268 protein-coding genes (2 of these 268 cut by a window edge) are annotated in these 222,764 nt (G+C 48.0%); 106 read left to right on the top strand and 162 right to left on the bottom strand.

The features are described 5' to 3' along the window. Positions 1-909, top strand: partial view of a methyl-accepting chemotaxis protein gene (locus D3D03_RS04545; RefSeq protein WP_119922929.1) — the 3' portion only. The gene continues 837 nt to the left of window position 1, outside the view; 909 of the gene's 1,746 nt are visible here — the last part of the coding sequence; its start codon lies beyond the left edge, outside the window; the stop codon is at positions 907-909. A gap of 112 nt (positions 910-1,021) precedes the next feature. Then, positions 1,022-1,423, top strand: a complete 402-nt coding sequence (locus tag D3D03_RS04540) for a VOC family protein (protein ID WP_119922928.1) — start codon at positions 1,022-1,024, stop codon at positions 1,421-1,423. 13 nt (positions 1,424-1,436) lie between these two features. Here the strand turns inward: D3D03_RS04540 and D3D03_RS04535 are convergent, their stop codons facing one another. Both D3D03_RS04535 and D3D03_RS04530 read right to left on the bottom strand, forming a co-directional pair. Continuing rightward, positions 1,437-1,775: a DUF1048 domain-containing protein gene (locus D3D03_RS04535; protein ID WP_026832971.1), complete on the bottom strand. Its 339-nt coding sequence runs from the start codon at positions 1,773-1,775 to the stop codon at positions 1,437-1,439. After that, a complete protein-coding gene (locus tag D3D03_RS04530) occupies positions 1,772-2,113 on the bottom strand; it encodes a PadR family transcriptional regulator (protein WP_026832972.1) in 342 nt (113 codons plus the stop codon). Before D3D03_RS04530 ends, D3D03_RS04535 begins: the two co-directional genes overlap by 4 nt. 450 nt (positions 2,114-2,563) lie before the next feature. On the opposite strand from D3D03_RS04530, the gene D3D03_RS04525 reads away from it, so the two are divergent. Together D3D03_RS04525 and D3D03_RS04520 are read left to right on the top strand one after the other, a co-directional pair. Beyond that, entirely contained in the window at positions 2,564-3,028 is a 465-nt protein-coding gene (locus D3D03_RS04525) for a hypothetical protein (RefSeq protein ID WP_119922927.1), read from the top strand. A gap of 139 nt (positions 3,029-3,167) precedes the next feature. Beyond that, the gene (locus D3D03_RS04520; protein WP_119922926.1) at positions 3,168-3,749 is read left to right on the top strand and encodes a YcxB family protein; all 582 of its coding nucleotides are present in this window, start codon (positions 3,168-3,170) and stop codon (positions 3,747-3,749) included. 369 nt (positions 3,750-4,118) lie between these two features. On the opposite strand, the gene D3D03_RS16860 is transcribed toward D3D03_RS04520, so the two are convergent. The 4 genes from D3D03_RS16860 to D3D03_RS16780 form a co-directional block, all read right to left on the bottom strand. Continuing rightward, positions 4,119-4,331: a hypothetical protein gene (locus tag D3D03_RS16860; RefSeq protein WP_233550637.1), complete on the bottom strand. Its 213-nt coding sequence runs from the start codon at positions 4,329-4,331 to the stop codon at positions 4,119-4,121. Between the two features lie 24 nt (positions 4,332-4,355). Continuing rightward, positions 4,356-4,910: a nucleotidyltransferase family protein gene (locus D3D03_RS04510; RefSeq protein ID WP_119922925.1), complete on the bottom strand. Its 555-nt coding sequence runs from the start codon at positions 4,908-4,910 to the stop codon at positions 4,356-4,358. Positions 4,911-4,924: 14 nt separating this feature from the next. Further along, positions 4,925-5,401, bottom strand: coding sequence for a hypothetical protein (locus D3D03_RS04505; RefSeq protein WP_119922924.1), 477 nt, complete (start codon positions 5,399-5,401; stop codon positions 4,925-4,927). Positions 5,402-5,512: 111 nt separating this feature from the next. Further along, entirely contained in the window at positions 5,513-5,668 is a 156-nt protein-coding gene (locus D3D03_RS16780) for a hypothetical protein (RefSeq protein WP_199699993.1), read from the bottom strand. A 248-nt stretch (positions 5,669-5,916) separates the two neighbouring features. Here D3D03_RS16780 and D3D03_RS04500 point away from each other — a divergent pair, with 248 nt between their 5' ends. The 3 genes from D3D03_RS04500 (at position 5,917) to D3D03_RS04490 (ending at position 13,606) form a co-directional block, all read left to right on the top strand. Next, positions 5,917-6,519: a hypothetical protein gene (locus D3D03_RS04500; RefSeq protein WP_119922923.1), complete on the top strand. Its 603-nt coding sequence runs from the start codon at positions 5,917-5,919 to the stop codon at positions 6,517-6,519. A gap of 74 nt (positions 6,520-6,593) precedes the next feature. Then, the gene (locus D3D03_RS04495) at positions 6,594-10,355 is read left to right on the top strand and encodes an ABC transporter permease (RefSeq protein ID WP_119922922.1); all 3,762 of its coding nucleotides are present in this window, start codon (positions 6,594-6,596) and stop codon (positions 10,353-10,355) included. 17 nt (positions 10,356-10,372) lie between these two features. Further along, positions 10,373-13,606 (top strand): ABC transporter permease, encoded by a 3,234-nt coding sequence (locus tag D3D03_RS04490; protein ID WP_119922921.1) that lies wholly within the window; start codon positions 10,373-10,375, stop codon positions 13,604-13,606. Positions 13,607-13,646: 40 nt separating this feature from the next. Here the strand turns inward: D3D03_RS04490 and D3D03_RS04485 are convergent, their stop codons facing one another. The 5 genes from D3D03_RS04485 to D3D03_RS04470 all read right to left on the bottom strand — a co-directional run bounded on the left by D3D03_RS04485 (position 13,647) and on the right by D3D03_RS04470 (position 16,959). After that, positions 13,647-14,609 carry a DMT family transporter gene (locus tag D3D03_RS04485; protein ID WP_119922920.1) on the bottom strand — a complete coding sequence of 321 codons (963 nt, stop codon included), beginning with the start codon at positions 14,607-14,609 and terminating at the stop codon, positions 13,647-13,649. Positions 14,610-14,720: 111 nt separating this feature from the next. Then, positions 14,721-15,575 carry an IS3 family transposase gene (locus D3D03_RS17025; protein ID WP_483297334.1) on the bottom strand — a complete coding sequence of 285 codons (855 nt, stop codon included), beginning with the start codon at positions 15,573-15,575 and terminating at the stop codon, positions 14,721-14,723. Next, a complete protein-coding gene (locus D3D03_RS17020) occupies positions 15,560-16,066 on the bottom strand; it encodes a helix-turn-helix domain-containing protein (RefSeq protein WP_483297333.1) in 507 nt (168 codons plus the stop codon). The genes D3D03_RS17025 and D3D03_RS17020 overlap by 16 nt, the downstream gene beginning before the upstream one ends. A 91-nt stretch (positions 16,067-16,157) precedes the next feature. Continuing rightward, on the bottom strand, positions 16,158-16,595 hold the full coding sequence (locus tag D3D03_RS04475; RefSeq protein ID WP_119922918.1) for a hypothetical protein: 438 nt from the start codon (positions 16,593-16,595) through the stop codon (positions 16,158-16,160). 61 nt (positions 16,596-16,656) lie between these two features. Then, complete coding sequence (locus D3D03_RS04470) at positions 16,657-16,959, bottom strand: putative quinol monooxygenase (protein ID WP_119922917.1); 303 nt, start codon at positions 16,957-16,959, stop codon at positions 16,657-16,659. A gap of 116 nt (positions 16,960-17,075) precedes the next feature. Between D3D03_RS04470 and D3D03_RS04465 the strand changes: the two genes are divergently transcribed. Further along, positions 17,076-17,423, top strand: a complete 348-nt coding sequence (locus D3D03_RS04465) for a hypothetical protein (RefSeq protein ID WP_119922916.1) — start codon at positions 17,076-17,078, stop codon at positions 17,421-17,423. A 1-nt stretch (position 17,424) separates the two neighbouring features. Here D3D03_RS04465 and D3D03_RS04460 read toward each other — a convergent pair whose 3' ends face one another. The 8 genes from D3D03_RS04460 to D3D03_RS04425 form a co-directional block, all read right to left on the bottom strand. Further along, a complete protein-coding gene (locus D3D03_RS04460) occupies positions 17,425-17,745 on the bottom strand; it encodes a hypothetical protein (RefSeq protein WP_119922915.1) in 321 nt (106 codons plus the stop codon). Between the two features lie 334 nt (positions 17,746-18,079). Then, the gene (locus D3D03_RS04455; RefSeq protein WP_119922914.1) at positions 18,080-20,548 is read right to left on the bottom strand and encodes an FtsX-like permease family protein; all 2,469 of its coding nucleotides are present in this window, start codon (positions 20,546-20,548) and stop codon (positions 18,080-18,082) included. Continuing rightward, a complete protein-coding gene (locus tag D3D03_RS04450) occupies positions 20,545-21,288 on the bottom strand; it encodes an ABC transporter ATP-binding protein (RefSeq protein ID WP_119922913.1) in 744 nt (247 codons plus the stop codon). Before D3D03_RS04450 ends, D3D03_RS04455 begins: the two co-directional genes overlap by 4 nt. A 130-nt stretch (positions 21,289-21,418) precedes the next feature. Next, positions 21,419-22,192 (bottom strand): ABC transporter permease, encoded by a 774-nt coding sequence (locus tag D3D03_RS04445; protein WP_119922912.1) that lies wholly within the window; start codon positions 22,190-22,192, stop codon positions 21,419-21,421. After that, a complete protein-coding gene (locus D3D03_RS04440; RefSeq protein WP_119922911.1) occupies positions 22,189-22,893 on the bottom strand; it encodes an ABC transporter ATP-binding protein in 705 nt (234 codons plus the stop codon). The genes D3D03_RS04445 and D3D03_RS04440 overlap by 4 nt, the downstream gene beginning before the upstream one ends. Before the next feature lie 107 nt (positions 22,894-23,000). After that, positions 23,001-23,375 carry a YciI family protein gene (locus D3D03_RS04435; protein ID WP_119922910.1) on the bottom strand — a complete coding sequence of 125 codons (375 nt, stop codon included), beginning with the start codon at positions 23,373-23,375 and terminating at the stop codon, positions 23,001-23,003. A 254-nt stretch (positions 23,376-23,629) separates the two neighbouring features. Further along, complete coding sequence (locus tag D3D03_RS04430; RefSeq protein WP_119922909.1) at positions 23,630-24,094, bottom strand: GNAT family N-acetyltransferase; 465 nt, start codon at positions 24,092-24,094, stop codon at positions 23,630-23,632. A 14-nt stretch (positions 24,095-24,108) separates the two neighbouring features. Next, positions 24,109-24,546 (bottom strand): NUDIX domain-containing protein, encoded by a 438-nt coding sequence (locus tag D3D03_RS04425; RefSeq protein ID WP_119922908.1) that lies wholly within the window; start codon positions 24,544-24,546, stop codon positions 24,109-24,111. 161 nt (positions 24,547-24,707) lie between these two features. Between D3D03_RS04425 and D3D03_RS04420 the strand changes: the two genes are divergently transcribed. From D3D03_RS04420 to D3D03_RS04405, 4 genes are read left to right on the top strand one after another with little or no spacing between them, the layout of a single operon-like run. Next, positions 24,708-25,178, top strand: coding sequence for a GNAT family N-acetyltransferase (locus tag D3D03_RS04420; RefSeq protein ID WP_119922907.1), 471 nt, complete (start codon positions 24,708-24,710; stop codon positions 25,176-25,178). Positions 25,179-25,199: 21 nt separating this feature from the next. Next, entirely contained in the window at positions 25,200-25,769 is a 570-nt protein-coding gene (locus tag D3D03_RS04415; protein ID WP_147367712.1) for a hypothetical protein, read from the top strand. 42 nt (positions 25,770-25,811) lie between these two features. Further along, the gene (locus D3D03_RS04410) at positions 25,812-26,495 is read left to right on the top strand and encodes an ABC transporter permease (protein ID WP_119922905.1); all 684 of its coding nucleotides are present in this window, start codon (positions 25,812-25,814) and stop codon (positions 26,493-26,495) included. A 2-nt stretch (positions 26,496-26,497) separates the two neighbouring features. Further along, positions 26,498-27,400: an ABC transporter ATP-binding protein gene (locus D3D03_RS04405; RefSeq protein WP_119922904.1), complete on the top strand. Its 903-nt coding sequence runs from the start codon at positions 26,498-26,500 to the stop codon at positions 27,398-27,400. 120 nt (positions 27,401-27,520) lie between these two features. Here the strand turns inward: D3D03_RS04405 and D3D03_RS04400 are convergent, their stop codons facing one another. Next, entirely contained in the window at positions 27,521-29,170 is a 1,650-nt protein-coding gene (locus tag D3D03_RS04400; RefSeq protein WP_119922903.1) for a M3 family metallopeptidase, read from the bottom strand. Between the two features lie 247 nt (positions 29,171-29,417). Between D3D03_RS04400 and D3D03_RS04395 the strand changes: the two genes are divergently transcribed. From D3D03_RS04395 to D3D03_RS04380, 4 genes are read left to right on the top strand one after another with little or no spacing between them, the layout of a single operon-like run. Then, positions 29,418-29,624 carry a helix-turn-helix transcriptional regulator gene (locus D3D03_RS04395; protein WP_119922902.1) on the top strand — a complete coding sequence of 69 codons (207 nt, stop codon included), beginning with the start codon at positions 29,418-29,420 and terminating at the stop codon, positions 29,622-29,624. After that, entirely contained in the window at positions 29,621-30,316 is a 696-nt protein-coding gene (locus D3D03_RS04390; protein WP_119922901.1) for a DUF3169 family protein, read from the top strand. Before D3D03_RS04395 ends, D3D03_RS04390 begins: the two co-directional genes overlap by 4 nt. A gap of 18 nt (positions 30,317-30,334) precedes the next feature. Next, entirely contained in the window at positions 30,335-30,769 is a 435-nt protein-coding gene (locus tag D3D03_RS04385; protein ID WP_026833002.1) for a hypothetical protein, read from the top strand. Beyond that, positions 30,763-31,206, top strand: a complete 444-nt coding sequence (locus tag D3D03_RS04380) for a hypothetical protein (protein WP_233550636.1) — start codon at positions 30,763-30,765, stop codon at positions 31,204-31,206. Before D3D03_RS04385 ends, D3D03_RS04380 begins: the two co-directional genes overlap by 7 nt. A gap of 34 nt (positions 31,207-31,240) precedes the next feature. Here D3D03_RS04380 and D3D03_RS04375 read toward each other — a convergent pair whose 3' ends face one another. Next, on the bottom strand, positions 31,241-31,753 hold the full coding sequence (locus tag D3D03_RS04375; protein ID WP_026833004.1) for a GNAT family N-acetyltransferase: 513 nt from the start codon (positions 31,751-31,753) through the stop codon (positions 31,241-31,243). A 114-nt stretch (positions 31,754-31,867) separates the two neighbouring features. On the opposite strand from D3D03_RS04375, the gene D3D03_RS04370 reads away from it, so the two are divergent. Then, on the top strand, positions 31,868-33,073 hold the full coding sequence (locus D3D03_RS04370) for an MFS transporter (RefSeq protein ID WP_026833005.1): 1,206 nt from the start codon (positions 31,868-31,870) through the stop codon (positions 33,071-33,073). A gap of 299 nt (positions 33,074-33,372) precedes the next feature. Here the strand turns inward: D3D03_RS04370 and D3D03_RS04365 are convergent, their stop codons facing one another. After that, positions 33,373-34,020, bottom strand: coding sequence for a hypothetical protein (locus tag D3D03_RS04365; RefSeq protein WP_026833006.1), 648 nt, complete (start codon positions 34,018-34,020; stop codon positions 33,373-33,375). Between the two features lie 152 nt (positions 34,021-34,172). Between D3D03_RS04365 and D3D03_RS04360 the strand changes: the two genes are divergently transcribed. The 6 genes from D3D03_RS04360 to D3D03_RS04335 all read left to right on the top strand — a co-directional run bounded on the left by D3D03_RS04360 (position 34,173) and on the right by D3D03_RS04335 (position 41,526). Then, positions 34,173-34,466, top strand: coding sequence for a hypothetical protein (locus D3D03_RS04360; RefSeq protein ID WP_026833007.1), 294 nt, complete (start codon positions 34,173-34,175; stop codon positions 34,464-34,466). Between the two features lie 22 nt (positions 34,467-34,488). Further along, positions 34,489-35,367 carry an NAD-dependent epimerase/dehydratase family protein gene (locus D3D03_RS04355; RefSeq protein ID WP_026833008.1) on the top strand — a complete coding sequence of 293 codons (879 nt, stop codon included), beginning with the start codon at positions 34,489-34,491 and terminating at the stop codon, positions 35,365-35,367. A 231-nt stretch (positions 35,368-35,598) separates the two neighbouring features. Then, the gene (locus D3D03_RS04350) at positions 35,599-37,869 is read left to right on the top strand and encodes a putative bifunctional diguanylate cyclase/phosphodiesterase (protein WP_158583683.1); all 2,271 of its coding nucleotides are present in this window, start codon (positions 35,599-35,601) and stop codon (positions 37,867-37,869) included. A 185-nt stretch (positions 37,870-38,054) separates the two neighbouring features. Further along, on the top strand, positions 38,055-39,947 hold the full coding sequence (locus D3D03_RS04345) for a DUF4084 domain-containing protein (RefSeq protein ID WP_119922899.1): 1,893 nt from the start codon (positions 38,055-38,057) through the stop codon (positions 39,945-39,947). A gap of 454 nt (positions 39,948-40,401) precedes the next feature. Continuing rightward, on the top strand, positions 40,402-40,770 hold the full coding sequence (locus tag D3D03_RS04340) for a hypothetical protein (protein WP_119922898.1): 369 nt from the start codon (positions 40,402-40,404) through the stop codon (positions 40,768-40,770). 114 nt (positions 40,771-40,884) lie between these two features. Further along, positions 40,885-41,526 carry a hypothetical protein gene (locus D3D03_RS04335; protein ID WP_026833010.1) on the top strand — a complete coding sequence of 214 codons (642 nt, stop codon included), beginning with the start codon at positions 40,885-40,887 and terminating at the stop codon, positions 41,524-41,526. Between the two features lie 45 nt (positions 41,527-41,571). Here D3D03_RS04335 and D3D03_RS04330 read toward each other — a convergent pair whose 3' ends face one another. From D3D03_RS04330 to D3D03_RS04315, 4 genes are all read right to left on the bottom strand, one after another. Next, positions 41,572-42,006, bottom strand: coding sequence for a DUF4362 domain-containing protein (locus D3D03_RS04330; protein WP_026833011.1), 435 nt, complete (start codon positions 42,004-42,006; stop codon positions 41,572-41,574). Positions 42,007-42,019: 13 nt separating this feature from the next. Continuing rightward, a complete protein-coding gene (locus D3D03_RS04325) occupies positions 42,020-43,312 on the bottom strand; it encodes a globin-coupled sensor protein (protein WP_119922897.1) in 1,293 nt (430 codons plus the stop codon). Positions 43,313-43,484: 172 nt separating this feature from the next. Beyond that, positions 43,485-43,997, bottom strand: coding sequence for an SRPBCC family protein (locus D3D03_RS04320; RefSeq protein ID WP_119922896.1), 513 nt, complete (start codon positions 43,995-43,997; stop codon positions 43,485-43,487). Beyond that, positions 43,987-44,343 carry an ArsR/SmtB family transcription factor gene (locus D3D03_RS04315; RefSeq protein ID WP_119922895.1) on the bottom strand — a complete coding sequence of 119 codons (357 nt, stop codon included), beginning with the start codon at positions 44,341-44,343 and terminating at the stop codon, positions 43,987-43,989. Before D3D03_RS04315 ends, D3D03_RS04320 begins: the two co-directional genes overlap by 11 nt. A gap of 142 nt (positions 44,344-44,485) precedes the next feature. Here D3D03_RS04315 and D3D03_RS04310 point away from each other — a divergent pair, with 142 nt between their 5' ends. After that, positions 44,486-45,352 (top strand): LysR family transcriptional regulator, encoded by an 867-nt coding sequence (locus tag D3D03_RS04310; RefSeq protein ID WP_119922894.1) that lies wholly within the window; start codon positions 44,486-44,488, stop codon positions 45,350-45,352. Here D3D03_RS04310 and D3D03_RS04305 read toward each other — a convergent pair. Then, positions 45,334-45,960 (bottom strand): hypothetical protein, encoded by a 627-nt coding sequence (locus D3D03_RS04305; RefSeq protein ID WP_119922893.1) that lies wholly within the window; start codon positions 45,958-45,960, stop codon positions 45,334-45,336. The two genes, D3D03_RS04310 and D3D03_RS04305, sit on opposite strands and share 19 nt — an antisense overlap. A gap of 120 nt (positions 45,961-46,080) precedes the next feature. On the opposite strand from D3D03_RS04305, the gene D3D03_RS04300 reads away from it, so the two are divergent. Both D3D03_RS04300 and D3D03_RS04295 read left to right on the top strand, forming a co-directional pair. After that, complete coding sequence (locus D3D03_RS04300) at positions 46,081-46,848, top strand: SDR family NAD(P)-dependent oxidoreductase (RefSeq protein ID WP_119922892.1); 768 nt, start codon at positions 46,081-46,083, stop codon at positions 46,846-46,848. Between the two features lie 84 nt (positions 46,849-46,932). Then, a complete protein-coding gene (locus D3D03_RS04295; protein ID WP_119922891.1) occupies positions 46,933-47,745 on the top strand; it encodes an SDR family NAD(P)-dependent oxidoreductase in 813 nt (270 codons plus the stop codon). A 71-nt stretch (positions 47,746-47,816) separates the two neighbouring features. On the opposite strand, the gene D3D03_RS04290 is transcribed toward D3D03_RS04295, so the two are convergent. Genes D3D03_RS04290 through D3D03_RS04280 form a run of 3 tightly spaced genes read right to left on the bottom strand, consistent with a single transcriptional unit; the run spans position 47,817 to position 50,931 of the window. Beyond that, positions 47,817-48,935: an ABC transporter permease subunit gene (locus D3D03_RS04290; protein ID WP_119922890.1), complete on the bottom strand. Its 1,119-nt coding sequence runs from the start codon at positions 48,933-48,935 to the stop codon at positions 47,817-47,819. Then, positions 48,932-50,053 carry a hypothetical protein gene (locus tag D3D03_RS04285; protein ID WP_119922889.1) on the bottom strand — a complete coding sequence of 374 codons (1,122 nt, stop codon included), beginning with the start codon at positions 50,051-50,053 and terminating at the stop codon, positions 48,932-48,934. Before D3D03_RS04285 ends, D3D03_RS04290 begins: the two co-directional genes overlap by 4 nt. Further along, positions 50,050-50,931 carry an ABC transporter ATP-binding protein gene (locus D3D03_RS04280; protein ID WP_026833021.1) on the bottom strand — a complete coding sequence of 294 codons (882 nt, stop codon included), beginning with the start codon at positions 50,929-50,931 and terminating at the stop codon, positions 50,050-50,052. The genes D3D03_RS04285 and D3D03_RS04280 overlap by 4 nt, the downstream gene beginning before the upstream one ends. A 103-nt stretch (positions 50,932-51,034) precedes the next feature. Here D3D03_RS04280 and D3D03_RS04275 point away from each other — a divergent pair, with 103 nt between their 5' ends. Continuing rightward, positions 51,035-51,322, top strand: coding sequence for a hypothetical protein (locus tag D3D03_RS04275; RefSeq protein WP_119922888.1), 288 nt, complete (start codon positions 51,035-51,037; stop codon positions 51,320-51,322). Positions 51,323-51,352: 30 nt separating this feature from the next. On the opposite strand, the gene D3D03_RS04270 is transcribed toward D3D03_RS04275, so the two are convergent. Both D3D03_RS04270 and D3D03_RS04265 read right to left on the bottom strand, forming a co-directional pair. Beyond that, positions 51,353-52,342, bottom strand: coding sequence for a hypothetical protein (locus D3D03_RS04270; protein ID WP_119922887.1), 990 nt, complete (start codon positions 52,340-52,342; stop codon positions 51,353-51,355). Positions 52,343-52,366: 24 nt separating this feature from the next. After that, positions 52,367-53,353, bottom strand: coding sequence for a hypothetical protein (locus D3D03_RS04265; protein WP_119922886.1), 987 nt, complete (start codon positions 53,351-53,353; stop codon positions 52,367-52,369). Between the two features lie 274 nt (positions 53,354-53,627). On the opposite strand from D3D03_RS04265, the gene D3D03_RS04260 reads away from it, so the two are divergent. Both D3D03_RS04260 and D3D03_RS04255 read left to right on the top strand, forming a co-directional pair. Then, the gene (locus D3D03_RS04260; protein WP_119922885.1) at positions 53,628-53,975 is read left to right on the top strand and encodes a membrane lipoprotein lipid attachment site-containing protein; all 348 of its coding nucleotides are present in this window, start codon (positions 53,628-53,630) and stop codon (positions 53,973-53,975) included. A gap of 121 nt (positions 53,976-54,096) precedes the next feature. After that, complete coding sequence (locus D3D03_RS04255; protein WP_119922884.1) at positions 54,097-54,609, top strand: GNAT family N-acetyltransferase; 513 nt, start codon at positions 54,097-54,099, stop codon at positions 54,607-54,609. Positions 54,610-54,728: 119 nt separating this feature from the next. Here D3D03_RS04255 and D3D03_RS04250 read toward each other — a convergent pair whose 3' ends face one another. Then, the gene (locus tag D3D03_RS04250; RefSeq protein ID WP_233550635.1) at positions 54,729-55,991 is read right to left on the bottom strand and encodes a polysaccharide deacetylase family protein; all 1,263 of its coding nucleotides are present in this window, start codon (positions 55,989-55,991) and stop codon (positions 54,729-54,731) included. A gap of 189 nt (positions 55,992-56,180) precedes the next feature. Here D3D03_RS04250 and D3D03_RS04245 point away from each other — a divergent pair, with 189 nt between their 5' ends. Beyond that, positions 56,181-57,596 carry an NAD-dependent succinate-semialdehyde dehydrogenase gene (locus D3D03_RS04245; RefSeq protein ID WP_028106327.1) on the top strand — a complete coding sequence of 472 codons (1,416 nt, stop codon included), beginning with the start codon at positions 56,181-56,183 and terminating at the stop codon, positions 57,594-57,596. A gap of 242 nt (positions 57,597-57,838) precedes the next feature. On the opposite strand, the gene D3D03_RS04240 is transcribed toward D3D03_RS04245, so the two are convergent. Continuing rightward, on the bottom strand, positions 57,839-58,441 hold the full coding sequence (locus tag D3D03_RS04240; protein ID WP_119922882.1) for a TetR/AcrR family transcriptional regulator: 603 nt from the start codon (positions 58,439-58,441) through the stop codon (positions 57,839-57,841). A 238-nt stretch (positions 58,442-58,679) separates the two neighbouring features. On the opposite strand from D3D03_RS04240, the gene D3D03_RS04235 reads away from it, so the two are divergent. Next, entirely contained in the window at positions 58,680-61,076 is a 2,397-nt protein-coding gene (locus D3D03_RS04235; protein ID WP_158583682.1) for an efflux RND transporter permease subunit, read from the top strand. A gap of 293 nt (positions 61,077-61,369) precedes the next feature. On the opposite strand, the gene D3D03_RS04230 is transcribed toward D3D03_RS04235, so the two are convergent. Together D3D03_RS04230 and D3D03_RS04225 are read right to left on the bottom strand one after the other, a co-directional pair. Next, a complete protein-coding gene (locus tag D3D03_RS04230) occupies positions 61,370-63,382 on the bottom strand; it encodes a Na+/H+ antiporter (RefSeq protein ID WP_119922880.1) in 2,013 nt (670 codons plus the stop codon). Positions 63,383-63,464: 82 nt separating this feature from the next. Next, positions 63,465-64,352: a helix-turn-helix transcriptional regulator gene (locus D3D03_RS04225; RefSeq protein WP_119922879.1), complete on the bottom strand. Its 888-nt coding sequence runs from the start codon at positions 64,350-64,352 to the stop codon at positions 63,465-63,467. An 83-nt stretch (positions 64,353-64,435) separates the two neighbouring features. On the opposite strand from D3D03_RS04225, the gene D3D03_RS04220 reads away from it, so the two are divergent. Then, positions 64,436-64,957, top strand: a complete 522-nt coding sequence (locus D3D03_RS04220) for a dihydrofolate reductase family protein (RefSeq protein ID WP_119922878.1) — start codon at positions 64,436-64,438, stop codon at positions 64,955-64,957. A 94-nt stretch (positions 64,958-65,051) separates the two neighbouring features. Here D3D03_RS04220 and D3D03_RS04215 read toward each other — a convergent pair whose 3' ends face one another. The 4 genes from D3D03_RS04215 to D3D03_RS04200 form a co-directional block, all read right to left on the bottom strand. After that, a complete protein-coding gene (locus D3D03_RS04215) occupies positions 65,052-65,975 on the bottom strand; it encodes an NAD(P)-dependent alcohol dehydrogenase (protein WP_119922877.1) in 924 nt (307 codons plus the stop codon). Positions 65,976-66,076: 101 nt separating this feature from the next. After that, positions 66,077-67,297, bottom strand: a complete 1,221-nt coding sequence (locus D3D03_RS04210; RefSeq protein WP_026833033.1) for a cation:proton antiporter — start codon at positions 67,295-67,297, stop codon at positions 66,077-66,079. Positions 67,298-67,300: 3 nt separating this feature from the next. Beyond that, a complete protein-coding gene (locus D3D03_RS04205) occupies positions 67,301-67,801 on the bottom strand; it encodes a cation:proton antiporter regulatory subunit (RefSeq protein ID WP_026833034.1) in 501 nt (166 codons plus the stop codon). A 36-nt stretch (positions 67,802-67,837) separates the two neighbouring features. Beyond that, positions 67,838-68,056, bottom strand: a complete 219-nt coding sequence (locus D3D03_RS04200; RefSeq protein ID WP_026833035.1) for an AbrB/MazE/SpoVT family DNA-binding domain-containing protein — start codon at positions 68,054-68,056, stop codon at positions 67,838-67,840. Between the two features lie 202 nt (positions 68,057-68,258). Between D3D03_RS04200 and D3D03_RS04195 the strand changes: the two genes are divergently transcribed. The 3 genes from D3D03_RS04195 to D3D03_RS04185 all read left to right on the top strand — a co-directional run bounded on the left by D3D03_RS04195 (position 68,259) and on the right by D3D03_RS04185 (position 70,724). Further along, entirely contained in the window at positions 68,259-68,717 is a 459-nt protein-coding gene (locus D3D03_RS04195; protein ID WP_119922876.1) for a DUF2975 domain-containing protein, read from the top strand. A gap of 96 nt (positions 68,718-68,813) precedes the next feature. Continuing rightward, entirely contained in the window at positions 68,814-70,025 is a 1,212-nt protein-coding gene (locus tag D3D03_RS04190; protein ID WP_233550634.1) for an MFS transporter, read from the top strand. 36 nt (positions 70,026-70,061) lie between these two features. Then, entirely contained in the window at positions 70,062-70,724 is a 663-nt protein-coding gene (locus tag D3D03_RS04185) for a carbon-nitrogen hydrolase family protein (RefSeq protein ID WP_119922874.1), read from the top strand. Between the two features lie 44 nt (positions 70,725-70,768). Here the strand turns inward: D3D03_RS04185 and D3D03_RS04180 are convergent, their stop codons facing one another. After that, positions 70,769-71,374, bottom strand: a complete 606-nt coding sequence (locus D3D03_RS04180) for a GNAT family N-acetyltransferase (protein WP_119922873.1) — start codon at positions 71,372-71,374, stop codon at positions 70,769-70,771. Positions 71,375-71,465: 91 nt separating this feature from the next. Here D3D03_RS04180 and D3D03_RS04175 point away from each other — a divergent pair, with 91 nt between their 5' ends. The 3 genes from D3D03_RS04175 to D3D03_RS04165 all read left to right on the top strand — a co-directional run bounded on the left by D3D03_RS04175 (position 71,466) and on the right by D3D03_RS04165 (position 72,550). Continuing rightward, the gene (locus D3D03_RS04175; RefSeq protein WP_119922872.1) at positions 71,466-71,669 is read left to right on the top strand and encodes a nucleic acid-binding protein; all 204 of its coding nucleotides are present in this window, start codon (positions 71,466-71,468) and stop codon (positions 71,667-71,669) included. A gap of 200 nt (positions 71,670-71,869) precedes the next feature. After that, complete coding sequence (locus D3D03_RS04170; protein WP_028106337.1) at positions 71,870-72,058, top strand: hypothetical protein; 189 nt, start codon at positions 71,870-71,872, stop codon at positions 72,056-72,058. 12 nt (positions 72,059-72,070) lie between these two features. Next, positions 72,071-72,550 (top strand): GNAT family N-acetyltransferase, encoded by a 480-nt coding sequence (locus D3D03_RS04165; protein ID WP_119922871.1) that lies wholly within the window; start codon positions 72,071-72,073, stop codon positions 72,548-72,550. A 91-nt stretch (positions 72,551-72,641) separates the two neighbouring features. Here D3D03_RS04165 and D3D03_RS04160 read toward each other — a convergent pair whose 3' ends face one another. The 5 genes from D3D03_RS04160 to D3D03_RS04140 form a co-directional block, all read right to left on the bottom strand. Next, a complete protein-coding gene (locus D3D03_RS04160) occupies positions 72,642-73,649 on the bottom strand; it encodes an SMI1/KNR4 family protein (RefSeq protein ID WP_119922870.1) in 1,008 nt (335 codons plus the stop codon). 113 nt (positions 73,650-73,762) lie between these two features. Then, positions 73,763-74,473, bottom strand: coding sequence for a 5'-methylthioadenosine/S-adenosylhomocysteine nucleosidase family protein (locus tag D3D03_RS04155; protein ID WP_233550633.1), 711 nt, complete (start codon positions 74,471-74,473; stop codon positions 73,763-73,765). Continuing rightward, positions 74,464-74,961: a hypothetical protein gene (locus D3D03_RS04150; RefSeq protein WP_119922869.1), complete on the bottom strand. Its 498-nt coding sequence runs from the start codon at positions 74,959-74,961 to the stop codon at positions 74,464-74,466. Before D3D03_RS04150 ends, D3D03_RS04155 begins: the two co-directional genes overlap by 10 nt. 166 nt (positions 74,962-75,127) lie before the next feature. Beyond that, complete coding sequence (gene bglA / locus D3D03_RS04145; RefSeq protein WP_026833046.1) at positions 75,128-76,588, bottom strand: 6-phospho-beta-glucosidase BglA; 1,461 nt, start codon at positions 76,586-76,588, stop codon at positions 75,128-75,130. Between the two features lie 26 nt (positions 76,589-76,614). Continuing rightward, a complete protein-coding gene (locus D3D03_RS04140) occupies positions 76,615-78,513 on the bottom strand; it encodes a beta-glucoside-specific PTS transporter subunit IIABC (protein WP_119922868.1) in 1,899 nt (632 codons plus the stop codon). 168 nt (positions 78,514-78,681) lie between these two features. Here D3D03_RS04140 and D3D03_RS04135 point away from each other — a divergent pair, with 168 nt between their 5' ends. The 4 genes from D3D03_RS04135 to D3D03_RS04120 are packed head-to-tail and all read left to right on the top strand — an operon-like array spanning position 78,682 to position 80,785. Beyond that, positions 78,682-79,392, top strand: a complete 711-nt coding sequence (locus D3D03_RS04135; RefSeq protein ID WP_119922867.1) for a GntR family transcriptional regulator — start codon at positions 78,682-78,684, stop codon at positions 79,390-79,392. Between the two features lie 13 nt (positions 79,393-79,405). Beyond that, positions 79,406-79,852 (top strand): hypothetical protein, encoded by a 447-nt coding sequence (locus tag D3D03_RS04130; protein ID WP_119922866.1) that lies wholly within the window; start codon positions 79,406-79,408, stop codon positions 79,850-79,852. A 31-nt stretch (positions 79,853-79,883) separates the two neighbouring features. Then, entirely contained in the window at positions 79,884-80,348 is a 465-nt protein-coding gene (locus D3D03_RS04125) for a GNAT family N-acetyltransferase (protein ID WP_119922865.1), read from the top strand. Further along, positions 80,345-80,785 carry a hypothetical protein gene (locus D3D03_RS04120; RefSeq protein WP_119922864.1) on the top strand — a complete coding sequence of 147 codons (441 nt, stop codon included), beginning with the start codon at positions 80,345-80,347 and terminating at the stop codon, positions 80,783-80,785. Before D3D03_RS04125 ends, D3D03_RS04120 begins: the two co-directional genes overlap by 4 nt. 45 nt (positions 80,786-80,830) lie before the next feature. Here D3D03_RS04120 and D3D03_RS04115 read toward each other — a convergent pair whose 3' ends face one another. Continuing rightward, positions 80,831-81,184: a hypothetical protein gene (locus D3D03_RS04115; RefSeq protein ID WP_119922863.1), complete on the bottom strand. Its 354-nt coding sequence runs from the start codon at positions 81,182-81,184 to the stop codon at positions 80,831-80,833. Positions 81,185-81,514: 330 nt separating this feature from the next. Between D3D03_RS04115 and D3D03_RS04110 the strand changes: the two genes are divergently transcribed. Beyond that, positions 81,515-82,900: an MFS transporter gene (locus D3D03_RS04110; protein ID WP_026833053.1), complete on the top strand. Its 1,386-nt coding sequence runs from the start codon at positions 81,515-81,517 to the stop codon at positions 82,898-82,900. A gap of 47 nt (positions 82,901-82,947) precedes the next feature. Here D3D03_RS04110 and D3D03_RS04105 read toward each other — a convergent pair whose 3' ends face one another. The 4 genes from D3D03_RS04105 to D3D03_RS04090 form a co-directional block, all read right to left on the bottom strand. After that, entirely contained in the window at positions 82,948-84,393 is a 1,446-nt protein-coding gene (locus D3D03_RS04105; protein ID WP_119922862.1) for a glycoside hydrolase family 1 protein, read from the bottom strand. A gap of 24 nt (positions 84,394-84,417) precedes the next feature. Then, the gene (locus D3D03_RS04100; RefSeq protein ID WP_119922861.1) at positions 84,418-86,247 is read right to left on the bottom strand and encodes a beta-glucoside-specific PTS transporter subunit IIABC; all 1,830 of its coding nucleotides are present in this window, start codon (positions 86,245-86,247) and stop codon (positions 84,418-84,420) included. A gap of 105 nt (positions 86,248-86,352) precedes the next feature. Next, positions 86,353-87,204 (bottom strand): BglG family transcription antiterminator LicT, encoded by an 852-nt coding sequence (licT, locus tag D3D03_RS04095; protein WP_119922860.1) that lies wholly within the window; start codon positions 87,202-87,204, stop codon positions 86,353-86,355. A gap of 257 nt (positions 87,205-87,461) precedes the next feature. Continuing rightward, the gene (locus D3D03_RS04090; protein WP_119922859.1) at positions 87,462-88,766 is read right to left on the bottom strand and encodes a hemolysin family protein; all 1,305 of its coding nucleotides are present in this window, start codon (positions 88,764-88,766) and stop codon (positions 87,462-87,464) included. Positions 88,767-89,105: 339 nt separating this feature from the next. Between D3D03_RS04090 and D3D03_RS04085 the strand changes: the two genes are divergently transcribed. The 3 genes from D3D03_RS04085 (at position 89,106) to D3D03_RS04075 (ending at position 92,055) form a co-directional block, all read left to right on the top strand. Further along, on the top strand, positions 89,106-90,158 hold the full coding sequence (locus D3D03_RS04085; RefSeq protein WP_119922858.1) for a TIGR04086 family membrane protein: 1,053 nt from the start codon (positions 89,106-89,108) through the stop codon (positions 90,156-90,158). Positions 90,159-90,261: 103 nt separating this feature from the next. Beyond that, a complete protein-coding gene (locus D3D03_RS04080) occupies positions 90,262-90,840 on the top strand; it encodes a TetR/AcrR family transcriptional regulator (RefSeq protein ID WP_119922857.1) in 579 nt (192 codons plus the stop codon). 30 nt (positions 90,841-90,870) lie between these two features. After that, positions 90,871-92,055: an MFS transporter gene (locus D3D03_RS04075; RefSeq protein WP_119922856.1), complete on the top strand. Its 1,185-nt coding sequence runs from the start codon at positions 90,871-90,873 to the stop codon at positions 92,053-92,055. Between the two features lie 65 nt (positions 92,056-92,120). On the opposite strand, the gene D3D03_RS04070 is transcribed toward D3D03_RS04075, so the two are convergent. From D3D03_RS04070 to D3D03_RS16775, 4 genes are all read right to left on the bottom strand, one after another. Further along, positions 92,121-92,735, bottom strand: a complete 615-nt coding sequence (locus D3D03_RS04070; RefSeq protein WP_119922855.1) for an HAD-IA family hydrolase — start codon at positions 92,733-92,735, stop codon at positions 92,121-92,123. After that, complete coding sequence (locus tag D3D03_RS04065; RefSeq protein ID WP_026833059.1) at positions 92,720-93,229, bottom strand: NUDIX hydrolase; 510 nt, start codon at positions 93,227-93,229, stop codon at positions 92,720-92,722. The genes D3D03_RS04070 and D3D03_RS04065 overlap by 16 nt, the downstream gene beginning before the upstream one ends. 23 nt (positions 93,230-93,252) lie before the next feature. Then, a complete protein-coding gene (locus D3D03_RS04060) occupies positions 93,253-94,326 on the bottom strand; it encodes a flavin monoamine oxidase family protein (RefSeq protein WP_119922854.1) in 1,074 nt (357 codons plus the stop codon). Between the two features lie 123 nt (positions 94,327-94,449). Further along, positions 94,450-94,626: a hypothetical protein gene (locus tag D3D03_RS16775; protein WP_199699992.1), complete on the bottom strand. Its 177-nt coding sequence runs from the start codon at positions 94,624-94,626 to the stop codon at positions 94,450-94,452. Between the two features lie 203 nt (positions 94,627-94,829). On the opposite strand from D3D03_RS16775, the gene D3D03_RS04055 reads away from it, so the two are divergent. The 3 genes from D3D03_RS04055 to D3D03_RS04045 all read left to right on the top strand — a co-directional run bounded on the left by D3D03_RS04055 (position 94,830) and on the right by D3D03_RS04045 (position 96,254). Continuing rightward, entirely contained in the window at positions 94,830-95,438 is a 609-nt protein-coding gene (locus tag D3D03_RS04055; protein ID WP_119922853.1) for a Pr6Pr family membrane protein, read from the top strand. A gap of 133 nt (positions 95,439-95,571) precedes the next feature. After that, positions 95,572-95,781, top strand: a complete 210-nt coding sequence (locus D3D03_RS04050; protein WP_026833061.1) for a helix-turn-helix transcriptional regulator — start codon at positions 95,572-95,574, stop codon at positions 95,779-95,781. Then, positions 95,778-96,254 (top strand): DUF2178 domain-containing protein, encoded by a 477-nt coding sequence (locus D3D03_RS04045; RefSeq protein WP_119922852.1) that lies wholly within the window; start codon positions 95,778-95,780, stop codon positions 96,252-96,254. The genes D3D03_RS04050 and D3D03_RS04045 overlap by 4 nt, the downstream gene beginning before the upstream one ends. Positions 96,255-96,260: 6 nt before the next feature. Here the strand turns inward: D3D03_RS04045 and D3D03_RS04040 are convergent, their stop codons facing one another. Then, on the bottom strand, positions 96,261-96,677 hold the full coding sequence (locus D3D03_RS04040) for a GNAT family N-acetyltransferase (RefSeq protein WP_119922851.1): 417 nt from the start codon (positions 96,675-96,677) through the stop codon (positions 96,261-96,263). Between the two features lie 83 nt (positions 96,678-96,760). On the opposite strand from D3D03_RS04040, the gene D3D03_RS04035 reads away from it, so the two are divergent. Continuing rightward, complete coding sequence (locus D3D03_RS04035; RefSeq protein WP_119922850.1) at positions 96,761-97,297, top strand: GNAT family N-acetyltransferase; 537 nt, start codon at positions 96,761-96,763, stop codon at positions 97,295-97,297. A 26-nt stretch (positions 97,298-97,323) separates the two neighbouring features. On the opposite strand, the gene D3D03_RS04030 is transcribed toward D3D03_RS04035, so the two are convergent. The 11 genes from D3D03_RS04030 to D3D03_RS03980 form a co-directional block, all read right to left on the bottom strand. Continuing rightward, positions 97,324-97,845, bottom strand: coding sequence for a YusW family protein (locus D3D03_RS04030; RefSeq protein WP_051524841.1), 522 nt, complete (start codon positions 97,843-97,845; stop codon positions 97,324-97,326). Positions 97,846-97,917: 72 nt separating this feature from the next. After that, the gene (locus D3D03_RS04025) at positions 97,918-98,337 is read right to left on the bottom strand and encodes a universal stress protein (RefSeq protein ID WP_119922849.1); all 420 of its coding nucleotides are present in this window, start codon (positions 98,335-98,337) and stop codon (positions 97,918-97,920) included. A gap of 17 nt (positions 98,338-98,354) precedes the next feature. Then, complete coding sequence (locus D3D03_RS04020) at positions 98,355-99,818, bottom strand: SulP family inorganic anion transporter (RefSeq protein ID WP_119922848.1); 1,464 nt, start codon at positions 99,816-99,818, stop codon at positions 98,355-98,357. A gap of 195 nt (positions 99,819-100,013) precedes the next feature. Continuing rightward, on the bottom strand, positions 100,014-101,675 hold the full coding sequence (locus D3D03_RS04015; protein ID WP_119922847.1) for an FAD-dependent oxidoreductase: 1,662 nt from the start codon (positions 101,673-101,675) through the stop codon (positions 100,014-100,016). Positions 101,676-101,694: 19 nt separating this feature from the next. After that, positions 101,695-102,999: an arsenic transporter gene (locus tag D3D03_RS04010; protein WP_026833069.1), complete on the bottom strand. Its 1,305-nt coding sequence runs from the start codon at positions 102,997-102,999 to the stop codon at positions 101,695-101,697. A 31-nt stretch (positions 103,000-103,030) separates the two neighbouring features. Then, a complete protein-coding gene (locus D3D03_RS04005; RefSeq protein WP_026833070.1) occupies positions 103,031-103,309 on the bottom strand; it encodes a hypothetical protein in 279 nt (92 codons plus the stop codon). A 5-nt stretch (positions 103,310-103,314) separates the two neighbouring features. After that, on the bottom strand, positions 103,315-105,072 hold the full coding sequence (gene arsA, locus D3D03_RS04000; protein WP_119922846.1) for an arsenical pump-driving ATPase: 1,758 nt from the start codon (positions 105,070-105,072) through the stop codon (positions 103,315-103,317). Between the two features lie 13 nt (positions 105,073-105,085). After that, the gene (gene arsD, locus D3D03_RS03995; protein ID WP_026833072.1) at positions 105,086-105,445 is read right to left on the bottom strand and encodes an arsenite efflux transporter metallochaperone ArsD; all 360 of its coding nucleotides are present in this window, start codon (positions 105,443-105,445) and stop codon (positions 105,086-105,088) included. 106 nt (positions 105,446-105,551) lie between these two features. Further along, on the bottom strand, positions 105,552-105,866 hold the full coding sequence (locus tag D3D03_RS03990) for an ArsR/SmtB family transcription factor (protein ID WP_026833073.1): 315 nt from the start codon (positions 105,864-105,866) through the stop codon (positions 105,552-105,554). Positions 105,867-105,886: 20 nt separating this feature from the next. Further along, entirely contained in the window at positions 105,887-106,309 is a 423-nt protein-coding gene (arsC, locus tag D3D03_RS03985; protein ID WP_119922845.1) for an arsenate reductase (thioredoxin), read from the bottom strand. A 63-nt stretch (positions 106,310-106,372) separates the two neighbouring features. Then, on the bottom strand, positions 106,373-106,855 hold the full coding sequence (locus D3D03_RS03980) for a GNAT family N-acetyltransferase (protein WP_119922844.1): 483 nt from the start codon (positions 106,853-106,855) through the stop codon (positions 106,373-106,375). A 111-nt stretch (positions 106,856-106,966) separates the two neighbouring features. Here D3D03_RS03980 and D3D03_RS03975 point away from each other — a divergent pair, with 111 nt between their 5' ends. Both D3D03_RS03975 and D3D03_RS03970 read left to right on the top strand, forming a co-directional pair. Continuing rightward, positions 106,967-107,413, top strand: a complete 447-nt coding sequence (locus D3D03_RS03975; protein ID WP_026833076.1) for a MarR family winged helix-turn-helix transcriptional regulator — start codon at positions 106,967-106,969, stop codon at positions 107,411-107,413. A gap of 33 nt (positions 107,414-107,446) precedes the next feature. Beyond that, the gene (locus tag D3D03_RS03970; RefSeq protein ID WP_119922843.1) at positions 107,447-108,709 is read left to right on the top strand and encodes an NAD(P)-binding domain-containing protein; all 1,263 of its coding nucleotides are present in this window, start codon (positions 107,447-107,449) and stop codon (positions 108,707-108,709) included. A 113-nt stretch (positions 108,710-108,822) separates the two neighbouring features. Here D3D03_RS03970 and D3D03_RS03965 read toward each other — a convergent pair whose 3' ends face one another. Continuing rightward, a complete protein-coding gene (locus D3D03_RS03965; RefSeq protein ID WP_119922842.1) occupies positions 108,823-109,080 on the bottom strand; it encodes a hypothetical protein in 258 nt (85 codons plus the stop codon). Continuing rightward, entirely contained in the window at positions 109,070-109,645 is a 576-nt protein-coding gene (locus D3D03_RS03960) for a GNAT family N-acetyltransferase (protein WP_119922841.1), read from the bottom strand. The genes D3D03_RS03965 and D3D03_RS03960 overlap by 11 nt, the downstream gene beginning before the upstream one ends. Positions 109,646-109,820: 175 nt before the next feature. Between D3D03_RS03960 and D3D03_RS03955 the strand changes: the two genes are divergently transcribed. Beyond that, positions 109,821-110,579 carry a bacteriorhodopsin-like gene (locus tag D3D03_RS03955; RefSeq protein WP_026833079.1) on the top strand — a complete coding sequence of 253 codons (759 nt, stop codon included), beginning with the start codon at positions 109,821-109,823 and terminating at the stop codon, positions 110,577-110,579. A gap of 54 nt (positions 110,580-110,633) precedes the next feature. On the opposite strand, the gene D3D03_RS03950 is transcribed toward D3D03_RS03955, so the two are convergent. Both D3D03_RS03950 and D3D03_RS03945 read right to left on the bottom strand, forming a co-directional pair. Next, the gene (locus tag D3D03_RS03950; protein WP_119922840.1) at positions 110,634-111,071 is read right to left on the bottom strand and encodes a hypothetical protein; all 438 of its coding nucleotides are present in this window, start codon (positions 111,069-111,071) and stop codon (positions 110,634-110,636) included. A gap of 108 nt (positions 111,072-111,179) precedes the next feature. Then, entirely contained in the window at positions 111,180-112,886 is a 1,707-nt protein-coding gene (locus D3D03_RS03945; RefSeq protein WP_119922839.1) for a methyl-accepting chemotaxis protein, read from the bottom strand. A gap of 171 nt (positions 112,887-113,057) precedes the next feature. Here D3D03_RS03945 and D3D03_RS03940 point away from each other — a divergent pair, with 171 nt between their 5' ends. Continuing rightward, positions 113,058-114,110 carry a C45 family autoproteolytic acyltransferase/hydrolase gene (locus D3D03_RS03940; RefSeq protein ID WP_119922838.1) on the top strand — a complete coding sequence of 351 codons (1,053 nt, stop codon included), beginning with the start codon at positions 113,058-113,060 and terminating at the stop codon, positions 114,108-114,110. A 52-nt stretch (positions 114,111-114,162) separates the two neighbouring features. Here D3D03_RS03940 and D3D03_RS03935 read toward each other — a convergent pair whose 3' ends face one another. Genes D3D03_RS03935 through D3D03_RS03905 form a run of 7 tightly spaced genes read right to left on the bottom strand, consistent with a single transcriptional unit; the run spans position 114,163 to position 120,161 of the window. Next, complete coding sequence (locus D3D03_RS03935; RefSeq protein ID WP_119922837.1) at positions 114,163-114,636, bottom strand: GNAT family N-acetyltransferase; 474 nt, start codon at positions 114,634-114,636, stop codon at positions 114,163-114,165. Between the two features lie 18 nt (positions 114,637-114,654). Continuing rightward, positions 114,655-115,242, bottom strand: coding sequence for a GNAT family N-acetyltransferase (locus tag D3D03_RS03930; protein ID WP_119922836.1), 588 nt, complete (start codon positions 115,240-115,242; stop codon positions 114,655-114,657). Positions 115,243-115,293: 51 nt separating this feature from the next. Beyond that, positions 115,294-116,046: a VLRF1 family aeRF1-type release factor gene (locus tag D3D03_RS03925; protein WP_026833087.1), complete on the bottom strand. Its 753-nt coding sequence runs from the start codon at positions 116,044-116,046 to the stop codon at positions 115,294-115,296. Positions 116,047-116,060: 14 nt separating this feature from the next. Then, positions 116,061-117,230: a hypothetical protein gene (locus tag D3D03_RS03920; protein WP_119922835.1), complete on the bottom strand. Its 1,170-nt coding sequence runs from the start codon at positions 117,228-117,230 to the stop codon at positions 116,061-116,063. Positions 117,231-117,245: 15 nt separating this feature from the next. Next, the gene (locus D3D03_RS03915; protein ID WP_119922834.1) at positions 117,246-118,082 is read right to left on the bottom strand and encodes a YitT family protein; all 837 of its coding nucleotides are present in this window, start codon (positions 118,080-118,082) and stop codon (positions 117,246-117,248) included. Between the two features lie 12 nt (positions 118,083-118,094). After that, entirely contained in the window at positions 118,095-119,225 is a 1,131-nt protein-coding gene (locus D3D03_RS03910) for a M20/M25/M40 family metallo-hydrolase (protein WP_119922833.1), read from the bottom strand. A gap of 15 nt (positions 119,226-119,240) precedes the next feature. Continuing rightward, positions 119,241-120,161, bottom strand: a complete 921-nt coding sequence (locus tag D3D03_RS03905) for a cation efflux transmembrane domain-containing protein (RefSeq protein WP_158583681.1) — start codon at positions 120,159-120,161, stop codon at positions 119,241-119,243. Positions 120,162-120,385: 224 nt separating this feature from the next. Here D3D03_RS03905 and D3D03_RS03900 point away from each other — a divergent pair, with 224 nt between their 5' ends. Further along, complete coding sequence (locus D3D03_RS03900) at positions 120,386-121,528, top strand: AI-2E family transporter (RefSeq protein WP_119922831.1); 1,143 nt, start codon at positions 120,386-120,388, stop codon at positions 121,526-121,528. Here the strand turns inward: D3D03_RS03900 and D3D03_RS03895 are convergent. Further along, complete coding sequence (locus D3D03_RS03895) at positions 121,478-122,044, bottom strand: DedA family protein (RefSeq protein WP_119922830.1); 567 nt, start codon at positions 122,042-122,044, stop codon at positions 121,478-121,480. The genes D3D03_RS03900 and D3D03_RS03895 overlap by 51 nt on opposite strands. A gap of 54 nt (positions 122,045-122,098) precedes the next feature. On the opposite strand from D3D03_RS03895, the gene cls reads away from it, so the two are divergent. Together cls and D3D03_RS16960 are read left to right on the top strand one after the other, a co-directional pair. After that, positions 122,099-123,538, top strand: coding sequence for a cardiolipin synthase (gene cls / locus D3D03_RS03890; RefSeq protein ID WP_119922829.1), 1,440 nt, complete (start codon positions 122,099-122,101; stop codon positions 123,536-123,538). A 130-nt stretch (positions 123,539-123,668) separates the two neighbouring features. After that, positions 123,669-123,794, top strand: coding sequence for a hypothetical protein (locus tag D3D03_RS16960; protein WP_255415505.1), 126 nt, complete (start codon positions 123,669-123,671; stop codon positions 123,792-123,794). Positions 123,795-123,822: 28 nt separating this feature from the next. On the opposite strand, the gene tnpB is transcribed toward D3D03_RS16960, so the two are convergent. Further along, entirely contained in the window at positions 123,823-124,995 is a 1,173-nt protein-coding gene (gene tnpB, locus D3D03_RS03885) for an IS200/IS605 family element RNA-guided endonuclease TnpB (protein WP_119923097.1), read from the bottom strand. A 393-nt stretch (positions 124,996-125,388) separates the two neighbouring features. On the opposite strand from tnpB, the gene D3D03_RS03880 reads away from it, so the two are divergent. Next, on the top strand, positions 125,389-126,432 hold the full coding sequence (locus D3D03_RS03880) for a Fic family protein (RefSeq protein WP_233550632.1): 1,044 nt from the start codon (positions 125,389-125,391) through the stop codon (positions 126,430-126,432). A gap of 91 nt (positions 126,433-126,523) precedes the next feature. On the opposite strand, the gene D3D03_RS03875 is transcribed toward D3D03_RS03880, so the two are convergent. From D3D03_RS03875 to D3D03_RS03845, 7 genes are all read right to left on the bottom strand, one after another. Further along, a complete protein-coding gene (locus tag D3D03_RS03875) occupies positions 126,524-126,994 on the bottom strand; it encodes an NUDIX hydrolase (protein ID WP_119922827.1) in 471 nt (156 codons plus the stop codon). Further along, entirely contained in the window at positions 126,991-127,578 is a 588-nt protein-coding gene (locus tag D3D03_RS03870) for a YdeI/OmpD-associated family protein (RefSeq protein WP_119923096.1), read from the bottom strand. Before D3D03_RS03870 ends, D3D03_RS03875 begins: the two co-directional genes overlap by 4 nt. Before the next feature lie 13 nt (positions 127,579-127,591). Further along, entirely contained in the window at positions 127,592-128,254 is a 663-nt protein-coding gene (locus tag D3D03_RS03865; RefSeq protein ID WP_119922826.1) for a Type 1 glutamine amidotransferase-like domain-containing protein, read from the bottom strand. Positions 128,255-128,424: 170 nt separating this feature from the next. Next, positions 128,425-128,733: a PTS sugar transporter subunit IIB gene (locus D3D03_RS03860; RefSeq protein WP_119922825.1), complete on the bottom strand. Its 309-nt coding sequence runs from the start codon at positions 128,731-128,733 to the stop codon at positions 128,425-128,427. Next, positions 128,730-129,059: a PTS sugar transporter subunit IIA gene (locus D3D03_RS03855; RefSeq protein ID WP_071500674.1), complete on the bottom strand. Its 330-nt coding sequence runs from the start codon at positions 129,057-129,059 to the stop codon at positions 128,730-128,732. Before D3D03_RS03855 ends, D3D03_RS03860 begins: the two co-directional genes overlap by 4 nt. Continuing rightward, the gene (locus D3D03_RS03850; RefSeq protein ID WP_119922824.1) at positions 129,059-130,342 is read right to left on the bottom strand and encodes a PTS sugar transporter subunit IIC; all 1,284 of its coding nucleotides are present in this window, start codon (positions 130,340-130,342) and stop codon (positions 129,059-129,061) included. Before D3D03_RS03850 ends, D3D03_RS03855 begins: the two co-directional genes overlap by 1 nt. Next, positions 130,339-131,667 (bottom strand): 6-phospho-beta-glucosidase, encoded by a 1,329-nt coding sequence (locus D3D03_RS03845; protein ID WP_119922823.1) that lies wholly within the window; start codon positions 131,665-131,667, stop codon positions 130,339-130,341. The genes D3D03_RS03850 and D3D03_RS03845 overlap by 4 nt, the downstream gene beginning before the upstream one ends. A 188-nt stretch (positions 131,668-131,855) precedes the next feature. Between D3D03_RS03845 and D3D03_RS03840 the strand changes: the two genes are divergently transcribed. The 5 genes from D3D03_RS03840 to D3D03_RS03820 all read left to right on the top strand — a co-directional run bounded on the left by D3D03_RS03840 (position 131,856) and on the right by D3D03_RS03820 (position 136,085). Then, entirely contained in the window at positions 131,856-132,590 is a 735-nt protein-coding gene (locus tag D3D03_RS03840; protein WP_026833099.1) for a GntR family transcriptional regulator, read from the top strand. Continuing rightward, complete coding sequence (gene chbG, locus D3D03_RS03835; RefSeq protein WP_119922822.1) at positions 132,587-133,291, top strand: chitin disaccharide deacetylase; 705 nt, start codon at positions 132,587-132,589, stop codon at positions 133,289-133,291. Before D3D03_RS03840 ends, chbG begins: the two co-directional genes overlap by 4 nt. Before the next feature lie 196 nt (positions 133,292-133,487). After that, positions 133,488-134,504 carry an ROK family transcriptional regulator gene (locus D3D03_RS03830; RefSeq protein ID WP_119922821.1) on the top strand — a complete coding sequence of 339 codons (1,017 nt, stop codon included), beginning with the start codon at positions 133,488-133,490 and terminating at the stop codon, positions 134,502-134,504. Beyond that, on the top strand, positions 134,501-135,679 hold the full coding sequence (locus D3D03_RS03825; RefSeq protein ID WP_119922820.1) for an MFS transporter: 1,179 nt from the start codon (positions 134,501-134,503) through the stop codon (positions 135,677-135,679). The genes D3D03_RS03830 and D3D03_RS03825 overlap by 4 nt, the downstream gene beginning before the upstream one ends. Positions 135,680-135,704: 25 nt before the next feature. After that, positions 135,705-136,085 (top strand): VOC family protein, encoded by a 381-nt coding sequence (locus D3D03_RS03820; protein WP_119922819.1) that lies wholly within the window; start codon positions 135,705-135,707, stop codon positions 136,083-136,085. Between the two features lie 92 nt (positions 136,086-136,177). Here D3D03_RS03820 and D3D03_RS03815 read toward each other — a convergent pair whose 3' ends face one another. The 4 genes from D3D03_RS03815 to D3D03_RS03800 form a co-directional block, all read right to left on the bottom strand. After that, a complete protein-coding gene (locus tag D3D03_RS03815) occupies positions 136,178-137,131 on the bottom strand; it encodes a sensor domain-containing diguanylate cyclase (protein ID WP_119922818.1) in 954 nt (317 codons plus the stop codon). 180 nt (positions 137,132-137,311) lie between these two features. After that, on the bottom strand, positions 137,312-138,295 hold the full coding sequence (locus D3D03_RS03810) for a FecCD family ABC transporter permease (protein ID WP_119922817.1): 984 nt from the start codon (positions 138,293-138,295) through the stop codon (positions 137,312-137,314). Next, complete coding sequence (locus D3D03_RS03805; RefSeq protein ID WP_119922816.1) at positions 138,296-139,288, bottom strand: FecCD family ABC transporter permease; 993 nt, start codon at positions 139,286-139,288, stop codon at positions 138,296-138,298. It abuts the gene before it with no gap. A gap of 55 nt (positions 139,289-139,343) precedes the next feature. Further along, complete coding sequence (locus D3D03_RS03800) at positions 139,344-140,270, bottom strand: ABC transporter substrate-binding protein (protein ID WP_119922815.1); 927 nt, start codon at positions 140,268-140,270, stop codon at positions 139,344-139,346. A 170-nt stretch (positions 140,271-140,440) separates the two neighbouring features. Between D3D03_RS03800 and D3D03_RS03795 the strand changes: the two genes are divergently transcribed. Together D3D03_RS03795 and D3D03_RS03790 are read left to right on the top strand one after the other, a co-directional pair. Next, positions 140,441-141,211 (top strand): arylamine N-acetyltransferase family protein, encoded by a 771-nt coding sequence (locus tag D3D03_RS03795; RefSeq protein WP_119922814.1) that lies wholly within the window; start codon positions 140,441-140,443, stop codon positions 141,209-141,211. 5 nt (positions 141,212-141,216) lie between these two features. Further along, on the top strand, positions 141,217-141,696 hold the full coding sequence (locus D3D03_RS03790) for an NUDIX hydrolase (RefSeq protein ID WP_119923095.1): 480 nt from the start codon (positions 141,217-141,219) through the stop codon (positions 141,694-141,696). A gap of 60 nt (positions 141,697-141,756) precedes the next feature. Here D3D03_RS03790 and D3D03_RS03785 read toward each other — a convergent pair whose 3' ends face one another. From D3D03_RS03785 to D3D03_RS03770, 4 genes are all read right to left on the bottom strand, one after another. Next, positions 141,757-142,467 (bottom strand): DUF554 domain-containing protein, encoded by a 711-nt coding sequence (locus D3D03_RS03785; RefSeq protein WP_119922813.1) that lies wholly within the window; start codon positions 142,465-142,467, stop codon positions 141,757-141,759. Between the two features lie 54 nt (positions 142,468-142,521). Then, complete coding sequence (locus D3D03_RS03780; RefSeq protein ID WP_119922812.1) at positions 142,522-143,439, bottom strand: DMT family transporter; 918 nt, start codon at positions 143,437-143,439, stop codon at positions 142,522-142,524. Beyond that, entirely contained in the window at positions 143,424-144,095 is a 672-nt protein-coding gene (locus D3D03_RS03775; RefSeq protein WP_119922811.1) for a GntR family transcriptional regulator, read from the bottom strand. Before D3D03_RS03775 ends, D3D03_RS03780 begins: the two co-directional genes overlap by 16 nt. A 99-nt stretch (positions 144,096-144,194) precedes the next feature. Next, positions 144,195-144,962: a CPBP family intramembrane glutamic endopeptidase gene (locus tag D3D03_RS03770; RefSeq protein ID WP_119922810.1), complete on the bottom strand. Its 768-nt coding sequence runs from the start codon at positions 144,960-144,962 to the stop codon at positions 144,195-144,197. 163 nt (positions 144,963-145,125) lie between these two features. Here D3D03_RS03770 and D3D03_RS03765 point away from each other — a divergent pair, with 163 nt between their 5' ends. From D3D03_RS03765 to D3D03_RS03750, 5 genes are read left to right on the top strand one after another with little or no spacing between them, the layout of a single operon-like run. Then, entirely contained in the window at positions 145,126-145,449 is a 324-nt protein-coding gene (locus tag D3D03_RS03765; protein WP_119922809.1) for a PadR family transcriptional regulator, read from the top strand. Beyond that, positions 145,450-146,205, top strand: coding sequence for an HAAS domain-containing protein (locus D3D03_RS03760; RefSeq protein WP_119922808.1), 756 nt, complete (start codon positions 145,450-145,452; stop codon positions 146,203-146,205). It abuts the gene before it with no gap. 31 nt (positions 146,206-146,236) lie between these two features. Next, positions 146,237-147,046, top strand: coding sequence for an SMI1/KNR4 family protein (locus D3D03_RS03755; RefSeq protein ID WP_158583680.1), 810 nt, complete (start codon positions 146,237-146,239; stop codon positions 147,044-147,046). Between the two features lie 24 nt (positions 147,047-147,070). Further along, positions 147,071-147,244 carry a hypothetical protein gene (locus D3D03_RS16770; protein WP_199699991.1) on the top strand — a complete coding sequence of 58 codons (174 nt, stop codon included), beginning with the start codon at positions 147,071-147,073 and terminating at the stop codon, positions 147,242-147,244. Between the two features lie 58 nt (positions 147,245-147,302). Then, positions 147,303-147,545 (top strand): hypothetical protein, encoded by a 243-nt coding sequence (locus D3D03_RS03750; protein ID WP_119922806.1) that lies wholly within the window; start codon positions 147,303-147,305, stop codon positions 147,543-147,545. A gap of 81 nt (positions 147,546-147,626) precedes the next feature. Here the strand turns inward: D3D03_RS03750 and D3D03_RS03745 are convergent, their stop codons facing one another. Beyond that, positions 147,627-148,184 carry a GNAT family N-acetyltransferase gene (locus D3D03_RS03745; RefSeq protein ID WP_119922805.1) on the bottom strand — a complete coding sequence of 186 codons (558 nt, stop codon included), beginning with the start codon at positions 148,182-148,184 and terminating at the stop codon, positions 147,627-147,629. Positions 148,185-148,203: 19 nt separating this feature from the next. Beyond that, positions 148,204-149,439, bottom strand: a complete 1,236-nt coding sequence (locus D3D03_RS03740) for an MDR family MFS transporter (RefSeq protein ID WP_119922804.1) — start codon at positions 149,437-149,439, stop codon at positions 148,204-148,206. A gap of 102 nt (positions 149,440-149,541) precedes the next feature. On the opposite strand from D3D03_RS03740, the gene D3D03_RS03735 reads away from it, so the two are divergent. Both D3D03_RS03735 and D3D03_RS03730 read left to right on the top strand, forming a co-directional pair. Continuing rightward, entirely contained in the window at positions 149,542-151,167 is a 1,626-nt protein-coding gene (locus D3D03_RS03735; protein ID WP_119922803.1) for an ABC transporter substrate-binding protein, read from the top strand. A gap of 176 nt (positions 151,168-151,343) precedes the next feature. Continuing rightward, positions 151,344-152,486 carry a globin domain-containing protein gene (locus D3D03_RS03730; protein WP_119922802.1) on the top strand — a complete coding sequence of 381 codons (1,143 nt, stop codon included), beginning with the start codon at positions 151,344-151,346 and terminating at the stop codon, positions 152,484-152,486. A 310-nt stretch (positions 152,487-152,796) separates the two neighbouring features. On the opposite strand, the gene D3D03_RS03725 is transcribed toward D3D03_RS03730, so the two are convergent. After that, entirely contained in the window at positions 152,797-154,005 is a 1,209-nt protein-coding gene (locus tag D3D03_RS03725; RefSeq protein WP_119922801.1) for an MFS transporter, read from the bottom strand. Between the two features lie 234 nt (positions 154,006-154,239). Between D3D03_RS03725 and D3D03_RS03720 the strand changes: the two genes are divergently transcribed. Continuing rightward, positions 154,240-154,536 (top strand): hypothetical protein, encoded by a 297-nt coding sequence (locus D3D03_RS03720; protein ID WP_233550631.1) that lies wholly within the window; start codon positions 154,240-154,242, stop codon positions 154,534-154,536. Positions 154,537-154,621: 85 nt separating this feature from the next. Here the strand turns inward: D3D03_RS03720 and D3D03_RS03715 are convergent, their stop codons facing one another. After that, a complete protein-coding gene (locus D3D03_RS03715) occupies positions 154,622-155,377 on the bottom strand; it encodes an SDR family NAD(P)-dependent oxidoreductase (RefSeq protein WP_028106406.1) in 756 nt (251 codons plus the stop codon). Between the two features lie 83 nt (positions 155,378-155,460). On the opposite strand from D3D03_RS03715, the gene D3D03_RS03710 reads away from it, so the two are divergent. After that, the gene (locus D3D03_RS03710; protein ID WP_119922799.1) at positions 155,461-155,853 is read left to right on the top strand and encodes a MerR family transcriptional regulator; all 393 of its coding nucleotides are present in this window, start codon (positions 155,461-155,463) and stop codon (positions 155,851-155,853) included. On the opposite strand, the gene D3D03_RS03705 is transcribed toward D3D03_RS03710, so the two are convergent. Next, on the bottom strand, positions 155,850-156,920 hold the full coding sequence (locus D3D03_RS03705; RefSeq protein ID WP_119922798.1) for a threonine aldolase family protein: 1,071 nt from the start codon (positions 156,918-156,920) through the stop codon (positions 155,850-155,852). The genes D3D03_RS03710 and D3D03_RS03705 overlap by 4 nt on opposite strands. Before the next feature lie 133 nt (positions 156,921-157,053). Between D3D03_RS03705 and D3D03_RS03700 the strand changes: the two genes are divergently transcribed. From D3D03_RS03700 to D3D03_RS03690, 3 genes are all read left to right on the top strand, one after another. Continuing rightward, positions 157,054-157,737 (top strand): hypothetical protein, encoded by a 684-nt coding sequence (locus tag D3D03_RS03700; protein ID WP_119922797.1) that lies wholly within the window; start codon positions 157,054-157,056, stop codon positions 157,735-157,737. 198 nt (positions 157,738-157,935) lie between these two features. Next, on the top strand, positions 157,936-158,232 hold the full coding sequence (locus D3D03_RS03695; RefSeq protein WP_119922796.1) for a hypothetical protein: 297 nt from the start codon (positions 157,936-157,938) through the stop codon (positions 158,230-158,232). Between the two features lie 137 nt (positions 158,233-158,369). Beyond that, positions 158,370-158,567 (top strand): hypothetical protein, encoded by a 198-nt coding sequence (locus D3D03_RS03690; protein ID WP_119922795.1) that lies wholly within the window; start codon positions 158,370-158,372, stop codon positions 158,565-158,567. Between the two features lie 74 nt (positions 158,568-158,641). Here the strand turns inward: D3D03_RS03690 and D3D03_RS03685 are convergent, their stop codons facing one another. From D3D03_RS03685 to D3D03_RS03665, 5 genes are all read right to left on the bottom strand, one after another. Continuing rightward, on the bottom strand, positions 158,642-159,784 hold the full coding sequence (locus D3D03_RS03685; protein WP_119922794.1) for a GGDEF domain-containing protein: 1,143 nt from the start codon (positions 159,782-159,784) through the stop codon (positions 158,642-158,644). Between the two features lie 164 nt (positions 159,785-159,948). Next, entirely contained in the window at positions 159,949-160,215 is a 267-nt protein-coding gene (locus D3D03_RS03680; protein ID WP_119922793.1) for a phage holin, read from the bottom strand. Beyond that, entirely contained in the window at positions 160,212-160,874 is a 663-nt protein-coding gene (locus tag D3D03_RS03675; protein WP_119922792.1) for a M15 family metallopeptidase, read from the bottom strand. Before D3D03_RS03675 ends, D3D03_RS03680 begins: the two co-directional genes overlap by 4 nt. A gap of 13 nt (positions 160,875-160,887) precedes the next feature. Further along, on the bottom strand, positions 160,888-161,703 hold the full coding sequence (locus D3D03_RS03670) for a DnaD domain protein (protein ID WP_158583679.1): 816 nt from the start codon (positions 161,701-161,703) through the stop codon (positions 160,888-160,890). Positions 161,704-161,839: 136 nt separating this feature from the next. Then, complete coding sequence (locus tag D3D03_RS03665) at positions 161,840-162,040, bottom strand: hypothetical protein (RefSeq protein WP_028106416.1); 201 nt, start codon at positions 162,038-162,040, stop codon at positions 161,840-161,842. A 136-nt stretch (positions 162,041-162,176) separates the two neighbouring features. On the opposite strand from D3D03_RS03665, the gene D3D03_RS03660 reads away from it, so the two are divergent. Further along, positions 162,177-162,956 (top strand): hypothetical protein, encoded by a 780-nt coding sequence (locus tag D3D03_RS03660; protein WP_119922790.1) that lies wholly within the window; start codon positions 162,177-162,179, stop codon positions 162,954-162,956. A 9-nt stretch (positions 162,957-162,965) separates the two neighbouring features. Here D3D03_RS03660 and D3D03_RS03655 read toward each other — a convergent pair whose 3' ends face one another. The 6 genes from D3D03_RS03655 to arr form a co-directional block, all read right to left on the bottom strand. Next, a complete protein-coding gene (locus tag D3D03_RS03655) occupies positions 162,966-163,595 on the bottom strand; it encodes a stage II sporulation protein M (RefSeq protein WP_119922789.1) in 630 nt (209 codons plus the stop codon). Positions 163,596-163,671: 76 nt separating this feature from the next. Further along, positions 163,672-164,205, bottom strand: a complete 534-nt coding sequence (locus tag D3D03_RS03650; protein ID WP_119922788.1) for a DUF402 domain-containing protein — start codon at positions 164,203-164,205, stop codon at positions 163,672-163,674. Positions 164,206-164,223: 18 nt separating this feature from the next. Further along, complete coding sequence (locus tag D3D03_RS03645; RefSeq protein ID WP_119922787.1) at positions 164,224-165,006, bottom strand: M15 family metallopeptidase; 783 nt, start codon at positions 165,004-165,006, stop codon at positions 164,224-164,226. Between the two features lie 71 nt (positions 165,007-165,077). Next, complete coding sequence (locus D3D03_RS03640) at positions 165,078-166,178, bottom strand: sensor histidine kinase (protein ID WP_119922786.1); 1,101 nt, start codon at positions 166,176-166,178, stop codon at positions 165,078-165,080. After that, positions 166,171-166,869 (bottom strand): response regulator transcription factor, encoded by a 699-nt coding sequence (locus D3D03_RS03635; protein WP_119922785.1) that lies wholly within the window; start codon positions 166,867-166,869, stop codon positions 166,171-166,173. Before D3D03_RS03635 ends, D3D03_RS03640 begins: the two co-directional genes overlap by 8 nt. Before the next feature lie 129 nt (positions 166,870-166,998). After that, on the bottom strand, positions 166,999-167,415 hold the full coding sequence (gene arr / locus D3D03_RS03630) for an NAD(+)--rifampin ADP-ribosyltransferase (RefSeq protein ID WP_119922784.1): 417 nt from the start codon (positions 167,413-167,415) through the stop codon (positions 166,999-167,001). Between the two features lie 324 nt (positions 167,416-167,739). On the opposite strand from arr, the gene D3D03_RS03625 reads away from it, so the two are divergent. Then, positions 167,740-168,855 (top strand): GGDEF domain-containing protein, encoded by a 1,116-nt coding sequence (locus tag D3D03_RS03625; protein ID WP_233550630.1) that lies wholly within the window; start codon positions 167,740-167,742, stop codon positions 168,853-168,855. A 24-nt stretch (positions 168,856-168,879) separates the two neighbouring features. After that, positions 168,880-169,116: a hypothetical protein gene (locus D3D03_RS03620; protein WP_119922782.1), complete on the top strand. Its 237-nt coding sequence runs from the start codon at positions 168,880-168,882 to the stop codon at positions 169,114-169,116. Positions 169,117-169,205: 89 nt separating this feature from the next. Here D3D03_RS03620 and D3D03_RS03615 read toward each other — a convergent pair whose 3' ends face one another. After that, positions 169,206-169,754, bottom strand: a complete 549-nt coding sequence (locus tag D3D03_RS03615; protein WP_233550629.1) for a GNAT family N-acetyltransferase — start codon at positions 169,752-169,754, stop codon at positions 169,206-169,208. A 109-nt stretch (positions 169,755-169,863) separates the two neighbouring features. Between D3D03_RS03615 and D3D03_RS03610 the strand changes: the two genes are divergently transcribed. From D3D03_RS03610 to D3D03_RS03595, 4 genes are all read left to right on the top strand, one after another. Continuing rightward, positions 169,864-170,058 carry a DUF4177 domain-containing protein gene (locus D3D03_RS03610; protein WP_119922781.1) on the top strand — a complete coding sequence of 65 codons (195 nt, stop codon included), beginning with the start codon at positions 169,864-169,866 and terminating at the stop codon, positions 170,056-170,058. Positions 170,059-170,207: 149 nt separating this feature from the next. Next, positions 170,208-170,495 carry a hypothetical protein gene (locus D3D03_RS03605; protein ID WP_026833145.1) on the top strand — a complete coding sequence of 96 codons (288 nt, stop codon included), beginning with the start codon at positions 170,208-170,210 and terminating at the stop codon, positions 170,493-170,495. A gap of 146 nt (positions 170,496-170,641) precedes the next feature. Next, the gene (locus D3D03_RS03600; RefSeq protein ID WP_119922780.1) at positions 170,642-171,880 is read left to right on the top strand and encodes an MFS transporter; all 1,239 of its coding nucleotides are present in this window, start codon (positions 170,642-170,644) and stop codon (positions 171,878-171,880) included. A 124-nt stretch (positions 171,881-172,004) separates the two neighbouring features. After that, complete coding sequence (locus D3D03_RS03595) at positions 172,005-172,502, top strand: DinB family protein (protein WP_119922779.1); 498 nt, start codon at positions 172,005-172,007, stop codon at positions 172,500-172,502. A 15-nt stretch (positions 172,503-172,517) separates the two neighbouring features. Here the strand turns inward: D3D03_RS03595 and D3D03_RS03590 are convergent, their stop codons facing one another. Beyond that, complete coding sequence (locus D3D03_RS03590) at positions 172,518-173,612, bottom strand: peptidyl-alpha-hydroxyglycine alpha-amidating lyase family protein (protein ID WP_119922778.1); 1,095 nt, start codon at positions 173,610-173,612, stop codon at positions 172,518-172,520. 219 nt (positions 173,613-173,831) lie between these two features. Between D3D03_RS03590 and D3D03_RS03585 the strand changes: the two genes are divergently transcribed. The 3 genes from D3D03_RS03585 (at position 173,832) to D3D03_RS03575 (ending at position 175,223) form a co-directional block, all read left to right on the top strand. After that, positions 173,832-174,374 carry a hypothetical protein gene (locus tag D3D03_RS03585; RefSeq protein ID WP_028106427.1) on the top strand — a complete coding sequence of 181 codons (543 nt, stop codon included), beginning with the start codon at positions 173,832-173,834 and terminating at the stop codon, positions 174,372-174,374. A gap of 23 nt (positions 174,375-174,397) precedes the next feature. Then, positions 174,398-174,619 carry a PLD nuclease N-terminal domain-containing protein gene (locus tag D3D03_RS03580; protein ID WP_119922777.1) on the top strand — a complete coding sequence of 74 codons (222 nt, stop codon included), beginning with the start codon at positions 174,398-174,400 and terminating at the stop codon, positions 174,617-174,619. Between the two features lie 178 nt (positions 174,620-174,797). Next, the gene (locus D3D03_RS03575; RefSeq protein ID WP_119922776.1) at positions 174,798-175,223 is read left to right on the top strand and encodes a MarR family winged helix-turn-helix transcriptional regulator; all 426 of its coding nucleotides are present in this window, start codon (positions 174,798-174,800) and stop codon (positions 175,221-175,223) included. Between the two features lie 19 nt (positions 175,224-175,242). Here the strand turns inward: D3D03_RS03575 and D3D03_RS03570 are convergent, their stop codons facing one another. After that, positions 175,243-175,572 (bottom strand): hypothetical protein, encoded by a 330-nt coding sequence (locus D3D03_RS03570; protein ID WP_119922775.1) that lies wholly within the window; start codon positions 175,570-175,572, stop codon positions 175,243-175,245. A gap of 52 nt (positions 175,573-175,624) precedes the next feature. Between D3D03_RS03570 and D3D03_RS03565 the strand changes: the two genes are divergently transcribed. Then, positions 175,625-175,996 (top strand): hypothetical protein, encoded by a 372-nt coding sequence (locus D3D03_RS03565; protein WP_119922774.1) that lies wholly within the window; start codon positions 175,625-175,627, stop codon positions 175,994-175,996. Between the two features lie 42 nt (positions 175,997-176,038). Here the strand turns inward: D3D03_RS03565 and D3D03_RS03560 are convergent, their stop codons facing one another. From D3D03_RS03560 to D3D03_RS03520, 9 genes are all read right to left on the bottom strand, one after another. Next, positions 176,039-176,398 (bottom strand): hypothetical protein, encoded by a 360-nt coding sequence (locus D3D03_RS03560; protein WP_119922773.1) that lies wholly within the window; start codon positions 176,396-176,398, stop codon positions 176,039-176,041. Further along, positions 176,395-176,613, bottom strand: coding sequence for a helix-turn-helix transcriptional regulator (locus D3D03_RS03555; RefSeq protein ID WP_119922772.1), 219 nt, complete (start codon positions 176,611-176,613; stop codon positions 176,395-176,397). Before D3D03_RS03555 ends, D3D03_RS03560 begins: the two co-directional genes overlap by 4 nt. A 129-nt stretch (positions 176,614-176,742) precedes the next feature. Further along, on the bottom strand, positions 176,743-177,537 hold the full coding sequence (locus D3D03_RS03550; RefSeq protein ID WP_119922771.1) for an ATP-binding cassette domain-containing protein: 795 nt from the start codon (positions 177,535-177,537) through the stop codon (positions 176,743-176,745). Beyond that, on the bottom strand, positions 177,534-178,331 hold the full coding sequence (locus D3D03_RS03545) for an ABC transporter ATP-binding protein (protein ID WP_233550628.1): 798 nt from the start codon (positions 178,329-178,331) through the stop codon (positions 177,534-177,536). Before D3D03_RS03545 ends, D3D03_RS03550 begins: the two co-directional genes overlap by 4 nt. A gap of 14 nt (positions 178,332-178,345) precedes the next feature. After that, entirely contained in the window at positions 178,346-179,200 is an 855-nt protein-coding gene (gene nikC / locus D3D03_RS03540; protein WP_119922769.1) for a nickel ABC transporter permease subunit NikC, read from the bottom strand. Further along, positions 179,197-180,141 (bottom strand): ABC transporter permease, encoded by a 945-nt coding sequence (locus D3D03_RS03535; RefSeq protein ID WP_119922768.1) that lies wholly within the window; start codon positions 180,139-180,141, stop codon positions 179,197-179,199. The genes nikC and D3D03_RS03535 overlap by 4 nt, the downstream gene beginning before the upstream one ends. Positions 180,142-180,155: 14 nt before the next feature. After that, the gene (gene nikA / locus D3D03_RS03530; protein WP_119922767.1) at positions 180,156-181,769 is read right to left on the bottom strand and encodes a nickel ABC transporter substrate-binding protein; all 1,614 of its coding nucleotides are present in this window, start codon (positions 181,767-181,769) and stop codon (positions 180,156-180,158) included. 178 nt (positions 181,770-181,947) lie between these two features. Next, positions 181,948-182,511 carry a DUF1349 domain-containing protein gene (locus tag D3D03_RS03525; RefSeq protein WP_119922766.1) on the bottom strand — a complete coding sequence of 188 codons (564 nt, stop codon included), beginning with the start codon at positions 182,509-182,511 and terminating at the stop codon, positions 181,948-181,950. Between the two features lie 32 nt (positions 182,512-182,543). Next, on the bottom strand, positions 182,544-182,915 hold the full coding sequence (locus D3D03_RS03520; protein WP_119922765.1) for a hypothetical protein: 372 nt from the start codon (positions 182,913-182,915) through the stop codon (positions 182,544-182,546). 87 nt (positions 182,916-183,002) lie between these two features. On the opposite strand from D3D03_RS03520, the gene D3D03_RS03515 reads away from it, so the two are divergent. Next, positions 183,003-183,485, top strand: a complete 483-nt coding sequence (locus tag D3D03_RS03515) for a hypothetical protein (protein ID WP_119922764.1) — start codon at positions 183,003-183,005, stop codon at positions 183,483-183,485. Between the two features lie 25 nt (positions 183,486-183,510). Here D3D03_RS03515 and D3D03_RS03510 read toward each other — a convergent pair whose 3' ends face one another. After that, positions 183,511-184,191: a glyoxalase gene (locus tag D3D03_RS03510; RefSeq protein ID WP_119922763.1), complete on the bottom strand. Its 681-nt coding sequence runs from the start codon at positions 184,189-184,191 to the stop codon at positions 183,511-183,513. Positions 184,192-184,303: 112 nt separating this feature from the next. On the opposite strand from D3D03_RS03510, the gene D3D03_RS03505 reads away from it, so the two are divergent. Together D3D03_RS03505 and D3D03_RS03500 are read left to right on the top strand one after the other, a co-directional pair. Further along, positions 184,304-185,161 carry an alpha/beta fold hydrolase gene (locus D3D03_RS03505; RefSeq protein ID WP_119922762.1) on the top strand — a complete coding sequence of 286 codons (858 nt, stop codon included), beginning with the start codon at positions 184,304-184,306 and terminating at the stop codon, positions 185,159-185,161. Positions 185,162-185,244: 83 nt separating this feature from the next. After that, a complete protein-coding gene (locus D3D03_RS03500; RefSeq protein WP_119922761.1) occupies positions 185,245-185,517 on the top strand; it encodes a hypothetical protein in 273 nt (90 codons plus the stop codon). 150 nt (positions 185,518-185,667) lie between these two features. On the opposite strand, the gene D3D03_RS03495 is transcribed toward D3D03_RS03500, so the two are convergent. From D3D03_RS03495 to D3D03_RS03485, 3 genes are read right to left on the bottom strand one after another with little or no spacing between them, the layout of a single operon-like run. Next, complete coding sequence (locus tag D3D03_RS03495; RefSeq protein ID WP_026833164.1) at positions 185,668-186,174, bottom strand: DNA topology modulation protein; 507 nt, start codon at positions 186,172-186,174, stop codon at positions 185,668-185,670. Next, a complete protein-coding gene (locus D3D03_RS03490) occupies positions 186,171-186,728 on the bottom strand; it encodes a general stress protein (protein WP_119922760.1) in 558 nt (185 codons plus the stop codon). The genes D3D03_RS03495 and D3D03_RS03490 overlap by 4 nt, the downstream gene beginning before the upstream one ends. Continuing rightward, positions 186,725-187,798, bottom strand: a complete 1,074-nt coding sequence (locus D3D03_RS03485; RefSeq protein ID WP_119922759.1) for a DUF871 domain-containing protein — start codon at positions 187,796-187,798, stop codon at positions 186,725-186,727. The genes D3D03_RS03490 and D3D03_RS03485 overlap by 4 nt, the downstream gene beginning before the upstream one ends. Before the next feature lie 134 nt (positions 187,799-187,932). Here D3D03_RS03485 and D3D03_RS03480 point away from each other — a divergent pair, with 134 nt between their 5' ends. Further along, a complete protein-coding gene (locus D3D03_RS03480; protein WP_026833166.1) occupies positions 187,933-188,421 on the top strand; it encodes a DUF4825 domain-containing protein in 489 nt (162 codons plus the stop codon). 36 nt (positions 188,422-188,457) lie between these two features. After that, complete coding sequence (locus D3D03_RS03475) at positions 188,458-188,733, top strand: hypothetical protein (RefSeq protein WP_119922758.1); 276 nt, start codon at positions 188,458-188,460, stop codon at positions 188,731-188,733. Positions 188,734-188,817: 84 nt separating this feature from the next. Here the strand turns inward: D3D03_RS03475 and D3D03_RS03470 are convergent, their stop codons facing one another. From D3D03_RS03470 to D3D03_RS03460, 3 genes are all read right to left on the bottom strand, one after another. Next, complete coding sequence (locus D3D03_RS03470) at positions 188,818-190,191, bottom strand: PTS transporter subunit EIIC (RefSeq protein WP_119922757.1); 1,374 nt, start codon at positions 190,189-190,191, stop codon at positions 188,818-188,820. A gap of 12 nt (positions 190,192-190,203) precedes the next feature. Beyond that, positions 190,204-191,088, bottom strand: coding sequence for an N-acetylmuramic acid 6-phosphate etherase (murQ, locus tag D3D03_RS03465; protein WP_119923093.1), 885 nt, complete (start codon positions 191,086-191,088; stop codon positions 190,204-190,206). Between the two features lie 148 nt (positions 191,089-191,236). After that, a complete protein-coding gene (locus D3D03_RS03460; RefSeq protein ID WP_119922756.1) occupies positions 191,237-193,177 on the bottom strand; it encodes a glycoside hydrolase family 3 protein in 1,941 nt (646 codons plus the stop codon). A gap of 314 nt (positions 193,178-193,491) precedes the next feature. On the opposite strand from D3D03_RS03460, the gene D3D03_RS03455 reads away from it, so the two are divergent. Beyond that, positions 193,492-194,154: a type 1 glutamine amidotransferase domain-containing protein gene (locus tag D3D03_RS03455; protein WP_028106448.1), complete on the top strand. Its 663-nt coding sequence runs from the start codon at positions 193,492-193,494 to the stop codon at positions 194,152-194,154. Positions 194,155-194,212: 58 nt separating this feature from the next. Continuing rightward, entirely contained in the window at positions 194,213-194,497 is a 285-nt protein-coding gene (locus D3D03_RS03450; protein WP_119922755.1) for a putative quinol monooxygenase, read from the top strand. Between the two features lie 54 nt (positions 194,498-194,551). Here the strand turns inward: D3D03_RS03450 and D3D03_RS03445 are convergent, their stop codons facing one another. Beyond that, a complete protein-coding gene (locus D3D03_RS03445; protein ID WP_012370220.1) occupies positions 194,552-195,415 on the bottom strand; it encodes a LysR family transcriptional regulator in 864 nt (287 codons plus the stop codon). Positions 195,416-195,531: 116 nt separating this feature from the next. On the opposite strand from D3D03_RS03445, the gene D3D03_RS03440 reads away from it, so the two are divergent. Next, on the top strand, positions 195,532-196,041 hold the full coding sequence (locus tag D3D03_RS03440; RefSeq protein ID WP_119922754.1) for a hypothetical protein: 510 nt from the start codon (positions 195,532-195,534) through the stop codon (positions 196,039-196,041). 56 nt (positions 196,042-196,097) lie between these two features. On the opposite strand, the gene D3D03_RS03435 is transcribed toward D3D03_RS03440, so the two are convergent. Together D3D03_RS03435 and D3D03_RS03430 are read right to left on the bottom strand one after the other, a co-directional pair. Then, complete coding sequence (locus D3D03_RS03435; protein ID WP_026833175.1) at positions 196,098-196,382, bottom strand: hypothetical protein; 285 nt, start codon at positions 196,380-196,382, stop codon at positions 196,098-196,100. Between the two features lie 55 nt (positions 196,383-196,437). Beyond that, positions 196,438-197,004: a TetR/AcrR family transcriptional regulator gene (locus D3D03_RS03430; protein ID WP_119922753.1), complete on the bottom strand. Its 567-nt coding sequence runs from the start codon at positions 197,002-197,004 to the stop codon at positions 196,438-196,440. 113 nt (positions 197,005-197,117) lie between these two features. On the opposite strand from D3D03_RS03430, the gene D3D03_RS03425 reads away from it, so the two are divergent. Together D3D03_RS03425 and D3D03_RS03420 are read left to right on the top strand one after the other, a co-directional pair. After that, on the top strand, positions 197,118-197,447 hold the full coding sequence (locus D3D03_RS03425) for a DUF2834 domain-containing protein (protein ID WP_119922752.1): 330 nt from the start codon (positions 197,118-197,120) through the stop codon (positions 197,445-197,447). A 171-nt stretch (positions 197,448-197,618) separates the two neighbouring features. Further along, on the top strand, positions 197,619-198,401 hold the full coding sequence (locus tag D3D03_RS03420; RefSeq protein WP_233550627.1) for a phosphatidylserine decarboxylase: 783 nt from the start codon (positions 197,619-197,621) through the stop codon (positions 198,399-198,401). Here the strand turns inward: D3D03_RS03420 and D3D03_RS03415 are convergent. Next, the gene (locus D3D03_RS03415; RefSeq protein WP_119922750.1) at positions 198,372-199,280 is read right to left on the bottom strand and encodes a LysR family transcriptional regulator; all 909 of its coding nucleotides are present in this window, start codon (positions 199,278-199,280) and stop codon (positions 198,372-198,374) included. The two genes, D3D03_RS03420 and D3D03_RS03415, sit on opposite strands and share 30 nt — an antisense overlap. Positions 199,281-199,411: 131 nt before the next feature. On the opposite strand from D3D03_RS03415, the gene D3D03_RS03410 reads away from it, so the two are divergent. The 3 genes from D3D03_RS03410 to D3D03_RS03400 all read left to right on the top strand — a co-directional run bounded on the left by D3D03_RS03410 (position 199,412) and on the right by D3D03_RS03400 (position 200,643). Beyond that, positions 199,412-199,987 carry a LysE family transporter gene (locus D3D03_RS03410; protein WP_119922749.1) on the top strand — a complete coding sequence of 192 codons (576 nt, stop codon included), beginning with the start codon at positions 199,412-199,414 and terminating at the stop codon, positions 199,985-199,987. Positions 199,988-200,079: 92 nt separating this feature from the next. Further along, positions 200,080-200,334: a hypothetical protein gene (locus D3D03_RS03405; protein WP_119922748.1), complete on the top strand. Its 255-nt coding sequence runs from the start codon at positions 200,080-200,082 to the stop codon at positions 200,332-200,334. A 15-nt stretch (positions 200,335-200,349) separates the two neighbouring features. After that, positions 200,350-200,643 (top strand): hypothetical protein, encoded by a 294-nt coding sequence (locus D3D03_RS03400; RefSeq protein ID WP_119922747.1) that lies wholly within the window; start codon positions 200,350-200,352, stop codon positions 200,641-200,643. A gap of 81 nt (positions 200,644-200,724) precedes the next feature. On the opposite strand, the gene D3D03_RS03395 is transcribed toward D3D03_RS03400, so the two are convergent. Further along, positions 200,725-201,054 carry a winged helix-turn-helix transcriptional regulator gene (locus D3D03_RS03395; protein WP_012370213.1) on the bottom strand — a complete coding sequence of 110 codons (330 nt, stop codon included), beginning with the start codon at positions 201,052-201,054 and terminating at the stop codon, positions 200,725-200,727. A gap of 343 nt (positions 201,055-201,397) precedes the next feature. On the opposite strand from D3D03_RS03395, the gene D3D03_RS03390 reads away from it, so the two are divergent. Then, positions 201,398-202,600, top strand: a complete 1,203-nt coding sequence (locus tag D3D03_RS03390; RefSeq protein ID WP_119922746.1) for an MFS transporter — start codon at positions 201,398-201,400, stop codon at positions 202,598-202,600. 1 nt (position 202,601) lies between these two features. Beyond that, positions 202,602-202,880 carry a winged helix-turn-helix transcriptional regulator gene (locus D3D03_RS03385; RefSeq protein ID WP_199699990.1) on the top strand — a complete coding sequence of 93 codons (279 nt, stop codon included), beginning with the start codon at positions 202,602-202,604 and terminating at the stop codon, positions 202,878-202,880. Positions 202,881-202,894: 14 nt separating this feature from the next. Here the strand turns inward: D3D03_RS03385 and D3D03_RS03380 are convergent, their stop codons facing one another. After that, positions 202,895-203,641 (bottom strand): class I SAM-dependent methyltransferase, encoded by a 747-nt coding sequence (locus D3D03_RS03380; protein WP_119922745.1) that lies wholly within the window; start codon positions 203,639-203,641, stop codon positions 202,895-202,897. A gap of 157 nt (positions 203,642-203,798) precedes the next feature. Here D3D03_RS03380 and D3D03_RS03375 point away from each other — a divergent pair, with 157 nt between their 5' ends. Beyond that, positions 203,799-204,704, top strand: coding sequence for a TerC family protein (locus D3D03_RS03375; protein ID WP_026829666.1), 906 nt, complete (start codon positions 203,799-203,801; stop codon positions 204,702-204,704). A 149-nt stretch (positions 204,705-204,853) separates the two neighbouring features. Here the strand turns inward: D3D03_RS03375 and sstT are convergent, their stop codons facing one another. The 17 genes from sstT to D3D03_RS03300 form a co-directional block, all read right to left on the bottom strand. Continuing rightward, entirely contained in the window at positions 204,854-206,125 is a 1,272-nt protein-coding gene (gene sstT / locus D3D03_RS03370) for a serine/threonine transporter SstT (protein ID WP_119922744.1), read from the bottom strand. A gap of 497 nt (positions 206,126-206,622) precedes the next feature. Then, positions 206,623-206,799, bottom strand: coding sequence for a DUF6440 family protein (locus D3D03_RS16765; protein ID WP_167331060.1), 177 nt, complete (start codon positions 206,797-206,799; stop codon positions 206,623-206,625). Between the two features lie 16 nt (positions 206,800-206,815). Continuing rightward, positions 206,816-207,235, bottom strand: coding sequence for a hypothetical protein (locus D3D03_RS03365; RefSeq protein WP_119922743.1), 420 nt, complete (start codon positions 207,233-207,235; stop codon positions 206,816-206,818). A 53-nt stretch (positions 207,236-207,288) separates the two neighbouring features. Then, positions 207,289-207,864: a hypothetical protein gene (locus D3D03_RS03360; RefSeq protein WP_119922742.1), complete on the bottom strand. Its 576-nt coding sequence runs from the start codon at positions 207,862-207,864 to the stop codon at positions 207,289-207,291. Between the two features lie 87 nt (positions 207,865-207,951). Then, positions 207,952-208,803, bottom strand: coding sequence for a hypothetical protein (locus D3D03_RS03355; RefSeq protein WP_119922741.1), 852 nt, complete (start codon positions 208,801-208,803; stop codon positions 207,952-207,954). Positions 208,804-208,927: 124 nt separating this feature from the next. After that, the gene (locus D3D03_RS03350; RefSeq protein WP_233550626.1) at positions 208,928-209,161 is read right to left on the bottom strand and encodes a hypothetical protein; all 234 of its coding nucleotides are present in this window, start codon (positions 209,159-209,161) and stop codon (positions 208,928-208,930) included. Between the two features lie 16 nt (positions 209,162-209,177). Next, positions 209,178-209,954: an ankyrin repeat domain-containing protein gene (locus D3D03_RS03345; protein WP_158583678.1), complete on the bottom strand. Its 777-nt coding sequence runs from the start codon at positions 209,952-209,954 to the stop codon at positions 209,178-209,180. A 573-nt stretch (positions 209,955-210,527) separates the two neighbouring features. After that, positions 210,528-210,668 (bottom strand): hypothetical protein, encoded by a 141-nt coding sequence (locus D3D03_RS16715; protein WP_158583677.1) that lies wholly within the window; start codon positions 210,666-210,668, stop codon positions 210,528-210,530. Between the two features lie 93 nt (positions 210,669-210,761). Continuing rightward, complete coding sequence (locus D3D03_RS03340) at positions 210,762-211,070, bottom strand: hypothetical protein (protein ID WP_119922739.1); 309 nt, start codon at positions 211,068-211,070, stop codon at positions 210,762-210,764. A gap of 127 nt (positions 211,071-211,197) precedes the next feature. Then, the gene (locus D3D03_RS03335) at positions 211,198-211,881 is read right to left on the bottom strand and encodes a hypothetical protein (protein ID WP_119922738.1); all 684 of its coding nucleotides are present in this window, start codon (positions 211,879-211,881) and stop codon (positions 211,198-211,200) included. Beyond that, on the bottom strand, positions 211,871-212,497 hold the full coding sequence (locus tag D3D03_RS03330) for a hypothetical protein (RefSeq protein WP_119922737.1): 627 nt from the start codon (positions 212,495-212,497) through the stop codon (positions 211,871-211,873). Before D3D03_RS03330 ends, D3D03_RS03335 begins: the two co-directional genes overlap by 11 nt. Positions 212,498-212,604: 107 nt before the next feature. Next, the gene (locus D3D03_RS03325; RefSeq protein ID WP_026833196.1) at positions 212,605-212,862 is read right to left on the bottom strand and encodes a hypothetical protein; all 258 of its coding nucleotides are present in this window, start codon (positions 212,860-212,862) and stop codon (positions 212,605-212,607) included. Positions 212,863-213,181: 319 nt separating this feature from the next. Continuing rightward, complete coding sequence (locus D3D03_RS03320) at positions 213,182-213,751, bottom strand: suppressor of fused domain protein (protein ID WP_119922736.1); 570 nt, start codon at positions 213,749-213,751, stop codon at positions 213,182-213,184. A gap of 66 nt (positions 213,752-213,817) precedes the next feature. Continuing rightward, the gene (locus D3D03_RS03315; RefSeq protein WP_158583676.1) at positions 213,818-214,303 is read right to left on the bottom strand and encodes a DUF2691 family protein; all 486 of its coding nucleotides are present in this window, start codon (positions 214,301-214,303) and stop codon (positions 213,818-213,820) included. 57 nt (positions 214,304-214,360) lie between these two features. Beyond that, entirely contained in the window at positions 214,361-215,053 is a 693-nt protein-coding gene (locus D3D03_RS03310; RefSeq protein WP_119922734.1) for a hypothetical protein, read from the bottom strand. A 32-nt stretch (positions 215,054-215,085) separates the two neighbouring features. Next, positions 215,086-215,787: a hypothetical protein gene (locus tag D3D03_RS03305; RefSeq protein WP_119922733.1), complete on the bottom strand. Its 702-nt coding sequence runs from the start codon at positions 215,785-215,787 to the stop codon at positions 215,086-215,088. Positions 215,788-215,857: 70 nt separating this feature from the next. Continuing rightward, positions 215,858-216,565: a hypothetical protein gene (locus tag D3D03_RS03300; RefSeq protein WP_233550625.1), complete on the bottom strand. Its 708-nt coding sequence runs from the start codon at positions 216,563-216,565 to the stop codon at positions 215,858-215,860. A gap of 103 nt (positions 216,566-216,668) precedes the next feature. Here D3D03_RS03300 and D3D03_RS03295 point away from each other — a divergent pair, with 103 nt between their 5' ends. After that, positions 216,669-217,091 carry a hypothetical protein gene (locus D3D03_RS03295; RefSeq protein ID WP_119922732.1) on the top strand — a complete coding sequence of 141 codons (423 nt, stop codon included), beginning with the start codon at positions 216,669-216,671 and terminating at the stop codon, positions 217,089-217,091. Between the two features lie 21 nt (positions 217,092-217,112). Continuing rightward, positions 217,113-217,469, top strand: a complete 357-nt coding sequence (locus tag D3D03_RS03290) for a hypothetical protein (protein WP_119922731.1) — start codon at positions 217,113-217,115, stop codon at positions 217,467-217,469. 44 nt (positions 217,470-217,513) lie between these two features. Here D3D03_RS03290 and D3D03_RS03285 read toward each other — a convergent pair whose 3' ends face one another. From D3D03_RS03285 to D3D03_RS16760, 9 genes are all read right to left on the bottom strand, one after another. Then, the gene (locus tag D3D03_RS03285; RefSeq protein ID WP_119922730.1) at positions 217,514-217,909 is read right to left on the bottom strand and encodes a hypothetical protein; all 396 of its coding nucleotides are present in this window, start codon (positions 217,907-217,909) and stop codon (positions 217,514-217,516) included. Positions 217,910-217,955: 46 nt separating this feature from the next. Beyond that, positions 217,956-218,573, bottom strand: coding sequence for a hypothetical protein (locus D3D03_RS03280; RefSeq protein ID WP_119922729.1), 618 nt, complete (start codon positions 218,571-218,573; stop codon positions 217,956-217,958). A gap of 74 nt (positions 218,574-218,647) precedes the next feature. Further along, positions 218,648-219,853, bottom strand: coding sequence for a DUF2716 domain-containing protein (locus D3D03_RS03275; RefSeq protein WP_158583675.1), 1,206 nt, complete (start codon positions 219,851-219,853; stop codon positions 218,648-218,650). Between the two features lie 16 nt (positions 219,854-219,869). Further along, positions 219,870-220,307 carry a hypothetical protein gene (locus D3D03_RS03270; protein WP_147367708.1) on the bottom strand — a complete coding sequence of 146 codons (438 nt, stop codon included), beginning with the start codon at positions 220,305-220,307 and terminating at the stop codon, positions 219,870-219,872. A 151-nt stretch (positions 220,308-220,458) separates the two neighbouring features. Further along, on the bottom strand, positions 220,459-220,845 hold the full coding sequence (locus tag D3D03_RS03265) for a hypothetical protein (RefSeq protein WP_119922726.1): 387 nt from the start codon (positions 220,843-220,845) through the stop codon (positions 220,459-220,461). 100 nt (positions 220,846-220,945) lie between these two features. Beyond that, on the bottom strand, positions 220,946-221,428 hold the full coding sequence (locus D3D03_RS03260) for a hypothetical protein (protein ID WP_119922725.1): 483 nt from the start codon (positions 221,426-221,428) through the stop codon (positions 220,946-220,948). 152 nt (positions 221,429-221,580) lie between these two features. After that, entirely contained in the window at positions 221,581-222,105 is a 525-nt protein-coding gene (locus tag D3D03_RS03255) for a hypothetical protein (protein ID WP_119922724.1), read from the bottom strand. A gap of 68 nt (positions 222,106-222,173) precedes the next feature. Further along, a complete protein-coding gene (locus D3D03_RS03250) occupies positions 222,174-222,620 on the bottom strand; it encodes a DUF4304 domain-containing protein (protein ID WP_158583674.1) in 447 nt (148 codons plus the stop codon). A gap of 34 nt (positions 222,621-222,654) precedes the next feature. Next, positions 222,655-222,764 carry the 3' portion of a hypothetical protein gene (locus tag D3D03_RS16760; RefSeq protein WP_199699989.1) on the bottom strand. The gene runs 61 nt beyond the window's last position, so 110 of the gene's 171 nt are visible here — the last part of the coding sequence; the start codon falls outside the window, past its right edge; the stop codon is at positions 222,655-222,657.

Genomic DNA, 222,764 nt, shown 5'->3' with positions numbered 1-222,764 from the left:
ACGACGGCTCTCGTCACGGACACGAGTCAGGCGATTGATGCCGGGACGACGGAAGTCCTCGACGGTTCAACGCAGATTGCCGAGACGATGTCGGAAATCGCGACCGGTACGGAAAGTCAGACGCACACGACACTCGCCTTGACCGATGAGATGACCGGCTTCTCTTCGCTCGTTCAAAAAACGACCGATGACAGTCAGCAAATCGAACAGACTGTTGAGACGATGCGTGTGGCGACGCGCGACGGACAAACGCAGATGAAACAGTCCGTCATCCGGATGAACACGATTCATACGCACGTCGTCGAAGCGACGGAGCAGGTCCGCCAGCTGAAACAACAATCCACCGACATCCAAGGACTGGTCACGATCATCCGTGATATCGCGGCACAGACGAACTTACTCGCACTCAATGCGGCCATCGAAGCGGCGCGTGCCGGCGAACAAGGCAAAGGATTTGCTGTCGTCGCAACCGAGGTCAAACAGTTATCGACCCATGTCGCGAGCAGTGTCAATCAGATTGCTGCAATCGTCCAGAATATCACCGGGAATTCGACGCAAATGGAAGTCCGGTTCGCCGAGACGTTACAGGAGACCGTCTCCGGTCAACAAGAAATACAAGCGACGGACGGCTCGTTCACTCAAATCGCGGAACAAGTCGGAACAGTCGCGGCGTCCGCTGCCGGAATGCGTCAACAAATGCTTGACGTCGCCAGAACGGAAGCCCGGATTCGCAATGCCCTGACGGAAATTGCCGCTGTCGCCGAAGAACACACAGCCGGCAACGAAGAAGTGGCGGCGGCGTCCGAGCAGATGATTGCGACAATCACAGGACTCCATGTCCTCGTCGAAACGTTAAATGAAACATCAACCTACTTAACGAATCAGACGGAGAAATTCGATCTGACGTAATCAACAAGCGTCCGTTTCCTCGACAGGAAACGGACGCTTGTTTACACTAAAAATTGATTTGATATTGCTAGCGGCTACATACGAACTTTATCACCTGAAAGGATGATTGACGATGAAACAAATCCATCACCTCTGTATCCAGACGACCGACTACACCGCGTCAAAAACGTTTTATGAGCAACTGGGATTCGAACTGGTCCAGGAATCCCCGGATTTCCACACCCGTGCTTTTAACAGTTGGCTGAAGCTCGGTGACTTCTACATCGAACTTCAGACGAACAAAGTCGACGAGACCTTGACGCCTTATACGAAACATACGGCAGGTCCCGTCCATTTTGCACTATACGTCGACGATCTGCAGACAGAAGTCGCCCGGCTCGAACAACTCGACATGCCGTTTTTGCCGAAGCACGGCGGTAACATCTACTTCGTCGTCGACGGTCACCTCAGTAAGTTAAAAGCGCCGGAAGGAACGATCATCGAGTTGCGGGATACATGGACGATCAACGGCTGAAGTATTTTCCCTGTTACTTCCGGTTAATCGATTCATTTAATTTGATGCGATATTGATCATTCCAAGAGGGCTCATCCTTGATGAGATCGTCACAGAACGCCGCGACATCCGGTCCCGTGATGTCTGTGACGGTTTTCCCTTCTGCTGCCCCCATCTCAAACAAATCGAGTAATCCCTCGAAAATCCGACGGGTCGACGGCCAATCCACCGGTCCTCCAGCGATTGCCAAATATTTTTGAATCGCACGATAGGCATGGAAATAGTCAGCAGGTAAATGTTTCGCGCGACGCTCCATTTCTCGGTAGTGCCTTTTGTCCTCTAAGTTACCCATGATCTTTTCAACGATACTCATACGGGTTCTCCTTTCGGTTGACTCATTTTCAGTTCTGTCAGCTTGCTGGAAACGAAGCTCCAACGCTCCCAAAATGAAGCAAGCCGCGCTTGACCGGCAGCATTCAAAGTATAAAACTTCCGTGGTGGTCCTTGTGTCGATGGTTTTTTGACGGTATCGACGAGTTGATTTTTTTCAAGCCGCATCGTGATCGTGTAGACCGTCCCTTCCACCACATCCGTAAAGCCCAACTCACGTAACTGCCTTGTGATTTCATACCCGTACGTCTCTTCCCGGCTGATGATTTCGAGCACACATCCTTCGAGCACACCTTTTAACATTTCTGTGATGTCTTCCACGGCATTCCCTCCACTCAAGTACTCTGTATTACTATCTACAAGTATATAGTATAACTAACTAGTGAACATGTCAATGAGGGGTTGAATGTTTTGACTGCAAACGATCATGGTGATGGATGTATTCGCAAGTAGTTAATAACAAGAAAAAAACAACGCATGCTCGTAGTCGACATGCGTTGTTTTATGTATAACCATCGAAGGTTTTTGTAAGATTCAAGGTTTTGTGCGGGAAATGTTCGAACCCAGTTATTGCATTTTTCCCAGGCTTATTCATGTAAAGTCATCTTAAATACTGTTAACCTAAGACCAATAGGGAAAATATGGTTCGTTTGATTTTCAAAATTAACAATAGGGAACATTTATTACGTCCATTCTCTATTTCTGATATAGATGGTCTCTCATTTTTAAACACTTTAAAATACAACAACATTATTGAAAGGAGGAGTGGTTTTGAAGAAGTTACTCTTGTTCGTTTTACTCTTCACGGGAACAATCGTTTTAAACGGGTGCACGACCATGACTTCAACCAAAATAAGTGACGATAGATCGGTGATTCATTTTGATGCAACTTCAATCCTTTCGCTTGGCCGTGCTCATCAAATAAAGATGCTTATGCTGTCTAGTGTCCCTTCAGATTCAGTCGCTGTGTCAGATGCGAATGAAGAGTTACACGTGATGAAAGCAGATAATACTAAGCACTTAGAAGAGATGACCATTCTACAGCACGATGAACCCGCTGCGGAAGAATTTAAAACCCTTGTCATCGACTATCTTGAAGTAGAAAACGCATATATAGACAAGAAGATTGAGAGCCTTTATTCAGACAACGTACGTCACCCGAGTCGATTTTCGATGGAGACACTGTATTCAAGAGCCGATGCTGAACTCCCTAACTTCCGATATGAGCCGAATTAACAATCAAAACTCTTTCTGAGCGAACAGTTGAATTCCATCAATTTACAAGATCTCAATAGTATAAAAAGACTCGAATTGATACGATGAAGGGATTTTCCAATCAAAAAAAGTAATCTATTCTGAAAAGAGGAATCATGCAATGAATTTAAACTATCAAATGACTTTTGAAGACTTTATGGCATTACAAAAGGACGCTTTAAACAGGGCACGCCATCATCAAGCAAGATCTAATGTTGCTTTCATAACGTTGGCTCTGATGGTGTTGCTACTCGGCCTTATGCTTTTCACAATACTCGAACCGCTTTTTCTTGGTTTTTTCTCGGAAAATGTAAGCCAACTCATCATCGTCTGTTTGTCTTTTGTTCCAGTTCTCTTATTGAAATCGACTTTAGTAAAGTATTATGAATTCGTTACACTCCGGCAAGTGAGATCTTCACTTAAAAACGATAAGCGATGGCCGCGAAATGTAACGTTACACCTTCATGAAACGGGCATTCAATCAAATTCCACGTATAACGGTATCGTTAAAAACACGGACATCGCATGGGAAGAGTTTAAAGCGGTCAGTGAAGATGATGATCGCCTCTTCCTATACTTTGAAAATAACGAAGCACTTATTTTACCGAAAACTTACTCTTCATGGACTGAAACAGAACACATGCTGCTTCATGATTTGATAAAACAACACTTGAGCCATGACTTTGGACAAGAAAAAAAATAACCGTCTGTTTATAGTTCAATTCTTAATCTAAACGACCCCTACCTTTGCTGTACTTAAAGGTGGGGGTCGTTTAGATTCATGAGGTTTGATCACTTTTTCCCGCTGTCTCAAACGTATACCTGTTAAAGAATGGCGCCTGTATGCCTCTTGTGGAGGTGAGATGCTACATTGGTACCGAACGGTTAATAGACGTTTTTTTCACTTGATTCCTAAATTCTCGAGATAGGTCGTTTTTGTCTTGTCGAGTTTCCGGTACACGGTCTTCGGGTTTTCAATCCGGACGTACTGGTCCCCCTGCTGTTGATAGATACTATGCTGCGGCGGTTTCTGGTCCGTCGCTGTGCCCGGCACATCATAATATAATTCAATCTAGTCCCCGTCGTCACCCACCTTGATACCGGTCTCTTTCCGCTCGATGGGTGCCTCGTTCTGACGAATAAGTTCTTCGTTCTCAAGTTTCAGCACGGTCTCGATCGATTCGTTGAATTTCTTTTGGTAGTCTGGCGGTGGATCAGGTTCTCTGAATATGTAAAATACGATCAGCGCGGCCAGACTGACAAGCAGCATCTTTCGAAAATTCATCTTCCCCCTCCTGTTCGATAGGTCTCAGCTGTTCGTTTCAAACTGACAGGCAATCCGTAAATCAGACCGTTTGTCCCAGCCTTTATCGGTCACCCGTTGTTGAAAGATGGCGTGGAGCGGTAATCCTTTTGAAAACAGCGGGGTTGGACGAATCGTCCGGGTATGTAAATCTTCTGCGCCATATGCCAGATACAACTGAAATTGTCCGTCTGTTAACTTCGCCGCAATCGCCGTCACCGTCTCCGGAAAATGCGCGATTGCGTCGCATGTTGACGCATACGGCGGCAACTCGTTTTTCAGATGCATCCGGGCCTGATTTTTGACCGACCACGGCAACGGCTTCCACGACTTCAATTGTTCTTCATACTGTTTTTCCGTTTCTTCCGATCTATCTGCCGTGTCGTAATATACGACATCGATGTCCTGTTTCTCCGTCAAAGTCAGTCCCCAGATCAAGGACCGGATATAGCCGGCGCAAATCCAGGCGTCCGGCAGTCCGAGCCGGTCGACGAGCATTAACTGTTCACGCAGTGTTTCATTTTCGGATAATGCATTGTAAATTTCGTTTGTTCCTTGCATTGATATGCCCCCATTTAGGTCTTCAGCTTTTTCCACGTCTTCGGATACGTCCGCAACTCTTTTTTCGTCGGATGCTCGGGGTCCAGTTTCTTTCCGCGACGTTCAAGGATCGAATCGGTCATCAAGAGTGCAACGGCGAGTACAAGATAAATGCCGATGCTTGTGAAAAACGGCAGCGCCAGATTCAAGACGACCGGCAGGAACAGACCGACCAATACGATGAAACAATAATCAATCACGTACTGGACTTGAATAATCCGCTTCATGTTCCGATTTTCCGTCAGTGCCATATCCCGGTTCACTTCTTGTGAGTGGAGCCGGGCAATCAGTACCAAGGCAACGACGAGCACGGCAAACGGCCAGTAGGCACCTCGGTTGGCGACGACCAATACGATGCTTGTCCCGTACAATAAGGCACTTAGCAACCGTTGTTTCATCAGTCGGCGTTTTGCTTCCTGAATAAAGCGGGTGCGTTCTTGTTTCGTTTTCATGAATCTTCCCCCCCTCATAATTTACTATACATTTTTTAGGAGGAACTGATCTCTTTTATGAAAAAGGGAATCGACGATCACAGACCATCCTCCCCCTTGCAAAGCTTCGATTCACCAAGAAGGTGGGTCGTTCCGATGATGGATGTCCATTTCATGATCGTTTGAATTATACGCCCGATCGTCATGTGTGCGGTCACGGTATCCTAAACGCGCAGACGCAATCCAAACCCCTAATCCAACCATTGCAAAAATTCCGATAAAAATCATGATTTCTCCTCCTTTGACAGTCATTGCTTATTTGTTTTCTCACAGTTATTCATTTTTCCTTTTCACAGGTTAAAATCTTACAATTTAACATACGTTGATTCGATGCAATAGTTCCAGAAAAAAGGGAAATAAGTTCTTCGTATTCTGAATAATTATTACGAAATCATTGCATTTGGGAACAATTAACAGTATATTTTGTTTAACTATTCTGATAATTATTACCAAACTTTTTTAAAGGAGCGTGTCACATGAAATGGTCTGCCAAGAAAAAGCTTTCATTGATCACTGCATCATGTCTCGTCGTCGGTACTTTCGGATTGGTTGCTTCAACGACAGATGTCTTTAAAGATAACATTCCCTCGGTTGCAAGCGAAAAGAAACAAGCGGGCGTCAGTCAAACGATCACACCGAAAACACTCTCGATTGCCAAACTGATGAAACAAGGTCTTGTTCAAACCTACCCAGGAGATCCTAATCTCGCGAAATCGACGTTCCGTGTCGACCGCTTGTTAAGCGCTCCACCCAAGTCATTGAATTTAGTGGCAAAGGACGGACATCGGTTTATCACGGTTCCTTTTATCATGGAAGATACTTCTCATCACGATGGTGGGTACAGCGTGTATAAACCCAACCGCTTTACACTGCAAGACGAAACCGGAAAAGAATACGAATCCGTCGATTACGTCAACCGGAACGAAAAAGCATGGAAAAATACCCATCAGTATTTTGCCCCGTACCGTTCACAAGTGGATGTCGTCTATCAAGTACCGATTAACAAAAAAACCTTTGTTCTGTTTGCCTCAAGTGATGCATTCGCTAAAACACATACCGTTAAAATCGAAGTCGATTAACTTCAACACGCTTGATGCTTCCATGGCGTCAGGTGTGTTTTTACTTACATGCATGCCAAAGGAGTGTGATTGAAATGATCTCTTTTATCTGGAATTCCTGGTGGCGCAACAAGGAGCGGTTCATCCTACTCCTCGTCGGCGTCCTGATCGTCAGTACGGGACTCAGTTACCTGATCGGGACGACGCAAGCGAGCAACGGCACCGTCGTTGATGAACTGCAGAAACGCTGGGGTTCCTCCTATGATATCGTCGTTCGTCCGCCGGACAGCCGCAGTGTGACGGAAGACTTAAAGTTGCTCGAGCCGAACTATATGAGCGGTCTCGATGGCGGCATCACGATGCAACAGTACAAAACGATTCAAAAAATTTCCGACGTTGAAGTCGCCGCGCCGATTGCGATGATCGGGAATTATTATGCGGATGCCCAGATTGGGACATTCGATTTCAAAGAACAAGGCTTCTATAAAATCACCATTCAAGACGTTCAGGATACCGGTTTACAGAAAGAACAACAATCCAGTTCATCCTTCTTAGGTGCCGGATGGTCTCCTTCCGAGGGGGATGGCTTGAACCGGGATATTTCACCGCAAGCCTTAGGAAAACAACCGCTGATGGAGTTCGGCAGTGCCACCATGCTTGCCGGAATTGATCCGGAAGCAGAAGCAAAACTCGTCGGTCTTGACCAAGCAACAAAAAAAGCGACACACAGCCGTTATTTCACAAAAGACGACATCGCGACAGATAACGGAGACGATGTATGGAATATCCCGTTGATTTTAAATAGTCACGAATACGTCGATGCCTACCGTAAATATCGTTACGAAAAAGTAGACATTCCTTTGGTTAATGATTCGATGACCGAGACAGTTAATGCCATCATGAAAAAAGGCGGCGCATCGTATCTGAAGACACTTCCGGTACAACCCGCTAAGGTGTACAAGATCACGACGAGCGAAACCTCGAAAGAGCTCGTCAACGATATTTTAAAAGGAACGGTCCCGACTAAACCAACCGGAAGCTTCGATTGGATGTATTTAAAACCGTCTGCCGTTGAATACCAGACACTGACCAGTCCCTATGCTACCCGTTGGCCGTTTGCGTATCAGGTTACACCACAGGAAGTGCCGAAAGATGTCCTGTTGGCAAAACGGACGATGTATCGAAAAGCTCGGTCGTTTGGAGATACATCGATTAATTTAAAGTCTGTACCTAAAATGAAGTTGAATTTCATCGGTGTCTTTGATCCACAAAAGCTGAACATTTCAAAGGATCCGTTAACCGAGCTTCCGATGGAAACGTACTTCCCGGCGAAAGCCCAATGGGTCATGGACAAAAACGAACGTCCCGTTAATCCGGTCCGCGACGTTAAGCCGACGAATGATCCGTATGACTTCCTGACAAAACCGCCGTCGATGCTGACGACACTGGATGCGGCGTTCAAGCTCCGTGGTGATAAAGCCATTTCGGCCATCCGGGTCAACGTCAAAGGGGTCGAAGCCATGAATGAAACAAGCGAAAAAAAATTGCAGGCTGTCGCGCAAGAGATTGAAGACAAGACGGGACTGATTACCGATGTGACACTCGGATCCTCCCCGCAACTCGCCCTGACTTACCTGCCCGGTTTAAAAAATGAATCCGCTTTAGGTTGGATTCAGCAGCCGTGGATCAAGCTCGGTTCCTCGATGGCGATTTTCCAAGAGGCGAAAGTCGGCATGAGCGGCGTCATTGCGAGTGTGATTGCGGTTGCCCTCGTTTATGTTTTCAGCTCGAACATCATTTTGCTGTATGCCCGCAAAAAAGAGTTTGCGATTTTACTGTCGCTCGGCTGGCGTCCGCGTCAGTTGTCAAAGCTGCTGTTTTTTGAAGCGACGCTACTCGGTACCTTCGTCGCCCTGATTTCCTGGACGATTCTCGGGTCATTCTGGCTGACGACGGATCATCCGATTGCGCTTGGTCGGATTTTGCTGATTGGTCTCGCCGGTCTGTTGATTTACTGGGGCGGAACGCTTGTCCCGATGACCTTGATTCGTCGTATCCAGCCGTTTGAAAGTATGCGCTCCGGCGAAGTCTCCAAAGGCCGTCGGCTCGTTCGCTCGCAATCGATTTTCGGGATGAGTCTCAATCAGCTGTTCACGTACTGGCAGCGGACTTTGCTGTCGATTGTTGCGATCGCCCTGCCGACCAGTCTGTTCATCTTCTTCCTCTTCGTGACGTTCCGACTGAAAGGCGTCTTGTATGCGACGTGGCTCGGTGAATACGTCGCGCTTGAAGTCGGGACGATGCACTACGTCGCGATGGCGGTCGCCCTCTTGATTGCCATCCTGACGACGACGGAAATCATGTGGCAAAACGTCAATGAGCGGAAACCGCAACTCGCCGTCCTAAAAGCAACCGGTTGGCGCGACGGTTGGATCCGGCTCCTTGTCTTGACGGAAGGCATGTTAACCGGTTTGTTCGCCGGTCTGATTGGTCTCCTGATTGCGCTCACGATGATCGGATATGTCTACAATCAGTTCCCGGTCAATGAGCTCTTGTTCCTCAGCGTGATGCTGTTCATCCCGGTCGTGACCGGCGTCCTCGGTGCCCTGTTACCAGCACAACGGGCCGTCCGGATTACGCCGAATGCGGCGATCGGCAGTGTCGCCGTCAATACCCAGGCGACGGAACGCCGCTTTAAACTGGCACTCGGTTCGATCGGCGTCGCCTTGGTCGCCGGTGTTACGAGCCTGTTCTTGTTTGCTGCAAACGAAGATATCACGCAAACACCAAAACAGACGCAGGCGAAGCCGTCTACCGTTCAAACGACAGGTGCGAAAATCGCTGATTTAAAACAAAATGAGTCGAAGAAAACAGCGGCTGTTTCGCAGTCAGAAACTGACAAAAAAATCAAGAAACTGATGAAAAAAGGCATGGTGCAGACGACTCCGGGCGGAGAACAGATCAGCAATCAGTTCTTTTATGTCGCTCCGCTCATCGAGACACCAAAAGAATTGGATTTAAAAGAAAAACCCGGCTACCGTTTTGTGACGGTTCCAGCGATCATGCAGGATAATCAGGATTCCCCATTAAAAGGTGCCATGTCCATTTATCGGCCAAGCACCTATGCGATGACCGCTCCTGACGGGAAAGAGTACTTGCCGGTTGATTATGTCAATCGTAATGAGAAAGCCTGGAAGTTCAGTTATCAGTATTTTGCGCCCGAAAAATCACGTGTTGATCTCGTCTATCAAGTACCGGAAGACGAAAAAGTATTGGTCCTGTATGCATCGGATGATGCATTCCCGAGAACGGTCACCGTCAAAATCGATTTGGATGCCGCTCCCGGTGCTGATTCCAAACCGAAGCAAACACTAAAAACCGCCAAACAGGATTCCGGTGCCATTCAAGAAATCATGAATCAGGCGATGGTCCGTACGTTCCCAGGCGATCCGGAGCTGAAGAAAGCGATTTTCCGGGCCGGTGCTTTGTTGCCTGAACCGCCGAAAGAGTTGAAACTGCCGGCGTTGCAGGATGAACAGTATGTCACCGTACCGGTTATCTTACGCAACTATACAGCACCTGAAGGCGAAGGATACGGCACTTACCGCCCGAACCGCTATACGCTGACCGACGCTGACGGCACCGTCTATGAGTCCGTCGATTATGTTAATCACAATCCGGACGTCTGGAAATCCGGTTACCAGTACTTCTCTCCCCGTGCGTCCCGCGTTGACCTCGTCTTCCAAGTGCCGAAGCAGGACAACACGTATGTCCTGTTCGCCAAGGACGAAGCGTTCGCGAAGTCCGTCGCTATCAAGATTGAGGTGAAAGCAAGCAAGGATAAAACATCAAATTGATCTGAAGGAGGCTTTTGATGCTGAAATTCATCTGGAATTCCTGGTGGCGCAACAAGGAGCGGTTCATCCTGCTCCTTGTCGGCGTCTTGATCGTCAGTACCGGACTCAGTTATCTGATCGGGACGACGCAAGCGAGCAACGGCACCGTCGTCGACGAACTGCAAAAGCGTTGGAAGTCATCGTATGACATTGTCGTCCGTCCTCCCGGCAGCCGCAGTGTCACGGAAGATTTAAAGTTGCTCGAGCCGAACTATATGAGCGGGCTCGACGGCGGCATCACGATGCAACAATATCAAACGATTCAAGAGATGGCCGATATCGAAGTCGCGGCACCGATCGCGATGATTGGCAACAGTTCGACCGGCTCAAATATCGGCACGCATACGTTTGAAGAGGAAGGAATCTACAAACTGACCATCACCGACCAGCAAGATACGGGCTTGAAGGTCGAGAAATACTCTTCTGCCACGTACCTTGCAGCCGGCTGGGAACCATCCGGTGACGCGACAAATGCCGGTGTCTCCCCGATGCCGCTCGGCAAACAACCGCTCTATGAATTCGGCAGCAGTACGATGCTTGCCGGAATTGATCCGGAAGCGGAAGCCAAGCTGATCGGTCTTGATGAGGCGACGTTTGCCGACACGTACAGCCGCTATTTCACAAAAGACGACCGTCCGAGTGTCGTCGATGAAGTCGGAACCGTCGCCATTCCGGTGCTGTTGAACGAACGCGAGTATGTTGATGCGTCCCGGATTTATACGTATGAAAAACTCGATCTGCCGCTGATTAACGATTCGTTGAACGAGACGATTATGGATGTCTCAGAACGCGGCGGCAAAAAGTATCTGGAGACGCTCCCGGTGACGTCCGACAAAGCAAAAAAGTATACCATCACGACGCAGCAAATCCAAAAACAGTTAGTGCAGGATATTCTCAGCCATGCGCCGGTCGTGACGGACGTCACCCGGTCCGACTGGATGGCGTTGAAACCGTCGCCGATTACCTATCAGCCGATCAAAAGTCCGTATGCCTCCCGTTGGCCGTTTACGTATCAGGTGGAACCGAAGAAGGTCAATCCGGATTCGTTACTCTTCAAACGGACGATGTATCGGGAAGCGCGGGAATTCGGAACATCCAGTGATGACTGGCCACGACTACGGCTCGATTACATCGGCGTCTTCAACCCGAAAAAATTGAATGTCTCAAAAGATCCGTTAACGGAATTGCCGATGGAGACCTATTTCCCGGCGAAAGCCCAGTGGGTCATGAACGCCAAGGAACAACCGGTCAATCCGGTCCGTGACGTCAAACCGTCCAATGATTCCTATGACTTTTTGACGAAACCGCCGTCGATGCTGACGACGCTTGAGGCAGCGTTTCAAATTCGCGGTAAAAAAGCGATTTCCGTCATCCGTGTCAACGTTAAAGGTGTCGATGCGATGAATGAACAGAGCGAGGCGAAATTGCAGGCGGTCGCTCAAGAAATCGAGGACAAGACCGGTCTGATCACGGACGTCACGCTCGGTTCATCCCCGCAACCGGCCTTGACCTATCTGCCGGGACTTGAGAAACAGGCGGCACTCGGTTGGGTGCAGCAACCGTGGATCAAACTCGGCTCATCGATCAGCATCTTCCAGGAAGCGAAGGTCGGGATGAGCGGCGTCATCGCCAGTGTCATCGCGGTCGCCCTCGTTTACGTCTTCAGTTCGAACATCATTTTGCTCTACGCCCGCAAAAAAGAGTTTGCGATTTTACTGTCGCTTGGCTGGCGTCCCCGTCAGTTGTCGAAAATGTGGTTCCTCGAGGCCACGCTTCTCGGGACCCTCGTCGCCCTGATTGCCTGGTCGATTCTCGGGACGTTTTGGCTGACGACGGATCACCCGATTGCCCTCGGTCGAATTTTATTGATCGGTCTTGCCGGTTTGTTCATCTACTGGGGCGGCACGCTCGTTCCGATGGCTCTGATCCGCCGGATTCAGCCGTATGACAGCATGCGGTCCGGAGAAATCTCAAAAGGACGCCGGTTCGTCCGTTCGCAATCGATTTTCGGGATGAGTCTCAATCAGTTGTTCACGTACTGGCAACGGACGTTGCTGTCAGTCGTCGCGATTGCCCTGCCGACCAGTCTGTTCATCTTTTTCCTGTTCGTGACGTTCCGCTTAAAAGGGGTGCTGTACGCCTCCTGGCTCGGCGAGTTCGTGGCGCTTGAAGTCGGCACGATGCATTATGTCGCGATGGCCGTCGCCTTATTGATCGCTATCCTGACGACAACGGAAATCATGTGGCAAAACGTCAATGAACGGAAATCCCAGTTGGCCGTTCTGAAAGCGACCGGTTGGCAGGACCGGATGATCCGTCAACTTGTGTTAATGGAAGGTCTGTTGACCGGTTTGATTGCCGGGATTGCAGGACTCCTGATGGCCGTGTTCCTGATTTTAAAAATGTACCATCAATTCCCGACGGCTGAACTCGGATTCCTGAGTCTGACGTTACTGATTCCGGTTGCGACCGGTGTCATCGGGGCTTTGTTACCGGCCCAGCGTGCCGTCCGGATCACACCGAATGCCGCCATCGGCAGTGTCGCCGTTAATTCCAAGACGACGGAGCGTCGCTTCCGGCTTGCACTTGGAACGATTGGCGGAGCGCTTGTCGCCGGCGTCGCTTCCTTGTTCCTGTTTGCGACAAATGAAACCGAGCCACAACCGGTTGCGACCAAAACGGCTGAAACACCAGTCATTACGACAACCGGCAGTAAAATTAAGGACGGTTTGACGGGAGTCAAGCGTGATGAGCCGAAAGCTTCAAAAGCTTCCGATTCCGCCGCCATCAAAAAACTGATGGCGAAAGGAAGTGTCCCGACGTTCCCGGGCGATCCGGCCTTAAAAGACTCATATTTCTGGGTCGGTCCCCTGTTGAAGGAACCGCCGTCCTCGTTGAAGCTTGAGGAAAAAGTAGGTTTCCGGTATATTACCGTTCCTGTTTATCTTGAAGATGAGAGTGGTGCGGAGGGCGAATCAGCCTATTATTATCCGAACCGTTTCCCGATGTATGATGGAAACACGAAATACGAGCCGATCGATTACGTCAATCGGAATAAAAAGGCATGGAAAAACGGGACGGACTTTGCGCTGGATCAACGGTCTCATGTTGATCTCGTGTATCAGGTACCGGAAGATCAGACTCGGTTTGTCCTGATTGCTGCTGGTGACGTCATCCCGAGATCACGGGCTGTCAAAATTGAACTGAACTAAAAAAATGCTCCCTTCCGTCAGTGGAAGGGAGCATGTTTGATTAGAGCCGGATCAGTACGATGCCGACAATCATCAGACCAAGACTGAACAGTTGAACACCCGTGACCGGCGTTTTCGCTGCGCCAAACCATCCGAAACGGTCAATTAAAAGGCTGCCGGTCAGAAGGCCGATTGTCACGATGACGACAGCAACGCCTGTTCCGACGAGCGGGACAATCACAGCATTCCCGGCGATGAACAAGGCCCCGATCAACCCGCCAATCCAAATCCACCACGGAGTCGGAAGTGAACGGTTGAACTGCCACTTCGTCCGGACGATCACGTTCACAAGTAATAATGTCAACGTGCCGACGATAAAGGAAATCAACGCTGCTTTAATGGCGGAATCGAGCACCACACCAAGATGTCCGTTAATCGCGGCTTGGGCGGCACTCATCATTCCCATGACGACACCGAGAACGCGCCAACCGTAAATGGTCGAATCGACCGGCTTTACCTGTTCCGGATGCCGGCGTTTCGCGAGCCAATCGCCGAGCGCAACCGTTCCGACGACACCAAGTAAAACAAATCCCGCACCAATTAGTCTTGTGGACGAAAGCGGTGTGGAATTTGTAGAAAACCAACCGAAGTTGTCAATCAGAAGCCCCATCAGCACCTGTCCAAAAATCGGCATGATCACCGTCTGGACACCGCCGATTCGAGGGAAGAGCAGAATGTTTCCGGTTAAAAAGATGACACCAAGCACGCCGCCGATCCAAATCCAGCCAGGTTCCGACCAAACGCCCGGATTCAGACTGAAATTGCGTTCGACGAACATTGTCAGCACGATCAAAAAAACCGTCCCGATGCTGAAGGACAGCAAGGACGCGAGGAATGGTGAGCCGACGATTCCACGCAACCGTGTGTTAACACTCGTTTGAACGGGAACGAGGATCCCGATGATTAATCCAATGATAATGGCCAGAATAAGAAGCCCTCCTTTTGTACGAGTCGTTCTTATCATATGTCAGAGACGGACGGGAAAGCGATTTGCCTGCTTATGTCGTCAGTTGAACACAAGAAAAAGCATCCGGATTTTGAACTGAACCAAAAAAGTTAGACAATAAATAATTCGTCAGGCGACCTTGAGGACCTGAGTCCGGTATTCCACCGGGCTCAGGTTTTTTAGTCGTCTCTTAATACGACGATGGTTATAGTACTCGATATAACGCTTGAGCTCACATTTGAAGTGGTCCATGTCATCGAACTCCTTGAGATATAGGAGCTCTGACTTGAGCACGGCGAAGAAGCTTTCGATGGCTGCGTTGTCGAGACAGTTTCCCTTACGGGACATACTTTGCGTGATGCCGTGCTCGTGGAGCGTATCGATGAACGCTCGGTATTGATAATGCCAACCTTGGTCGGAATGGAGGATTGGTTGGGCTTCTCCATCGAGCCTTCTGATTGCCTGGTCCAACATTTCGCCGACGAATTGGTATGTGGGACGGCCCGACATGGTATAGGCAATGATCTCACGGTTTCCCAAGTCCATCATCGGCGAGAGGTAGAGCTTCTCCCCGAAGAGGTGAAACTCAGTGACGTCGGTCACCCATTTCTGCTTCAGGCCGGAGGCCTTGAAGTCCCGTTGGAGAAGGTTAGGCGCGACCTTCCCGACTCGCCCTTTATAGGAGCGGTATCGCTTCATGCGGACGAGGCACTTAAGCCCGAGCTCGTTCATGAGACGGCGTATGGTCTTCGGATCGTGCCGGAAGCCCTGGCGTTCGAGGAGTGCGTGGATGCGACGATAGCCACATCGCCCCTCGTGTTCGTGGAAGAGGGTATGGATGGCTGCCTTCACCTCCGCATACTTGTCTTCGCCCGTCAGGCGCGTCCGCCAGTAGTAGTAGACGCTTCGCGCCATACCGAGCACGCGGAGGAGTCCCGGGACGGGATAGATCGCCCGCAACTCGTCGATCACTTGCGCCTTGATCCGGTTCGTCGCGCGTTCTCTTCTTGAACCAAGGCTCTCAATTTTTTTAACGCAGCGTTCTCCATCTCGAGGTACTCGATTCGCTCTTTGAGCTTCTCAACCTCTGTCATCTCTTCAGGATTCTTTTTGCGTCTCGCCATCGGGGCACGTCCTTTCGGTCTGGCGACCAGACCCTCGACCCCTTCCCGTTCATACGTTGATTGCCAGTTCGAGATCATCCCTGGGGAGGAGATTCGGTATTTTATAGCCGCCTCTATGCGGGACAGCCCGTTGGTCGCCATGTCATTTAATACCTCCAGTTTAAATGTCGGCGAGTGGGTTGTATAGGAAGGATCGAAGATCGTCTCCCCCCAACTTTCATAGAGACGCGACCAGTCACGGATCAGTTGACGCGCTATCCCGAATTCTTTCGCCACACCTTGGTATCCGTCTCGTCCCGTCAGATAACGTTCAGCGACCTGGATTTTAAACGCCTTCGTATATTTGACCATAAAAAACACCCCATAAAAGTTGGATTTTCATGTCCAACTTTTATGGGGCAGTTCACTATCGCGGATACTTTTTTGCAACATAGGAATTTCATTACCGGTATTCGTTGCTTAACGGCTGTTCCGGATCGGCTCGACGGATCCAGCGCTCCAGGACGGTTTCAATGACAATCCCCAGCAGCATGAACCCTGCCACATAAAGCAGTGACAAGTCAGTTTTCCCCAGCAGTTCAGAAATAACAATCAGAATCAGTAGAAGGGCGATGATACCAAAACTCATGGTAGATCGGAGTCGAATCAACCGTTTGGCACGTATCGAGTCCGACAGCCGGCTCATCCTGTGACTTTCACGCCTTAAAATCCCACCGGAAATTATTAATGCGCAGAGAAGCATAAGGATCGACCAAATGGATTGGTCAAAAAAGTGAACCGCCATAAAGGCGCCTCCGGTAAAAACAGCCGATAAAATCCGGAGCGGTCTCGTTTGCTTGCGAATGGTCTGAATGATTTGGATCCGTTCTTGTTTGTTCATCTTCTCACCCCATGACGATAATATGTGTTCTGACCATAGAGGTTCCTTCTTTTTGGAAAGGTTATTTTAGTCCTTTTCCCCCGTGCGGCTGATCTTCAAGCACCCGTTCGACATGTAACAGAATCGGTCGCGCCTGTTCAATCAACTGTCGTGTCGCCGGCAGTTGCAATGACGCCGCATGCGCCGCTTGGTCCGTCCAAATTTCCCGAACCATCACGGTATCCGATTCACCTGTCGTACTAACAGTATACTGCAGACAATCCGTCACGTACTCAAGAGACGCCGCTGCTTCTAACAGTAGTTCAATCAATCGTTTTTCCTCACCAACTTGCGTCGTGAACCTCGTCCATAATCCATAATACATCTTCTTTTCCCCTCCATGACGTTATGACTGATTATTCAAATCAAGATTTCTGGGAACATTTAGGTGGAATGTACGTATACTAAGAATAACTTACATAATCAAAAGGAGAATATGTTTTGAAGAAACGTCTGTTTTTAGCGACCGGTTTGTATCTGCTCGTCATGATGATGACGATTTACGCCATTTTTTTTGAACAATCCGATTCTACTTTCTTACTAATCATCCAACTCGGATTGTTGATCCACTTCTACTTCCAGTACCGGATGTCATTCCTAGTACCTGATCAGGATGTTCCTACTGCACCGTTTCGATTGAATGTCCTTCGAACCGGACTGATTGTTGCAGCCGTCATCACATACGTTACGCTCGATACCGTACCCCTCCTGCTCGCTACGGCTGTCGCTTTGGCGCTGGCTCTCCCGACGCTTGTCTCCTACATCAGGTTACGAACACAGGAAAACTGATTCATTCCCGTTCCGGCAACGAGCGGGTGCGTCCAATGAAGACGACCTGCTGCTTCGCCAGTCGAAAGACCTGATACTCACCGCGAGGGTCCGTGTTCAATTGTACGGCGACTTGATGTCTCGCTTCTTTTGAAGAAGCCGTCTTGTCATAGGCAGACCGGACCGCAACGATCGTCTCTTTGCCATATTGCTCGGCGACATGTTTCGTCACCCGGGCACGCACGATTTGTTCAAACGTCTCATCCTGTTCCTGCTCAAGAAAAAACCAACCGATGCCGCCGATCATTCCTAATAAGAGTAGTGCCAGTACCGTCTTTCGCATTTCGAACGCCCCGTTTCCGTTTTGTTCTCTTTAGACAGAATTCGCTGTTCATTCCACACCTCCTGCTTATTGAAGAAAAGCAGGAGGAGAAAGGAGGTCTTCATTTGTCTTCTCGCACTTTTCCTTTAATGTTTCGCTTGTTATTGGCGGGATTGATTCTCGTCAATCTCCTGAACACCACCGTCCTTGATCTGCCGCGATTGACGCTCGTAACAAATATTCTACTTGTGCTGGTTGCATTCTTCTTTTTCGTCCGCTTGCTGAAAAATTCGCAGAATAAAAAAAAGCCGTGAATCCATTCCTCTTTCAGGAATCGGGTTCACGGTTTTTGTCGTCACTGATTCAATTCTTCGACTAGATTCTCCTGGTTCCATCTTGTCGTGAACCAGATCAGTCCAAACACCAACACGACAAGTCCGGTAACCGTCATGTTGATACTCGTTAAGTCCAGTGCGATGTTTCCGCCATCGACGCGTGAGATCAAGAAGGTGGTGCCAATCCCGGTGACGAGTCCGAATCCGATGCCGCTACCGATGAAAATCAGCATTTGAATCAAAATCAAACGTCGGAGCGATGACCGGGTCAAGACCAACGTCCGGAGTAACGCATACTCGCGTCGTTTCGTCGCCAAATAATTTAATAACGAATTGGCGAGACCAAACCAGACGGATACACTCATGACAGCCAGCGCGACGATGAAGACGATCCATCGTTCTTGCAGTTGCTGATTCGCCAGGTTGACGGACGTCTCATACCGGTTCAACTGGAGCGTCGGATAACGTGTCGTCAGTTCCTGCAACACGGTCTGTGTCTGCTTCGTGTCGGCCGCATCGATATACAGTGCACCAAGCCGGTCTTCAGAAGTCCGGATTGACGACCGCCAGTCGAACCAGGCGTCCGTTGGTAAGTCCGGGTCAATCTGTCCGACTTCAAATTGACCAATCGAGACGGTGCCCGTTTCTCCGTCGATAAAACGCCCCACCTCAAGACGGTCACCAACTTCCAATTCATTCGCTTGCGCAAATGCTTTAGAGACGATGAATTGATCGTTTTCCAAAGAGCGAACGGATTTCCCGATTACGTCAAGTTTTTCAAGGTCTGTCAATGCGTAATTTAAAGTAATGGTGTGATCTGATTTTATGATTTCAAGTCCACTTACCGGAGAAACGAACGTACTTTTTGCTTCCGGCAGCTCCTCTTCAATCGTCTGTGTCAGTTCAAGTGGATCAGCTTTTGTCCCTTCAATCAAGCGGCTTTTCAGGACCAGTTCCGTCGGATATTGCGTCTTCAGATAGGTCAGCTCATTTTGTTTAATTGTTTCAAGGAAGGTCGAACCGAGGACAACAACAACCAGCAGGATTTGGACGATCAACATCAGCAACGCGTTTTTCCGTATTTGCGGCAAGACACTCCGAACAGCCACAAACGTCGTCGGTCCAGCCACTTTTTGAAGCAACGGTTCAATTCGGACCAACAGCCGTTGCAGCAACAAGGGCGTTGCGCTGTACATCATCAGAAGAAAACTGATGGTCGATACGAGATACCCACCGGCTCGGTGATTGTCTGTTTGCGCGAGAATCGTCGCATATAACAGCGCCCCTGCTGTGAGTGCGACGAAAAATTTAACGAAACGTTCCCGGAGCTGCGACGCTTTAGGTCCATCATGATTTTGGCGCATGACATGGAGCGGCAGAATTCGCCGGTTGCGGTAAGCAGCAGCACTCAGCAATAAGAGAATCAACAGGCTGCTACCGATTGTAACGAAAAAGGCCAGTTGCCCATCAAACGGAATGACCGCTCCCTTCAATGCAAACAGTTCCCGCCACTGCTCCTGCAGGATGCTGTAAAACAATCCGCTTAATAAGAAAGCCATCAGAGCTCCGGCGCAGACAATCAGACTCGACTGGATCATGAAGATTTGGAACAATTGCCGCGTCGTCGCCCCAAGCGTCCGCATGATGGCGAACTGATACCGGTGTTTGCGGAGAAAGACATCAAAATTCGTCATCAGGATAAACGCGGAGACGATTAAAATCAGTCCGGCAATGATGCCGACATAGACCTGCATGGCCGAGACACCGTTGACGTTTGAAGTTTCGGTTTCGGCAAGTTCGACGCGTAGTCCAGATGTGGCTTGTGTCAGTCGATCCGCATAGGCAACGACATCCGCGTCCTTTTTCAACTGAATCAATACATATGTTGCAAGACCTTCTTGCCCGACGGTTGCATTCAATTCTTTGACATCCGCATACGACATCACTAGCGTATCCGGTGCTGCTCCGCTCGCTGATGCGTCCGGCAGGATTTCAATCACATTGTACTTGTTACCTGCAATCGTGAGTGTCTGTCCTACTTTGACATCATAGGCTTTGGCCAACCCCGCATTCGGAATGACCTCGCCCCGCCCCACTGATTGCTTAAAACGATAGCGGCTTTTGGCGAGCGTATCATTTTTTGTCCCGATCGTATAAACATCCGCCGTCGTTTGTCCGGTGACCGTCAAATTCGTAATCAAAATCGGTGAAATCTGCCGGGTCTGTTGATCTCCTGTCAACCGGTCCAAAAAGGATTGATCGATGACATTCGTCTGTCCACTTTGATAGCCGACCGACAAGTCCATCTTGCCGTAGAGCCGCTCGATATCGGCTTGAACCGAAGCCTGGCTTTGCGAAACGAACAAGACCATCGACAGGACAAGTAAAATCGAAATCAATACGCTGCCGATTGAGGTCAGAAGAATCATCGGACTTTTCCGGTATAATTTCAGTGCCAACCGGAACAAATGCTGTTTCTCCTGCTTCATACCGACCTCACGTAGCGCTCGAACGTCTCCATGATGGGTCCAAGTTCTCCGGTCGACGGCTGATCGGCCACGATACGTCCGTCGTGGAAGTACAATACCCGGTCGGCGTAAGACGCGACCTGCGCATCATGCGTGACGAGCAGGATGCTTGTCTGTTGTTCCTTGTTCAGCGCCTTCAGCAGCGTCATGATTTCCGTCGACGTCCTGAAATCAAGATTCCCGGTCGGTTCGTCCGCCAAAATGATTGGCGGCTCTGTAATCAATGCCCTGGCAATTGCCACCCGTTGTTGTTGACCGCCCGACAGTTCGGTCGGCCGATGTTTCGCCCATCGTGAAAGTCCAACAGGTTCGAGAAGATGGTCTACCCGTTGCCGGATTGTCTTCGCATCAGTACCGGCAAGCATCAACGGCAGTGCCACATTTTCTGAAACCGTCAAATCGTCGAGCAAATGGAACGATTGAAAAATAAAGCCGATATTTTGTTGCCGGTACAAGGTTGCCGCCGGTTCCGTGAAGATTTCTCGTTGCGCTTCATCCCGCAACCGCAACGTACCGCTTGTCGGCTGATCAAGTGCTCCGAGAATGTTCAACAAGGTGCTTTTACCGGAACCGCTTGTGCCCATGATGGCAATGAATTCCCCTTCTTGCATCGAAAACGAGACATCGTCGAGTGCATGGACCGTCTCCGTTCCCCGTTGATATGTTTTCGTCAACCGTTCAATTTGTAGTAAGCTGGTCATTCCAACACCTCTGATTTTACAATTTAATTCCATTTTTCATTATACACAAAACACCAGCTGTAAAAAGGAATATTTTTCAAAAACAAAAACAGCCCACTGAGTGTTTCAGAGGGCTGTTTCAGAGTTTCGATCAGTTATGTTTGTCTTTCCGGTACGTCAAACCGATGAACTGTGACTTTTGATTAAACAGTTTCCGGTAAGACATGTAACCGACAAGTACGGCGGACGTTGCTGCCGTCGTCAGTAACAGGAATAAGATCAGTAACTGATAGAGGACCGCTTCCATCGGATTGGCTCCGCCGATGATCAGTCCGCTCATCATGCCGGGCAGTTGAACCAAGCCCATTGTCTTCTGCGCTTCAATCGTCGGAATCATGCTCGTCCGGATGGCACTCTTGAGACTTGTATCGATGGCTGTTTTCGTATCACCGCCGAGCGACAAGATGAGTTCGATGACTTCATCACCCCGTTCGACCTCGTCCTTGAACTTATTAAGAAATAACAGCGACAAAATCATACAGTTTCCGATTACCATCCCACTGATTGGGATGACTTGCTGGGCTTCAAACGGAATGATGTTCAATCCAAGCATCAGTCCCATTGTCAACACTTCGACCGAGACCAAGGTCGCAAGGACAATCCACTGGATACCGGGAATCCCGTCGCCTTTACGGATGACGTTCAGTGTCGCCGCACCGATCATTAACAGAATCATCAGCAGGATATAAATCGGACTTTCACTCTCAAAAACGAATGTCAGGATATAGCCGATGATCAGCAACTGAATGATCGAGCGGACGGTCGCGATCAGGATGTCTTTTTCGAGACCGAGTTTCAGTGTAAAGGCGAGAATCAGCGGAATTGCGATAAAGATTAAAGAGGTTGCCAACTGAACGTAACTCATGACAATTCCCCCTTTAGGAACGCCTGAATGTCCGAACGTGCTTCGTCTGGTTCAAGCAGCGAGACGTTGCCCTGCTCCAGTAGTTGTCCGTCTTTTAGGAACCAGACGTCTTCACTGACACGCCGTGCCTGATCCAGATCATGCGTGATCCAGATGACGGTCACTTCGAGTTCCCGTTGCAACCGTTGAATCAGCTGCTCGATTTCCTTGACCATCCGAAAGTCGAGACTGGACGTGATTTCGTCGAGCAACAACACATCCGGTCGATTAACGAGCGTCCTAGCAATCGCGAGCCGGCTTCGTTCACCGCCCGACAGTTCTTTGACCGGTTGGTTCAGGTCAACATGCAAATCGACCAATCCCAGTAAGCGATTGGCTTCGTCCGTCGCCAGCGTCTCGTGAAAAATTGTTTTCGGTAAGCTGAGGTTATCGCCGACCGTTCCCGGTAACATCGGAGCGCTTTGAAACGCCATCCCGATTTTTTTCCGGAGTTCAACGAGGTCCAGTTGTTCTAAATCTTCACCACGGTAACAAACCCGTCCCCCGTCCGGTGAGATCAGCCCGTTCATCTGCTTTAAGCAGGTGGATTTTCCCGCACCACTTGGTCCGACGAGCGTCGTGATTTTCCCTTCCGTGAATCCTCCCGTGATGCCACGGAGTATGTGTTTGTACTGGACGTCATCAAATGTAATGATCGACACGTCTGCTTCACCTGACTTTCTGATTTCTAGTAATCGATTATGAAACTGCTTTACCCAACATGACAAAACCATACAACGCATCAATGCGTTGTATGGTGATGGACGTCTTATTCTGCTTCTTTTGGATCAATCAACGGCCGTACTTCCATCCGCCAGCCGTACTGCTCCGCTTCCTCAATCTGAGTCGTCGGATGGAGCAAGGCCAAATCGACGGCCTGCTCCAAATCAACCGCTTCAAAGACGACCAAACTGCCGATCTGCTCCGTTTTATCCGGGTCCAGTCCGTCCTGACGTTCAATCTGTCCGCCGAGGAGCCGGACCCGTTTCGTCTCCGCTCCCGGATGCCACTCATACAAGACGTTCGTTTTTGTAAAAAAATCTTCCAACGGTACATTACAGCGTTCCATGACGGCATCGAGCTCTTGCTGCGAGGACTGATTCATCTTTTCTGCATCGTAGTAGCCGATGAATAAAAATAACATCCAATCCCTCCTAGTTTCAAGGCTTTCGTGACTCGTCGCTCCTACTTGAAATACCCTGTTTTCAATGGAAATAATCACGCTCAACACAAAACACCTTGTCTCCAATGGAAACAAGGTGCCGCTTATTTATTGGCAATTTTGCGTAATAAATACAGTGCGTAGATGGCTGCCGGGACGGCCATGAACTGAACAAATAAATGTAACAGTCCGAAGATAAAATTCAAATCCGTGTAATCCATTCTTGATTCCTTCTTTCAACGTAATGATTTCGCGACGACTTGCCGCATTTTTTCAAAACCGAGCCGTTCGTAAAAGACATCGACTCCGTCGTTGCTCATCCAGTAATCGAGATCAATCTTATGTATACCTTGTGCGAGTGCCCGTCGCTCGACTTCAAGCAATAACTGACGACCAAATCCCTGCTGCTGTTTGTCATCGACAATACAAAGATGATGGACACGGACTTTGGTATTGGCAAAGTTGAAGGCACTTTCCGGACGCCGGAGGTATTCGATCCAGACGTATCCGATGGCTTCTCCGTCCAGTTCCGCGACTAAAAACTGGTGATTGCCGGTTCCGATGATTTGTGCAAAAAACGCTCGGACCGTCGCAAAGTCGTACGGTTTAAAAAAGTCCGGCTGTTGCGCGACATGCGGTTCATGGACGTAGCGGTTCAGCCGGGCCAGTGTATCCAGATCCGTTGTTTCGATAATCTGCATGCGTGTCCCTCCACTCAATGGGTGATTTGTCCGTTGAAGACGTACGGTACCGTCTGTTGCGTCGTCAAAATCTGTTCATATTCTTTCGACAGGTTCATGAACTGGACGGCGTCCGCAATCGTCACCCACGAAATTTCCTCAATCTCATCCGGGAAAATCGTGCCGAGTTCGCCCCCGCGAATCTCCGACTGGAAAAAGAAGAACAGACAGTGTTCATCGACTTGTGGGAAAAAGGCTTCGCTGACGTGTAACAGTTCCCCGACCGTAACGTCATAACCGGTCTCTTCCTTCGCCTCCCGGATTGCTGCTTCCGGTAACGTCTCCCCCGCTTCGACCGTTCCCCCGGGCAACGTGTAATACGAATACGATGGTCCGATGTTTTTGACCATCAGGACCTGATCCCGTGTCTCGTTTAATAAGACGTTATAGACGATATTTTTTTGGCGTGTCATGTTCCTTCCCCCTTAGATCAATAGATGGTATTTTTTAACTTATCTACTATACCATAGTCTTTTTCAGTCAGGGATAGTCCTCCATAAAAAAGGAAAAATAATTCCATGCGAATGACCTTATGGTAAAATAATTCCATTACGTTAAAAAAAGGAGGATTAGGATGATTCATTTGGAACCGGCAATCGGCAGCGATGCTCTTGCTTTATTTGAACTGCAAGTCGCAGCGTTCAGTCCGTTGCTTAAGAAATATCAAGATTACGACACGAACCCTGCCAATGAAACGATTGACCGGGTCTACGCGCGGATTCATCATCCGACAAGCACGTTCCTAAAAATCATCGCGGACGGACAGCTCGTCGGCGCGATCTGTATTCGCTGGAAAGAAGACGTTCATTTCCGGATCAGTCCGCTGTTTCTAGCACCGGATGCACAAGGTAAAGGATTTGCCAAACAAGCTATGCTGCTCGCGGAAGCCCGTTATCCGCAGGCCGTGACATGGGAACTGTCCAGTCTGCTTGAAGAGGCAAAAACGTGTTTATTGTACGAAAAGATAGGCTACGTTGAAATCGGTGTCCGGAAACCGCTGACTGCCAACGCGACGCTGATCCAGTATCAAAAAATCATGGCCTGAAAAAGGAGTACACGAATGTCGATGAAAAAAACAATATCTGCTGCTTTATTGTCCCTTGCGCTGCTCGTTCCGTTGTCACCGGACGCGATTGCTGAGACAAAGGGACCTTCGACGCAGCAAAAAAATGAGTTGTATCAACAATACGAAATCGTGATTGAATCCGTGAATCAACGTCATCCGGACGGTGAGCTAGAGTTAGCCCCAATCTATGCCTTTCGGGACGAAGACTGGCGTCCGGTCGAGGAGTTCAGAAAAATCGCCAAAAAGCGGAGTACGTTCAAGATCGCTTTGACATCGGACGAGAAACAGGCGGTCAAACCGGAACAGTCAATTGAAATCAACGTCATAGCGGATATTACGACCGATTACAGTCAAAGTGCCGAACGTCAACTCTGTTCGGATACGGTCTCCGTTACGTCCGAATCCCGCACCAAAGGGACCTGGGTTCAAAAAGGTTATACAGCGACGCGAATCGATGCCAATCAAACCTACGAAATCAGTCTCGGCGGTTACTATACGATGGACGGAATCGTGACGGGACATATACCAACGATTGAATTCCATTGCGGACGGACCGGTGAAATCAGCTGATTCGTTTGATTCCACCCCAATACATATCCATAGGAGCTTAATATGATCCCCATATTGAAAAATGAGTTTTTTCATACGTTTAAAAGCTTTAAGTCTGTCGCGATTGTCCTGTTCTTTACCTTGACGTCGGTCGTGACCGCCTCTTATTTGACCAACCATCCGGAATTACTGGGCAATCTCGACAGTCAAGCTGCCTATACCTCGAGCATCAAGTTCTTGATTTTCTTTTTCGGTTTCTTGTTTGTCTTTGCGGTTTCGCACGACATCATCAACCGTGAGATTGACTATCAAACCATTCGACTGCTCGTCAGTAAAACATCACGTTTTAATATCATCCTCGGTAAGTTTTTAGGATCATTTTTATTTTGGATCGGTGCCATTTCGATCAGTTTTTTGATTGTTTCCCTCTATGCCCGGTCATGGTTTTTACTCGATTATCTGACGGTCTGCACCGTCCTGTTTTTCATCACGTGTTTAAACATCTTTTTATCGACATGGATTTCACGTCCCAGCATGACGATGTTCGTCGGAATCTTACTCGGGATTCTCTGTCCGATTCTCGGATTTTGGGCTGCCTTTTCGAGCAACTGGTACTTGCTGCCCTTTAAGTATCTGTTGCCGTACTACTATGTCGTGGAATCAAACGGATATCTCGTCATGCCGTTCGTGATCGGCATCCTGTTTCTCGCAGCATCTTATTTTATGTTCAACAGAAGGGATTTGTAATCATGCTCGCAATTGAAGTGAACGATCTACATAAACGTTATGCCGGCAACGACGTGTTGAAAGGGATTCAACTTCACGTCACACAAGGGGAAATCTTTGGTTTTCTGGGGCGTAACGGTGCCGGCAAGTCAACGTTCATTCATATCTTGACCGGCATCACTCAACCGACGAGCGGCTACTTCTCAATTTTAGGGGAAACTCATCACCAGATGGAGAGGATCAAACAGAAGATCGGCGTCATGCCGGATACGTCAAACCTTTACCAACATATGAAAGCACTCGACTTTTTAAAGTACATGGCCGCCTTAAAAGGAGATACCAGAAGCACAGCCGAGTTAAGTCAATTGCTGGAACAAGTTGGCTTACCTTACGTCGAAAAACAAAAAATCAAGTCGTTTTCCTTCGGGATGAAAAAGAAAATCAGTATTGCACAAGCTTTGCTCGGCAATCCGGAACTCATTTTTCTCGACGAACCAACATCCGGTCTTGATCCGGAGTCCGCCATCCTGATTCAACAGTTGATCCTCACTTTAAAAGAGCAGGGCAAGACCATTTTCCTGACGTCACATAATCTGACGGAGATCGAAAAAATTTGTGATACCGTCGCCATCATGACGGACGGGATGATTGCCAAAGTCGGTACGGTGGCACAATTAAAACATGCAGCGAAAGAGACGATCCACGTTCATCTCCGCACGAATCCCTCACTGGACGCGATGAGATTACAGGAATGCGGAATCAATGACGTCCAGTTCATTAAACACGATCAAGCAGTCAGCGTCATCGAAGTGAACGAGGAGGAAGTCATTCCACTCTTGATCGAACGATTGACCGCCCAGCGCGTTAAGATTTACGAAGTGAAAATCGAGGTCACCTCGTTAGAAGATGTCTTCATGGCAGTTTAAGCAGACAACCCCCACTTCCTGATACGGAAGTGGGGGTGTTTTTGAACACACATGAGTCAGACAACTGCTTACTAGTACTCAGGAAATTAAATATTTCATGGTACCCACATTTAAAAATAGTTAATGGTTTTTAAGATGTTGCAGCTTGTCGATTTCTTCTTGAACAAAACAAATGAGTGCTTGCATCTCGTGTTCAGAGACATCAAATGACACGCCCGCCAACGCGTAGACTTCTTTGACTGAATGTGTGCGGGTCGCGCGGAGCGCTGTTTTAAAAGCTTCGATGGTTTGTTGCGGTTGCGCTTTGTATTTCCGGTACATCTGTAAGGCCGCAATTTGCGCCATCGCGTACTCAATATAATAAAAGGGTGTCTCAAACAAATGAATGATGCTCAGCCACTCCTCCCCTTTCCACCTCGAGAGTGTACTCCAGTCGATGGCGTTGGAGTCAAACCGGTCGCGCAAGGAGGCAAACTGTTCATTTCGTTCTTCAACGGTATGTGATGGATTTCGATACAACCATTCCTGAAACTGATCGACGATGATGGTTTGAGGTAAAAACTCGATGACCAGCCTGAATTGCTCGAGTTTTGCCTTCCGGACATGTGCTGCATCTTCAATCGCCAGATGCCAAAACTCCATGGAAAGAAGTTCGAATGTCATCGATGCGAACTCCGCTACTTCCATCGGGATCTGCTGAAAGTTGTCCGGCGCGTCTTTCATTAAATCATGATGGACCGCATGTCCCAGTTCATGAATGAGAATGACCACATCATCAAATGTTTGTGTTCGATTCATGAAAAGAAACGACGTTTCAGACTCCGGAAGGAATTCACAAAAACCGCCAGCCGCTTTATGGGCTCTTCCTTCAAGATCTAGATGCTTTTGAGATTTAAGTTCTTCCAACACTTTATGAAAAGATGGATCCAGATTACTTAAAATTGTTCCGATCGTCTCCAACAGACTTTCAACAGATGTACTTGCCGTCTCTTGGACGTCCGAATACGGAGAGATCCGTACATCCCACGGGCGAAGTTGTTGTTTCCCCAAAAATCTGGTTTGTTCCTCTTGAAATACTTCTTTCAGCGGCACGATATGCTTTTGGACAGCCAATGCCAATTGCAGACATTCTTTCGAGGTATAATCAATCCGCCCCAATTCCATGAAGGCATATGCCACATAGTGCTCAAGTTCCAGATTTTTGGCTTTCTCGTGGCGTAATCGAATCAGCTCTGAAAAAATACTCTGAAGTGATTCGGCGTGATGTTGATAGGAAAGATGAATCGCCCGGTAGGCAGTCTCGCGTACGTCTTCATCGGATTCAAAAAGTAACGCCGTTAAATCATGGATCAAGACAGCTTCTTCATCCATGGATTGCAGACTCCCGATTAATTGGATGTATCGGTTGATTTGTTCATCCTCTTGCTGACGGATCAAGATGTTTTTGTCTGAAAACGATGTTTGTTGGTGCATTAAAATGGTTTGCATTCGTGTATTTTCAATTGCTTCGCCGTGCTTCTCGAGACAGATGTCGTATAGTCTTTTTTTACAAACTGCCAAGAGCGGTTTGATGTCACGCTGCACTTCTTTCAGCCGGTCTTCGTATTGTTGATTTGATGTATCCCTTTGAAAATCAATCGATGCCCAAATGACCATTTCATCATACTTATGAATAAACGCTCGACTCTGTTCAATGAATCGAGGAAATGTGTCCGCACTCTTCATTAACTCATTAAAATCATTTTCTAGTTTGCGCTTTACGGTCTTCATCTGTTTCCCCCTTCATCGTATATACTCTCTACTGAAAAATCCAAGTGTATAAACCAAATTTTGTTAAAATCATCATTATTCTATATATGACTATACGATTATTTGACGCCGTTTTCTAGTTCGTGAAAATCTGTCTCTGTCTTTTCCTGACAAGTTTTTTTCTGGAATGACTAGTTTCATTATCTTTTTGACTATTATCGTTGTCATAAAGACAAGTATCGTTTACAATTCAAGTGAGGTGAAGGAAATGAAATCAAAAGTGAAGGAACTACGGGCACGCCATGGATGGAATCAGACAGAACTGGCAAAACGCGCCAATATTTCACGCCAGACAGTCAGTTTGATTGAGCGGGAGGAGTTCATGCCGTCGCTTCTGATTGCCACTAAAATTGCCCGGGTCTTCGAAACGACAATCGAGGATATCTTTCAATTCGACGAGGAGGAGTTACTGTGAACAAAAATCTACAGTTGATATTACGGATGCTTGTTGGCGGCGCTATTGGATTTTTCTTGATGTACTGGATGTTGAGCAGTCCGCTCGAGGGAATCGCCTTTTCAGAGTACAGCGTGTGGGTCAATGGCTTTTTGCTTGTTGTCCTGATCGGCTTACTTCTGTTTCCACTGATTCGTTATCGGCAAATTCAACGCCTTCTCCACCAACCGTTGACGGGAGACGCGGAAGACTCGGCTGATCAACAGATGTATCGCTGGTTCAGTGATGGCACACTGAGTTTAAACCTAGTGCTTCCGCTTAGTCTTGTATTGGTCAGTGTGAATTTAGTGCTCGATCAACAGCTTTCCTTAGTCGTGACTGGCTTCGTCGCAATGGGTGTCGGACTGATTGGTTCGATCCGGTTTCAGGCGCTGGTTCAGCACATGTATCCGGAACGGAAGCTTCCGGACATCAGTGAAACGGATTATGCCATGAAACTCCTCGCGGCATCGGATGACGGGGAAAAACACGTCATGCTCGAAGGACTGTACAAAACACATTCTCTTGTTAATATGATGCTGATCGTTGGAATCATCTTGCTGCTCTTCTACTCGCTGTCGACGTCGAGCTCTCAGCTATTCAGCATTTTCGTCATTACCTCCATCTTGATGGTCAGTAACGCAAAATATTATCTGACGATTCGTAATCGTTAAAAGGAAAGGAAAAACATCATGCTAAAAAAAATGGCTACTGTCGTTCTGACATCCGTTTTGATTTCCGGTGTTTTAACCTGCTGGTCTTATACACCAATGTCGGAACGGGCAAGCGATACGATGTATTCATCAGCGAGCGGCATCTTTGTTCTTCATTTGATGTATACCCTGCCCATTCTACTGGTTTCCGGGGTCTTGACGGATGTGCTAATCGGGAACAGATCAAAACATCTTTTTTCGACCCGGCTTCGGTTTGTCATACAGGCCGTTTTGTATGTCCTGTCGGGCGTCTTGATTGGAACGATTTTAATCCTGACATTTACGAAAGAGGCTTTTGAAGTCCCGGTTTCCCTAACGATTGCCGGAGGTTCCGCCCTGCTCTACTATCTCGTAAACCAGCTGATTGAACGAGCCTTCCGGCGTGTTCATAAAAAGGAGACTCCTGTATGTTGAACAAAATGTTGAACAAATTATTCGCGGCCGCTCTGACCGCAATCGCCACTTCCGGTATATTGACGTTGGTTTTATCCGTTTATGCATTTTTCGAAGAATCAGATGAAGATGTCTTTTCCGTGGCTTTTGATTATTTTCTCATTTACACGTTCTATTCGTTTCCCGTCATCTTCATTTCAGGAATCCTCGTCGATTGGCTGAAGAAACGATTTGTTACATTCTTCCCTAAGCACCGGAAGACAGTCCCTTTGTTGTATGGTGCATCAGGCAGTACAATCGCCCTGGTTATTGTTTTACTAAATCATAACGGAGCCGTTCGGTTCAGTGAACTGTTGTTCTTGCTGCCTTTCCTGATGCTTTGCGGCGCATCAGCGATTCTGTATTTTTGGATTTCGCATAGGATTCTCAAAAAATCGTATAATAATCCTAAAAAATGACTCGCGGTTAAAACTACCGGAGTCATTTTTGACGTCAGTCGAGCATCGTCCGTTTGAACTGAATAAGCATCATCCGTTGACCGTTCAGTTCGACTTCTACTGCTTTGCTTTCTTGTTGGAATCCGTTACCTGTCAGGATTTTTTGCGAAGCGATGTTTCCATCCGTCGTTTTTGCTTGAATTTCCTTGATATCAAGTTTCCGACATTGTCCAATCAACAGCCGGACGGCCTCTTTGGCAATCCCCTTACCCGTATGATTTTGTCCGATCCGGTACCCAAGTTCTGCCCGTTTCGTAGTTACATCCCAATCGACGAGATTGATACGACCGATAATTTCTCCGCCTTCATCTTTGATCAGGTAAAAGAACGAAGTGCCATCTCGCTGTTCCTGCAAAAGCGACGCATGGCGTTGCTTAAACATCTCAGGCATGTAATAGTCATCTCCGCGTGACGGAATCGATTGTTCAAAATATGTGCGGTTCTTGAGTTCAAATGTATATAACTCTTCTGCGTCCAGTGCCGTACAGGTCTTCAACTGAATTTTCATATCACTCCTCCTAACTCCCTAATTATTCCTTTGTAATTCCATATATTATCATTATAATCATATAAGATACAGTTTATCACCGATTCATCACTACAGGTCAAGTTAGGAAACAGCATGTTCATCAAACGAAATCATCATAATTTAGCTACTCATAACGTCCGTGTCTTTTATTTCATCACCTTGTTCGGTACGATCAATCTCCTCGATCCGGTCATCACCTTGTTTTATTTTCATCGTGGCTTGTCGGCATCTGACATTCTGATCATCCTCTTCATGTATTGTGCCGCGACGTTAGTATCGGAAATCCCGACCGGTGCCTTTGCCGATCGCTTTGGACCAAAAGCATCGTTTTTAACCGGCAGCCTGATCAGTATTTTCTCAACCAGTCTGTTGCTGGTCGCAGACAATCTCTGGTGGTTTTCGATTCAGGGACTGCTGTGGGGATTATCCACGTCCTTCTTTTCCGGTTCAGACGATGCCTTGATTTACGAATCATTAAAGGAAAGCGGTCAGGAAAAGACGATGAGTCAGGTCATGGCGAAGATCTCGTCCGTCATGTTCTCCGTCACGATTTTTACCAGCCTGATCGGCGCCTATCTCGTCCGCGATTTAGCGGAAAGTCAGTTCCAATTTCTGATCCTCATCGGAATTCTCTTCAAAATCATCGAATTCTTCTTGATTTTCAGTCTGATCAATCCTAAATCGTTTGATCAGTTCCGGGACAACCCGTATACCCATGTCAAAAACGGTTGGCAGATCATCCGCCGATCACCGGATCTGATTAAAGTTTTTCTCAACTTCACGATAGTATTGATTCCATCTGTCGTCATTTTCGGAAAGTTTGAGCAACCGTATGTGACGGGAGCCGGACTTCCCGTTGCATGGCTCGGTGTTTTGTACGCAAGCGCCGCTCTACTCAGCATGCTGATCACCCGACATCTCGCGTGGCTGTTGCTCCGGTTTAAACGGACGACATTGATGCAACTGTCCGGCGTCGTCACACTGCTTGCCGTTACGTTGGCCAGTTTCCTGTTTGACAGCTTATGGATCGCCTTAGTGCTCTTTTTTGTCCTCCGGATGCTCCGGTCAATCCGCCAACCGCTTTATTCCGGCATCATCAACGAACATATCCCGTCCGGCAGCCGGGCGACGACGCTCTCCCTGCTCAATCTCGTCGATTCCGCGTTCGACTTAATCATTCTCGGAACGATGTCATTCGTCGCGACTCTTGGATTACCGGCCATCTTTATCGGGTGTGCTCTGATTATTGGAGTGGGTCTGTTGTTTCCGGTGCGGGAGGCGAAACAGCCGGTACAGTAATATTCCTATACTATATAAAAGAAGTCATAAGACACAGTGAGTTAGATTACTGTGTCTTATGACTTCTGCCCGCAAAACAGACGGCACAAAAAAGACAGACGGTTCCCAGGCTGACACCGATAATCATGGCGGAGTCAAAGAAATTTTGAAGTCCGAGTCCGCCTGCAATGAATGCGGAAAACAGCATCAAAAACATGACAGTATAATTTTTTCGCACGTTACGTTCACCTCCGTGTCCAGTAGTATACGATTGAAGTTGCTTCCTTTCCCTTACTTACTTCATTATGTCTTTGTTTGATTCAAAAACTTTTGTTGAGATCGACTTCCCCTTCCCTCACAACACCTTGGTCATCTACATATTCCGTTTTCAGATTCCCGTGTTGGAGAATTTTCTTTGTCTGTAAAACAGTTGCTAATCGTGCCAGATTCTCTTCTTCATTCGGGACACGATTCCGGTTTAGAGTAAAAGTAATGAACGGCAATACTTGAGCGTCCCGGTAAGCCATTGGATTCGACGGTTGGATTTTCAGCTTCCGTACATCCTCTTCCTCATAGATCACCCTATACTCCGTTCCTTTGCCAAAAACTTTTTCCACAAGTGGACGCATATCATCCATCAATTCCTTCGACCACTTTTCTGTCAAAAAGGTATCGGCGACTTCATTCGTCGTTTGATCGACATAGACCAGAAATTCTGTGTCCGTCTTCGCATCATATAGTTGAACCGCATAATCAAACGTAAAATAGTTGCTCATATTGTCATATAGGACACCAAGTACTTTCGCGTCTTTGAAGTGTTCCGCAATATACGGTGTTGTTTCACGTAACACGCGGTCTTCTCCCTCTTCTTCCGGCTCCATCGATTGAACGAACAAAAAGATGACCAATCCCGTCATCACCACCATCACACCACTGACGATCAACAGCTTCTTAACGAATCCACTCATCTTATTCTCCCTTCTACCTTTCCCTAATACTACCACTTTTATCGTTAAATTGACTAAAATCATCCATTTTACCTTTCTAATCGTTCTTGACATCTCTACAATAAGAGTAGTCCGGTTCGAATGATCAAACTTGGCGAAAGTGTGGTGAAGACATGCGACGAAAAATCGGCATCATTCTGATTAGTCTGCTGACCTTATTGGTATTAAGTGGTTGCTCAAATGAACACTATGTCGTTGTCGACGTCACAGGTAATCAATTGTCCTTGGCTCCTGACAAACAGAAACCTGAGGAGCAGTACGCCTTGACCGAAGTCACGATTGACGATCAGACGAAGATTGACGGTCAGACCAACCCATTATCCGCCTTAAAACCGGGGGACATCATCCGGTTCGAATACCGGAAGGACAAAAAACCGCTCGTCGCAACGATCGAACGGGTCAACTGATAGAGGAAAGAAGGTCGATGATTTGAAACTGACAGGAACACGCATTTTGGTGACCGGCGTCACCGGGACGCTCGGCGCACGTGTCGCAAGACGACTGGTGCCGGAAGCACTTGAAGTCCGCGGCTTGATCCGGAATCCCGATCAATTTGCTGCTATGAAGCAACTGGATTTCACACCGGTCCTCGGTGACCTTACCAATCGAGCGTCGCTTCGACAAGCGATGGAGAAGATTGACTGGGTGATCCATTGTGCCGCCTATCTTGGAGAGGACCCGGTCCTCGCGCATCAAGCCAACGTGGTTGGCGTCGAGCACTTGGCCGCTGTGGCACATGAAACGGGGGCACGCATCGTCCATATCTCGACGACATCCGTCTACGGAGAACCGGCGGACGGTCAGTTGACCGAGTCGTCGCCGCTCGCCGTTGACCATCCGGCACCGTACATCGAGACGAAAATCCGCTCGGAACGCATTTTGAACGAGTATGCCGCGCACGGACTCGACGTCCGCATTTTACGGTCCGGTGCCATCTGTGCCGAGCACGATTCCTACTGGGGCGACCGCCAAGTCAAACGGATGCAGGAGGCGGAGATCGTGACTTGGGTCCATCCGGACGATGTCGTGAACTGGATTCATGCCGATAATCTGGCCGAAATGGTGTACCTCGTCCTCACACGCGGGCAAGCCGGTGACGTCTTCCATGCGGTCGACGCCAACATTCCGGAAACCGACTTTCGCATGCGTCTGATTGCAGCGTCGGGCAAGCCGTACCGCATCCCGAACCGGATCGCGGAGCATCCGACCTATTCGAACGATAACATCGTTGCCCTCGGTTACCTGCCGGTTCGTTCGTTTGAAGAAACGATGGCCAGGTTGGTCTATATGTTTCAATCTCCTGTATGAAACAAGCTCACGTCTGCTTCATTTAAATGGTTCCTTTCATTCCTGCAGTACCTATTAAAAAGACATGATCTTTGTGATCAGTGTCTTTTTTTGTTTTTGATGCCCCACTTTTATATCTCTAAAAATGATTCTTCAGATTTATTTGAATTACAATATCGAAATAATCCCTCAAAAAGCCGATATACTATTGAACTGCAGGTGTCTTATCAACAGCTTAAAGGAGGTTTTAATTTGAGAAACTTGAAATTCATATCTTTTTTAAGTCTTATTTTTATTTTTTTATCATTCGGATTTCACTTATTGATATTTGAAGGACCGTCCTGGAAGCGCGTGTTAAATTTAAATAGTATTCAATTAACGGTTGGATTGTTAAGTACTTATTGGCTGTTTAAGACATTCCGACGTGCAGCAAAGAAGGACCAACCCTTTTGGCTATTTCTCTCCGGAGGAACATTTTTTTCAGCGTTCGGGACATTCATTTGGATAGTGATTATGTTACGTTCTCACACCGTTCAAACGCCCGTTTTTTCGTCAGTACTTTGGATTTGTGCTTACTTTCTTTATTTCAGTGCTTTGATCTTTAAATTACGTAAGGATAGTACCATTTTAGCAAATACGACGTATTTCTTTAACATGGCCATCTACATGGTGGCGGCGAGTTCAATTAGTTATTTTTACTTACTTCATCCGCTTTACCATCTGCAAAAAGAGTCTTTTTGGTTAAATACCATCACTATATTGTTTCAATTTGCTGATTTAGGCATTTTATTTTTCATTGTGACTGTCGGTTATCTAATACCATTTGATCGCAAAAACCATACCTTGATTTTTCTCGTTATTGGATTATTTCTACAGGTAGCGGGAGATGTGATTTTTGCCCAACTCACCATCGAGAATACCTATGAAGCCGGTAAACTGGTGGATTTTATGTGGACACTTGCTTTATTGTTCATCGGATTTACAGGCCTTCACTATGCACCCACCCAATCACAGCATACTTTAAAAGTTAAAAGACCTTTTTTCAAACGAGAATTTTTACTTCCTTATACAATTATTCTTCTTTTATCTTTTTTAATGATTAAATCGTATGAATGGCATCTAAATGCTTTGAGTATCGGATGGTTTACCATTTTTACACTCATCTTGATTCGACAAACCCTCGTTTTAATAAAAAATAAGCGCCTGTTGACGGAACTTGAGGATGTCGCATATCGGGATCGTTTAACTGGTATTGGTAACCAGGCGGATTTTATCCGGTCGACCCCTGAACTTAAGCAATATCCCGACGCATCGATTGCAGTTGTAGTGGTTCATTTGGATCGATTTAAACAATTCATGGATGCCTTTGGTTATCATGTGGGAAATCAAATCATCCAAGTCATGAATAGTAGATTATCCGTCATCCTTCCGAAAGGGGTCCGTGTATTTCGGACGAGCGAAAATGAATTCACCGTACTACTTCCTTACGAAAAAGTAGAAACGCTTCATGAACGATGTAACGAGATGATTGCTTTTTTACGGACCACTATGAAAATTGAATACCATGAGATTAGCTTGGTCCCCCGAATTGGAATCAGTTTATTTCCTGTTCACAGTGACGATTTAGAAGAGCTTCAAAGATTAGCAAGCGAAGCCTTGTATCATTCACAAAATAGAACGCATCATCTGTATACTTTTTATGATGCTTCGTTCACTTCACGGCTGGCACAGCATTTAGAAATGGAGACCCATTTGCGAAATGCACTACAATCAAATCAATTTGAAGTGTATTACCAACCGAAAGTTCATTTGTCGACCGAAAACATTGTGGGTATGGAAGCATTGATACGATGGAAACATCCGGATTTCGGATTCATCTCACCCGCTGAATTCATCCCAATCGCAGAAGAGTCCGGATTGATCAATGAAATCGGTGAATGGGTGTTGCGTACGGCTTGTATGTATAATAAAAAACTCCAAACGTCAGGCTTCACGCCACTTCTGCTATCAGTAAATGTTTCATCACTTCAATTTCAGAATCCTCTTTTCAGTGAGAAAGTGGAAACGATTTTAAAGGAAACAGGTCTGGATGCTCAATGGTTGGAATTAGAAATCACCGAAAGTATTGTTCAGGATATCGAGGAAAGTATTTCCATCCTCCAAGACCTTGCTCGATTGGGTGTCGAAACGTCGATTGATGACTTCGGTACAGGATATTCTTCACTCAACGTATTGGAGCAGTTGCCAATCGATACGCTGAAAATTGATAAATCTTTTGTCGATCGACTAGAGGGGGATTCCTCTTCTCCAATCGTCAAAACCATTATTGAGCTAGGTATGAATTTAAAATTATCGATTGTCGCGGAAGGGATTGAAACCTTGCAACAGAAAAAAATCTTGGAACAATACGGCTGTCCGATCGGACAAGGGTACTTCTTCTCACCGCCCGTAGAAGCAAAAGCATTCATGGCTTTGCTTCCCGTTCAAGAAACAATGGTTTTAACGGAAATCAGTCATCACTGAGGGCACCAAAAACAGACGATCACAATGATTCGTCTGTTTCTTGTTTATAAGACGCAGAAAGCGAGATAGTTAAAAGTTTTCTTATGTAAACGAATTTTCATTCCCCTAAATCGCAATTACCTGCTAGAACCATGAGGTAAGAATGTATAATGAATAAATCACAAAAAAAGGAGTATAGATGATATATGCTTAAATCATTACGATGGCCTTTATCCATTACGTTTTTTTATCTCTTTCTCTATTATATATGGATTTTAGCTTGGAATGATGACTCCTATATTCAAGCATTCGGTGGAAATCTATTTTCTATTTTCGGAATTTTCATCGCCTTCGTTTGGCTTGCGTCCACGGTCAAAAAATCGAAAGGTACAGATAAAACATTTTGGATGCTCCTCGCAATTGCAACATGCTGTTACCTGATTGCAGAGATTATCTGGTTCATTACCGAGAGCATCTTTTCAAAGGCAATACCTTCTCCCGGTCTGACGGATGTTTTTTATCTGTTACAGGTTGTTTTTATTTTAAGTGCCCTGCTGTACAAAGTCTTTCATCAAACAAAAAAACAAGAGCGCGTTCCATTCCTATTTGATGTTTTAATTGTTTTAGTAGTCTCCTCGACGTTTTCTTGGCACTTTTTAATTGCGCCCATTTTGGATTCACAAGATATCACCATGAATGAGCTGATCGTTTCGTTGGCGTATCCAGTTGGTGATTTAGGAATGCTTTTGGCAACCGCGTTTCTTTTTTTTAGTGCGACTAAACAAAACCAAAACACTTCTACACTACTTGTATTTACAGCTTTATTTATACAAGCTGTCGCTGATTCTGTTTATCTCTATCTAGTATCGATTGGTGCCTATTTTTCAGGTAGCTTCATTGACCCCTTATTTATTGTCGTCATGATGTTACTCGGTTTGTCAGGATTACTACATTCTTCTTCGAAAACTCCGGTAGAGTCTGAACTACTGATCTCCCGAATGAATATTTTTCAACTGTTGACTCCATATGGTGGTGTCTTGGTTCTATTTCTTTTCATGGGCTTACACTCGAATGGAATGGATTCCGTCACCATCGGATCAGGTCTATCTATTGTATTGGTCATTGTTAGACAAGTACTCATGATTTTAGAAAATCAGCGTCTGGTCAAACAGTATTACCGTAAAACGAAAGAGTTGGAAATAAGTGAAGAACGCTATAAATCGTTATTTGAATATCATCCAGATCCTGTCTATTCCACTGATCTTATGGGTCGGTTCGAAAGTGCCAATAAAGCTTGTAGTGCATTACTTGGTGTAACCAATGAAAAACTAATCGGTAAAAACAGTTTGTCATACGTCGATCCTCTTGATCGCGATCGTGTCACTTCTGAACTTAAACAAGTGTTTGTAGGCCATCCAAGGAGTTATGAAACAATCGTTAACAGTCATCATGAAAGTAAAGTCTATATGCATATCACAAACATTCCGATTATTGTTCGCAATAAGTTAGTCGGCATCTTTGGAATTGGCAAAGACATTACTATTAATAAACTTAATGAACAAAAAGTTAATTACTTAGCTTACCATGATGCCTTGACAGGACTTAACAACAGGATAGCTTTTGAGGAAAAAATCCATGAATTGATTAATACTCAAACAAATATCAATGCGAATCAAAACATTTCATTATTTTTCATGGATTTAAATCAATTTAAACATGTGAACGATTCTTTAGGACATGACGTAGGTGATCAACTTCTTACAGCTGTTGCTCAGCGTTTGTTTACTATTTCTGAAGCTTTTACGATGATCGCAAGACAAGGTGGAGATGAATTTACTTTAATTGCGGAAAATATCGAATCGGATTCAAAATTGCAGGAGTTAGCACGAATGCTAGTAACTCGTCTTCAAGATCCTTACAACATTCAAGGGCATACCATTCATTGTCCTCCAAGTCTTGGCGTATCATCCTTTCCAATGGACTCAAAATCATTTCGAGAATTGATGAAACATGCAGATATTGCGATGTATGCTTCTAAGAAAAAAAGTTTAAAAGGAGCTTATACTTTGTATTCCTCACTCCATGAGTTAGAAAAATAAGTGATCCACTTGAACTACCTCCACCTACGCTTCGCTAAGAGGTGGAGGATTCCTGAGTTATTCAACCTAGCGGTCAAAAATTTATCAGGCTAACCCCGTCGTCCCGACGGTTGAACGTTGATCTTGTCCGTTTCTTTTATATGGATGCCTACTCTGCTTGGTTTTCGCTACTTCGGTCATCCTCAAAGTGAACGTTGAAGATTTTACGTGACAGACGAACTTCCTGTCACAACCCTATATCTTCAGTTTTCAAAGAACATGACTCTTTTTTTATTCCTGATTTTAATTGTTTCAAAGCAAGAGTGTCGGACAATTGACATGTAGCAAGACACGCCTTCCCCGAAGACGATTCATCTCCTACTTGTACTAGGTCTTCGCCCTGAACGTTCAGAAGTGGGAGTACTCTCTTCTAATTTTGATAAAAACAAATCAGATTTGAAAGCGAGGTTTTGGTATGAAGAAACGTGCCACGTTATTACTCTTAAGCAGTTTATGTTTGAGCGCAGGTTGTGCTACTGAAACCACGACGTCTACAACGGACTCGATTGCAGCCGAAGCCCGTCAAGATACAACAGCCGACTTGATTCGGGCAGACGACCGGGTGTATCAGCTCGACGGAACGGACGCGACCATCAAAAAAGAGAACGTGACCTCCTTTTCGACGGTCAAAAAACAGGTGACTGCCAAACAACCGTTGACGGACCTAGCAGCCACGGACTGGGAAGCTGGCACGACGTTATATCGGGACGAAGAAGCGACGGGCGTTGTCTATGTTTTTAAGGAAACGACCGCTTATCGCTATACGGCGATTCCGGAAGGTTGACCTATTTTCAAAAAGACGTGTCCGAACCTTACGATTTTGTTAGTTCACTCCGTTACGTCGAGATGGTACACTAGCGACATTATGTTCCAACCATCCACTAAGGGAGACTTCTTGATGAGACAGACCACGCATACATCCACTTCCACCTCGACAACGAATCAAAAGATCATTCAATTGATCCAAGGCCTTCATCAGTTACATACGACACCCATGAAAGCGGCCCATTATCAAAAGCTGGCAACCTATTTACCCTATCCTTCTTTAGAGGAAATTGAACAACGGTTTGGATCCTGGACGAAACTACTGGAACAAGCCGGTATCGTTAAACCGATTGATTTATCAAACCGCGATCGTTTGACGCTGAACCGCTCCAAATCATCTCCGTCCCGAAAACGTTGGACAGTCGAAGAAAGCATCGCTTTTTACGTCGAGACGTGTGGCTCCCGTGTGACCATCCGGTCCTATTCCGAACTGCGGACCGCCCATCCACAGATGATGAGTGCGAACACGATCATCCGCCACTACGGCACCTGGAAACAGGCATTGGCGCACTTTCAATTGTCCTCAAACGGCTTTTACTCGGACGAGGACTGTTTAAATGCCTTGCGCCAAGCATATGAGAAAATCGGACCGGCGATAACGAGTCAGGATTATGTCCGCTTCGCCCGTAAGCAGCAACTGCCCTCGTTGACGTTGCTGATTGAACGATTCACGAGCTGGCGCGAAGCATTACGGATCCTGGAAGAATCGCGTTAAAAAAAACGGTTGATCCTCAAGCAAATGGAGGATCAACCGTTTTTTTCATTGTTCTGATTCTGCAACATCTGATACGAGGATTTCATGGTCCTCCCCTTCTTCGCAGTCGGTCAAGAAGAAGACGGACCGTTCATTTTCCGTCCGCTTCTCGAGATTTTGACAGATTTCCTTGTTCCGGTCGTCCGTTTGCGAACCGTATGCGTCGCGTGACGAATCGAGCGAGTACGTGAATCGTTTGCCGTCATAGCTGACGTCCTCGAGGATTGCATCCCCTTCCGTCGTATAATTCGTAATCCGGATCGTGTCCTTCTCTTTTTCGTCGACGTGCTTCAGGAACGTCGCAAATCGATCCATGTGGTGTTGCTCCGGTGTCGTGACGATGTCTCCGTTTTTGACAGCTTCCTCCATGGAATAACTTTTTCCGCATCCGCCTAACGTCAACAAACAAAAACCAATTACGGCAAGCCCACGCCTATTCATTCCTTTTCCTCCTTTAGAGTGTCGTCGCAACGGTTTGTAAATCATCTGCCGTTTCGGCAATCGACTGGGCAATCCGTCGCATCCCTTCAATCGTTCCCGCGACTTGGTCCGTGTCTTGCGATAAGCTGACGATTTGTTTTGAAACATCAACAGTTTGACGGGAGATTGTCGTAAAGGCATGGACAACACGTGTCAGTTCCTCCGTCGTTTGCACGACCGATTGTTCTGTTCCGTTCATCCGCTGTGAGACTTGCCCCATTTTGGACGTGATTTCCTGCGCGATGCTGGATGCCTCGGAGGCGGAACGTTTACTCTCTTCGGCAAGCTTGCGGATTTCCTGTGCAACGACAGTAAAACCACGCCCCATCTCTCCCGCCCGGGCTGCCTCAATCGAAGCATTCAGACTCAGTAAATTCGTCTGATCGGAAATGGCCGTGACCATTCCGGCAATTCGTTCGATTTCTTGCGATAAAAAAGCAAGTTGCGTCATCTGTTCCGTCGTCTGTGTCATCTCAGCGACGACGTGCTCAAACCGTTTTGTTTCCGATTCGACCAAATCGACGCCATCCTCTGCTTCTTTTGCGGCTTGGCTTAATTGCGTCGCAATCGTTCCCGTTGTCAGCGAAACCTGTTGGGCATGCCGTTCCATCTCCTGAAAACTCGCCGACGACTGTTCACTCATCGCCGCCAATTCTTCCGTCGATTTTTGGACGGCTTGACCGATCCGGACTTTTGCATCCGTAACCATCTGCCGCTCGTCCTCGATCGTATCTTCATACATCGCCAGGACGATTTGTTGTTCGAGATTAAACAGCTTTCCGACCGACCGGACAATCCGGACTTGTTCCGACTGGGGCAACGTGCTTGCCTCAACTTGTTGACTGAAGACGTTCAACACCTTTTGAAACGAAGCAATGTACCATTTATTATGTAAGCCGATCCGGACATGACGATCGGCGATCCGTTTTCGGACCGCTACATATTCCGGCGTCACTTGTCCGTCAAACATCTGCAAGATGTGCTTGGCAAGTGTTCCTTTTAAACGCTCCAGTGTCGAGTGACGTTCGATCAGCTGTTTCAGTTCCGGCACCCGGACCAGTTCTGCATAAAAGGCGTCGACCATTTGTGGCATCCAGTCGGCGACATCGTGACGAATCAAACGGACAATTTGTAAATCTTCGACCGTCAGATCAATCAATTGAAGTTGTTCGGTCAATCCAGTCCCAGCTTCTAATCGGACGAAATCACGTTCTTGAACGATCCGTTCTGAGAACGTCATCTCCTGTTGCTTTGACCACCATTTCATCTCGTTGCACTCCTTTTCAGTCATCTCTTGTTGTATAACGGTTTCTTCGAACGAAAAATAAAGCGTTTTCACTCTAAAAAACCCATAATTATGATAACTTGTCAGAAAATACATTTCCCGTATCCTTGATAGCAAAAAACGATCCGTTGTCGACGGATCGTTTAATAATGCCTCACATGGTTCGTTGTACCAGCCAGTCGTCGAGGCGGTGGAGTTGTGACGTAAATCCTTCTTTCATCCCCATCTCAAGGACTTGTTTGACCGCTTCCTCCGTCTTAAAGTCAGACCGGAACACCACCCGGGTCCGATTGCCGACGGTTTCGAACGTCGTTTCGTTTTCACTGCCCGGTAGTTCCTCCGAAATCATCCCTGACGCGTCCGAGAAATAGTCGGCGTGGGCGTAACGATGCGGCGCGTCGATCTGCCGGAAAATCGCTTTGCCCCACGACTCCATTCCATAAAAATCGCCTTGTGCGGGATCCTTGCAACGCATGCAGTAATGCCAGATACCGCCTTCAACAAAGTCGAATGTCGTAATTTCCGTCTCCCAACCCTCGGGTCCCCACCAGGCTTCGAGTTGTTCTTTTTGCGTAAACGCGGCGAACACCATCTCGCGCGGTGCGGCAAATGTCCATTCCATCTGTAAGACGGAACCATTTACCGTCGTTTTTAATTTATCCTCCATTTTTATTCACTCCTTCTGAATCGACTGATTTCTGCTGCTGTTCCAAGTACGCTTCAAGCCGGACCATCCGACTGACCATCTGCTGTTCAAACGATTGACTCCACGCAGTGATGCCTTGAAATACTTCCGTCCGTAAATGATAGATTCGGCGGTTCGCGACCGGCTCCATCCGGACAATGTCCGCTTCGAGCAAAACCTTTAAGTGTTTCGAAGTCTGCGGTTGATTCAACTGCAGTTGCACCGCAATCTCACCGACCGGTAACGGACCCGTCTTCAACAGTTCAACGATCTTCAATCGATTGGCATCGGATAAAGCAAATAACGTTCGTGCAAGCCCATCTGACATGATTTCCACCTCTTCTGTATCTATATACCCTTTAAGGAATATTCCAAACAAGGAATATATAAAATTGAGCGGAAAAGTTGTCTTTTCGAGCTGACGTACAGTATCGTCAAGGCAGAACAACATGTAGAGAGAGTGAAGTCTGATGAAAACCGAATGGCTTGAAGCCTTTCATGTCACGGCGGAAACATCCAGTCTGACGAAAGCGAGCGAGTTGCTGCACATGACGCAACCTGCGCTCAGTAAACAAATCAAAAATCTTGAACAAGCCGTCGGAACTGCCCTGTTCAACCGGACGACGAGTGGCGTCTCCCTGACCCCGGCAGGAGACATCGTGTTTAAAGAAGGACAGCGGATCATCGAACAGCTCGACGATATGCAACGGCAAATTGATCAATTGCAGGGTCAGACGTCGTTTACCCTCGGTTCCTGGCCGAGTGTCGCCATGTCTTACCTGCCGCAACACTTTGCCAACCATCCATCGGTGGACGGTCCGGAACTCAAGATCAAGACGGCCCATACGTACATCGAGCTGATGGCCGGGCTGGAGCAGCATCAGTACGATGCCGTGTTGCTCGACGACCGGCAGATTGACCATCCGTATCCGTCGACGCACCTGTATACGGAACCGTTTTTACTGTACTTCCACGAAGCCGACGAGCGGTTTGAAGGCTGTGTCGACGTCCGCTTTGATCAGATTGAAGCTTCATCGTTTCTGTCGTTGCCGATCGACTGTGACTCGACGAACATCTTAAAGGCGGCTTTCGCTGTGCGCAACGCGACCTATACCATCGCGTCAGAAATGGAATTTGGCTCGAGCGTCCTCGGCTTCATCCGGGCGAAACTCGGGATTGCGATTTTACCGGCCATCTTCCAGGATGGTCTTCCTCCGGAAATCCGGACCCTGCCGATCACCGGCTTCGACGTGACACGCGAATTGTCGCTCGTGACGCGGGATGCGGAACACCATCAGACGTTACTCCGCCTGATTGGTCATCCCCGTAACCGTTGATCCAGTTGGATCCGAAGTATGTCGATATCGGCACGGTCGAGTACCTCCTCGTTGATTTCACCGTATCGGACAACATGATACAGCATCGGATCAATCGTCAACTCAATCCGGACATGCCAATCCTTGAGGGTTTCTTCCGGGCGGCGCTTTAAGACGTCAGGCAATTGCCGGTCAAACGACAACATCAAGTGACGGACTTCGGATACGGAGTCCGTTTGTTTTGCTTGCGGACGCCAGATAGATGGAACCGGGACCGTTCGCAAAACCTGCGAATCCCCTTCCTCCGTTGAATCAAGCGTCTGTTTACGCCGGCGGTATCTGGATAACCGGCGAAAAACAAAAACGGATAATCCGGCTGCGACCAGTGCTCCGACCGGTACCAGTATATCGGGCAAGAACAAGGAGGTCCCTTTGATCATCGGACCGCTCGGAAAATATTTAACTTTAATCGTCTGCGCCTTCAGTCCTTTACGCGGTTCGATCTGATAGTTGAATTCATAATCCGCCGGTTTATAAATGTACGTCGTGTAGACATAACGTTCAAAAGCGACCAGCGATGCGGCCAGTACCAAAACAGAAAAAAGCATGAGTCCGAGCTTCCGTTTCATATCACCCCTCCTTTTTTACCAAATAATAACATAATATATCTTCGTTCATCAGCATTTTTCTTTCTTTTCAGTCAATTTCAGCGTACAGTGAAACTACACTGTCAGATGGGATGTGATCGTATGTATTTACCTTCTTTTCGACTGGATCAAAAAACCGTTCTCGTAACCGGTGCCGGACGCGGAATCGGTCGTGCTCTCGCCATCGGGATGGCGGAAGCCGGAGCGGATGTCCTGCTTGTTGCCCGGACTGAATCCGACCTGCAAGAAACAGCGAAACAAATCGAACAGCTCGGACAACGCGCCTTTGTTTTGACGTGTGACGTGACGGACCGGACGCAGGTCCAAGCGACGGTCGACCGTGCCTATACATATGTCGACCGGATCGATGTGCTCGTCAACAACGCCGGGATGAATATCCGCTCGAAGGCACTGGATGTCACGGAAGATGAGTGGGAAACGATTCAACAAACGAACTTAAAATCGGCCTTCCTGTTTTCGCAGGAAATCGGCCGTCGGATGCAGGACACAGGTGGCAGTATCCTCAACATCGCTTCGGTCGCAGGGCATGTCGCGCTGCGGACCGGTGTTGTCTACGCGACGACAAAAGCAGCTTTGATTCAGATGACAAAAGTCCTCGCGCTTGAATGGGGTCCGAAAAACATCCGTGTCAATGCGATTGGTCCGTGGTATTTCAAAACGCCGCTGACGGAACCGTTACTCGCTGATCCCTCTTATTTGCAGGACATCGTTGACGTGACACCGCTCGGACGGGTCGGTGAATTGACGGAACTCGTCGGACCGGCTGTCTTTCTCGCGTCGGATGCCGGAACATACGTCACCGGACAAACGTTATTCGTGGACGGTGGGATGACGATTAAAGGCTTTTAAGGCGAGACGAAAAGGACTTCCGATCTTGATCGAAAGTCCCTTTTTCTGTCGTTCCCTATTTTTAAAGTGAGGTGGGAAATGTGTATGTCTTCATTGAAAAGTAAAATTGCTGTTGTCACAGGTGCTTCACGGGGTGCCGGTCGCGGCATTGCTTATGAACTCGGACGAGCCGGAGCAACCGTCTACGTCACCGGACGCAGTACACAGGAAAGCTCCACCGACGATCGTCCGGAAACAATTGAACAGACGGCCGCCGGTGTCACGGCTCGCGGTGGTCACGGAATTGCGGTCCGCTGTGACCATACGGATCCGGATGATGTTGCCCGATTGTTTCAACAGATTCACGATCAGCACGGTCGGATTGATTTGCTCGTCAACAGTGTGTTCGGTGGTTCGGAAGCTTCGCTTCCTCCCGGACAGGGCAAACGGTTTTGGGAACGTCCGCCGGAACACTGGGACGCGATGATGGTCGCCGGACCAAAAGCCTATTTGCTGACGACACGGGCGGCTGTTCCGTTGCTTGAACAAAGTCCGGCTGCATTGATCGTTAATTTGACGTCGTTCAGTCCGAATCAACCTGCCGGCAACTTGTATTACGATTTGGCGATGCAGTCGATCAACCGGATGACGTGTGTCATGGGACAGGAACTTCGAACGGCACGAATCGCAGCCGTCGCCCTTTGCCCCGGTTTCATGCGGACGGAACGAGTCGTGGACGCAGGATTCGGCAACCAGGCAACCGAGACCACCGCTTACGTCGGACGAGCTGTCGTCGCTCTGGCACAGGATCCGGATATCCTGCAACGGACCGGTCAAGCCTTATTCGTCTCGGAACTCGCCCGTGACTACGGCTTCTCGGATCAAGACGGTTCGCAGCCGGCTTCATTTGGATTATAAGTAAACTTTTTATCGATTTACACAAGAAGGTTCGGCTTGGTCTCGCGACAGCCGAACCTTCTTGTATTTCATTATGCCATTCTCCGGCCAATTACCCGGTACATCAGTTTGATTAGAATGAGTGTCGTGATAAGTGTGACAACGAGGACGGCAATCGGCAACAAGACCGGATAACCGAAGACATTGACTGTCACATACTCCCGGAACAAAACATAAACACTTAGTGCCTGTCCCTGTGTGAACTTCACCAAAGTCCACATGAACGCCGGTGTGTTTGTATTAAACAGAATCGTTTCAATCAGGAAAGGTCCACCGACAATGAGTCCACCGAGGAATACAGCAACCACCGTCTGTTTAATCAACATCGACAGGAACAACAGGACGATGACAAGCGAAACGGCAATCACCCACTGATACAAGATGGAAATCCCGTACAGTTCAGCGAACGTCAACGGGTACGGTGACTGGCCGTAAGCCGCTTGGATCGGAATATTCCAACCGGAATGCCCGCGGAAGAAACACAGCAGTTGAACCAGATTGTAGATTAGAATCGTCCCCGTTACCAGTGCGACGGATACCATCAGCTTGGCTGTCAACAATTGTTTTCTCCCATGCCGTGAGGAATAAAGATACGCCGCAACACCGGTCTGATATTCACTGGAAAAACTGACTGCTGTTCCGAGAATCAAGACCACTGCCAACAACGCATATCCACCGGTTCCTGAAAACGTCAGCAATTGATCAAACGTTTGATAGTTTCCGACCGGACGATAATCAATCGCTTCGGTCAAATCAGCTTGTAATGAGAGTTGCCGTTTTTCATATACAGTTGATGCCTCCTCTCCTTCCTGACGGAGCAAAGAGACATCTTTAGATTGCTTGTCATAAGCCGATGCAGCCTCGAGCACGTTATGATAGGAAGCATTTTGTTTCTTTTCCACTATCGTCGGATTACTTTTTTTGAAATAGGCTTCACTCCCGGCTTCCGCACGCGCAATCATTTCTGAAGTCAGTTCTCCTTCAAAACCTGTATTGACGCGATCCGCCCACGGCCATCCCATGCGTTGAACGGAAAAATACAATCCGGCAATCAGGATGACAAGTAACAATAACCATAAAAAACGTTGCTGCAACAACTTGTAAAACTCAAAGCGGACAAGTTCCCGCAACGTACTGTCTGATTTTTTCATACGACTTGCCTCTTTCGACTAGTTTGATAAAGAACCTTCAATACAATCAGGGTCACGATCACCTGTACAAGCAGAATGGCTGCCGGCAGTAACAGCGGAATTCCGAGATTGATGGTCTGATACGTCTTAAACACTTCTCCGGTCAACAAGGCCCGGCTCGGGAAAAATAAAATCCCTTGCTCAAAAACTTTTGTTTCCGGAAAAAAGATGCCCGAAATCACAAATTGGTAAAGAAGCGGGACACCCATTAAAATGCTCGACCAGAGAATCGCATGAATCGCCGTTTTGACGAAAAATGAGATTGCGAGCACCCAAATGCCAAGCACGATTAATACAAATGTCTGATAACCAAACGATACCAACCAGTATTGTCCGATGGAGAACGGATACGGTGAATTAGTCAAACCATCCATCACTTGCATCGGAGCGGACCAATCAATCGTTCCAAAACGATACCAGGCAAGACACAAAATCCCGAGATGTACTACTAGACTGATGCCCGTCAGGAATATCGATCCGGCAAGCAGTTTTGCCGTCAGTAACTTCGTTCGACCGTTCACAGCGGGCAGTTGATATTGATCGACGCCCGAAACCCGTTCTTTGGAATAGATGAAAGCAATCAGCAACAGCAAAGGGAACAGCAGGATAGCAACGCCGGCTTGAGTCGTGAACGTTACTGCTTTTTCTGCCGGGATGTGGTACTGGATCGTGTCCAGATTGATTTGTTCCAACAGACTGGTATGTAAGCCACGATCCCGTTCGTCAAAGCCCGATTTGGCCAATCCGTTCGTTAAAGTTTCCAGCCCCTGTGCTTTAAAAGTTTGGGCTTCTTCAATGTTAAACAAGTGGGCGAATGCTTTATTTTCGAATGAAACAACGGAATCAGGTTGTCCACTTAAATCATAGTTTTCATCATTGATTTTATTTGCGCGGTCATGTATTTTCTTAAATGTTTCTGCCGTCGCCGGACCTTCCCAGACCGCATATTTTGCGCGGACATTTGCTTCCTCTTCCGAAAAGACCGAAGACATCAAGTACAGCAATAAGGCGGCGATGAACAGCATGGCAGGAATCGATGTGCAAAGTTTATACAATTCAAAGCGAATCAATCGGCTCATGCACTTTTACTCCGTTCGTCCAAGTGATACAAGTATAAATCTTCCAGTTGCGGCTCATCTTGGACCGCCTTCGGATGCGGCATTTGGCTTGAAATGATTCGGACCCGGTTTTTACCTTGTCGCGTTTGTTGGATTGATCCGATTTGATACGTGTCTTGTAACTCGAGCAATTCCTGATCCGTCACATCAACGGTCCAGATTTCAGTCGCAATTTCATCCAACAGCTCATACGGATTAGCTTGTTTGATGATGCGTCCCTGCTTCATTAAAATGATTTCACGCGCTATCGATCCGACATCAGAGACGATATGGGTCGACAGCAAAACAATCCGCTTCCGGGCAATCGACGCAATCAGATTCCGGAAATGAATCCGTTCCTTTGGATCAAGGCCAGCTGTCGGCTCATCAATGATCAAGAGTTCCGGATCATTCAGCAACAATTGGGCAATCCCGATTCTCCGCTTCATACCACCGGAAAAGCTTTTCAACTTCTTATTGGCGTGTTCTGTCATGTTGACCGCTTCGAGGGCGGACATGACGCTTGTTTGGACATCTTGTTTTGGCACCCCTTTGACGGTCGCGAGATAACTTAAAAATTTAGCGGCGGTAAAGTTGCTGTAGATTGGCGTGTCTTGCGGAAGATAGCCGATTTTTTCGCGGTACGCGTCAGCAAGTGGCGACATTTCTTGTCCGTCAACAAGAATTTTACCCGTTGATGGTTTAAGCAATCCTGCTAAAATCTTCATCAACGTTGACTTACCAGCCCCGTTCTCTCCGAACAACGCATAGACGCCTGGTTCTAACGTGATATTGGCATCCATCAATGCCTTTTTCCCATTCAGATATGTTTTTGAGGTGTTCTGAATCTCAATCTTCATCCCATTTGACTCCTTACGTTCATGATTTAATCTAGCATCTTACACATTATACAAAATTTGTATCTTTCAGTGTAATGAATTTCAAATAAATGTTTTTGCTATAATGGGTATTCTTTGGATTCAAGAAAGTATCGAATCGCATAATGTGTCCGGTCGTTTAGCGAAAATCTTACTGGGCCACTATAATTCGCCGACCATCCTCGTGCCGAAAGAGGATCCGCGGCTGGCTGCCTTGCTTTGGCTCTCGGGCTACATGAATCTGCATTTCGTTGAACGGACGAAACATTTGTTGAAGGAAGCCGGGCAACATCCGGAACAGTATAATCCGCTGCAGCTTCATTTGCATACATACCGTCTTCGGGGCGAGCGACTGTCTGGTCTGCTAATCTAAAAAAAGAAACAAGTCGCAGGACTTGTTTCTTCACAACACACGAAACGGACTGACACTATCGGATTTTTTCAGGCGGTATTCCGCAATCGGCTTAAAGTGACTGTTCAGCGTCTTAACCCGGAATTCAGCTGTTTTGGTGATTTCTTCGAGGACATGATACGTTTTCGTTTTAGCATCATATGCATAGTCGACTAAATCATCTTTACTGTCATATAAGACACGGACTTGTTTCGTCTTATGGTTGATTTCATACATCCGGTCCTGATTGAATATCAGTTCGGTTTCTTTTGTAAGGGTTTGTGTTTTCTCGACTCCGCCCTTTACGTACTGGTTCGTCGTCATTGTTTTTACGTTGCGCTGTTTTTTGACGTCATACGACAAGACTGTCAACTTTTCCTCATGTTCCGGACGGATGCCGTAAATCTTGAGTTGAGAACCCACCTGGCGCATGTGATAGGCGAAAAGCATCGATGTGATGGTCTCATGGTGCAACGTTGCAAATGATTTGGTATCAAAGGTATGCAGTTTGATTGAATAGTTGTATCCTTTCATATGATCGGCCAACACGTACGCTTTATTATCGATAAGAATCAGATGCCGTCCATATCCGGTGAATTTTTTTGTCTTCCCCACTTTCTTAAAATCAAGAGTATATTTCGTCAGCGAGGAATGATCCATATCTTCCAGGCTCATGACATAATAGGCGTCTTTGTACTTCCTGATTTGACCCGGTGCAGGCGCGAGCCGTTTGACCGTCTGTTTACTGTTCTTCAAATCAACGACACGATCCGTCTCCGAACCATACATCACTCCGTCGTTTATGTATTGAGCGTTGCCAAACGCATAGCGCACTGTTTCAATCTTTTTGTTGCCGATATAGGTCTCAAAAGTAGTGATCGGTTTCTGATAGCTTGTTGAAACGACTTGATAGGTATCGCTTTGTGCTGATACCTGATGATTTAATCCAAATGAAAAACTGACAATCGTTGCTGCCATCAGCCGCTTATAAGCTTTTTGCATAAGTTACACCCCTTCTTGAATTTTTCATAATACCTGAAACGGCATCATACGGGCAGTTGATTGAAACTTATAATCGGCAACCGGTTTGAAGTTGCTGTTCAGCGTCTTGACACGGAAATTACTTGTTTCGAAATTCCCTTCGAGGACGTGATAGGTTTTTGTTTTGCTGTCGTACGCATAGTCAATCAGTGCCTGTTTACTGCTGTACAGAACCCGGATCTGTTTCGTCTTTTGATCGACTTCGAGCATTGAATACATATTGAACACCAAATCCTTTGTCGACGATAACGCTTTTGTCTCGTTGACCCACATGACGGGTTGCTTGGATGACAAAACGATTCTCCCTTGTTGTTTTTTCAAGTCATAAGACGCAATCGACAACTCTTCTCCTGATTCTGTTTTATTGCCATAAATTTTCAACTCATTACCAGCATGGCGGAAATGAAACGCAAAAACCATCGGCTTGATTTTCTCAAGATGGAGAGACGTAAAATGTTCAGTATCAAACGTATGTACTTCAACCGAATTCGTTTCCGTTTTCATGTTATTCGCCAGAACATACAATTTATCTCCGGTTACGATCATGTCCCGCCCGTGACCGACAAATCTTTTCGTCTGGCCGATTTTTTTAAAATCAGACGTATATTTTGTGAGCGAAAATTCATTGATCTTCGACATGGACAATGCGTAATAGACATTTTTATACTTCGTGATCCGCAGTGGCGAGTCGGCAACTTTTTGGAGTGTCGTCTTGCTGTTTTTCAGGTTAATGACACGGTCACCGTAGGAGCTGTACATTAATCCGTCATGCAGACGGTCGACACTGCCTAATGTATAACGTACCGTCTCGATTCGTTTGCTGCCGATGAACGTCTCAATTTGAGTCAACGGTTGACTGTAACTTGTCGACGCGATCTGGTAGCTGTCTTGTTGTGCCGAGACATCTTGACTAAAACCGATTGAAGAACTGACAATCGTTGCTGCCATCAGCAGCTTGTAGCCTGTGTGCATGTTTTCCATTCCTCTCCACACGAACCGTATTAAGGTTCCATCAACAGTCCCGTATTTCAGACTTGCTATGTTCCCTTCATACAAATAATACCCATTTAATGGCACACGGTGAGCTGTGAATCATCAAATGGGTCAATCTGTTTTTTGAAATTCATTTCGGTGGGATAGCCCCAAGTTACGATGAGGCGTTTACTCCTTACATTATTTCCATATTAAAGGGTGATTTATTTATCGTATGTTATAATTATACAAATAATGATTTTGGGGAGTTCATATGAAAAGAATACTCGTCATTTTATTCAGTGGAATTTTATTTGTCTTGGCTGGGTGTAGTCAATCTGATACAGAGAGCACTGGTAGTTATGCGATGATTGTAGTGGTGAATAACAAAGAATATAACGGAACAGAAGCTCAATTGGATACATCCAAGCAACTTGGAGAAGAAATCAACAAAATAATCAAGAAAACTAAAGCCAATGAGATGCCTCAAGGGAATAATCAATCGAATTACTTTCCGGTCGGATCGAAAATCTATTCCGTTAAGGGAACGGAAGATTATATCATCGTAAAAGACAAAGAAAATAAAAAGTGGCTTTTAGAAAAAGTGATGAATAGAGAATAGAAAATTTCTCTTTCATTACTTTTTTCAGTTGTAGTAATTATGGCTCCGCACTATCAGAATGTTCGCTACTTTAACGACTAAGTTCGATGAGCAATCTAAAAAACCGATTGGGGAAATCCGTATGATATTAAATGTTGATGTACATATTCGAGCGATGACCTCTCATGATTTTTATTTAATGGTGAAGTGGTTAAATAATCAGAAGGTACTAGAATTCTATGAAGAACCACCTTCCAAATTAGATGAAGTAATAAATAAATATGTTCCTAGAATTAAAGGTGAGCATTATGTTACACCTTGTATTGTAGAGTACAAAAGCGAACCCATAGGTTATATGCAGTACTATAAAATTCAAGAAATTGATTTGGAAAAATATGATCTTCCAAAAAATCAAAATATTTATGGTATAGATCAATTTATTGGAGAACCCCAATTATGGGGCAAAGGTATAGGCTCCATGATGATTCAAATGATGCTGGAGTATCTTTGGAATGACAAAGATGCTTTAAAGGTCGTATTAGACGTTAAGAAAAATAATAAAAGAGCAATTTCAAGTTATAAGAAATGCGGTTTTACGCAAAATAAAGAGTTAAATCATGACTCACTTTTAATGGAATGGACAAAAGAAACATGAATATACTTAATAACCTTCTTCAATGAATATTTGGAAACAATTTAAAAAGGCACGAACGCTTATCTAACAGCGTTTCGTGCCTTTTCCTGTGAACCTATTGCAATCAAATGCAACAGAGCCTATTTTTTAAGAACCGGCCGCATCGGATCAAAAACGGTTTTCGCATCAAAGAACGGATCCAAAACGTTGGTCTTCCCGGCAATCGCTTGGCGGAGACGGATCCCGTCGACATTGATCCGCGCCTGTCGGTAATAGTCTTTCCCCGCCTGCTTCCAGGCATGCTGCGAGGCGTCGACGTTATAAAAATAGCGGAATCCTTTTTGCGTCAAATACCGGTACTTGTCGCCGCTGTACCCATGCCAGTCCTGAATATCACTGCCGTACGGATATATCAACTGACGGGTCGACCCGATCAGTGGCATGACGTCGCGGTTGTAACGGTCCGTATCCGCTTGAATGGTCGCCAGACTGACTTTCCCGACTGAGATATGACCGTATGTGTGACTCGCAAACTGCCAACCGTCTTTTTTGAGCGCGGTTGCCGTTGCTTTCGCATCAAGCCGTGCCCGTTCGACTTTGGCTGACTTGCCGTACTGGGCATACGATGACCGGTAACCGAGGACACCGTTGTATCCGGTGATGCCGAGCACTCCTTTGGCGCCGCGATATGAAAAATCGGGATGTTGCGCAACAAACTGATCGACGACCGGAACGAGATCGTAGGCCCCATCTGCTTTACCGGCCATCGTGTTTGTGATCTGTCCGTTGTGTTCTCGTAACGTCGTCGCAAATCCGTCCCCGGTCATGTATTCATAGTAATTGACGTCATCCTGCGACAGGACGAGCGGATGCTTGCCCTTCGGAAACGCGAGTGCCGTCTCTGTCATCCGTCCGTCTTTCCACATTGCAAGATCCGTCGGTCGGACAAGGACGTAGTTCCGCTTATACAGTCCACTCAGAATCCGTTTAAATTCGCCGAGCGTCACCATGTAATCGTCATAGCCCTGCTCTTTCCGGTCTCCGTCAAAGGCATGCTTCGGCTCTGCAATCAACGAATGGAAAAACAGATGCGGCACGGCAGTTCCGGCTTTGATCGGAACGAGCTTTGCTTGTTTCGTCACGTATTCTGCCCGCTTTTGTTTCGCTTCCGCCGTCTTCAGCCGGTCAACAATCCGGATTGCCCGCCCGTAATCATACTGCGCGGCCATGTCGTCCGCCCGTTTCAGTTCCTGCTCTATGTAGGCCTCATCCGTCGCTTGCCGCTTTTTGGTCTGTTCCGTTCCCGTCTGCTTCGGTTTCACTATCGGTTTGACTGCCGGTTGACCACAACCGCTGACAAGAAAGATTCCGGTAAGACCAAGTCCGATCCATTTGCTGTTCATCGCTATCGCTCTCCTTTTTAGAAATCTGATTTCCCTGCTTAATTATATCCCTACCCGATTATTCAGTCGATTAACTATTTTGTTGGGGCATTCCAGTTCGTTATGTCCCCCATCCAAAGCGGAAGTACACAAACCGGTCCGATGGGTGTTTAATTAGGGACGTAATGAAAACACACGGAGGTGCAACACATGATTGAACAAAACGTAATCAATGGAGTTTGGTATAACACAGAAGAAACGATTCCGGTCTTTAACCCGGCAACAAAAGAATTGCTCGGACACGTCCCGAGCAGCACAGCAGACGATGCAGCGCGCGCCGTCGATGCGGCAAGTACGGCTTTCGTTGACTGGTCACAGCGGACAGCCGATGACCGCGCTGATAAAATCGATGCCTGGTACCGGTTGATTCAAGAACACCGCGATGAACTGGCGGATATCATGACACGCGAACAAGGAAAACCGTTCGTCGAAGCACGCGGCGAAATCGACTACGGTAATCAGTATGTCCGGTGGTATGCAGAAGAAGCACGCCGGATTTACGGGGAAACGATCCCGGCATCTGTTCCCGGAAAACGGCTCTTCGTCGAAAAAGAACCGGTTGGTGTCGTCGCTGCGATCACACCGTGGAATTTCCCGGCAGCGATGATCACACGGAAACTTGCTCCGGCCCTCGCTGCCGGCTGTACCGTCGTGCTGAAACCATCGGAAGAAACACCCTATACGGCACTTCGCCTCGTCGAACTGGCGATCGAAGCGGGTATTCCGGCTGGTGCCATCAACGTCTTGACGGGTGACGCGGCAACGATCAGCGGTGTCTGGCAAGCCGATTCGCGTGTTCGTAAAATCACCTTTACCGGCTCAACAGCGGTCGGTAAATTGATCATGCGTCAAGCAGCGGATACGATGAAAAAACTGTCACTTGAACTCGGTGGACACGCCCCGTTCATCGTCACGGAAAATGCGGATCTCGATAAAGCCGTTCAAGGCGCCATCCGCTCGAAATTCCGAAACGGCGGACAAGCGTGTGTCGCAACGAACCGCTTTTATGTTCAGGCATCAGTTCTTGATGCCTTCACTGAAAAATTCGTCGCCGAAGTCAACCGTTTGAAAGTCGGCAACGGACTCGACGCGGATTCGACGATTGGACCATTGATCAATGCGAAAGCCGTCGCCAAAGTTAAAGCACACATTGACGACGCCGTCGCAAAAGGCGCAACGATTTTAACGGGCGGAACGATTGATGACTCTGTCGGTTACTTCGTAACACCAACCGTGCTCGGTAATGTCACGGAAGATATGATCTGCATGCAGGAAGAAACGTTTGGTCCACTCGCTCCGATCTCCGTCTTCGAAACGCTCGACGAGGTCATCGAACGCGCGAACAACACACCATATGGTCTTGCGGCATATGCGTTCTCGGAAAAAATCGACGAAGCGCTTCAACTCGGTAAAAAACTCGAGTACGGCATCGTCGGCTTGAACGACGGTGCACCATCGGCTGCCCAAGCACCATTCGGCGGTTATAAAGAAAGTGGACTCGGTCGTGAAGGCGGCGTCTACGGTATCGAGGATTACCTCGAAGTCAAATACTTGTCACTCGGTTAATCGCAAGATGGGGCTGACTCATAAGTCGCTCCAAAACTAATAAAATGGCCGATGGTTCCTTCTTTCCACGGAATCATCGGCCATTTCTATTCAAATTTTTCTTATTCGTAATAGTTTAGTACGTAAATAAGGTACGCATGAAAAATTCTCGTTCTTTGTACAATGTGTATTTTGCAATAGATTTGTTGTTTTTAAGCAATGTTAACGAAGAAATATTTTCAATACTATTAGTGACTTCATCCTTATTCATAATCGATTTCAAGCATTGATTTCGGACCTTCAATCAACAAATCAATGATGCATTCGGCCATGTAACTTGGCGTATAGATCATATCGCTTTGAAGCCACCAAACAATGACTCCAAGAATGGAAGAAGATAAATAGCTAATCAAAATCCCTTTCGGAGTTTCTTTTTTCTGAACTACATTCAATTTGTCATATTCAATCATAAATTTTTCAAAAAAGAAACTCGTTAATTCTTTATTAAAATTAGGCGTATCTCGGTTAGATAACATAATTTTAAAAAAGAAATGTTCTTCTTGAATATACTCAAATACCCAAATCAACATTTTACGAAGTTCACCCACATTTAATTTATTTTCACTAAAGTGAAAAGAAGGTTGTATGATCTCCGAGAGTTTATTCAAATTGAACTCGATCAATTGATCCATCAAATCATATTTATCTTTGTAGTGTAAATAGAACGTTCCTCTTCCAATCATCGCCTTGTCTGCAATGTTTTGGACTGTCATCGATGTAAATCCTTTTTCATCGATCAACTCTAAAAAAGCATTACGAATGAGTAACTGTGTTTTTTGAACGCGAAGGTCTGTCTTTTTAACCACTTAAATCCCCTCTTTCATATCAACATTGAAAACAATTCACCTTACTTAGAATTGAACAGTTTCGTTATTTTTGTATTATAAGTTTGCTTTCTGATACATATCTTTTTAGTCTGTCAAATAAAGAACGAACCGAATGCTTTTGAATATTGAGAACCCTAATCGATATCCCTATCATTTAATTAAACAAGCTGTATTTAATTGTACACTATGTTCATTTAAAAGAAATGAGGAATTCATTATGAAAAAACTATTAGCACTTATCGGTCATCTCGTTCAAGGTCATCCGAAGAAGATCATCGTATCAATACTTGTCGTGACACTTCTACTAGGATTCGGCTTGACCAAAATCCAAGTAGATCTTGGTCAAGGAACATTGATTTCTAAGAACGATCCTCTTTACAAGGCAACGGAACAATACAATGATAATTTTGGTGGTGATACGCTCTTTATCCTGTTGTCAGGTACTCAAGATGATCTGCTATCTCCTAATAACCTCTCCGCGATCAATAAACTACAAGAAAAGCTGGTCCAAAAAGATGAGATTCAATCATCCTTTAGCTATTACAACCTTATTGAAAGTGGTGTAGAACAGTCGAACACCAGCATGAAAAATCTTGAAATTCAGCTCAAAAACGCACGTGAAGCTGCGGTCAAAGAGGCAATCGCAACAGGAGCAACAAGTGAACAGCAAGATGCGGTCGCTCGGAATACGACAGAAGAGTTTTTAAAGCGGGCACAGGAGCAATCAGGCATTGATTTGACTGCATTATCCAACATCGGAAAACCTTCTATCGATAATTCACGATTTGTAAAAGAACTCGTTGTTGATGAACAAGGAAATGTAAATCCAATGTTTAATAAACTAATGCCCCAAAATGGAAAGCACGCTCTTATCATCATGAAAGTAAAAGGTGGTATTCCATACGATGAACTGTCTGGTTTAACAAAACAAGTATCTGCCGAGACTGCTAAAGTTGGATTAAAAAACCTCGATACTACAATCTCCGGGACACCCAAAATTTATGGAGCGATTTATAACAGCATGGTAAAGGACATGTCTATTATGCTCAGCTTGTCTCTCGTCTTAATGTTAGTCATCTTGTTCGTCGTCTTCCCCGTCAGATGGCGATTGTTGTCCATACCAGTTGTTTTCTTATCTTTAATCTGGACTCTAGGCATCATGGGCTATATCGGAGTTCCGATGAGCATGGTGACCATGGCGATCCTACCGATTTTAATCGGTCTCGGTACAGATTTCGCAATTCAGTTTCACAATCGGTATGACGAGGAGTTACGTACAGGAGCATCACCAAAAGAAGCAGTCGTTTTATCGATTAAAAAGATGGGAATCGCGGTTGGTATCGCGGTCTTTTCGATGACATTGGGATTCATCACCTTGTTGATTTCTAAAGTTCCTATGATTCAACATTTCGGCATCATGCTATCTGTAGGAGTCATCGTATCTTATACGGTTAGTCTCCTGTTGATGTACTCGATTTTTATTCTAAGAGACCGTAACTTTACGCCTCAAGAAAAGCTAACTCCAAGTAAGATGGAAGGCTTCATGAAAAAACTTGCCTTAATCGCCGTCAAAAAACCACTCCTTCTACTGACAATTGGCATTTCCTTGGCAGCAGGCGGCTTCTACGTGGATAGTTCGTTAAAAATCGAGACGAATATCGAAAAACTAATGCCCCAAGACGCACCCGAACTTAAAGAATTAAATGATATACGTCAAATCATTGGCTCTACAAACGAAATCTCTTTTATCTTAAAAGCAGATAATGTGACTGATCCTCAAGTGATCCAAGCACTTAGTGAGTACGAAGAACAGCAATTAAAAAAACACTCCCAAATTGAGAGTGTCACGAGTATCGCTACTCTCATTAAACAGGCGAATCAAGGAAAGATTCCTGAGAGTAAATCAAAAATCAATACAATCCTTTCTCAAATCCCGACTGAATTAAAAGGTAACTTACTATCTACAGACAATACGTTGTCATCTGTCTCGTTTACGATCAAAGAGACAGGTATGAAAGAGCAGGCTTCGTTGTTAAATCAACTAGAAAAACAAATTAGTTTGCCTAAGGGAGTCAGTTTGGAGCCCGCAGGTAGTAATGTAATCAATATCAAATCAGTTGGTACAATGACAGAAAACCGCCATTTGTCAGTCGGCATCGGAGTCTTAGCAATCGTAATCGGATTGCTCCTCGTTTATCGAAGATGGAAGCTGACCATGTACTCCATCTTACCCATCATACTCGTCGTGGGATGGTCTTCATTAATGATGTTCACGTTAGATATTGAGATCAATCCATTAACGGCTGTACTTGGTTCCTTGGTTCTAGGAATCGGTAGTGAGTTTACTATCCTTATCATAGAACGTTATCAGGAAGAACGAGAAAATGGACGGTCTTACGAATCAGCGATTGTCCATGCAATTTCCATGATAGGACGTGCGATTACAGCTTCTGGTTTAACGGTAATGGCAGGTTTTAGCACCTTAATTTTCTCACAGTTTGTCATGCTGAGATCCTTTGGTATTACAACTGTACTCGATACGTTTCTTTGCTTAATCAGTGCCTTGTTTATCCTGCCATCCCTTGTTGTATTAATCGAAAAAAAGAAAAAATAAGCTAAATTTTTCATATTAAACTGACCTAGTTATATAAGATACAAATAAAGCACTTTGATTAGGCTGCCATTGTACCGTACTGAACGGTATCAGGCAGTCTAATTTTCTTAGTGAATTGTCTAATTTAGTGTTGACAATCCACCTTTTCAATAGCGAAACCCGTCGTCTGTACGTCACACAGTGTCCCATAAGGAAAAGGAGGAAAATTCCCCGATTCACTCCGGAAATTTCCCTCCTTTTGTTCATTTTAATCAAGAGACATCCTCACTTTTAAGACAATCCTATTTTTCCGTTCATTCTACATATTCGTAAAGAACGACACTTTCGATATAGTGAATGAACCGGCGTAACTCTTTTTCTTCTTCGCCGGACAAATCGCCTTCCTTCGACATCGAAGCGATTTCTTGACGCTGGACTTCGATTGCCCGCAAACAGAGTTCTTCTTTTTGTTGATCGACGTCGGCTTTCCCGCCGACCGGTGACGACCAGCGGGTATGCTTGAAGCGTAACCGTTTGTAGAATTCGAGCACGCTTTGCACGACATCGACCGGATAATCGCCGCGGCATCCTTCGAGCCGGGCGATGACTTCACCCATGACCTGTTCGTACAGTTCATGCTCGACTTGCGTCAGCCGGATCAACTGGTCGGACGACATATTCGACCGTCTCCGTTTCCAAAGGATCTTCCGGATCGGTTGTGTCAGCCGGAAACGCGCCTCTTTGTCAATCGCTTCGCGTCGGTTGTCGATTGACCGGAAAACTTCTTTCTTCAATTGGTCCGGTGTCTCATGATCGGCAAGGAACTGTTTCGTGAAGTCACGTTCCCACTGGACTGCTTCGAGACGCAGTTTTTTCAGTTGTTCATTGAAGTGAGTCAATTCTTCTTCACTTTTCTCCTGTGCCCGTAACAGACGTAGCATGACATGATATTCGTTTAACAAGTCAAAGGCGACGGTCGAGTTTTCTTCGTTGACGACCTGCTTGATTTCCGTGATGGCGCGTGTCACCATCCGTTGTTTAAACGAATTTAGATCCAGTTCCGGTTGGGCATCTGCCTCTCCGCGGTTGAGCAGCGGCAAGAGGACTGTCGCCAGAACGAGTGTGAAGATGATGACGCCGGCCGCAAGGAAAATGATCAGTGACCGTTCCGGGAACGCTTGTCCCGAGTTGGTTAAGAACGGTAACGACAAGACCCCGACCATCGTGATCGTTCCGCGGACGCCGACGAGTGTCGTGATGACATCCTGTTTAAAGGACGGTTTTTGATGATCCGCCTTTTTCAGGAAACGGTGGTCGAACCAATTGAAGAACATCGTCCAAACCAGACGAATCAAGAGGATGACCCCACCGATTTCAATCACGAACAACATCAAGCGCCAGTTGTTGATCGCGTCATCGGCAAAGATTTCCCGTGTCGCTTCCGGCAACGTCAAACCGAGCAACAAGAAGATGATCCCGTTTAAGATGTAGGCGATCATCGTCCAGATGTTGTCGGTCAACGTCTGTTCCTGGGCAAAAAACGTTTCCGTCCGTTCCTTGATCAAGGCGTGGAGAATCCCGCCCGTAACGACGGCAATGACACCGGAGGCATGTAAGACTTCTTCGGCGACGAAGAAGATGATGAACGGCGTCAAAATTTGCAGCAAGGCATAAAAGACGACATCTTCAATTCCTGTTCGGCGTAATTTCATCTTCAACCAGTTCATCGCGATACTGATCGCCAGACCCACGACGGCTCCGACGGCGAACATGTAGATGAATTCCGTCGTCGCTTGTTGAACCGAAAAGTAACCGGTGACGACCGCTGCGACCGCGTAGCTGAAGGCGACCAGTCCCGACGCGTCATTGATCAATGACTCTCCGCGGACTAAGTTGAGAATCTGTTCCGGTATCTGGACCCGTTTCGCAATCCCGTTGACGGCAATCGGATCGGTCGGCGAAAGAATCGCTGCAAGCGCAAAGGCTGCCGCGAGTGGAATCACCGGCACCAGCCAGTTGATGAAGTAACCGCCGATGATCGTCGTCAGCAACACGAGGACAATTGCATTTCCGAAAATCGCAGCCCGCATCTTCCAGAGTTCTTCGCGCGGAAAATGTGAACTGTCGTTATAAAGGAGCGGTGCAATGAATAACAGCAGGAACCATTCCGATTCGACTTCAATCTTCAGACCGCTGATTAACAACGCGGCAATCGTTCCGACGAGAATTTGAATCAAGGCGGTCGGGATGAAGCGAATGTAATGCCCGAGTACTTGCGTCAAGATGATCAAGGCAAGCATTAATAAAATCAGTGATAACGTTTCCATAGAAAACCCCTTCCATTCTTTCACTGTTTCTCTGATTATATCGTAACATAATTTCTCACTGACTTAGGGGATTCTCCCCTTTTCAATCGTCATATGCCGCAAGCAACGCGCGCGCTTGGTTTTGAAGATCGTCGATCAGTGACGCTGGTTCCAACACTTTGACTTCCCGACCGAGCCCAAACAATTGCCGGCCGAGAAACGGTAATTCAGCAACAGGGACCGACCATGTGCGTTGTTCATTCAGCGGCAGGATTCCTTCAAGCAACCGTTCTCCGAGCGTTGTCAATTCCAAGCGGACCGTCACCTGTTCCCCCGCCTGTCCGTGTTGGTCGGCCTCTTCGAATGTCATCCGGTCTGACGGGAGGGTCGTCTGTTGCACGTGTTCCACCCGGTCGACCCGGTACTGGCGCAGCCCCCGGTCCGTCCGGGCAAGCAGGTACCAGCGGTTGCGATCAAACATCAGACCGATCGGATCGATTAGGATTGTCCGCCGACCGCTTGTCGTCTCGTACGTGATTTCGCCTTTGACTTCCGCCTCCATCAAACGCAGCAAGTCACGCGTCAAAGGAGACGGTGGTGTATCCGGTCGCGCAAAGCGGACCCGTCCTTTTAAGCGGTCCATTTTGGCTTCGAGATCAGACGGCAGTTCGTGCAGATACCACTCGGCAAGATTGCCCCGCAACGCACCAAACGGCAGGTCGGGAATCTGTCCGACCCAGTCGAGCATCAAAAACAGCGTGATGGCTTCCTGTTCCCGTAAGGCCAGCGGCGGCAACAACCGGTTCGGCAGGACACGGTACCCGCCGGCGGCTCCCCGTTCACTGTAAATCGGGTACCCGTTCGCTTCGAGTTCGAGCAAATCACGCTGGATTGTCCGCAAGGAAACTCCGCAGGCGTCCGCCAATTCCCGTGCCGTCAGCAGTTGTTGCCGGTTCAGCAGACGCATGACTTTTAAATGACGACTTTTCATAAAAATCCCCTCTTTAATTACGACATCTTTTGTCATGATTATACCGTAGACTAAGTGTAGAACAAACAACAGGAGGAGTTACGATGACAAAAACCGTTTTATATATCGCCTGCAGTTTAGATGGAAAAATCGCCCGTTCAAACGATTCGCTCGATTGGCTGTTTGCCGTCGAAGGTGACGGTGACAATGGGTACGCGACGTTCATGGAAGACGTCGGTGCCGTCATCATGGGCCGAAAGACGTTTGACGAAGTCTTGGTATTGAGCGAAGAGTATCCGTATCCAAGCATCGACAACTATGTCATGACCCGGCAACCGGACAAACAGTCGGAACACGCAATCTACACGAATGAACCGCTCGATGCCCTAATCAACCGGATTGGTCCGACGATTGACGGTAAGATTTGGCTCGTCGGCGGCGGTGAATTGATTCAAGAAGCGTTACGGTTACAACTGATTGATCAGCTCGAACTGGCAATCGCCCCGGTCGTCCTCGGCAGTGGAATCCCGCTGTTTCCGGAAGGGACGCTCGAGACCCGATTCCGGCTGACCGGTTGCCGTCCGTCCGGACAATTCATCATGGCAACGTATGACGTCTTGAAATGACCTGCCAGACAGAAAAAAACCTTTGAAACAATGCAGTTGATTCATGCATGTGTTCAAAGGTTTTTTCTTGAAAACGGTATTTCATTTTATCCGTTCAGCCATGATCGTCGGCAACCGACACAATGACATTGCCGTGCTTCTGTCCGGAATCGACGTAACAGTGAGCGGCGACGATGTCCTCAAGCGGATACACCGTATCGATGACCGCTTGGATCTTTCCCGCTTCAAACCACTCATTCAGCCGGGTTAAATCGTCCTTCAGCGCCCGGGCGACACCTTGTCCGGCGACTGAACGAAACGCTCCGTCCGACTTGACATGCTGCCGGGCTGTCCGTTTGTCCACCTTCCCGGACGCATCAAACACCGCGTCATACGTTGTCAGCTCAGTGTCGTAACCATCTGTCGTATAGTCGACGACGACATCCGCGCCAAGCCGTTTGACCAATTGCGCATTCCGCCCGCTGCAGACGGCCGTCACATGAAGACCATATTGTTTCGCAATCTGGACGGCAATTGAACCGACGGCTCCGGACGCCCCGTAGATCAAGATCGACTTCGCCTGCTCGAGGTTCAGTTTCCGGAAAAAATGCAGGACGGTCGTTCCGCCAAACGGAAGGCTGGCTGCTTCTGCAAAGCTTGCGTTGCGCGGCATCTGCTGGACACACTTGTTTTCCTTGATACAGGCATATTCGGCATACCCGCCAAAACGCATTCCGGTCAGGGCGTAGACACGATCGCCGACCTTGAAGTTTTTTACCCGGTAACCCGTCGCGACGACTTCACCCGCCAAGACGACTCCTAAAATCGGTTGCCGCGGTGCTTTCCATCCGACGACGAGACGCATCGGGAGCTTTCCGGCTGCCGGGACGTCGAGCGCCCGCAGACGTCGATCCCCGGAGTGCACGGCGGAAGCATATACCTGAATCAGCAGATCAGATGCTTTCGGGACAGGCTGTTCGACTTCTTCTAACTTCAACACATCCGGCGGACCATAGGCAGTACAAATGACGGCTTTCATTGTATCCCTCCTCGTACAGATTGGTTACTTTAAGGAATACGACAGTGGAGCCTCGAAAGCCTGCTTGATGCGGGTCTGTTTTACCTGACACCTGCCAGCCATCATGCTTTTGGTTTTGTCTTTTTCGGTTTCGGTTCGGTCCATTTAAAGATGCCGTTCATGAAGTTGTAAATCCGTTTGGATTCTTTCGTCATCAGTGGTCCGAGGATTGCCAAAATCAAGACGTACAAGGCGGAGAACGGCGACAGGATGTCCATCAGTCCGCCGGCGATCCCAAGATTCGCGACGATGATTGAAAACTCACCACGGGAGACGATTGTCAGACCGATATTCGATGACGCTTTGTGTGACAGTCCGGCTCTGCGTCCGGCAATCATTCCGGCGACATAGTTCCCGACGATCGTGATGACGACGGCACCAAGTGCGAGCCACACGGCATCGAGCAGCATCGTCGGATCAATGCTCAGTCCGAAGCTGAAGAAGAAGATCGCACCAAAGAAATCGCGGAACGGGACGACGAGATGTTCAATCCGTTCGCCTTGATCCGTTTCTGAAAAGACGAGTCCGAGCAGTAAGGCACCAATCGCTTCCGCAACGTGAATTGTTTCCGAGAAACCGGCAACGAAGAACAGTGACGCAAAGACGACGATGATAAAGACTTCGTCCGAGGCGATCTTCAACATCCGATTCAGAAGTGGTGTCGCTTTGCGGGCGATGATGAAGAACAACAGCATATATCCGAGGGCAATCAGAATCGAGGTCAGAGATGACAGTAACGTCGTCCCGTCTCCAAGCAGGAGTCCTGATAAGACGGACAGGTAGACGGCGAGGAAGATGTCCTCGAACATGATGATGCCGAGAATCAATTCCGTTTCCGTGTTCCCGGTCCGGCGCAAATCGACCAGGACTTTCGCCACGATGGCACTGGATGAGATCGTGATGATTCCGGCAATGATCAACACTTCATAGAGTGGGAATCCGGCGATGAAGCCGTACAGTAGACCACCGGTAAAGTTGATCGAGAGATAAATCGTTCCGCTCGTGACGATCGATTTACCCGACCGGATCAACTTGCCGATCGAAAATTCCAATCCGAGATAAAACAAGAGGAACAGGACGCCGATTCGTCCGAGAAAACTGATGAACTCTGCACTTTCAATGAACTTGAAGTCTAGTATCCCGATTGTCGGAGCGTGCGGCCCTACGATCATTCCTAAAATGATTAAAAACGGAATGATCGAAAAATTCAATTTATTCGCAAGCAATGCTGCGATCGCCACTAAGATAAGCGCGGTACCAACTTCAAATATTAAATGATCCATCTATTATCCGCCTCCTTCGATAGAGAATAGGGCTTTCGTGATATGGCGGATATGTTGACGTTCACCGGACAAGACGATCGTATCGCCTGCTTCAAGACGTGTATCCGGTCCCGGATTCAACGATTTTGATTTATCGTGTTTCAGAACAGCGATGATCGAGATGTCATACTGATTGCGAACATCAAGTTCACCAATCGTCCGGTTGTTGACGGCGGAATCTTGCCCGATCTTGAACCATTCGATGACAAGATCGTCAAACGCCAGTTCAATTTTTTCGAGATCTTTCGGTTTGTACGCAAGGCCCCCTAAAATACCGGCCATCTGACGGGCTTCGGCGTCATTAAACGTCACGCTCGAGATGCTCTCATCAAAATCGTCGTCGTCATAATGGTGCATTTCCCGGCGACCGTCGTCATGGACGATGACGACCACCTTGTCTCCTCGAGTTGTGATGCCTTCGAACTTCCGTCCGATTCCTGGTAAATCCACTTCACGCATATCCATCTGTAGTTCCTCCTTTAAATTGGTCAATCGATTGGTTTATAGATGATGATTGGCTTTTTGGATGAGCGACTTGAATTTTTCATCACTCAATATATCTTGAAGGTCATGCAGCTGTTTTAAATCCGCTTTCGCCATGATGACAAACCCGTCTTCCTCGATGAATGCAACGCGATCTCCTTCCTCCACCTGTAACGCTTGTCTGATTTTTTTCGGGATCGTAATCTGTCCCTTGGACGTCAACTTGGATAGCTCCATTCCGAACTTCCTTCTTTCTTTTTCTGATTTTCCTTACTTCCTTACTTTTCTTATTTATAGCATAACATACTTCCAGTTTAATTCCGAGTACTTTGCTGTGAATTACTAAAAAAAGAATCAATCCCCGTCGAAACCCTCCTTCGGACGGACAATCCTTCATCTGTATTGGTCTATACTGAAAGGAAGAAAGGAGGGATGGATCATGAAAAAATGGCGTTTCGTTTATTTGCAATTTGTTTTCGCCGGAATTCTGATTAGTCTGTTCGGATTAGCGGGTGTCGCGATTTCGGTACTCATCAAAGGGGCACAAAAAGGATTTTCGATTCCTTTTTTATTTGATAAGCCGGGCTATTTTATTTTGATGGCGGGTCTGCTAGCGTTTATCCCTTGTCTGATTGCCTTGATCCACATCTTGAAAATTCTTCGTTCCCTTAAATTGAACGAAACAGTTACTCCAATTGCCAATTCATTTGGGATCATCACATTATGTTGTTACATCATCAGCGCCGTCGCACTCGGTTTGTTTCCTGTCATGTTCATCGTCGCCGATCGTGATGATGCGCCCGGTCTCATTCTTTTTGCTTTCCTACTGATTTTGGTTCCGTTTACGTTCAGCGTGATCAGTTCACTTCTGCAGTCACTACTTCAGAAACCGGATTGACGTTCAGAACCAGTATTCGATTTTTGGTATAGCACATCATTCTTACTTCCTGTATACTTTTGGTAAAATATGTATGGTTAAAGTGGGTGAACCATTGTGACTCGTGCTTCAATTCTTCTTGCTTCATTCGGGGTTTCACAGTTTGGTGATTTCATCTATCTGGTCGCGATTAACGTCTACCTTTATCAATTGACCGGTTCCGCCGCTGCGGTCGCCGGTCTTTGGATCATCGGTCCAATTGCTGCTCTGTTCATGAAATTTTGGGCCGGCAGTGTGATTGACCGGGTCGATGTCCGCCGGTGGTTAATCGGGACGGATATTGTTCGGGCGGTACTCGTCGCCCTGCTTCCTCTGCTGTCGACCTTACCGCTGATTTACCTGACTCTGTTTGCCCTTGCGCTCGTCAAAGCATTTTTTGAGCCGTCAGCGACGACTTACCTGACACAAGTCGTTCCGGAAACCGGGCGCAAGTCGTTTAATGCATACCGGAGTCTGATTACGTCGAGCGCCTTTTTGATTGGTCCGGCACTCGCCGGATTGTTATTGCTCGTCGCGACACCCGGCGTGGCCATTTGGATCAACGCCATGTCGTTCCTCGTATCCGGTCTGTTGCTCCTTACTTTGCCGTCTGTCCCGCGTGCGTCAGCTGTCCCAAGACTACAGCTCGCGGATCTGGCAACGGATTGGCGGACCGTGAGCCGCTTCAGCCGCACCGAGCGTTTCGTCAGCTTGATCTACATACTCGGTCTGTTGACGATGAGTCTTGCTCTCGCGCTGGATGCCCAGGAAGTCGTCTTTTTACAGACAGCCGTCGGTCTGACCACCACCGATTACGGATTATTAATCAGTATCACGGGAATCGGTTCTGTCCTCGGTGGCCTGACCGTCGCCCGTTTCGCGAACCGTCTTTCCTTAAAGACGTTACTCGTCAGCGGTTATCTGTTTGTTGCGCTCGGCTACTTGATTTACGCGACTGCCGACTCCTTTCTCATCGTGACGATTGGTTTTCTGTTACTCGGGTTTTTTAATGCATTTGCCGGAACCGGTTTCCTGACGTTTTATCAAAACAATGTCCCGGGTGAGCTGATCGGCCGCTTCACGAGCCTGTATGGTCTTGGTCAAAGTGTGGTACAAATCGTGTTCATTTTAGCAATTGGTTTTACGGGCGACTTGTTCCCGCTTCGATTCAGTATTGTCTCTGCCGCCGTTTTGCTTGCGGTACTGAGTCTCGTGCTGATGGTTAGCGTCCTGCGACCAAACAAGAGAGCGTTTTTTCGCGAAGATCAGACAACAAAACAAATTTCTTAACTCATCGAATACATAACATAAAAGGACGTGCTTTTAATGAAAATTTTAATTGGACAACCGAAACAAGAAACACAACTCGAACAATTGCGACGTGAAATTGCTGCTCATGCTGACATCGATCTGCTGTTGTATCCGGAAGGCTATTGCCGCCACACGGATCTTGAGACGCTTTGTCAACTCGCCAAGCAGTATGCGACCATCATCGTCACCGGTTACCGTAACGCGGATCGTTTGGATCAGGCATTGATCATCGATGCAGCCGGCGACATCGTCCTCGACCGTGCGAAAACGCCGGAAGCCGGTCCGCTTTATACACCGTCGACTGCCGTCATTGACGGGCAATCAACCGGTTATCTGCTCTGCCGCGAGATTTTTCTTGGACTCGATGGTCTGAAGAACGACAACGTTGATCTCATCTTTAATCCGATTGGGGTCGGGATGTTCAGCGAGGAACAATATGCCGACTGGTCGGGGGAAGCCCAGAAAATCAGCCACCAGCAATCAGCACTGTTCCTCGGAACGAGTCACGCCGACGGCTCTTACCGCAATTGCGGCTTCTCGATTCCGACGGCATTTGCGTTTGACGCGACCGGTGAAGCTATCTTCCTTTCAAAAGATGATCCGCGGACACGAATTCTTGATACCGTGACGAAAACGGTTGAAATCGTAGATGTTTCTACCGTCGAGCAGACACTTTGATCAGAAAAACCCCCAATCCGGTTCGCCGGATTGGGGGTTTCGTCTCATTGATGCTGTTTCGTATTGTACTCCGAACCTTGACGCATCGTGACGTACTCGTCACGTAACAGCGAATACATCTTAACGTCATGGAATGCTTCTTTGATAAAGATCAACCGGCGCAACGTTCCCTCGTACGTCATGCCGACTTTTTCCATCACCCGTGCGGAACCGATGTTGCCTTCCATGCACCGGGCCTGGATCCGTTCGAGTTTGAGTTCTTCAAAACCGTACGCCATGACGCATTCGACCGCTTCCGTGACGATGCCTTTGCCCCAGAATTGTCGCGATAACGCATAACCGAGTTCCGCTTGTTTATTCTCATCCAGCAACAGATGAATGAAATCGATTGTCCCGATCATCTTGCCGGTTTCTTTCCATTCAATGGCCCACGGTGCTTCTTTCCCTTGCGTGTAGTTCGACAGGACGTAGTTCAAAAACTGCTCGGCCTGTTCGATCGTCTGATTGGCATTCCAGGTCACATAACGGGCAGTTTCCTCGTCTTGTGTATATTCGAATAAGTCATCGCGATCGCTTTCTTGAAGCGGCCGCAGGATCAATCGTTTGGTCTCAAGGACCGGTAAGTGCTGGTAAAATTCCGTTGTCGTCATGTCAGTTCCCCCGTTTCTTTTTACCATTATATAGAAAAAGTATCAGGAATGCGATACAGTGAAGACAGAATCTTTTAGGGGGTGTTTTGAAATGATCCGAAAATGCACAGCCTGTCAATCGGATATGGTTGAAGATTGTGAAGTCCATGTCAAAGGAGCCATGTACGGCTTAAAAATTAAAATACCTGGATGGCTGTTCAGCAAAGTATCAGCTGAAGCAAAAGCTGCTGTCTGCCCCCGTTGCGGTCATGTCGAGCTGTATGTCGAAAATCCAGGTGACTTCCTCACATCGTAAAAGGAGATGAACGATGCCAACTACAACCCGCATCGTCAGTCTCATTACGCTGATTTCAATTTTACTGCTTCTTTTATGGACCACGGAGATCATTTCTCCGACACTATTCGTATTGGGATTTATTCCTCTTTCCCTTGCCATGTTAGTTACCGGTATCTTCGAATTGAGACAAGTACTTACGTCATAACGAGGTGAAAAAAATGAGCAAACACCACCTATCAAGCATCCGCTTGCTGGTTATTATCACGATTACTACTCTTGTCTGTGTCTATGGATTTGGTATGGAGCTCGGATACGGCATCGTCATCATTCCGGTCACGGTCGGCTACACGATTTACTTGAACTTCAAAGCGGCTCAAGCCGAAAAAGTCGAGTCCGAACAGAACTAGGAGGAGGTACATATGCATCTGCAAGTCACATCCCTGACATTCGATCAGGCAACAGCAATCCTGCACTGGACCTATCCACCCCCCTATGACTTTTACAATATGGAAGTGTCGGACGAAGCGTATGCTGAGTTACTCGACGGTTCCTATCAGGCATTGGTCGATCAAGAGCAACTGGTCGGCTTCTTCTGTACCGGCCAATCCGCACAAGTACCGCCCGGTCGTCCGCTCGGACTGTATGCTGATGATTATTTGGATATCGGACTCGGCCGCCATCCAGAACTAACCGGGCAAGGAACTGGTTTTACCTTTTGTTCGTTTGTCCTCGATACTGCCAAATCCCAGACTTCCTTACCCCTTCGTTTGACCGTCGCGACATTTAACGAACGGGCGATTCACCTCTATGAACAGCTCGGGTTTCGGCGCCAATCGACTTTTTCAACAGCTCACGCCACGTTCCTCGTGATGATTCAATCAGCAGCTGAACAGACTTAAAACGCCGTCCGGATCAACTCCCGGAGCGGCGTTTTTGAGTGCTTTCATTTCGCAATATTTAAATAAGACATTTAATGGACAAGAAATGCTATTAGCTATTGACGTCTATCGTGTCTTGAATAATGTAATAGAGAAAATCTGAGAAAGATTTAAACGCGTCACGATCATCATAATCTTCTTCAGGCACGTTCTCTTCTCTATACACGATTTTAGGCTCACCGTTCATGACATTTTTGAAATCGAGACAAGCATAAAATTCTTCAAGATCATCAAAATAGACAGCTACTAGATGTTTTGAAAGAGCATGCTCATGATCTTTTGGATGATACAATTCAAGATTAGTTTTTACTAATTCATTATTGAACATCGTAAAGAAGATGTTGTCCCCAAATTTACCTCCTCCAAATTCCTTCATGAAAGTAACGTAACTTTTAGGTAATGTTATCTTTAACTCTTTTTCAATTAACTCAAGTTCAGCATCAGATAAGGCTTCTCCAAACTCAGACAACTCTGGATGTTCATAAATCAGTGCTTTTGCTTCGGAATAAACATCCTTTCGCTCCGTTTTAATTTCACTCACTTTTTCAATAGTAGAGGATGGAATGTTTGCAGCATCATCTAAATAAGATGACACGGCACTGTCACACACTTCAAATAATACTTGTGTGAAGGAATCCGCATAATAAGGTTGAGCATCAATAGGATAAAAACACACTTTTGCCTCTTGATCATTGTAGGTCATGGCATTTAAGTCTAGACAAGTGAGCGACGAATTAAAGTCCTCCATCTGTATTGCTAATAAATGTGAAGGAACTTCACTTTGAGATGAGCTTCGTAGTTCCTCGTTATACTTTTGATGTCTAAATACAATATCCAACTGGTTATTGGATGGACTGATTCCCCAGATTTCCTCATCATGCGTAGCCAGATAACTGAATTTTCTTAGAAACTCTCTGTACATTGGTGGAAGTGTCACCTGAAGACGATTTTCGACTTCAAGAATCTCATTTTCAGTTGACCCTTTTCCAACTACGAAAGCTTGAGGATATTTTTCTATCATTTTTAAGCATCTATTAAATTTGGCGTTAATATTCACCATATTTTATCTCCTCTTGCTTAAACTGTTATATCGATAATTGACAACCGATAGCATCGACACAAGCGTTATCCACCAAAGAAATCACTTTTTCATCAAGGCTCCCTGCAAGAGTTTCAAATGAATCGTTCCAGATACTCGTCAAAAATCCGTGTCATGACTTTTGGTGTGTTTTCGATGTAGACGTTGATCTGTTCCTGGTTCGACTGAAGCGGATCAAGATCCGTTTCATCCGTCGGAACGTCCGAAATCCCCTTGATGATGATGCATTCGACTTCATTTTTCCGACAGATGTAGGCGATTGCCCCGGCTTCCGTATCAGCAACCGTGATGCCGTTTTCCTGCAGTTCCAGATAATCGCGCCACATGACGACGGCGCGGTCCGCCGTTCCAATCGTCCCGGTCCGACAATCAATGCCGTATTTCGCGACATCGATTTCAACGATGAACGACGGTTTCAGCAACGGTTCGACTTCCTTCACCGTACAGTCATATTGAACGGCACGATCCGGAATAATGATGTCGAGTACGTCAAACCGTTCATCAATGCCGGCGCACGTTCCGACGACGAGCACTTTTGTGATTGGAAAATGCGACAGCATGTACTGATTACCACCGACACCATTCACTTTCCGGACACCGGTGCTGTAAAAAACGACAGGTTTCCCGTCGATTGTCCGGCAAAAGTATTCACCGTACGGGTACGTGATCCGTTCCGTCTCTTGTACATGAAAGTAATCCAGCGTCGCCTCAAATTCCCAAACCGTCGCGATGCTGACACCCACCATGAAACGATTCTTGCCAACCGTCTCCGAACTCAATCCCATTTTTCCTCTTCATCCATCCAAATCTGCCGCTTCAAATCAAACGTTTCTCCTTCGTCGTGGACATTAAAATAAGCTGGCAATTGAACCCGCTCTCCACCGGCTTGTTGCCAACACGTGCTGAACCACTCCGTAAAGAGTTGTCGTTCCTGCTCAATCAAGATTTCTTCATGTTCCTCGTGGAATACATCAAAGTCATCCGATGACTTTGATGTAACGTGATAATACACCGCCTCATCGAGCATCGATTCACTGCCGGCAAACCCCGGTGTCCCGGCTTCTTCAAACACTTCATTGGCTTCCCGGTCCATCGAAAAGAACATGATGGATAGATCATGCCGCGACGGCTCGATAAACGCAGAAAAATCCAGTAGTTCGACATCCGGTGCAAAGGTTGCCTCTGCGACTGTCTTCAAATTGTTGACCAGCACGTCTGTGTGTTGCGCAAGATTCGTTTTGATTGAAGCTAAATACTCATCCACTGTAAACATAGTTATAACCTCCATTACTGTTCTGAACATCCTGTATTTAGGATGATATCTGGTTATCCATACAAATACTGGATAACGTCTTCTATATCATACGTCTTTTCGTTGTTCAGGCAAACTTTTTTAGACACAAACAACCTCCACCCGCTTCGGATGGAGGTCTGTTTGATTAACGTTGTGCTGCTTTGTCATACGCCAAGTCTTGTCCGTTTGTCGCAATGACCTGTTTGTACCAGTCGAACGAATCCTTTTTCATCCGCTCCATTGAACCGTTGCCTTCATTGTCCCGGTCGACGTAAATCATGCCGTAGCGTTTTTTCATCTCACCTGTCGTAAACGACACGATGTCGATGATGCCCCATGGTGTGTAGCCCATCAATTCGACGCCGTCTTCCGTGACCGCTTCCGTCAACGCCTCGATATGCGTCTTCAGATAGTCAATCCGCGCTGCGTCATGAATCTTACCGTCTTCAATCGTATCGACGGCCCCAAAGCCGTTTTCGACGATGAAGAGCGGGAGTTGGTACCGGTCATACAGACGGTTCAGGACGTAGCGGAGTCCAACCGGATCAATCGCCCAGCCCCAGTCGCTCGACTGGATGTACGGATTCTCGACACCGTTCGCCAGTCCGCCGTTGACGATGTTGCCTGTATTGTTGACCGTCGCGTCGTGCTTGACGGTCGTCGACATGTAGTAACTGAAGCCGATGTAGTCGACCGTTCCGTTTTTCAGGATCTCGTCGTCGCCGGCGAGAATTGGAATCTGATACCCTTCACGTTCGAACTCTTTTAAGGCATAGTTCGGATAATAACCACGCGCCTGAACATCCGGGAAGAAATAGCGCTGACGCATCGATTTTTCCGCCAACATGACGTCTTCCGGATGCGACGAGTACGGATAGATTGGGACGTGTGAAATCATCGCCCCAATTTGGAAATCGGGATTGATTGCTTTTCCTTTTGCGACGGCAAGGGCACTGGCAATCAACTCGTGGTGACCGGTCTGATACATGACTTCCATCGCGTTTTCACCCGGCTCGACTTTGACACCGGAGTTCGTCCAGAGGAACAATGGGTTTTCCACATCCATCTTGTTGTTGATTTCGTTGAACGTCATCCAGTACGTCACTTTGTCTTTGTAACGCGTGAAGCAGACTTCAGCGAACCGCTCGAAGAACTCGGCGACTTTCCGGTTGCGGAACCCGCCGTATTCGCGGGCCAGATGCAACGGCATCTCGAAGTGCGACAACGTGATGATCGGTTCGATGCCGTGTTTCAACAATTCGTCAAACACATCATCATAAAACTGCAGTCCTGCTTCGTTCGGTTCCGTTTCGTCGCCGTTCGGGAAAATCCGGCTCCAGCCGATTGACGTCCGGAGACATTTCAGACCCATCTCGGCAAACAAGGCGATGTCTTCTTTATAACGGTGATAAAAATCGATCGCTTCATGGTTCGGGTAAAACGTCCCGTCTTCGATCGTATCGGTGATCCGGCGGGCCACCCCGTGTTCACCTGCCGTCATGACGTCGACGACGCTTGGTCCTTTGCCGCCGGCGTTCCAGCCACCTTCAAATTGATGGGCAGCGAGTGCCCCGCCCCATAAAAAATCGTTTGGTAATGTCTTCATCTTCGTTTCCTCCTTGTATCTCTCTGTTATTTAACGATCGTTAAAATCGCTGTATTGGTTTCGACCGTTTCCTGTTTCCCGACAATCACTTCCGCATAACTCGACGCGTTCGTGACGATGACCGGTGTGATGGTCTGTAAGCCGTGCTGTTCGATGGCAGATGCGTCAAACGTCAATAACGTTTGTCCGGCATCGACACTCGCCCCGTCCTCGACATGTAACGTAAACGGAGTCCCGTCTAGTCTAACTGTCTCCAAACCGACGTGAATCAAAACTTCGACACCGCTCGTCGAACGCAGACCAATCGCGTGTTTCGTCGGTGCAATCATGACGACTGTACCGCTGAACGGTGCAACGACCGTGTTTCCGGTTGGACGAATCGCGACACCTTGCCCCATCGCTCCCGATGCAAAAACTTCATCCGGTACGTCCGACAGTGGCACGACTTGTCCGGCAAGTGGTGCTTGAATCGTTTCTTCATTCGTCAACGTTGCACTGACTTCTTGTGCCGGAACCGGTGTTGCCGGCGTCGTCGTCACCGGGACGACTTTCTCTTCGCCAAAACCGAGAATTTGAATCAAGACGATCGGTAAAATCAAGGCAATCGCCGTTCCGATCAATAATCCGACGATCGAAGACGGATAGTCGGAACTGATGCCGTTGACGAGCGTCAATGGTCCCGGCAAACCGGCGTAGGCGAAGTAATACGGTTTGAAGAAACTCGCGACGACGGCTCCAACCGCGCCCGAGATACAGCCGTAGATGAACGGTTTCTTAAAGCGTAACGTCACGCCGTAGATCGCCGGTTCGGTAATCCCAAAAATCCCGGTCAGACCGGCTGAGACACCAACCTTTTTCGTTTCCTTGTTGCGCGTTTTTAAAATGACACCGATGACGGCACCGACTTGAGCGATGACGGCAATCGTCTGATAGGCTTGGAACGAATCCCGCCCGTACTGTTCGAAGTTTGCCAGTACCATCGGCGTCACGCCCCAGTGAACGCCGAAGATGACGATGATTTGCCAAAAGCCGCCGATGATCAGTCCGGCGAGTGCCGGTGCATTTTCGGCTAAATAATTGTATCCGTTTGCAATTCCTTCCGCTCCGAGTGTCGTGATCGGACCGATGACGAGAATCGTCAGCGGCACCATGATGACCATACAGAAGAACGGAACGAACAATGGTTTGATGACGTCATTGATTGTCCGGTTCAGGAATTTTTCAAGATAAGACAGCAACCAGACAAGAAACAACGGTGGTAAGACCGAAGACGTGTAAGTTGTTCCCGATAAGGCGATGCCGATGAATGAAATTGATTCACCGGACGTGATCCGTCCCGCCATCTCGGCCCACGTCGGACTGACGAGTGCCGCACTACAGGCGACTGCAATGAACTGATTAACTTTAAAGTGATTCGCTGCCGTGATCGCAATGAAAATCGGCAGAAACGTAAACGGTGCCCAAGAGATAAAGCTGAACACTTCATATGTTCCCGTCGCGGCAAAGTCTTTAAACACAAGTGAAATTAAGATGAGTGCCCCTTGCAGGATACCGGCTGCCGCCAAAATATAGACGAACGGTGCAAAGACGGCTGACATCGTTGCGATGATCCGGTTCAAGATGGTTCCTTTTGGTGTTTCGGTTCCCTGATCCGAATTCCCGTCCTCTAATGAAACAAGTGGTCGAAACGCTTCATAAACTTCCCCGACATGTTGCCCGATGACGACCTGAAACTGACCGCCTGATTCGACGACTGTGATGACACCCGGTAAAGCAGCGACCTGGTCTTTCGCTTTTGCATCCGATCGTTTCAACACCAACCGTAGCCGAGTCGCACACCGTGCGACGCTGATGATATTGTCCTCGCCACCGACCGCTTCCAAAATCGAATGCGCCAGTTGCTGATAATCCCGCACTTTACTCATCCCTGAACCTCCTTTATTCTGTTGACCCCAAATCGTACATCTTCATTATAATTGTACATGTACAATTTATCAATCCATATTTAATTTAATTATTCGTATGATTTAGTTCAAATCAGTCGTATGCTATAGTAAAAAAGTAGAACAATTACTGGAAAATGAGGGTGAACCATGCTGAAATACCAACAGACGGCGACGGAAATCGAAGCCTATATCGAACAACACGCGTTACAGCAAGGCGATAAACTACCGGTCCTCGATCAACTGATCCGTCAATTTGCAGTCAGTAAAACGACGATGACGAAAGCGCTGGAACTATTGGAGCGAAAAGGTACCATCTTTCAAGTCCGCGGCAGCGGGATTTTTGTCCGGAAGACGAATCGGAAAGGCTATATCGAGCTGTTTTCGACGCAAGGGTTTAAACAGAATCTCGTCGAGCACGACATCCAGTCCAAAGTCCTGTCGTTCGAGCTGATCCCCTGCCCGGAAGAAATCATCAAAAACCTTGGTAGCGCTCCCGGGGAAATGGTCTATGCCATCAAACGGATCCGCTACATCGACGGCAACATCATGTGCCTTGAAGAATCGTATTACCGTCAAGCAATCGTGCCCTATCTGAACCGGGAAATCGTCGAACAGTCGATTTTCGAGTACCTCGAGACGGCGCTCGGACTGAACATCGGGTTTTCGGACATGTACATGCATGTCGGTAAGTTACCTGATTCGATTGCAAAACACTTGGAGCTAAAAGCCGGTGATCCGGCATTGACGGTCGAAACGATCTTCCACTTGACGAACGGCCGGCCGTTCGACTATTCCGTCATCACCTATCATTACGAGCACTCGCAATTCGTCGTTCAGGCGAACGGCTTGTATTTATGAGGGGAATTCGCACATGAATGAAGAAGTGCTTTTTTATTACGCGATTCTCGCTGGCGGTATCATCTGTATGGTGCTGAGTGTATTGTTATATTTCTGGCTCCGTGAAGATAACGGAATCGAATTTTCCTTGTTTTTCCGACTCGTTTTACTGTGTTTATTCGGGGTGGGACTGGTCTGGTATTCGGCGCCGAGCCTGAAGTACGTCGTCTACCATGACTATGCGACGATTAAAGGAGTCTGTACGGTAGAGTACAATGATGAATCCAAACCGCGGACGATTGATCTTTATTACGATGAAACAGGCGACTATTTCAGTTTCTTGGATCGGGCAGACCTCGGCGCTTACGGACCGGACGTCCCATACACTTGTCACGTGACGACGACAAAAGATCATGAATTTGAGATCTCTTACCGGATTTACGATTTCAAGACGGATAAGTTATTGTATTCATCTGAATGACCGAAACTACTTCGAGGGTAGGAATGTGACCATGACCATCCAAACTAACCGATTGACGATTGTACCGTATACGACTGAATGGACACCGCTCGTTTTGGAACAATATTACGAGAACGGTCCTGAACTTGAGAACCACTTAATTGAACTGGCAGAAACACCTGCCCTGCTCCTCTGGGGCAGCTGGCTCGTCATCTCCCAAGCTGACGGCAACATCATCGGGGACATCGGCTTTAAAGGAAGACCATCCGCCAAAAAGGACGTTGAAATCGGCTACGGCTTATTGGACCGTTATCAGAACAATGGTTATGCGACAGAAGCCGTCGGTGCTCTTGTCGATTGGGCGTTGTCCCGCCCGGACGTTGCCACTGTCTCTGCTGAAACAACAGCGACGAATCGTGCTTCGATCCGGGTCTTGGAGAAAATCGGATTCCAAAAAACTCGTGCATCCGATACCACCTTTCATTGGTCCCGCCATCAGACGGACGTATCCAGATGAATGCTGAAATCATCACTTACTTTTTTATTTTCTTGTTAGGTGTTTCATTTGTCTTACCGGCCTGCTATTTTCTTGTCCTTCATTTTGACAACAAACAGTATTCCTTTTTCAAAAAACTCAAATGGACAGGGATCCTATTACTCGGATTGTTATGTCTCTGGGTAACGGTACCGAGCTTTACCGAGATGGTGTTTCGTGATTATCATGTAATGGAAGGTTCATGCTTTCTAGAACCGTCTGAATCAAAAGGAACATCCGTCGAAATCACGTTAACGGAAACCAACAACACGTTTTCCTTCCGTGACGCACCTGATCTTGATGCTTATGGTAAAAAGATTCCGTACTATTGTCAGGTAACGACGACACGAAACGAAGACTTCGAAATCGATTATCGTGTCTATGATCAAGACACGAAAAAGCTGCTCTATGCGAATTGAGGACACAAATAAGCGGAGTTCCTGTGAATAGGAACTCCGCTTATTTTACTGTTCGATACCCGCTCGCACAGCCGGTTCAAGAAACAGTTCATCATCAAATGTCGTCAGTTCAATCATCCGGCCGTCTTTTTCATACCAGGCGGCCAGACCTTCCCGGTCGACCACTTTCCAGCCGGCTTGTCGAATCCGCATCGCGTACAATACGCCGGGACCTTCGACTTCTGAAACGAGGTGCGTCTTGATGAACAAACCGTCCGGCTTTTCCTGAACGGTCCCTGTCCGTGGAACCGGAAAACCATTCACTTCCGACGTCTCAAACAGATAATACCAACCCGTTCCACTGATAATCACCACACCCAATAAAACAGCCATCCACTTTCCCATGCGTCGTGTGTTCATGTCATATTGCCCTCCATAAATCATCTATGTATCGATTTAACTTTACCAATCATTTCCTTACCTTAACCTCCTGCTTAAGGCGGATTCTTGGCAAACAGAGGGAATGAAAACGAATGAAAAACTTCATATTTTTGTGAAAAGAACTGAAAAAAATTATTATTTTTTCATAAATCTTCATGACAAGACGTCCTGCTTAGAGCATCAACGGTTTGACAACTCCCGGCACAGAGCCGTTTTCACCTGTTCTCAAGTCATTAAGTCGCTTAACGACTTGACTTCATTTCCTGCTATGTTACGATACGAACTTATTAAAGGGAGTGAATAGAACTTATGAAATTCAGAAAAGAAAAAGTCAATGTCGTCGACATGAAGCAAACCAAAAAAAGTGTCTACGCGACCGGAATTGGGAATGCGATGGAATGGTTCGATTTTGGTCTTTATTCGTATCTCGCAATCATCATCAGTCAAAACTTCTTTAGTGCCGTCGAGAACGATGAACTGAAGCTCGTCTTTACCTTTGCGACGTTTGCGATCGCTTTTTTAATGCGACCAATCGGCGGAATCGTCTTTGGACGCATCGGGGATCGGCTCGGACGAAAGGTTGTCTTGACGACGACCATTGTCATGATGGCCGGTTCGACCCTCATCATCGGATTATTACCAACGTATGATCAAATCGGGATTTGGGCACCGATTTTACTGTTACTGGCCCGGATTTTACAAGGTTTTTCAACCGGCGGTGAGTATGCCGGTGCAATGGTCTACATCGCTGAATCGTCACCTGATAACAAACGGAGCGCCCTCGGAAGTGGTCTTGAAATCGGGACACTCGCTGGTTATATTCTGGCGTCAATTCTGGCAACCGTCTTGTTCGTGACGTTATCCGATGATCAAATGGCATCATGGGGCTGGCGGATTCCGTTCATTTTAGGGGCACCGCTCGGACTGTTTGGTCTGTACTTGCGCCGCCATCTCGATGAGTCACCGATCTTCGAAAACGAAATCAACGAAAATACGGAAGAACCAGCGTCGTTCCGGGAAATCATCCGGGACCATAAACGCGATATCATCGTTTGTTTCATCGCCGTCGCGTTCTTCAACATTACGAACTACATGTTACTGTCGTATATGCCGTCTTACCTGAATGAAGTCATGGGCATCTCCAGTTCAACGAGTACGATCTTGATTACCGGTGTCATGGTCATCATGATTCCACTCGCTTACTTCTTCGGTAAACTCAGCGACAAAAAAGGTAACCGTAACATCGTCTTGTTTGCCTTGGCAGGTCTCTCGATTCTGTCGATTCTCTCGTTCTACCTGATTGGTCTGAAACCACTCTTGTTCGTCGGAATCGGAATCTTCATTCTTGGCTTCTTCCTCGCAATCTTTGAAGGCACGATGCCAAGTCTGTTGCCAAGTATCTTTTATACGGATGTCCGCTACCGGACACTGTCTGTCACGTTTAATGTCTCCGTCTCGATTTTCGGCGGAACGACGCCGCTTGTCTCGACCTGGCTCGTCCATGCGACACAAAACCCGCTCGCACCGGCTTATTATTTGACGGCGGTCAGCGTCATTGGCTTCATCACGTTCTTCTTTTTCTTCAAGAGTACGTCAGGCAAGGCCTTAAAAGGTTCGCACCCGACCGTCTCGACAGAAAAAGAATTACACGCTGTCGCGAAAAAACCGGAAGATGCCTTATGGTGGGCAGAATAATTCCATTCCAAAAGACCGGCGTCGCTTTTGCGATGCCGGTCTTTTGCTTACTTAGCGATCGAGGTGTTGGTCAGTGCTGCACCATTTGTCGCAATGACCTCTTTGTACCAGTAGAATGATTCTTTCCGCGACCGGTCAAGTGTCCCCGAGCCGTCATCCTGCTTGTCGACATAGATGAAACCATACCGTTTGCTGTATTCACCGGTTGACGCACTGACGAGATCGATACAACCCCAACTCGTGTAGCCCATCATGTCAACGCCGTCCTGAATCGCTTCCATCATCGCTTTCAAGTGGCTTTCGAGATAGGCGATCCGGTACGAATCATGAATCGATCCGTCTGCTTCCACCTCGTCATAAGCACCAAGACCGTTTTCGACGATAAACAACGGAATCTGATACCGGTCGTACAGTTTATTTAAGATGATCCGCAATCCGTCCGGATCGATTTCCCAGCCCCAGTCGCTCGCTTTCAAGTACGGATTCTTGACACCGCTCATGATATTGCCACCGGCATCGTCGCCGTCTTTTTCCGCCTTCTCGGTCCGAGACATATAATAACTGAGTGAGAAGAAATCAACGGTGTAGTCTCGTAACAGATCAAGATCGCCGTCTTCCAAGACAAGCTGAATGCCGTTTTCAGCGAAGAAACGATCGGCAAATGCCGGATAGACTCCACGGACATGAACATCCCCGCAGAAATAGTTCATCATCCGTTCTTCTTCTAGCGCATACTGAACATCCATCGGATTTGAACTGTAAGCATAGACCGGCGCAGCAATCAACATGCAACCGATCTGCATCGTTGGATCGATTTCACGTGCCGCTTTCGTCGCCAGACTGCTCGCAACGAACTGATGATGCAAGCCCTGATAAGTCGATTGCAACATGTTTTCCCCGTCCCGAATCGCCATGCCGAGACTGAGCATCGGCATGAACTGTGCCCCGTTGATTTCGTTGAATGTCAGCCAGTACTTGACCTTTCCTTTATATCGCTTGAACAGGACACGACTGTATTGTTCGAAAAATGTTACGAGCCGACGGTCGCGCCAGCCGCCGTATTCTTTCGCAAGATGGAGCGGCAGTTCGTAATGGGAAATCGTCACGAGCGGTTCGATATCGTGTTTTAACAGTTCATCGATGACGCGGTCATAAAAGCGGAGACCTTCTTCATTTGGTTCCAACTCGTCCCCGTTCGGGAAAATACGGCTCCAGGCAATCGACATCCGGTACGTCTTGAAGCCCATTTCGGCAAATAGGGCAATGTCTTCTTTATAGTGGCTGTAAAAATCAATGCCGTCATGATTCGGATACGTAAACTCTTCTTTTAGCTCAAAATCAAACTGTGGATCGTGGATGACCTGCATCCGGTGTTTTCCGCCCGGCATGACATCGGCAATCGACAATCCTTTCCCGCCCGTCGCGTAGGCCCCTTCGAGTTGATTCGCAGCCGTTGCGCCGCCCCATAGAAAATCGAATTTGATCTGTTTCATGAATAACTCCTCCTCTGATTGGTTTTAGACTAAAATGCGTAAGACGTCACGTGACGGTTCGACCGTTCCTTGATACGTCGGCAAGACATCGAGATAACTTGCTGTATTCGTCACGATGATCGGTGTGACGACATCATAACCAGCCTGCTTGATCTGCTCGATGTCGAAGCGGATCAACGGATCACCGACCCGGATCGCCTGGCCGCTCTCGACGAACGACTCAAAGTGTTGTCCGTTCAACTGGACGGTGTCGAGACCGATGTGGACCAAAATCTCGACGCCGGTGTCCGACCGTAAACCGATGGCGTGTTTCGACGGATAAACCGTCACGACTTCCCCGTCAAACGGGGCATAAACGATACCTTCATCCGGAATGATGGCCAACCCTTTCCCCATTGCACCGCTTGAGAAGACGGCATCATCGACTTGTTCCAGCGAAATGATTTCGCCTTTGACCGGTGCGAGGACCGGTAAGCCGACTTGTTCACTGATGACCGGCATATCTTGTGTCACCGGCTGTTTTTCATTGGCGAAGAAATACGTCAGTGTGAAGGCGACGGCCGCTGCGACAGCTAGTCCGATGAAAGCCCCCCAAAACGTCAGGCTGATGCCATCCTGCGGAATCATGACCGGAATACTGAAGACACCGAGTCCGCCCATCGCATAGGAAGCAGTACCGAGCCCACCACCGACGAGTCCGCCAGCTGCTCCACCGACGACACCAAAAATAAATGGTTTTTTACGCGGCAACGTCAAACCGTACATCGCCGGTTCCGTGATCCCGAAGATCCCGGCAATCGTCGAAGACGTTCCGAGTCCTTTGATTTTTGGATCCTTCGCCCGTAACGTGATGGCGAAGACGGCACCGACTTGGCCGAACGTTGCCATCAGGACACCGACCGTGATTGTGTCGAATCCATTGACGGACAGGTTGTTGATGATAATCGGGACCAGTCCCCAGTGGAGACCGAACATGACGAAAATTTGCCAAAAGGCACCGATGAAGGCAATCGCGATGACCGGGCTCAAGTTATAGAGGAACGAGTAACCGGCTGCAAGTCCCTGACTCGCATATGTCGCAAGCGGTCCGATGGCAAGGAACGTTACCGGAACGACGAGCATCAGAACGAGCATCGGTGTCGTGAAGTTCTTGACCGCTTCATGGGAGTGACGATTGAAGAATCTTTCAAGTTTCGAAGAGACATACGTCGCCAGAATAATCGGGATGACGGATGAGGCATAACTCATCAGAACGACCGGGATCGTCAGGAATGTCAGACTTTCACCGGAAGCTTGCAGGGCGACGATCGACGGATAGACGAGCGCCCCACCGATAATCATCCCGATATACGGATTGCCGCCGAATTTTTTCGCTGCCGAGTGACCGAGGACGACCGGCAGGAAGTAAAACAGGGCATCGGCTGTCGCGTTCAAGACGATATATGTGCCCATCGTCGGTGTCAACAAACCGGTCGCGACCAGTATCGCAAGTAATCCTTTTAATAGTCCGCTCCCTGCCATCGGTCCAAGAATCGGTGTGAAAATACCGGCAATCGTGTCGATAAAGCGGTTGAATAGACTGGTCTTTTCCGTTTCTTCTGCGACGTCCTGACCGATTCCGTTCAGTTCGTTATAGACCTCTCCAACATGATTTCCGATGACGACCTGAAATTGTCCGCCACTTTTAACGACGGTGATGACTCCGTCCGTCTGTTTCAGCGTCTCCGCATCGGCTTGTTGTTCATCTTTTAATTTAAATCGCAGGCGTGTCGCACAATGAAACACCGTTTTCACGTTCTCTTCTCCTCCGACCAGCCGGACGATGTCTTGCGCGAGTGTTTGATACTTGCCCATCTGTCTCACTCCATTCTGATTTTTGGAATAAAAAAACCTAAACGACGCCAAGTGAAAAACACCTGTAATCATTTAGGTTTGGCCCGTCGATGCGGTAACCATCCTTTAGGATTGATTCTGTTTCATCAAGTTCTCGATATGAATCATCAAGTAAAGCCGTTCATCTTTCGAAACCATGTAGTCATACTTCCCGGTAATCAGATTGGCGATCTTTTCGACACATTCAAAAGCTTTCGGATAGCGGGATTTCACCATTTCATACAGTTCTTCATCTCCGCCGGAGTTCAGCTTTGTCTTTGAGACAATCCGTTGTACAAAAAACTTAAGATGGGTTAAAAACCGGGCGTACGCGTGTGACTCTTCATCCAATTCCACTTGGAAGTGGTAGGTGATGATTGTCAAGATGGCTTGCGTTGCCTTTGTCATCTCGGTGACGATGTGCAGGCTTTCACCTTTAACTCCTGACATGGAGGCGTTCACAAGATGTAAGGCAATCGATACCGCTTCTTCTTCCTCAAGTCGGACAGCGTGACGTTCATTGATCAGACGAACGGCTTCTTTCCCGATTGCGAACTCTGGTGCATAAAATCGTTTAACTTCCCAGACCAGCGGATTTCGAATGAGGACACCTTCCGCATAACGTGATAATGCATAGTGAATGTGATCAGCGAGTGTCACATAAATCGTGTCGTGCAAGGACTTGTTCAGTCTGTGTTCTGCCACCTTGACGATTTCCTTGACCGTTTCGATTTCAGCTGGCGGCATTTCGTTTAAAAAATCGATGAACCGTTCCCGGCTTTCTTTACTCTCGAGCGTAAAGACTTTTTCGATTCTTGATTCATCGATTCGATCCCCCATCCGCTTCTGAAACGCGATTCCTCGCCCCATGACGACATGTTCTTGACCGTTCGATTCAATCGCCACGACATTGTTGTTGAATACCTTCACGATCTGCACGGAATCCTACACCTCCATCCCTGAGAATTCATGAAAAGAAAAAACCTAAATTCATATCCATCGCCGCAACACGCAACAGATATCAATTTAGGTTTTGCCTGCTTTCGCAGTAACAATCCTGAATGGTTTATTCTTTTCATTATTAGAATACGATGTAAAACGATAGCCGTCAATCTTTTTATGAAGCGCTTTCAAAAAAATCTGATTATTCTGGAGCATAAGAAAACGCTCCTCCCGAAGGAAAAGCGTTTGTTGCATTAAGACGTTTGTTTCAACACAAGTTTGACTTGCTGGATTTGGTAATTCTCGACGTGCAACAGTTCAAGATCATACGTCTCCGTCTCAAGTGTTTCACCGACCTGATAGTCCGTTCCTTGTGCTTGGATGAAACCGGCAATCGTATCGATTTCCTCGGCGTCAGCAAACGTCAGGTTAAACCGTTCTTTTAAATCTGCCAGCAATACGGTCCCCGACAGATGATATTCTGTCTTCGAAACCGTCTCGATGTCCGCTTGTTCATCTTCGTCGAATTCATCACGGATTTCACCGACGATTTCTTCCAGCAAATCTTCCATCGCGATCATGCCGGCAGTTCCACCGTACTCGTCGATGACGAGCGCGATGTGGGAACGCGTCACCTTCATCTTCAGCAACGTTTCCTGAAGTGGTGTCATCTCGGACACAGCTGGTATCTCTTTCATATACTTCTGTAAGTCCCGTTGTTGATCGTTTGCTTGATCCGTCAAGACTTCCTTGACGTTGACATACCCGATGATCTTGTCTTTATCAAAATCCTCGATGACCGGGTAACGCGTGTATTGATTGTCCGTCATGATCTGTAAGACTTCGGCCCATGTCATGCTGAGCGACAGCGTCGTTACATTCATCCGGGGCACCATGATATCCTTCGTCACCCGCTCGTCGAACGCAAAGACGTTTTGCATCAACGCGAGTTCCGTCTGATTGATTTCACCACTCTTGAAGCTTTGCGACATGATGATTTTCAACTCTTCTTCCGAGTGGGCTTGTTCGTGCCCTGCCGGCTGAACGCCGAACAGACGTAAGAAGATCCGGGCCGAACCGTTCATCACCCAGATGAAGGGATACATGATTTTACCGAACACATACAACGCTGGTGCAAGAAGTAATGTCATCCGTTCTGCATACTGGATCGCCAGTGTCTTTGGTGCGAGCTCTCCGATGACAACGTGTAGGAATGTGACCGAAACGAAAGCAATCGTGTACGACAGGATCGTCGACAGTGCCGCTGCGACACCAAATTCATCAAAGACCGGTCCGAGCAACTTTTCGACGGTCGGTTTCCCGAGCGCCCCAAGTCCAAGTGCCGTGATCGTGATTCCGAGCTGACAGGCTGACAAGTAATAGTCAAGGTCACTGGCAACTTTCTTTGCCAGGACCGCGCCCTTGTTTCCTTCCTGAATCATCTGATCAAGCCGTGACATCCGAACCTTTACGACGGCAAACTCTGATCCGACGAAAAACGCCGTCAACACGATCAACAATACAAGCAACGCCAAATTCAATACCAACAATATGTCCAATTCTTTCCCCTGAAACAGGGGGTCACCTCCAATAAAATAGTTTGAATCGCTAAAATGATTCCATAATCTAAAACCGTACAGTAAGACGTTATAGTTCATATCATAGCGGACAGGTTTCTGAATATCAACTGTTTTACCTGTGGTAATGATGCGATTATTCTGAATAATCCGATTACAGTTTCTAAAAGGAGTACTTTTGATACTAGGTTTGTTTGACCAGTTTAGCGGCTATATAAGAGCTATGCACATCAACATCTCAAGTTAAAGTAGTTCAACACAAAGCTTCTTGAAGTCGAATGATGTTCGTAAAATCGTAAGTGGAGAGGTAGTGGATTTTTTATGGAAAAAACAAGAAAAGGTTTCTCGTCGTATTTACGACCGGAAACAGATGGTGCAGGTCGAAACATTTCCTGGAGTTCGATCATCGCCGGAGTCGTATCATTTTTCGCACTCTTAATTACATTCAGTTTAATTGGTTCGGCAATCGGTCTCGGCGTCACCGACGTCACATCCAACAACCCGTTTGAGGGTGTCGGAATCGGTCTCGCCATCTGGGCAATTCTTTCATTACTCATTTCACTGTTTGTCGCTGGATTCGTTTCAGGTGTCACATCATCACGCGCCGGACTCGTTCATGGTTTTCTCACATGGTCAACAAGTGTCATCCTCTTGTTCGCCCTGCTGACATTCACGACAATCAACACGTTCCAAACAGTTGGTTCAGTGCTCGGAACAGTCGGTGGCGCAGCCGGCCAAGGGGTCGGTGCCATTGCCAGCACGACACAAGATGCCGTTTCTAAAGGATTCGGTTCAATCACAGATAACGTTTCAGAAGTTGATACAAAAGAACTCGAAGGCAATGTCGATGAGATCCTTAAAGATACGGACATTCCTGAATTGCAACCAAACTACTTGCAAGGTCAGCTCGACGCCGTTCAAGATGACGCTACGCAAGCCGGGAAAGACGCGTTAACAAAACCTGAAGACTTCGACAAAATCGTCAGCGACCTTGGCGATTCGTTAACAGCTCGTGCAGAAAAAATCGAGAAATCCGTAGATGAAGATAAAATTGCAGAAGCGGTTGCTCAAAATACCGACCTCTCACAAGCTGAGGCAGATGAAGCAACAAAAAACATCGTCGACGGTCTGAATCAGGCGACAAGCGAAACAAGCAAACAAATCGAAAATGCCAAAACAACGCTTGACGAAACATCAGCTGACCTGAAGAAAACAGTTGAAGATGTTCGTCAACAAACAGAACAAGCCACACAAACAGCATCAAAAGTTTCAATCTGGGGCTTCGTCGCTCTGATTTTAACAATGATCGTCACATCAATTGCTGGTATCACTGGTTCACGTGTCGCGACACGCGGTCGGATTGCCAACAAATAATGAATCATCTCGCCGAGGGTCCACGTGACCTTCGGCTTTTTTGTTTGACAATCGTTTTAAATCTGTTAGGCTGTTAACTAACGACCGTTAGGAAGGTGAATCAATGAAAGCGACTTTATTACTCCAGACCGCGTTGCGCCATTTTGCCCAACATGGTTACGAAGGGGCATCCTTACAGGAGATTGCGCAAGACGTCGGGATTAAGAAACCTTCGATTTATGCCCACTACCGCGGGAAAGACGAATTGTTTTTAACTGCGATGACGTATGCGCTTGAAACCCAAAAAACACATCTCGCCACGTATTTCATCTCGACCCGCCATCTTTCACTCGAACAGAGTCTGAAAGGTTTTTTTGATTGGTTTCTTGAAGAAAGCACCGAAAACGATCAACTGAAGTTCATTTTACGCATCGCTTATTTCCCGCCGGTCAAACTCGAACGGGAAGTCACGGATTTAATCAATCCTTTTTTCGATACAATGCAACGTCACTTAACACGTCTCTTGCGGGAGCGCGACCGAACGGAACAAATTCTTTACTCCGACGACTACCAAAGTGCCGCCCTCGCCTACTTGACGGTGACGGAAGGAACGATGACCGAGTTCGTCTACAACGGGGTCGCCGCATATGAACGGCGTTTCACCGCCATATGGCCGATTTTTTGGCGGGGACTCGTCCGGTAACAAGTCAAAACAGAAACAGAGGATCCTATCATGCAAAACAATAAACTCATCTTAAGTACACTTTTACTCAATCTTTTCATCGCTTTTTTAGGGATTGGTCTTGTCATCCCTGTCACACCGACGATCATGAACGAACTGAATATTTCCGGTTCGACCGTCGGATACATGGTATCGGCATTCGCCTTTGCCCAGCTCATTTTGTCGCCGCTCGCCGGGCGGGCGGTCGATAAATACGGCCGGAAACCGATGATCATCATCGGTCTGTTCATCTTCAGCATGTCGGAATTGCTGTTTGGACTCGGGCAGTCCGTTGAAGTGTTGTTTGCGTCGCGGATTCTGGGAGGCGTCAGCGCGGCCTTCATTATGCCGGCCGTCACCGCCTTCATTGCCGACATCACAACAAATGAAACCCGACCAAAGGCACTCGGCTACATGTCGGCTGCAATTTCGACCGGTTTCATCATCGGACCCGGCATCGGTGGTTTTTTGGCGGATATCGGCACCCGTGTCCCGTTTTTCTTTGCCGCTGCATTCGGTCTCTTCGCGATGATCTTGTCCGTGTTTACGTTACGTGAACCGAAACGGCATTACGAAAACTCGACTATCCCGAAACAGAAAACCGGTTTCCGGAAAGTCTTTTCTCCGCTTTACTTCATCGCCTTTATGGTGTTGTTGATTTCTTCGTTCGGACTCGCTTCGTTTGAGTCGCTGTTTGCCCTGTTCGTCGACCGGAAATTCGGCTTTACGGCAAAAGACATTGCTCTCGCGATTTCGCTTGGGGCAATCGTCGGTGTCATCGTCCAGGTCGGACTATTCGAACGTCTGACACGGTGGTTCGGCGAGATCCGTCTCATCCGTTACAGTTTGATTGGTTCAACCTTGCTGGTCCTCGTCATGACCTATGTGACCAGTTACTTGGCCATCATCCTCGTCACGATGGTCGTCTTCGTCGGCTTTGACTTGATGCGCCCTGCCGTCACGACCTATTTGTCGAAGATCGCCGGAAACGAGCAAGGTTTCGTCGGCGGGATGAATTCGATGTTTACGAGCATCGGGAATATCCTCGGACCCATCATCGGCGGGATTCTGTTTGATGTCGATCTCAACTATCCGTTCTATTTTGCGACGGTCATGCTTGCAATCGGGATCGCCTTGACGTTTGTCTGGCGGGAACAGCAACCGACTGAACAAACGTTTGAACAAAAATCATCATAATGAAATAAGCCCGAACCGCTTGTGTATCCGAGTAGGCATACGCAAGTCGTTCGGGCTTTTTTGGGTTAAGTCTTAGCACACAACAGCTCTAACAACTGATTGAACGTCTGGATGGTATAGGTCGCAACGGTCTCGTCCGGAAGTCTCTCCGTAATGAGACACGAGTCGATTCCCGCACGATGTCCCGCTAAGACATCCAGTTCGCGGTCCCCGATCATGATCGTTTCTGCAGGAGACAGATCGTATTTTTCCATCAAATAACGAATCGCCGATGGATCCGGTTTCCGGGCAAAGGATTGCTCCGCCGTCACGACTTCCCGGAAGACGTCCGTTAATTCTTGAGCCTGTAACAAGGCAAACGTTGATGATCCTCTGTGCGTCAGGATGTAGTTGGATCCATCGTGCTTTTGAATGAAGCGGCAGATTTTCGGAATGTCCGGAAACGGACGGACTGTTTGCAGTTCATCCTGTGCTTTCCGTGTTTTGTATTCTGAAATCGAATCGGGATCAAACCCATACTTTACATACGTCGTATTCGCAGAGATTTTCATCGTTTCGAGAATCGTTTCCAACGGTTCCTCCCGTCCCTGTTCCCGCAACATCTGTTGAAACACGGATGCCATGACGGGATACGTATCAAACAACGTCCCGTCAAAATCCCAAATCACATGCCGGTACATGACGCTACCTCCTGCTTTACGATCCAGTCCTCGACGTGCATGACAGGTGCGGTTTCAGGATTCGTCAAATACTCAAAGGCTTTTAAGACGAGCGGTGAGGCGTTATCCGGATTGACCTGTTCTTGACTGACCCAGGACGAGCCGGTGGAATCCTGTCCGTCAAATTTGTCAGGTACCGTGCGTTCACCGGAAGTTTGGATGATTTTATAAAAGACACCAATGTGATGGAGGTGCGACGCATGGTGCCAATCGGAATGAACGACGAACTCGAATGTCCCGAGTGCACGTTTCTGAAGAACCGTCAGACCGGTCTCTTCCTGAAACTCACGGTCCAGCGCTTCCGGTACGGTCTCAAAGTCTTCCAAGCTGCCGCCCGGAAGATCAAACCGATTCGTGTATGGTCCCCCTTTTTTATGAATGACGAGTAGTTTTCCTTCATTGAAATATAATCCGTATGTACCGAATGCGCGGTGAAAGGTTTTTGCTTCAATCATGAAAGTGTATACCCCCTTTTGAATTATGTCGTTTGTTCTCCTAACCAGCGTTCCACCGATTGTAACGCCCCTTCTAAATGCCCGCCGAACGCCGGATCACTCTCCGTTCCGAGCAGCGTCACCCCGTCGCGCCATGGTTCTTCCAACTGGATCGGACGATACGCCGGAAAATCTGTCAATGGTGCCGCGTCCGCAACGGTTGCTGTCTCCGGTTCAGCGGCCCAGTCCTGATACAACACAGCAGTCGGATGCCTGGCGGCTTCTCCGAACAACACCGCCAACTGCTCGATGACCCGTTGTTTGATTTCCGGCTCTCCTAATGCTGCGCGCTCCATTGCCGTCAGACGGAAAAAACCAAATAATGCGCCGGGTCCCGTTTGCGGGGAAGCATCGTGTATTTCCTGCAAAATCCCTGACCAGCTGATCGCAAATCCGGACCGGTTCATCTGTTTCCAAAATGGTGTTTTGTATACGACGACGATTTTAGCCTGTCCGGCCATCCAGGTCGGTGTCCCCTCAAACTGACGATGCACCTGTTCTGACAGTTCCGGACGCCATGATACCTGTGCTGCAAGTCGTGGCGGAATTGTCACCAGAACATGATCAACTAGTTGGCGTACACTTGTCCCATCCTGCTCGATCGTCAGTTCGACCAGATCGTTTTTGGTCAGAGTGGTGACACGACTCAACAGTTGAACCGTTCCCGGTGCAAGTCGGCTTGCAATCGCATCTGTCAGACCTTGCATCCCCGTCACGAGACGATGGGAACGCACCGTTTGGTCCTCCGGCAACCGGTGTTCCTCGATTTGACCCGGTGTCCGCTCAAGCACCATCTTCCCGTCCGTTGACTGAACAAGCGTTGGGAGGCGCAGTTCGTCCACCAACTGCGTCATCAGCCGTTCGGAGTCCGGCCAATACCAGGTCGGACCAACGTCAAAAGCATATTCTCTTCCTGCCTCGGTCAAGGTTTTGGTCAGTACCCGTCCACCAATCCGGTCCCGTGCCTCGAAGACCGAAACGTTGTATCCCGCTTCTTGCAGGCGCCAAGCGGCGTAAAGTCCGGTGATACCGGCACCAATAATGGCGATTCGTTGCATGGATCATCCCTTCTTTCCAGTGTTTTCCTCCTTCAGTGTACCGAAAATCCTTCCGACCGCCTATTCCTGGATACCGACGGACAAAAAAACAGAGCGTCGCCTGGACGCTCTGCCTCCTGCTTCTTAAGATGATTGCGCATGCTGCCAGTCGTCTTCATCGAAGACCGACTGGACCCATTCGATGGACACAAATAATGATCGGGCGATGGCAACGTCGGATTTCCCGAGTTTACGCAGCGTATGGACGATTCGAATCCTTCGCTCTAATTCACGCTCGTCAGGCAACAATTCCGGCATCATGTCGGCGCCTCCTTTCTCTCTTTAAGCCAACCATCATCGTTTTGTCTAGATTACCCGTTTATCGACTGAATATTCCGATAATTGAATAGTTCCGATGATTTTTGATAAATTGTCTAAAAAAAGTAACAGCATCTTCTCGACAAGGAACTCTGTCTCAGCTGTCGAACACCATAATTATCCGGTCAAAAAAGGAGTGTTCCGACATGTCTGCCTCTTCTCTGCGCATCGTCCGATTAGGTTTTGGTCTGCTTGGTCTTTTGGCCGTCAGCTATCAGTTTTATGCCAGCACGGGTCGGCCCGGTTTCGATCCGGTCAACTACTTCAGCTATTTTACGATTTTAAGTAACTTGTTTCTCGCACTGGTCTTACTGATCACCGCCAGTTCCAACAAGATGTTTCAACGCGCAACCAGTGTCCGTGGAGCTGCGGCTTTATACATGACCATTACCGGCATCGTTTACTTCGTATTGCTGCGGGGTCTCGAAGAAAGTTTACAAACACCGATCCCCTGGGTGAACACGGTCCTTCATTACGTCATGCCGCTTGTTGGATTACTTGACTGGCTGCTGGTTCGATCGACGGTTCGTCTTTCGCGAAACCAACTGGTCAGCTGGCTTCTCTTTCCGCTCCTGTATCTGGTCTACAGCTTGGTTCGAGGGAACTTGACCGGTTTCTATCCGTATCCCTTCCTCAATGTCTCAAAACAAGGACCGCTCATTGTGACTGTCATCTGTCTCATAATCATGTTCACTTTCATCACAATTGGGAGCTTGTTACGCTGGTTGAACAATCGTCGTCATCACGAAATATGATTCATATTTGATAAAAGGGATGATCCGTTCTTCAGATTATCCCTTTTTTTGATCAAGCCAAATGTAAAATCAACTTTACAAATTGTAAAGCAGACTATACAATTTACCTTATAATGGATGAAGGAGGTCCGAAATGAAACTGATCAACCGGGTCAAATCATTGCGCAGCAGCAACGGATGGACACAGGAGCAGTTTGCTCAAATGATCGGAGTCACGCGCCAAACGATCATTTCACTGGAGAAAGGGAGTTACACGCCTTCGTTACTACTCGCCATGCAAATTGCCCGTGTCTTCGAACGTCCCGTCGAATCGATTTTTTACTTAGAGGAGGAATCGGAATGAAACGTGTCATCATTCAATCGTGTTTAAATATTTGTATGTACTTTTTAAGTGCCGCATTGATCAGCTCCATCAATGAACAGATTCGATTTTTTGATAACGATCCGGTTCAAGGAACTGGATTTAATCTCACACTTGAGCTTCCGTTGGTTCTGCCTTTGATTTTCATTATCGTCATCTTAACCGTCATGGGCTACTTGAATCGGACCAATAAAGAAAGCACTTTTTCGGAATGGTCCGTCGGCATGACGGAATTCTCCGATCAAGACGAACGGGAGGAAGTCATTACCGGTAAAGCGACACGCGTCGCTTATACCACACTGTTAACCTCCTTAACCGTATCCATGATTCCATTCTCGATGTACACGCGTTTTCCTGAGTGGTTACCGAATTTCCCGTTCTATGCAATTGCCACTGTCCTCTCACTTGGAACGTTTTCCTATATGGCTGCTTGGATCTATCATTACAAACAGTGACTGCATTTATAACTGCTTCACAAAAAAGTATTGTGTTTGCCCTGCAGTCGGATGATCAGCCAGACGACCATATTCCTCAAACCCAAGCTTTTCATAAAAGCCGGGTGCCTGAAAACTAAACGTATCGAGCAAAATCTTACTGCATGATTTTTCTTCCGCAAGCGATTCGATCTGTTCCATCAGCTGCTTTCCGACACCCTCCGCCCGTTGTTCCGGGTCGACCCATAGGAATTGAACCTGCAGATGGTTCCAGACATAGCTTGCGGTCACACCACCAAGGAGTTCCTCGTCTTCGTCCCATGCCAAAAAGCAATATTGTTCCGATTCCGTATAGAGTGCTGCCGGGACGTGCTGGCGGTTATATGTAATCAATTGTTCCCGGATCCATTGTCCGTCTTCCGTTGTGCCGATCGTGATTTCCATCCATCAAAACCCCTTTTGAAATAATTTACAAATGTGTATCATCCTGTCATAATGATACCATTAATATTAAAGGAGCGAAAATCATGCAGACGACCCACCGACCGTTTGATGCCGACACCTATCACGTACGCTGTGCCACCGTATCCGATGCAGCCGAACTGGCACGGTTACGTGTACAGCTCGATGCCGAGACCGAGCACTTTGATCGTTTTCCCGGCGAAGCAGTCCTCGATGAAGAAGCGTTTCGTACGATACTCACCGGTTCATCCACTGTCCCCGATCGGATTCTCGTCGTCGAACGCTCTTGTCAACTCGTGGCCTACAGCCGGTGCACAGGTTTTTCGTTACGTCGTTTTGCCCATAAAGCGGAATTCGGGATTGGTGTTCAAAAAGATCACTGGGGGCAAGGCATCGGCAATCAGCTGCTGACGCAGACAATCGATTGGGTCAAGACTTCAGAGCTCAAGAAAATCCAACTGTCCGTCATCGAGACGAATCACGGGGCGATTCGGTTGTATCAACGGCACGGCTTTCAAGAAGAAGGTCGATTGCGGCATGACCGGTTGCTTCAAGACGGCTGCTACTATGATACCGTCTTGATGGGCTTACAATTGATATGAAAAAAGAGGTGCCGCGGCACCTCTTTTTACTTCATGAATTCTTTTTCCGTTCCATCAGCGAACTCGATCTCGACTTCGAGTCGGGTCGCATCCTGAATATCAAACACCTTCTCGATTTCAGCAATCGCATCATCGTTTGACGTGTTGGCATCGATGTTGAGTTCATCCAGTTTCGGATCAAGGATCTTCATCGCATCATTCCCTTGTGCACGTTCACCGTCCATTTGATAATCGGCTTCCGTTCCATCATTGTCCCGGTCATAGCTGATGTCGACAAGATCCATCGTATCCGCATCATCTGCCTCAATCGACAAACTGACGAATCCGTAGTCTTTATCTGCATTATCCGTTACCGTATCTTGATCTTGTGTATTTGACGAATCATCATTCATCGTACTGTCATCATTCGTGGAGTTATCATCACTCATCGTGTTGTCATCCGTTGTTGTCGTTTCCTCGACCTTTTCCGTTTCTTGGTTGTCTGAATTGCCGCATCCTGCCGCAAACAAGGCAAGACCAAGAACCGGTACTAAATATGTTTTCTTCATTTAATGACCCCCTTCTTTTTTTAATATCCCCACTTCAGGACTCGATGAATCAGACCAATGTGTTCTCATGCATTACTTGACGATCAAAACCGGACTTTTGACCCGTTTGGCAATCTTATGACTGACACTGCCAAGCACCATTTCTTGCAACCCGTTTAGTCCCCGGCTGCCGATGATCGTTAAATCGACCTGTTTTGTATTCGCATGGTCAACAATCGTCGGACCCGGTTCACCGCGTAAGATCGTCACGTAATAGGAGATATCGGCTGCTTCGAGCCTTTCCTCGACCGGGGCGAGTTTTTTCCGCCGGGTGACTTCAATTCCCTCCGCCCCCTCCGCATGTAAGACATCCTCTTTGGCTTTCGAAAAATCGACGACGAAAACCACTTCAATTTTACTGTGCGCACTGAGGCGGGCAATCTTGATGGCTTCTTCTGCCGCACGGACCGAGTGTTTTGAACCGTCGACGGCTAATAAGATGTGTGGATACATATCAATCACTCCTGACCTTAATGGGTAGAAATCTTCGGCGTGGGATCGTTGTGAATCGCCAGACGATCGATTAACTTCTTACTCTCTGGATTTAAACCAATCATCTCGACGTGGTTCTGATTCGCCAGCAAACGGATCATCACCTTATCAATGGCACCGACAGCGGAATCATCCCAGATTTGGGTCGATCCAAAATCAATCAGAATATCTTGTCCGTTCCGTTCATAGTCAAACGAGGCGATGAAATGATCGACGGATGCAAAGAACAATGGTCCTTTCACCGTATAGACGGTTTTCCCCGACTCGAGACGTTGTTTGACGTTAATCTTCGAGACTTTCGCGACAAAGAACAAGGCGCTTAAGATGACACCGGCGATGACACCAATCGAGAGATCGTGTGTCGCGACGACGATGCTGACCGTTGCGAGCATGACAAATGCATCGGCTTTCGGGGCTTTTCGGATATACGTAAACGACGACCAGTCAAACGTTCCAATCGAGACCATGATCATGATTCCGACGAGAACCGGCATCGGAATTTGAACGACCCAGTTGCCGAGGACGATGATCAGAAACATCAGGAACAATCCGGCAACGAGGGTTGATAGTCGTCCACGACCACCTGACTTGACATTGATGACCGATTGACCGATCATGGCGCAGCCTGCCATCCCCCCGAAGAATCCGGTGATGAAGTTCGCAATCCCCTGTCCCCGGGCTTCCCTGTTTTTTTCGCTTTCCGTGCCGGTCATATCGTCAACGATCGTTGCCGTCAACAAAGACTCAAGCAAGCCGACGATGGCAAGCGCCAATGAATAGGGAAAGATGATTTGAAGCGTCTCGAAGTTGAGCGGGACGTTCGGTAAGAAAAATGACGGTAATGTACGTTGAATCGCACCCAGATCGCCGACCGTCCGTAAATCAAAGTTCAGGTAAATCGCCGCAATCGTCAGGACGACAATCGCAATGAGTGGCGCGGGAATCGTCTTAAAAAGACGGGGCAACAGATAGACGATGGCAAGCGTAATCGCGACGAACACATAGGTCATCGTTGAAATCCCGATAAAATGCGGGACTTGAGCCATGAAAATCAGAATGGCCAGTGCATTGACGAAACCAATCATCACGGCACGCGGAATGAATTTCATGATTTTTGCGACTTTCAAGACCCCGAATACAATTTGAATGATTCCGGTTAAAATCGTTGCGGCAAGCAGATAATCAAGGCCGTGCTCTTTGACGAGCGGAACCATTAAGAGTGCCATCGCTCCGGTCGCTGCTGATATCATCCCCGGTCGTCCGCCGACGAAGGCAATGATGACGGCGATACAGAACGAGGCGTACAATCCGACCATTGGATCGACACCGGCGATGATCGAGAACGCAATCGCTTCCGGAATCAATGCAAGCGCAACGACAATCCCGGCTAAGATATCTCCTCTGACATTTGAGAACCATTGTTCTCGTAAACTCATTTTCATTTGTTTCTTCCACCTTTCTGTTGAGAATTATTCTTTTCTCAACATCCTGTCCTGTTTTGAATATCCACAGTCTAGCACCATTAGTTTCAAAAAGGAACAATTTTGGTCTTTTTATTTTAAAAAATGTTTTGGCTCATACGCAAAAGGAGTTCATCCGAATCGATGAACTCCTTTTGCGTACCTTATTGATTTACGTCAGTCCGCCAAACATTTCTTGCAGTGTTGATAGTTTTTATTACCGCCGGATAAGTTACAGACATCCGTAAAACCCAGGTTTTTGAGCACGTTTTGGGCGGCGTTCCCGGTTACCCCTTTGTTGCAATAGACGATTGTCGGCAACGTCGGATCAAGCTCTTTCGCCCGTGTCCGCAGTTCACCGAGCGGGATATGAATCGCCCCGTCGACGTGATTTTTTTCGAACTGGGCTTTCGAACGGGTGTCGATGATTTGGAACGACTTGCCGTTTGCAACTTGTTCGATTAACTCATTTGGTGTCATCAAACGGGCTGTTTTTTTAATCGCATTGTCGAGTGCCATTCCGGTATAGAGCACCGGATCCTTTGTCGTCGCAAACGGCGGCGCATAGGCAAGATCGAGGTGGAACAAATCTTCCGCTTTCGCCTTAAACGTAATCGCTGTCGCCAGGACATCAATCCGTTTGTCGACCCCTTGCGGACCAACGATTTGTGCGCCAAGGACCCGTCCTGTCGCCCGGTCGGCAATCGCCTTGATGACCATTTCTTTTCCACCCATGTATTCCGGGCGATCCGGTTTAATATTGTGAAGAACTTCGATGTCGTATCCGGCTTCCCGCGCTTCTTTTTCCGTCAAACCGGTCTGTGCGACCGTCAGATCAAAAGCTTTGAAGATCCCGGTTCCAAGAATACCGCGATGCTCCGCTTCTTCCCCGGTAATGACCATCCCGGCAATCCGTCCCATCTTGTTGGCGGTTGAGCCGAGCGGACGATAAATGGCTTCTCCGGTAATGACGGAGAAACTTTCCGCGACGTCACCGACGGCATAAACATCAGTCAGATTCGTCTGCATCTTCCGGTTGACGGCGATTGCGCCCGTCTGACCAAGCTCAACACCGATCTGCTTGGCGAGTTCCGTATTCGGTTTAACCCCGACTGACAGAATGACGAGGTCCGTCTCAATCGACTTGCCGCTCTCGAGGGCAACCTCTGTCACACGTTCCGTCCCGTTGAATGCCGTCACCGATTCACCGAGCAACAGTGAAACGCCTTTATCTCTTAAATGATCAGCAACCCGTTCCGCCATATCACGGTCAAGCGGCGGCATGACTTGCGGCAGGCGTTCGACGAGCGTCACCTGAATTCCGCGGTACGTCAACTGCTCGGCCATCTCAAGACCGATAAAGCCGCCGCCGACAATCGTTGCCGTTTTTGGCTCATGGGCGTCGATGTACGAACGGATCGCATCGGCATTCCGGACATTCCGCACCGTAAAGACGTTGTCGTGATCAACACCCGGTAAGGGCGGAACGATGCTTGACGCACCGGTCGCAAGCACCAGCGTATCGTACGTATCCGTCAACCGCTCACCGGTCGCCAGATTAACGATCGTCGCCGTTTTTGTTGCGTGATCAATCGATTCGACTTCGTGTCTTGTGTGGATGTCGATGTTATACCGTTTTTTGAAGAATGCGGCATCGCGCGGTGTCAACTCATCGATGTCGGCAATCTCACCGCCGACGAAGTACGGAATCCCGCAACCGGAATAGGAGATGTCCTGATCGCGGTCATAAATCGTAATCTGTAAATCTTCACTGTTCCGACGTGCTTTTGCACCGACCGATGTTCCGGCGGCGACTGATCCGATGATCAATAATTTCATGTGCATTTCCTCCTAAAAATCAATAAAGTAACAAGCTGATGTATAACCCGAGTAACGTAATGGTCAGCGTCGGAATCGTTAAAATCGTTCCAATCTTAAAGTATTGTCCCCAGCCGATTTTGACACCTTTTGTCCGGAGAACGTGTAACCAGAGCAAGGTCGCCAAACTGCCGATTGGTGTAATCTTTGGTCCAAGATCGGACCCGATGACGTTGGCATAAATCAAGGCTTCCCGGATCGTTCCGGTCGCTTGGCTGAGATCAATCGCCAGCGCATCAATCATCACGGTCGGCATATTATTCATGACCGATGACAGAATGGCGGCGAGGAAGCCCATGCCGAACGTCGCCGCGGCCAAATTCGTTGCAAAACCGTCAATGACATCCGCGAGAACTTGCGTCAATCCGGCATTTTGCAGACCATAAACGACGATGTACATTCCGAGCGAGAAGAAGACGATTGCCCATGGTGCGCCGGCGATGACTTTTTTCGTCGGTACGCTTGGTGAACGACGTGCCATCAACAGGAAGAACAAGGCGATGACACCGGCAACCAAACTGACCGGAATCCCGATGAGGTCACTCGTGAAGTAACCGACGACAAGCAACACAAGCACGAACCACGATAACTTGAACATCCGCTGATCCTTGATTGCTGTATGTGGCGCGACGAGTTGCGTCACATCATACGTCTTCGGAATACTTTTCCGGAAGTACAGATACAACACAAGCAGACTGCCGATAACGGAAAAGACGTTGACGAACACCATCCGCGAGGCATATTCCGTAAACCCGATGTCAAAGAAGTCGGCCGAGACGATATTGACGAGGTTCGAGACGACGAACGGCAGACTCGCCGTATCGGCAATGAAGCCGGAAGCAAAGACGTACGCCAAGACGACATAGTCCGGTAGTTTTAAGTAGCGGACGATTGCGAGAACGATTGGCGTCAAAATCAACGCTGCGCCGTCATTCGCAAACAAGGCTGCGACGATGGCACCAAGCAGTGTCAGATACACAAACAGTTTGACACCGCCGCCTTTTGCGATGCGAGCCATGTGAAGCGCCGCCCATTCGAAGAAGCCGATTTCATCTAAAATCAATGAGATGATGATCAGGGCGATGAAGGTAAACGTCGCGTTCCAGATGATGCCCCAGACAGTCGAGACATCATCGAGATTCACAACGCCGGTCAGTAAGGCAATCAATGCCATCCCCATGGCGGAGTAGCCGATGCCGAGACCTTTTGGTTGTTTAATGATTAAAAATAACGTGATCAGGAAAATCCCGATCGCAAGTAGATGTGTGCCGGTCAATGCGTTCACTTCATTTCTGTATTAAATTTCGATTTACTGTTTAACAGTTGGATGCACCGAGGAGGACGATTTGCGGACCTTGATCCGTCTCTTCCAGTGCGAGCGTGATGTCATGACTGACATCCGCTAAATTTCCGTCGATCGCCAGCGCCAATCCATCAAAGTCTTTGACTTGATCACCGGTTTCGCCGGCCCCGAATCCGAGTCCGAAACTCGGTCCGCAACAGCCTTGTCCGGCTTGATAGAGGCGGATGCCGGGTGCTTGTTCGTGTTCCACTTGTTCTTTCAGGTACGTGACTGCTTCAGGTGTGATTTGCATAAAATTCATCCTTTCGAAAGTGCGAGTAGGTGATGATATCCGGAAACCGGTTCGGTCTGCCAGGCGACGACGGCCATCTGCCGGCTCAACCGGTCGACCTCTTCCAACCAGATGCGTTCCACTTCTGCTTTGTGACCAAGAATCGGATCACGTGTCGCTGTCGCGGCAAACGATTGATTGACAATCCAAGCCATTGGTTCAATCCCGGCACGACGCAAATCTTCATGCAGGCGTCCGGCTTCAAAGACCGGTGTTGCTTCCGCGAGTGTCGTGATGATGACATGCGTCCGGCTGGCGTCACGCAGTTGTGGTAATAACGTCTTGACTGCCTCCGGTACATCTCCGGTCGCTCGCTCCATTTCCTGATGATAACTTTCCGTCGCGTCAAGTAACAGTAACGTATGTCCCGTCGGTGCCGTATCGATGACGACGTATCGGTCGTTTGCCCGGGCGACGGTATCGGCAAAGGCGCGGAAGACGGCGATTTCTTCGGTACACGGCGATTTTAAATCCTCTGCGAGCAAGGCATGGGCTTCATCCGTCAATTCACCCGCTGCTGCATAAACCTGCGCCGTATAACGGTCAATTTCAATCTTCGGATCAATCCGGCTGATTTCAAGATGAGGATTTTCGTTCGTCTCAATCGTCAGTTCGAGGTGCGCTGCCGGGTCCGTCGTCGTCAAAACGACATCGTGTCCACGTTCTGTCAAAGCAATCGCAATCATCGACGCCATCGTCGTTTTCCCGACCCCGCCTTTCCCCATCGTCATGACGACACCCGGTCCTGCTGCATCCAATTGATCAACCAGACGTGACAACGGCGGAACGTTTTGTTGCTCGCGTTCCATCAACATTTCCGGGTGTTCCGTTTCTGTCAACCAATCGCGGAGTTGCGCGACGCCGATTAAACTCGTTGGGGCGTAAGGCAAACTGAACAACGGGACTTCTCGTAAAAAAACATCCGGTAACGTCGAAAGCGCAGCCTGCTGACGATGCAGGAAAGCTTGATAATACGTATCCTGACTCGCTGTCACCGGCAGCATGCCGTTGATGACCAAACGGGCATTTCGAATCCCGAGTGCGTGCAGTTCCTGATAGGCGTGGGCTGCTTCCGTCAATGTCGAGGATTCCGCCCGGGCGACCAAGATTAAGGTCGTCTCCGCTGGATTCGCCAACAGCTCCGTCGCTTGTTCGTACTGTGACTTTTTCTCCGTCAATCCTGCTAACGGACCAAGGCAGGACGTGCCGGTCGTGTTCTCATCGAGATAGACGTTCCAGGCATTCGGCAGACTGAGCAACCGTAACGTGTGCCCTGTCGGTGCCGTATCAAAAATGATGTGATCGTACGTCTGTTTGGCGTCCGGTGCTGCCAATAATCCGGTAAATTGATCAAAGGCGGCAATTTCGACGGTACAAGCTCCGGACAATTGTTCTTCCATCGATCGGACGGCCGCATCCGGCAATATGCCCCGGTACGGTCCGACGACTGCTTCCATATAATCCGCCGCTGCTTGTTCCGGATCAAAGTTTGCGACGAACAGGCGCTCGACACCGGGAACGGCAGTCGGTTCTTCCGTCAGGTCCATCTTAAAGACATCTTGCAGATTACTGGCCGGATCCGTCGAGACAAGCAAAACACGTTTTCCGCTGTCTGCCAGTTCAATCGCGAGGAGTGATGCCGTCGACGTCTTACCGACACCGCCTTTTCCGGTCAAAAATAAGTAACGGGTCAATTTTAGTCCATTCAAGGTTAACGGTTCCATCTTCGTCACGTCCTTACTTTAGCGTTAGGCGAATTTTCGGTTTTTGACCATTAACGACTGCGAAACTTTTTTCTTCTACACCTGTCAGCTCCGCAAGTTCCGCATTTGACAAGTAACCGTTACGACGGACAATCGCCCCATCGACGAGAGTGATCGGCAGAGTGTCGACACTGTCCGTGATCGCTTGCTTAATCAATTGATTTTCGACGAATGCAGCCGGCTCGTTCGCCAAATTAAAGCGCTCGATCGGATAACCCTGCTGTTTCAAAGCATGGACGACCGTCGCCATCCGGGTCAGTTCCGGATCAATCGACGGTCCACATAAACCGGTCGGACAACACATCGCGGGATCGTAAATCTCAATTTTCTTCATCTTTCGTCAACTCCTTATCTTTATATAACCAATTCGTTATATATAACATAACCTTATTGTTATATGGAATGCAAGGGAAACCGTCCCTTCTTGCCAACAGATCCACTCAGCAACTTTTTTCCGGAATCGCCGGTAATTCCATCGCGTTCAAAATCGTTAACAGCAATTCATGCTGCGGATGGTCCGGATTGATCCGGAAATGAATCCACTGCCGTTCACGCCGCTCCAGGATGATTTGTGACTGGCGTAATAATTTTAGGTGACGGCTGACGGCGGGCTGTGAGATATCAAACATCTCGACAAAATCACAGACACAATGTTCCCGAACGTGTAATCGCCGTAAAATTTCAAGACGTGTCCCATCGCTGAGCAGTTTTAAGAACTGACTCATCTCGTCAACACGGTTCGTTGTCTCGATCATAGCTATTCCTCCTTTCAAGTTCAGTTACTTGCCTCTTCATTAGCGAATCGCTGGATCCGTTCTCCGATTTGATCGCGGACCCGTTGAAAAACAACCCATTGTTCCGTTTCCGTTCCGGTTGCGCGTGCCGGATCATCAAATCCCCAATGTTCTCGCCGGACGTGTGAAGGAATAACAGGACAATTGTCACGTGCATCACCACACAAAGTGACAACGATCGTCGCCCGTTTCAAGAGATCCGAATCAATCAAATCGGACGTCTGCCCGGAAATGTCAATGTTTTGTTCCTGCATCGCCCGGACAGCTTTTGGATTTAAGCCGTGTTGTTCGATCCCGGCTGAATGGACGTCCCAGTCCGGCAAATACTGTTTCGCGAAGCCTTCTGCGATTTGGCTCCGGCACGAGTTTCCCGTACAAAGAAAATAAATCACTGGTCGTGTCATGATTAGTCCCTCCGCTCTTTATATAACGATTGTATTATATAACGTGTGGGTTATTCAATAGGTTTAATCCATCTTTCGACTTCTTCGCTCCAACAACAACGTATCCCGCCATTGACCAGCATGTTGCGCAATTTTTTCATGTCTGCCGACAATCCTGAATCCTGCCTGCTGTTGGATGGTCAGACTGGCTTTGTTTTCCGGGAAGATGTGTGACTGTAGTGTCCAAATCCCATGCTCCTCAGCAAAATGAATCATGTACTGTAATAACAGCCTGCCGTATCCTTTTCCCCGTTCCGCCCGGTCGACATAAAGGCTCAGCTCTCTTACTCCCTGGTAAACGGGTCTTGCTGAAACGAGCATCATCTTGACCCAACCCACGACGACCGTATGTTCCTCAATCACGAACACATCTGCTTCTTTCATCTGCCGCCACCACTTCCCTTCATCAACATCCGTTTCAAAAGTGGCATTCCCTTCTTCGACTCCTTGCAGATAAATGTTGAACAGTTGTCGTCGATCATCTGCATTCATTTTCCGAATGATCATGATAAGACCTCCTTCGTCTATTACTAATTAGTTAAAAACAATTACTTGCAAATTGCAAGTTAATCCATTATAACTAAGATAATCAATCACAAGACAAAGGAGAAGTTGCCCATGCAAGAACCCCGTGAAATTTTTCAGACGTTCACGCGTCGTTTTGGACTGTTGAATAAAAACTGTTGTTCCGTTCTGGATCAAGAGGTTTCGCTCGTCCAGAGCCATATCTTGTTTGAAGTCTCGAAACACCCCGGGTCAGCGATGCAGGAAATTGCAGACTCATTAGGCATGGATATTACAACCTTTAGCCGGCAAATCCAGACGTTGATCAAACGGGAGCTTGTTTTAAAGTCCCCTTCTTCCGAGGACCGCAGGATTCAACTACTTTTTTTAACTCCACTCGGTCAACAGGTGGCAGACGGAATTGATACTGAAATGAACGCTTACCTTGAAGAAATCTTTCAAAAGATGACTTCGTTTGAGAAAGCAACCGTTCTTCAATCCATCGAACTGTTAAACGATGCGATGCTCAACAGTGATTCCTGCTGTAAAACGTTATCTTAAAGTTTGTAAACTACAAATAAAAGGAGTGATTTTATGCTCGCTCGATCGTTTTCTCATCCAATTTTCATCATCGGTGCCGGTCCGATCGGACTCGCTGCCGCCGCACACCTGTCTCAGCAAGCTCTTCCTTTTTCTATTCTCGAAGCCGGTCCCGATATCGGAACGCATATCCAGACATGGTCACATGTCAAAATGTTTTCAAATTGGGAATACAACATCGATCCTGTCGCCGCTGCCCAATTACGTCAGAGCGGGTGGGAGCATCCGGAAGCAGAGGCTTTTCCGACCGGTCATGATTTATTGGAGTACTATTTACGCCCGCTCGCCGCCTTGCCGACCATTTCAGAAAATTTGTATCTAGAGCATCAAGTCATCTCGATTTCGCGTCAAGGCATCGATAAAATGACGACAACGGATCGTCAACTGTCCCCCTTCGAAGTCATCGTCCAAACACCAACGGGGCGACGCCGTTTCTTAGCCGCTGCTGTTTTAGACGCGACAGGTGTATGGGGGCAACCCAATTCCATGTATAGCGCGGGACATCCGCACGATTCGCTCATCGAACGCGTCACGCATACGATTCCGAATTTCCGACAAGAAACCAATCGATACGCCAATCAACGTCTTGCGATTATCGGGAGCGGACATTCCGCTCTGACGGCATTAATGGGTGCGGTGGCATTAAAAAAAGACTATCCTGAGACGGACATCCACTGGATTATCCGTAAAACAGACGTAGTCGAAGCGTTTGGAGGAGAAGAGAATGATCAGTTGGCCGAACGTGGTCAACTCGGATCAACGGCACGTACTCTTGTCGGGTCTGGTCTCGTCACTGTTCATTCCGGATTTAAAGTCGCGGAAACCGTATCGACAAACGAGGGCATTTCACTGATTAGTGCCGATCATCGACAGGTCGCTGTACAGGAAATCATCGTTTTGACCGGAAGCCGACCCGACTTTACATTCCTGCGTGAAATTCGGTTGGATGTAGACTTCATTACCGAAAGCACCCGTCAGCTTGCTCCGTTAATTGATCCCAACCTGCACAGTTGTGGAACGGTACGGCCGCACGGCGAAGCTGAATTGAGACAACCGGAGAAAAACTTCTATATCATCGGTTCCAAAAGTTATGGACGCGCGCCTACCTTTCTTTTAACGACCGGTTATGAACAAATCCGGTCAATCGTCGCACATTTAACAGGAGATACGATAAGCGCAAAACAGATCCGGTTGAAATTACCGGAAACAGGTGTTTGTCGGATTTCTACAACCGAAGCATCATCCAGTTGTTGTTAGGATCCGTCTTACATTCTCAATTGGATACAGCAGATGATTTCGGTACATCGAAGGGAGGTGGATTTTGTCCACCTCCCTTTTTAAATTTTAAAAATTACCGTATGTACAAGACGTTAACGGTTCTTTTCATTCGATTTTCTGGCATGAACAAGGTAAACGATTAAAAAATAGGCAAAAAACGCGGAAAAATAAAAAGTGATGAATTTGTTCATTTCCGTTGTACTCAGCCAGATTGATTCATCGTACATCAAATGTCCAGATGCCGTGATGACAACAGGATGCGTCGCAAGCGTCAGACCGATCAGGACGAATAAACAAACACCAAGATCATTGAGCCAGACTTGGGTGCTGCCTTTTGAATTACGAAACATGTCCTTTTTCTCCTTTTGAAGTCAACATCGTCCAGTCTGGTCGCAGCAACGAAAAAATCCGTCCGTCGTGCGACGAGCCGTCTTGGTAAAGATAACCGCGCAAAATCCCTTCCTTCTCGAACCCGAGTCGTGTCAGCAGTTGAATGGATGCCTCGTTTTCTAAAAACGTCACGGCGCCCATCCGGTGTAATGCCAGTGTCTCAAACGCATATTCCAACACAGCTTGAATCGCTTCTGCTGCATAACCACGCCGCCAGTGCGCAGGATCCAGTTCAAAACCGATCTCCGCCTTTTTGCTGTACAGGCTCAAATGATTCAGACCAAGCGTTCCGATGAACGTCCCGCTGTCACGGATTATAATTCCCCAACGAATGCCTTGTTGCGTGTCATATGTCTGTTTGAAAGACGCGATGATGTTCAAGGCGTCGTGTTGCGCACGCAACGGATTCATTCCGTAAAAGCGGGTCACTTCTTCGTTTGCGAGAATATGAAACAGAGCCGGTGCATGTTCAGGTGTCACTTCCACCAGTGCGAGACGGGATGTTTCTAAAGCGGGAAAAGGCATATTGATTCCTCCAGTTTGGATGTTTTGATTTCGGTTTGAATCTTTCGTCTAACTTGTGTCTTTTCAACACGTCACCGCACATCACACAACGGTTGAAGCACTCCATTGTTGCCGGTGTCGTCCTATACTAAATGTATAGAAGCGCGTGTTTTGTGTAATGAAGGAGTGACTGATCATGGAAGAAGTCAATTTACTCGTTCTTGCCACGCAGTATATGTTTTGGGTCGGATTCGTCGGAATGGCTGCCGGGACACTTTATTTCTTGGTCGAGCGAAACTCGCTTGCACCGGAATACCGCTCCACCGCAACTGTCGCTGCACTCGTCACCTTTGTCGCTGCCATTCATTATTACTTCATGAAGGATGCGGTCGGAACGTCCGGTCTGTTATCAGAAATCGATGGTTTCCCAACGGAAATCCGCTATATCGATTGGCTCGTCACGACGCCGCTGTTACTCGTCAAGTTTCCGTTGTTGCTCGGTCTGAAAGGTCGGCTTGGCCGGTCCTTGTTAACGAAACTGGTCATCGCCGATATCATCATGATTGTCGGAGGCTACATCGGTGAATCCTCAATCAACATCGCCGGTGGGTTCACGCAACTCGGACTGTGGTCGTATCTGATTGGTTGTCTCGCCTGGATTTATATCATCTATCTGCTGTTTACGAACGTCACGAAAGCCGCTGAAAACAAGCCGGCTCCGATTCGCGATGCCCTGTTGAAAATGCGGTTGTTCATCTTGATTGGTTGGGCCATCTATCCGATCGGCTACGCCGTCACGCTGTTTGCGCCGGGCGTTGAAATCCAGCTCGTCCGCGAATTGATTTACAACTTTGCCGATTTGACGAACAAGGTCGGGTTCGGTTTGATTGCCTTCTTCGCCGTCAAAACGATGTCGTCCTTATCGTCGCAAAAAGACAACACGTTAACCTCTTGACGAAAGGTTTGAACCAGTTTCGCCGTCAGGCGGAGCTGGTTTTTTTTGATTTGATTACTTGTGTTCTTCCAAGTGCTTAAACCCATCCAACCGATCATCTGGCGTGCTCGGAAATCCGCTCAATTCGACTGTTCCGTTATCCTCAACCGAATAGGTGTAGGTGGCGTCGGCTTCGTTGGTAAACACGACGTCAATGGTATACGGATTCAGGTGTTTGTATCCTTCTTTCCAGTACGGGACCGTCGTTAACGTAAAGCGTTCAGCCGGATAGGTTTTCTCGAGATGTAACTCGACTTGTTTCGCATTATAGGCAACTTTCTGATCGACGAAATAAGGATGGACGATCAAGTAGACACCGTATGCGACACAGATGAGACCCGCGAGAGTGAACATCATTGCGCGTCCACGTGACTTCAACTTTATTCCGAGCAGAACGATTGGCAACACGATTACAGACAGCATTATCCATTCAATGAGTTCATGTGGTCCCATATCCGTACCCTCCTTTTCATTCTTTCTACACTATTACGGTTCCGCCTTCGAAATACCTGCTTTTTCCAATAAAAAAACAGGCATCCGTTTGGATACCTGTCTCACTCTTTATACTTGAAAACGACTTGATAATCGTTTCAAATCTTCCGCCATCGTCGCCAGTGATTGCGACGCCGATGAGATTTCCTGCATCGAGGCCATCTGTTCTTCCGTCGAAGCCGAGATGTTTTCCGTTCCGGCAGCCGTACTTTCCGTCACCGATTGAATCTCCCGCATGACGGCAGCAATCTGTTCACTGCCGGCAGCCATCTCTTGGACGGCACCGGATACTTCTTCGACTTGATCCGTCACATCCCCAATCGATCGTTCGATTGCTTGGAACGAAGCACTTGCTTCTCCGGCCACTTGAATCCCGTTCGTCATCTGTGCCGTCACTTTCTCCATCGACGTAACGGATTGCTCCGTTTCGCGCTGGATGACTTGAATCAAGCTTTCGATTTGTTTCGCAGCAAGCGCCGATTGCTCAGCGAGCGTCTTGACTTCCGCTGCGACGACTGCAAATCCACGTCCTTGTTCGCCGGCCCGGGCCGCTTCGATGGCAGCGTTAAGCGCCAACAGGTTCGTCTGCGCTGCAATCCCGGTAATTGAATCGGTAATCTGTCCGATTTCCTGCGACCGGTTGCCGAGTCCGACGATGACTTGCCCCAGCTCCGTGAAATCGGTATTGATCCGTTCCATCTGCTGACCGAGTTGGCTGACGACTTGTCCGCCGTGCATGACTTTCCCCATCGCGTCACTCGTCACATCCGTCATTTGTTGTGCGTTGCCGGCGACTTGATTCACACCGGACGTTAAGTCTTGCACCGTCCGTGATGCACCGGAGACTTGGTTCAACTGTTGACCGGCGCCACCGGCGATTTCCTCCATCGTCACGGCGACCATTTCCGTCGCTTTCGTCGTCGCTTCCGCATTGGTACTTAATTCGTCCGACGCCGTCGCTACATGTTTTGACGTGTCCGTCATTTCAATGATGACGTGGTGCAACTGTTCCGTCATCGTGTTGAATGACGTCGTCAATTGACCGAGTTCGTCTTTTGAAACGTAATCACCGCGGACCGTCAAATCACCGTCACCGGACTGTTTCATCCAACCTTGCAGTGAACGGATTGGTTGTGTGATCAGACGCGTGATATAGATGGCGAGACCGGCAAACAACAGCAGGGCAATGATGAAAATCCCAAGCATGATGTAAAGTGCGGTTTGTTTTTCGTGTTGGTTCGACGCATTCAGGTCTTTTGCCTGCTTCGTCATCGACATCATCAGACTTTTCGCGGAGTCCGCGACGTTGTCCCGCGTTTTTTCCAAGCTTTCCGTATAGACGCGGTACGCTTCGTCTTTGTTGTCTTGGACGGCTAAGTCTTGAATCGTGCTCAGACCATTGTCGTACGCGAGAACATTATCTTTTAACGCTTCCACTTGTTCTTCCGATTGTTTTGTCGGTACCGCCGTCCGCTCGAACTTATTGAGTGACGAACGGATTTGTGCTTGCCGCTGATCGATCTGGGCTTGCAGATCTTCGACACGTGCCGGATCTTTCGTCAACATCATCTCGACCAGAAACGAGTCGAGCGCCCGAGTGTCAATCCGGATTTGTGCTACCTCTTGGACTGGTATCAGGTTTTCCTGATACATCGTTTGTGACGCATTCGCCATCTGATTCAGGAAATAAAGTCCGGCACTGGCCAGCAGAATCATCGCAATGATGGCTGTCGCAATCAACAGTTGAATCTTTTTTCGTACACTTACGTTTTTCATCTATGTATCCCTCCCCCTCCTTTATCGGTAATTCGGCTGAACATTTCAGTGTTTTTTGATTTTTTGACACCTCCCCCTTCCGTTAATGTGTTCGGTCGAGGTCTCGCTTACGACAAAAAATGCCGGATTCGATATAATCAGAATCATACAGAAACCAAAGGAGTGAACGCTGTGCAGTCTGTCTCAAACGAAATCACGCAGTTCCGCGGAACGCATTATGAGTTTGGTCGCGAACAGGGACGCTACGTGAAACGAAATGAACTGCTTCATAACCGCGAAGACAACTGGAAGATCCGTGTTCCGCGTTTTCAAGTCGATCCGGCAGAAACAAAAGAGATGTTTCTGCGATACGCCCCGCATATTTGGGACGAGTTACTCGGCTTGCAGGATGAACTGGACTTATCACTCGCCGATACATTGCTCCACTTTGGTCATTACCGGGTCGAAGGACCAAAAAGTGGCTGTTCGATCATGACCGGTGATAATTTCCTCGTCCGCAACTACGATTATCATCCGATGACATACGATGGACGCTTTTCCGTCTTCCAACCGACCGACGGCGGTTCTGCCATCATCGGTCCAGCTTCCCGCGTCACGGGACGAATGGACGGGATGAACGAACATGGTCTTGCGATGGGCTATAATTTCATCAACCGCCGCCGCCCGGGCGATGGTTTCGTCAGCTTCATGATCGGCCGGATCATCCTCGAGATGTGTACGTCCGTCGATGATGCCATCTCGCTCGTCAAGGAGATGCCGCACCGGGGATCGTTCAGTTACGTCGTCCATGACCGGTCGAACCGGTCGTTCGTCATCGAGGCGACGGCACGGGACATCGAAGTCCGGGAGACGAATCTCTGTACGAATCACTTTGATTTGTTGCAACACGAAAACCGGTTCCACCTCGACGACTCGAAACGGCGGATGATGGAGCTGAAGACGCACCAACACATGATTCAAGATGCCGAATCAGCGTTCCGTCTGCTGAACGATTCCGATAAAGGTGTCTTTTCCGATCTTTACAGCCACTGGGCGGGGACGATTCATACGTCAGCCTATTTCCCGTCGGACATGAAAGTCTGGTTTGCTCTAGGTGGCGACCAGCAACCGGTCGAGTTTGACTTTAAGGACTGGCTGGCTGGAAATGACTTTACGCTCTCGCACATCAACGGTGAAATCGAAACGGATATCCAGTTCGCGAATACTCTTCAGACTTGGCGCTGAAGATGCTAAAACCCCTCTGTTGTCCAATTGGAACAGCAGAGGGGTTTGTTTGTCAGTTGACCGTCTTCTCCATATGTAAATCCGTCGTGACGAATCCCGTTGTTTCATAGAGATGAATCGCCCGGGTGTTATGGGCAAAGACATGCAATTTGATTTTTTTGATGTTCATCCGTCGTGCGACCTGCTCGAGCATCTGAATCGCTTGCCGCCCGTACCCTTTACCTTGATGAGCGTCTTCGATTTTAAAATCAAAGATGAATGCCGTCCGCCCCTGTATTTCCTCACTGGCTTGAAACCAGATCATCCCGACCGGTGTCTGTTCCGTCTCCTCGATGATCGAAAACAGATAATGCTGTTTCGTTTGAATCCCGTCCGGCAACAACTCGGCATAGTCTGCCGTCGACCGTTCAACGGCCTCGACCTCCGCCCAGGTTCCTGCCTTGACCTTCTCTGCTGCGTATTCGTCGATTGCTTCCGGTAAATACGCGTCATAGGCTGCTTCCGACATTTTTTCAAATTTGATCATCATTCATCCTCCTTTGTTTCAGTTCGAACGGGTGTCTGTCTGCAGATCGTTCCCGATGAATGCGCTTGACCAATGCCGTGCGAGCATCGCATAGACAGCCAAGTCATGATAGGTACCGTACAGCTGTTCCGCATCGCGTAAGATGCCTTCTTGCTGATAGCCGAGTCGTTCGGGAATCTTTCGGCTCCGCGAGTTGCCGACCGCACATTCGATGACAACACGATTCAGCTGCAACGCCGTGAAGCAATAGTCCGTCAAAAAGGCAATCACCTTCGTCATCAATCCTTTGCCGCGCCCGTTGCCGGTCAGGTAATACCCAATGGAGGTTTGGCGTAACGTCTGATTGATTTCGTGTAAGGCGACGGTCCCGACGAGTTCGCCTTCAAAATAAATCCCGCAGGTCAATCCGTTGCCCTTCGCATAAGCCGTCAACCAGGCTGGAATGATCTCGTCCCGATATCCATCCGGTCCGGTCGTCCCGTCGACCCAGCCGAGCCACTCCCGCAGATGTTCCCGATTGGCGTCGACCAGCGCATAAAGTGCCTCTGCATCTTGACGCTCAATCAACTTCAAACTCAGTTGATCCGTGATGTGGTGCATGAACATTTGTCTTCACTCCTTATGTAACGTCTAAAGCTATACTTTAGACGTTGACCGTTAAAACACCTGCTTGAGAATCTGTTGTTGGCTGGATTGGGACAAATTTTTATGAATGACTTCTTTTGGTTTCGTCGTTAACGCCTGTTCAAGGAAGTTCGCTTGCGACCGTTCCCCGATGACGACAATCTGTTCCCAACCGAGGGAACGATTCAATTTTTCAACCTCTCCCGACAGTTCCCGGTAAAATCGTTCCGCCTGCTTTTCGACCCGATCCCGGAAATCATCCGTCTGACTGCTGCTGGAGGCCCCACTGCGGCTGCTCCGTCCCTGATAACGCCGCCACTGTCCTGTATCAAGATCCAGTTCATAATCGTGTGTCGCGTCGACTTCGCCGAGCCGAACGTCGAGCACAGTCGCGGAATCCAGATTCGTCAGCACAATGCCGGTCCGCGGGAATTGTTGATCGAGCACTTCAAGTTGATTAAGATTCGGTTTTGCGTGATAACTGATTTCATCCGTCACATCGAGTTGCAAAAAATACACTTCATGAAGCGAGTCGTCGCTTGAGACAAAGGCGACGATGCTGCGGAGTAAACTCGTCCGCTCGTTATTGATCGCTTGTTCGAGTTTCGTAAAAGCCGATTCGACATCTTTTTTATTCTCCTGCTCCGTCAAGAGGCGTTTTTTCTCATTCCGTAAAATCGTTTCCCATTGATTCCGCTTATCCGGTGCCGTACTGAGATACACCGACAAGACGTGCGTCGAACCGTCAAAATCCTTTAGCCGTTTGATATCTTCTCCAAGTCCCATGATAATGCCTCCCTTTAGTAAATGAATGACGCTAATATACCGGTGATGAAAACGGATGTAATCGTGACCGTCGAGAAGCCGGCAACGACCATCTTTGGTAAAATTTCATCTTCGATGATCTGGACCTCGTCTTCCGTCTCCCCGATATTTTTAGCCGCTTCTTGACTGAGAATCAATGTACCTGGAAAACCATATAGTGACGTCAAACCGATTGCGATCGCCATCGGGTACGAATAACCGAGGAATTTCCCGGCAAGCATCGCGAACAACACGATCCCGAGTACACCCAAGATGAAGGCGATCAACAGTGGCACAAACAGTTCGACGAGATCCGCAAATGATGTGGTTGCGAGTGGTCCGAAGATGATCAATAGAATCGCGAGCATCATCAAACCGTACGCATCAATTCCGTTCAAGACATTCGGTTTCAAGACACCGGTCGCCCGTAAGGCAATCCCGAGTAATAAGGCGATGACAAACGTATTGAGCCAACCGTTCGTCAAGCCGCTCAGGAACGACGAGACGATGACGACGACACCGACGACAAACAACGTTCCGGCCGTCGTTTGGAACGGCTCCGGCAAAATCGTTTGTTTTTCCGCTGATTCCGCCGGATCAAGGACGGCTTTTTTCGTGATGCTGCCATCCCGGACGCCATCCCGGATCCGTAACGCTTCCTTGCGCAGGATGACCGATGTCAGCGGAAAACCAATCAAGCCTTGCAACGCCGCAATCAAGACCGGAAAGACGGCGACCGAGATCAATCCGGCATTCAACGCTTGTTCCTGAACGATGATGACGGAAATCGTTCCGCCGCTGACCGCGGCAATCGCGCTGAGGACATAGTTCGTATCGAGGAACAGCCGACCGATCGTAAAGAGCAACACACTGATCCCGATCACCGCTGATACCCCGATCAGAAACGTTTTCCACTGCCGTTTAAATTCATCGAGACTGATGAGCGTTCCGAGATGGACGATAATCATCCCGACGACGGTTTGTCCGAGTGGCAGCAAAGAGGACGTCGGTAAGAGATCTTCCGGGAACAGGTTGGTCTTGAATCCGATCAAGAAGATGATGGAGGCAACAAATAAGGAAGATAATAAGGCCTTTGTTTTTTTCGAGATATAATCGCTGACCGTCCAGATGAGCATGATGATCGCAAAGGCAATAATCGGTTGCATACGTATTCCTCCCTTTTAAACGACCGGTTGGTAGTTAAACCCGAGACCATGAACGTCGGCGACATTGTAAACGATGATGAAGGAACCGCGATCAATTTGATGAATCGCCCGGATGACAGTGGCATATTCGGAACGTTTCATGACGACCATCAGCATTTTTTTCTGTTCTCCCGAGTAGCCGCCTTCAACGGTAAAAACGGTCATCCCTCGGTCAAGCGACGTCAGCAGGTAATTGCGGATCTCGTCCGCATGCAACTCACTCGTGACGAAGATCGCTTTTTTCCGTTCAAGCCCGATTTCGATATAGCCCATCACAAACGTCGTGATGACGATCGAGGCGACCGCAAACAAAAATTCTTCCAAACCAAAGACGAAAATGTTAAAGACGACAATCGTCGCATCGGTCAAAAAATAGCCGACGGACGTATTTAACTTAAAGTATTTGTGAAAAATCAACGGTGGAATCGTCGTCCCGCCGCTTGACGCTCCGAACCAATACAGCGTAGCGACACCGATCGCAAACAGCACACTGCCAAAGGCGACCGAGAAGAAGCGGTCGGAGACAATCATCGTTTCCGGAATGATTCCTAGTGCAAGAGGCAACATCAGACTGCCGAGAACGGACTTTAAGAAGACTTCTTTGCCTAAAAACACGAAGGCAAACAATAACATCAACAGATTGAGAACCAAGACGACAATCGAACGGTCAATGCCCAACACTTCCTCCAGCAGAATCCCGATCCCGGTGACTCCACCCGCTGCGACATGATGTGGTCCTAAAAAGAGATTGATGCCGGCAGCGAGGACAAAAATGGCCAGGATAATAAAAACGGTTTCACGAAACAGTTTCATCACCCGGCCCCCTTACGCTGAAGGATCTGGGAAGGACGGCATCTGCCGGACCAGTTCCAAGGCAAAAACGACGGCTTGTTCGAACTCGGTGATTGGAATATATTCTTCGACCGTATGAATCTCTTCATAACCGATCGACACATTGACGACGACTTTGCCTTGTTCATTAAAAACGTTGGCATCCGTGCCACCACCACTCCGTTCAAAGCGGGCAGGACGACCGATGGTTTCCAGACAGTGTTTCGCATGTGCGAGCAACGGATGGTCGTCTTCGAAATGATAACCGGTGATAAGTGGTGTCGCCTTGAAGTCGAGTTTAGCGCCGAATCGTGTCACCTCCTCGTTTAAAATCGTTTCGATTGCTTCGACCTGATCGAGACACTTTTGATGATCAAACGAGCGGACTTCCGCGACGAGCTCGAGGTGTTCCATGACGACATTCATCGCCGTCCCCCCCTTCACCTGACCGATGTTCGCCGTCGTTTCGTGATCGATGCGCCCCAGTCTCATCCGGCTGATTGCTTGGGCCGCGACTTCAATCGCCGAAATCCCTTTTTCCGGCTCAAGTCCGGCATGGGCAGCGCGACCGGTCAAACGGATATCCAAGCGATACATCGACGGGCTCGTCGTGATGATGCCGCCGACCGGTCCGCCGTTATCGAGGACGTAACCAAATTTCGACTGCAGCAACGACATATCGACCGCCTTTGCACCGAGTAACCCGACTTCTTCTCCGGCTGTCAGGATGAATTCAATCGGACCGTGCCGGATCTGCTGTTCCTTTAAACGTTTGACCAACTCCAGCATGATAGCGATTCCAGCCTTATCGTCCGCACCAAGGATCGTCGTCCGGTCGGACTCAATCCGCCCGTCCCGTTCAAGCGGATGAATGCCTTGACCGGGAGACACCGTATCCATATGTGACGAGAAAAAGACCGGTTCGATCGACGTATCTCCGTCAAGCCGGGCAACGAAGTTATTGGCGCCAAGTCCCGTCATTTCTTTCGTCGCATCTTCGTCGATGGTCAGACCAAGCGCCTGAAAACGCCCGATCAAGTCCTGTTGAAACGGACCTTCCGCATAAGATACAGAGTCGATTTGAACCAGTTCCATGAATTCTTGGATCAGTCGTGTCGTTGACATCGGAGTCCCTCCTATTCATTCCGCCCATTTACGATTAGCCGTAAACGCGACGGTGAGCCACTTGGTTTGCGGCAACCACTCAAGTGCCGCGTCGATTTGTTCACGTATCAAATCTTGTTCCAGAATCGAATCGTAGCGGTAGTTTTTGGCCACAATCAGATCAATTTCGATGAAAATCAGACTGCCTGTTTTGGAAATCCGGAGGTACATATCGTCAACTTCGTATTCATCGACGATTTTAGCGACACTCTGTTTGATGTCGATCATCAACCGTTCACTCGTCGACATCCCCAGCATTTCCCGCATCGCTTGAACCATCTCCTTGACCGGATAACGAATCAGAAACAAGACGATCAGCATCAGCATGACCGGATCGACGTACCGAGCGACGTTTTCAAAAGATAACCAAATCGCCATTCCGGCGATTCCGTAACCGGCGACTGCACCGATTCCCATGATGACGGTCAGACGCCACTGTTCGACTTCCGCTGTCGCTAAAATCGAGCGTGCGGACCGATTAAGTTGCTTCAGATGGCGGTATACGATAAGCGCAATCAAGGCACTGATTGTCAGATAGCCGATGACAAATCCCAGTTCGACCGGATCACCACCCGACCGAATCGTGTCGATGGCAGCGACAAATGCGTAAATAAGTAGGAGAAAGACGATGAGATATTGAAAGAAAACAAGAATGGGTTCCAATGATTCTTTGCCAAACGGGAAGTGGACATCATCCTTGACGGTGATGAACCGACCACCTCGAAGCGAAAAAACACTTAAGACGACACTCAGTAAAGCATAAAGTCCGTCAAACAGAACAAAGGAGGAAGAAAGAAGGAATCCGGCAGCAATGCCAAACACTGATAAGAAAAGAGAACTAAAGATGGAATGTTGCAACAAACGGTCTTCGATGACCGGATCTTTTACTTGCGCCAACCGCTTCACCTCCCATGACGGAAGTGGCTTTCAGGTCTGCTGAACGATGACGGCATGACACGTGTCTAAACAACAAATTCAAGTTAGTTTATGATTACCCCATTTTTGAAGCAAATAACAATTAAATGTGAAAAAGCACATATCTTTCAGAATTTTCACGCTATTTCCAGCAGTTTCGGGGAAAGGATACAACATGCCACTTATTTTCGAGGGAGGAGATTGCCTTGTCCGGATTGATTTCCAATCGTTCCTTTCGTATCGGTCTGTTCATCTTGCTTGTACTTGGCATCATCTATATGGCACGACAGGTCGACTTTCTCTTTTATCCGTTACTCGTCCTGTTCACGACGATCTTCACCCCGTTCATCATCGCCGGGATTTTATTTTACCTCTCCGTCGGTTTCGTCGATTCACTCGAACGTCGTCTCCGGTCGCGAAAACTGGCGATTTTTATCGTCTTGCTTTTATTGCTTGTACTCGTCATCGTATTCCTTTTGACGTTATTTCCGCTGATCACGAAACAGCTGTTTGCATTCATCAGTGCCGTACCCGGTTTTGCTGAACGTCTGTACACACAATCCCTGTCGCTTTACGCCAAATACGGGACGTCGATTCCGTCACTCGAGAGCCAGTTTTCATCGGTCGAAAGTTCGATGAAAAGCGCGACCGCACTCCTCGGAAACGTCTTTTCCTCGATTGCCGGTTCCGTGCTTTGGCTGATTCAGTTGATTGCCTCGACCGTTTTCACGTTATTCATCGCACTTTTTTTATACGTCTTCATGTTGGTCGACGGAAAAAAATTACCGAATGCGCTGGTCCAGTTCATCCCGATCAGTTACCGCAAGGAAGCCCTGCTGATTTTAAAAGACATGAACGGGACGATCCGCTCTTACGTCCGGGCGCAACTGATCGTCTGTACATTTGTCGGGAGTCTCGCGACACTCGTCTTGTGGTGGCTCGATGTCCCGTACTTCTTACCGCTTGGTCTGTTCATCTTCGCGACGAATATCATCCCGTACCTCGGACCGTTCCTCGGTGCAGCGCCGGCTGTCCTGATCGGCTTCTTGGATGAACCGATCAAAGGCTTATATGTCATCATCGGCATCACGATCGTTCAGCAACTTGATGCCAATGTCATCTCCCCGCTCGTTCAGGGAAAATCCTTGAAAGTACATCCGATTACGATTACGGTCGTCCTGCTCGTCGCCGGTCAACTGGCGGGAATTCTCGGTATGTTGCTGGCCGTCCCGTTTTACGCTGTCGCGAAGGTCACGGTGCTCAACATCATTAAACTCGCACAACTCCGGAAAATGGCGTTACGGACGGACAAACCAGTTCCGGATCGTGTCCCGGAAGATCCAACCTAACAAGCAAGACAGGATCAGTAATCCGGGCAACAAGATGACACCGCTATGGGTCGCCCACCATGTCGAAAAGCGGTTTAACAGACCATAAGCGCCGAGACGGTTGACGAGAATCGTCCACAGCAACGCATAGATGCCGGTTCCGGCTAACGTCACGAGCACGTAGGGGCGAAACGGATAGGCGAGCAGTCCTGCCATATAATGAATCGGACGACGGACACCCGGTAGGAAAAACGACACGGCAATGGCGACCGTTCCTTTCTCCTGGAGAATCACTTCGGCTTTCGCAAGATGTTTATTGGTCAATAACTTTTGAAAGAAGGGAAGTTCGCGAAAAATACGGGGAATGCCGTAAAACAGATTAAAACACACGAAACAGGCGGACCAGACGGATAAAAAAATCAGGATGAGTGCTTGATCCTGGCGTAACCAGCTGCTGATTTGGCGGATGACCAACAAATCATCCGAAATCGGGATGAACAAGATACTCGAGATGAACCGGATCCATTCCGAAAACATGCTGTCTTCCCTCCCATCGAAATCATTCTTTCTGAAAACGAGGTGTTCGTATTGATGGACTATACCCTAATCTTGCCGGTTTTGCTCTATGTTGTCCTGTTTGCCAACGTCGCTGCGGCAATCGCCATCCTGTTTTTCGAACGGCGTGACGTCAGTGCCACCTGGGCCTGGCTGATGATTCTCTTTTTCTTACCTGTCATCGGCTTTTTGCTTTACTTATTGTTTGGCCGGTCGTTGAAACAGGAGACGTTTTATCACGTACCGGAAGCACGCCGGTTGGCGCGCGAAGAAGAGCTTTCGGTGCAAGCGAACGACGAAGTCCCCCGTGAAGCACCGCTCTACCCGTACCGGAAGTTGATTCAAGCGAACCGCTCGTCAGGAGCCCTGTTGACGGAAGCGACCGATGTCCGGACGCTGTTCGACGGTCATCAAAAATTTGATACGTTGCTCGCTGACATACAGAGCGCCCAAGTCGAAATCAACATTCAATACTTCATTTTAAAGCGCGATCCGCTCGGCGACCGTCTACTGAACGCTTTGTTTGAACAGGCAAAACGCGGCGTCAAAGTCCGGATTCTGTATGACGCCGTCGGCTCGTGGAAACTAAAAGCGAAGGACTTCGCGGCGTTCAAACAAGACGGCGGTGAAGTCCGCTCCTTCTTCTCTTCGCCGCTCGGTATCTTAAACCTGCGGATCAACAACCGAAATCACCGGAAACTCTGTACGATCGACCGGCAAATCGGGTATATCGGCGGCTTTAACGTCGGATCGGAATACCTCGGAGAAGACGAACACTTCGGCTACTGGCGGGATACACACCTCCGTGTCCTCGGTCCCGTCGTCGAAGAACTCGAGTTCCATTTCGAACAGGACTGGGATGCTGCAAGCAACGAGCGGACGGACTGGTCGACCGCCCCGATTCCACCGCTTGAAGTCGCGACGGATCGGATACCGGTTCAGATCGTGACGTCCGGTCCAACGTCGGAAACGGAATATTTGAAAAACATGCTGATTCAGATGATTCATACGGCGGAAAAATCAATCTACATCCAGTCGCCCTACTTTATTCCGGATGCCAGCTTCATGGATGCCTGCCGGATTGCCTTGGCTTCCGGTGTCTCCCTCAAAATCATGATTCCGAACCAGCCGGATCATCCCTTTGTCTACTGGGCGACATATGCGGCAGTCGGCGAATTGATTCAACACGGAGCCGAAGTTTACACGTATGAGATCGGCTTCATGCATGCGAAGACGATTGTCGTCGACGGGAAAATCGCCTCGGTCGGGACGACGAACATCGACGCCCGGAGTTTCCGGTTGAACTTCGAGATGAATGCGATTTTGTACGATGCGACGATTGCGGAAGAACTGGAGCTGCTCTTTTTGTCCGATGTTGCCGACAGTGCCTTGTTGACCCGGGAAAAATATGCTGCCCGTCCGCGGATGATCCGCTTTAAGGAAAGTATCTCGCGGCTGTTGTCGCCGATTTTATAAAACTTGCTCGGTTATGAATTGAAGAACTTCACTTAAAAAGAGACCTTGTGAAAATGGTAAAAATTATGAAATAATACTTTTTGAAATCATTTTAATTCTTGACTATTTAGCAATGAAAAGGAGGATGGATATGGGGATTTTGCTGATTGTGACAGTAGCGTTTTTGCCGATTTTCTATAATATGCATAAACGGTTGCGGATTTTAGAGGTTGAACTACCTCCACCTACGCTTCACTTAGAGGTGAAGGATTCCTGAGTGATCCGACCTAACGGTCGAAACCTGATCAGGCTAACCCCGTCGTCCCGACGGTTGAAGAAGCTAAGATACGTTCGGCTTCTTGTTTGAGATTCAGTCCTGCATTCACATCTCGATCGTGATGGATGCCGCAACTCGGGCATGTCCATTCACGCAAGCTGAGATGTTTCACGTCTTTGTGTTGATGGCCGCAACTGGAGCACAGTTGACTGGAAGCAAAGGTCTTCCCGACCTTCACGACAATCTTCCCGTACCATCCTGCCTTGTACTCCAGCATGCGGAAGAACGCCGACCAACTGACGTCCGAAATGGCCTTGCTTAACTTGCGATTCTTCTGCATGTTCTTCACTTGCAAGGTCTCGATCCCGATGACGTCGTGGTTTTTGACGATCTCGGTCGATACCTTATGCAGGAAGTCGGTGCGCTTGTTGGCGATCTTCTCGTGGATGCGGGCGACCTTCCGCTTCTGCTTCTGATAGTTCCTCGCCTCGGACAGCGTGACTTTCTTGTTCAAGGCGATGCGTTGACGGCGGGAGAGCTTACGCTGTTCGCGCGCCAGTTTCTTCTCGAGCGTACGGAAGTAACGGTCGTTCTTGTACACCGTGCCGTCCGACAGGATGGCGAAGTTCTTGAGTCCGACGTCGACGCCGACGGATGAACCGGTCTTCGGCAGTTCGTGGATCTCCTGCTCGACGAGCAGGGAGACGAAGTATTTGCCTGAAAATGTGCGTCGGATCGTGGCGTTCAAGATACGGCCTGTGAATTGTTTCGAATGGGCGAAACGCACCCATTTCAGCTTCGGAAGTTTGAGCTTTTTTCCGACAATCGAGACTTCAGGAAGCTGGTTTCTGCCTTGGATGTTGGTCTTGTACGACTGAACGGGATGGCGCTTCGACTTGAATCGAGGGCGTTCGTTCTGTTTCTTGAAGAAGCGATCAAATGCATCGGCAAGGTGTTTGACGCTGATTTGAACAGATGTACTATCCACTTCCTTCAACCAGTCGAACTCCTGCTTCAACACAGGAAGTTCTTTGGAACAAGAACCATAGGACAGTCCTTTTCCAGTGGTCTTGTACGTTTCATCCCACTTCGCCAAGAAGTGATTGAAGACGAAACGCGAACACCCAATCGTCTTCGCAATCAGAATTTCCTGCTCTTTTGTCGGATAGATTCTGAATTTGTAGGCCTTGTGTTTCAACACCATTTTTCACCTCCTTCAAAGGGAATATACCCGCAAAGCAGGTTGGCGATTCATCTCCCACTTTCACTTCGTTTAGAAGTGGGCGTATTCTCGCCTAATTTTGATAAACTTCGTGAATATGAGCGGTAACGGACAAACCGAATTTCACTCATTAATTGACTCATTGATAGATAAACATATTCATTTTGCATGATTTTGAGTATGTTTAACCGTTTTAAATCCATATTAATTAGTTCATTTTTTAATAAACATACTCATTTCACCATAAAATGAGTATGTTTATTCTTTTTGAACACGTTTAGATACGTTATAATTTAATTAAACATACTCATTTCTCTAATAAATGAACATGTTTATCTATCAATGAGTCTATTAATGAAAGAGGCGCTATCTGTGAGAAACTATACGTACAGTTATTTAAATACCATTGCACTACCGATGGAAACAGTCCGTTTGATCAGCCGGATCAATGAATATAAAGGAAAGCAAGATTTATATAAACAACAAGCTCCTCAAATTCTAGATACGTTACGAGACGTCGCTGTCATTCAGTCGACAAAAGCATCGAACGCAATTGAAGGAATTGTCGTTACAGAAAGCCGCCTCCATACCATCATGTCGAAATCAGCCGATCCTGCCGACCGTTCCGAGGCAGAGATTGCCGGTTATCGCGATGTCTTGAATTTGATACATGCTTCGGCACAAGATATTCCAATCAATGCAAACGTATTGTTACAACTTCATAAGGAACTTTATAAATTCGTTCCCATCGAAGGTGGTCGTTGGAAAAATGTCGATAACGAAATCAGCGAGACGTTTCCTGACGGGACACGACGGACACGCTTCATTCCGGTGCCGGCATTCGAGACACCTGCCTCAGTTCAAGCATTATGCGATGGTCTGCGTGACAGGCGGCAACAAGAAGACGTCGATCCACTTATCTTGACGAGCCTCTTCGTACTAGATTTCTTGTCGATTCATCCATTCAATGATGGAAATGGTCGGATGTCACGCTTATTAACGCTATTAATGCTTTACCAGGAAGGTTTCGAGGTTGGACGGTACATCAGTCTGGAAAAGATTGTCGAATCGCGTAAGGAAGACTACTATGAATCGCTTCGACTGTCTTCTATCCACTGGCATCAGAATCAGCAGGATCCTTTCCCATGGATCAACTACCTGTTGAGTACAATCCTTGCCGCGTATAAAGAACTGGAGGAGCGCGTCGGACTGATTACGACCGGCAATCAAAACAAGTCGGGACGAATTCGTCAATATGTCGAAAGCCGCATTACACCGTTCAATAAAGCAGATGTCCGAAACGCCTGTCCTGATGTCAGCGAGGCAACGATTAATCGAATTTTGCGTGAACTTCGGGATGAAGGACTCATTAAACCATCAGGACGTGGACGTGGAGCAAAATGGAGCAAAAGATAACCTTGTTCTTCCAACTCGTCATAGGATTCCAAAAACGAAAAAGCATCGAGTATACGTGACAATCCCGAATACCTGATGCTTTTTATAGATATTAGAATAAGAGGTGTTCTCCCTTACACTGTAACCCTTCCCTGACCGCCCAGGACTGATGGTCATGAAACAGATCATCGATTTTATAAAAACTACACCAGACCAAACGGTGGTCCCCTTCGACTGCTGTTTGTATCCGTTCATGTAACGTCATTTTAAAAAAGAACGCGTCGTTGAGAATCGCTTTCCCGTCCGGTATCACCACGTACTGCTCGGAACGGCCGATTGGCGCATCGATTTGAATCGAAAATCCGGTCTCTTCAAGCAGCTCCCTGTGAAGTGCTTGCTCCGGTGTTTCTCCCCGCTCGATTCCCCCACCCGGCAACAAAAGATTGTTCCATTTGGTCTCGACAGTTAAAAATGTCTGCTGTCGTTGATCGTATGCCACACCATAGACACTCTGTTTGTACTGGTAGTGCCGCCCTTTCAATTTCACACCAAAAGTCGGTCTCTTCTTTTCATCAGATATCATCGGTCGTCTCTCCTATAGTTTCCCGTTAATTTCCCGCCGTCGTCCCATCGTCCGAGCATTTTTCCTTGTGCCGTGTATTTCAAAAAGTTGGCCAAGCGTTTTTCATATTCCGGACTACCGGGTTTGTATTCCTGAATGTAACTGATCCGGACCCGGATATACAAATCGGGCAACGTCTTAAAAAACTGATAGGTTGCTGCGTCTTTTTTTAGTTCCTCGAGAATCGCTTCATCGATTTCGAACGGTGTCTCTAAATTCGGCAATACCTTTATTCCCTGTTCGTGCATCTTTCCGAGTGCCGTCAAACGACGGACCCGTTCCTTGTTCAGTTCCGTCCAGTGACTGTTTTTACGGCGCGGCGTAAAGCGTTGGGCTTTTGTTGAGTCATCCATCTTTTTGCTGATTCCGTCAATCCAGCCAAAACAAAGCGCTTCCTCAACCGTCTCGATATAATCCAGCTGGTAGTCACCCGCATCCCTTTTATAGAAGACGAGCCAAATCTCGTTCTCTGTTAAATGGTTACTTTCCAACCAATTGCGCCACTCTTCGATTCGTTCGACATGTAATTGTGTTGTGATGTCCATGAATTCCTCCGTTTCAATCAAATCGTTTCCAGTGACCTTCTGAAATCACTTCCACTACACCATCAACAACCTGAATCGCCGTTTGATCATCAATCGCATAGGATGGTCCCTTGAGATCAGCCGCCCATTTGACGGCTTCGTCCAATGTATTTTCCGGTAACAGTTCGTGATCAAGGTGCGGAAAAATCGAAAAATCAACCAATCCCAGGGTTTCATCCGACGTTGTATCAGGCGGTGTCCACTCCACGAACGCCTGACCAATCCGCGGCGTAAGCACCATACTACCGGCACTTAACCCGACGTAAACCGCTTTTAACGTTGGTAAACGTGTGGCCAGTCCAGACTTTTTCATCCAGTAGTTTAAAAATAGGGGATCTCCGCCATTCACCAACAGCACATCGGCCTGTTCGACAAGCGGTACCCAGAGTGATTCATCCAGACTCGGTAGTGCCGTCAATTCGAGAACTCCCATCGACTGAAATCCTAATTCACACATCGGTGTTGAACCGGTTCCTGTGATGAATGAATAAGCATGGTACGGCCCTTCCTTCATTCCGTAAACGGCCGTCGGAATACAGAGTGCATGTGCTTCCGCAATCGGTTTTCCGAGTAGATCGACGAGTGCACGACGTTGACTGTCATTTTGAATGCCGCCTGAAGTCAGCAATACTTTCATAAGAACCCTTCTTTCCGGATTGAATGGTGAAGCGATTTACGATTCTATTTACTTCTTCACATTTCATGTTTATCCTGTTCCTGTTGCTCAAACGATTCATGTTCAGACAAAAAACGTCAGCAAGTAAAATCGGCAGAATAGACCGGCTTTACTTACTGACGTGGAGATAATCATGCTTCTGTTAATAAGGATTGAGCCTGTTCGAGGACCAAGTCCCCTTTCATCAGACCATACGCCATCTGATTGATGATCGCGACGCGAACCCCTTTTGGTTCTGCTACTTGGCGAATCTTTGTTTCTAAATACCGGACTTGTGGTCCGATTAAAATCACATCCGTCTGATCCAGATGATGCGATAATTCACTTTCGGGAATGGCTTCGATCGTCACATCAAGAGCTTTTGCCACAGCTTGTTCACGCATTTTCCGAACTAAGATGGATGTCGACATACCGGCCGAGCAAACGAGTAAAATGTTCATGATTTTTCCTCCAATCGTGTGAGTCGCGTATACAGTTCGACCATCTCGACAGCTAAATCTCTGACCGTCATCGCTGTCATCAAATGGTCTTGGGCATGAATCAATAGAATCGATAACGGCGTTTCAAGCCCTTTTGCTTCGTCCTGCAGTAAGGTCGTTTGGGCACGATGCGCCTGTAGACTTTCTTGATTGGCTTCTTCCAGTTTGGTTTGTGCCAACGAGAGGTCTCCTTTTTTAGCAGCCTGAATGGATTCCATTGCTGCCGAACGGGCATTACCTGCATGAAGAATCATCGTAAACGATAGGATCTGCAGTTCTTCTGTCATCAGCTTGCCATCTTCCCTTCTGTTTGTTTTTTCATCGCCCGGACACCTGCTGCGACGAACGGGACATAAATCGCTGTCGCGAGCGTCAAGTTGACGACTTGTAGTGCGATTCCGCGCCAACTCCCGCCTGTCACGAGATAGCCACTGATTAAAGGCGGTGTCGTCCACGGTAAAATCGCGACGGTTTTTGGAACCAGTCCAGTCGACAACGCGACATAGGACACGATCGTCAATGTGACCGGCACCAAGATGAATGGAATCAACATGATCGGGTTCAAGACGATCGGTAAGCCGAAAATTACCGGTTCGTTGATGTTGAATAATCCAGCGGGTGTCGATAACTTGGCGACTTCGCGGTAGGGATGATTTTTCTGTTCACGGATGACAAAGAAAATGGCAAAGAGAAGAGCAAGTGTCGTACCGGAACCCCCTATGAATACGAAGGAGTCGAGGAAAGGTTTCGTTACCGTATTCGGGACGTCGTAAGCAGAAGCCCCCGCTTGGAATGCTTCCAAGTTCTGCTGAATCAACGGCAGATAAATCGGTTCGATGACGGCTCCGATGATGTTTGTCCCATGTAAGCCGAAGAACCAGAGAATATGATTTAAAAAGGCAATTGCAATCGCAGCCGGAAGTGTGTCTCCAAACCCTTGTAACGGTTTTTGGATACTGTTGAAGATGACTTCAAACAGGCTTGATTCAATGGCGAGTGTCATAAATAATTGGAATCCGCCGACGAGGATCAAAATCAACGTTGCCGGAATCAATGCTTGGAACGAGCGGACGACACCATCCGGAACCCCATCCGGCATCGAGATCGTCAACCGTGTTTTCAGTAAGATGCGAAACAGCTCGGTCGTTAAAAGAGAAAGAATGATGGCGACGAATAGTCCTTGCGCGCCGAGCCAGGCAAAACTGAGTCCCCAGTCTTTCGTGACCGGAACAAGAATGATATAGGAGGCGACGGAAATCAACCCTGCCGACAACGGATCGACATCGTAACTTTTAGCCAGGCTGTAGGCGATCGAAAAAGCCACCAGCAATCCTAAAATCGCAAACGATCCGTTCCAGATGTTCCCCCCTAACCCTTGCCAGTTTCCTTCTCCAAACAGCCCGTTCATCCAACCGACGAAATCAAGACTGCCGATGGCGGGGAAGTTATTGATCAGTATCGCGAGAGACCCGACGATGATCAGGGGCATAATGGCGACGAATCCATCCCGTATCGCGACGAGATGGCGTTGGGCCCCGATTCTTCCTGCGATTTCAATGAATTTATTCATGTCCGTTGCGCCTCCTTGGATTGAAATTGTGGTAACCATGCTGCATGCGCAAGCAACATCTCCTCGAGTAGCGGTTGCGCCCGCTTTTCATCTTGAATCAATGGATTCATCAAAAAGGCTAAGTAAGCGTCTTTGGTTGATCCGCTTAATGCGGCTTGAATCGTCAGTTCTTCCATCTGCTTCATCTGCAAAATCAATCCTTTGACGGATAATGGTAATGGTCCCACCGCAATCGGGAGCGGACCGTCTTTCGTAATGACGGCGTTGACTTCGATGACGGCATCGACCGGTAAGTCGGAAATCGCCCCGCGGTTTAATGTATTGACGGTCTGGATGTCTCCGCGGTTGTTGTAAATCGAATCCATCAGGGAACAGGCAGCATCACTGTAATACGCGCCACCGCGTAATTCGAGTTCAGCCGGTTTTTCGTCCAACTGTTCATCCTGATAGGCTTCGAACAATGTCCGTTCGACTTCCTGGACAATCTCGGCCCGGGTGCCGTTCGTGTTGTAGGCGGCGAGGTCCTTCTCGAGCGTCTCGGCGGTTTGGAAATAGTACTGGTGGTAAGGATTCGGCAACATGTTGACGGCTTGCAAGAAGGCATCGGACCAACCAAGACTGACGATATTCGCCGGTGAAAAATCAAGCTGTTTCGACATCAGTCGCTGCATCACCTCTTCTGTTCGGTCGCTTCCGTCGACAAAGACCCGGCGTCCAAAGACGAAATGGTTTAAACCGATAAACTCGATCGAGACGCGCTTGACATCGACGTGTAAGACTTCGGCAGTCGAGTTCCGCATGTTAAACGGAATGTTGCAGACGCCGATGACTTTTTGATGCGGACCGTGCTTCAATAACGCTTCCGTCACGATGCCGGCCGGATTCGTAAAGTTAATCAGCCAGGCATTGGGACAGATTTCGTGCATCTCTTTCGACAGCTCGAGCAGGACGGGAATCGTCCGGAATGCTTTGAAAATCCCGCCCGCGCCATTCGTTTCCTGACCGATAAAACCGTGTTTCAAAGGAATCCGTTCATCGAGTGCCCGTGCTTCCAACCCTCCGACGCGGATTTGTGTGGATACGAAGTCTGCTCCTTCCAGTGCGTGGCGCCGATTCAAGGTGGCGCTTAAACGAATTGGTAAGCCGGACCGGCGCAGCATCCGCTCCGCAAGCCGGGTAATGATGTCCAACTTGTCCGTTCCGGATTCAATGTCACATAAGACGATTTCAGAAACCGGAAAGGATTCATACCGTTTGATGAACCCTTCGATTAATTCAGGTGTATAACTTGATCCACCTCCGATGATGACGACTTTGATCCCCATGATAACAACCTCCCGTTTTTTTGTAACCGCTTCCTCTTTTTCTTGTTTGTAATGTATCATACAAAAAGAACAAATGTAAATACAAATTTAAAATGTATCAATACAAATACATTCAACTTGTTATAACATTTGCATTCAGTTGTTTGTTATCGGTACAATAAAAGAAAACTCGTGAAGGAAGGTCCGTCATGGAAACCAACCAATCGCTACATTCTTATATCAAAGAAGAATTGTTAGATCGCATCAAATCGGGACTCTATCAAGCCGGTCAACAATTACCGACCGAATATGAGCTTTGTGAAGACTTTGATGTCAGCCGGACGACGGTTCGTGCTGCCTTGAATCAGCTCACCCTCGAAGGGTATTTGATTCGTCAGCAAGGGAAAGGGACGTTCGTCGCCGATCAAAAAGTACGCCAAACCTTATCCGATACACCGGACACCTATACCGAACAACTTGCCGTGCAAGGAAAACGGGGGCATGTTGCGGCCGTCGATTTAACAGTCGTTCCGGCAAATGCGGCAATCGTCGCAAAATTGCATGTCACGCTCAATGATCCGATTCAACGAATCGAGCGGATTCGCCGGGCCAATGACGAACCGACACAATATGAAATTTCCTATATCCCCTGGCACATTGCGCCAGGCATCACAAAAAAACAAGCGGAACACTCTCTCTACACGACACTCCGCGAAACGTTTTCGATTTCCGTCGCCAAAACAACCGAATCCCTTGAAATCACGTTGGCAGATGAACGCATCAGTGCCCATTTAGATTGTGAGCTCGGCATGCCGTGTTTCTATATTGAAACCGTTGCGGAGAACAAGGACGGTGAGCCAATTGAGTATTCCCGCTCTTATTTCAGAGGCGACAAGACGAACTTCGTCATCGAACGGCATTATGCTGCGGGTGACGCCTTATGAACATTCTCATCAATGCCGATGATTTCGGATTAACACAGGGCATAACAGACGGCATCATTCAAGCACATCAAAGCGGAATCGTGCATGCAACGACGATGATGATGAATGGACGGTCCGTCCCCTATGCCGTGCAACAAGCGAAACGATTCCCGGAACTGAAAGTCGGGATTCACCTTGTGCTGTCTTACGGACGACCATTGACGACGACCACCACGACATTAACAGATGCGTCCGGTCAGTTCCGCTTTACAAACCAGTACACGGAACAGACCCCACCGGCTACAGAGGATGTCTTGACGGAATGGTCTGCCCAAATCGATGCTTTTTTGGCAACCGGTCTGCCGCTGCATCATATCGACAGCCACCACCACATCCACGGCTGGGAACCGTTGCAGGAGGTCGTGTTAGAATTGGCGCGTCGTTACGATGTCCCGGTCCGATTTGTTTCAACACTTGAAGACCATCCCGAACATGCGCTGACCAAAACGTTGTATACCGGTTTTTATGGCGCAGGGATTTATCTGGATTTATGGGAGGAACTGCGTTCACTTGATGCCGAATCGGTCGAAATCATGGTTCACCCAGCTTATGTCGATGCCGATCTTCAAGACGTCAGTTCTTATACGGATTACCGCGAAAAGGAGCTTGCCCTATTGACTGCCCTCACGTTACCGAACGATATGACGCCGCTTACGCGATGATAGATGGTAAGGCGAAGCAAAAATCATTTTCTACACACGAGGGTGGCAGATCACAAGTCTGCCACCCTCATTGTGTTCAAAAAGAATCAGTTGGTTGTCCAATCGTTTCAAAACCATTTGCCATTTGCGTCTTTGCTTGCTACACTCAATTCGACTACTTATTAAAATATTTTAAAAAGTGCAAAGGAGACTACCTATGGCTGGAACCAATACCGATTTAGTAAGACAACTCCGGCAAGCGATCCTGTTTCAAAGGATCCGGACGATTCCTGAACTGAGTCGTGTGTTGTCGGCCAGTTTTCCGACGGTCAAAAAGCATTTAGATCTACTGATCGCACACGGTGAAATCGATGAACAGGTATCGGAGCTCTCGAATGGCGGACGTCCGGCGAAACAATACCAGTACCGGGCGGAATACGCCGAGGGACTTGCCCTCTACCTTGAACTCGATGCAATCGGTTTTCAGATCTTCGATGCCGTCGGCACAAACCTATCGATTGGCACGGAACCGGTCGAAAAAAATCAACCGCACGTTCCGGCTTTAATCCGCTTGATTCACCGATTGCTTGAACAGAATCCACACATCAACTTTTTGAGTGTCGGCGTCGCGGCATCCGTCGAAAACGGACAGGTCTTTTTTGCACCGGATTATCCGTCCCTGCAACAGGTCGATTTGAAAGGTGTGCTCGCATCACAGTTTGATGTACCGGTCGTCGTCGAAAATGACATGAATGCGGCTGTGATTGGATTTCACGAAGGACATCAGCGCAGTCAACAGTCGTTGATTTATTTGTACTTAGGGAAAAACGGTCCCGGTTCCGGGATTTTGATCAACGGACAGCTCGTCCGCGGCAGCAGTCACTTTGCCGGTGAAATTTCCGTTGTTCCGCAATACGACAAGAAAACATTCGGACAGGCGATCGCCAGGCGGCAAACCGCTCTAGACGCCCAGACGATTGATGCCATCAGCCGCTTGACGACGACGTTCGCCGCGACGCTGAATCCGCATCTGTTGATCTTTAACGGGTCGGAAGTGACGGAACACGATCTGGAACAGATCCGAATCAAAACAGCCGAATATATCCCGGAAGCGCATATCCCGCTTTTGATCCGGAGTCACTGGGAAAGCGATTATCTGAACGGCTTGACCCGACTTGGCTTGCAGCTTCTGACCGAACAACCTTTATCAGCGAACAGGAGGACATCTTCATGAGTGGTATCTTGTTACTCAGCATCATCTATCTTGCCTTCATCAGTTTAGGGTTACCGGACTCTTTGCTCGGTGTCGCCTGGCCCGTCATGCGGACGGAATTCGGTGCCGATCTCGAAGTCGCCGGTTGGTTGTTCATGACGATTGCCGGCGGAACGATCATCTCGAGCCTGTTCAGCGGCAAGATTCTCAACCGGTTCGAGACGAGTCATGTCACAGCGTTTTGTGCCGCGATCACGGCGAGTAGCTTACTCGGTTTTTATTTCGCTCCGTCGTTGATCTGGCTGTTCCTGCTCTCGATTCCGCTTGGACTTGGAGCCGGCGTCGTCGATGCTGCCCTCAATCATTTTGTCGCGACCCGCTACAAAGCCCATCATATGAACTGGTTGCATTGTTTTTGGGGCGTCGGCGCAACGACCGGGCCGTTGATCATGGCGGCGATGATGAGCGAATCCGGCGAATGGCGCAGCGGATATTTGACCGTCGCTCTGACCCAGTTCGGACTTGCCCTCGTGCTCCTTCTCAGTCTACCGCTCTGGAAACAGGCACCGGTCGCTGTCTCGGACGTACCGGACGATTTGTCATTAACTGACACTGCGTCCAAACGATTGGTTGGTCTGCCGTTCGCACTCGCTTCATTTGTCCTCTATTGCGGCGCGGAAGCCTTGATCGGTTTATGGGGCAGCAGTTATCTCGTCCAAGTGAAGTCGTTTTCGGTTCAGACAGCCGCGACCTGGATTTCCGTCTATTATGGCAGCATCACGGTCGGCCGGTTTTTGAGTGGTTTCTTGTCGCTCCGTTTGACGAACCGTCAATTGATCCGGGCAGGACAAGGAACCGCCTTAGTCGGCAGTCTGTTGTTTTTCCTGCCGCTGGATGGTTTGATGTTGACCGGTTTCATTTTGATTGGACTTGGACTAGCTCCGATTTATCCGGCGATGTTACATGAGACACCGGTCCGGTTCGGACGGGATGCGGCAAAACGCTTGATGGGGATTCAGATGGCGTTCGCTTACAGCGGCAGTACGTTTTTACCGCCCTTGTTCGGTGTCCTTGCCTCGCTCTTGACGTTGCAGCTGTTCCCGGTCACAGGATTCCTGATGATTTTGTTCCTGTTGCTCTGTTCCGAACGTCTCAATCGTGTTCTTGCCAAACGGGCGTTGTCCCGCGCTTCCTAATTCTTCAGAGAAGGAGTTTACTCTCATGAAAATTGAACATATTGCCCTCTGGGTCAAGGATCTCGAACGAATGAGAACCTTTTATGAAACGTATTTTGAGGCTCAAGCCAATGACTTGTACCATAATCCGACAAAAGGGTTTTCGTCTTATTTCCTACACTTTAAATCAGGAGCCCGGCTTGAGTTGATGCACCGGACGGATATCGACCACGAGGCGCCGCGCGACCGATTTGGTTATGCGCATATTGCCTTTTCACTCGGCAGCCGGTTCGCCGTCGATCAGTTGACGAACCGACTCGAACAAGACGGCTACACCCGCCTCGACGGTCCCCGTATGACGGGAGACGGGTATTATGAAAGTGTCTTCCTCGATCCGGAAGGGCTGACGATTGAACTGACCGTCTGACGCCACACAAAAACACCACCTGTCTGACGCCCTTCTCGCGAAGCGGGCGTGCAGACGGATGGTGTTTTTGATCTGTCCTGAAGGTCAATCGGTTATTTTTCTTGTTGTACCTCAAACACCTTGTACCTGTTCTTGCCGGACGACTTGGCCTCGTATAACGCGATATCGGCCTGCCGCAGGAGATTTTTCAAACTGGTTTCCTGTGCCGTATACGAAACGATCCCGATACTCGTCGACAATTCATATTCGTCCCACTGGCTCAGACAGGCAAGGACTTCGTCTGCTTGACGAAGCACTGCTTCCTGACTGATGCCGTAAGAAAAGTGGAGCACGAACTCATCTCCCCCCAACCGGACGGCGCACGCTGCTTTTTGTCCTGCAATCAGTCTTTGCAGACGTCTTGCCACTTCAAGTAACACCACATCACCCGCGTCATGCCCATGCACATCGTTCACTTGCTTGAAACCGTCCAAATCAAGGAAAAAGAGCGCTCCCGCCTCCCGAGGTTGCGTATCGAAGCGATTCATTAAATACCGTCTGTTGTAGAGATCGGTCAATGGATCACGCCAGACGAACCGTTCCAGTTCTAAATAATATGAGAACAGACGAACGATCCGTTGTAACAATTTGATGCTTTTGCCTTCAAACAGACTGGCTTCATCATTGATGGCACATAACGTTCCGAATTTTTCACCGTTCGTCAGCGAAATCGGAATCCCTAAATAAGACTGGACGTTTGCCTCTTTCAAGACTCCCCTCATATCAGCGAGAATCGGCTCTTTTGTTACATCTTCATACACAAGCGGTTGATTGGTTGTAAAATCGATTCGGTTGCATAGGGAATGGTTCAAATCGATGACCATGCCTTCTGCAACTCGCATACTGGTCTGCTCATCCGAGAGTTTCAAAATCAATTGCTCGGCATCATCGATGGCGGATAAATAAAACAGCTGTTCCGGCAGAATTTCTTTAGCCAAATCCGGTAAATCATCCGCTAAATCGTCAAATTTTGTATACATCTTCAATTCTTCAAATTGTATGGTCATTCGGCACCTCGACATGTCATAGTTTTCAAATACTCCATTTGCGTCGTAAAATGCAAGTTATAAAGTCATTTTACCATAAAAAGGATGACGAGACAGAATAGGCGTGAAAATCGGATTGCAACAAAGAACCCCCTAACGGATCACATATGACCGTTTTGGGGGTTCTTACATTGGATAGCGTCACGCTCGCTCTTTTCGCAACAGATACAGGAAGTACGGCACACCGATGATTGCCGTAATTAATCCGGCCGGAATCTCAAGCGGTGGATGGATACCGCGTCCGAGCGCATCCGCGACGACAAGCAGTCCACCACCAACGAGCACAGCCATCGGAATCAACAGGTGATGCCGGTGTCCAATCAAGCGTCGTGCCATATGCGGGGCGACTAGACCAAGAAAGCCGATTGATCCGACCATCGCGACCGCGACACCCGCCAAGGCGACGGCAAGGGCGAGGAACACATACCGTGTTCCCTTCATCCGTAACCCGAGACCAATCGCCGCGTCTTCACTGAGCGATAAGATGTCGAGTTGCCGGTGACCGGACCAGATGACGAGTCCAAGCAACAGGAAGACCGGTGCCAGGACGTACACTTCCGTCCACCCTTTGCCGAACAAGCTGCCGGCGAGCCAAACCAGCGAATCATTGGTCTGGAGCGGAAATTTAATCAACAGATATTCCGTTCCCGATGCACAGATCGCACTGACGGCGATGCCGAGCAAGGCAAAGGAACTGTTTTGCAGTTTCCCGTGATCCGCCAGCAGCATCAACGCGACCATCACAAGCGTTGCTCCTATTAAGGCGGCAAGCGGTGTCAAGACAAGCGGACCGTCGGGAATCAAGGCAATCGTCAAGACGGCAAACAAGGCGGCCCCGTTTGTCACCCCGATGACATCGGGCGAGACAAGCGGATTGCGGATGATCGCCTGTAACAAGACACCGGACAAGGCGAAACAACCGCCGGCGAGAAACGCGAGGAGCGTCCGTGGCAAACGGTAGTTCCAGACGATGAAGGAACCGGCGCCGTCTCCTTGAAGAGCCGCAACGATTTCACCCGGCTTCAGAAACACGGAACCGATACCAAGCAACAGGAAACTGAGCACGGTGACAAGGAGTGACATGAGGGCTAGACCGAGCCATGGTTTTTGACGGAGTCTGTTCATTTAGGCAATCCCCCTTGTCTGCCGTTTCGCTAGATATAAAAAGAACGGCGCTCCGAGTAATGCGGTCACGATTCCGACCGGTGATTCATACGGATAGGCGATGAACCGGGCGAGGACATCAGCGTATGTCAGCAACAGACCGCCGCACAATGCCGAAATCGTTAAGACATAGCGGTAATCCTCACCGACCAACCGCCGGACGATATGCGGGACCATCAGACCGATGAAGCCGATGGCTCCGGCGACCGCGACCGTCACCCCGGCCAGCAGCACAACAGCGACGGCTGCCAGCATCCGGATCCGGGTGATGTTCTGCCCCAGTCCGACGGCGACATCTTGACCGAGTTGGAAAATCGCCAGCGACTTGGCCAAGCTGAAGGCTAAGATCAAGCCGATGATTGACCAGGGTAAAATCAACCGTACTTCGATCCATCCACTGTCACTGATCGAACCGGATAACCAGTACAGAACATTAGTGATGCGGTCGTTGAACAAAATCAACCCTTTCGTCAAGGACGTCAGCAACAAGTGGATCGCCATCCCGACGAGGGCCAGTTTCAGACTCGTCATGCCGCGGACAGAGGCGAACGAAAAGACCAGTAATCCGCCAATCATTGCACCAAAAAAGGCGAAATAGACCAGATTCGCTGTTCCGAGTGCCGGGAACAGCAACAAAGCGAGGACGACAAACAGCGACGCCCCGGCGTTGACGCCGAACACTTGCGGTGAAGCCAGCGGATTACGTGTGACCGCCTGCATCAAGGCACCGGCGACGGCTAAGTTTGCCCCGAGTAATAAACCGAGTAACAACCGCGGCAAGCGGATTGTCGTCAAGACCAGTGTCTCTTTCGACAAGTTGCCGGATGACCATTCCCGAATGGCTTCGAGCGGTTGAATCGTCGTGACACCGAGAAACAGACTGAGGTAGGACCCGAGTCCGATCAAGACAAGGAGTACGACGAGCAAGCGGATCAATCGTGTGTGTCGGATCATCCACTGATCCTCCTTTCATCAACAAAAGCCAGATTGCTCTGGCTTTGGCTGTCGTTTACTTGTTTTTTTGATTCAGCAGTTGAATCGCTTCATCGACGATTTGTTCCGCGGCGTCGAGTCCACGGTAACGGGTCCATAGGTCCCGATTGACTTCGTAGACTTCCCCTTTTTTGACGGCTGTGATCTGATTCCACAGCGGATTCTTTTTCCATTCGTCGAGCAGCTTCGGATCGGCTTCTGCCATGAAGATGACATCCGGATCCCATTTGACGATCTGTTCCAGTGTGATCGTCACGGTTGGTTCAGCTGTTTTCGTGATGGCATTATCGATCCCCATTTTTTCGAGCAATTCGCCGTCAAACGATGTTTCACCGTGTGCCGTCAACGAATCCGATCGGAAGACACCGACCATGATCTGGCGTTGATCGTTCGGATCGACTTTTTGTTTGGCTGCTGCGAGACGCTCCTCGTGTAACTGGAGACGTTGATCCATCTTGTCAGTCTGACCGACCGCTTCCGCGATGCTCTTAAACGACGCGATGTTTTCCTGATAGGTCGCGTTCCGGCTCTTTAAAATGATTGTCGGTGCGATTTGCTGCAACTGTTTGTAGATTCCTTTATGCCGGTTGAAATCACCGATGATCAAGTCCGGTTTCAGAGAACTGATGACTTCGAGATTCGGTTGCTGGCGTGTTCCGACTTCCGTAAAGGAAATCTTCTTGCCGAGCAGCCCCGACACATCGTCTTTGTTTTCTTGCGCGATGCCGACCGGTTCGATCCCCAGTTCGTCAAGTGCGTCGACGAATGAGAATTCCAGGGCGACGACGCGTTTCGGATTGTCCGGAACGTTTGTTGTCCCCGCTTCGTGCGTGACTTTATGCGTCTGTTTCGTCTCTTCTTTTGCTTGTCCGGCGCATGCCGCAAGCATCAGACAACTGATCATCAAGACGGCTAATGCCCATGATGTGCGTGTACGTGACATGGTAATGCCTCCCTTTAAGTTCGGAATGAGAATCATTCTTAATTAATCCTGTTTCAGCATAACAAAGATTTATTCGAAACAAAAGACCAATTCTTATTTCCAGATAACATATGTCATTTTTTGGACGGATTGTGCGATAATGAAAAGACGAAACAAAGGAGGAGTTTCCGTTGTCATCACTCATAAAAGAGATTGCCGCCCGGATCAAGTATCCGCTTGGACATATCATCTCGTTTGACGATTTACCCGCGTTACTTGAAGCATTTGCTTACCATCTTCCGTTTGATAACCAAGCGGTGTTGACGAAACGGACTACTCCGTTTAATCCGGATCGTCTCGTGCAGACATTCGTGACGGATCGGACTGGAGGCGTCTGTTACGACTTAAATCATCTGCTCTATGAAATCTTACGGATCAAAGGATTTGATGTCGCGCTCGTCAAAGCGACCGTCTTCGATCAGGAAAATGACAGCTGGTCCGCGACCGGTCCGACACACGTCGCTGTCCTGCTTCGACATCAAGGGGACACGTATGTTGTCGACACCGGCTTTGGCGTTAATCTCGCATTACGTCCGATTCCGTTAAGCGGTGAAACGGTCACTTCACCAAGCGGTAGTTTCCGGATTGCGCCGAATGGTGCCGGCTATCAACTCGAGATGTTGCGGACCGGTCAGGACGACGAATTTGTCATCGGTTACCACTTCTACACGCAACAGACGATGTTACCGGAACAACTGTCGTCTATTGAACAAGTCATTCAAGACCACCCGGCGTCCCCGTTCAACAAACGTAGTCTGCTTGCGATCCGGACATCCTCCGGTCACCGCATCCTGACGCAACAAGCGTTGACGATTTGGACCGATGGCCAAAAGACCATCCAACCGGTCACCTCGGACGACCAGTACGTTACCTGGAAACACGAATTTTTTTTGAAGGAGTGATGACCTTGTACCGATACACGCTTTGTTTGATTCGCAAGGCTGATCACGTCTTGTTGCTGAACCGTCAAAAACAGCCGGCGATGGGCATGTGGAACGGGGTCGGCGGAAAAATCGAATCCGGTGAATCGCCGGCGGAGTCGGTCATCCGGGAAACTTATGAAGAGACCGGTATCCGTTTGACCGATATCCGGTTCGCCGGGACGATCCTCTTACAGGCGGATGAGACGGTCGGAATCTACCTGTTCCTCGCCGACATGCCGGATGAACAGATGCTCACGACGCCGCTCGCGACCCGTGAAGGCATTCTCGACTGGAAACAGCTCGACTGGATTCTTGATCCGGAAAATACCGGCGTCATCAGCAATCTCAAAGCGTATTTGCCGCACGTTTTGACAGAACCGTCACCGATGCTGCATACGCTTGATTACGCCGGTCATCAGCTGCTGGATCATCAGATTTCGCCGCTCGAACAGGTTATCAATTAAAAAAAGACGTCCAACCGCTTCCTGACAACACATGTCAACAAAGCGATTGGACGTCTTTTTTTAGTTCAAACCAAACGATTCCAAGCCGGTCACGATCAAAGCGACCATCACGATACCAGGCAGGAGATTTGCGACCCGGATTTTCGTGATGCCGGCGAGATTTAAGCCGATTGCTAAAATCATCACCCCACCAGTCGCTGTCATCTCGACGATGAACTGTTGCAGGATGGCATCCGGAACGAATTGGGTGATGGCGACGGCACCGAGGGCAATCGCCCCTTGATACACAAGTACCGGAATGGCGGAGAATATGACGCCAATTCCGAGCGTCGAACTGAGGACCAGTGCCGTGAAGCCGTCAATCAGTCCTTTGGTATAGAGAACATCATGATCTTGGCGCAAGCCGCCGTCCAGTGCTCCGAGCACGCCCATCGCTCCGATGACGAAAATCAATGTCGCCGTGACAAATCCTTCGGCGATGTTCGACGGTCGCCCCCGTCCGATTTTAAGTTCAAGCCATTCACCGACTCGATTGAGTTTTTCGTCAATCCGTAACCATTCACCGATTGCTCCGCCTAAGACGAGACTGCCGATGACGATTAAAAAGTTTTCGCTTTTCAGCCCCATCTGGACACCCAGTACGACGACGGCGAGACCAATCGCTTGAACGACGGTTTCTTTCATCCGTTCGGGAATTTTATGGAACAACAAGCCAAGTAATGTTCCGACAATGATTAATCCTGTATTGACGAGTGTTCCGGTTAAGACCATACTGCTCCTTCTCTCCTTGTTAAAAATTTTAAAATAATATGGTAATTGAAATAATTAATGTTCTGGAACTGGCTTTTGCTCTGCCTGCTTCAGACTATGGATGGTCATCCCGAGCATGACGAGGAGCATCCCGACCAATGCCAGTCCGGTCGGAAAGACGGCATGTAAAAAGACCATCTCACCGAGAATCGTGAATAAGATCTCAAACGATTGTGTCGCTTCGACTGCCGCCAACCGGATCGGTTCGGTCCGGACAAGTGTCGTCGCATAAAAAAACAGCGATGTCGCAATCACGCCGGAGAACAGCGCGACCAGTCCCGACTGTCCGACTTGTGACGCCGATGGCAGACCCACCTGCAGGTAAGCCAAACCCGACAAGACAAACCAGAACGGCAGACTGGCAAGTGTCATCCCGAGAATCCGGTCAAATACACCAAGTTCATCGCCGTACCGCTCCATCATCTTCCGGTTGCCGAGCGGATAGGCAACCGCAGCCAGAATCACCGGCACGATCCCAAGAACCAGCGTCGTCACCGACACCTCACCCGCAACCGACAGTTGCATCAGCAGGACACCGGCAACAATCAACAGCGAATAGCGGAGCGACGCCCAGGGAATCGTTTGCTTGAACAGTGGTGCAAGCAACGGTCCGGCCAGAATCGTCACTTGCCAGGTGCCGGCAATCAACCAGCCCGGTGCGTAGTCCGCGGCGAAACAAATCCCGCTGTAAAAAATACCGAAGCCGATCGTGCCGTACGTCAGCCAAAACCGGGGTGCTGCCCGGAGCGCCGACCAGACACGACCAAGGCGGCGCCGGTAGCCGACAATCACAATCAAAAATGGCACCATCAAGTAAAACCGTAAGGCGGCGCTGTAGATCCAATGCCCCCCGCTCCCTTGCATCGATTGATTCAAGATGAAGGTGACAGCGAAAAACAGGGCTGACAGGATGCCAATCACGATTGGTCGCATGACGTCTCCTCCTCTAAGGCCGCGACCAGATGTCGTCCGAGACCGTTCCAATTTTGTTCCGTCGTCCGGACGAGTGCTTCCGCGTCCCGCTTCTCACAAGCCGCCAAAATCGCTTCGTGATCAGCCATCGAGTCGTGCCCGTGCCTAGAAAACTGGGCATACTCCAACCGGCGGATCAGCGGTGTCAGCCGGTTCAACGTCTCGATCAGTTGACCGTTTTCGCTCCGGGCAAGGAACAGCCCATGAAAGGCATCGTCCAGCCGCAGTGCAGCTTCGGCATCGTCTTGCATGATCGCTTCCTGAAACGCCTGATGGATGTCTCTTAACTGTTCGATATCTGCTGCTTTGAGCAACGGCAATGCAAGACGTGCCGCTAATGCATGCAGTGTCGCGACGATCGGAAACGTCTGCCGGGCTTGCGTTGCGTCCAACCGGGTGACGTTTGTCCGTGACCCGCGTTTCGCGACGACGAGTCCCTCCTCTTCTAATTTCTTTAACGCTTCGCGGACGGGTGTCCGACTGACCCCAAATGCTTCGGCCAGCTCCTGATCGTTCAGCTTTTGCCCCGGTGCGAGTGTTAAGGTGATGATTTGCTGTTGCAGTCGTTGGTACACTTCTTCACTTAACGAGAGTCGTGGAATCGGTTGATTTTTCATATAACTAATATATTACATATCAATTCTAACTGTACAGTCTTTTTTCCAAAAAAATGAAGCAACCAAAATCGGTTGCTTTCTAAAGGCGTGCTCTGTTTCTTATGTCGCAAGCGGTCGTTTCAAATGACTGAGATCATGTCGCTTGAGCAGCAACAGCTGAATCAGAATCGCCAAGGCAACAAACACTTGCGTCACGAGATTCGGGATTGCGAGATTCACGTTCAGAACATCCGCGGCGATACTTGAAAAATCCCATAAGGCGTGGAAAAAGATCAACGGCCACAGATTGTTGAGTTTCAGTGCAATCAAGGCAAAAAATAATCCGAACAAAAACGTATTGCCGAGTTGAAAAATCATCGCGCTTATCGGTATGAAGGCAATCAAATTCAAGAGATGAAACGACGAGAACAAGGCGGCACTGATGACAATCGCCCGGTACGGGTGTTGCTCCGGATGGAGATGGCGTAAGATGATGCCGCGGAATAACACTTCTTCGTTAAAGCCGACGAACAAGGTCGTCACGAAGATGATGGCGACGAGCTGAATCGTTGCTGCGGACAGGTCATCATAGGAAGCAACCAACGCATTGACGACAAGCACGACTTGATACAGCACGATTAACAAAATCGGAATGTACCAGACGAGTCCCCGGATTTTTAACGGGGAGAAACCGACGGCTGCAAACGAACTGTTGCGACGGATGAACCAGACTAAAAAGACGGCGGTCAAGATTTCACCAAAAATCGCAATCCGCAACAATTCCGGATCCCCGTAGTAGATGCCGAACCCAAATGCCGAGACGGCCATGACAAGCGCCATGATCAAAAAGACGACGGCTGCCGAGATGATGATCGTCCGTTTTTCCACCTTTGTCTCCTCCTTACATGAGTGACTGGTTTTCCGCTCCTTTTACCTTTTATTTACCTCGTTCCCGTCAAACATAATCCTGACTTCCCCCATTACCTTGCAATGCATGATAGTATGAGATACAATTACCTTGTATTACATGATAGTGAAACGGGGAATCGCGATGTCATCCACCCAAATGTTAAAAGGCATTCTTGACGGTTGTCTCCTCGCCTTGATTGCCGAAGAGGAAGTATACGGTTATGAACTGGCAACGAAACTCGCCGCCCATGGTTTTGCCGACGTCAGTGAAGGGACGATCTATCCGTTGTTGATGCGGATGCAAAAACTGGATTGGATTGAAGCGACGCAACGGGTCTCACCGAGCGGACCAAAACGAAAGTATTATGCCATCACCCGCACCGGACATGAGGAACTGGCGGCGTTCACGACGCGCTGGCAACAACTGGCGGCGAGCGTCCAGCATATTTTAAAGGAGGACTCCTGAATGCAGACGTTATCCGACGAATCAAGACGGTTTCTAGAAGATTTAACACTCTACTTGCTCGCCTCCGGAAAAAACGAACAGGCGACGCAAGACATCGTCACCGAACTCGAGGATCATTTACAGGAAGCCGAGGTGGACGGTAAGTCGGTCGCGGCCATCACCGGTGACAGTCCGGCCGCCTATATTCAATCGATTGCCTCAGAGATGACGACCGATTACCGCGAATCGGTTTGGCTGCTGCTTCAAATTCTCGCAGGCGTCTTCAGTTTTCTGTTGTTTCAAGACTTGCTCGACGGACCGCTGTCCTACAGTCTGTACTTTTTAGTCGGCTTCACCGTCTTGATCAGTTCTTTGCTGATTGTTTTGAGTCGATGTTTGCGTTACAACGCGACGCACAACTCTTCGAAACGCCCAATCCTGTTGTTTGGTCTGTCCACGGGCGTGATTTTCTTGTTGCTGATGGGACTGTTTTTAACTGATCCGCAGATCACGTCACCGACGATTCACTTTTCCTGGTTGACCAGTTCGATCGTTGGTCTCAGCGCCTTCCTCCTCATCGGATACAGTGCATACCGGGCGAAGACCTGGGTCTTGCCGCTTGGGCTGCTGGCTTATCTGTTGCCGCAATTTTTCCTGCGTTATCAGCTCGATTGGTCCGCTTTATCCGCTGTCGGTGTCGGCTATGTTTGTGCTACTGTTTTGATGACCGGACTGTTTTTTTACGAAACAACATCCAAAAAAACGAATCAGACTTGAATCGTTTACTACACAGATCGGAGATGGCACATTGAATATTTGGGATCAAGAAGACGATTATGGCATTCTCGCGCCTTTGTCAGAACGGGACATCCAACAAATCGAACACGAACTGCAGATCACATTTCCTGAAAGTTTTCTCAGCGTATTAAGAAAGCAAAACGGGGGTTGTCTCTTGTATAACGCTGTTTCGGTAGATTTTGAAAATACATGGTCGGAACCTGGAGAAGCCAGTTACTTACCCATTCGTTACCTCGAAGGTCTCAGCTACGACTCGTTCGTCGAGTCGACTAAACTTGTTTTGCCGGAATGGGGCATCACAGGTAAACATGTCACGATCGGCGATGGTGAAGGAACCTATATTTACTACTTAAACTTTGATCAACAGGATAACAATCCGTCCGTGTGGTACCTTGACACTTCCGATGAATCCACCCGCGAAGTGGCTCCAACCTTTCCAGATTTTCTGTCCCGGTGGATGATCCAAGAACCAGACTTAGAACCAATTGATTTAGAGGCGTTTTATGCTAGTTATCCGTCGATGGAAGAAATTGATCTTTCTATTCAAAGTGAGAATATCGATACCGTCTTATATGCATTCGGTAGTTGGATGACGATTGGTTTGGAACAAGAACGGTTAGTCCACGAAATGATGAAACGGATTAATACGACGACGGATCCGGACCTCCTTGACTTCTTCGCCCAAAGTTTGACGAATTTGGTGTTGAATACAGGGGCGGACGTTTACATTTCCAATGAACAGTTGGCAAGACTCCTGGAATCAAAAGGAGTTGATTCCGATTTAAATGTTTACATCAACTGGTTACGCGCTGAAGATTAATATTCATTCCGGGAGGTCTACATCATGTCTGAAACCTTTTTGTTTTTGATCATTATCGCTTCTCTGACCATTTGGATCAGCCTGTCAAAAGAAGTATCTAAATCATCTCAAGATTTTAACCGTCCCAAAATGCTGACCTTATTGACCGCCGGATCAATCTCTACGATTATTTTAATCATTGCGCTTGTCCAGTCATGACAGCCGCCTGATGTGAAGAATTGTCTTCACAACACGACAGAAATTGAGGTACTTCAGTATGAAGATTAAAACGTTTCTCCTCGGCTTCATCAGCGTCTATCTTTTGCTGAGCGTTCCTGCATTCTTAGGCATCGGGTCTGTCATCGACTGGGTCCCCGAGGCAACTTTTACTCAAAAATTCACCGGAATCGTGATCGACGGTCTGACGCGTCACGCTCTGATCAAAAGTGTCCTTGCTACAATCATCAGTCTGTCCGTAAGCCTGTTGTTCTTTAGAGACAGAGTCCGTAAAAGACGGTGACGGGACGCCTGCTTCCTTTCAAACAATTTTCCAAAAAAAAAACAAGACGTCCCTCTTTCGAGAAGGACGTCTTGTACTGTTTTACCGGATGTCGTTCGACTGTGCTTCATACCGTTCCCGTGTCCAGCGGTACAGCCGGCTCGTCACGGTCCGCCCGTCAATCCGTTCCATGACGAACGGTCGGTCCAACACATGTTCAAATCCCAGTTTTTCGATGACCCGGCGTGACGGGGCATTAAAGTCAAAATGCGCACACCAGACAAGATCGACTTTCATCGTCTCAAATGCCACTGCGAGGGCGGTCCGGACGATTTCCGGCATCCGTCCCTGCCCCCAGTAGTCCGGGTGAAGAACAAATCCGAACTCGACCTGCTTCAAGTCGGCCAGTGCCTCGACCGGACGACGGTCATGAAAACCGAAACTGCCGATGATTTGTCCCGTCGCCTTGTCGACGATCGCATAGCCGTCGTTCGCCTCTTGAAAAATCGTAATGACGTCCTGACTTTCAGTGAGCGACGCATGCGGTGCCCAGCCGGCGTTTGGTCCGACACGCGGATCTTTCGCATAAGCATACAGACTGGCAGCGTCACTTTCCTGCCAGCGCCGTAACCGGTGCCGCTCCGTTTCAATGATGTCCATGTTTTTATCCCCTTCCCTTTTATGAAGCCTGCTGTTTTTCAGCGATTTTTTCGTTCCGGAACAAGCCGAGGTAGACCAGACCGAGTCCGAGACACACGATCAGTCCGATGTAGACACTCATCATGAACGGAGCGAGCACCGCTCCGAGGATGAGCGTTGACCGGGACAATAAATCGGCACCGGCGTGTGACGTGCCGGCAAAGGCCGAATAGGCGCCGCGTTGATCGGCCGGCATCATGTTGGCTTTTTCCGCGTTCAGTGTCGGTGAATAAAGCAACTCCCCGATCGTCGCAATGAAGATGAATGTCAAGAGCAGCGTCAGGGAATTGGCACTCGTCACCGTGGCGTAACCGATGATGTACAAAACAAGTCCGCCGATAAGCGCTTGTTTGTTCGAGAAACGGTTCGAAAAACGCTGGATGAAAAACGTCAGACAGACGACGAGAATCGTATTTTCGATATTGATCAAACTGAGCATCCGGACACCATTGACGGTCAGATCGCCAATCGTGACCGTATCAAATTCGTCCGCTAAACGGACGGCAACGTAACTGCCCATCGAAAACTCAGCGGCGAGAATACACATCGAACCAAAGACGACTTTAACGAACGGCCGGTCACGCCAGGCAATCTGATAACTTTTCCCGAGATCGCGGAACACGTGTCGAAGCGGTTGTTTCTGCCAGACGTGTTTCGATTCGTCGAGCAAAAAATGATAGGCAATCGGTAACAGCAGGGAGGTACACGTCAACAGGCTGAACAAAAACAGCCGGTTGCTGACGTAGAGCCAACCGCCTAGCGCCGTCCCGAGGGCAATCGACAGATTGATCAACCAGTAATCGATCGCATAGACGGCCCGCCGGTTTTCCGGTGTCGTCGCGTCAATGATAATCGCACTCATCGCCGGTCGACCGATGTTGCTCGTCACGGTGAAAATGGCGTAGGCGATCGTAAAGAGCAGCATCTGATCACTGGCGAGAATGATCGTCATCACCAAAAACATCAATCCGGTCGCCGTCGTCGACAAGACGAGCAGGCGTTTCCGGGGAAACCGATCGGCGAGGTAGCCGCCAATCAAACCGATCAGGAAGCTGATAATCACTGTCCCGATCAAAAAGACGCCGGCAAATACTTTGTTGTACGCCTGAACAAATAACAGGGCCATGAACGGCATGATGGCGAACGAAATCGTCCGGTTAAAAAACGACGTTACAAGTCTTACTTTAATTGGTTGAGTCATTTCTTTCCATTTCATATTGTCACCTTCCATTCTCTACCTGTATGATAAACAAGACACAGCGACTAAAAAATGGACATCGTCAAGAAAAGATGTCCCCTTTTAGAATGGAGGAATGAGATGGACGCTTATCTGTTCACCTTATGGAAATCCTGCCGGGAAGGATCGTACTCGATTGCCGAATTGGCCGACACGATCCATTTAAGTCCCAAACAAACAAAACGGTATTTGAACCGTTGGCAGGAAGAAGGATGGTTGCACTATACGAGCGGTCGGGGCCGCGGACATCTGACGGCACTCGTCTGGTTGCGTCACGTCGAACGGGAATACGCGAAACAGATGCTCGAGCGGATCGAACGGGAGTCGGTCGACGCCGTGACGGAAGAACTCAGCTGGGACTGGTCCCCCGCTCAAACCGGTCGATTCATGCGGCAGCTCGAGCGCAAGTTCGGCTATACGCAGGAATCGTCGGATGCCCTGCTGATTCCGCGGAATCGACCCTTTTTGACGACGGATCCGCTCGAAGCCGCCGACATTCACAGTGCCCACCTCGTCCAAAATGTCTTCAGCCGGTTGTTTGCCATCGACGCGGACGGTAAACTCCAGGGCGAACTGGCACATCATTATGCCTGGAACGGGTCCACGTTATCGCTCTATTTACGCAAAGACGTCCGGTTTCACGACGGTTCGCTGTTGACGAGCAAAGACGTCACGAAAAGCCTGCGCAAACTTATCGCCTATCCGGCGTACGCCCGGTCGTACCGGCATGTGTTACGGATTCAATCGAACGGACCGTATCAAGTCGATGTGACGCTCGATCAGCGCCGGCATTCCCTGTTACCGAAACTGGCGACGATTCATACGAGCATCAGCAAGGACAACATCGGGACGGGTGCCTTCCAATTGACGCAAAATAACAATAAAAAAACGATTTTGTCGGCGTTCCCGAACTATTTCGGCATCCGGGCCCTGCTCGACCGGATCGAGTTCGTTCAGATGCCGGACGCCTACGATCCGGTTTACCGGACATCGCGGTCGGACTCCGGTGAAACGGATACGATTGCAACCCAGTCCGGCTTCGGTCTCGTTTTTTTGAACCCGCGTCCCGGCGGACCGTTCGAACAACCGGAAGCCCGTCACTACATACACCGCTTGATCGCCTCGATCCGACCGGGAATTCAGTCTGTCAGCGAGCGGGGTTTTCCGAACGACCGGGGATTTCTTGAACAGTACAGTTCCGTTTATCCGCCACCGACCGGTCCGCCCGTCTCGTTTGACCAACCGCTCCGGATCAAACTGACCGACTTCACGGACAAAGTAACCCGTTGGTTATGCGAAACACTCGAAGTTCACGGCATACCGTATGAGCTGGTCCCGGTCGGTTTTAAGGAGAGCATTACCGACTTTCACGCTTTTGACACGATCGATCTCGCGATCCACGCCGAGGTGTTCGAACGGAACTTGCCGGTTGCTTTCCATCAATTCCTGACGAATGATTTTTCACCGCCCATGAAGATGTTTGGCCGGATGCCGGAACTCGAGGCATGGATAACGCAATACGACGAAACGCCGTTTGAGGACTGGCTGACGCTCCATCAGACGGTGGAACGATACTTGATCGACTCGTCTTATTTCATTCCGCTCTACGATGATACACGGATCATCCCGTTCCCGATCGAATTGCAAAATATCACGATCGACTCGTTTGGCTACTTTGACTTTTCCAAACTGTGGATCTCATCTTGACCTTCGACTGCCGTCGGAGGTTTTTTGTCGGCTTTTTGACGAATTGATGGCGCGTTTGTGACAATCGTCACGAACACTTTTAATCTAGTATTTTATTTATTGCATTTAAAGCATGTCAGGATGATACTGAACACGAACCGTTTGAACTTACACCCTACTGAAAAGGAAGTGTCGATATGTTAACGTCATCCACGATCACGATCATCAAATCCACCGTCCCTGTTCTTGCTGAACACGGCCAGACAATCACCCGTGTCTTCTACCAACGATTGTTTGAAAATCACCCAGAAATGAAACAAATCTTCAATCAGTCCAATCAAAAAAATGACCGGCAGTCACAAGCTTTGGCGACGGCCGTCTATGCAGCCGCCGCACACATCGATCGGCTCGACGAATTGAAACCGGTCTTATTACCGGTCCTGCATAAACACCGCAGCCTGCAGATCAAGCCGTTTATGTATGACATCGTCGGTACGGAATTGATCGGGGCGATTCAAGACGTCCTCGGTGACGCCGCAACGCCCGATATCATCGAGGCCTGGACAATTGGATACGGTGAAATCGCCAATCTGTTCATTTCACTCGAAGTCGAATTGTACGCGCAGGATGAACAGGCAATTGCCTTTGAAGGCTATCAACCGTTTGTCCTGGAAACGGTCACGACCGAGTCCAGCGACATCAAGTCGTTTACGTTACGACCGGCAGATGGACGGACTTTACCTCCCTACCGTGCCGGTCAATACGTCACGCTCCGTCTCCAAGCACCGGACGGTCTCTGGCAAAACCGTCAGTACAGCCTGACTAAACGTGCTGACGAAAAATCGTATGCGATTGCCGTCAAACAGGACGGATCGGTCTCGAAGCAACTACATGAACTGTCCGTCGGCGACCGTGTTTTGCTCAGTGCCCCGGCCGGTTCATTCACCTTACCGGACGACACAACGCCGTTCGTCGGACTTGCCGGCGGAATTGGTGTAACGCCACTGCTGGCGATGGCAGAAGCTGCTCTCGTGACAGGACGTCAAACGACTCTCTACGTCGCGGTCCAAGATGATCGTGACCGACCGTTTGCGGAACGGTTGGCACGGCTCGAAGAACAAGGGGCGACGATCGTCCGTTACGCCGAACACAACGCTCTCCCCGGGACCCGGACCGGACGGTTAACCCGCGACGATCTGACAGCGATTGACCACACGGCCGAAACGTTTGTCTGCGGTCCGGAAGCGATGATCCAGTTCGTCCGTCAACACTTTAGCGGTCATCCGGATAACCTGCACTTCGAAGTATTTGGACCAAGCCTTTCGACCGTTGTTTCTTGACGGACACGTTTCCATCTCCATAAAAAAAGCGACCGAGCCTGCACGTTTCTTGAGTGCAGGCTCGGTCACTTTTTGTTTTTAATCATAGATTGCTCCTCTTCGAAGCCGTCCTATGTAAATGATTACTTTTCTAGTTCCGGCGAAATCCGTCTCCATAACACGTTTAACATGATTGTCATTCCACCAATCGGAATTAAAAACATCAAAGCAAGCATCGTCAATCCGTCCATCTCACACCGTCTCCTCTGTAAGCGTTTTTATTAGTATAGCCCTCCTGTTCCAACCTGCCCTCCGCCTGAAGGCGGATTTCTCATCCAACTTCGTCCCGTCGCGCCTCCACGGCTGGTGCGGTACGCTGTAAACGAATCAACCAGAACGCAACCAGTAAGCCGGTCCCGGAAAATAACACGAAGACCGTATCGATTGCAAACAACGTCGTCAAGTACGCGGATAATCCGAAGCAGATCGCCGAGCAAAGCGTCGACGCGGCGACCATCGCCGAACGGATCCGTCCGAGCAAGCCGTCCGGTGTCGTCTGTTGTAATAACGTCGAGAACGGAATCCCGAACAGACTCAGAGCCATGCCGAGTAACAGCATCCCGCTGAAGGCCAGCGGTAACGTCGTCGTCAGTCCGATTGCCAACATAAAAACACCTTGCAGGACGGTCGACAGCTGGAACATCTGTGTCAAGTCGAGCCGGTCCGCGAAGCGGGCGTACAGCAGTGACATGACGATGCCGCCGATGACGAGGGCCAGTTCGAGCAGCGAAAACGTATTCGCTCCCCCCTTTAAAATGTCTTTCGCAAAAGGAGCGAGCAAGGCATTCAACGGCGTGATCATCCAGTTGGCGACGAAGCCGAACAGAAGTAACCGCATCAACCGGGCATCTTGGCGTAAATAAGAAAATCCTTGTTGCAAGTCGCTCCAATACGTCGTCTTCGCTGTGGTCTTGTTTTCATCCGCCGCTGTTGACGGTAACGGAAATAACAGCAACCAGGCAACGACATGCAGGATCGCTTCCATTCCTAATATCATCTCAATGGAAAACTCGGCAATCAACAGACCACCCGCGAGCAATCCGGCGAGCGTTCCCATCCGGTCCAGTGTACTTAAGTACGCGTTGGCGACCGGTAACTGTTCCGCCTCGACAATCCGTGTCACGACCTTAAATGCCGTATTGCCGCCGATGACTTGTAAAAACGTCTGAACGGCAAGTAATCCGAGCAATGGCAAGAGCGTCGCCTCGGTTTGCGTCAAGATGAACCAGACGGCTCCGAGCAATAAAAAGCGAACCAGGACGGTTCCTTTCAGCAAGCGGACCGGCTCTACCCGGTCAATCCACGGTCCGACCAAACTGGAACTGACGAACCGAATCAAAAAGACCGCACCGATCAACAAGGACAAGGCGGAAGGCGATAACAACTGGGCACAAGTCCAGTAAATCGCAATATACGAAATGCTCGCGCCGACGACGGCAATCAAATCGGATCCATAAAAATAACGAAACAGGCGTGGCATCCAGTCCCCTCCTCTACATCCATCAGCTGTTCAGTCATTTTTTACCTGCTCCCATTTTACACTTTTTTACATAACACAACCAGATGGATTTCCGTTCTTTACAAAATTGGATTTCAACGACATCTCTTCGTCATATTCCAGACGCAACTGTTATCGACTTCTCATCGGACTGTAACGAAGAAGGACACCGAACTCCTCTATACTGAAAACAGAAGGAAGTGAAGAGCCATGAGAATGCATACACGAACAGTTTCCCATCACGAGTCGACGGACCATCCATCGGAAGCCCGGCTCGGCTATTACTTTTTATTGATCGTCTTGCCGCTTGGACTCGCCCATTTGGCACAGTCGTTGGTGCCGGCTACTGATTCCCATCAATCGCTATTATTATCCGTCCTTACGGTCGGCGCGATCAGTCTTTTTTCCATTCTTGGAAACCGGACCGATGGTAGCGCCAAAACTACATTTTTCAGCTACGCGCTGTTTTTAGTCGTCAGTCTGCTGTCGACGTTTGCTCTGCCGCTGATCTGACAAACCCTCCACCCATCGGATTGAATCGGACAGACGACAAAACCCCAGCCCCACATCATGTGGAGGCTGGGGTTTTTTGGTTGGATCAGTTCGCACCCACATAGGTAAAGAGTGGTCCGCGCAATTCAAACGAATAATCTTCCGCGTTGACGATGCCGACAATCGCGTCACTGTCGAGCAACTGGTCAAGGAATCCGGCCATCTCCGCCGCTGTATGATACTTCGCGACATGTTTGCTGTAATCGAATCCGGCTTCGCCCCGCGACCGGTCGGCGAATTCGGTTTCCGTTGCGGCAGGTGCCAACACTTTTGCCCGCAATTTTGCCCCGGAATTTTTCAGTTCCTGCGCCAGTCCTTCCGTGTAGGCACTGACATAAAATTTCGTCGCGCAATACGTAACGGCGTTCGGGACGATCCGGTAGCCGCCGCCGGACGATACGTTTAAAACGGTCGTTCCGTCGACATTGTGGTAATCATGCACGTACCGGCTCGTCAAGACCGTCAACGCTTCGATGTTCAGGCGGAGCATCTTCTCGATTTTTGAGACCGACACGTCCTTGACGTTGTCAAAATCACCGAATCCGGCATTGTTGATCCATGTCTCGATGTCGAGGTCTTTTAAAGACTCATACAAGTCATGGACATTGGCTGATTCCGTTAAATCGACGGACCGCAAGATGACATCACTGTCCGGTGCGAGTGCTTTGACTTCATCGCGTAATTTTTCGAGTTCATCCGTCCGGCGGGCGACGAGCACAAGTGATTTTCCTTTTTGCGCGAGCACTTTCGCTGTTTCATATCCGATTCCTGAGCTGGCACCTGTAATGACTGTGTATTTCATCTGTAATTCCCCATTTCTGTTTGGTATAGTGAAACCTTACACGTTAAAGTGAACTCTAAGTCAAGCAAGAAAGGTGATACGACATGTATACGATTTCTGAAATCAGCCGGTTGACACAGACGACGGCCCATACGATCCGCTATTACGAAAAAGAAGGGTTGCTGTTCCCAAGCCGGACGGCAAACGGTGTCCGGCGCTATGACGAGACTCAACTTACTTGGCTCCGGTTTGTCTTACGCCTGCGGGCGACCCATATGCCGATCGAGCAGATCCGTCAGTATGTCGACTTGTTTCTGAGCTCGTCCGATGAACACGATACGACCAACGACCGGCTTCGGCTTCTCGAAGCCCATCAACAGACCGTCCGGGCGCAACTCCAAGAACTGCAGCAGACAGAGCAGATGATCACCGACAAAATCGCCGCCTATCGACGACTCCATCCATCCGTCTCGACGGACCCGGTCCGGTTTCCTTAAGCAAACGCGTGCTCCAATTGCTGAAATACCGCATTGAGTCTGTCAGGATCCAGTTCGCGGTAAGCGTCGCCCAGACTGATTTCTGTTGAACAATACCCGTCTTTTGCGACGACGTAACCGCTCAGACCGATTCCGGTCGTCTCCTGAATCTTCGTCAGCTTTTCCGTCACCTCATCCACCTCTCCCGCAAAATGAAGATGGAACATGTTCGAGACGGGTACTTCCGGCGTCGTATGAATGCCGGACACGGCATTCAATCGTTCCGCCAGTTGTGTCGCATCGGCATAATAATCCGCCATCCGGTCTTTACGTAATTCATAATAGTAATCGGCGGAGACGATATACGGATACAGACTGATCAAGTCGCCGCCGTAGCGCCGCTTCCAAATCCGTGCCGTCTGACAAAAGGCTGCCGGTCCCGCGAGAATTGCTCCGGCGATTCCCCCGATCCCCTTATAAAACGAGATATAGACGCTGTCGAATAAGGCAGCGATTTCGGCTGCCGTCTTTTCATAATACGGTAACATCTCGAACAACCGTGCTCCGTCGAGATGCAACCGGATGTTCTGTTCCCGGCAGTGCCGGCTGATCGCTTCGAGCTCGGCAAATGACGGCGCGACGCCGCCGATTTCCCGTTGCGGCAGTTCGAGCAACAGACAGGCGATTTCCGGCAAAGCTTTGATCTCATCCAGTGTCATTAAACGATCGGCCGCTCCGACAAGAAGCGTATCAATCGGATGGAGTTCCTTTAATCCATTTTGTTCATGAATCTCAAGATGACAGAGCGGATGATAGGCGACGGTCCGGTTGCTCGTCTCGTCCGACCAGATCCGTAAGGCGATTTGTTGCGCCATCGTCCCGCTCGGGAAAAAGACCGCGTCTTCCTTACCGAGGGTTGCCGCCAATTTTTGCTCAAACGGCTGAATGACCGATCCTGTTCCATATTGATCACTCGGTAATTCGTCCGAGACGTCTGAAAATGCCGTTTTTAAGACGCCGGCATTCCGTTTACCGTGTCCGCTGATTTGTCCGGTTGTCTGTTGAAACGTTTCACGTAGTTTATTCATCTCACACCCTCCATTTTTTTAGGAAATAATGACTAATTTTTGAAAAAACAAGAACGATGACGTGCGGGATTTGCTATACTCAGGGCAGACTTGATTTACGGCTTGCATTTCATGTTATTAAAGAGGTGACACCATGCTGACTTCCGTCCGACTGAAACTCGGATTATTCCTTTCCTTGACGCTACTCGTCCTGTTAGTGATCAAATCGTTTGTCCCACGATTGATGAACACCTTTATCTCCCTGTTCGACAGTAAGACCGACAGTTCCTGTACGACACGGTGCGGTGATGCGATGTCCGATATCCCGCTCCCGTCTGATCCGCTCACCATCCGTCTCGATCCGATTGTCGACGTCGTCTCAACTGAGCCTGACCCCGCCCTTCTCCGGACCGGGTTTGACTCGTTGATCGTTGCACCGCCGTACCCGTTCATCTTTATTCTGCTGGCGCTTTCGTCCTGTGTCCTTCTTGTCTATTACATAAAAGTTGTTCGCCCAAGCCATTTTGCGTCGCTTGCTTTTTCCACCAGCCGGGTTCAGGTCATTCATTATCCGGATCATGATTTACCGGCGGAAGACATCCGGCAACACGTGTTGTTATTTAACCGCCGCCTGCCTGTCGCGTTGCAACGACGGGAACAGGAGACCATAACAGAATGGTTCGCCCGGATTGAATTTCCGTCTCCCGTCAGCCCGCATTACCTCGAAGTCCGCTACAGTGAACGGGGATCAATCCCGCTCCATCAACTGACGTTTTTTAAACAAACGACCGAAGATTTTTTACGTCGTTTCCCTTCTCAGACCGCCTGTTCGAAATAAGCTTGTGGGATTAAGCTTTTTTTGGAACAAGGCGGTTTTGTGTCGTTTCAGATAAGGATTTCCTAAAAATCCAGAATTCGGACTGTTTTTCAGAAACGACTGATATTTTTCAAAAAAACTGGGTAATATAGACTATATGGTTAAGTAACATCTTATAATTTTTTGAAGTGTTTTTGTGAGAAAGCGAGGCGAAACGAGATGATTACAGCGCAAGAAGCGTACTTCATCAAGAATGGTTTGAACGAAAAATTCCAAGACCCTCGAATCGACTGTGACTTTTCTATTTTCTCACTCGAACCGTTTCAGCTCCTGTTACATGTACATGATGAAGAAATGGATGAACTGAGCACGGAAACCCGTTATGTCCTAAGTCGAAAGATTCGTTCCCAATTGAATCAACTGGATGCCAAAGTCGGCGGTACACCTGTCAAGACTGTATTCGTCATATCTGCTCCGTTGATTTCCGACCATTCGTACTGTGTGATTTTGCAATGATTCCTTAAAAAAGCGCTTGTCCCTTCAACACATGAGCTTCTCCCTTCAAAAGCAGAGATGCTGAAAAACACGACGATTTGCTTTTAAAGGGAGTTTTTTTTTAGTATTTGAAATGACTACATAAATGAGGTGACTCAATGAATAAACTGATTTCATTTTTGATCCTTGGGATGGGGATAACAGGCGCCGTCATGATTGTTTCCGTCGCGTTTTTATTTGACCCCCCAATCTCCACCACACTGAAGCTGATCATTCTTGGTTCACTTCTAACTTTTATCTGCTTCGCTGTTTCCGTCACCATCCTCCGCCGGCGAATGGAACAGCAAGAACGTTGATTCTGTCTTGTCCACTCGACAAAAGGCCGTCCCTTATTCAGGAACGGCCTTTTCGAATGTTTATTTGGGGTATTTCAACTGGCTTCGTGACTCGAAATTTGATTCCGCCCGCTTGACTTCGCCCGGTATAACGCTTGATCGGCGAGGACAATCAAATCCCCTTCCTGCATCCGCTCGGTCGGCTGGACAACTGCGAGACCAATGCTGACACTGACACGGCACAACGGCTGATAGGTGGCGTGCTCAATGTTCAATTGGAGGATTTCACTGCGGATTCGTTCCGCGACATGTGACGCTTGGTCGGCTTGTTCCGTTAGGATGACGGCAAATTCTTCACCACCGTAACGTGAGACTAATCCAAAATCGCCGGCATGTTTTTTTAACGTCCCGGCCACTTTTTGCAGACACCAGTCTCCTTTTAAGTGACCGTACGTATCGTTATACCGTTTGAATTCGTCGACATCAATCAAGATCAATGCGACATCCGTCTGCGCCTCTTTCGCGGAAGTAAACGATGTTTCGAGATGTTCGTCAAACGCCCGGCGATTTGGAATGCCGGTCAGCGCATCATGCAACGAACGATGAATCAACGCCTGTTTGCTCCGTTCCAATCGGAAGGTCTGCAGGAAGGCAAATAACAGTAAGACGGCGACACTGACGACGATCACAATGACCCATTTTGCCGATGCGGACGCCGCTTTCGAACGATCCGTCGCCTCTTTGATGATGTTGTCGATGTCCTGGCGGATTTTTGTATTAATCGGACGAAATTGATTGACATAATCCATACCGCTGTACCGTTTTAATGTCGCCCGTTCCACCTGATTATCGCGAATCCAACGAATTTGTTGTTCGTAAAAACCGTCCGTCCGTTGAATCAACGGGATGGCTTCTTCTGCTAAAAGCTGTTTCATGATCGGATGGCGTTGATCGAGCATCTTTAACGTGGCAATCGTTTCTTTGAGTTCCGCATTCGTATCTTTAAATTGTTTGAAGGTTTGGTCATTTTGATCGAGCAGGTAGCTCCGGACCGTCAGTTCCTGATCCAACAGCAGTGGAAACAGACGTGCTGCCGCGTTTGAGATCGGGATCGCTTCCGTCAGGATACGTTCATTTTCTTGTTCGATTTTCAGGAAGGAATTGTAACTCCAGACACTCGTAAACATTAAGGAAAACAGTGCCAGAAGCAGGTATAGTTGCAACGTCGATAATTTCAAGTTCAGTCTGACCTCTTTCTTTTCCGTCGCCTCGTTTTTTTCTGATGGACGATACGGGACGCTACCTTATTATCGGTATCTTGGGATCAAACCATTAGCGCTCTACTCGAAATATTGCCCGTTGTCTGCACATTTGAAACAATTTTCCAGTTGACGTTGCACATTCAATTTGTTCTCGTCTGATTTTCCACGTTCTTTTGATCTTTTAATTGAACTAAATAGTGCTGCGCCCGTGCCGCCGCCTGAGTCAGATTATTGTTTTTCCACCAGGCATAGACAAGTGTCATTGCTCCGACCAAAGCCGTCAGTGCCGTCTCGATTTCCGTCGTTTCGAACGGTAACGGATCGTAACCAAACGCAAGCAGCGTCAAATTGAGGAGACTGTAGAGCGGAACGACCAGACGAAGCAGAGCGGTGCGGCGGCTCTTCATCGTTGTCCTCCAAACAGTTGCCGCCAGGTCACCGGACCGATGACACCGTCGACCTGCAACTGGTGTCGGCGTTGAAATTGTTTGACGATCCGGGTCAACGTCGCGTCAAACAGACCGGTCAAAGGAAGCGACAGTCGCTTCTGAATCAACCGGACGATCGTCCGGTCCATTCCTGTCGCCCCCGCGTGGACAGGCCGTCCGGGATAACGAGGGCCAAGGATCGGCTTTGCCTGCCCATTGACGGCGTCATACAGTTGAAAGTGCGGATAGTCCGGAAAATTGCCCCAGTCGCCGCCCCACTGCATCTTATGTCGCTTCATCGCCCGCACGAGACGGTTCAACCGCGGATCAGGCGGCGCGAGAAAGTCCGCCCGTTTTCCGCCCGCTGCATAGAAAAATAGATCCACCGCGACGCCAAAATTGTGGTTTGATGCACCGCCCCGGGCATAGGTGACGATCTTGCCGGGTCGCGTCCGGCCGATCGCAAATAAAGCATCTTGTTCCTGCTTCGTCCGAAAGGCATGCGCGACACCAATCGGCAATCCCTCTGCCGCAAGTTCCGTGATGACGGACCGGGTGATGGCGCTGACGTCCGGATCCATCTCTTTCGTCAATTTCCGGTCAGCCCGTTCGAGTAACCAGTTCAGTGATGGGTTCATAGGTTCCTCCTCGTTAAATGAGTGCTGCCAACAGTTGATTGAGTTCTGTCTGATCGGGAACGGCTTGCTCGAATCGGCGTTTTTGTTCCCGTTCCGCTTGCTGTTGTTGCCACCGCTCCCGCTCGACCCAGTCGGGTAATTTTCCTGGAGCCGAACGGTGCGTTTGACGCCGAACAGGTTTGTTGCGGCGCTCTGCTTCATGTCTGTTGATTTTCTCCAGCGTCAACAGATTCTGTTGCTTCAGTTTGGTGATGATTGCTTTGACATAGTTCCAATTTCGGACGTTTGCCGCTGCCGCCTGTTCAATCGCATGCTGAATAACGGCAGGACTTGTCTCGTCGAACAGCTGTCCGAGCTGATTCCGAATGGACGGGGTGATCCGTCCGATTTCCGTTTTGAAGGAACGGATAATGCCGTCGATTCCTTGATCCGTTGGTGAAGGTGATTCTTTTTTTAAGATCTGTTTCTTCACCCCTTTTTCTTCGGGGGCACGATCCGCCACCCCGGCAGGCGTCGTTTGACCGGTCTCTTGCCGGGAGCCGACCGGGTTGTCCGCGCAGATGCGGTACCCGTTTGATGTCTGCCCTCCATGCCGGTCAAATCGTTCGGCTTTCTCGATCCAGCCTTTTTCGACAAGCGTCTGGAGACAAGTCTTAACGGTTGTCTTGCCGCACGAAACAGCGTCCGCAAGCGTTTGATGCGACGGAAACGCCAGTCCATCCTGTCCGGCATAACTGCACAGAATCAGGTAAATCATTTTTTCGTGGACGGATGAAAAATCTGTTCCGTCGCGTAACAGGTGGTGCTCGACACGTAAGTAAGGTTGCATGAACGGGTCCTCCTTTTGATTCAGGAGGAAATTCCTCCTTTCTATCAAGCAATTACAGGACGCTCCGCCCATTTGTTCGAAAAAAAAACAGGCATGGTCTTCGGAATCAACTGTTCCGAAAAGCCGTACCTGTTTTTCACATGAATTGGAGATACACATAAGGGAGAACACCTGCGAGAACAATGCTGAACGCCGCCATGCCAAGCGTGAGGGTGATGGCTTTTGACATCGAAATCGTTTGTTTTTGATAGGCCGAAAAAACGGCCTTGATGATCGTCAAGAGCATCAGACCACTCAAGACAAAAGAACCGATCACGAGGACAATCAGTAGATCCATGACATATCCCCTTCCATCATTTAGGATATCGCACGTATGACTTGATGATAACTTTCCTTGACGGAAATCTCAAGCTGGTTAGACTAGAAAGGAGAACGCTTTCACACTCATCATTCATTTAAAAAGGAGCTTTTCGATGCCACAACGACAACATACTCTACTCGCACGTCTCGACCAAATCGGTCACCAGCTCGCACACACACAGGAGGCCTGGTTATTGCTTGGACTCGGCTCGGTCGGTCAAGAATTGGAACGGCTTGATGATTATTCCGATCTTGATTTTTTCGTCATCACGAAACCGGGACGGAAACAACGGTTCCTTGACCAACTGGATTGGCTCGAATCCGTCCATCCGCTCAGTTTCATTTTCCAAAACACGGTCGACGGCTTCAAGCTGTTATTTGCCGATGGGATTTACGGCGAGTGTGCGATTTTTGAACTCGATGAGATGCCGGAGATTGCCTTTTCTCCCGGTCGGATCATTTGGCAAGACCCGACGTTTCCCGGGGCAGATGTAACTGTCTCAAAACAAACACCACCCTCGATTCGACGGGACACCCTTGATTTTGCGCTGAACGAGGCCTTGACGAATCTCTACGTCGGACTATGCCGCTACGCCCGCGGGGAACGGCTGTCTGGTCTGCAACTCGTCGAACAGCATGCCTTTTCCCAACTCCTGTCCGTCCTTCATCTGCTCGAGCCGGAAGTCTTCTATTATCCGGATCAGTACGGCAATGAACGCCGGGCCGAGCAACGATTCCCGCAAGCGCAGGAACGGTTTGCTGACGTGCTGCAAGGATACGACCGGGTACCGCAATCCGCGCTCGCGCTACTCGAGTGGCTCGAGCAACTGCATCCTGTCAATCAAGCGATGGCCGGTGAAATCCGCCGGTTGGCTGTAATTTGTTGTAAATAGAAGGTCATATCATAAAAATACATCAATCAAGCGTGTCGTCACAAAACTTTCGATGAGTGCTGCGACAAAGAATACAGGGATGACCACAATTAGATAACCTACGAGACTCTGAACCACCATTTTTCTTAGTGGTTCAGAGGTTCGGCGCTTAAAGAATAGTTTACTCATAATGTTTCGATTCACATACATTCCAATCGCGACCGAATATAGAATAGGAATGATCTCAAATATTGCATGAGGGACAAAAGAAACCAGTATCGTCTTAAGTACGTCATACTCCATGATCATGCCATAGCCCGCAATGATTCCGACAGCAGCAAAAGAGAGGAGCGCGTAAAGGACCGGTATTCCAAAGATCGGTATCAAGCCACAGATGATGATGACGGCACCAATCCAAATATTATTGGAAAAAGTAGACATAAATTGACTCTCGTGATTCTGTTCACTTGAATCACTTTGTATTTGCTCAGCGATTGTAGTTGCTTGTTCGATGATAAACTCTTCAAAATAAAAGGCGACTCCAAAAGCCAACAGCGCTGTGAGGAGACCCACTACCAAAATGAGTTGCATCGTTTTTTGGTAGTATTTTTGATACGTATCGTATTCTTTACCGTATGTATTTTTTATGTTGCTTAGCATGCTTGTGACGCACCTCTCTAGAATCGAATTCGAAATCGACGTTACCGAATACACGTACCGGAAACAAAAAATATTCCTATGAATCAATCTTCTTGTTCACTCGTTGCATCCACTTTTCCAAGAATCCATCAAACGGAAAATCCTGTTGTTCCATTTTGTTCTGCAGACGGCGCAGCATTTGCTTTGCCCCTTCGATGACCTCATCCGGATAATGATACGTCCGCTGATTTTCCAAAAATTCATCCTCGTCGACAACCGTCCATTGACCTGCCGTGTTCCGTACGAGATCCAGATCCAGATCGACGAACCGGAGACCGGAAGCCGTCCGCTCTGTTGGCAGACAAATGTTGCAGTAGTAGCGGACTTGTCCTTCCTGCTCAAGATCAAGATTGACGGTATAGCCGTCCTGCAAATCATAGTATTCGAGTGACGGCGTGTCGCAGATGAAGGTCTGGTTCCGTGTATGATGGTGCAAAACACGGCCCGGTCGTCCGTAGACGACCAGATACCGCTCGGTTTCGGTCAACAAAGTCGTTTCCCACTCACAATGCAGAGACCCGTCATATTTGACGGCTTGAATCTGAATGTCTGGTTCGTTCGACGAATTCATGCGACGATTCCCCCTCACTCATTTTTGTAACCGTGACGTGACGATAAAACCTTTTGTATTGGTCCCGGACACGTAAAAGACGGGCGTATCAGGAATTTTGAGTGCACGGTGTTTGGAGTATTGCACAAAATAGGTATGACCGGCAGTTTGAATCTGATAGGTATGTTCTTGTTTAAGGTAATTCAAATATTCTTCGAGCACCCAGTTCTCCTCATACATTTTCACGCTGTGCGGCAGACCGACATAGCGGATGTGCCACGGTTCAAACGAGATCCCCGTCACGCTCTCTTTTCCCTTTGGATAACGGATGATAAATCCAAACTGATGCGCATGTTTGGCAAGCCATCTGCCCTCTTTCGATTGTTTCATTTTCCCGCGTGTCGAGCCGATGTCTACCGACAGACCCGTCTGGTGTTCGCTGTGTCCAGCAGGCAACGCAAAGTCCGCACCGTATTCTTCATACAATGCCTGTTGCAGCTTCCCACTTCGGTAGGCACTATTGATTCGAAAGTGATCGATGCCGACCTTTTTCGCCCGTTGCATCATCCGGTGTAAGGCGGTTGCGACATGATCCTCAAGCAGTACATCAGGCTCAACGCTTGTTTCCGAGACCTGTTTGGCAACAGCAGATAAATTACGGGGATCTTGTTGAATCTTCGTCTGCTTATTGATTAACACCAAATCTCCCTGATGCACGGAAACCTCTTTTAAGGAGATCGATTGTGTCAAAGCCGGTGTCCGGCTTACATACAATTGATAGACGATGAGACACGTTAAAAGGACGGCGATTGTTTTCTTCATGTTAGACCCTCTCCTTTACTTCCTTACACTCAGCGTAAAGAAAAGGGTTTAAAGGAAAGTCGGGAAAAACCTTAAAGATTTCTTAAATCGGACGGCAACGTGACTTCGAACCGAATCTGTCCATCCGGTTGTTTGACTTCAATCGTCCCTGCGTGTTTCTCGACGATTGTCTTCGCAATGAACAATCCGAGACCGGTCTGTTTCGTGGGCATGTTCCGGACTTGATCCACCGTGTAAAACATATCAAACAGATGCGGGACGTCCTCTTTGCGAATCGGCGGACCGTAGTTGGCAATCTGAATCGTGATGACCTCACCTTGTCGGGTTGCTTCAACCTCGATCGGTCGGCTCACATCCCCGTACCGCAGGGCATTACTGAGTAGATTCTCGAAGACCCGCGCCAGTTCTTTTCCGTTTCCGTAAACGGTGAGATTCGGAGCGATTTGTTGGTCAATCCGACCGTCGACTCGGCTGATCATCGGATACATCTCGTCCAGGAGTTGCAGCAACAACTCATGCAGATCAACCATTGACTGTTCAGTCGCCTTGAGCGACAGGTCCAGTTTCGAGATATCGAACAGGGTTTCCATCAACTCCTCGAGATCCCGGGATTTTTTATAGGCAATCTTTGTATAAGCGATGCGTTGCTCGGCAGTAATGGACGGCTGGTTCAATAAGTCCAAGTAGCCGGTCACCGATGTCAGGGGTGTCCGTAGATCGTGGGCTAAATTGGCAATCAGTGTTTCTTTACTGCGCTGCGCTAACGTCTCGGCTTGAATCGCGGTCCGCAATCCACTGCTCGCCTCGTTGAGATCGTTTGCGATCTGACGAAATTCATCTTTTGAGGAAATCTCGATCTGGTGCGAAAAATCACCGGCTGCCAATTGGCGGATCCCGGTCGAGATTTCATTGAAGTATTTCGTATAAGTCCGCGTCAATAAGTAGAAAACGAGGATGGCGAAGGGAATATATAGCGCTAAAAACACATAAATATCGCCGACTTCGCGCATCCAAAATCGGTACTTCATGTAGGTATCGCCGTAAAAGACGTGGTGATGGTAATAATATTGCAGGGATTTATAGATCGCGAACGTGACGACTGCTGCAATCAGCAGACTTTGGATGAACAGATAGATGATCCGGGTCCGGAAACTGTTGATGAATTTACGCATTCACCTTGTACCCGACTCCCCAGACCGTTTCGATCAACCTGTTCGCTTTGTTCGTGTCCTCAATCTTTTTCCGTAAGGTCCGGATGTGAACCATGACAGTGTTGGCCCCTTCAAAATAATCCTCCTTCCACACACGCTGGAAGATTTTTTCTGAACTGAACACTTGATTGGGTGAGCTGGCGAGTAACCAGAAGATCTCAAACTCTTTTGGTGTCAGATTAACCTTTTGTTCATTGACCAGCACCGTCCGTTGATCCGCATCCAGACATACGTTTTGAATGTTGATTACGTCTGCCTTGGATGAAGCTGTCTGTCCTGTCCATTGAAAGGCGCGCCGTAACTGGGCATTGACCCGGGCGACCAACTCCAACGGGTTAAACGGTTTCGTCATATAGTCATCCGCTCCGATCACCAGGCCGCTGATTTTATCAAAATCGGACTGTTTGGCGCTCAGAAAGATGACCGGTGTCTGATTGATCTGCCGGATTTGCGTCAACACTTCATGACCGTTCATTTCCGGCATCATGATGTCTAGAATCACAAGATCGATCGACCGCTGTTGAAACAACGTCAGACCCGATTTTCCGTCATGAGCAAGTAGCGTAGCGAATCCTTCGTTGCGTAAATGGATCGAGACGAGTTCGGCGATTTCGACTTCGTCTTCGATGATGAGAATCGTTCGTTTCTGCATAAGCTGTCTCCTTTTCTACGTCTGAACAGCTTATATGATGGCATAACGAATCCTTCATTCCCCTTTTTTCAAAACAGATTCCGCCGGCTTTTTACAATCGTTTCCAGACGTGATCCGACTTCTGTTTGGTCAGTCTAAAATCACATTTTTCCCTTCCGTACGTAACTTGGCGAGGGACGTTTTCATCTGTTGGATCACTTCTTCCGTGTGCCGTTCCCATGTCGCCAGTTCCGCGACAATCACAAGCGGTTGCTGCGACCGGTATGACCGCGTCGGATTTCCCGGAAAACGTTTATCGGTCAAATTCGGATCATCTTCGAACGTCCCGAGCGGCTCGACAAGATAGATGTGTTCAGCACCGTCCCCTTTGGCAAGTTCGGCGCCCCACTTGGCGGCTTCAAGCGTTGCCGTAAAATAGATGAAATTGGCGTGTTTGTCCTGATAATTGGACGGAAAATGCGCCTCCAACTGATCGCCGACGTTTAATGCTGCTTTTGTCCCGTGAAAAAACGGTCCCCGGTCCAGCACTTCGGTTTGGTCTGTCATCAAAATCCCCTTCCTCTCTCCAGTGTTCTTGCTTGTAGTATAAGGTGCGATTTGACAGAAAAGTAGTCTGTTTCCTTTAGGGCAATCGCGGTATACTTCTAGTAGAGGGATTCATCAGACGTTACCCGGCAGACGAATGTTCCAGCAGGAGTTATTCAGTCAGTCGGGTTCTTTCCATGCATTTTTTTTCGCAGCATGCTTAAATCGGTAACTGCGATCCATCTCGATTTCCCGTCCCAAAACTGTTCCTATTCGTTCTTCTCGTTTGACAACTTTTGTCAGCATGGTATCGTGAAAGTATCAAGGTCAAGGATGTGGAAAATCATGTTCATCGTCGAGTTACTGATCAACGCTTGTATCGCGTTCACCGGATTTTATATCATCTCGAAAATCATCCATTCCACCCAGTTTTCATCCTATACGATGAAGTCGATCATCATCGGACTGGCGACCGGATTACTTGGTGTCTTGTTAATGTTCAAAGGCATTCAAGTCAACGACTCCCTCCGGATGGATCTACGGCATTTACCACTTGTCTTATTGGCATTTTACGGCATTCGTTTTCCGCTCGTCATTGCGACAGCCATCATCGCCAGTTCCCGGTTTTTATTTGGAGTCACACCACAAGCCTTTGTTGCTTTTATCGCGATTCTCGGTATCAGTAGCGGCATGCTTTACATCCACCGGAAGTTGTTGAACCGCCCGTTCCTGCAAAACGTTTCGTTGAACGTCTGGGCCCTGTTGATGATTACATGCGCCGTTCTGATCAACTTAGGATTCAGTGACATGGCACTCCGGCTGTTACTGTCGACCTGGACAATCGGTCTTGCGGTCGGTGTCCTCTCCAGCATGTTGACGCTTGATTTCCAGACTTTGAATCAGCAGGTCCAACTGTACAAAAAATCAGCCGAACTCGATCACCTGACCGGTCTTTACAATCGGCGGGTCTGGGATGCCCGGACGGCAGGACTCGAACAAGAAGGACGGATCTACAATGTCCTTGCGCTCGACATCGATCACTTTAAGCATGTCAACGATACGTACGGGCACGGTAACGGTGATCTCGTCTTGCAACAGTTTGCCAACATCCTGAAGGAAGAAACCCGCCCGCACGATATCACGGCCCGAATCGGCGGTGAGGAATTCATGATTCTCGTCTATGACCTGTCCCCGCAAAAAGTCGTCAAGGTCGCCAATCGGATTCGCGAACGGATTGCGACGGAACGGTTTCAACTCGACGGGTTCCCGGCGATTGAAGTCACGACTTCGATCGGCATCGCCCACGGGAAACATGTGCACATACAGCGGATGAGCACGCTCGCCGATGATGCCTTGTATACGGCGAAACAACAAGGACGGAACCGGACGATTCTGTTTGATCAACTCGACCAGCAAGACGTCGCCGTTACTCAGTCATCGACCGAAACGATTCATTCTTAATCACATATGTTGGGGGGTTAGTTAATGTTTGAAGCAAAAAGAGAATTCATCACGACAGCAGAAACGATTTTATTTGTCAGCACGCTGTTTATCTGGTTATACATCGAACAATACTTTGATATCGCGGACACCTGGTGGTGGATGTTACCCGTCATGACGTTCGTCCTATTCTTGCGATCTTTCATCGGTCGCCGCGTCGACCTGAGCTTTGGTTGGAATGATGACGAAGAAGAACGAGAGTTGGATCAAAAACAACGTTAAACAGAAACAGCCCGGTCCTATCCGCTTTTTTCGGATAACGACCGGGTTGTTTTTTGGAAAATGCATCTAGTTTCAATGATTGAACCTCGTTATAATTTGAGCGCCTTTTTGCGTGTCAGGACCATCTGGATCGAGTCGATCCATTTCCCCTCGACTTCTACATCACGGGCATCCACACCGGTCACTTCAAAACCGATTTTTTCATAGACGTGCCTCGCTCTTGGATTGATGGCCAACACACTTAAGGTCAGTTGGTGTAAAGCCGTGTGCCGAAACAGATAATCCATCAACAACTGTGTCGCTTCTGTTCCGAGACCTCGATTTCTGCCGTCCGGTCCGATCAGAATCCGGAAATTCATGCTTTGCTGTTGTTGCTCATAGTCGTTGACGACAACTTCCCCTACCAGTACGCCCGACTCCTGATCGATGACGGCCAAATCCAACCGATCCGGTTGGACGTTTCTTGTGGCATACCACGTTTGCAGGGTCTTTCGGTCGATACCGGAGGAACTTCCGGTTAATGTCAGGACTTCGGGATCGAGCAAACATCGTTCAATCCATGGAATGTCCTCCGTTGCAAAGGGACGGAGGGTGACCTTTTCTCCGATTAAGGTGGGTTTAGCCGTTAAATTCATCATTTAATTGGTTCGCTCCTTCATTTAGAATTCATACTTTCAGGTCTTCTTTCTGGGAACCATTTCTTATTTGCGTTCGTACGATACAAGACGATTATAAGGAGGGGCTGTTATGTTCGAATACCAATTCATCCGGATTGATTTTAAGCGGTTATCCGGCAACCCGAAAGAAGATTACCGGGACGTCATCACCCAACAAGCGGAAGACGGCTGGCGGTTCATCCAACTCGTTGCACCTGATTTCGTGACGTCCGGCGTAGGGGTCGGATCTTATTATAAGCTGATTTTTGAACGTCCACGATCGTAAGACTGAGCATCCTGAAACGTTTTCGTTCTGTTAGTATACCGAATCGTTATCCTCAAATGACATTTCCTTACATTTTTGTTCGTTTTCTGTTTCCTTTTTATCCTATACAATCAAGGAAGTTTGATCATCTAAAAAGGAGGCGTCGCTTCATGAAGTTTCCAAAATGGCTGCTGTACCTCGGTGCGCTTCCGACGTTCGGATTTGCTTTTTACGCCATCACGAGTCCGGATTTCCGAACGGAATTCACGGCACTGTCGTCACTCAACGCGCCTGTCACATCCGTTGTGCTGACCGTGTTCGTCGCTTATTGGACGTTGTTCTTTATCTTGACGAACGGACTTCGTCGACACCTCGACTTGATCGTGTTGTCCGCTTTGTTGCTGATCTGTTTTATCTTGACGAGCCTGTTTGCTACGCTCGATTACTTTCTCCCTTGAACGCTTCCCACAAGCCATCTTTTTGATGGCTTTTTCCATTTTCTTCTTGCAATGCCGCCCTCCGTCCCGTAATATCAATTGTAATAAATTTCTATATATTTAAAAAACAATTGTCGAAAACAGATTGACTTTGGGGGCGATGCTGGATGGATTTCAAAACATGGAAACACCCTGCTTTATTATTGACGAGTGTCGGGATTTCGAATCTTGGCGCCTGGGTCTACTTCATCGCACTGAACTTGATTGTGCTCGACCGGACGAATTCGGCATTTGCCGTCTCCGTCCTCTACATGCTTGTCCCGATTGCTGCCCTGTTGACGAGCTTTTGGTCGGGAAGCCTGATTGACCGGGTCGACAAACGGAACATGATGGTGCTTCTTGACGTGTCTCGAGCTGTCCTGATTGCGATTCTTCCGTTTATCGATTCGTTGCTTGTCCTCTATGCCCTCGTCTTTTTGATCAATATGGGCAGTTCCTTGTTCGAATCCGCTTCCTTGATCTACATGACGAAACTCGTCTCGCACAACAACCGGCAACGGTTTAACGCCTTAAAAAACTTTATTCAATCCTGCGGCTTCATTCTCGGACCGACGATTGCCGGTCTCCTGTTCCTTATCGGCTCACCGGCATTTGCGATTTATATGAATGCCGGTGCGCTGGCCATGTCCGCCTTGATCCTGTTTTTCCTGCCGGATTTGGAGAAACGAACGACGTTTGCCGAGGCCGAACGCCTCAGCTTGCGGATGATTGCCGACGACTGGAAAGAGACGTTGCGGTTTACGCACAAGCACCGGTACATCACACTCGTCTACGGTCTGTTTTGTGTGATGACGATTTTTATGTCCGGTCTCGATTCTCTCGAAGCCTCATTCGCGACACGGGTGCTGGCGTTTTCTGAGAGCACATACGGCTTCCTCGTCAGTATCGCCGGCGTCGGGATCATCGCCGGCTCCGTCATCAACGCGACGTGTACGAAGTGGCTCAGCCTGCGTTTCTTGATCGGCTTCGGTGCTGTCACGACACCAATCGGTTACCTGCTGTTTGCGACGGCGGACAGTTTCTTCGTGGCAGCGGTCGGCTTTTTCCTGCTGACGTTCGCTTTATCGTTTGCCAACACCGGTTTCTTGTCGTTTTATCAAAACAATGTCCCGGTTTCAATCATGGGTCGCTTCTCCGGCGTCCTTAACGTCGCCGAGTCGGTCTTTGTCATCGGACTGACGTTATCGATCGGGATGCTCGCCGAAGTCTTCTCGATCCGTTCGACCTACATCGTCTTTTCGCTTGGCTTTCTGTTGATCGGACTGATCACGTTACCCATCGTCTTGAATCGCACGAAACGGTCGTTGTATACGCTGACGGTCGAAGAAGAACCAAAAGTCTCTTAACCGTATAACAACAGGAGCCACGAGGACTTCTCCTCGTGGCTCCTGTTGTTTGGTTTGTTTAGACGGTTGCCGGTCAGGATAAAGTCAAGAAACCTGCTGATGTTCAGCCGAAGGAGGACTTCACATGACAGGAATCGACTGTCTGCTTCACCTGCACCAAGAACTTGATCGGTATTCGGAAGACGAATTGCACTACATTTCACGTCCGAGTGTCTGGTCGCTTGGTCAAATGTATGACCACATCTTGCTGGTCGCTCACGAATATCTGGACGAAGTCGAAGCCTGTGCTTCACGCACCACTCGCTCAACTGCCGGAAAAACGCCGTATGGCGAAGAGTTGTTTCGACAAGCTGCCTTTCCGCCCGTCAAAATCAGGCTTCCGGACGAGATGAATGCTCCACCGAACAATACCGACAGTGCCGATCAGTTAAGACACCGTCTTGTTCAACTGGTCGAACGAATGGAAGACTGGTCGGCACGACTTGATCAGATTGATCCAACCTCGAAAACGAAACACGGTGGGTTCGGTTGGCTGAACGCCCGTGAATGGTATCAGTTGATCGAAATGCATACCCGGCATCACTTCCGTCAGAAACAGGAACTGGAACACCAGTTACCTTGAGGTATACCATTTGATTCAGTTGCTTTGGCTTAATTCGGATGAGGGAGTAAACTGTTGCAGCCGCTTATTCATTAATTCCACGACAAAAATCGTTCCGTCGTCCGCGACAGCCAGATCGTGGGCAATCCGCAGCTGACCAGGCTCTGTGCCAAAGCTGCCGAATCGCTCCAGAATCGTACCTTGTTGATCGAGCACTACAATTTGACTGCGGGCGTCCGTTGTCCGTTTATTCAAATAGTCACCGCCGTCAGCGACATACACCTTTCCGTCCGGTCCGACCTCGACCCCATACGGTCGACCGAGTTCCGGTTGATCCCATGTCTGCTGATGACGACCGAATCGGTCAAATACTTGAATCCGGGCGTTGTTGCGGTCGGCAACATACAAATTCGACGCGTCGTCACTACTGATGCCATGCGGCAAATTGAGTTGACCGTCTGCCGAACCCAATTGATTGACTTCCCACTCGAACTTGCCGGTCCGGTCGAATTTCGCAATCCGGTGATTGCGGTACCCGTCCGCGACTGCAAACGAACCGTCCGGCAACACTGTCACATCGGTCGGACGGGCAAACAGGTACTCGTTCAACCGGACCTGGAAGTTCGGCAACTTGTTGCGAATCCGAAGACCCGCTTCCGTTCCGAACGGATACGATTGTCCATAAACCGCTTGAACGTCGCCTTCCGGATTCAGCTTAAACACTTGGTTCAAGCTGATGTCCGTCACCCAGATGTTGTTGGCGTCATCGACTTCCAACCCGTGTGGAGACTGAAACAAATTCTGACCGATCGTCCGCTTGACGGTCCGCGTTTCGCCGTCAAGGACGACGATCGTTGCCTCTTTGATCATCGCCTTACTGCCGTACGTCCCGTTTGCCCGGTGCAGGTAGTAGATGTCTCCGTTTGGTCCAACGGCGACACCGCTCGCTTCACCTGCCTGTTGTTGTTGATTGTTTGTTTTCGGCCAGACTACTGTTCCTTCATAGTGTTCACTGGTCGCTTGGACCGGATACGATTTCTTAAAGACCGGTTCTGCTCCTCCGCGTGACCACCACGCCACTGTCAGTCCGAGTACCAACACACTCCCGAAGAAGATGGTTTTCTTTTTCATTATGTACGACTCCTTTTGTTTACTCCTTTCACTATACGTCTTTTGTTTCGTTTGCCTCCTCCGCCTCGCGATGTAATTTTCCTCCGGCTTCCGTCTCTTCCCTTATTCGTCCCCTTTTTGCACGATTGTCACAAAACGGTAACGTTTCTGACCTTCCCTCCAATTACCAAAAAGTGTATATTTAAAGCATCGATTACGTCAAAGGAGGTTTTTCCCCACGTGAAATTCTTCAAATCCCCTCGGGTGCTTGAATTGGAATGGATTCCGAAACAGGACTGGCAGACGGTCTGTACCAAGCGCATGATTGACATACCGCATCATCCAAACGAACAAATCGTCGGACTTGCCTACAACAATCAACAGCAAGTCGTTCAAGTGACACGAAATATTCAGGCACCGCTGTTCGGCTATTACGTCACCTTACTCGAAAACCGTCAGGCGACAAAAACCGTCTTGTCGAAACGTTCGCACATGACGATTCAACACCTGTCGACACGCCTGTTTGGATCCGTCGAGCTGGCCGAGTTTTCTCTGCTTGACATCCATGTCCGGGAAGAAGGACTCGGTGAGCGGGGTCTGTTGCTGGAAGCGTTGATTTATGACATCGAGCAGAAGTACACCCATTACCGGGTCAGCGGTGATTTCACCGCCATCTCCTACGGCGGACGCGTTGCGGCTGAGTGTTTTACACGGTACGGGTTTACGATTGACCAAAATCAATTGATTTTAAAAAACTATCAAGATCGTTCGTTCGTCAGTTAACCCGCTACTAGGAGGTATATGCATTGCGTCTGAAAGAGAAGCCATACGTCAAAGCCGTCGTCTACACACTCGAATTCCTGTTACTCGTCGTATCCTATATCGACTTATGGAAACGCCCGCGCACCCGCGGACCCAAATGGTTATGGGGCATCCTGATTTTTCTCGTCAACTACCTTGGACCGGTCGTTTATCTCGTCTGGGGACGTCATCCTGCGGCACCATCCGAGCCGTCGATTCAAGACTAAAAAAGCTTCACTCCGTTGCCTGAACATCCGGGCAAACGAGTGAAGCTTTTTTGTTCGTATCAAGTGGTAGGAGAACGCGTGATTATGTGGTAATTTGATTATTATAGATTACTTTATTTTCGAAAAGCTTCACCTATCATCGTGCCGTTCACGAACGGTGACAGAAAAGAGGGATTTGATGACGTCACACTTGTCCACTCCATCCTACCGTCATTGGCAGGGGATTCAAAAACTCCATCACCGCTACATGAAAGAAGTCAACGCCGTCTTAAAGGACTGGGGCTTGTCAAAATCACAGTTCGACATGCTGGATACGCTCTACCGCGAACAGAGTGCCACTCAAAAATCACTGGAGACGACGCTCGAACTGTCAAGCGGTGCCATCTCGCAAACCTTAAAAAAATTGTTTGAGCAACACCTCATCACCCGGAAACGGATTGACCGGGAAAAACGACTTGTCTTGACACCGTCTGGGGAGACGATCGTTCAAGAGTCGGCCCCCGTCGTCGAAGTCATCCACGAGCAGTACTTCAAAGCCTTTACGATGGACGACCATGAGTCGTTTGACCGTCTGCTTCATAAGATGCAAAGCAGTCACTTTTGATGCCTGGACGCAATCGTCGTTACCGTTCCGTCTTCAGCAGACTCTCTTCGTCGATTATACCCCTCTCGATAACTTGCCCGTCTTGTAAACGATACGTCATGTATTCGTTTGGTTTCAGCGGCAAGACATCCGCGCGGACCGCCACGGCATACCGTTTATCCTTGGCCCGATGCTTGTCGTTATAATAGGATTTGACGACGACCGGTTCACTTGTTCCATAGGTATGTTCGACATGCTCTACGACCTGACGCATGACGTCCTGTTCATACGCACGGTCGTATCGCGTGATGTACACGTACGATGCAGCTGCGACCAGGACCAGACAGACGATCCACATCAGTTTTTTCATGCTACAATCTCACCTTTCTCATACTCTACTTTTTCATAAAGGAGCGCTGCCGATGATTTTGCGTCACTTCACCCACCGCCGGCATCTAAAAGCCATCGTCGCCCGCGGCGGACTATCCGTAAAGGATACAGCCGAACCTTACTTACAGTTCGAATTTAATCCACCAAGCGACCGCTTGAAAGAGACGTTCCATTCGCTTCATCAATCCACCAGTGAGCCATGGGACGAGACGGATACGGTCACCCTCGACTTTGATTTTGTCAAGATCCAGGCCGGGGACATTGATGTTCTGGAACAGGTTGAACCATTTCCAGGAAAAATTGACTCTGATTCTGCCAATGGTCCAATCCGCTTCGTCAAAAACTTTTTGTCGCTTGGCTATTTAACGGAAGAATCACGGGAACAGCTGTCTGAATACTACTGATCACACGTCAAGAACAGGCCAATCGTGCCTGTTTTTTTGTCGTCAGCTGCGTCGATTGTAGATAAACATCATGACCGGGAACGTCATGACCTGAATGAACAGTAAATACATAAAAGCTTTCATGATGTCTTCGATGACGTTCCACTGGAAGAGCATCAGCATCACAAAAACATAGACAATACTCAAAGCGTATGACATGTGACCACTTTTCCGCTTGATCTCTTCTTGCCGTTCGTCATATGTTTCAGCAGCCGGGAAAATCAGGTCGGTCGCCAATTGACTGATTCCGACCAGCATAAATACGATACTATGTGGACTCGCTCCATCGAACAACGTTAGATAACCGCCGTACCCTAACAAAACTGCAGCGAGTAACCGATTGATCATCGGCATATGTTTCATCCTACATCGTCTCCTTTTTTCTTCGATTCGGGAATAAAAATCGCTTCAATCGGACAATCAAACAAAGCCGCAATCGAAAATGCGAGTTCGAGCGACGGATTGTACCGCTCCTTTTCAATCGAAATGATGGTCTGTCTCGAGACGCCTAACGTCTTCGCCAAGTCCCCCTGCGACCAGTGTCGCGCCTCTCGTAACACCTTTACCTTATTTTTCATTGCAGTCACCTCTTGCTTCCAATAATATGTAAAAACGTTTCGTTGTGTCAAGTTTCCTTTACACATCAACCTAAAAAAAACCACTCAATCCGTTTTGATTGAATGGTTAACGATCAAACATACGCGATCTTATTTTCGAATCGTCCGATACCTTGGATGGATCGCAAGCATGGCGTTTTTGATCGCCAGGACATGCGGATCCGTCGCGTCGGCAAAAGCCTTGCGGGTCGGGTACTCTCCGACGATGTGCCCTTGATCTAAAATCACGAATCGGTCGCTGAGTGCCTGAGCCGCTTGCAGGTCATGGGTAATGAACAGATAGGACAGGTCATACTTATCCTTTAATTCCCCTAACAGCGCGAGGATCAGTGCTTTATTGACCATATCAAGACTGCTGACGGCCTCATCGAGGATGATCAGTTTCGGATTTGTCGCAATCGCCCGGGCGATACAGATCCGTTGCAACTGCCCGCCGCTGAACTGATTCGGATATTTCGCCAAATCCGCGCGGGTCAATCCGACCTGTTCGATCAAGGTGACCAACCGGTGCTGCAGGGCATCCGGTGCAAGACGCGTGAAATTCGTCAACGGTTCGGCAATGATTTGTCCCGCCGTCATCTTCGGATTGACTGCAGCAAACGAATCCTGAAAGACGACTTGGATGTCTTGCCGGTAATCGCTTGCCGCCGTCCGGTAAATGTCCTGTCCTTCGAACAGGACACGCCCTGCTGTTGGTCGTTCGAGACCAAGCAAAATCCGTCCAAGCGTACTTTTTCCGGCACCACTTTGACCGAGCAATCCAAGACACGTCCCGGCTTCAAGCGTCAACGTGACGTCCTGTAAGACGGTCCGTTCCGTCTGCCGCGACAGAAACCGTTGGCTGCCATACCGGTGTGACACCTGTTCCATTTGCAGAAGGCTCATGCGTTCATCCCTCCTGCCTGAATCCCGTGTTGGGCCAGCAATCGTTGTGTGTACGGATGTTGCGGACGGTCAAATAGATCAAATACATCCGCCCGTTCGACGATTTCCCCGTGCCGCATGACGAGAACCTGATCCGCCATCTCGGCGATGACACTGAAGTCGTGGGAAATCAACAGGATTGCCGTGCCATAGCTCGCCCGGACCTTTTCGAGATAATACAACACGAGCTTTTGATTGTAGACGTCAAGCGCCGTCGTCGGTTCATCGGCAATCAGGACATCCGGTCGCAGGCAGACGGCAAGGGCAATCATGACCCGTTGCAGCATTCCGCCGCTCAGTTCAAACGGATAGGCTTTCAAAATCCGGTCCGGCTCCTCGAGATTCACTTCCCGTAACGCTTCGAACGCCCGGTCCTTCGCTTCGCGTTTGTTGCACCGGTCATGGGTCCGGATCGTCTCGATCAATTGATGACCAATCGTGTAGACCGGTGTGAAAGCACTCATCGGATTTTGCATGATGAAGGCTATTTGTCCGCCGCGGACACGTCGAAGCGTTCGGTCGGACAGCGTCATCAAATCCGTCTCGTCAAGCTGAATCCGACCCGACTGACGGATCACTTTTTCGTCCAGCAGACGTAAAAGGGCCAGACTCGTCACCGTCTTGCCGCAACCACTTTCGCCGACGAGTCCGACGATCTGACCAGCAAAAAGTGTAAACGAGACATCCCGGACGAGCGGGGTGTCGTCAACGATCGTTTCGACGGTCAATCGTTCGACGGATAACACAGGTTTCATCATGGTGCCTCCTTTCATTTAGGTGGTTTCGTCAAGCCGAATCGTTCCGATAACGATTCACCGAGTAAGTTAAAGCTCGCAATGACGAGCATGATCATCACGCCGGGATAAATCATCAGTCCCGGATTCGTCCGGATGTACGATTTGCCTTCATGAATCATGGCGCCCCATTCCGCTGCCGGAGACTGCACGCCAAGACCAAGGAACGACATCGCGGAAATATCCATGATCGCCCAGCCCATCTCGAGTGTCCCGATGACAAGCAACGGCGGCAGGATGTTCGGCAACAGATGGGTCCGAAAGATTTTCCAGTGTGACGAGCCATTGACGCGCGCCGCTGCAATAAAATTCTTTTCCTTCAGTGTCATGACGAGTCCGCGGAACATCCGGGCATAGTAAACCCACTGCACAAGCATCAAGGCGATGATGACCTGTTTGAGTCCCGGTCCGAAAATACCGACAAGACCGAGCACAAGAATCAGACTCGGAAATGCCATTACCCCGTCACAAAACCGCATCAACAGTTGATCGACCCAGCCGCCGATGTAGCCGGCGAGCGTGCCGATCAATAAGCCGATCAGCAGCGACGACGCAAAAATCAGGACGGCGAAGCCGAGTGACACCCGGGCGCCGTATAACAGACGCGATAATGTACAGCGGCCGAGATGATCGGTCCCGAGCGGATACGTCCAGGACGGTTCCTGCAGTTTCACCGCCAAATTGACGAGAAACGGATCATGCGGCGCAAGCCACGGTGCGGCCAATGCTGCGAGAAATAACAGCCCTAAAAATGCGGAACAGCCGATCAAAATCAGCCGTTGGTTTGACAAGCGGTGCAACAGGCTTGGTCGTCGAAGCGGAATATTCATCGTCTGTCCCCTCCTTTCCGGGCAATCCGGGGATCAATCGCCAGTTGCAATAGATCGACGAGCAGACTGCTGCCGATGAATAATAGTGCCGCCAAAAACACATATCCTTGAATGATCGGCATATCGCGGTCAAAAATCGCTTCGATGAAGTAGCGGCCAAAGCCCGGCCACGAGAAAACCGTTTCGACGATGATCGTCCCCGTCAACAGTTTTCCGAGATTCATGCCGAGCCCGGTGATCATCGGTGGAATGGCGACTCGGAGAACATGTTTTCCTAAAATAACCGTTTCGCGGATGCCGCGTGTCCGGGCAAACAAGACGTATGGTTCGCGCATCGTCTCGATGACACTCGTCCGCAGCAGCCGGGTATAAAGCGCGATTAAAGGTAACGCAAGCGTAATCGCCGGCAAAATGACGTGACTCGGACTGCCGATACCGCCGACCGGTAACAAATCCAACTGGACGGCAAAAAAGAAAATCAACAGATAGCCGAGCCAAAACGACGGAATCGATGCGCCGATGAAGGCAATCACCCGACTCAACTGGTCAAAAAATCCGTTTTTCCGAATCCCCGCGAGAAAGCCGAGCGGGATGCTGACGATCACGGCCAGCAACAGACTCGACAGTGCCAGTTGTAACGTAGCCGGCAGACGAAGCAATACTTCATCGAGAACCGGTTTGCCGGAGACAAAGGACGTCCCGAAGTCCAACTGGGCCAACCGGACGACGGTCGTCGCGTATTGTGTCATGAACGATTGATCGAGACCAAACTCGGCTCGTTTTTGCGTCAGCACTTCTTCCGTCGGTTGGATGTGAGCGGCAGCGAGATACGCTTCCGCCGGATCGACCGGTGACAGGTGAATCATCGCTGTCAGCAATAAAATCGCCAGGAGCAGGATCGGAATGACCGACCCGACCCGTTTGAGAATATAGACGCCCATTCCGCACACCTCCCTTATTTAATGCCGATTTGTGCGAACGGACTTTCATCCCGATTCGCCGCAAATTTAAAGTTCGTCACATCCGACTGGTAAATCGCCATCTTCTTCAAATACGAGATCGGTACGAGCGCACCTTGATCTTGGAGCGACGGTAAAATCTCGGCATACATCGCTTGACGTTTTGTCTCGTCGGTCGTCTTCAAGACATCCTTCATGTCCTGCAACAATTCCGTCTTGTTCGGATAAGCGGAAATCGCTTCTTTGAAGCCGAACCCGTCCGTACCAATGATGTTGACGAACGTGTGTGGATCATACGGTGCACCGAAGTTACTGTACATGTTGATATCGAACTTGTTGTCTTTGAAGCGCTGGACTTGATCCGGCAACTCGACACCGACGATCTTCAAATCGACCCCGATGTTGGCCCACTCCGACTGTAAGGTCTCGGCCATCGCCTTTTGGACAAGTTCCGCCGCATCATACATCATCTCGACCTGTAACGGTTGACCGTCTTTTTCACGGATCGTTTTCCCGTTCGGCAGTTTCCATCCGGCTTCGTCGAGCAACGTCTTCGCTTTTTCAACATCAAAGTCCCGTTTCTCGACCTTCAGTTTCGACGTGTACGGCAAGTTCGGCGGCAGGATGAAGTCCGCCGGTGCTTCCAGACCGGACGTGATGCCTTCGACTAACGTTTTTTTGTCAAAACCGTATTGCAACGCCTGACGGACCCGTTCGTCCGCCAGCTGTTTTTTCTTGGTGTTCATGATCAACAGACGGGTCGCAACCGGCTCGGACATCGTCGTCTTATAAGACTTCGTTTCTTTCAGCTGATTAAACGCATCAACACTGATGGCGCCTTCCCCGTAAATCAAGTCGATGTCCCCTTTTTCAAAGGCGAGCACGCGGGTCTCGGCATCGGGAATGATGTCGACCTTGATTTTTTTAACTTTTGGCATCGGACCCCAGTAGTTTTTATTGACCTTAAACGTCGCGTATTGATCCGCTTTGTACTCGTCAAGCACCCATGGACCGGTCCCGACTTCTTCTTCGACACCTTTTGACGTGTCGCCGTTTTTCGGGAAACCGGCTTCACCGAGGAAACGGACCGGACGGACGACCGCCAGTTCCTGAATCGTCGGGTAGTAGGCTTCCGATAATGTCATCCGGAATGTCTGCTTGTCGACGGCTTCCGTCTTGTCGATTTTGGAGATAAAGCCGAGCCAGCTATGTAAGGCTTTATTTTTGAGGACGGCATCAAAGTTCTTTTTGACGATCGTTGCGTCAAACGCCGAACCGTCGGAGAACTTGACATCGTCACGCAAAGTGAACGTGTAGGTCTTTCCGTCTTTTGAGATGTCCCACGACTTGGCGAGGAACGGCTCAAGCTTTCCGCCTTCTGCGTAATGGACGAGCGGTTCGTAGACCATCGACTGGGCGAACAGTTGCGACGGGTTATAGACATGCGGATTCATCTCGCCGATATCGCGCGGCCAGGCGAGCGTCAACGTATCTTTATCTGTTGTATTGTCAGCACCTTCGTTCGGATTCGAACAGCCGAACAGCAGTGTCGTGATTGAGAGGATGGAGACAGCTTGGATGATGGATTTCTTACGGCGTGAAACGTTCATAGTGGACAGGACTCCCATTCTTATTGATAATCATTTTCAATTGTAAGAGTGGGTGTTAAGAATTGTCAATGGATAATCCGTCCAACGGTTGATTTTCCTGTGTTTGAAGTCATTTGTTATTGTTGATCCACAAAATAAAGCACTCCCCCAAATAGCAGGAGTGCTTTTGTGATATTTTTTATACTTCGTGACAATCAAACGTCACCACTTCGACGTCACATCCTTGTCCCTCCAGATTCGGGCTACACGCGTACGGACCGACTTTCCAGTCCCCTTCCCCGTGCAAATGCGCAATCCGTAGCTGTTCCTTCGTTTCACCGTCGACAAAATACAGTTCCACGTCCTGGTTTTTGAAGACAAGCTCAAACGTCAATGCATGATCAAAAACAGTATTTTCAATGTCACGCGACGACCAGTCGGAATAGCCGAAGGACGTGACGACAGCACCGAGATGCGATTTCCCGTCCGGAATAAATTCCGCTGAAACTTTTAGCCAGTGATCTTCGTTTAGATAAAGAAGGATCCCTGCCTGATCGTATGTCTGACGTGGATTCAATTTCACTTCAATCCGGCATGAGAACGATGCTGATGGAATCGGTTTTAGTAAGGCGTGACCGGTCATCCGATTAAACTGATAGTACGTATTGCGCCAAAAGTCGGTATCGCCTTCTGTCGTAAATTTTAATTGCTCGTGCATGTCGACTTTATTCGGCTGGTTGAGCCATTCGTAATCTTGCCACATGTTGCTACCTCCTGTTTTTATAGAATAATGCGTTAGTCATATCTCATTCGTTCGAACTCTAGATGCTTAGGCGATCCATCATTGGATGAATCCAAAAATCCGTGCCCCCAATATGCTGCTGTGTATTTCCCGTCTTTTTTCTTTACATTAAACAAATAAGACGTTTTTGGTTCATCTTCTAAAATTATGTCATATGCGTAACCAAATTTCCAAAACTGACCTTTTATTTGATAATCTTCTTTTTCCAACTTAAATTCTTGTTTTAGCTGATCTTCTAAATACAGTTGGTGTAATACCGTTTGATGATAGATGTACAAAAAGCAAGATAGAAAAACAAGAAAAATGCTGAGTAAGATGAACCGCCCAATCCGCCACTTGCCGTTTGCTTTCCAAAAGTTCGTCATCGGCTCTCCTTTCCTGCTGTCCCAACGTATGATACGGTACGGACAAGGAAGATCTAGTTAACAAACTAACCTATCATGTAGAAAGAAGTGATCAACTTGAAAAAACACCTCTTGATGCTCTGCTTCCCGTCCCTCTTCTTAATTGTTCCGTTATGGGCGGATCAGTTATCGCCACTCTTACAGGCTATCTTTTTTCTGATGCTGTTCATCTCCGTCTGTTTATCGCTACATACCGCGTGGTCTCTGTTTAACCGACGTTTTCCGAAGTGGACGGCGCGCGTTAACAGCCTTCATCCGGCTCTCGGCATCCTGCTTGGTCTCAGTCTTTTGGCGGCGTTCGGTTATCTGTTCTTCAGTGTTTTTTCAATCGTATCGTTTGGTCTGCTCCAAGGCGTCTCGACGCTTGTCTTGATGTATATCGGATTGGCGATTTTTGTCTTCCTCCTCAGCTGTTTCGTCGAAGGGATTACACGCCAATCAAAAGACACGTTGTTTCAACCCGTCTTAATCTTTGTCTCCGTCTCTTATGTCGTCTTGACGACATTCGGGATTTTACAACTCATGTCGTAATCTCCAAACCCGTCTGCGCACGGGTTTATTTTTCGTGATGCAACGTACCGTCGGCATCGATCCGAACATGCAGCTTGCCGTCGAGTTCGAGAACAAGCGGACTCGTGACCGCCGGTTTTGGTGAGAATAACCACGTCCGTCCCGCTCGCCCGAGCAACAGATGGGTCCCGTCTTCCGGCGCCCCGAGGAAGTTTAAGAAGTCGACGTTAATCGGCTGATGGTAGCGGTGAAAGACACCGAGTTCAGCAAATCTGGCCCCGACACCGGCGACGTCCGGCGTCGTGACGTTCATTTCGCCGATATCCAGAATGTCACTCACCGCAAAACGCTCAAGCGACTTATTCGGATTGACGTCATGCCGGGCAATCAATTCGACGACGTTCTCGTCCGGATCGTAAAAATAGACGGAATGGGCATTGATGTTTTCAAAAAAGATTTCGTCTGCTCCGTCCTCGATCAGTAACGGCACCTGCTGTTGCAACCAGTCCTTGGCCAGCTGAAACGCATTCCCCGGAACGTTGAACGCAAAGTGGTATTGTTTCGGCTGCTGTGTCGTATCCTGTTCAAACCGAAGCTGACTTGTCCCGATTTGTACCGTAAAGGATGTTATCGTTTCTTCGACGAGTCTGAAGCCAAGCGTCGCCGTATAAAAGTGTTGCATCGGTTTTACGTGATTCGTCCAAAGTGTCGCTGCCGTAATTTTCATTCCACATTCCCTCCGTCTGTCTTTTAAATTCACTCGCTTCATTATACAACAATTGATGTATAATACTGGTTAAAAAGTAAGTACATACCTATTCAGAAACGGAGGAAAACAGATGAAACGTTACAGTATCGCATGCGTCGGAATTTCAACACAAGTCACAGAATGGGGCAACCCGAATCACCCGGTGATTTTTTGTCTGCACGGTCTCGGTGGAACGAGTCTCAGCTTCATTGAACTGGCCGATGCGCTGAAAGACGACTACCGCATTGTCTCGATCGATGCACCGGGTCATGGGAAGACCGAACCGTTTCCGGATGAACGGGATTATCAGTTTGCCCGATTTTCCAATTGGCTGAATCAGCTGTTCGAACAGTTGCACATCGAAGACTTTTATTTCCTCTCGCACTCCTGGGGCAGTTTCATCGCGCTTTTCTATCAGAAGGAACAGCCGGAGCGCGTCCGCGGATCGATTTTAATTGACGGCGGTTATCAGAGTAAACGGTTGCGGGGCACACCACTCGAAGAGGAATCTGCATTTTACGATACGGATTTTGAGGAGTCCGTCGCGACGTGGCAGGAGTTTCGGGATGTGGCCGTGTACGGACCAAAGATGCGCCGGTCACCGTTGCTTGATCTGGCCGGAAAAGATTTTGTCCGGATGCAGGACGGGCGTTACTACTGGCATGCCCGGGCGAAGACGGCACGCGCCATCTTAACGGCAATGTATCAAGACGAAATTCTCGACTTCCTCGACGATGTCTCCGGTGACAACCTTGTGTTGCTCCGTGCGACGTTACCCGTTTCAGAAGAACCGTTCCGCCAACAAGCAATTGCCCTGTGGCAGGAAAAAACGGGTGGGACTGTGATCTCCGTTCCGTCGACTTCCCACATCGTACACTGGGATAATCCACAGTTTGTTCTGCAGGTGATTCAGGAAAACTGGTCGATTTCAAAATCGCTTCGTTCATAACATATGAAAGAAAATCATCATGGATTTGGTATTTGATTTGATGCAGTTTCGCTATCATTCCATTCAGAAAGGAGGAAGACAACATGCCTGGCATTGATCCGTTTTTGATGCAGTTGTTCATTGTTCCGGCGGTCGTCATCGGAGTTGGCGTATTTGTGGCGTCGCTTACTAAAAAAGTAGTGTTGGCCCCGGTCGTCACTTTACTGCTTAATTTGTTGTATGAGATCTGGTACGCAAAGTTTTATTACCAGTATGATGCGATCCATTTCAGTTCTTGGAATATCATCTTGCCTGTCCTCTCACTCGGAATCGCTTGGATCGTCGTCACTGTAATTAAGCAAAAAAGAACGATCTAAAAAATGCGTTTCATTTCATCCTGACCTTGATGGCTTACTTTTCACCTGAGTGTCAGGTTCAATGTACAAAAAATTTCAGCCAGACAAAATGGACATCAACTCTCTGAGCGATTCTTCAGAGGATGGATGTCCATTTTTTAATGATTTCGATTAAGTAGCTGTCTCCAAAAACTGCCGAACGTCGTTCCGGGACTTCAATACGATGATGGTTTTGGTCGATGCCACTTGGTTGAGTTTCGATTGGATGTCCGGTCGTTGTACGTTCGGATAATTCCAGATCCATTTTAAAAAAGCAAAATCGATTTTTTCCGGACACCCTGCTGCCATATCTGTTCTTGGTTGATGGCGATGGCGGACTGTCCGTTTCAAGACGCGGTACACACATGTCGTTCGCGGCAAATCGAGAAAGATGATTGTATCCGCCGCTTGCAGCCGGATGTCCATCGTTCCGCCGTAATTCCCGTCGATGATCCAGTCGTCCTGTGCAATCAACTCCGTCTGAATGCGGGTTTGTTCTTCCCGTGGAACACCTTGCCAGTTCGGCTTCCAAAACAATGTATCCAGATGATAGACCGGAATGCCCAAGGTATGGCTGAGCTGTTTGGCTAACGTCGATTTACCGGAGCCCCCGGAACCGATCAGGACGATTTTTTTCATTCCGTTTCCCCCTTTTCTTTCGAATATAGATTGATTTTTTTAATCCGCTGAAAATCCTTCCACATCGAAGAACGCTTCAACTTCTTGTTTCGGACTAAGTACTGGACGTCCGACCGGTTATCATACGACAACTGAAGATAAAAGTAATTGATGTACTCAAGCACGGCGAACACAAACAGAAATCCGGACACTTTTAGTCCGTTCACGGGATAGTCCGGATGCCAGCGCCATACGTCAACAGCAAACACCATGACAGCCAGTACGATGATCCCGCCGTTGATCTTTTGAAACCTGTGCAACCGGCGGACGACGTGTACCGGAGTGATTGAAGAATTCTCCCGTTTGAGCCGCTCCCGTTTGCTGTACCAATAATACGAACCTTGCAGCAGTAACAGTTCGAGCAGGATCAGCGACACCCAAAATGAACTGAGCGCAAACAGGTGCAGCTCCGGAAACGTATACTGGATCAACCCGCTGATCGGGATGAAACCGATGATGGAAAACAGTTCGCCTTTGTACAGATACGTTAACCGGTCTTCGATCGTCTTCTTCACGAAAGGATCGCCCCCTCCCTTGAAACCCATTCCAGCCGAAAACGTCCGCCCGGTCCGATCTGGTGCAGCAACGCCCGGTCCGCCTCGATGATACGACCGATGACATTGACGCGCTCGTCGGGCGCAAGATCCCGTTTCGTCAGCTGCAACTCGCCGGCATACCGACCGTAACGCAAATTATCAATCGTGACCGATCCGACAGGCCGGTCTGATAAAATCGAGGGTTCAAGCCATCCATTGCCCGGTCGACCGTAAGCCCTTGACTCGACCGATCGGATGACATCCCGCGCCGGATCCATCCGGTTCGTCTGAATACTGGTCAACAGCGGATCATCACCTTGACCCGTTGCCCGGAGGACAATGATCCCCTCCTGATACGCAGCAAATTGCCGCATCGCGCTTTCCGACAAGCCCGGGTCCCCGATCAGAATCCGGTCAACGGACGTTTCCAGCTCGAGATAACAGGCAAACGGTGATTGTCCGCGGTGGTCTTCGAGCGTCGGTAACGTTTCGTAAAGCGGACCACGCAGTTGTCCGTCTCCCGGAATGAAGGCTTGGACACGGATTCCCTGTTCACGGAGCCACCGGTTTTTATCATTAAACCAGTCACGATCCAGTCCCGTTTCCGGTCGCGGATAAAAGTTGTGCCACGCCTCGACCTGTTCAAGCACGAGCCCCTCCGCTTTCATCGCATCGAGTTCTTCCGCCGTCAGCGTACTGGCGTTTAAGGCGACCATCATCTGTTTCGATAAGTCCGCGACCTGTTTTGGTGTCACGCCGTAGTCGACCCGCAGTCCGGTCACGCCCCATTCGGTTAAGGTATCGGCATCCTCCCACGTCTTTCCGAGCGCGGCAAGGGAAGTCGGGGCGATATCCGCGACGAGTTCCATCTCGAGCTGTTGCGCCAGTTGCCCAAGCGTCCGTAAGCGTTCCGTGTACAACGAAGGATCGTCTTCCGGAATATGTAACGAGGTAAAGATTGAGGTAAAACCGATCGTCCGCATCTGTCGGATGCTGTCTTTCGCCTTATCTGTCAGTGGTTCACTCAAATAAACGGCAAGTCCTTTCATCTGTTTCACTCCTTCTTGTCAGCGTAGTGTTCAACGACCGTCAATTGTTACTAAAGTTCCAATATAAGAATTTTTTAGGAGATACTTCATGAATTATGATACCATTAGTACGAGATCCATAAAGGAGAGATTGTATGAAACGAATTTTGATTCCGTTCCTGTCGATTGCCTGTCTGGTATTGATCTGGAACGGCTACAGTCAACATGCCGACTCAAAGACGGACCTGTTCCACTATAAACATTCCTATGTCGGTGACAACAGCGCCGTCGCGAATATCGTCAAAGAATTGGCACACCATCAAGAGTTGCATCAGATTGCCCTCGAAACGAAACAAACACCGTATGGCATCCATTTGACTTACAAGGACATCGAGACGGAACAAGTCGAACAGGAGATCAAAGAAACGGTCCTGTTCAACGCGACCTATCTGTTTGTCCTCGTCGATAACGTCGACCGGATTACGTTTACCTTCCCGGATTATACCTTCACCGTGACCCGCGATAAACTGGACGGCTGGTACAACACGCAACTCAGCACAATCGAACAGGAACAAGCAGTCACAAAATTGATTCAGCGTCATTTGAAGTCTGAAACCAAGATCAACCAGTTTTTCGCTGACTGAACTTCACCTATTTAGAAACCAATGGAGGTCATCTGCATGTTCGCTTGGTTCGGCATGACACAGGTTAAAAAAACTGATCGTCAATTCTTTGGGAATCTGCAAAAACGGACTGTGACTTTGATCCTGCTGACAGCCCTTCTCGTGTTGAATGGTGTGAAGTCTCTGTTGACTTATCTGATTCCTGCAGCATACCTGACTGACTCAATCATTGCCGTTCTGCCAGGGACAGCGGGCGTTCTTGTGGCCTTGGTCTATGTCTTGGTCCTTGAACGTATGCTACAGGACAAGACCGTCGACACGAAGATTCAGTAAGCAAGGTCACGTGTAAAAAAAGATGGAACATCACCTCAACGTGATCTTCCATCTTTTCATTTCCCCTGATATCCTCACATCCAGTTAAATCCCATCTGCCATTTCTTCTTTGAAACCAAACCAGAATGTAAACAAGAAGCCAAAAACGTACGAGATGACGAGACCGCCGATATACGTCAGGTACATCCCGTTATCGATCAACGGTGTCAATGAAAGACCGGATACACCGACCCCAAGCGCCGCCGTTTTCATCGTCGCTTGGAAGGCACCGCCGACTGCGGCTCCCATACAAGCCGTCAAGAACGGACGACCGAGTGGTAACGTGACCCCGTACAACAACGGTTCACCGATACCGAGGAACCCGACCGGAATCGCTCCCTTGATGATGTTGCGCAACCGTTGATTCCGTGTCTTGACGAAAATCGCCATCGCTGCTCCGACTTGCCCGGCTCCTGCCATCGCAAGAATCGGTAATAACGGTGTATTGTTCATCGTATTCAGGAATTCCAAATGGATCGGTGTCAATCCGTGATGGAGACCGACCATGACAAGTGGTAGGAAGAATCCAGCCAATAACGCTCCAGCGAATGGTCCGCCCACTTCGAGAATTACGTTGATGCCTTGCATGATACCGTCAGACAAGACCCCGGCGACCGGCATAATCGCATAAAGTGCCGTAAAGCCGACAATCAAAACGGTGAAGAGTGGTGTAAAGATGATATCAATCGAAACCGGCATAAATCTCCGGATATGTTTTTCAAGATACGTCATCAACCAGGCGGCAAAGATGACCCCAAACAAGCCACCCCGACCGGCAACAAGCGGTTCGCCGTAAATGACGATATCCGCCAGTAGCGGGTTAAATAAGATACCGCCGGCAATCGCTCCAAGAACCGGTGTGCCGCCAAATTCCTTCGCCGTATTCCAACCGACGAGAATCGCTAAGTAAGCAAAAACCGTACTGCCGATCAATAAGAGAATTTTCATCCATGTGGCATCCTTATCGGCATCGGCATTGATCGCAAAGTTCGCCGCTCCGTTGATGATTCCCGATGCGACGAGTCCCGGAATGAGCGGGATGAAGATGTTTCCCAAACGGCGTAAAAAGCGTTTGAACGGTGACTTTTGTTTGTCCTTCACTTTTTGCCGTTCGATGGCAGCCCGCTCTTCAAACGTCAGATTCTCATCGACCGACTCCTCACCGATCGCCAGCCCCGTCTCACGACTTAAATGATCAGCCACCCGGTTGACCGTTCCCGGTCCGACGACGATTTGCAGGGTCTCGTCATCGATGACCCCCATGACACCGTCAATTTGTTTGAGGGCCTGGATGTCTGCTTTCGTCGGATCTTTCAGCGACAACCGGACACGTGTCATACAGTGTGCCAGTTGCCGGAGATTGTCTTTTCCCCCGACATGTTCAAGGATGGCGGATGCCAACACTTCTTCCTTCTTCATGTTCGTCCCCCCTTAAAGCGCGTCGCGGACGAATCCGTGCGCACGTTGTAATCGTTCGACCGCCTCAGTATACGAAACGTCCGCTAAAATCATGACGATCGCCGTCTTGACGTGACCATTCGCCGATGTGAAATAACGCGCGGCTGTCTCAAGCTCAACCCCTGTCGCTTCCACGATCATCCGTTTGGCCCGAATTTCGAGTTTTTCATTCGTCGATTGGACATCGACCATCAAGTTTTGGTAGACCTTCCCGACACCAATCATCGCCGCCGTCGAAATCATGTTCAACACGAGCTTTTGTGCCGTCCCGGCCTTCAGGCGTGTCGAGCCGGTCAAGACTTCCGGTCCGGTTTCGACTTCGATCCGAAAGTCCGCGTGTTCACTGATTGCCGCCTGTTTGTTGCAGGACAATGCAGCAGTCGTCGCACCGACTTCACGTGCATAGTCCAGACCGCCGATCACGTAAGGGGTCCGGCCGCTCGCAGCGATGCCGATGACGGTATCGTTTGCGTTTACTTTGAGTGTCTGTAAATCTTCGACAGCAAGCGTTTTGCTGTCTTCCGCCCCTTCGACGGCTTTGATGAGTGCCCGCTCGCCCCCGGCAATCAGTCCGACGACCATGTCCGGTGAGACCCCGAACGTCGGCACACATTCGGCCGCATCGAGTACACCCAGTCGGCCGCTCGTTCCGGCTCCGATATAAATCAATCGGCCGCCCGCTTGAAACGATTGAATGACCTGATCGACGACTTGTTTGATGACCGGTATTTCCTGTTGAATGACAGCGGCGACCGTTTGATCCTCCGCATTCATGACCGTCAACATGTCTTCGACCGACATGTCGTCGAGACGCATCGTCTTCTCATTCCGGCGTTCTGTCGCTAATTTTTCTAACATGACCTTCATCCTCTCTGACAACTCCTTCTACTTCCCCTATTCAAAATATAATAACAATTAAAATGAATAATTAATGAAATTTAATTGCAAAAAGAGTCAATAGGGAAAGCCCAATCGGAAAGATTGAGCTTACCTATTTTCATCTTCCTTACCGGTTCCAGTTCTTGAACCCGTCCCCAAATTCGAGATGAAGCGTGTTCCGGAACGTACCGTCTTTGAACTTTGGAACATCAACCGGCAATTTTCCTTGTGGTTTCACTTCACCAAAGATGGCACGGATTCCTGCCGGTAAATTTGGTCCGGCTGATTTCGTGTTCCCGGCTTCCGAGTCCGGACCGTTCGGATCTCCCTTGAAGCCGTAGACAAGCAGTTGCGCTTTTGCGTCCGGTTGTACGGCGACATCATACGGATTCCGAAGACTGAGCAGGACGGACGGTGTTTTGGTCCGTTTCGCCTGACGGAACACTTCCGCTGGTACATAGTGATCCGCTGACGTCGCTTTCAGCTTGTCACTGTTGTTGACGTTTGAGCCGACGATGATGTAGTCCGCAGCTGCGACCTTTTCTTGCAGATTCGGATTTTGCTCCAGGTGCGGCGTCGATGCCGTATAATTTTCCGTCAATATGTTCACGTGTTTCAAGTTGCCGGCGTTTTTCTCAAGCGACCGGATTGTCTTGACCATACTGTCCGTCTGATCTTTTGCCGGTGACAAGACAAGGATCGTCTCCCCTTTTTTCGGTTTGAACGGCAATGTTTTCTTGTCATTTTTAACGAGCGTGACCGCCGCTTCCGTCATTTTCCGCTCAAGTGCCTTATGTTCCGGACTGCCGACGACTGTTTTCGCTTGTGCCAGTTTTTCATCGAGCGTGACCGGTGTGTCCGTTTCATTCCAAATGCCGCGTGTTGCTTTTAACGTCAAAATCCGCGAGACAGACTGATCGATATCCGCTTCCGACAGTTCACCGCTTTCGACCGCTTCCATCACGTCGTCAAAAATCGTCTCGAGTTTTGTCACGTCTTGTGTCGATCGGAGAATCGTCGGCATCAAGGCGATATCGACGCCGGCTTTAAATGTCTTGATGACGGCTTCCGACTCCGTGAAGTTGTCGGCAATCGCCTGCATGTTCAAGGCATCGGTGATGACAAGTCCCTGATACCCGAGCTCTTCCCGCAAGACGCCGGTGATGACGTCATCCGATAACGTCGCCGGTAACGGGAACGTGCCTTGTGTCGATTCGACGACCTCATCCTCGATTTGCGGCATCCCGATATGTCCCGTCATGACCATATCGATTCCTTCGGCAATTGCCCGTTTAAAGGGAACGAGTTCCAGCTTTTTTAACTCTTGTAATGATTTATCGACGACCGGCAAGCCGTAATGCGAATCCACTGCCGTATCCCCGTGTCCCGGGAAGTGTTTTGCCGTCGCAGCGACACCCTGCTCCTGAATGCCTTGTGTCATCGCCGAACCGAGTTTCCCGACCAGCTGCGGATCACTTGAAAATGACCGGACGCCGATGACCGGATTCCCGGGATTGTTGTTAACGTCTAGGACCGGACCAAAGTTGACGTTGATTCCAAGTGCCTTCAACTCGGACCCGATGATGCCGCCTGCCGCTTCCGCGTAGGGTGCACTCCGGGTCGCCCCAAGTGCCATGTTGCCCGGTAAATTCGTTCCCGTTCCAAGTCGTGTCACGATGCCGCCTTCCTGGTCAATCGTCACGAACAACGGGATATCATTGCTTGTATCCTGCTTGACGACCTCCTGCAAGTCATGGACCAATTTCGTCGTCTGCTCCGTCTCACTGACGTTTTCCGCAAATAAGATGACGCCCCCTAAGTCAAACCGGTCGATGACCCGTCCGACTTCCGGTGCCAGCTTCGTATGATTGGCCCCGTCCCATAACCGGAAATCCGGCATGATCATTTGTCCGATCTTCTGCTCAAGTGTCATCTGATCCAGTTGTGTGTCGACCCGTTCCGTAACGGATGGTGTCGTTTCAGCAGCGACCGGTTGCATTGGCAGCGACGCGGCGAGTAGCGCCGTCGTCAATCCGAGTGTTGCTGTCCAGTTGAGTTTCTGTCCCATATGCTCAGCTCCCCTTTTGTTTTGACCCCTGCTTGAACTGCTTCTACATCCACTGTTTGGCGTTTTTCCAACCATTGTTGATACTTTCCCCTGCGTTCACCGTTAGTATAACAATCACCCCAAATAGAAACAATGTTTTATTTGAAAGCGTAATCAAATTAAAATATTGTTTCTAAAAACGTTTTAATTTCCTACAAATTTATCTATAAATTTATTTATAGATAGACCTATTTTTATTAATTTGTTTTTATATCAACTACGCGCTATTCTAATCACGTAGCGAATCACTGAACACATCCAAGGAGGAAATAAACATGAGTAAACACGTATTAATGGTCGTCACAAACGCCAGCGAAATGAAAGAAGGACATGCAACAGGCATTTGGTTATCCGAGTTCGGCGAAGCCTATGTCGCGTTCCAAAAAGAAGGCTATACGATTACAGTCGCCAGTCCAAACGGTGGACTTTCGCCAATCGACGCCCGCAGCCTCGAAGACGAAGTACCGGCAGACATTCAAGCCACGGCGCCGCTGCTTGAAAACACAATCGATCTGAAATCGATCAGCGACTTCAGCGCGTTTGATGCCATCTTCATGCCGGGTGGTCACGGTACGATGTTCGACCTGCCACACAGCGACGCCTTGAACCATGCACTGCGGACATTGTTTGAAGCGGGTAAAACCGTTGCTGCCGTCTGCCACGGACCAGCTGGACTCGTCAGTGCGACACTGACAGACGGAACACCACTCGTCGCCGGTAAAACGATCGCAACGTTCACGGATGAAGAGGAACGCGCGACAGGACTCGACATCTACATGCCGTTCCTGCTTGAGACACGTCTCCGTGAACTTGGTGCGAACATCATCGTCGCTGATAACTTCACAGAAAATGTCCAAGTCGACGGAAATCTTGTAACAGGTCAAAACCCACAATCTACGGTTGCCGTCGCAAATGCCGTCATCAAAACGCTTAACTAATCTACAAGAGACCCGTCTATATTTAGGCGGGTCTCGCTTATGAAAGGAGATAAAATCGATGATCATTCTCATCGCTCAGATTCAGATCAAGCCGGGTCAAAGTGACGCTTTTCTTAATGCCGTTAAAGCAGCTATCACTCCGTCCCGCGCAGAAGCCGGTTGTCTGCAGTATACCTTCCACCGCGAAGTCGATGCATCAGACCACTTCGTCTTTTACGAACAGTGGCAGGATCAGACCGCCTTTGATGCGCATATCGCCTCTGATCATTATCAAACGTACCGGACACAGACCGCAGAGTTGGTTCTTGACCGGAAACTGACTTTCTTGGACGAAATCCTCTAATTTAGATAAGAACTTAATACCTTTTCTAAAAAAAGTAGGATCCGCAATTAGATCCTACTTTTTGTGTTGCAGAGCGGCTAAAATATCAAGCATCAACGGATCATGCCGCGACTCCGTCCGGTACGCCATGTAGATATGGTTCGTCGCAAAACGCTCCGGTGCGATGACTTGAATCGTTTCGTCTTTGAGCGCTTGACGAATCAAATAATCCGGCAACACACTGACACCATGCGATGAAGCGACGGCTTTTAATATGGCATCGACGTTCGGCAACACCATCTCCGGTCGAATGTCCGGCCGTTCCCCAAACTGTGTCTGGTAATACCGGCGGATGATCGGCAGTTCGAGTCCGTAACTGATCCACGGCTGACGATCCATCCAGCCCTTCAAATCATCGTCCGGTTGCTCCCAGGCGTAAGGGGCGACAAGGAAAAAGGTTTCGTCGGCAATCGGAACATACTGAATACCTGGTTCCTCGATCCGTTTCGTCGAGATGACAAAGTCGAGTTCACCTATTGCGAGCCGCTTCAGCAATTGGTCGGTCAAGCCGAAATCGCCGATGTACTGGGCGAGATCAAGCGGCAGGACCGGAATCACTTCGTGGGTGATGAATTCGGTCGGCCCACCGAACTTCAACAGCGGACGCACCTGTTCACCTGCGACATATTTCATTTCGAGTGACAGTTCTTCCAAGCGGTCAATCAAACCGACGACTTGCGTATACAGCTCCTTGCCGGCATCCGTCGGAACCATCTGCCGCGGAGCGCGAATGAACAGCGAACTCTGCAACTCGGCTTCAAGTGCTGCAATATGTTGGCTGACGGCGGGTTGCGTCAAAAACCGGATCCGTGCGGCCGCTGAGACCGAACGTTGTTGGTACACATGGATGAAGCTCCGGTACCATTCAAAATCTATCATTGTATTCGCTCCTTTTCCTGCGATACTTTAAGTATAAGGAGCCGTCAGGCATTAGACAAATAACATTTCAAGCAGACATCCATAAGAATATTTATAGTCGGAAAGGATTGACCCATATGAAAAAATTTAGAGGCAAACGCCGTTACTTCCGAAATCTGCAAAAAGAACAACAACTCAGCGCCCATCCGCTCGATTTCAGTCCCGACAGTTGGTTCGATTTTTGGCACGTCCATCTTGATTTTGACGGAAACGGAAACGGTCACCTTAAAATGCGGAAAGCACATGTCCAGGCACTGTTTCATCTGATGGATGAGTTAAACACCGCCCTTCAAACGTGGGGTCAACCGTACCAGCTCTGGATCGAACTGTCCCAGCTCGATGCAGGATCGGACGCCGTTTTTATCCATACACGGAATCCGAACGACGATAATTTTCCGTTTACCGATTCAACTTTAACGGAACCGACCGAAAGATTACCGGACTATTTGCAAACCATCGAGGGTTTGGAGCAATACCAAATCCGGTTGTCCGAACGAATCACATATGATGCGTTCGACGACGAACCGGAAGAAATCACGGATCACATTCTCGTCATCGAACGACGAGGGAGTCGTTATCCTCTTTAACCACGTACATACGGACGGTCTCTTGAAGGGAACCGTCCGTCGACAGCGACTGACCTTTAGATTCTTTTGAAAATCATTTTGGAACCGGCAAGGAACACGATCAGAAGTACGCCACCGAATATTAGATTGATCAGCCAAGGTAACGTTCCCATCAAGACTTCTCTTGCCGCACCATTAAACCAGTAAGCTAGAGCCGCGAACAACACCACGCTCATCAGCAGGATAAACGAAAAGCCGCTGTCCTGCTTCTGCGTTTTCTTGGCAATCCCGTAACCGATGAGAAAAACAACCACTGCCCCAATTGCAAAATAAATGTAAAACCATGCATCGACCGACAGCATAACCCGACTACCTCCCTCTTAAGAAATGAATTTCCTTAATAAGGAATACACCATTTTACCCCCTAATTCCTTTCGCCTGATCATATAAACCGATCATCCCGTCAATCGCCCGCACCATCCGGTCCTGCATCTCGATTCGATCCAAGACGACGAGTCCTTCCGTGATGACAAACAACAATGCAGCAAGTTGCGGACCATTCTCGTCCGGCGTCGGAGCATAGACGCGATCAATCCATTGTTCAAACGATTTTCCGATTTCCTGCATCACAGTGACGTACGGCTCTTTGTTGCCCGTTGCCAGATGCGTGACTTCAAACCAAAGATTCAAATACGGTTTGATGCGCTGGTCTTTGATCGCTTCACGGATGAACAGTAAAAAATCCCGGAAACCTAAACGTAAGGTCAGGTTTTCGTTTAATAGATCCATCAATTCTTCACTGATTGCTGTCAGTACCCGTGTCTCGATGTCACTTTTATCTTTAAAATAATGCATCAGCATACGGTCACTCGTCGCTGCGGCGTCCGCCATTTTTCTCAGGCTCGCTCCGCTGATTCCGTGATGCAAGACATATTCAGCGATTTTTGCTGTATACGCTTGCCGCTTCAATTCAAATTTGTCCATGTTCTTCCCCCACCTTCCCTTTTATGATACAACATCTTTCACTATTGACGCTTTATGTAGCAGATGCTACATTTTAATTGTAGTAGTCACTACATTTTAAAGGAGGATTATTCATGAACAACCATGTGACGCCATCTTTTGTTGATACCATCCCGAAGCCGGTTCTGTTGATCATCACCATCGCGTTTGGTATTCTCACCGCTTATTCGGTCAGTCAGTTTGGTTTAATCGGTATTTTTTCAGAAGGCCTACAAAACGCCGCGACATTACAGATTTTCGTCGATTTGATTCTCTGCGCGCTCTTTATCATCGTTTGGCTCCGACATGATACGAAACAAACAGGACGCAGTTTCATTTTCTGGACGGTGGTGACACTCGCGATCGGCGCCTTTGGTCCATTGCTCTATCTCCTGACACGGAAATCACCGATGACAGTCCGTTAATCGGGTTAACACCCTTTTGAAAAAGCTTGGTCAGCCAGACTTTTTTTAGTGCCTTCATTAATTTAACGGATCGATTAAGAATTCGTTAAGAAACAGCGGCGTCGGTTGGAAAGAACTCCTCGGTAGAGTAAAGGACAGAGCCAGATACATCTATTTAAAGGAGTTTTTATCATGAAAAAAGCAGTCTTCAACACAATCGTTCAATTAAACGCACGACCCGTCGTCGCCCGGTCGCTAAAGAAGTTCGCCATGAGCCGCTGGAGCCGCCCGTTGATCAAACCGTTCATCCGTACGTATGACATTCGACTCGAGGAAGCGTTATTGCCGTTGCCCGCCTTCCACTCGCTTCATGACTTTTTTGTCCGTGAATTGAAAGCGGAGGCCCGTCCTGTCGCGGTCGAAGACGACGCCTTTGTCAGCCCTTGTGATGCCGTGCTGTCGGTCGTGCCGGACTTGACACCTGAAAGTTGGTTCGTCGTCAAAGGACAACATTACACCGTTGCGGAACTGATCGGTTCAAAGCAACAGGCGGACACCTATGCCAACGGGGTCGCTCTGATTTTTTATCTCAGCCCGAAAGATTATCACCGCGTCCATACACCGGTCAGCGGAGAAATCGAGACCAGCTATCCACTCGGCAAAGAGTCCGTTCCTGTGAACACATACGGATTAACCCATTTCAAGCGACCGCTGACCCGGAATTACCGCCGCGTCACCCGGATCCGCTCCGGGAAACAGACCTTTGAACATGTCATGGTCGGCGCTTTGAACGTCAATACGATTGTCGAAACACATAAGACGTCCTCCCTTGAACAGGGAGAGGAATTCGGCTATTTCTCGTTCGGCTCCACCGTCATCTTGATTTGTCCGGCCGACGCACTGGCACTGAAACAAAACGTCGAGGGATTTGTCCTTATGGGACAATCACTCGGCCAATGGAACGGGTCGGAGTGATGTTGAAGGAACCGAATCGATGACCGCTTCCATAAACGCATGGGCGATGGGTGAGACCCACTTCTTTTTCTTGATCAGGATATGCGAATAGATCGGTTCGAACGCCTCGTCTTGCTTGATGATTTTCAGACTGCCGTTCTCCAGCTCCTCTTGGACCGTGATATACGGTAACACGGCGAACCCAAGACCGCTCATGACCATTTTCTTGATGGCACCGATACTCCATAACTCCATCGTCTGAAAAGAAAGCAGATTTTGTTTGGTCAGGTGTTGCTCAAACATCGTCCGGTAACTGCATCCTTGTTCATTGGTGATATACACATGGTCCGACTGCTTTTTTTGGATGTCCTTAAACTGTTCAGGTGCGTCCGGAGCACCGACCATCACGATTTTTTCTTCGGTCAAAACATGATGGAGACATTTTTCGACTGCCATGGCAGGAAACAGCATCAAGGCCACGTCGACCCGTCCATTCAAAAGTTCCTCCTGGTTTTCGCCGCACGTCCCGTTCGTCAAAATCAGTTTGACATCGGGATGATGTTGCGAAAATCGTTTGATGACGGGACCGAGGCGGGAGATCGTCAAGGATTCCGGAGCGGCTACACGCAACGTTCCGCGCAATCCGTCCGTTTTTTGCATGTTTTTAATCTTGTCATGAGTCGCAAGCAGGTCTTCCGCTAACGGAATCAGTTCTTTTCCTAAGGCGGTCAGCTGTAATTTCCGATTGAAGTATGTGAACACTTCGCCCCCGACACTTTGTTCCAGCGTTTGCATATGGGAGGTAATCGTCGACTGCGTGTACCCCAGTTCAGCAGCTGCTGCCGTGTAACTGCCGGTTTCAATGATTTTCAAAAACGTGGCAAGATGCCTGATCTCCATTCGATTGAACACTCCTTTCGTTCATCCATCGAAATAAATGATGGTTCCATTTTTTATTTCAATTTTATTAATCTATAGGTTCATCATACAATAATGAAAAATAGAGTGATAGCGATCAAAGGAGAATTTTCATGAACGTAGCAGCATTTTTGTCATATGTCATCATCACTTCCATTACCCCTGGTCCGAGCAACCTGCTCATGATGAACGAAGCACGTCATTTCGGATTCGTCGGTGCGTGGAAATTCAACGGCGGCATCCTGACCGGTTTCGCCTTTCTCGGACTGCTGAGTGCCGGGTTCACAGCAGGTCTGGATCAATTGTTGCCGATGCTGGAACCGTATTTGCAGCTGGCGGGTGTGGCGTATTTACTGTATCTCGCGTGGAAAATCGGTTTTCCGAAACCGACCAGCGGTAAAACAATCGATGTGCAGGCAACGTTTTTATCCGGTTTTATCTTTCAGATGATCAACGTCAAAAGCATCTTATTTTTTCTGACGGTCCTGTCGACCTTCATTCTGCCGCACAGCGGTTCGGCTGTGCAAACGATCGTCTATCTGGGATATACGATTCTGTTGGGATGGGCGGCTCTTTTATTATGGTCGGCTTTCGGTTCCCTGTTCAGCCGCTTCTTCACCCGGTATGACCGCCTTTTCCGATTCACGATGTCCGCCCTACTGGTCTACTCGGCTGTGACAATCTTTTAATTAAACGGACGGATGCCCATCTGACAGGAGCATCCGTCCGTTTTTTGTTATGATGGATATGGGAATATCAGGATAAAAGGAGTGGTTCGAGCATGCCGATCCGTTGGAAAGAAGAAACCATCGTATTTGAAACCTTTCGTGAGGCAGACGTCTGGGCCGTTGCACTCGCAAACGAAATCTACGGTCGTACGATTAACGGGTACTGTACACCAGACCATAAGATTGCCTGTGCCCTGACCTTTTATTTGGCGCATGTGCCGGAATTCCGGGTTCAAACGGCAGAAATACCATTCGAAAATCTCACCTATTATCAAGTATGGGTAGAGATCGTTGAACTCCAGGCGTAAGGAAAGGAAAACATCATGAGCGATCCCATTGAACGATTACCGTTCTACTTAAAACGCTTTCCGTTTTTTGTGATTTCCTATATTGTTGCTCCTTTAGCCTCCTTGTTGCTGTTGATCCACTGGAAATCGCTCCGTCCTCAAACGCGGGACGCACGGCTGATTGTCTCCTCCTTGTTCCTGTTGTTGTTCCTCGTCGATTTTTTCCCGAGAGGATGGTACCAAAATGCGATGCTCGCATTTGCCATCACCGTCGGACTGTTCATCACTTTCATCGGAATTGAAGGGAAACAATCAAAACATGACAAATAGTACGGACCATTGCACTGTCCGTCATTACTATAGAAAAAGACCCCATCCAAATGATGAGGTCTTTTTCTTTTTTTAGTTGATTCAAGAAGACACGACTTCCTCGCCCGTCAAATCGATGTGTCCTTCGCCCCAGGCGCACATCGCGTCTAAGATCGGGCGCAACGACCAACCGTAGTCGGATAAGGAATAGATGACTTTCGGTGGGACTTGTTCGTAAACCGTCCGGATGATGACACCGTCCTGTTCGAGTTCGCGCAGTTGTTGTGTCAACATTTTTTGCGTGATGTTCGGCATCAGCTTTTTCAACTCACTCGTCCGGCGTTCGCCTTTGATGAGATGACACATGATGACGACTTTCCATTTGCCTCCGATGACTTGCAGGGTCGCTTCGACCGGAATATTGTAGGCCATGCTGATTCTTCCTTTCGATTCTTGAAGTACAGCGGGACAGGTACTTTTTGGTGCCTATCGCACTTGAAAGTGCGTACTTCTCAAGTGAATTTGATGGGTTTATGATAACAACTGTCAGCGGAAAGTACAAGTCGCCTTCGTCCATTGCTTCATCCGACGGGGGTAAGGTACTTTTTAGTGCCTATGGTACTTGAAAGTATGTACTTTCGCAAATGGTTTTCCCGCTCTATGATGGGATCACGCAGAAACGTTCCCTCATCATTCAATGCGCACCGGGCCCGGTCGTTTGGGAAGACTTCCGTCATTTACTTTTATCATCCATCTCACTTTAGGAGGAATCATCATGAATCAATTAAACCCGCATGCTGAACAGGAACAGGTCCCGCAAAACGGTCGACTCGCCCTGCTCGCACTTGCTATTAGCGCCTTCGGAATCGGAACAACGGAATTTGTCCCGGTCGGCTTACTCGCAGCCATCGCCGGCGACTTAAACATCGGTATCACCCTGGCCGGTCTGATCATCTCCGGTTATGCCATCGGTGTCGCTGTCGGGGCTCCGATTTTGACTGCTTTGACGAACCGAATGAACCGGAAAACGTTGCTCATGGCGTTGATGGTCGTCTTTATCGCCGGTAATCTCGTCTCTGCCGTCGCTCCGAGTTTTGAACTGTTGATCGTCGCCCGCTTTATCACCGCCTTCTCACATGGTGTCTTCTTCTCGATCGGCGCAACAATCGCCGTTCAGCTCGTACCGGCGGATAAAAAAGCCAGTGCCATCGCCTTGATGTTCACCGGACTGACGGTCGCAACCGTCACGGGTGTCCCGCTCGGTACGTTCATCGGTCAAGCATTCGGCTGGCGCGCGACGTTCTTCGCCGTTGCCGCATTAGGTCTTGTCTCAATCATCGCCAGTTTCTTCTTGATTCCAAAAGACTTGAAACAATCTCCACCGGCGAAGTTTTCCGACATGTTTAAACTGTTGACGAACGGACGCTTGATGCTCGGTTTCCTGATCACGGCACTGGGTTACGGCGGGACATTCGTCGCCTTCACCTACTTGACGCCGATCATGCAGGACGTCACGAAAATCAGTCCGAGCCTGATCAGCATCATCCTGCTCGTGTACGGCATTGCCGTCGCGATCGGCAATGCCGTCGGCGGAAAACTCGCCAACGGTAATCCGATCAAAGCATTGTTTTATATGTTCATTCTCCACGCCATCGTCATGATTGCCTTGTCATTCATGATTCCGTTTAAAGTTGCCGGAATCATCGGGATCATCTTGATGGGGCTGCTCGCCTTCATGAATGTCCCGGGACTCCAGCTTTATATCGTCCAGTTGGCAGAAAAATATGTCCCGGCAGCCGTTGATGTCGCATCCGCGTTAAACATCTCTGCCTTCAACATCGGAATCGCACTTGGTGCAACAATCGGCGGACTCGTCGCCGACACGATCGGTCTTGTCCATACACCGTGGGTCGGTGGCATCATGGTCATTCTGGCCGTCATTTTGACTGCAGTCTCCCGTCGTCTCGAACGCCTATAACGTGACGTCTGATTTACGTGCACTTGACTATACGGTCCGGGTCCTTGGGAGCGTGTTCGAGATGCAAATCATCCGGCTGTTGTTGCAGGCTCCCTGTTCCTTCGAACAACTGACAGCTGCCGGCTCACGACATTCCATGCATGAGTTGACCGTTTGTCTGTCACGACTCGAACAACGCGGAGTTATCGAACGACCGGCAACCATCTATCGCCTGACACCAATCGGTGAGAGTTTGCAGCCGATCTTTCACGCCATCGAAAAACAAACCCAGCATCCGTAAGCGGAGGCTGGGTTTTATTTTGTCGCGACAATCGTGAATTCCCACGGGATGTTTTCGCCGTTCCACCCCCGATGTTCGTTCAGTTGTGCGAGCGTGAAGCCGCTTTTGATGATGGTGTTCACGATCTCACTCATCGTATAGTGCCGCAACATCACTTTCGGAAAATCCGCTTGTTCAGCCGGATCAAAATGCGATTGGTACGCAATGTTCTCTTCATATATATCCTGATCAAAATAACGCGGGATGTAGTGTGACTCCTCGTTGATACAATGTTTGATCGGATGATAGTCACTCAAAATCAATTTTCCACCCGGTTTGAGCAAGGCAAACAAAATCGCAGTGAATGCCTCGAGGTCATGAAAATAATGAAGAATCCCTCCTTCAAGATACAAGACATCGAACTGGTGCTGATACGTATTCACATCAATCTCATAGATATCACCGACGATGTACTCAATTTCTGTTCCGGCACAGGCGGCAAGCTCGAGTGCATACCGGCGATTATCTTCCGAGATGTCGAAGACCGTGACGTCCGCACCCAGCAGTGCAAGTGGAACCGCCTTGCGACCGTTCGATCCGCACAGATTGGCAATCCGTTTGCCGGTCACTTCCTGAAAATAGTCCTGATGTTTCTTAAGACTTGCTTTCGGGTCGGCCATGATTTCTTTTGCCTTGTCAGACGGCGCCCCGTCACGTTGATTCCAAAATTCATAGGCCCGGTATTCCCAAGCGGTTTTGTTGATCGCACTTTGTTGTTTCATCTAATCAACTCCTCCTCCTATTATGTTGAATTATAAAGTGAAAACGTGGTAAATGTGTTATTTCTAAAAAAACAGCACACTTAATGCTTTACTTTGAGTTCTTATGAACTTATAATCAAAATATAAACAGAACACCACTTAAAAGGAGGAAGCGCTGTTGACACTATTGATTGTATTTTTAGCCATCGTCTTCATCATGCTCGCACTGGACCTTGGCGTATTTCACAGGAAAGCCCATGAGGTCTCGCTTCGAGAAGCTTGGACCTGGACGTTCGTCTGGATCGGGCTCGCCGTCGCCTTTGGCGGTTGGTTATTCTATGCGCAAGGCAGCGACGCTGCAATTGAATATACGAGCGTTTATTTCATCGAAAAGGCACTTGCGATTGATAACGTCTTCGTCTTCTCACTCGTCTTTGCTTACTTTGCGATTCCGTTAAAGTATCAGCACAAAGTCTTGTTCTGGGGAATCCTCGGTGCGATCTTCTTCCGCGTCATCTTCATCGTCGCAGGGGTTTCGCTTCTTGAGAACTTCGCTTGGGTGTACTACATCTTCGGCGCTTTCCTCGTCTACACCGGTTACATGATGTTTAAGAACATCGGGCAGGAAACGTCGCTTGAAGAGAACAAAACAGTCCGTTGGTTGGAAAAACGATTGCCGATCACACAAGACATCTCGTCTGGTAAGTTTACGCAGCGGATTAACGGTAAGTTGTTCTTCACACCGCTACTGATTGCACTGATCTTCATCGAAATCTCGGATATCGTCTTCGCCGTCGACTCGGTCGCCGCAAGCTTCGCGTACTCGCGTGATCCGTTTATCATCTTCTATGCGAACATCATGGCCATTCTCGGACTCCGTAGTCTCTACTTCGTCCTTGCGAACCTGATTGATCGCTTCTACTACTTGAAACATGGTCTCAGCTTCATGCTCGTCTTCATCGGAGCAAAGATGATTCTCGGTGATGTCTACAAAATGCCAATCTGGATGTCGCTCGGAACAATCGTCCTCGTCATCTTGATCAGCGTCTTCTACAGCTTCTATAAAACGAAGCCTGGAAAATAACTTTATATGACAGCACGCAGGGAGTGAATCACATGATTCACTCCCTGTTTTTGATTAGACCAACATAACGAAAAAAAGATGAAAGGCACCCCGTCATTCGGGATGCCTTTCATCTTTTTGTGAACGAAACCATATTTGTTGTAAACCAATCAGCTGTTGACGACCTTTTCAGTCGGTTCTGCCGCCATAACTGACCGGTTGATCGACACTTGTTCCCCTTCTTTTAAACGTTTTCTGTATTCAGCTGTCGCTGTAAACAGAACATCCGTCGAAGAGTTTAACGCTGTTTCAAATGAATCTTGTAACACGCTGATGACGAGCCCGACTGCGACAACCTGCATGGCAATCTCATTCGGAATCCCGAACAGGCTGCAGGCGAGCGGAATCAAGAGGAGTGATCCACCGGCAACACCGGAAGCTCCGCACGCACAGACCGCAGCCAAAACGCTTAAGATGATGGCTGTCGGAAGATCGACTTGAATGTCAAGCGTGTTTACCGCCGCAAGCGTTAAGACGGAAATCGTGATTGCCGCTCCCGCCATGTTGATCGTCGCGCCGAGCGGAATCGAGATGCCATACGTCTCTTTATCGAGTCCCAGCTTCTTAGACAATTCCATGTTAACGGGAATGTTCGCGGCCGAGCTTCGTGTGAAGAAAGCGGTAATTCCGCTCTCACGAAGACACTTGAAGACTAATGGATACGGATTTTGACGGACATTGATGAAAACAATCAATGGATTGACAATAAGTGCAACAATAAGCATTGTGCCGATCAAAACCAATAATAAATTACCATAATCGAGTAAAGATTTGAGACCGTTCTCCGTTACCGAACCAATGACGATTCCCATGATCCCGAGAGGAGCAAGTTTAATGATCCATCCGACCATTTTCGCAATCGCGTCTGAAAAATTCGAGATAAAGGTCTTTGTTGTATCGGATGCGTTTTTAAGCGCTAACCCCAAAATGATTGCCCACGTGAGAATACCGATGTAGTTCGCTTGGACTAATGCATTGACCGGATTATCGACCATGTTCAAGACGAGTGTCCGGATGACTTCGATGGCGTTATCCGGAGAAGCCAATTCCTCTGTACTTTCAGTCAGTGTAATGGTCACAGGGAACAGGAAACTGACGATGACAGCAATGGCTCCGGCTAAAAATGTTCCGAGAAGATACAAGAAGATAATTGATTTCATGTTTGTCTGCTGTCCCTTTTTATGCTGGACAATCGCTGCCATGACCAGGAAAAAGACTAAAATAGGCGCAACGGCCTTCAGCGCGGAAACAAACAGTGTCCCGAAGATGGTCAAGGATTTTGCCGCTTCAGGAATCGTTACGGCTAAAAGAATCCCAACAATCAAGCCGATTGCGATTTGTTTTACTAAACTGATTTGGTTCCACATCTTCAACACTTTCATACTTTCCCCTCCAGGCTTAAAACGAATAAGTTATTTAGAATTTGAAAAACGACGAGTTCTCTCTCCCATCCAAAAGACAGATAGTCTGTTCGTTCATTTTTCTAAAAATTCTCTCAGTTTGTTGTTCTCTATTTTTACATAAAACCTAAGAAATAAAAACTAGTTTTTTGCAAGAAATATGATTCGTTTCTGATGACTCTTTAATCGAATAGGGATGCAATCGCTTGCATAATTAAGGAAAAGAGAAGCCGTCTCAGAATGCCGTCCCATTAGAAATGACCTTAAAAAAGGCTTCGTATCAAGGAACTATGTCCAGTAATGGACTTCAGTGGAACATGAAAAAATGACCCCTGTTATACAGGAATCATTTTCTTCAAGCATCATAACTTCTTATCATCTTTGACATGAGAAACAGTTAGTGATGCTATATCTTGAAGCGGTCTGTCTGAATGCTGTTGCCTGTGCATGTGAAGACTAAATCGTTTGTTGCGAGTACATCAGTTCTTCTTTCTGTCGATGACAACCTTGCCTTCTTGATCCAATAAGGGAGTCATTCCACTAAGACCAAGACCACTTGTCATTACATAGTTCACACCCGTCTCGGTATCAACGATGATTTTGATGATTCCTCCGCTCAAGTGTTGTTTGGATTTCACGACAAACCGTTTCTTCATTCCACCACTCCTTGCTTCATTTTTTGATCAAAACATACGTTTTCTCAGGAATTTTAAGATTATGTATATCCAAATCCTTCATCTCTAACGTCAATGCATGTTCTCTCGAATACCCCTCTTCTCCGACCCAGCACGAATAGAGCTCAAAATAATCCCCTTCTGCAAGATAGGAATCCATCAGTTCCAACAGTCGGCGTAACTTCTCTTTAGATTCTAAAGAAATCTTTGAATCAAACGGTTCGACGATTTCAATCCCCCAGTGACTTGAAATTTCGTACACATGGGCTGTCGTAAACTGGGTCGTTTGAACGGAATATAAACAGGTTTCGTCTGCAAAACATTGTCCGACGTAAAAATCCTCGTCGTACCCTTCGTCCTCGTTAATATCCACTTGTGGAATTTTAATGTTTGTTCCGATATAAGACGCTAAGCTCATCTGAATCGTTCCCTTCTTTTATTTAGCTGACAACGCAATTTACAATCATCATGTCAGACTAAGTTCCAACGTTGCAACTCTTCCAAGTAATCTAGGTAAGAAGATTGATATTCTTCGTCCGTTAGTTGTCGCGCCTGAATGACCATCTTTTTTACTTGCTCATTTGCGAAGTGCGCGCCTCCTGTTAGAGACCATATATACGAACCGACTTCCTCCGATTGATTTCTGACTAAAAATCCGGTGACGTGTTCCCCGTCCAAACTTTCCAAGACGACATCAATCCGTCGTCCTTCCATCTCATCCAAAATCAGTTGAATGTAGGCTGCCTCTTTCTCTCCTTTAAAAGGATACGTTCGATTTCTGTGGAGATTATCGTTGATTTCCCATTGAAAATCCGCTTGTTCTTGTGACGTAAATATTTTTTGAAGCAAACGCGGATCACCGATTTTTAAGCAACAAAAAATGTAATCATACACAAGTTGATCATCATTGATTAAATCCGTGATTTCACCCTTGTCGATTTCAACAGCTTGGTATCGTCGCGCCAATCGTTCGACAACGATTTCTTTGCTGAAAACAAGCCGTTGACGGCGGTTTTTAAATTTATGGTGAAGCATTTCATAATCCATACAGTTTTCCTCCAACAAAAAAAATTGTATCAAGATTTTAAAACAGCACCCCGAAGGATGCTGTGCATTGTAAACTAATTCTATTTTTTACTTTTTCGTCATGTAAACTTCAATGATTTTTGTGTATAACGCATCTAACTTCGCGTTTTCTTCGACCAGGATCGTTTCTTTTGTGTTCATGAAGAGTTGATTCGCCTCTTCAAATTTCCCGGCATAAATCAGCAGTCTGATTGCACCGCGTTTGTCTCCGACGATTTCCGATGAGTCTTCACGAGCATAAAGCAGCCGATCATTGACTTGATCCATAATTTCGGCTTTTGCATCCACACTAAAATTATTCGCATCCAGATAGCTTCTCAAACGATCGGCGTAGTCCTTATAGTCGAGAACCGTTAAGGCTTTTGTAATGGATCCGTATTGACCTTCAAATAACTTGATTTGCTTACTTTCGTAGTCAACGATTACTTTGTACAGAGCCTGTCCTTCTTTGGTCAACACCTTTTCCGCCTTCGTCAAACGAATGGTTTCTTTTTTCAAAGCATCAATCCGCTTGTCCGCAGCCTTTCTTTCCTTCTGCGTGTTCACTTCTTTAATCAGCTTTTTCAGGGCTTCCGCTTCTTTTCGTGCCTTCTTACGGTCCGTCATATACTGTTTTGATTTTTTGTTATTCGCTTCCACTTTGGCGCGGTACACAGAATCCGTGATGTATTCCGGTACTTTGATTCCGCCCAGATTCCCCATATGGAAGAGTGTGCTGCCGTATGATGCTACGACTTTCGTTTGTTTGGCACGGTACTTTTTATAGTCGAATTTTTTCTTCGCGACTTGCGTCGTCTTTGTCGCCGCATCCGCCACACCACCGTTTACTCCGACACCCGTTAATACGAAAGCCGTTATGAGCGTACTTGCCACCACTTTACGAACCGTTACTTTTTTCATCATGTCACGTCCTTTTTATGTGGGTTGTGTTCCAGTCAGTTTCTGCATTAGGAAATAAGTAAATATATTCCATACTTTCAGTTTATCATGTCCGGATGCCGTTGTTGAACAGAATTCATGTGGATTACCGCTTTATTTTCTTTTCCGGTATGAGAAGAAAAATACCTAAGCAAATCAAGATTCCGAACAGGACATAATCCGTTGTCGGTAATCCTCCTCCCCAGGCAAGATCCCCGTCTTTCGTAACAATCATTGATCCTACAGCTGCAATCGTCTCCGTCATTTTATTGAGCTGGATGATCAGCATACTAAACAAAACCGTCTGAACAATAATCAAGACCCCAATCCATTTCTTCACGTCGATTTCCTCCTGTTCAAGTCTGTAATAAGGCTTCGATTTCCGCATAACAATGTTGTACAGCGAAGTTGAGTGCCGTTCTCCCTTCCGTATCCTGGTGCTGTCTCTTTGCGCCATGTTCCAGCAGTACTTTAGTAATTTTGGTCAGACCGTACTGACTGGCCAGCATCAACGGGGTATTGTTATCATTTAACGGATTTTCGATTTCAATGTCTGCTCCTGCTGCCAGCAACGCTTCTACCGCTTTGACATCCCCTTCCAAGACGGTAATATGTAAAGGTGCGAAACCGTTCATTTCAATCCGGTTCACATCGGCTCCCGCTTCCGTCATCATACCCATCTTCTTCGTTTTTCCTTCTTGAGCCGCATAGTGCAGCGGCGTATATCCTTCTCCATCATCTGTCTGTCCATTAACAAGCGATTCGTCTTCCAACAATCGACGGAGAACCCGTTTGTTGCCGGAACGAGCGGCAATGAAATGTAATGCCGTAAAGCCATGCCCGTCAAGATCAAGTGCGGCACCATAATCAATCAGTTGTATGGCGATATCGGATTGTTTTTCATACAACGCAAGGTGTAGTGGCGTTAGACCACCTTTGTCCCGTTGATTGATGTCAGCCCCGCAATCAAGCAATAGCTTGGTAATTTCGAAATACCCCTTCTCAACCGCCCAGTGCAGTGCGGTATATCCTTCTTCGTCGAGCGCATTTAAGTCATCTCCGCGTTTAATACACTTCTTTACTTGCTTGATGTTTCCGTAAAAGGCATGGTCTTGCAGTGATTTTCCAGACACCTTACGCTCCCCTTTCAACGAGTCTTTTTTTCGTTTGGATATTATTGACAATATAAATCACCCATGTCACGATAACAGTGTGAATAAGAAACGCTTGAGTACATACTTGCCCCAAGCAACTTTAATGTCGAAACGCAGAGGGAGGGACATGACTAATGAAAAAGCAATTGGCTTATGCCGGTTCATTCGCGTTATCTGTCATCGTAATCGTTGCGGTTCTTAAATTAGTCGGAGTTGATATTTAAACTATCGACTGACGTTTGACACTTTAACTTAATGTATAGAAAAAGAAGGAGACGACTTACATCGTTCCCTTCTTTTTTACGCGCCACGCCAAAAAGCGTTCTATCATCAACAGCTTTTTATCGTATGTGAGATGCATCGAAAATAGCATACATAACGCATGACACTCCCCCTTACGATTTCACTTTCTTTAAAGCGCAAGACCAGCAATCGTCCGCTTGAACTTTGGAGATATACGATTCGATCCGAAAAGTTTTGAAGCAAGTAGTCTGCAACCATCGGTGTCTCTTGGCTTTAAATAGCTTATAAAATCGCTAAAAACTATGGGGCTTATTCGAGTTCCATCGCTTCGACAAAGTACCGGCTCGCTTCTTGTTCTTCACCGAGTTCGAGATACAGCATACCAATATGGAGTAACATACTCGATTTTGCTATCGATTCTTTAAGACGCCCGACGTGTTTCACTAACAAAACAATCGCTCGTCGTCTCATATCGAGAATCGATAGTTGTGTAGCGTCATGGGCGACTTAGGTGTAACGATTCCTGCTTCACTCCTTTGCCTTTTAAAAAGTAGTTTGTTTTTTACGTTTGACAATCAAAAGAACGATCAACAAAAGAACCTCGAGAATCAGGAAAATACCTCCGAAGAAATAAACGACTAAGACCTGACTAATCCCATCAATTGCGACAGCAAAAAACCAGATCAATGAAACCGTCACTGTATAAATCAAATTGATTGCTGTACCCATCAGTAGACTGGATTTAAGACTTCGCTTATTTCGAGCTTGGGTGAAGAGAATCCCGATTGCTCCAATCGCCCAAATGACTAAAAAAAGCTCAAAGATGGAATCAGGATTCCGTTGTACGTCCATGACATCGCTCCCTTTTCCGATCGACTGATTCAGTTCATGAATCGTGCCGATTAATGTGATACCTCTATTTTACAGGATCATCAAACCCACACGTCTTCCGAAAGTTGAGTGAATCGGATTTTAAGTTTCATTCCTCGAAATCCGTATATTCTTTGATTTTTCGTATACGAACGCTTTCACCCTGTGCGATTTGGTCTGTTTCTTTCCAGTGGTATTGCACGACAAGTAACAGCAACATGACCGCGGACAAAACAGATAAAGTGGCATAGTATGGCTGTACTTCCCGCTCCAGTTCAAAAGCGGACAGGACCTGCAATACCATCAATGAACCAAACATTCCGTGAAAATACCGTCGGAAATTTTTTGGTAGACCGGCTTGACGAAACGTTTCATACCAGACGTACAGTCCTAAACCGAATGCAAAATTATTTAGCCTCTCGTAAGGAAGGACGAACAGGAGGATCCCGAGTCCAAGGAGCATCCACGCCAAACGAACGGCCGGTTTAAAAAAGGCCGGATCAAGCGATGATTCTTCCGGTTCATCGATGACGTGCGCTGCCCGTTCTTCCTCTGTCAACGGTCGAAAGCCGAGTGCTTCTTTTTCTTCGGCCAACTGGCGCATCCGCTTTTTCATTCCGGCATAAAATGGAAACCGTTCTGTCGTGACCTCTCCTTCGTTCGTTTGACCATTTGCTTGCTCCTGGACGGAGACCTGATAAAGCGTCCGCCCCACCCGGTAACAGACCCAATAATCGACGGTTTGGCTGATCTCTCGTTTTAATTGAATCAGTGGTGCTTGTTTATCCTTCATGTTGCGTGATCTCCTTTGTCGTCAGTTCCTTCAGTTGGTGAATCGTGTACAGCAAGAGAATGAATCCCGCGATGAGGCAGACGGTTCCGTTGGCAGAAAGATTAAATGGTTTTAAATAATCTTTTGATGAACCGGCTAATATAAAAAAGAATACGCCTCCCGACCAACGATAGAAGCGGGCACGGGCTGTTTTCCCTTCGATGTAGATCGGATAAAAGAAAGATAAGAACACAAGCGGAATATATCCCGGGATCGGTAACAGACCGGTCAATGTCGATAATCCGCACAGCATGAGTAATAGAGCACTCAGGAGGCGCAGTTTGATGTTGCGCCGATCTGCACGGTAATCCATCGCCTCAGATTGAGGTAAATGTGATTTTAAATATCCTTCCTCCATCTTTTGACGCATCCATTCTTTTTTCTGACGATAGGCGGCAAACGTATTTTTAAAAAGCATTCGGACAGTCGCCGTCTCTTCGTTAATTTCAATCATGTCCTCACTATCCAAGGCAGGTTCTTTCCGGGCAACGCCTTCCCTGACGAACAACGTACGTCCTTCTTGGTGATAGACGATGTGATAGACTTCATCGTCGATTTGTTTTAATAATTGAATCATGCTGGTATCTCCCTTTACGCTGCTCTATATGAATTGTTCAAGACTGCCTTCCAGACCTTCAATTGGATGCGATGAATGATGCCAGCCTTCTGTTTCTTCTCTTTTCCTTACCAGACTGCGTTGACACCATACAGTAAAAGCAATCCTCCTGCTAAACATACATAACCGTATTGTCTGACGGATAATGAACTAAAGAGGACGACGCCAATCGATAAGAGGAGACTAAGCACAAATGAATCGACATGATCGACCGCATCTCCATGTCCCGATAGCGGCGTTTTCTTCGCGTGTTTCGATCGGATGAAGTACATTCCTAGTATCAATAAAAAGAGTCCGACAACAAGACCGATGAATGGTAAAATCACGAGCGGTTCCTCCAAGATATGTATTTAATTTTCTTAGGTAGCATGGTTTTTTTTATACCGATATTATACTACTAATAAATACGATATTTTCCTTTATTAAGTTTCATCAATGAAAAAATTCCCAAATTAAATATTTAGGCAGCATGATTCAGGAACTTGATTCTCCAAATCAAGCATCAGCAAGATGTTTATCAATGACACCTACAGAAAAAGCCTACATCGCTGATTGGATGTGGGCTTCGTTTGATTATCGTGAGTTTTAATGGATTGACCCTACTTCTCTTGATCGCAACAATCCATTATGAAGTTTTAAAATCCCTTATACGAAAGGCTTACGGTTGAAGTTTACTAATTCATCCGTCTCGAATAAAAGATCTTCGAATTGATCCGCTCCATGCTTTTCGATATATCTTTCCTCAGATTCAAAAATAGGTACAAACCATATCGGTAATACTAAATCAGGTTCTCCCCCAATATTGGAATCTGTTTCAAATAACGAGAACGATTCATCAAAGTAAACAGGACTAGTTACATAGACTGATGAGAACTGATATTTTGAAAATATCCCCTCCGGAAGAGGATAATAGTCTGCTGCATCAAAGGCATTTCCTGTCCTCATAGCATATTCAGCCAATTGCCAGAGCAGAAAAATAATCTCATCCTGAACTTCTGATTGTTTAGCTGACATCATGATTTCTTGATGAATCGGTGAATTGTCCTCAAATCGAAGGGGATGAAACAATAATCCAAGGGATGCAATCGTATATGTTTCCTTGAACGGTGCCTCTTTGAATCTCAAGATTTGGACATGCTTCTTTTCAAGTTCCTCAATTGGAAAGGATTCTGTAAAACGTCCACAATGCTTCTCTAAATGATCAAGATAATTCATGATTTAACCTCCATGTGTTACTCGTTTTGATACGAGTGAATAAAGCTTCTACCGAAAAATGTATAATCAAGGGATTGCTACTCTTTTAGAGTACGGATCATCCTCGAGTATGTACTCTATGTTTTTGAAATCATTCTGCATAGCATTATCAGACAATTGTTCTAATAAATCGACATCCTTACATAACAATATGACATTTGTACAATCGTCTATGGTCAGACAGAATGTACAATCACTATTCAAATATTCACTGTATGTATTTACTTCAACCGGCAGAGAATCATGAAATGCTTGCAAGCCGCAAAATATTATATAGTATTCATCAATATTTAGTATTCTTTCTAATTCGCTTCCTTCCACGACCTCATAATCCGGAATATTGAAATCTTTTAGATCTTCAAAAGTGTGATTCTTTCGATCTCTATTTTCTCTTATGTACATTTCGATCCAATCTAGTTTCCACTTATACTGCGTTATATCAATTGGAGCTAAGATATCATTGATATACTTACCAAAGTTATTAGGTATTTCAAATTCGATACCAACTTTCACGTCATCCACCTCATCTCTAAAAAAATTTAAACAGATCAGCGATTACAGAATAGATGTTCAATCCAAATTGTCATTGATTTCTTTCAGTCGTTCTTCGTATTCGTAAACAGCAGCTACATCACCACTTGAGCCATATGGGTTTATGACCGCTTTTGCCTCTTTTTCATTCACAAAAACTCTCGCTCCCCATAAACCCTTCGTAATAAAGTATTCTTCCTCATTGGATTCTAAAGTATCAAAAAATAAAGGTGTTAGAAACGTACCTTCTTCTCGATGTCGTTTTCCAAGTACAATCCATTCCCCTTCTTTTATGCCATAGTAACCCGTTCGAATTACAATGCATGATTCAGGATTTTTCCGATCTAATTCATGTAGTGTGAGAACCTTCTCCGTTCTGAGATTATAATATTGGATATAGTCCATAAATTCTAGTTTTCCAGTCTCATGATTTTCATCTTTAGAGACTCTCATTTCTGCATACCCATAACCACCAAGTCGAGGTAACGGAATGGCGTATACGACTCCTGATGATAGCTTCCACCGGGAAGGTCTTTTTTTCGTACGAATGGAGACGTTTGAAATCATTTTTTGTTCATCTTTTCGTGTACTCAGGAGGCTGTTTAGTCCATGCTCAAGAAGATAACGCCATTCATCAACTGAGAATTCATAATCCATTTCCTTTTCGAATTCATAGAGTCTATTTCTAAATTGGTTCACATGCTGTTCTAGTTCTGCTTTAGGGTTCAACATTATTCAATCCTCTTCACTTTATTTCGTAGCTACTACTTCAACTTATTATTAATTTCTTTCAATCGTTCTTCGTATTTGTAAACAGCAGATAAATCACCACATGTCCCAGATGGATTTATGACCAATCGTGCCTCTTCTTCCTCCACGAAAAATCTTTCCCCATATATGCCTCTAGTAATGTAGTAGTGTTCTTCATCGGAATCTAAGCTAGGTACACTTCCAAAAAGTAATGGCGTTTCGAAAGTCTCTTCTTCCCGATGCCGTTTTCCGAGTACTGTCCATTCCCCTTCGGTAATTCCGTAGTATCCAGTATCAATAATGATACAAGGATCAGATTTTTTTTCATCTAGTTCTTGAAGCGAGAGCATTGTTTCAGTTCTAATATTGTAATACTGGATATACTTCATGGAATCTAATTGCCCAGTCTCATGATTTTCATCTTTAGAGACTCTCATTTCTGCATACCCATAACCATCGAGTCGAGGTAACGGAATAGCGTATACGACTCCTGATGATAGCTTCCACCGGGAAGGTCTTTTTTTCGTACGAATGGAGACGTTTGAAATCATTTTTTGTTCATCTTTTCGTGTACTCAGGAGGCTGTTTAGTCCATGCTCAAGAAGATAACGCCATTCATCAACTGAGAATTCATAATCCACTTCCTTTTCGAATTGATAGAGTGTATTTCTAAATTGGTTCACATGCTGTTCCAGTTGATCTTTAGATTTCAACATTTTTTAATCCTCCTTATAAATTAGATTAAAAGCCATTGCCAGCTTAAAAATTTATAGTATCCATTTATTTTTATTTGCTCCTCTTGTGTTCAAAAATACCCCAAGGAAGCCATAGTACGGATTCTGTCTCCTCACCCAATGCATTACAATAATCTGAATAACGATCAGCTTCTTCTATCGAATCAATCAACCCAAAACGATTTGGTGAAAAATTAAAATGTTGACGAAAATCACGCTCTAATCCATTACACAAATAAGAATGAAACGAGCCAGAGTCAAATCCTAAAACTTCGTACCCTACTTTTTTTGCTCCATCCTTCTCAGGTGGGTGGTGCTGTAACAACATTTTTTCCACTCCATATGGTTCAGGATTTTTACTGCTAAACAATTCTATATCTTCAAGAAAATCTGATTTATAACGTTCAGGTAATCCAATGCTGATGATGCGTATACCAGGATGTTGGATCAAAAAACGATTTAAAAAATCTTGTGCAGAATGTAGGCTGGAAAATACTTGAGGAAACAAAACATCACCAGTGTTTCTATGTTCTTCTATCCATTGTTCGAATAACTGAACAGTGTTAAGCGAAAGACCGAGTTGATCCATATAGCGTGCTTTTTTCACTTCAGAATTTCCCCATAAGATACTCGTATCAGGATATTGCTTACAGAGACAACTACTCACTGATAACACGGTTTCAGGAACAATCTTTTCATCCATGTAATCTTTACGGGGTGTTGGCATAACAAGAAAATATCCTGCAGATATGTAATTCAAATGTTCATCTCCTTCTCATACGGGATTGCTATAATAATCATAAAGTATTTAACTATTAATGAATCTTTAAGCTGGATTAGTTGAATAGAAGGGAAGTCGAGATATGAATAAAGAACAAGAAATTCTTTTGGTTAAATCATTCTTCGTCAAACGGGTACAAGAGCGTGTACTCCATGAACTGTTTTCGCCTAAAAAACGGGATCAAGCCCTCTATCGACTGGATCATCTCTATAAAAATATGCTCAAAAACGAGTACTTAATTGAAATCACTCCACCCAATTCTTGGTACGAAGACATTTACGAGCTATTAAAAAAGCATGGTGCGCCGGATACCTGTTACTGTTTGTCAGAGAATGAAGTGATCAATGGAAAAGAATTGCCTCTGAAAGAAGCGCTTGAACACGCCGTCGGATTTGGGTTTTCTTCCATTATTTCCTGCATTCCCGGTGAACTCGCTTACTTTGAAGCAGAACAGTCATTCGGAGCCCCGCCCCGTTATTTACTGAAGAAACCTACTAATCACTAAAACACGAAGGAGGACTTACAGATGTTTTTGATCAGAAACAATCTAATCGACAGTTCAGATCAAGAGGAGACGTTAATCTATCCCGATCACCTACAGAATTTTTTATATCGGGATGCTGAGGTCATTAAGCACCGCTGCGCTTTACTCATCCAACTGGATGAATACGAAGACAAACTATTCAAGCCCACTGAAGTCCTTGAACTTCTTGGTATTTGTGAGTTTCTTTCTCATCGACATTGTTTCCCTCATGAACCATGGAAGTTGAAGTCAGCAGACCCCCTCATTCAAGATTTGCATTATTTTTTGCAAAAATTAAAAAGCATGTGTATACAGGCTGTTTATCAAGATCGACTGATTTTCTTCCAAGGGTTATCCTGATACTGATTTTTAAACGACTAATTTTCGGATGACATTCTAGTTAATCAGTCACCCCAAAAACAAATCAACGCGTTTTGGTACACAGACGCAATACACATTCGCTTCAGCAATTCTAAAAATTGATGTAGTTCCATCATTAATTCATTTGATTGATGGATCAGCCAAGGTTCGTTTGGATAATAATGTGCCTGATTCACTAACCACGGTTCCTTTGGCGTACAATACCGTTGAATGAGCAGTTCACAGATTCCAATCAGCTCGTTTACTTCTCTTGCTACAAACAATTTATCCGCATAGGAATCAAGATGAATCAGCAAATCACAACGATCCGAAACGCTGGAGAAGTCTTGAATTAAAAAAATATGGACGCGACTCGGGTAACGGAGAATATCTTTTTCTTCTTCCGGAACTTCTTTTAAACTCGTACTGATCCCAAACATATTCTCGCCTCGCCTTTCTTTAAAGATTTGCCGTTTTTAATTTCCCTTACTCATAGTAGTCGATGCCTTCACCTTCAGGCAGAAATGTTTTCACCTTTTCCTCGGTATCAAAACAGGCTTCGTTCGAGAACAGATAATAGCCCATGAAATCATGCTCGATCGTAATGAATGACATTTCTTCCGTCGTATTAATGACAGGAACGACACGTTCTTTTTTGAAAAACCATCCTTTGACCATTCTCATCTCAAACGTCAGGAGATTCGTAAAAGATAGGAAGTAAAAATCGTTAGCGGCAGCGTACCAGTATGTTTCGTCCAACAGACGTTCCAGCTCGCTAGCATCGTTCACTTGAACGCTGCAATAAGATCTGCGCTTATATGGTTGAATCTTTGTATATGATAGGTCTTCCCTTTGTAAAAACGGTTCTAATTCCTCATCTGTAAAGCCGCCACCGAACGTCACGAAAATTGGGAATCGATTCAGACGTTTCAAAAAATAATTCAATACATCGTTCGAATCAGCTTGATAGTCTCTTTTTTCATCGTTCGGGATGCAACCCATCGAATAAATCGACTTGATGCGTTCTGGTTCGTCGATGTCTAGGTAACGGTCCTTGATCACTTTTGGATGATCGATATGCTCCTCGAGATAGATATACAGCATAAGTCTCCCTCCACGTATCCTACTTGTTCCACATTCACTAAACGAAACTTCCCTATACATCGTGATTCAGTTATTTACGCATGTTGAATATCGTCTATATTTCCAAAATGGGCAATCTTTTCATTCGTACAAAAATGATCGAACATGCCAAAGCGTCCAGTCGCGTCACGCGTCAATATAAAATTATAAGGAATAATCAACATGAACTCTGTCATGAAGTTCTCGAGCGTTCGTTGAGAGGGCTTTGAGTAATTCGTTGGCAGGAATCCAGAGGTGATTTCTTTTCGGTTCAACAGGTGCAAGAGACGATCTTCGAAGACCGCTTGCCAATTTGTATCGTTCAACGTCATCGCATGGATGGAATCCTCATCGTCGAGCGTACCCCTGCCACAAAAAACGACTTCCAGCGGGAACGTCGCATGCGGCAATATGGCATCAAAAAAGTTTTCATACTCCGTTCCCGAGTCCTTTAATTCTTCATAGATGACACCGTGCATGGTCACCTCTTGATTCGAAACCAAGACGATGTCTTGTCCCTGTTTGCGAATCCTTAATACCGTATCGAATTCTTCAGAGAGCATATCCATCGGAGGAATCGTCAAGCCTTCTAAAAACCGCTCCATTTGTATAGTTTCCGTCGCGATGAAATGGGATGCGACTCCCCACTCCTCATAATCATGCTGCTGTTTTGTGTTCCGGGGACGTTCCAGCAGTTTGATCTCAAACGGATAACTGTATTGATTCAGCTGAATGCGGACAAGCTCTTTCCAGTCATCACGAGGTAAGAGTTGCCGGTAAACATTAACTGACTCGTTTGGTTGAAATGTCATTTGTCGCTCCCCTCGTCGAATTACATCTGGAAATACTCCGCTTTCCTCAAAGGCTGTCATCAAATTTTCACCAAACAGTGTCACGCTCTGTTCCCATGGATGGCCAAGGTAGCCCCACTGAAAATCTCGGGCGATGAAAAAGTTATAATCCCCGTCCGGTAAGGCCGGGATGATCCAGGTGCCCTCTTCGTCTCGTTCAAACGGTTGTCTTGGATCGATCCAGTAGCCTTGATGATTCCAGTCGAGCGCCATGATGCGTTCGCCTTCATCTGTCAACGTAATCAGAATATGTGACAGCACCGTTTCAATTTCTTTCCACTTCACATCACGGGTCGAATACGTCACAAATGAATGCGGCACTTGGAAGGACGGAAATTCAGTCGTGCTTGGCGAAAAGTGAAACTGACGGCAAATGACGTTCCATACCTGTTCATCTTCTGCTCCCGTCATCGGAATCCAGCTCCAACTATTCATTTGGAACACTATCTTCCATCAGCTCGAACGTTGCACCCGGAGGATACAGGACGGTATAACTTTCTGCTGATTGCACCGCAATTTTCGGGACACCACGGACATCATGTTCTTTCATCCCCTCAAAGATCAACGCGACTGCTGCCTCAACATCAACGACGTGGTAATAGATGTTCGTCGTACCGCTACCGATCTCTCCCCCTTCGCAGGATCCGTTTCCAGTGTGAAGCAGACCTTCATCAATCATCTCTTCCATCATATGACGTCGTTCCAACGCTTCTTCTTCCTGACCAGCGTCATATCGAAACTGGACGACCAGTTCTGTATAATCTGTCTCCTGTAACTCTCGATATCCTTGATGTTCTAACTCCTCGACCAGTTGCAGAATCTGTCTACCTAAGCGTTTGAAGCGAGAGACGCGTATCTCTTTCACGTCTTCTTCTCGCACCCACGTTCCAACGATTCCTTGATGCTAGACGATCACGCGTCCTTCCGTATAAATGGTCTTGTAGAAAGTATCTGACCCATTCCGTTTCGTCAGCTGTATCATGTGATTCCTCCTCTAGTTTCGTTGTCCCCTCAGGTTAAAGCGCATGCAAATCATGGTCCTCTAAATAGCCTAAGAACGTATCTTGCAGTTCACCATCTGTTTCAATCGTCTCGAGCGGTTCTCCCTCTTCGTCGACTCGGACGAGAGTCAGTTTCGCTTCAAGCTCGGATCCACTCAGTTCTGAACTTCCATCGATAATACCAAAGACGTGAGAGACCGTGTCGATGATTGTCTGTTCCATCATCTGCATCATTCGTTTTTGATCCGCTTCGCTCGACTTCTGATATAGTGCGATGCAAGCTGTATAATCGTTGGCGTCGGGATTTACGTTCTCCTGATACATTTCTTTGTAATCAGCCATCCCTTCCTGTACGACAGTTTGATAGACGGATTTAATGAACGCTTCCATGTCTTGATTCATTTTCTTGTCCTCCTCTTTAATCGATAGAATCAAAGCCATACCTCTAGCCTTGAACGTCCCATCATACCTCGTCCTTCATGATTCTGATTGTTTTATTTAATCAATCCCACCGACAGGTCACGCTTTGATCTACTTCAAGCCGTAAATGAATCAGGGTATTTGCGTTCAGACCTGAGAGAGTCAAAGAGCGAGTCCCTCCACCCGTATAGGGCAATTCGAAAACGACACCTTTCATCTCTTTTAGTAAAAAGAATGCCCGGTGAAGGTCGTATTCACTCTCATACAAAAGATTCCACAATTCTTCAGTAAAGGTCGTCGTTTCGTTTACCGCATACAGTTTCATGAACTCATTTTCATCCAACAGTTGAAGCGTAGTAAACACTTTTTCGTTTGGAATCCGCGGTTTTTGAATGATTAAGGAGTAACCTTCCGCCAGCTTCTCAAGCAGTTTCGTTTTACTGTCCGGGATATCCTCTTCCATCACGGATGAGGGCAGGTCGTTGATCTTCAACGGGAGACCAAATTCATATTCAAACGGGTCGTCGATTTTTAGAAGCTCTGCCCGGGAATACGTTGTCTTCATGGAAATAGTCCTCCTTTCATCAGCTCGTCTTTTAAATGCTCTTTAACATCCTGTGATCAAGTTTTCGGATATGAATACTAAAACATCTCACCCTCACTTGAATGGTTACTTCAACAAGTTTAGGTGAGACGCTTTCAATCGCTGGTATTGAATTATTCGAAGTCCTCTTCAAAATCTTCATGTTCCCCGATGACCAGCAGGATGCCGGTGACCTGATCCGCATCGCGTCGTACGCGAACCTTGTAATGGCCGTCTCCCATCAACTGGACGGCAACACCAAACGGAAACAGAAAGATTTCCTCCTCCATCAATTCATCTGAGATGGCGATGTAAAAAGGATCAATCTCATCGTCGAACTCAAGCGTGTTTCGAATTTCCCAGTCAATGGCCTCGCGTTTCCCGTAATTCGCTGTATTCATGACGACGAGCTGTGAGGAATCCACCACCGCAAAACCTTCAAGAATGTCAAAGTCATCCGCTGCAATATCTGCGTGATCCTCAATCGTCAAGTACACCAGATTGATTTCCGGCTGGTCGTCCTCGTTATACCAGACTGTCCATGTCGAATCAGGTGCAACCGGAATCGTGATGTTAAATTCCGGATCCGGTTCGAGAAAAGCTGGGTCCGAAACGATCATATTACCTTGCTGATTATGAAAAGTCCCTAGTTTTTTCATCGTATGTCACTCCTCATTATTCAATAAATTGATTTTTCTAATTAGAATTAAACATAGGTGTTTTCTTTTTATGCGTCTTCCTCATCAAACGATTCATACAATTTCTTATTCCATTCGGAGCAACGGGCTATCCAGTCTGATTCACTCGTTTTTAGATATGTAAAAGCTTCTTCAGCCAGTTGTTCGTGCTCTTCTTCAGAAGATAGTCCTTTCATCACAAAATACATTCCATCATGATTGGCTACAACGTCTGACCCGACTATAAATCGTTCATTCCCTTTTAAAGAAAAGACTGTCACTTTATTTGGAGGAATGAGGTCTCCTTCAGAGTTAAGATAACCGGTTAACGGGATGACTCCTGTCTCGATATAAAAATTTTCACTGTACTTTGTAATATAAAACATCAAGAGTTCCTGATGGGTATCTTGTTTCCGTCTGAAATGTGGATAGCTCCCTTTAAATCCTTGTTTCCTCAATTCAGGGACAATAATTTTTTTAATCGCTTCAGCCATCATCTTTCGATTTCCTACCGGTACGATTCCCATTTGCTCAGTTTCCCTTCTCCGTTAGGCTAGATGAGACTTTTTGACAGAGGTATCCGACGATATGATCATGGGTCGTCCGTTCTTTCAAATCATCGTTTTCAATCAGTTCGTCAA

It is taken from the genome of Exiguobacterium sp. RIT452 (assembly GCF_003598705.1).
GTDB lineage: Bacteria > Bacillota > Bacilli > Exiguobacteriales > Exiguobacteriaceae > Exiguobacterium_A > Exiguobacterium_A undae.
This window is presented reverse-complemented; position numbering and strand designations above follow the sequence as displayed.

Excerpts from the sequence above, each read along its gene's own strand:
- D3D03_RS04445 (WP_119922912.1), bottom strand. The coding sequence starts at position 22,192 with ATGAGTTACGTTCAGTTGGCAACCTCTTTAATCTTTATCGCAATTCCG.
- D3D03_RS03610 (WP_119922781.1), top strand. The coding sequence starts at position 169,864 with ATGTTCGAATACCAATTCATCCGGATTGATTTTAAGCGGTTATCCGGC.
- D3D03_RS04255 (WP_119922884.1), top strand. The coding sequence starts at position 54,097 with ATGATATTAAATGTTGATGTACATATTCGAGCGATGACCTCTCATGAT.
- D3D03_RS04225 (WP_119922879.1), bottom strand. The coding sequence starts at position 64,352 with ATGAAAAGTCGTCATTTAAAAGTCATGCGTCTGCTGAACCGGCAACAA.
- D3D03_RS04170 (WP_028106337.1), top strand. The coding sequence starts at position 71,870 with ATGAGCAAACACCACCTATCAAGCATCCGCTTGCTGGTTATTATCACG.
- D3D03_RS04325 (WP_119922897.1), bottom strand. The coding sequence starts at position 43,312 with ATGAAATGGTGGTCAAAGCAACAGGAGATGACGTTCTCAGAACGGATC.
- D3D03_RS03680 (WP_119922793.1), bottom strand. The coding sequence starts at position 160,215 with ATGAAGAGCCGCCGCACCGCTCTGCTTCGTCTGGTCGTTCCGCTCTAC.
- D3D03_RS03605 (WP_026833145.1), top strand. The coding sequence starts at position 170,208 with ATGAAGTTTCCAAAATGGCTGCTGTACCTCGGTGCGCTTCCGACGTTC.
- D3D03_RS04510 (WP_119922925.1), bottom strand. The coding sequence starts at position 4,910 with ATGCAAGGAACAAACGAAATTTACAATGCATTATCCGAAAATGAAACA.
- D3D03_RS03700 (WP_119922797.1), top strand. The coding sequence starts at position 157,054 with ATGCTGACTTCCGTCCGACTGAAACTCGGATTATTCCTTTCCTTGACG.
- D3D03_RS04460 (WP_119922915.1), bottom strand. The coding sequence starts at position 17,745 with ATGCGAAAGACGGTACTGGCACTACTCTTATTAGGAATGATCGGCGGC.
- D3D03_RS03295 (WP_119922732.1), top strand. The coding sequence starts at position 216,669 with ATGAATAAAGAACAAGAAATTCTTTTGGTTAAATCATTCTTCGTCAAA.
- D3D03_RS03450 (WP_119922755.1), top strand. The coding sequence starts at position 194,213 with ATGATCATTCTCATCGCTCAGATTCAGATCAAGCCGGGTCAAAGTGAC.
- D3D03_RS03670 (WP_158583679.1), bottom strand. The coding sequence starts at position 161,703 with ATGCAACCTTACTTACGTGTCGAGCACCACCTGTTACGCGACGGAACA.
- D3D03_RS03495 (WP_026833164.1), bottom strand. The coding sequence starts at position 186,174 with ATGAAAAAAATCGTCCTGATCGGTTCCGGGGGCTCCGGTAAATCGACG.
- D3D03_RS03420 (WP_233550627.1), top strand. The coding sequence starts at position 197,619 with ATGAAAAAAGCAGTCTTCAACACAATCGTTCAATTAAACGCACGACCC.
- D3D03_RS04200 (WP_026833035.1), bottom strand. The coding sequence starts at position 68,056 with ATGGAGCTATCCAAGTTGACGTCCAAGGGACAGATTACGATCCCGAAA.
- D3D03_RS04310 (WP_119922894.1), top strand. The coding sequence starts at position 44,486 with ATGAAAACCGAATGGCTTGAAGCCTTTCATGTCACGGCGGAAACATCC.
- D3D03_RS03800 (WP_119922815.1), bottom strand. The coding sequence starts at position 140,270 with ATGTCACGTACACGCACATCATGGGCATTAGCCGTCTTGATGATCAGT.
- D3D03_RS04245 (WP_028106327.1), top strand. The coding sequence starts at position 56,181 with ATGATTGAACAAAACGTAATCAATGGAGTTTGGTATAACACAGAAGAA.
- D3D03_RS03720 (WP_233550631.1), top strand. The coding sequence starts at position 154,240 with ATGCATACACGAACAGTTTCCCATCACGAGTCGACGGACCATCCATCG.
- D3D03_RS04025 (WP_119922849.1), bottom strand. The coding sequence starts at position 98,337 with ATGTATCCACACATCTTATTAGCCGTCGACGGTTCAAAACACTCGGTC.
- D3D03_RS04045 (WP_119922852.1), top strand. The coding sequence starts at position 95,778 with ATGAAACGTGTCATCATTCAATCGTGTTTAAATATTTGTATGTACTTT.
- D3D03_RS03875 (WP_119922827.1), bottom strand. The coding sequence starts at position 126,994 with ATGATATCTGATGAAAAGAAGAGACCGACTTTTGGTGTGAAATTGAAA.
- D3D03_RS03445 (WP_012370220.1), bottom strand. The coding sequence starts at position 195,415 with ATGATAGATTTTGAATGGTACCGGAGCTTCATCCATGTGTACCAACAA.
- D3D03_RS04300 (WP_119922892.1), top strand. The coding sequence starts at position 46,081 with ATGTATTTACCTTCTTTTCGACTGGATCAAAAAACCGTTCTCGTAACC.
- D3D03_RS04535 (WP_026832971.1), bottom strand. The coding sequence starts at position 1,775 with ATGAGTATCGTTGAAAAGATCATGGGTAACTTAGAGGACAAAAGGCAC.
- D3D03_RS03470 (WP_119922757.1), bottom strand. The coding sequence starts at position 190,191 with ATGAAGAAGGAAGAAGTGTTGGCATCCGCCATCCTTGAACATGTCGGG.
- D3D03_RS03575 (WP_119922776.1), top strand. The coding sequence starts at position 174,798 with ATGACGTCACACTTGTCCACTCCATCCTACCGTCATTGGCAGGGGATT.
- D3D03_RS03920 (WP_119922835.1), bottom strand. The coding sequence starts at position 117,230 with ATGCAACCGATTATTGCCTTTGCGATCATCATGCTCATCTGGACGGTC.
- D3D03_RS04370 (WP_026833005.1), top strand. The coding sequence starts at position 31,868 with ATGTTCATCAAACGAAATCATCATAATTTAGCTACTCATAACGTCCGT.
- D3D03_RS04020 (WP_119922848.1), bottom strand. The coding sequence starts at position 99,818 with ATGAAAATGAGTTTACGAGAACAATGGTTCTCAAATGTCAGAGGAGAT.
- D3D03_RS03675 (WP_119922792.1), bottom strand. The coding sequence starts at position 160,874 with ATGAACCCATCACTGAACTGGTTACTCGAACGGGCTGACCGGAAATTG.
- D3D03_RS03760 (WP_119922808.1), top strand. The coding sequence starts at position 145,450 with ATGCAGACGTTATCCGACGAATCAAGACGGTTTCTAGAAGATTTAACA.
- sstT (WP_119922744.1), bottom strand. The coding sequence starts at position 206,125 with ATGAAAGTGTTGAAGATGTGGAACCAAATCAGTTTAGTAAAACAAATC.
- D3D03_RS04430 (WP_119922909.1), bottom strand. The coding sequence starts at position 24,094 with ATGCAGATTATCGAAACAACGGATCTGGATACACTGGCCCGGCTGAAC.
- D3D03_RS04155 (WP_233550633.1), bottom strand. The coding sequence starts at position 74,473 with ATGGGATTGAGTTCGGAGACGGTTGGCAAGAATCGTTTCATGGTGGGT.
- D3D03_RS04435 (WP_119922910.1), bottom strand. The coding sequence starts at position 23,375 with ATGTTATTTTTATTCATCGGCTACTACGATGCAGAAAAGATGAATCAG.
- D3D03_RS03550 (WP_119922771.1), bottom strand. The coding sequence starts at position 177,537 with ATGAGCCTTCTGCAAATGGAACAGGTGTCACACCGGTATGGCAGCCAA.
- D3D03_RS03975 (WP_026833076.1), top strand. The coding sequence starts at position 106,967 with ATGCAAGAACCCCGTGAAATTTTTCAGACGTTCACGCGTCGTTTTGGA.
- D3D03_RS03360 (WP_119922742.1), bottom strand. The coding sequence starts at position 207,864 with ATGGATTATGAAATGCTTCACCATAAATTTAAAAACCGCCGTCAACGG.
- D3D03_RS03870 (WP_119923096.1), bottom strand. The coding sequence starts at position 127,578 with ATGGACATCACAACACAATTACATGTCGAACGAATCGAAGAGTGGCGC.
- D3D03_RS03830 (WP_119922821.1), top strand. The coding sequence starts at position 133,488 with ATGGCTGGAACCAATACCGATTTAGTAAGACAACTCCGGCAAGCGATC.
- D3D03_RS04475 (WP_119922918.1), bottom strand. The coding sequence starts at position 16,595 with ATGAACAAACAAGAACGGATCCAAATCATTCAGACCATTCGCAAGCAA.
- D3D03_RS03365 (WP_119922743.1), bottom strand. The coding sequence starts at position 207,235 with ATGAGCTTAGCGTCTTATATCGGAACAAACATTAAAATTCCACAAGTG.
- D3D03_RS03740 (WP_119922804.1), bottom strand. The coding sequence starts at position 149,439 with ATGAAATGGAAAGAAATGACTCAACCAATTAAAGTAAGACTTGTAACG.
- D3D03_RS03815 (WP_119922818.1), bottom strand. The coding sequence starts at position 137,131 with ATGACCATACAATTTGAAGAATTGAAGATGTATACAAAATTTGACGAT.
- D3D03_RS04365 (WP_026833006.1), bottom strand. The coding sequence starts at position 34,020 with ATGAGTGGATTCGTTAAGAAGCTGTTGATCGTCAGTGGTGTGATGGTG.
- D3D03_RS03590 (WP_119922778.1), bottom strand. The coding sequence starts at position 173,612 with ATGAAAAAGAAAACCATCTTCTTCGGGAGTGTGTTGGTACTCGGACTG.
- D3D03_RS03665 (WP_028106416.1), bottom strand. The coding sequence starts at position 162,040 with ATGGATCTACTGATTGTCCTCGTGATCGGTTCTTTTGTCTTGAGTGGT.
- D3D03_RS04005 (WP_026833070.1), bottom strand. The coding sequence starts at position 103,309 with ATGCAAATCACACCTGAAGCAGTCACGTACCTGAAAGAACAAGTGGAA.
- D3D03_RS03640 (WP_119922786.1), bottom strand. The coding sequence starts at position 166,178 with ATGCGTAAATTCATCAACAGTTTCCGGACCCGGATCATCTATCTGTTC.
- D3D03_RS03305 (WP_119922733.1), bottom strand. The coding sequence starts at position 215,787 with ATGTTGAAATCTAAAGATCAACTGGAACAGCATGTGAACCAATTTAGA.
- D3D03_RS04215 (WP_119922877.1), bottom strand. The coding sequence starts at position 65,975 with ATGAAAGCCGTCATTTGTACTGCCTATGGTCCGCCGGATGTGTTGAAG.
- D3D03_RS03705 (WP_119922798.1), bottom strand. The coding sequence starts at position 156,920 with ATGAATAAACTACGTGAAACGTTTCAACAGACAACCGGACAAATCAGC.
- D3D03_RS03710 (WP_119922799.1), top strand. The coding sequence starts at position 155,461 with ATGTATACGATTTCTGAAATCAGCCGGTTGACACAGACGACGGCCCAT.
- D3D03_RS03335 (WP_119922738.1), bottom strand. The coding sequence starts at position 211,881 with ATGAAGGATAAACAAGCACCACTGATTCAATTAAAACGAGAGATCAGC.
- D3D03_RS03820 (WP_119922819.1), top strand. The coding sequence starts at position 135,705 with ATGAAAATTGAACATATTGCCCTCTGGGTCAAGGATCTCGAACGAATG.
- D3D03_RS04320 (WP_119922896.1), bottom strand. The coding sequence starts at position 43,997 with ATGGAGGATAAATTAAAAACGACGGTAAATGGTTCCGTCTTACAGATG.
- D3D03_RS03750 (WP_119922806.1), top strand. The coding sequence starts at position 147,303 with ATGAAGATTAAAACGTTTCTCCTCGGCTTCATCAGCGTCTATCTTTTG.
- D3D03_RS03725 (WP_119922801.1), bottom strand. The coding sequence starts at position 154,005 with ATGCCACGCCTGTTTCGTTATTTTTATGGATCCGATTTGATTGCCGTC.
- D3D03_RS04275 (WP_119922888.1), top strand. The coding sequence starts at position 51,035 with ATGGGTATTCTTTGGATTCAAGAAAGTATCGAATCGCATAATGTGTCC.
- D3D03_RS03910 (WP_119922833.1), bottom strand. The coding sequence starts at position 119,225 with ATGTCAACGACACGACTGATCCAAGAATTCATGGAACTGGTTCAAATC.
- D3D03_RS04125 (WP_119922865.1), top strand. The coding sequence starts at position 79,884 with ATGACCATCCAAACTAACCGATTGACGATTGTACCGTATACGACTGAA.
- D3D03_RS03715 (WP_028106406.1), bottom strand. The coding sequence starts at position 155,377 with ATGAAATACACAGTCATTACAGGTGCCAGCTCAGGAATCGGATATGAA.
- D3D03_RS04450 (WP_119922913.1), bottom strand. The coding sequence starts at position 21,288 with ATGACCAGCTTACTACAAATTGAACGGTTGACGAAAACATATCAACGG.
- D3D03_RS04040 (WP_119922851.1), bottom strand. The coding sequence starts at position 96,677 with ATGGAAATCACGATCGGCACAACGGAAGACGGACAATGGATCCGGGAA.
- D3D03_RS03930 (WP_119922836.1), bottom strand. The coding sequence starts at position 115,242 with ATGTTCATGCACCACATCACGGATCAACTGAGTTTGAAGTTGATTGAG.
- D3D03_RS03435 (WP_026833175.1), bottom strand. The coding sequence starts at position 196,382 with ATGCTGTCGGTCGATGCATGGTTTTACATTTATTTTGCAATTGGGGCA.
- D3D03_RS03935 (WP_119922837.1), bottom strand. The coding sequence starts at position 114,636 with ATGATCAAATTTGAAAAAATGTCGGAAGCAGCCTATGACGCGTATTTA.
- D3D03_RS03570 (WP_119922775.1), bottom strand. The coding sequence starts at position 175,572 with ATGAAAAAACTGATGTGGATCGTCTGTCTGGTCCTGGTCGCAGCTGCA.
- D3D03_RS03410 (WP_119922749.1), top strand. The coding sequence starts at position 199,412 with ATGAACGTAGCAGCATTTTTGTCATATGTCATCATCACTTCCATTACC.
- D3D03_RS03775 (WP_119922811.1), bottom strand. The coding sequence starts at position 144,095 with ATGAAAAATCAACCGATTCCACGACTCTCGTTAAGTGAAGAAGTGTAC.
- D3D03_RS04150 (WP_119922869.1), bottom strand. The coding sequence starts at position 74,961 with ATGTTTACAGTGGATGAGTATTTAGCTTCAATCAAAACGAATCTTGCG.
- murQ (WP_119923093.1), bottom strand. The coding sequence starts at position 191,088 with ATGTTAGAAAAATTAGCGACAGAACGCCGGAATGAGAAGACGATGCGT.
- D3D03_RS04520 (WP_119922926.1), top strand. The coding sequence starts at position 3,168 with ATGAATTTAAACTATCAAATGACTTTTGAAGACTTTATGGCATTACAA.
- D3D03_RS04270 (WP_119922887.1), bottom strand. The coding sequence starts at position 52,342 with ATGCAAAAAGCTTATAAGCGGCTGATGGCAGCAACGATTGTCAGTTTT.
- D3D03_RS04345 (WP_119922899.1), top strand. The coding sequence starts at position 38,055 with ATGCTTAAATCATTACGATGGCCTTTATCCATTACGTTTTTTTATCTC.
- D3D03_RS04455 (WP_119922914.1), bottom strand. The coding sequence starts at position 20,548 with ATGAAGCAGGAGAAACAGCATTTGTTCCGGTTGGCACTGAAATTATAC.
- D3D03_RS03620 (WP_119922782.1), top strand. The coding sequence starts at position 168,880 with ATGTTTGAAGCAAAAAGAGAATTCATCACGACAGCAGAAACGATTTTA.
- D3D03_RS03960 (WP_119922841.1), bottom strand. The coding sequence starts at position 109,645 with ATGCCTTTTCCCGCTTTAGAAACATCCCGTCTCGCACTGGTGGAAGTG.
- D3D03_RS04495 (WP_119922922.1), top strand. The coding sequence starts at position 6,594 with ATGATCTCTTTTATCTGGAATTCCTGGTGGCGCAACAAGGAGCGGTTC.
- D3D03_RS04290 (WP_119922890.1), bottom strand. The coding sequence starts at position 48,935 with ATGAAAAAATCAGACAGTACGTTGCGGGAACTTGTCCGCTTTGAGTTT.
- D3D03_RS03320 (WP_119922736.1), bottom strand. The coding sequence starts at position 213,751 with ATGAATTATCTTGATCATTTAGAGAAGCATTGTGGACGTTTTACAGAA.
- D3D03_RS04235 (WP_158583682.1), top strand. The coding sequence starts at position 58,680 with ATGAAAAAACTATTAGCACTTATCGGTCATCTCGTTCAAGGTCATCCG.
- D3D03_RS03505 (WP_119922762.1), top strand. The coding sequence starts at position 184,304 with ATGAAACGTTACAGTATCGCATGCGTCGGAATTTCAACACAAGTCACA.
- D3D03_RS03400 (WP_119922747.1), top strand. The coding sequence starts at position 200,350 with ATGAGCGATCCCATTGAACGATTACCGTTCTACTTAAAACGCTTTCCG.
- D3D03_RS03460 (WP_119922756.1), bottom strand. The coding sequence starts at position 193,177 with ATGGGACAGAAACTCAACTGGACAGCAACACTCGGATTGACGACGGCG.
- D3D03_RS03990 (WP_026833073.1), bottom strand. The coding sequence starts at position 105,866 with ATGATCGAGACAACGAACCGTGTTGACGAGATGAGTCAGTTCTTAAAA.
- D3D03_RS04335 (WP_026833010.1), top strand. The coding sequence starts at position 40,885 with ATGAGACAGACCACGCATACATCCACTTCCACCTCGACAACGAATCAA.
- D3D03_RS03405 (WP_119922748.1), top strand. The coding sequence starts at position 200,080 with ATGCCGATCCGTTGGAAAGAAGAAACCATCGTATTTGAAACCTTTCGT.
- D3D03_RS03280 (WP_119922729.1), bottom strand. The coding sequence starts at position 218,573 with ATGCTGTATATCTATCTCGAGGAGCATATCGATCATCCAAAAGTGATC.
- arsA (WP_119922846.1), bottom strand. The coding sequence starts at position 105,072 with ATGGAACCGTTAACCTTGAATGGACTAAAATTGACCCGTTACTTATTT.
- D3D03_RS16960 (WP_255415505.1), top strand. The coding sequence starts at position 123,669 with ATGGGGATTTTGCTGATTGTGACAGTAGCGTTTTTGCCGATTTTCTAT.
- D3D03_RS04540 (WP_119922928.1), top strand. The coding sequence starts at position 1,022 with ATGAAACAAATCCATCACCTCTGTATCCAGACGACCGACTACACCGCG.
- D3D03_RS04070 (WP_119922855.1), bottom strand. The coding sequence starts at position 92,735 with ATGTACCGGCATGTGATTTGGGATTTTGACGGGACGTTGTTTGATACG.
- D3D03_RS03290 (WP_119922731.1), top strand. The coding sequence starts at position 217,113 with ATGTTTTTGATCAGAAACAATCTAATCGACAGTTCAGATCAAGAGGAG.
- D3D03_RS04330 (WP_026833011.1), bottom strand. The coding sequence starts at position 42,006 with ATGAATAGGCGTGGGCTTGCCGTAATTGGTTTTTGTTTGTTGACGTTA.
- D3D03_RS03925 (WP_026833087.1), bottom strand. The coding sequence starts at position 116,046 with ATGGGACTTGGAGAAGATATCAAACGGCTAAAGGATTTTGACGGTTCG.
- D3D03_RS03690 (WP_119922795.1), top strand. The coding sequence starts at position 158,370 with ATGAATAAACTGATTTCATTTTTGATCCTTGGGATGGGGATAACAGGC.
- D3D03_RS03785 (WP_119922813.1), bottom strand. The coding sequence starts at position 142,467 with ATGGTCTTAACCGGAACACTCGTCAATACAGGATTAATCATTGTCGGA.
- D3D03_RS03915 (WP_119922834.1), bottom strand. The coding sequence starts at position 118,082 with ATGAAACTGTTTCGTGAAACCGTTTTTATTATCCTGGCCATTTTTGTC.
- D3D03_RS03625 (WP_233550630.1), top strand. The coding sequence starts at position 167,740 with ATGTTCATCGTCGAGTTACTGATCAACGCTTGTATCGCGTTCACCGGA.
- D3D03_RS04180 (WP_119922873.1), bottom strand. The coding sequence starts at position 71,374 with ATGACGACAACGGAATTTTACCAGCACTTACCGGTCCTTGAGACCAAA.
- D3D03_RS04395 (WP_119922902.1), top strand. The coding sequence starts at position 29,418 with ATGAAATCAAAAGTGAAGGAACTACGGGCACGCCATGGATGGAATCAG.
- D3D03_RS03840 (WP_026833099.1), top strand. The coding sequence starts at position 131,856 with ATGGAAACCAACCAATCGCTACATTCTTATATCAAAGAAGAATTGTTA.
- D3D03_RS03555 (WP_119922772.1), bottom strand. The coding sequence starts at position 176,613 with ATGAAAAATAAGGTAAAGGTGTTACGAGAGGCGCGACACTGGTCGCAG.
- D3D03_RS04035 (WP_119922850.1), top strand. The coding sequence starts at position 96,761 with ATGCAGACGACCCACCGACCGTTTGATGCCGACACCTATCACGTACGC.
- D3D03_RS03330 (WP_119922737.1), bottom strand. The coding sequence starts at position 212,497 with ATGATTCAATTATTAAAACAAATCGACGATGAAGTCTATCACATCGTC.
- D3D03_RS03545 (WP_233550628.1), bottom strand. The coding sequence starts at position 178,331 with ATGAAACCTGTGTTATCCGTCGAACGATTGACCGTCGAAACGATCGTT.
- D3D03_RS03275 (WP_158583675.1), bottom strand. The coding sequence starts at position 219,853 with ATGACGGGAGCAGAAGATGAACAGGTATGGAACGTCATTTGCCGTCAG.
- D3D03_RS04505 (WP_119922924.1), bottom strand. The coding sequence starts at position 5,401 with ATGAAAACGAAACAAGAACGCACCCGCTTTATTCAGGAAGCAAAACGC.
- D3D03_RS03615 (WP_233550629.1), bottom strand. The coding sequence starts at position 169,754 with ATGATGAATTTAACGGCTAAACCCACCTTAATCGGAGAAAAGGTCACC.
- D3D03_RS04185 (WP_119922874.1), top strand. The coding sequence starts at position 70,062 with ATGAAAATTTTAATTGGACAACCGAAACAAGAAACACAACTCGAACAA.
- D3D03_RS04315 (WP_119922895.1), bottom strand. The coding sequence starts at position 44,343 with ATGTCAGATGGGCTTGCACGAACGTTATTTGCTTTATCCGATGCCAAT.
- D3D03_RS16765 (WP_167331060.1), bottom strand. The coding sequence starts at position 206,799 with ATGAAGAAACGGTTTGTCGTGAAATCCAAACAACACTTGAGCGGAGGA.
- D3D03_RS03650 (WP_119922788.1), bottom strand. The coding sequence starts at position 164,205 with ATGAATTCGTCGAACGAACCAGACATTCAGATTCAAGCCGTCAAATAT.
- D3D03_RS03425 (WP_119922752.1), top strand. The coding sequence starts at position 197,118 with ATGAACAACCATGTGACGCCATCTTTTGTTGATACCATCCCGAAGCCG.
- D3D03_RS03780 (WP_119922812.1), bottom strand. The coding sequence starts at position 143,439 with ATGCGACCAATCGTGATTGGCATCCTGTCAGCCCTGTTTTTCGCTGTC.
- D3D03_RS16770 (WP_199699991.1), top strand. The coding sequence starts at position 147,071 with ATGTCTGAAACCTTTTTGTTTTTGATCATTATCGCTTCTCTGACCATT.
- D3D03_RS03260 (WP_119922725.1), bottom strand. The coding sequence starts at position 221,428 with ATGAAGACAACGTATTCCCGGGCAGAGCTTCTAAAAATCGACGACCCG.
- arsC (WP_119922845.1), bottom strand. The coding sequence starts at position 106,309 with ATGACACGACCAGTGATTTATTTTCTTTGTACGGGAAACTCGTGCCGG.
- chbG (WP_119922822.1), top strand. The coding sequence starts at position 132,587 with ATGAACATTCTCATCAATGCCGATGATTTCGGATTAACACAGGGCATA.
- D3D03_RS03645 (WP_119922787.1), bottom strand. The coding sequence starts at position 165,006 with ATGAAGAAAACAATCGCCGTCCTTTTAACGTGTCTCATCGTCTATCAA.
- D3D03_RS03850 (WP_119922824.1), bottom strand. The coding sequence starts at position 130,342 with ATGAATAAATTCATTGAAATCGCAGGAAGAATCGGGGCCCAACGCCAT.
- D3D03_RS04250 (WP_233550635.1), bottom strand. The coding sequence starts at position 55,991 with ATGAACAGCAAATGGATCGGACTTGGTCTTACCGGAATCTTTCTTGTC.
- D3D03_RS03560 (WP_119922773.1), bottom strand. The coding sequence starts at position 176,398 with ATGAAACATATGCCGATGATCAATCGGTTACTCGCTGCAGTTTTGTTA.
- D3D03_RS04485 (WP_119922920.1), bottom strand. The coding sequence starts at position 14,609 with ATGATAAGAACGACTCGTACAAAAGGAGGGCTTCTTATTCTGGCCATT.
- D3D03_RS03500 (WP_119922761.1), top strand. The coding sequence starts at position 185,245 with ATGCCTGGCATTGATCCGTTTTTGATGCAGTTGTTCATTGTTCCGGCG.
- D3D03_RS17020 (WP_483297333.1), bottom strand. The coding sequence starts at position 16,066 with ATGGTCAAATATACGAAGGCGTTTAAAATCCAGGTCGCTGAACGTTAT.
- D3D03_RS04135 (WP_119922867.1), top strand. The coding sequence starts at position 78,682 with ATGCTGAAATACCAACAGACGGCGACGGAAATCGAAGCCTATATCGAA.
- D3D03_RS04340 (WP_119922898.1), top strand. The coding sequence starts at position 40,402 with ATGAAGAAACGTGCCACGTTATTACTCTTAAGCAGTTTATGTTTGAGC.
- D3D03_RS03895 (WP_119922830.1), bottom strand. The coding sequence starts at position 122,044 with ATGTTTTCGGAATGGATCCGGTTCATCTCGAGTATCTTGTTCATCCCG.
- D3D03_RS03440 (WP_119922754.1), top strand. The coding sequence starts at position 195,532 with ATGAAAAAATTTAGAGGCAAACGCCGTTACTTCCGAAATCTGCAAAAA.
- D3D03_RS03415 (WP_119922750.1), bottom strand. The coding sequence starts at position 199,280 with ATGGAGATCAGGCATCTTGCCACGTTTTTGAAAATCATTGAAACCGGC.
- D3D03_RS03805 (WP_119922816.1), bottom strand. The coding sequence starts at position 139,288 with ATGATCCGACACACACGATTGATCCGCTTGCTCGTCGTACTCCTTGTC.
- D3D03_RS04415 (WP_147367712.1), top strand. The coding sequence starts at position 25,200 with ATGAAAAAAACAATATCTGCTGCTTTATTGTCCCTTGCGCTGCTCGTT.
- D3D03_RS04410 (WP_119922905.1), top strand. The coding sequence starts at position 25,812 with ATGATCCCCATATTGAAAAATGAGTTTTTTCATACGTTTAAAAGCTTT.
- D3D03_RS03600 (WP_119922780.1), top strand. The coding sequence starts at position 170,642 with ATGGATTTCAAAACATGGAAACACCCTGCTTTATTATTGACGAGTGTC.
- D3D03_RS16775 (WP_199699992.1), bottom strand. The coding sequence starts at position 94,626 with ATGATGCCGGAATTGTTGCCTGACGAGCGTGAATTAGAGCGAAGGATT.
- D3D03_RS04015 (WP_119922847.1), bottom strand. The coding sequence starts at position 101,675 with ATGAAATTATTGATCATCGGATCAGTCGCCGCCGGAACATCGGTCGGT.
- D3D03_RS04490 (WP_119922921.1), top strand. The coding sequence starts at position 10,373 with ATGCTGAAATTCATCTGGAATTCCTGGTGGCGCAACAAGGAGCGGTTC.
- D3D03_RS03285 (WP_119922730.1), bottom strand. The coding sequence starts at position 217,909 with ATGTTTGGGATCAGTACGAGTTTAAAAGAAGTTCCGGAAGAAGAAAAA.
- D3D03_RS04085 (WP_119922858.1), top strand. The coding sequence starts at position 89,106 with ATGGAAAAAACAAGAAAAGGTTTCTCGTCGTATTTACGACCGGAAACA.
- D3D03_RS04385 (WP_026833002.1), top strand. The coding sequence starts at position 30,335 with ATGCTAAAAAAAATGGCTACTGTCGTTCTGACATCCGTTTTGATTTCC.
- D3D03_RS03430 (WP_119922753.1), bottom strand. The coding sequence starts at position 197,004 with ATGGACAAATTTGAATTGAAGCGGCAAGCGTATACAGCAAAAATCGCT.
- D3D03_RS04050 (WP_026833061.1), top strand. The coding sequence starts at position 95,572 with ATGAAACTGATCAACCGGGTCAAATCATTGCGCAGCAGCAACGGATGG.
- D3D03_RS04360 (WP_026833007.1), top strand. The coding sequence starts at position 34,173 with ATGCGACGAAAAATCGGCATCATTCTGATTAGTCTGCTGACCTTATTG.
- D3D03_RS03980 (WP_119922844.1), bottom strand. The coding sequence starts at position 106,855 with ATGATCATTCGGAAAATGAATGCAGATGATCGACGACAACTGTTCAAC.
- D3D03_RS03265 (WP_119922726.1), bottom strand. The coding sequence starts at position 220,845 with ATGAATCAAGACATGGAAGCGTTCATTAAATCCGTCTATCAAACTGTC.
- D3D03_RS04205 (WP_026833034.1), bottom strand. The coding sequence starts at position 67,801 with ATGGATATGCGTGAAGTGGATTTACCAGGAATCGGACGGAAGTTCGAA.
- D3D03_RS03340 (WP_119922739.1), bottom strand. The coding sequence starts at position 211,070 with ATGGACGTACAACGGAATCCTGATTCCATCTTTGAGCTTTTTTTAGTC.
- D3D03_RS04080 (WP_119922857.1), top strand. The coding sequence starts at position 90,262 with ATGAAAGCGACTTTATTACTCCAGACCGCGTTGCGCCATTTTGCCCAA.
- D3D03_RS03825 (WP_119922820.1), top strand. The coding sequence starts at position 134,501 with ATGAGTGGTATCTTGTTACTCAGCATCATCTATCTTGCCTTCATCAGT.
- D3D03_RS04305 (WP_119922893.1), bottom strand. The coding sequence starts at position 45,960 with ATGAAACGGAAGCTCGGACTCATGCTTTTTTCTGTTTTGGTACTGGCC.
- D3D03_RS03510 (WP_119922763.1), bottom strand. The coding sequence starts at position 184,191 with ATGAAAATTACGGCAGCGACACTTTGGACGAATCACGTAAAACCGATG.
- D3D03_RS03660 (WP_119922790.1), top strand. The coding sequence starts at position 162,177 with ATGCCACAACGACAACATACTCTACTCGCACGTCTCGACCAAATCGGT.
- D3D03_RS04210 (WP_026833033.1), bottom strand. The coding sequence starts at position 67,297 with ATGGATCATTTAATATTTGAAGTTGGTACCGCGCTTATCTTAGTGGCG.
- D3D03_RS03525 (WP_119922766.1), bottom strand. The coding sequence starts at position 182,511 with ATGTGGCAAGATTACGAATGGCTCAACCAGCCGAATAAAGTCGACATG.
- D3D03_RS03455 (WP_028106448.1), top strand. The coding sequence starts at position 193,492 with ATGAGTAAACACGTATTAATGGTCGTCACAAACGCCAGCGAAATGAAA.
- D3D03_RS03655 (WP_119922789.1), bottom strand. The coding sequence starts at position 163,595 with ATGCTAAGCAACATAAAAAATACATACGGTAAAGAATACGATACGTAT.
- D3D03_RS03255 (WP_119922724.1), bottom strand. The coding sequence starts at position 222,105 with ATGAAAAAACTAGGGACTTTTCATAATCAGCAAGGTAATATGATCGTT.
- D3D03_RS03485 (WP_119922759.1), bottom strand. The coding sequence starts at position 187,798 with ATGAAAGGACTTGCCGTTTATTTGAGTGAACCACTGACAGATAAGGCG.
- D3D03_RS04405 (WP_119922904.1), top strand. The coding sequence starts at position 26,498 with ATGCTCGCAATTGAAGTGAACGATCTACATAAACGTTATGCCGGCAAC.
- D3D03_RS04265 (WP_119922886.1), bottom strand. The coding sequence starts at position 53,353 with ATGCACACAGGCTACAAGCTGCTGATGGCAGCAACGATTGTCAGTTCT.
- D3D03_RS04175 (WP_119922872.1), top strand. The coding sequence starts at position 71,466 with ATGATCCGAAAATGCACAGCCTGTCAATCGGATATGGTTGAAGATTGT.
- D3D03_RS04230 (WP_119922880.1), bottom strand. The coding sequence starts at position 63,382 with ATGGAAACGTTATCACTGATTTTATTAATGCTTGCCTTGATCATCTTG.
- D3D03_RS04105 (WP_119922862.1), bottom strand. The coding sequence starts at position 84,393 with ATGAAACAGATCAAATTCGATTTTCTATGGGGCGGCGCAACGGCTGCG.
- D3D03_RS04100 (WP_119922861.1), bottom strand. The coding sequence starts at position 86,247 with ATGGGCAAGTATCAAACACTCGCGCAAGACATCGTCCGGCTGGTCGGA.
- D3D03_RS03810 (WP_119922817.1), bottom strand. The coding sequence starts at position 138,295 with ATGAACAGACTCCGTCAAAAACCATGGCTCGGTCTAGCCCTCATGTCA.
- D3D03_RS04400 (WP_119922903.1), bottom strand. The coding sequence starts at position 29,170 with ATGAAGACCGTAAAGCGCAAACTAGAAAATGATTTTAATGAGTTAATG.
- D3D03_RS04130 (WP_119922866.1), top strand. The coding sequence starts at position 79,406 with ATGAATGAAGAAGTGCTTTTTTATTACGCGATTCTCGCTGGCGGTATC.
- D3D03_RS03475 (WP_119922758.1), top strand. The coding sequence starts at position 188,458 with ATGTTCGCTTGGTTCGGCATGACACAGGTTAAAAAAACTGATCGTCAA.
- D3D03_RS04115 (WP_119922863.1), bottom strand. The coding sequence starts at position 81,184 with ATGAACACACGACGCATGGGAAAGTGGATGGCTGTTTTATTGGGTGTG.
- D3D03_RS03695 (WP_119922796.1), top strand. The coding sequence starts at position 157,936 with ATGATTACAGCGCAAGAAGCGTACTTCATCAAGAATGGTTTGAACGAA.
- D3D03_RS03520 (WP_119922765.1), bottom strand. The coding sequence starts at position 182,915 with ATGACGAACTTTTGGAAAGCAAACGGCAAGTGGCGGATTGGGCGGTTC.
- D3D03_RS04500 (WP_119922923.1), top strand. The coding sequence starts at position 5,917 with ATGAAATGGTCTGCCAAGAAAAAGCTTTCATTGATCACTGCATCATGT.
- D3D03_RS03855 (WP_071500674.1), bottom strand. The coding sequence starts at position 129,059 with ATGACAGAAGAACTGCAGATCCTATCGTTTACGATGATTCTTCATGCA.
- D3D03_RS04280 (WP_026833021.1), bottom strand. The coding sequence starts at position 50,931 with ATGAAGATTGAGATTCAGAACACCTCAAAAACATATCTGAATGGGAAA.
- D3D03_RS04470 (WP_119922917.1), bottom strand. The coding sequence starts at position 16,959 with ATGTATTATGGATTATGGACGAGGTTCACGACGCAAGTTGGTGAGGAA.
- D3D03_RS03395 (WP_012370213.1), bottom strand. The coding sequence starts at position 201,054 with ATGGCCTACAATATTCCGGTCGAAGCGACCCTGCAAGTCATCGGAGGC.
- D3D03_RS03970 (WP_119922843.1), top strand. The coding sequence starts at position 107,447 with ATGCTCGCTCGATCGTTTTCTCATCCAATTTTCATCATCGGTGCCGGT.
- D3D03_RS03390 (WP_119922746.1), top strand. The coding sequence starts at position 201,398 with ATGAATCAATTAAACCCGCATGCTGAACAGGAACAGGTCCCGCAAAAC.
- D3D03_RS04165 (WP_119922871.1), top strand. The coding sequence starts at position 72,071 with ATGCATCTGCAAGTCACATCCCTGACATTCGATCAGGCAACAGCAATC.
- D3D03_RS04110 (WP_026833053.1), top strand. The coding sequence starts at position 81,515 with ATGAAATTCAGAAAAGAAAAAGTCAATGTCGTCGACATGAAGCAAACC.
- bglA (WP_026833046.1), bottom strand. The coding sequence starts at position 76,588 with ATGAAGACATTACCAAACGATTTTTTATGGGGCGGGGCACTCGCTGCC.
- D3D03_RS03355 (WP_119922741.1), bottom strand. The coding sequence starts at position 208,803 with ATGAAAAAAGTAACGGTTCGTAAAGTGGTGGCAAGTACGCTCATAACG.
- D3D03_RS03595 (WP_119922779.1), top strand. The coding sequence starts at position 172,005 with ATGACAGGAATCGACTGTCTGCTTCACCTGCACCAAGAACTTGATCGG.
- D3D03_RS03950 (WP_119922840.1), bottom strand. The coding sequence starts at position 111,071 with ATGGGACCACATGAACTCATTGAATGGATAATGCTGTCTGTAATCGTG.
- D3D03_RS04380 (WP_233550636.1), top strand. The coding sequence starts at position 30,763 with ATGTTGAACAAAATGTTGAACAAATTATTCGCGGCCGCTCTGACCGCA.
- D3D03_RS03380 (WP_119922745.1), bottom strand. The coding sequence starts at position 203,641 with ATGAAACAACAAAGTGCGATCAACAAAACCGCTTGGGAATACCGGGCC.
- D3D03_RS04120 (WP_119922864.1), top strand. The coding sequence starts at position 80,345 with ATGAATGCTGAAATCATCACTTACTTTTTTATTTTCTTGTTAGGTGTT.
- D3D03_RS04195 (WP_119922876.1), top strand. The coding sequence starts at position 68,259 with ATGAAAAAATGGCGTTTCGTTTATTTGCAATTTGTTTTCGCCGGAATT.
- D3D03_RS03730 (WP_119922802.1), top strand. The coding sequence starts at position 151,344 with ATGTTAACGTCATCCACGATCACGATCATCAAATCCACCGTCCCTGTT.
- D3D03_RS04375 (WP_026833004.1), bottom strand. The coding sequence starts at position 31,753 with ATGAAAATTCAGTTGAAGACCTGTACGGCACTGGACGCAGAAGAGTTA.
- D3D03_RS04420 (WP_119922907.1), top strand. The coding sequence starts at position 24,708 with ATGATTCATTTGGAACCGGCAATCGGCAGCGATGCTCTTGCTTTATTT.
- D3D03_RS16860 (WP_233550637.1), bottom strand. The coding sequence starts at position 4,331 with ATGAATTTTCGAAAGATGCTGCTTGTCAGTCTGGCCGCGCTGATCGTA.
- D3D03_RS03635 (WP_119922785.1), bottom strand. The coding sequence starts at position 166,869 with ATGCAGAAACGAACGATTCTCATCATCGAAGACGAAGTCGAAATCGCC.
- D3D03_RS04220 (WP_119922878.1), top strand. The coding sequence starts at position 64,436 with ATGACAAAAACCGTTTTATATATCGCCTGCAGTTTAGATGGAAAAATC.
- D3D03_RS04055 (WP_119922853.1), top strand. The coding sequence starts at position 94,830 with ATGTCTGCCTCTTCTCTGCGCATCGTCCGATTAGGTTTTGGTCTGCTT.
- D3D03_RS04425 (WP_119922908.1), bottom strand. The coding sequence starts at position 24,546 with ATGACACGCCAAAAAAATATCGTCTATAACGTCTTATTAAACGAGACA.
- D3D03_RS04060 (WP_119922854.1), bottom strand. The coding sequence starts at position 94,326 with ATGCAACGAATCGCCATTATTGGTGCCGGTATCACCGGACTTTACGCC.
- D3D03_RS04030 (WP_051524841.1), bottom strand. The coding sequence starts at position 97,845 with ATGAAGAAAACATATTTAGTACCGGTTCTTGGTCTTGCCTTGTTTGCG.
- D3D03_RS04285 (WP_119922889.1), bottom strand. The coding sequence starts at position 50,053 with ATGAGCCGATTGATTCGCTTTGAATTGTATAAACTTTGCACATCGATT.
- D3D03_RS03965 (WP_119922842.1), bottom strand. The coding sequence starts at position 109,080 with ATGTTTCGTAATTCAAAAGGCAGCACCCAAGTCTGGCTCAATGATCTT.
- D3D03_RS16780 (WP_199699993.1), bottom strand. The coding sequence starts at position 5,668 with ATGATTTTTATCGGAATTTTTGCAATGGTTGGATTAGGGGTTTGGATT.
- D3D03_RS04160 (WP_119922870.1), bottom strand. The coding sequence starts at position 73,649 with ATGGTGAATATTAACGCCAAATTTAATAGATGCTTAAAAATGATAGAA.
- arr (WP_119922784.1), bottom strand. The coding sequence starts at position 167,415 with ATGACAGACCAAACCGAAGTGCTGGACCGGGGACCGTTTTTTCACGGG.
- nikC (WP_119922769.1), bottom strand. The coding sequence starts at position 179,200 with ATGAATATTCCGCTTCGACGACCAAGCCTGTTGCACCGCTTGTCAAAC.
- D3D03_RS04295 (WP_119922891.1), top strand. The coding sequence starts at position 46,933 with ATGTCTTCATTGAAAAGTAAAATTGCTGTTGTCACAGGTGCTTCACGG.
- nikA (WP_119922767.1), bottom strand. The coding sequence starts at position 181,769 with ATGAACGTTTCACGCCGTAAGAAATCCATCATCCAAGCTGTCTCCATC.
- D3D03_RS03565 (WP_119922774.1), top strand. The coding sequence starts at position 175,625 with ATGATTTTGCGTCACTTCACCCACCGCCGGCATCTAAAAGCCATCGTC.
- D3D03_RS04075 (WP_119922856.1), top strand. The coding sequence starts at position 90,871 with ATGCAAAACAATAAACTCATCTTAAGTACACTTTTACTCAATCTTTTC.
- D3D03_RS03480 (WP_026833166.1), top strand. The coding sequence starts at position 187,933 with ATGAAACGAATTTTGATTCCGTTCCTGTCGATTGCCTGTCTGGTATTG.
- arsD (WP_026833072.1), bottom strand. The coding sequence starts at position 105,445 with ATGAAGAAAATTGAGATTTACGATCCCGCGATGTGTTGTCCGACCGGT.
- D3D03_RS03945 (WP_119922839.1), bottom strand. The coding sequence starts at position 112,886 with ATGAAAAACGTAAGTGTACGAAAAAAGATTCAACTGTTGATTGCGACA.
- D3D03_RS03735 (WP_119922803.1), top strand. The coding sequence starts at position 149,542 with ATGGACGCTTATCTGTTCACCTTATGGAAATCCTGCCGGGAAGGATCG.
- D3D03_RS03765 (WP_119922809.1), top strand. The coding sequence starts at position 145,126 with ATGTCATCCACCCAAATGTTAAAAGGCATTCTTGACGGTTGTCTCCTC.
- D3D03_RS03865 (WP_119922826.1), bottom strand. The coding sequence starts at position 128,254 with ATGAAAGTATTGCTGACTTCAGGCGGCATTCAAAATGACAGTCAACGT.
- D3D03_RS03860 (WP_119922825.1), bottom strand. The coding sequence starts at position 128,733 with ATGAACATTTTACTCGTTTGCTCGGCCGGTATGTCGACATCCATCTTA.
- cls (WP_119922829.1), top strand. The coding sequence starts at position 122,099 with ATGGACTATACCCTAATCTTGCCGGTTTTGCTCTATGTTGTCCTGTTT.
- D3D03_RS03845 (WP_119922823.1), bottom strand. The coding sequence starts at position 131,667 with ATGGGGATCAAAGTCGTCATCATCGGAGGTGGATCAAGTTATACACCT.
- D3D03_RS03250 (WP_158583674.1), bottom strand. The coding sequence starts at position 222,620 with ATGATGGCTGAAGCGATTAAAAAAATTATTGTCCCTGAATTGAGGAAA.
- D3D03_RS03535 (WP_119922768.1), bottom strand. The coding sequence starts at position 180,141 with ATGGGCGTCTATATTCTCAAACGGGTCGGGTCGGTCATTCCGATCCTG.
- D3D03_RS03745 (WP_119922805.1), bottom strand. The coding sequence starts at position 148,184 with ATGGACATCATTGAAACGGAGCGGCACCGGTTACGGCGCTGGCAGGAA.
- D3D03_RS04140 (WP_119922868.1), bottom strand. The coding sequence starts at position 78,513 with ATGAGTAAAGTGCGGGATTATCAGCAACTGGCGCATTCGATTTTGGAA.
- D3D03_RS04260 (WP_119922885.1), top strand. The coding sequence starts at position 53,628 with ATGAAAAGAATACTCGTCATTTTATTCAGTGGAATTTTATTTGTCTTG.
- D3D03_RS03310 (WP_119922734.1), bottom strand. The coding sequence starts at position 215,053 with ATGTTGAACCCTAAAGCAGAACTAGAACAGCATGTGAACCAATTTAGA.
- D3D03_RS04065 (WP_026833059.1), bottom strand. The coding sequence starts at position 93,229 with ATGATTGAAGCAAAAACCTTTCACCGCGCATTCGGTACATACGGATTA.
- D3D03_RS03955 (WP_026833079.1), top strand. The coding sequence starts at position 109,821 with ATGGAAGAAGTCAATTTACTCGTTCTTGCCACGCAGTATATGTTTTGG.